The 226355-nt window shown below is 71.6% G+C and carries 217 protein-coding genes, 2 tRNA genes, 2 pseudogenes and 1 riboswitch (2 of these 222 only partly in view); of the genes and pseudogenes, 135 read left to right on the forward strand and 86 right to left on the reverse strand.

The genetic code is table 11. From position 1 onward, the window contains the following. Nucleotides 1-203: the 3' end of a GNAT family N-acetyltransferase gene (locus tag ACRQ4C_RS03685; RefSeq protein WP_439690167.1), read on the forward strand. Its footprint begins 436 nt before the window's first position; only the last 203 of its 639 coding nucleotides appear in the window; its start codon lies beyond the left edge, outside the window; its stop codon occupies nt 201-203. On the opposite strand, the gene ACRQ4C_RS03690 is transcribed toward ACRQ4C_RS03685, so the two are convergent. Next, on the reverse strand, nt 200-973 hold the full coding sequence (locus ACRQ4C_RS03690; protein WP_439690168.1) for a hypothetical protein: 774 nt from the start codon (nt 971-973) through the stop codon (nt 200-202). The two genes, ACRQ4C_RS03685 and ACRQ4C_RS03690, sit on opposite strands and share 4 nt — an antisense overlap. A 184-nt stretch (nt 974-1157) precedes the next feature. On the opposite strand from ACRQ4C_RS03690, the gene ACRQ4C_RS03695 reads away from it, so the two are divergent. After that, a complete protein-coding gene (locus tag ACRQ4C_RS03695; RefSeq protein WP_439690169.1) occupies nt 1158-1487 on the forward strand; it encodes a hypothetical protein in 330 nt (109 codons plus the stop codon). 33 nt (nt 1488-1520) lie between these two features. Here the strand turns inward: ACRQ4C_RS03695 and ACRQ4C_RS03700 are convergent, their stop codons facing one another. Then, a complete protein-coding gene (locus tag ACRQ4C_RS03700; RefSeq protein ID WP_439690170.1) occupies nt 1521-1808 on the reverse strand; it encodes a GNAT family N-acetyltransferase in 288 nt (95 codons plus the stop codon). 70 nt (nt 1809-1878) lie between these two features. Between ACRQ4C_RS03700 and ACRQ4C_RS03705 the strand changes: the two genes are divergently transcribed. Beyond that, entirely contained in the window at nt 1879-2754 is an 876-nt protein-coding gene (locus tag ACRQ4C_RS03705) for a DNA-methyltransferase (protein WP_439690171.1), read from the forward strand. A gap of 33 nt (nt 2755-2787) precedes the next feature. Here the strand turns inward: ACRQ4C_RS03705 and ACRQ4C_RS03710 are convergent, their stop codons facing one another. The 8 genes from ACRQ4C_RS03710 to ACRQ4C_RS03745 all read right to left on the reverse strand — a co-directional run bounded on the left by ACRQ4C_RS03710 (nt 2788) and on the right by ACRQ4C_RS03745 (nt 11956). After that, nucleotides 2788-5256 (reverse strand): DHA2 family efflux MFS transporter permease subunit, encoded by a 2469-nt coding sequence (locus tag ACRQ4C_RS03710; protein WP_439690172.1) that lies wholly within the window; start codon nt 5254-5256, stop codon nt 2788-2790. A 138-nt stretch (nt 5257-5394) separates the two neighbouring features. Further along, nucleotides 5395-7014 (reverse strand): phosphoglucomutase (alpha-D-glucose-1,6-bisphosphate-dependent), encoded by a 1620-nt coding sequence (gene pgm, locus ACRQ4C_RS03715; RefSeq protein WP_439690173.1) that lies wholly within the window; start codon nt 7012-7014, stop codon nt 5395-5397. A 177-nt stretch (nt 7015-7191) separates the two neighbouring features. Next, on the reverse strand, nt 7192-7455 hold the full coding sequence (locus ACRQ4C_RS03720) for a hypothetical protein (protein ID WP_290132752.1): 264 nt from the start codon (nt 7453-7455) through the stop codon (nt 7192-7194). A 62-nt stretch (nt 7456-7517) separates the two neighbouring features. Beyond that, the gene (locus ACRQ4C_RS03725) at nt 7518-8180 is read right to left on the reverse strand and encodes a methyltransferase domain-containing protein (RefSeq protein WP_290132751.1); all 663 of its coding nucleotides are present in this window, start codon (nt 8178-8180) and stop codon (nt 7518-7520) included. Then, nucleotides 8177-8812 (reverse strand): TIGR04282 family arsenosugar biosynthesis glycosyltransferase, encoded by a 636-nt coding sequence (locus tag ACRQ4C_RS03730; protein ID WP_439690174.1) that lies wholly within the window; start codon nt 8810-8812, stop codon nt 8177-8179. The genes ACRQ4C_RS03725 and ACRQ4C_RS03730 overlap by 4 nt, the downstream gene beginning before the upstream one ends. Then, nucleotides 8809-9618 carry a glycosyltransferase family 2 protein gene (locus tag ACRQ4C_RS03735; RefSeq protein ID WP_439690175.1) on the reverse strand — a complete coding sequence of 270 codons (810 nt, stop codon included), beginning with the start codon at nt 9616-9618 and terminating at the stop codon, nt 8809-8811. Before ACRQ4C_RS03735 ends, ACRQ4C_RS03730 begins: the two co-directional genes overlap by 4 nt. Before the next feature lie 362 nt (nt 9619-9980). Then, on the reverse strand, nt 9981-11111 hold the full coding sequence (locus tag ACRQ4C_RS03740; RefSeq protein WP_439690176.1) for an NAD-dependent epimerase/dehydratase family protein: 1131 nt from the start codon (nt 11109-11111) through the stop codon (nt 9981-9983). Beyond that, entirely contained in the window at nt 11108-11956 is an 849-nt protein-coding gene (locus ACRQ4C_RS03745) for an MTAP family purine nucleoside phosphorylase (RefSeq protein WP_439690177.1), read from the reverse strand. The genes ACRQ4C_RS03740 and ACRQ4C_RS03745 overlap by 4 nt, the downstream gene beginning before the upstream one ends. A 150-nt stretch (nt 11957-12106) precedes the next feature. Between ACRQ4C_RS03745 and ACRQ4C_RS03750 the strand changes: the two genes are divergently transcribed. The 8 genes and pseudogenes from ACRQ4C_RS03750 to ACRQ4C_RS03785 all read left to right on the forward strand — a co-directional run bounded on the left by ACRQ4C_RS03750 (nt 12107) and on the right by ACRQ4C_RS03785 (nt 17911). Next, on the forward strand, nt 12107-13321 hold the full coding sequence (locus tag ACRQ4C_RS03750; protein ID WP_439690178.1) for a molybdopterin molybdotransferase MoeA: 1215 nt from the start codon (nt 12107-12109) through the stop codon (nt 13319-13321). After that, nucleotides 13322-13795, forward strand: coding sequence for a cyclic pyranopterin monophosphate synthase MoaC (gene moaC / locus ACRQ4C_RS03755; protein ID WP_290132745.1), 474 nt, complete (start codon nt 13322-13324; stop codon nt 13793-13795). Next, nucleotides 13792-14304: a MogA/MoaB family molybdenum cofactor biosynthesis protein gene (locus ACRQ4C_RS03760; RefSeq protein ID WP_439690179.1), complete on the forward strand. Its 513-nt coding sequence runs from the start codon at nt 13792-13794 to the stop codon at nt 14302-14304. The genes moaC and ACRQ4C_RS03760 overlap by 4 nt, the downstream gene beginning before the upstream one ends. Then, nucleotides 14301-14741 carry a molybdenum cofactor biosynthesis protein MoaE gene (locus tag ACRQ4C_RS03765; protein WP_439690180.1) on the forward strand — a complete coding sequence of 147 codons (441 nt, stop codon included), beginning with the start codon at nt 14301-14303 and terminating at the stop codon, nt 14739-14741. Before ACRQ4C_RS03760 ends, ACRQ4C_RS03765 begins: the two co-directional genes overlap by 4 nt. Nucleotides 14742-14799: 58 nt before the next feature. Continuing rightward, entirely contained in the window at nt 14800-15381 is a 582-nt protein-coding gene (locus tag ACRQ4C_RS03770) for a hypothetical protein (protein WP_439690181.1), read from the forward strand. Nucleotides 15382-15510: 129 nt separating this feature from the next. Continuing rightward, nucleotides 15511-15909, forward strand: coding sequence for a PLD nuclease N-terminal domain-containing protein (locus tag ACRQ4C_RS03775; RefSeq protein ID WP_439690182.1), 399 nt, complete (start codon nt 15511-15513; stop codon nt 15907-15909). A gap of 184 nt (nt 15910-16093) precedes the next feature. Beyond that, a pseudogene (locus tag ACRQ4C_RS03780) lies at nt 16094-16460 on the forward strand (ATP-binding cassette domain-containing protein); the annotation flags it as partial. A gap of 23 nt (nt 16461-16483) precedes the next feature. Next, nucleotides 16484-17911 (forward strand): ABC-F family ATP-binding cassette domain-containing protein, encoded by a 1428-nt coding sequence (locus tag ACRQ4C_RS03785; protein ID WP_439690941.1) that lies wholly within the window; start codon nt 16484-16486, stop codon nt 17909-17911. A 34-nt stretch (nt 17912-17945) separates the two neighbouring features. Here ACRQ4C_RS03785 and ACRQ4C_RS03790 read toward each other — a convergent pair whose 3' ends face one another. Both ACRQ4C_RS03790 and ACRQ4C_RS03795 read right to left on the reverse strand, forming a co-directional pair. Continuing rightward, the gene (locus ACRQ4C_RS03790) at nt 17946-18386 is read right to left on the reverse strand and encodes a VOC family protein (protein WP_439690183.1); all 441 of its coding nucleotides are present in this window, start codon (nt 18384-18386) and stop codon (nt 17946-17948) included. Between the two features lie 68 nt (nt 18387-18454). Then, nucleotides 18455-18949 carry a MarR family winged helix-turn-helix transcriptional regulator gene (locus ACRQ4C_RS03795; protein ID WP_439690184.1) on the reverse strand — a complete coding sequence of 165 codons (495 nt, stop codon included), beginning with the start codon at nt 18947-18949 and terminating at the stop codon, nt 18455-18457. 94 nt (nt 18950-19043) lie between these two features. On the opposite strand from ACRQ4C_RS03795, the gene ACRQ4C_RS03800 reads away from it, so the two are divergent. Both ACRQ4C_RS03800 and ACRQ4C_RS03805 read left to right on the forward strand, forming a co-directional pair. Further along, nucleotides 19044-19115 (forward strand) — tRNA-Gln (locus tag ACRQ4C_RS03800). 74 nt (nt 19116-19189) lie between these two features. Then, the gene (locus ACRQ4C_RS03805; RefSeq protein ID WP_439690185.1) at nt 19190-20062 is read left to right on the forward strand and encodes a GNAT family N-acetyltransferase; all 873 of its coding nucleotides are present in this window, start codon (nt 19190-19192) and stop codon (nt 20060-20062) included. 16 nt (nt 20063-20078) lie between these two features. On the opposite strand, the gene ACRQ4C_RS03810 is transcribed toward ACRQ4C_RS03805, so the two are convergent. Then, entirely contained in the window at nt 20079-20663 is a 585-nt protein-coding gene (locus tag ACRQ4C_RS03810; protein ID WP_439690186.1) for a TetR/AcrR family transcriptional regulator, read from the reverse strand. Nucleotides 20664-20772: 109 nt separating this feature from the next. On the opposite strand from ACRQ4C_RS03810, the gene ACRQ4C_RS03815 reads away from it, so the two are divergent. Further along, nucleotides 20773-21663: an SDR family oxidoreductase gene (locus ACRQ4C_RS03815; RefSeq protein WP_439690187.1), complete on the forward strand. Its 891-nt coding sequence runs from the start codon at nt 20773-20775 to the stop codon at nt 21661-21663. 80 nt (nt 21664-21743) lie between these two features. Here the strand turns inward: ACRQ4C_RS03815 and ACRQ4C_RS03820 are convergent, their stop codons facing one another. Next, complete coding sequence (locus ACRQ4C_RS03820; protein WP_439690188.1) at nt 21744-23168, reverse strand: cation:dicarboxylate symporter family transporter; 1425 nt, start codon at nt 23166-23168, stop codon at nt 21744-21746. 190 nt (nt 23169-23358) lie between these two features. On the opposite strand from ACRQ4C_RS03820, the gene ACRQ4C_RS03825 reads away from it, so the two are divergent. Together ACRQ4C_RS03825 and ACRQ4C_RS03830 are read left to right on the forward strand one after the other, a co-directional pair. Next, nucleotides 23359-25020 (forward strand): sensor histidine kinase, encoded by a 1662-nt coding sequence (locus ACRQ4C_RS03825; protein ID WP_439690189.1) that lies wholly within the window; start codon nt 23359-23361, stop codon nt 25018-25020. Continuing rightward, entirely contained in the window at nt 25017-25697 is a 681-nt protein-coding gene (locus ACRQ4C_RS03830) for a response regulator (protein ID WP_439690190.1), read from the forward strand. The genes ACRQ4C_RS03825 and ACRQ4C_RS03830 overlap by 4 nt, the downstream gene beginning before the upstream one ends. A 139-nt stretch (nt 25698-25836) precedes the next feature. Here ACRQ4C_RS03830 and ACRQ4C_RS03835 read toward each other — a convergent pair whose 3' ends face one another. Continuing rightward, on the reverse strand, nt 25837-26856 hold the full coding sequence (locus ACRQ4C_RS03835) for an LLM class flavin-dependent oxidoreductase (RefSeq protein WP_439690191.1): 1020 nt from the start codon (nt 26854-26856) through the stop codon (nt 25837-25839). A gap of 354 nt (nt 26857-27210) precedes the next feature. Here ACRQ4C_RS03835 and ACRQ4C_RS03840 point away from each other — a divergent pair, with 354 nt between their 5' ends. Next, a complete protein-coding gene (locus ACRQ4C_RS03840; protein WP_400412494.1) occupies nt 27211-28170 on the forward strand; it encodes a TerC/Alx family metal homeostasis membrane protein in 960 nt (319 codons plus the stop codon). Here the strand turns inward: ACRQ4C_RS03840 and ACRQ4C_RS03845 are convergent. From ACRQ4C_RS03845 to ACRQ4C_RS03865, 5 genes are all read right to left on the reverse strand, one after another. Continuing rightward, on the reverse strand, nt 28072-29427 hold the full coding sequence (locus ACRQ4C_RS03845; protein ID WP_439690192.1) for a lipopolysaccharide biosynthesis protein: 1356 nt from the start codon (nt 29425-29427) through the stop codon (nt 28072-28074). The two genes, ACRQ4C_RS03840 and ACRQ4C_RS03845, sit on opposite strands and share 99 nt — an antisense overlap. 236 nt (nt 29428-29663) lie before the next feature. Then, a complete protein-coding gene (locus ACRQ4C_RS03850; protein WP_439690193.1) occupies nt 29664-30332 on the reverse strand; it encodes a PepSY domain-containing protein in 669 nt (222 codons plus the stop codon). 70 nt (nt 30333-30402) lie between these two features. Then, nucleotides 30403-31752, reverse strand: a complete 1350-nt coding sequence (locus tag ACRQ4C_RS03855) for a sensor histidine kinase (protein ID WP_439690194.1) — start codon at nt 31750-31752, stop codon at nt 30403-30405. Continuing rightward, complete coding sequence (locus ACRQ4C_RS03860) at nt 31745-32422, reverse strand: response regulator transcription factor (protein WP_439690195.1); 678 nt, start codon at nt 32420-32422, stop codon at nt 31745-31747. Before ACRQ4C_RS03860 ends, ACRQ4C_RS03855 begins: the two co-directional genes overlap by 8 nt. 126 nt (nt 32423-32548) lie before the next feature. Further along, complete coding sequence (locus ACRQ4C_RS03865) at nt 32549-34213, reverse strand: HAD family acid phosphatase (protein ID WP_439690196.1); 1665 nt, start codon at nt 34211-34213, stop codon at nt 32549-32551. 195 nt (nt 34214-34408) lie between these two features. On the opposite strand from ACRQ4C_RS03865, the gene ACRQ4C_RS03870 reads away from it, so the two are divergent. Together ACRQ4C_RS03870 and ACRQ4C_RS03875 are read left to right on the forward strand one after the other, a co-directional pair. Next, complete coding sequence (locus tag ACRQ4C_RS03870) at nt 34409-34807, forward strand: hypothetical protein (protein ID WP_290132688.1); 399 nt, start codon at nt 34409-34411, stop codon at nt 34805-34807. Nucleotides 34808-35111: 304 nt separating this feature from the next. Beyond that, nucleotides 35112-37061: a potassium transporter Kup gene (locus ACRQ4C_RS03875; protein WP_439690197.1), complete on the forward strand. Its 1950-nt coding sequence runs from the start codon at nt 35112-35114 to the stop codon at nt 37059-37061. A gap of 33 nt (nt 37062-37094) precedes the next feature. On the opposite strand, the gene ACRQ4C_RS03880 is transcribed toward ACRQ4C_RS03875, so the two are convergent. The 3 genes from ACRQ4C_RS03880 to ACRQ4C_RS03890 all read right to left on the reverse strand — a co-directional run bounded on the left by ACRQ4C_RS03880 (nt 37095) and on the right by ACRQ4C_RS03890 (nt 38536). Beyond that, complete coding sequence (locus ACRQ4C_RS03880; RefSeq protein ID WP_439690198.1) at nt 37095-37970, reverse strand: DUF808 domain-containing protein; 876 nt, start codon at nt 37968-37970, stop codon at nt 37095-37097. Nucleotides 37971-38122: 152 nt separating this feature from the next. Further along, entirely contained in the window at nt 38123-38248 is a 126-nt protein-coding gene (locus tag ACRQ4C_RS03885) for a hypothetical protein (protein WP_290132685.1), read from the reverse strand. Between the two features lie 75 nt (nt 38249-38323). Further along, the gene (locus ACRQ4C_RS03890; RefSeq protein ID WP_439690199.1) at nt 38324-38536 is read right to left on the reverse strand and encodes a hypothetical protein; all 213 of its coding nucleotides are present in this window, start codon (nt 38534-38536) and stop codon (nt 38324-38326) included. Between the two features lie 63 nt (nt 38537-38599). Here ACRQ4C_RS03890 and ACRQ4C_RS03895 point away from each other — a divergent pair, with 63 nt between their 5' ends. Then, on the forward strand, nt 38600-38863 hold the full coding sequence (locus ACRQ4C_RS03895; RefSeq protein WP_439690200.1) for a hypothetical protein: 264 nt from the start codon (nt 38600-38602) through the stop codon (nt 38861-38863). A 39-nt stretch (nt 38864-38902) separates the two neighbouring features. Here ACRQ4C_RS03895 and ACRQ4C_RS03900 read toward each other — a convergent pair whose 3' ends face one another. Then, entirely contained in the window at nt 38903-39337 is a 435-nt protein-coding gene (locus ACRQ4C_RS03900; protein ID WP_439690201.1) for a VOC family protein, read from the reverse strand. Continuing rightward, entirely contained in the window at nt 39334-39771 is a 438-nt protein-coding gene (locus ACRQ4C_RS03905; RefSeq protein ID WP_439690202.1) for a VOC family protein, read from the reverse strand. Before ACRQ4C_RS03905 ends, ACRQ4C_RS03900 begins: the two co-directional genes overlap by 4 nt. Nucleotides 39772-39903: 132 nt before the next feature. Between ACRQ4C_RS03905 and ACRQ4C_RS03910 the strand changes: the two genes are divergently transcribed. Further along, nucleotides 39904-40509: a nucleotidyltransferase family protein gene (locus ACRQ4C_RS03910; protein ID WP_439690203.1), complete on the forward strand. Its 606-nt coding sequence runs from the start codon at nt 39904-39906 to the stop codon at nt 40507-40509. Then, nucleotides 40506-40928 carry a hypothetical protein gene (locus ACRQ4C_RS03915; RefSeq protein ID WP_439690204.1) on the forward strand — a complete coding sequence of 141 codons (423 nt, stop codon included), beginning with the start codon at nt 40506-40508 and terminating at the stop codon, nt 40926-40928. Before ACRQ4C_RS03910 ends, ACRQ4C_RS03915 begins: the two co-directional genes overlap by 4 nt. Nucleotides 40929-40939: 11 nt before the next feature. On the opposite strand, the gene ACRQ4C_RS03920 is transcribed toward ACRQ4C_RS03915, so the two are convergent. After that, a complete protein-coding gene (locus ACRQ4C_RS03920) occupies nt 40940-41545 on the reverse strand; it encodes an acyl-CoA-like ligand-binding transcription factor (RefSeq protein WP_439690205.1) in 606 nt (201 codons plus the stop codon). A 68-nt stretch (nt 41546-41613) separates the two neighbouring features. On the opposite strand from ACRQ4C_RS03920, the gene ACRQ4C_RS03925 reads away from it, so the two are divergent. Then, nucleotides 41614-42372, forward strand: coding sequence for an SDR family NAD(P)-dependent oxidoreductase (locus tag ACRQ4C_RS03925; RefSeq protein WP_439690206.1), 759 nt, complete (start codon nt 41614-41616; stop codon nt 42370-42372). Nucleotides 42373-42440: 68 nt separating this feature from the next. Here ACRQ4C_RS03925 and ACRQ4C_RS03930 read toward each other — a convergent pair whose 3' ends face one another. Next, nucleotides 42441-43040, reverse strand: a complete 600-nt coding sequence (locus tag ACRQ4C_RS03930; RefSeq protein ID WP_439690207.1) for a TetR family transcriptional regulator — start codon at nt 43038-43040, stop codon at nt 42441-42443. Nucleotides 43041-43125: 85 nt separating this feature from the next. Further along, complete coding sequence (locus ACRQ4C_RS03935) at nt 43126-45291, reverse strand: MDR family MFS transporter (RefSeq protein WP_439690208.1); 2166 nt, start codon at nt 45289-45291, stop codon at nt 43126-43128. Nucleotides 45292-45410: 119 nt separating this feature from the next. Here ACRQ4C_RS03935 and ACRQ4C_RS03940 point away from each other — a divergent pair, with 119 nt between their 5' ends. From ACRQ4C_RS03940 to ACRQ4C_RS03950, 3 genes are all read left to right on the forward strand, one after another. Then, nucleotides 45411-45887 carry a MarR family winged helix-turn-helix transcriptional regulator gene (locus ACRQ4C_RS03940; RefSeq protein ID WP_290132676.1) on the forward strand — a complete coding sequence of 159 codons (477 nt, stop codon included), beginning with the start codon at nt 45411-45413 and terminating at the stop codon, nt 45885-45887. Between the two features lie 149 nt (nt 45888-46036). Beyond that, nucleotides 46037-47920 carry a DEAD/DEAH box helicase gene (locus ACRQ4C_RS03945; protein ID WP_439690209.1) on the forward strand — a complete coding sequence of 628 codons (1884 nt, stop codon included), beginning with the start codon at nt 46037-46039 and terminating at the stop codon, nt 47918-47920. Between the two features lie 341 nt (nt 47921-48261). Then, complete coding sequence (locus ACRQ4C_RS03950) at nt 48262-49599, forward strand: fibronectin type III domain-containing protein (RefSeq protein WP_439690210.1); 1338 nt, start codon at nt 48262-48264, stop codon at nt 49597-49599. A 73-nt stretch (nt 49600-49672) separates the two neighbouring features. On the opposite strand, the gene ACRQ4C_RS03955 is transcribed toward ACRQ4C_RS03950, so the two are convergent. Together ACRQ4C_RS03955 and ACRQ4C_RS03960 are read right to left on the reverse strand one after the other, a co-directional pair. Continuing rightward, complete coding sequence (locus ACRQ4C_RS03955) at nt 49673-51316, reverse strand: ParB/Srx family N-terminal domain-containing protein (RefSeq protein ID WP_439690211.1); 1644 nt, start codon at nt 51314-51316, stop codon at nt 49673-49675. A gap of 138 nt (nt 51317-51454) precedes the next feature. Beyond that, nucleotides 51455-52378, reverse strand: a complete 924-nt coding sequence (locus ACRQ4C_RS03960; RefSeq protein ID WP_439690212.1) for an NAD-dependent epimerase/dehydratase family protein — start codon at nt 52376-52378, stop codon at nt 51455-51457. Between the two features lie 124 nt (nt 52379-52502). On the opposite strand from ACRQ4C_RS03960, the gene ACRQ4C_RS03965 reads away from it, so the two are divergent. From ACRQ4C_RS03965 to ACRQ4C_RS03985, 5 genes are all read left to right on the forward strand, one after another. Beyond that, nucleotides 52503-53243, forward strand: coding sequence for a TetR/AcrR family transcriptional regulator (locus ACRQ4C_RS03965; protein WP_290132671.1), 741 nt, complete (start codon nt 52503-52505; stop codon nt 53241-53243). Nucleotides 53244-53335: 92 nt separating this feature from the next. Then, entirely contained in the window at nt 53336-55360 is a 2025-nt protein-coding gene (locus ACRQ4C_RS03970; protein ID WP_439690213.1) for a glycosyltransferase, read from the forward strand. Next, the gene (locus ACRQ4C_RS03975) at nt 55357-55764 is read left to right on the forward strand and encodes an ATP-binding protein (protein ID WP_290132670.1); all 408 of its coding nucleotides are present in this window, start codon (nt 55357-55359) and stop codon (nt 55762-55764) included. Before ACRQ4C_RS03970 ends, ACRQ4C_RS03975 begins: the two co-directional genes overlap by 4 nt. Further along, complete coding sequence (gene opgC / locus ACRQ4C_RS03980) at nt 55761-58256, forward strand: OpgC domain-containing protein (protein ID WP_439690214.1); 2496 nt, start codon at nt 55761-55763, stop codon at nt 58254-58256. The genes ACRQ4C_RS03975 and opgC overlap by 4 nt, the downstream gene beginning before the upstream one ends. A 124-nt stretch (nt 58257-58380) precedes the next feature. Continuing rightward, nucleotides 58381-58893, forward strand: coding sequence for a hypothetical protein (locus ACRQ4C_RS03985; protein WP_439690215.1), 513 nt, complete (start codon nt 58381-58383; stop codon nt 58891-58893). An 86-nt stretch (nt 58894-58979) separates the two neighbouring features. On the opposite strand, the gene ACRQ4C_RS03990 is transcribed toward ACRQ4C_RS03985, so the two are convergent. Genes ACRQ4C_RS03990 through ACRQ4C_RS04010 form a run of 5 tightly spaced genes read right to left on the reverse strand, consistent with a single transcriptional unit; the run spans nt 58980 to nt 64082 of the window. Further along, on the reverse strand, nt 58980-60098 hold the full coding sequence (locus ACRQ4C_RS03990; protein WP_439690216.1) for a Gfo/Idh/MocA family protein: 1119 nt from the start codon (nt 60096-60098) through the stop codon (nt 58980-58982). After that, on the reverse strand, nt 60095-60889 hold the full coding sequence (locus ACRQ4C_RS03995; RefSeq protein WP_439690217.1) for a ThuA domain-containing protein: 795 nt from the start codon (nt 60887-60889) through the stop codon (nt 60095-60097). Before ACRQ4C_RS03995 ends, ACRQ4C_RS03990 begins: the two co-directional genes overlap by 4 nt. Nucleotides 60890-60932: 43 nt before the next feature. Further along, nucleotides 60933-61823, reverse strand: coding sequence for a carbohydrate ABC transporter permease (locus tag ACRQ4C_RS04000; RefSeq protein ID WP_290132665.1), 891 nt, complete (start codon nt 61821-61823; stop codon nt 60933-60935). After that, entirely contained in the window at nt 61820-62791 is a 972-nt protein-coding gene (locus ACRQ4C_RS04005; protein ID WP_439690218.1) for a carbohydrate ABC transporter permease, read from the reverse strand. The genes ACRQ4C_RS04000 and ACRQ4C_RS04005 overlap by 4 nt, the downstream gene beginning before the upstream one ends. Before the next feature lie 58 nt (nt 62792-62849). After that, on the reverse strand, nt 62850-64082 hold the full coding sequence (locus ACRQ4C_RS04010) for a sugar ABC transporter substrate-binding protein (protein ID WP_439690219.1): 1233 nt from the start codon (nt 64080-64082) through the stop codon (nt 62850-62852). 217 nt (nt 64083-64299) lie between these two features. On the opposite strand from ACRQ4C_RS04010, the gene ACRQ4C_RS04015 reads away from it, so the two are divergent. The 4 genes from ACRQ4C_RS04015 to ACRQ4C_RS04030 all read left to right on the forward strand — a co-directional run bounded on the left by ACRQ4C_RS04015 (nt 64300) and on the right by ACRQ4C_RS04030 (nt 68796). Further along, the gene (locus tag ACRQ4C_RS04015) at nt 64300-65307 is read left to right on the forward strand and encodes a LacI family DNA-binding transcriptional regulator (RefSeq protein ID WP_439690942.1); all 1008 of its coding nucleotides are present in this window, start codon (nt 64300-64302) and stop codon (nt 65305-65307) included. A gap of 329 nt (nt 65308-65636) precedes the next feature. Then, entirely contained in the window at nt 65637-66956 is a 1320-nt protein-coding gene (locus ACRQ4C_RS04020; protein ID WP_439690220.1) for an ABC transporter substrate-binding protein, read from the forward strand. 113 nt (nt 66957-67069) lie between these two features. Next, complete coding sequence (locus ACRQ4C_RS04025) at nt 67070-67948, forward strand: carbohydrate ABC transporter permease (protein ID WP_439690221.1); 879 nt, start codon at nt 67070-67072, stop codon at nt 67946-67948. Then, nucleotides 67948-68796, forward strand: coding sequence for a carbohydrate ABC transporter permease (locus ACRQ4C_RS04030; protein ID WP_439690222.1), 849 nt, complete (start codon nt 67948-67950; stop codon nt 68794-68796). The genes ACRQ4C_RS04025 and ACRQ4C_RS04030 overlap by 1 nt, the downstream gene beginning before the upstream one ends. Nucleotides 68797-68878: 82 nt before the next feature. Here ACRQ4C_RS04030 and ACRQ4C_RS04035 read toward each other — a convergent pair whose 3' ends face one another. Together ACRQ4C_RS04035 and ACRQ4C_RS04040 are read right to left on the reverse strand one after the other, a co-directional pair. Continuing rightward, nucleotides 68879-69034 carry a hypothetical protein gene (locus ACRQ4C_RS04035; RefSeq protein WP_290132659.1) on the reverse strand — a complete coding sequence of 52 codons (156 nt, stop codon included), beginning with the start codon at nt 69032-69034 and terminating at the stop codon, nt 68879-68881. A gap of 163 nt (nt 69035-69197) precedes the next feature. Beyond that, nucleotides 69198-69644 (reverse strand): MarR family winged helix-turn-helix transcriptional regulator, encoded by a 447-nt coding sequence (locus tag ACRQ4C_RS04040; protein WP_439690223.1) that lies wholly within the window; start codon nt 69642-69644, stop codon nt 69198-69200. Nucleotides 69645-69727: 83 nt separating this feature from the next. Between ACRQ4C_RS04040 and ACRQ4C_RS04045 the strand changes: the two genes are divergently transcribed. Further along, a complete protein-coding gene (locus tag ACRQ4C_RS04045; RefSeq protein ID WP_439690224.1) occupies nt 69728-70753 on the forward strand; it encodes a helix-turn-helix domain-containing protein in 1026 nt (341 codons plus the stop codon). Between the two features lie 27 nt (nt 70754-70780). Beyond that, nucleotides 70781-71674: an NmrA family NAD(P)-binding protein gene (locus tag ACRQ4C_RS04050; protein WP_290132656.1), complete on the forward strand. Its 894-nt coding sequence runs from the start codon at nt 70781-70783 to the stop codon at nt 71672-71674. 11 nt (nt 71675-71685) lie between these two features. Here ACRQ4C_RS04050 and ACRQ4C_RS04055 read toward each other — a convergent pair whose 3' ends face one another. Continuing rightward, nucleotides 71686-72177, reverse strand: a complete 492-nt coding sequence (locus ACRQ4C_RS04055) for a MarR family winged helix-turn-helix transcriptional regulator (RefSeq protein ID WP_290132655.1) — start codon at nt 72175-72177, stop codon at nt 71686-71688. 104 nt (nt 72178-72281) lie between these two features. Here ACRQ4C_RS04055 and ACRQ4C_RS04060 point away from each other — a divergent pair, with 104 nt between their 5' ends. Further along, nucleotides 72282-73475, forward strand: coding sequence for an FAD-dependent monooxygenase (locus ACRQ4C_RS04060; protein WP_439690225.1), 1194 nt, complete (start codon nt 72282-72284; stop codon nt 73473-73475). Nucleotides 73476-73493: 18 nt separating this feature from the next. Here the strand turns inward: ACRQ4C_RS04060 and ACRQ4C_RS04065 are convergent, their stop codons facing one another. Next, complete coding sequence (locus ACRQ4C_RS04065; RefSeq protein ID WP_290132653.1) at nt 73494-73847, reverse strand: hypothetical protein; 354 nt, start codon at nt 73845-73847, stop codon at nt 73494-73496. A gap of 88 nt (nt 73848-73935) precedes the next feature. Between ACRQ4C_RS04065 and ACRQ4C_RS04070 the strand changes: the two genes are divergently transcribed. Beyond that, complete coding sequence (locus ACRQ4C_RS04070; protein WP_439690226.1) at nt 73936-74895, forward strand: helix-turn-helix domain-containing protein; 960 nt, start codon at nt 73936-73938, stop codon at nt 74893-74895. A 96-nt stretch (nt 74896-74991) separates the two neighbouring features. Here ACRQ4C_RS04070 and ACRQ4C_RS04075 read toward each other — a convergent pair whose 3' ends face one another. Continuing rightward, a complete protein-coding gene (locus ACRQ4C_RS04075) occupies nt 74992-76023 on the reverse strand; it encodes a LacI family DNA-binding transcriptional regulator (RefSeq protein WP_439690227.1) in 1032 nt (343 codons plus the stop codon). Nucleotides 76024-76173: 150 nt separating this feature from the next. Between ACRQ4C_RS04075 and ACRQ4C_RS04080 the strand changes: the two genes are divergently transcribed. From ACRQ4C_RS04080 to ACRQ4C_RS04095, 4 genes are all read left to right on the forward strand, one after another. Then, nucleotides 76174-77469: an ABC transporter substrate-binding protein gene (locus ACRQ4C_RS04080; protein WP_290132650.1), complete on the forward strand. Its 1296-nt coding sequence runs from the start codon at nt 76174-76176 to the stop codon at nt 77467-77469. Nucleotides 77470-77472: 3 nt separating this feature from the next. Continuing rightward, nucleotides 77473-78489, forward strand: a complete 1017-nt coding sequence (locus tag ACRQ4C_RS04085) for a carbohydrate ABC transporter permease (RefSeq protein ID WP_290132649.1) — start codon at nt 77473-77475, stop codon at nt 78487-78489. Next, nucleotides 78486-79361: a carbohydrate ABC transporter permease gene (locus ACRQ4C_RS04090; protein WP_290132648.1), complete on the forward strand. Its 876-nt coding sequence runs from the start codon at nt 78486-78488 to the stop codon at nt 79359-79361. The genes ACRQ4C_RS04085 and ACRQ4C_RS04090 overlap by 4 nt, the downstream gene beginning before the upstream one ends. Before the next feature lie 224 nt (nt 79362-79585). Beyond that, complete coding sequence (locus tag ACRQ4C_RS04095; protein WP_439690943.1) at nt 79586-81919, forward strand: glycoside hydrolase family 3 N-terminal domain-containing protein; 2334 nt, start codon at nt 79586-79588, stop codon at nt 81917-81919. 121 nt (nt 81920-82040) lie between these two features. Here ACRQ4C_RS04095 and ACRQ4C_RS04100 read toward each other — a convergent pair whose 3' ends face one another. Then, nucleotides 82041-83000 (reverse strand): AraC family transcriptional regulator, encoded by a 960-nt coding sequence (locus ACRQ4C_RS04100; RefSeq protein WP_439690228.1) that lies wholly within the window; start codon nt 82998-83000, stop codon nt 82041-82043. Between the two features lie 189 nt (nt 83001-83189). Between ACRQ4C_RS04100 and ACRQ4C_RS04105 the strand changes: the two genes are divergently transcribed. Next, nucleotides 83190-83600 carry a hypothetical protein gene (locus ACRQ4C_RS04105; protein WP_439690229.1) on the forward strand — a complete coding sequence of 137 codons (411 nt, stop codon included), beginning with the start codon at nt 83190-83192 and terminating at the stop codon, nt 83598-83600. A 46-nt stretch (nt 83601-83646) separates the two neighbouring features. On the opposite strand, the gene ACRQ4C_RS04110 is transcribed toward ACRQ4C_RS04105, so the two are convergent. Continuing rightward, nucleotides 83647-85566 (reverse strand): ABC transporter ATP-binding protein, encoded by a 1920-nt coding sequence (locus ACRQ4C_RS04110; protein WP_290132645.1) that lies wholly within the window; start codon nt 85564-85566, stop codon nt 83647-83649. Next, nucleotides 85563-86207 carry an AAA family ATPase gene (locus tag ACRQ4C_RS04115; RefSeq protein ID WP_439690230.1) on the reverse strand — a complete coding sequence of 215 codons (645 nt, stop codon included), beginning with the start codon at nt 86205-86207 and terminating at the stop codon, nt 85563-85565. Before ACRQ4C_RS04115 ends, ACRQ4C_RS04110 begins: the two co-directional genes overlap by 4 nt. Before the next feature lie 210 nt (nt 86208-86417). On the opposite strand from ACRQ4C_RS04115, the gene ACRQ4C_RS04120 reads away from it, so the two are divergent. From ACRQ4C_RS04120 to ACRQ4C_RS04135, 4 genes are read left to right on the forward strand one after another with little or no spacing between them, the layout of a single operon-like run. Continuing rightward, nucleotides 86418-86627, forward strand: coding sequence for a hypothetical protein (locus tag ACRQ4C_RS04120; protein ID WP_290132643.1), 210 nt, complete (start codon nt 86418-86420; stop codon nt 86625-86627). Nucleotides 86628-86632: 5 nt separating this feature from the next. After that, nucleotides 86633-86794: a hypothetical protein gene (locus tag ACRQ4C_RS04125; protein WP_290132642.1), complete on the forward strand. Its 162-nt coding sequence runs from the start codon at nt 86633-86635 to the stop codon at nt 86792-86794. Between the two features lie 12 nt (nt 86795-86806). Continuing rightward, the gene (locus ACRQ4C_RS04130; RefSeq protein ID WP_290132641.1) at nt 86807-87403 is read left to right on the forward strand and encodes a TetR/AcrR family transcriptional regulator; all 597 of its coding nucleotides are present in this window, start codon (nt 86807-86809) and stop codon (nt 87401-87403) included. Between the two features lie 16 nt (nt 87404-87419). Beyond that, nucleotides 87420-88193, forward strand: a complete 774-nt coding sequence (locus ACRQ4C_RS04135) for a sulfite exporter TauE/SafE family protein (protein WP_439690231.1) — start codon at nt 87420-87422, stop codon at nt 88191-88193. Nucleotides 88194-88253: 60 nt separating this feature from the next. On the opposite strand, the gene ACRQ4C_RS04140 is transcribed toward ACRQ4C_RS04135, so the two are convergent. Together ACRQ4C_RS04140 and xylA are read right to left on the reverse strand one after the other, a co-directional pair. Next, complete coding sequence (locus ACRQ4C_RS04140; protein WP_439690232.1) at nt 88254-89723, reverse strand: FGGY family carbohydrate kinase; 1470 nt, start codon at nt 89721-89723, stop codon at nt 88254-88256. Next, nucleotides 89720-90910: a xylose isomerase gene (gene xylA / locus ACRQ4C_RS04145; protein ID WP_439690233.1), complete on the reverse strand. Its 1191-nt coding sequence runs from the start codon at nt 90908-90910 to the stop codon at nt 89720-89722. The genes ACRQ4C_RS04140 and xylA overlap by 4 nt, the downstream gene beginning before the upstream one ends. A 96-nt stretch (nt 90911-91006) precedes the next feature. Between xylA and ACRQ4C_RS04150 the strand changes: the two genes are divergently transcribed. From ACRQ4C_RS04150 to ACRQ4C_RS04200, 11 genes are all read left to right on the forward strand, one after another. Next, nucleotides 91007-92200 (forward strand): Gfo/Idh/MocA family protein, encoded by a 1194-nt coding sequence (locus ACRQ4C_RS04150; RefSeq protein WP_439690234.1) that lies wholly within the window; start codon nt 91007-91009, stop codon nt 92198-92200. After that, entirely contained in the window at nt 92201-92899 is a 699-nt protein-coding gene (locus ACRQ4C_RS04155) for a ThuA domain-containing protein (RefSeq protein ID WP_439690235.1), read from the forward strand. Continuing rightward, nucleotides 92884-93996 (forward strand): Gfo/Idh/MocA family protein, encoded by a 1113-nt coding sequence (locus tag ACRQ4C_RS04160; RefSeq protein WP_439690236.1) that lies wholly within the window; start codon nt 92884-92886, stop codon nt 93994-93996. The genes ACRQ4C_RS04155 and ACRQ4C_RS04160 overlap by 16 nt, the downstream gene beginning before the upstream one ends. A gap of 31 nt (nt 93997-94027) precedes the next feature. After that, the gene (locus ACRQ4C_RS04165; protein WP_439690237.1) at nt 94028-95077 is read left to right on the forward strand and encodes a sugar phosphate isomerase/epimerase family protein; all 1050 of its coding nucleotides are present in this window, start codon (nt 94028-94030) and stop codon (nt 95075-95077) included. Nucleotides 95078-95240: 163 nt separating this feature from the next. Then, a complete protein-coding gene (locus tag ACRQ4C_RS04170; RefSeq protein WP_439690238.1) occupies nt 95241-96527 on the forward strand; it encodes an ROK family transcriptional regulator in 1287 nt (428 codons plus the stop codon). Further along, nucleotides 96524-97567 carry an NAD(P)-dependent alcohol dehydrogenase gene (locus tag ACRQ4C_RS04175; protein ID WP_439690239.1) on the forward strand — a complete coding sequence of 348 codons (1044 nt, stop codon included), beginning with the start codon at nt 96524-96526 and terminating at the stop codon, nt 97565-97567. The genes ACRQ4C_RS04170 and ACRQ4C_RS04175 overlap by 4 nt, the downstream gene beginning before the upstream one ends. A gap of 26 nt (nt 97568-97593) precedes the next feature. Then, nucleotides 97594-99033: a glycosyltransferase family 39 protein gene (locus ACRQ4C_RS04180; protein WP_290132631.1), complete on the forward strand. Its 1440-nt coding sequence runs from the start codon at nt 97594-97596 to the stop codon at nt 99031-99033. A 206-nt stretch (nt 99034-99239) separates the two neighbouring features. Further along, nucleotides 99240-100613, forward strand: a complete 1374-nt coding sequence (locus tag ACRQ4C_RS04185; protein WP_439690240.1) for an MFS transporter — start codon at nt 99240-99242, stop codon at nt 100611-100613. A gap of 141 nt (nt 100614-100754) precedes the next feature. Further along, on the forward strand, nt 100755-102188 hold the full coding sequence (glmU, locus tag ACRQ4C_RS04190; RefSeq protein WP_290132629.1) for a bifunctional UDP-N-acetylglucosamine diphosphorylase/glucosamine-1-phosphate N-acetyltransferase GlmU: 1434 nt from the start codon (nt 100755-100757) through the stop codon (nt 102186-102188). A gap of 54 nt (nt 102189-102242) precedes the next feature. Further along, on the forward strand, nt 102243-103220 hold the full coding sequence (locus ACRQ4C_RS04195; RefSeq protein ID WP_290132628.1) for a ribose-phosphate diphosphokinase: 978 nt from the start codon (nt 102243-102245) through the stop codon (nt 103218-103220). 16 nt (nt 103221-103236) lie between these two features. Next, the gene (locus tag ACRQ4C_RS04200; protein WP_290132627.1) at nt 103237-104019 is read left to right on the forward strand and encodes a putative protein N(5)-glutamine methyltransferase; all 783 of its coding nucleotides are present in this window, start codon (nt 103237-103239) and stop codon (nt 104017-104019) included. 21 nt (nt 104020-104040) lie between these two features. On the opposite strand, the gene ACRQ4C_RS04205 is transcribed toward ACRQ4C_RS04200, so the two are convergent. Further along, the gene (locus ACRQ4C_RS04205; RefSeq protein ID WP_439690241.1) at nt 104041-105657 is read right to left on the reverse strand and encodes a molybdopterin-dependent oxidoreductase; all 1617 of its coding nucleotides are present in this window, start codon (nt 105655-105657) and stop codon (nt 104041-104043) included. A 125-nt stretch (nt 105658-105782) separates the two neighbouring features. Here ACRQ4C_RS04205 and ACRQ4C_RS04210 point away from each other — a divergent pair, with 125 nt between their 5' ends. Continuing rightward, a complete protein-coding gene (locus ACRQ4C_RS04210; RefSeq protein ID WP_439690242.1) occupies nt 105783-106478 on the forward strand; it encodes a hypothetical protein in 696 nt (231 codons plus the stop codon). Between the two features lie 111 nt (nt 106479-106589). Here ACRQ4C_RS04210 and gndA read toward each other — a convergent pair whose 3' ends face one another. Beyond that, the gene (gene gndA, locus ACRQ4C_RS04215) at nt 106590-108047 is read right to left on the reverse strand and encodes an NADP-dependent phosphogluconate dehydrogenase (RefSeq protein ID WP_290132624.1); all 1458 of its coding nucleotides are present in this window, start codon (nt 108045-108047) and stop codon (nt 106590-106592) included. A gap of 114 nt (nt 108048-108161) precedes the next feature. Between gndA and ACRQ4C_RS04220 the strand changes: the two genes are divergently transcribed. Next, on the forward strand, nt 108162-108701 hold the full coding sequence (locus ACRQ4C_RS04220; RefSeq protein ID WP_400410296.1) for a gluconokinase: 540 nt from the start codon (nt 108162-108164) through the stop codon (nt 108699-108701). Here the strand turns inward: ACRQ4C_RS04220 and ACRQ4C_RS04225 are convergent. Further along, the gene (locus ACRQ4C_RS04225) at nt 108688-108942 is read right to left on the reverse strand and encodes a hypothetical protein (RefSeq protein ID WP_439690243.1); all 255 of its coding nucleotides are present in this window, start codon (nt 108940-108942) and stop codon (nt 108688-108690) included. The two genes, ACRQ4C_RS04220 and ACRQ4C_RS04225, sit on opposite strands and share 14 nt — an antisense overlap. Nucleotides 108943-109157: 215 nt before the next feature. Here ACRQ4C_RS04225 and ACRQ4C_RS04230 point away from each other — a divergent pair, with 215 nt between their 5' ends. From ACRQ4C_RS04230 to ACRQ4C_RS04240, 3 genes are read left to right on the forward strand one after another with little or no spacing between them, the layout of a single operon-like run. Continuing rightward, on the forward strand, nt 109158-110420 hold the full coding sequence (locus ACRQ4C_RS04230) for a sensor histidine kinase (RefSeq protein ID WP_439690244.1): 1263 nt from the start codon (nt 109158-109160) through the stop codon (nt 110418-110420). Then, nucleotides 110410-111087, forward strand: a complete 678-nt coding sequence (locus ACRQ4C_RS04235; protein WP_439690245.1) for a response regulator — start codon at nt 110410-110412, stop codon at nt 111085-111087. Before ACRQ4C_RS04230 ends, ACRQ4C_RS04235 begins: the two co-directional genes overlap by 11 nt. A gap of 2 nt (nt 111088-111089) precedes the next feature. After that, entirely contained in the window at nt 111090-111674 is a 585-nt protein-coding gene (locus ACRQ4C_RS04240) for a GNAT family N-acetyltransferase (RefSeq protein WP_439690246.1), read from the forward strand. On the opposite strand, the gene uxaC is transcribed toward ACRQ4C_RS04240, so the two are convergent. Together uxaC and ACRQ4C_RS04250 are read right to left on the reverse strand one after the other, a co-directional pair. After that, nucleotides 111664-113094, reverse strand: a complete 1431-nt coding sequence (gene uxaC, locus ACRQ4C_RS04245) for a glucuronate isomerase (protein ID WP_439690247.1) — start codon at nt 113092-113094, stop codon at nt 111664-111666. The genes ACRQ4C_RS04240 and uxaC overlap by 11 nt on opposite strands. Before the next feature lie 57 nt (nt 113095-113151). Further along, a complete protein-coding gene (locus ACRQ4C_RS04250; RefSeq protein ID WP_439690248.1) occupies nt 113152-114243 on the reverse strand; it encodes a LacI family DNA-binding transcriptional regulator in 1092 nt (363 codons plus the stop codon). Nucleotides 114244-114389: 146 nt separating this feature from the next. Here ACRQ4C_RS04250 and ACRQ4C_RS04255 point away from each other — a divergent pair, with 146 nt between their 5' ends. The 13 genes from ACRQ4C_RS04255 to mfd all read left to right on the forward strand — a co-directional run bounded on the left by ACRQ4C_RS04255 (nt 114390) and on the right by mfd (nt 131223). After that, nucleotides 114390-115748: an ABC transporter substrate-binding protein gene (locus ACRQ4C_RS04255; RefSeq protein ID WP_400410284.1), complete on the forward strand. Its 1359-nt coding sequence runs from the start codon at nt 114390-114392 to the stop codon at nt 115746-115748. Further along, entirely contained in the window at nt 115748-116800 is a 1053-nt protein-coding gene (locus ACRQ4C_RS04260) for a carbohydrate ABC transporter permease (protein ID WP_290132616.1), read from the forward strand. Before ACRQ4C_RS04255 ends, ACRQ4C_RS04260 begins: the two co-directional genes overlap by 1 nt. After that, on the forward strand, nt 116797-117744 hold the full coding sequence (locus tag ACRQ4C_RS04265; protein WP_439690249.1) for a carbohydrate ABC transporter permease: 948 nt from the start codon (nt 116797-116799) through the stop codon (nt 117742-117744). Before ACRQ4C_RS04260 ends, ACRQ4C_RS04265 begins: the two co-directional genes overlap by 4 nt. A 143-nt stretch (nt 117745-117887) precedes the next feature. Then, nucleotides 117888-118724, forward strand: a complete 837-nt coding sequence (locus ACRQ4C_RS04270) for a sugar phosphate isomerase/epimerase family protein (RefSeq protein ID WP_439690250.1) — start codon at nt 117888-117890, stop codon at nt 118722-118724. Beyond that, nucleotides 118721-119914, forward strand: coding sequence for a Gfo/Idh/MocA family protein (locus ACRQ4C_RS04275; RefSeq protein WP_439690251.1), 1194 nt, complete (start codon nt 118721-118723; stop codon nt 119912-119914). Before ACRQ4C_RS04270 ends, ACRQ4C_RS04275 begins: the two co-directional genes overlap by 4 nt. Continuing rightward, complete coding sequence (locus tag ACRQ4C_RS04280) at nt 119911-120798, forward strand: sugar phosphate isomerase/epimerase family protein (protein WP_439690252.1); 888 nt, start codon at nt 119911-119913, stop codon at nt 120796-120798. The genes ACRQ4C_RS04275 and ACRQ4C_RS04280 overlap by 4 nt, the downstream gene beginning before the upstream one ends. Then, nucleotides 120795-122078, forward strand: a complete 1284-nt coding sequence (locus ACRQ4C_RS04285) for a mannitol dehydrogenase family protein (protein WP_439690253.1) — start codon at nt 120795-120797, stop codon at nt 122076-122078. Before ACRQ4C_RS04280 ends, ACRQ4C_RS04285 begins: the two co-directional genes overlap by 4 nt. After that, nucleotides 122075-123430: a D-mannonate dehydratase ManD gene (manD, locus tag ACRQ4C_RS04290; RefSeq protein WP_439690254.1), complete on the forward strand. Its 1356-nt coding sequence runs from the start codon at nt 122075-122077 to the stop codon at nt 123428-123430. Before ACRQ4C_RS04285 ends, manD begins: the two co-directional genes overlap by 4 nt. A gap of 31 nt (nt 123431-123461) precedes the next feature. Beyond that, nucleotides 123462-124445, forward strand: a complete 984-nt coding sequence (locus tag ACRQ4C_RS04295; protein ID WP_439690255.1) for a hypothetical protein — start codon at nt 123462-123464, stop codon at nt 124443-124445. A 202-nt stretch (nt 124446-124647) separates the two neighbouring features. Beyond that, entirely contained in the window at nt 124648-125295 is a 648-nt protein-coding gene (locus ACRQ4C_RS04300) for a 50S ribosomal protein L25/general stress protein Ctc (protein WP_290132608.1), read from the forward strand. 30 nt (nt 125296-125325) lie between these two features. After that, nucleotides 125326-125910 (forward strand): aminoacyl-tRNA hydrolase, encoded by a 585-nt coding sequence (gene pth / locus ACRQ4C_RS04305; RefSeq protein ID WP_439690256.1) that lies wholly within the window; start codon nt 125326-125328, stop codon nt 125908-125910. A 125-nt stretch (nt 125911-126035) separates the two neighbouring features. Further along, a complete protein-coding gene (locus ACRQ4C_RS04310; protein ID WP_439690257.1) occupies nt 126036-127529 on the forward strand; it encodes a hypothetical protein in 1494 nt (497 codons plus the stop codon). Nucleotides 127530-127614: 85 nt separating this feature from the next. Continuing rightward, nucleotides 127615-131223: a transcription-repair coupling factor gene (mfd, locus tag ACRQ4C_RS04315; protein ID WP_439690258.1), complete on the forward strand. Its 3609-nt coding sequence runs from the start codon at nt 127615-127617 to the stop codon at nt 131221-131223. Nucleotides 131224-131534: 311 nt separating this feature from the next. On the opposite strand, the gene nhaA is transcribed toward mfd, so the two are convergent. Next, complete coding sequence (nhaA, locus tag ACRQ4C_RS04320) at nt 131535-132713, reverse strand: Na+/H+ antiporter NhaA (RefSeq protein ID WP_290132604.1); 1179 nt, start codon at nt 132711-132713, stop codon at nt 131535-131537. Between the two features lie 124 nt (nt 132714-132837). Here nhaA and ACRQ4C_RS04325 point away from each other — a divergent pair, with 124 nt between their 5' ends. The 8 genes from ACRQ4C_RS04325 (at nt 132838) to ACRQ4C_RS04360 (ending at nt 141356) form a co-directional block, all read left to right on the forward strand. After that, on the forward strand, nt 132838-133551 hold the full coding sequence (locus tag ACRQ4C_RS04325; RefSeq protein WP_439690259.1) for a MazG family protein: 714 nt from the start codon (nt 132838-132840) through the stop codon (nt 133549-133551). Between the two features lie 538 nt (nt 133552-134089). After that, nucleotides 134090-135334, forward strand: a complete 1245-nt coding sequence (gene hisS, locus ACRQ4C_RS04330) for a histidine--tRNA ligase (protein WP_439690260.1) — start codon at nt 134090-134092, stop codon at nt 135332-135334. Nucleotides 135335-135471: 137 nt separating this feature from the next. Next, a complete protein-coding gene (gene eno, locus ACRQ4C_RS04335) occupies nt 135472-136755 on the forward strand; it encodes a phosphopyruvate hydratase (RefSeq protein ID WP_290132601.1) in 1284 nt (427 codons plus the stop codon). 340 nt (nt 136756-137095) lie between these two features. Further along, nucleotides 137096-137632, forward strand: a complete 537-nt coding sequence (locus tag ACRQ4C_RS04340; RefSeq protein WP_290132600.1) for an FtsB family cell division protein — start codon at nt 137096-137098, stop codon at nt 137630-137632. A gap of 35 nt (nt 137633-137667) precedes the next feature. Continuing rightward, nucleotides 137668-138216, forward strand: coding sequence for a DUF501 domain-containing protein (locus tag ACRQ4C_RS04345; protein ID WP_439690261.1), 549 nt, complete (start codon nt 137668-137670; stop codon nt 138214-138216). A 44-nt stretch (nt 138217-138260) separates the two neighbouring features. Further along, entirely contained in the window at nt 138261-139757 is a 1497-nt protein-coding gene (locus ACRQ4C_RS04350) for an NAD(P)/FAD-dependent oxidoreductase (RefSeq protein ID WP_439690262.1), read from the forward strand. 74 nt (nt 139758-139831) lie between these two features. Beyond that, nucleotides 139832-139905, forward strand: a tRNA-Leu gene (locus ACRQ4C_RS04355). A 119-nt stretch (nt 139906-140024) separates the two neighbouring features. Then, nucleotides 140025-141356: a threonine/serine exporter family protein gene (locus ACRQ4C_RS04360; RefSeq protein ID WP_290132597.1), complete on the forward strand. Its 1332-nt coding sequence runs from the start codon at nt 140025-140027 to the stop codon at nt 141354-141356. An 81-nt stretch (nt 141357-141437) separates the two neighbouring features. Here ACRQ4C_RS04360 and ACRQ4C_RS04365 read toward each other — a convergent pair whose 3' ends face one another. Beyond that, on the reverse strand, nt 141438-143099 hold the full coding sequence (locus tag ACRQ4C_RS04365; protein ID WP_439690263.1) for a class I adenylate-forming enzyme family protein: 1662 nt from the start codon (nt 143097-143099) through the stop codon (nt 141438-141440). Between the two features lie 121 nt (nt 143100-143220). After that, nucleotides 143221-145746 carry an Ig-like domain-containing protein gene (locus ACRQ4C_RS04370; RefSeq protein WP_439690264.1) on the reverse strand — a complete coding sequence of 842 codons (2526 nt, stop codon included), beginning with the start codon at nt 145744-145746 and terminating at the stop codon, nt 143221-143223. A 264-nt stretch (nt 145747-146010) separates the two neighbouring features. Here ACRQ4C_RS04370 and ACRQ4C_RS04375 point away from each other — a divergent pair, with 264 nt between their 5' ends. Then, entirely contained in the window at nt 146011-146592 is a 582-nt protein-coding gene (locus ACRQ4C_RS04375) for a LemA family protein (protein WP_290132594.1), read from the forward strand. A 28-nt stretch (nt 146593-146620) separates the two neighbouring features. Then, complete coding sequence (locus tag ACRQ4C_RS04380; RefSeq protein ID WP_439690265.1) at nt 146621-147517, forward strand: M48 family metalloprotease; 897 nt, start codon at nt 146621-146623, stop codon at nt 147515-147517. 160 nt (nt 147518-147677) lie between these two features. Here ACRQ4C_RS04380 and ACRQ4C_RS04385 read toward each other — a convergent pair whose 3' ends face one another. Next, nucleotides 147678-148946: a winged helix-turn-helix domain-containing protein gene (locus ACRQ4C_RS04385; RefSeq protein WP_439690266.1), complete on the reverse strand. Its 1269-nt coding sequence runs from the start codon at nt 148944-148946 to the stop codon at nt 147678-147680. Nucleotides 148947-149041: 95 nt separating this feature from the next. Here ACRQ4C_RS04385 and ACRQ4C_RS04390 point away from each other — a divergent pair, with 95 nt between their 5' ends. The 3 genes from ACRQ4C_RS04390 to ACRQ4C_RS04400 all read left to right on the forward strand — a co-directional run bounded on the left by ACRQ4C_RS04390 (nt 149042) and on the right by ACRQ4C_RS04400 (nt 152206). Next, the gene (locus ACRQ4C_RS04390) at nt 149042-150280 is read left to right on the forward strand and encodes an AI-2E family transporter (RefSeq protein WP_439690267.1); all 1239 of its coding nucleotides are present in this window, start codon (nt 149042-149044) and stop codon (nt 150278-150280) included. 65 nt (nt 150281-150345) lie between these two features. Beyond that, nucleotides 150346-151605, forward strand: a complete 1260-nt coding sequence (gene ilvA, locus ACRQ4C_RS04395) for a threonine ammonia-lyase (protein ID WP_439690268.1) — start codon at nt 150346-150348, stop codon at nt 151603-151605. Nucleotides 151606-151714: 109 nt separating this feature from the next. Beyond that, a complete protein-coding gene (locus ACRQ4C_RS04400; protein ID WP_439690269.1) occupies nt 151715-152206 on the forward strand; it encodes a hypothetical protein in 492 nt (163 codons plus the stop codon). 92 nt (nt 152207-152298) lie between these two features. Here the strand turns inward: ACRQ4C_RS04400 and greA are convergent, their stop codons facing one another. Together greA and ACRQ4C_RS04410 are read right to left on the reverse strand one after the other, a co-directional pair. Beyond that, complete coding sequence (gene greA / locus ACRQ4C_RS04405; protein WP_058726479.1) at nt 152299-152787, reverse strand: transcription elongation factor GreA; 489 nt, start codon at nt 152785-152787, stop codon at nt 152299-152301. 67 nt (nt 152788-152854) lie between these two features. Next, nucleotides 152855-153343: a DUF4307 domain-containing protein gene (locus tag ACRQ4C_RS04410; RefSeq protein WP_290132588.1), complete on the reverse strand. Its 489-nt coding sequence runs from the start codon at nt 153341-153343 to the stop codon at nt 152855-152857. Between the two features lie 54 nt (nt 153344-153397). On the opposite strand from ACRQ4C_RS04410, the gene mca reads away from it, so the two are divergent. Then, nucleotides 153398-154282 (forward strand): mycothiol conjugate amidase Mca, encoded by an 885-nt coding sequence (mca, locus tag ACRQ4C_RS04415; RefSeq protein ID WP_290132587.1) that lies wholly within the window; start codon nt 153398-153400, stop codon nt 154280-154282. Then, nucleotides 154279-154581, forward strand: coding sequence for a hypothetical protein (locus tag ACRQ4C_RS04420; protein WP_439690270.1), 303 nt, complete (start codon nt 154279-154281; stop codon nt 154579-154581). Before mca ends, ACRQ4C_RS04420 begins: the two co-directional genes overlap by 4 nt. A 102-nt stretch (nt 154582-154683) precedes the next feature. Here ACRQ4C_RS04420 and trhA read toward each other — a convergent pair whose 3' ends face one another. Next, nucleotides 154684-155391, reverse strand: a complete 708-nt coding sequence (gene trhA, locus ACRQ4C_RS04425; RefSeq protein WP_439690271.1) for a PAQR family membrane homeostasis protein TrhA — start codon at nt 155389-155391, stop codon at nt 154684-154686. Nucleotides 155392-155478: 87 nt separating this feature from the next. Here trhA and ACRQ4C_RS04430 point away from each other — a divergent pair, with 87 nt between their 5' ends. The 3 genes from ACRQ4C_RS04430 to ACRQ4C_RS04440 all read left to right on the forward strand — a co-directional run bounded on the left by ACRQ4C_RS04430 (nt 155479) and on the right by ACRQ4C_RS04440 (nt 159300). Further along, nucleotides 155479-156264, forward strand: a complete 786-nt coding sequence (locus ACRQ4C_RS04430) for an isoprenyl transferase (protein ID WP_439690272.1) — start codon at nt 155479-155481, stop codon at nt 156262-156264. 180 nt (nt 156265-156444) lie between these two features. Further along, nucleotides 156445-157554, forward strand: a complete 1110-nt coding sequence (locus ACRQ4C_RS04435) for an aminotransferase class V-fold PLP-dependent enzyme (protein WP_439690273.1) — start codon at nt 156445-156447, stop codon at nt 157552-157554. Nucleotides 157555-157938: 384 nt separating this feature from the next. Continuing rightward, nucleotides 157939-159300, forward strand: a complete 1362-nt coding sequence (locus ACRQ4C_RS04440) for a PhoH family protein (protein WP_439690274.1) — start codon at nt 157939-157941, stop codon at nt 159298-159300. Nucleotides 159301-159462: 162 nt separating this feature from the next. Here ACRQ4C_RS04440 and ACRQ4C_RS04445 read toward each other — a convergent pair whose 3' ends face one another. From ACRQ4C_RS04445 to xseA, 5 genes are all read right to left on the reverse strand, one after another. Continuing rightward, complete coding sequence (locus ACRQ4C_RS04445) at nt 159463-160884, reverse strand: class II fumarate hydratase (RefSeq protein WP_439690275.1); 1422 nt, start codon at nt 160882-160884, stop codon at nt 159463-159465. A gap of 133 nt (nt 160885-161017) precedes the next feature. Further along, nucleotides 161018-161632, reverse strand: a complete 615-nt coding sequence (locus tag ACRQ4C_RS04450; RefSeq protein ID WP_290132580.1) for a carbonic anhydrase — start codon at nt 161630-161632, stop codon at nt 161018-161020. A gap of 46 nt (nt 161633-161678) precedes the next feature. After that, nucleotides 161679-162320: a DUF4245 domain-containing protein gene (locus ACRQ4C_RS04455; RefSeq protein WP_290132579.1), complete on the reverse strand. Its 642-nt coding sequence runs from the start codon at nt 162318-162320 to the stop codon at nt 161679-161681. Then, entirely contained in the window at nt 162317-162580 is a 264-nt protein-coding gene (locus tag ACRQ4C_RS04460; RefSeq protein WP_290132578.1) for an exodeoxyribonuclease VII small subunit, read from the reverse strand. The genes ACRQ4C_RS04455 and ACRQ4C_RS04460 overlap by 4 nt, the downstream gene beginning before the upstream one ends. Before the next feature lie 125 nt (nt 162581-162705). Further along, entirely contained in the window at nt 162706-163944 is a 1239-nt protein-coding gene (gene xseA / locus ACRQ4C_RS04465) for an exodeoxyribonuclease VII large subunit (RefSeq protein ID WP_439690276.1), read from the reverse strand. Between the two features lie 137 nt (nt 163945-164081). Here xseA and ACRQ4C_RS04470 point away from each other — a divergent pair, with 137 nt between their 5' ends. Beyond that, nucleotides 164082-165146 (forward strand): 4-hydroxy-3-methylbut-2-enyl diphosphate reductase, encoded by a 1065-nt coding sequence (locus ACRQ4C_RS04470; RefSeq protein WP_439690277.1) that lies wholly within the window; start codon nt 164082-164084, stop codon nt 165144-165146. Next, entirely contained in the window at nt 165143-165904 is a 762-nt protein-coding gene (locus ACRQ4C_RS04475) for a DUF6264 family protein (protein WP_290132576.1), read from the forward strand. Before ACRQ4C_RS04470 ends, ACRQ4C_RS04475 begins: the two co-directional genes overlap by 4 nt. 135 nt (nt 165905-166039) lie before the next feature. Here ACRQ4C_RS04475 and ACRQ4C_RS04480 read toward each other — a convergent pair whose 3' ends face one another. Further along, a complete protein-coding gene (locus ACRQ4C_RS04480; RefSeq protein WP_439690278.1) occupies nt 166040-167299 on the reverse strand; it encodes a M18 family aminopeptidase in 1260 nt (419 codons plus the stop codon). Nucleotides 167300-167409: 110 nt separating this feature from the next. Then, nucleotides 167410-168438, reverse strand: a complete 1029-nt coding sequence (gene fbaA, locus ACRQ4C_RS04485; protein ID WP_290132574.1) for a class II fructose-bisphosphate aldolase — start codon at nt 168436-168438, stop codon at nt 167410-167412. A gap of 219 nt (nt 168439-168657) precedes the next feature. Here fbaA and glpX point away from each other — a divergent pair, with 219 nt between their 5' ends. After that, nucleotides 168658-169647 carry a class II fructose-bisphosphatase gene (gene glpX, locus ACRQ4C_RS04490; RefSeq protein ID WP_400410220.1) on the forward strand — a complete coding sequence of 330 codons (990 nt, stop codon included), beginning with the start codon at nt 168658-168660 and terminating at the stop codon, nt 169645-169647. 133 nt (nt 169648-169780) lie between these two features. On the opposite strand, the gene ACRQ4C_RS04495 is transcribed toward glpX, so the two are convergent. Continuing rightward, nucleotides 169781-171043: a DNA recombination protein RmuC gene (locus tag ACRQ4C_RS04495; protein WP_439690279.1), complete on the reverse strand. Its 1263-nt coding sequence runs from the start codon at nt 171041-171043 to the stop codon at nt 169781-169783. A 155-nt stretch (nt 171044-171198) separates the two neighbouring features. Between ACRQ4C_RS04495 and iolC the strand changes: the two genes are divergently transcribed. The 11 genes from iolC to ACRQ4C_RS04550 all read left to right on the forward strand — a co-directional run bounded on the left by iolC (nt 171199) and on the right by ACRQ4C_RS04550 (nt 183409). Continuing rightward, nucleotides 171199-172254 carry a 5-dehydro-2-deoxygluconokinase gene (gene iolC, locus ACRQ4C_RS04500; protein ID WP_439690280.1) on the forward strand — a complete coding sequence of 352 codons (1056 nt, stop codon included), beginning with the start codon at nt 171199-171201 and terminating at the stop codon, nt 172252-172254. After that, nucleotides 172247-173278, forward strand: coding sequence for a class I fructose-bisphosphate aldolase (locus tag ACRQ4C_RS04505; protein WP_290132570.1), 1032 nt, complete (start codon nt 172247-172249; stop codon nt 173276-173278). The genes iolC and ACRQ4C_RS04505 overlap by 8 nt, the downstream gene beginning before the upstream one ends. After that, a complete protein-coding gene (locus tag ACRQ4C_RS04510; RefSeq protein WP_290132569.1) occupies nt 173275-174786 on the forward strand; it encodes a CoA-acylating methylmalonate-semialdehyde dehydrogenase in 1512 nt (503 codons plus the stop codon). Before ACRQ4C_RS04505 ends, ACRQ4C_RS04510 begins: the two co-directional genes overlap by 4 nt. 8 nt (nt 174787-174794) lie before the next feature. Then, the gene (gene iolB / locus ACRQ4C_RS04515) at nt 174795-175694 is read left to right on the forward strand and encodes a 5-deoxy-glucuronate isomerase (protein ID WP_439690281.1); all 900 of its coding nucleotides are present in this window, start codon (nt 174795-174797) and stop codon (nt 175692-175694) included. Further along, nucleotides 175691-177616 (forward strand): 3D-(3,5/4)-trihydroxycyclohexane-1,2-dione acylhydrolase (decyclizing), encoded by a 1926-nt coding sequence (gene iolD / locus ACRQ4C_RS04520; RefSeq protein ID WP_290132567.1) that lies wholly within the window; start codon nt 175691-175693, stop codon nt 177614-177616. Before iolB ends, iolD begins: the two co-directional genes overlap by 4 nt. A 32-nt stretch (nt 177617-177648) precedes the next feature. Continuing rightward, nucleotides 177649-178575, forward strand: coding sequence for a sugar phosphate isomerase/epimerase family protein (locus ACRQ4C_RS04525; protein ID WP_290132566.1), 927 nt, complete (start codon nt 177649-177651; stop codon nt 178573-178575). Nucleotides 178576-178615: 40 nt separating this feature from the next. Further along, nucleotides 178616-179689 carry a Gfo/Idh/MocA family protein gene (locus ACRQ4C_RS04530; protein ID WP_439690282.1) on the forward strand — a complete coding sequence of 358 codons (1074 nt, stop codon included), beginning with the start codon at nt 178616-178618 and terminating at the stop codon, nt 179687-179689. Nucleotides 179690-179692: 3 nt separating this feature from the next. Continuing rightward, a complete protein-coding gene (locus ACRQ4C_RS04535) occupies nt 179693-180562 on the forward strand; it encodes a sugar phosphate isomerase/epimerase family protein (RefSeq protein ID WP_439690283.1) in 870 nt (289 codons plus the stop codon). Continuing rightward, nucleotides 180559-181674: a transaldolase family protein gene (locus ACRQ4C_RS04540; RefSeq protein ID WP_439690284.1), complete on the forward strand. Its 1116-nt coding sequence runs from the start codon at nt 180559-180561 to the stop codon at nt 181672-181674. Before ACRQ4C_RS04535 ends, ACRQ4C_RS04540 begins: the two co-directional genes overlap by 4 nt. Next, nucleotides 181671-182876, forward strand: a complete 1206-nt coding sequence (locus ACRQ4C_RS04545) for a Gfo/Idh/MocA family protein (RefSeq protein ID WP_439690285.1) — start codon at nt 181671-181673, stop codon at nt 182874-182876. Before ACRQ4C_RS04540 ends, ACRQ4C_RS04545 begins: the two co-directional genes overlap by 4 nt. A 125-nt stretch (nt 182877-183001) precedes the next feature. Further along, nucleotides 183002-183409, forward strand: a complete 408-nt coding sequence (locus ACRQ4C_RS04550) for a tautomerase family protein (protein WP_439690286.1) — start codon at nt 183002-183004, stop codon at nt 183407-183409. A gap of 18 nt (nt 183410-183427) precedes the next feature. On the opposite strand, the gene ACRQ4C_RS04555 is transcribed toward ACRQ4C_RS04550, so the two are convergent. The 3 genes from ACRQ4C_RS04555 to ACRQ4C_RS04565 form a co-directional block, all read right to left on the reverse strand. After that, nucleotides 183428-184186: a GntR family transcriptional regulator gene (locus tag ACRQ4C_RS04555; RefSeq protein ID WP_290132560.1), complete on the reverse strand. Its 759-nt coding sequence runs from the start codon at nt 184184-184186 to the stop codon at nt 183428-183430. Between the two features lie 99 nt (nt 184187-184285). After that, complete coding sequence (locus ACRQ4C_RS04560) at nt 184286-184924, reverse strand: exonuclease domain-containing protein (protein WP_439690287.1); 639 nt, start codon at nt 184922-184924, stop codon at nt 184286-184288. A 117-nt stretch (nt 184925-185041) separates the two neighbouring features. Next, nucleotides 185042-185482, reverse strand: a complete 441-nt coding sequence (locus ACRQ4C_RS04565) for a MarR family winged helix-turn-helix transcriptional regulator (RefSeq protein WP_439690288.1) — start codon at nt 185480-185482, stop codon at nt 185042-185044. A gap of 46 nt (nt 185483-185528) precedes the next feature. On the opposite strand from ACRQ4C_RS04565, the gene ACRQ4C_RS04570 reads away from it, so the two are divergent. The 4 genes from ACRQ4C_RS04570 (at nt 185529) to ACRQ4C_RS04585 (ending at nt 188699) form a co-directional block, all read left to right on the forward strand. Further along, entirely contained in the window at nt 185529-186764 is a 1236-nt protein-coding gene (locus ACRQ4C_RS04570) for a multidrug effflux MFS transporter (RefSeq protein WP_439690289.1), read from the forward strand. Between the two features lie 168 nt (nt 186765-186932). Then, a complete protein-coding gene (ychF, locus tag ACRQ4C_RS04575; protein ID WP_439690290.1) occupies nt 186933-188006 on the forward strand; it encodes a redox-regulated ATPase YchF in 1074 nt (357 codons plus the stop codon). A gap of 36 nt (nt 188007-188042) precedes the next feature. Next, complete coding sequence (locus tag ACRQ4C_RS04580) at nt 188043-188276, forward strand: hypothetical protein (RefSeq protein ID WP_290132555.1); 234 nt, start codon at nt 188043-188045, stop codon at nt 188274-188276. A gap of 57 nt (nt 188277-188333) precedes the next feature. Further along, complete coding sequence (locus ACRQ4C_RS04585) at nt 188334-188699, forward strand: hypothetical protein (protein WP_439690291.1); 366 nt, start codon at nt 188334-188336, stop codon at nt 188697-188699. Between the two features lie 4 nt (nt 188700-188703). Here ACRQ4C_RS04585 and ACRQ4C_RS04590 read toward each other — a convergent pair whose 3' ends face one another. Continuing rightward, entirely contained in the window at nt 188704-189009 is a 306-nt protein-coding gene (locus ACRQ4C_RS04590) for a hypothetical protein (protein WP_290132553.1), read from the reverse strand. Between the two features lie 74 nt (nt 189010-189083). Here ACRQ4C_RS04590 and ACRQ4C_RS04595 point away from each other — a divergent pair, with 74 nt between their 5' ends. The 3 genes from ACRQ4C_RS04595 (at nt 189084) to ACRQ4C_RS04605 (ending at nt 190512) form a co-directional block, all read left to right on the forward strand. Continuing rightward, entirely contained in the window at nt 189084-189473 is a 390-nt protein-coding gene (locus ACRQ4C_RS04595) for a DUF2510 domain-containing protein (RefSeq protein ID WP_439690292.1), read from the forward strand. 88 nt (nt 189474-189561) lie between these two features. Then, a complete protein-coding gene (locus ACRQ4C_RS04600; RefSeq protein WP_439690293.1) occupies nt 189562-190023 on the forward strand; it encodes a phage tail protein in 462 nt (153 codons plus the stop codon). A gap of 6 nt (nt 190024-190029) precedes the next feature. Beyond that, nucleotides 190030-190512, forward strand: coding sequence for a nucleotidyltransferase domain-containing protein (locus ACRQ4C_RS04605; RefSeq protein ID WP_439690294.1), 483 nt, complete (start codon nt 190030-190032; stop codon nt 190510-190512). Nucleotides 190513-191147: 635 nt separating this feature from the next. On the opposite strand, the gene ACRQ4C_RS04610 is transcribed toward ACRQ4C_RS04605, so the two are convergent. After that, nucleotides 191148-191345 carry a hypothetical protein gene (locus ACRQ4C_RS04610; protein ID WP_290132548.1) on the reverse strand — a complete coding sequence of 66 codons (198 nt, stop codon included), beginning with the start codon at nt 191343-191345 and terminating at the stop codon, nt 191148-191150. Between the two features lie 153 nt (nt 191346-191498). Between ACRQ4C_RS04610 and ACRQ4C_RS04615 the strand changes: the two genes are divergently transcribed. After that, nucleotides 191499-191837, forward strand: a complete 339-nt coding sequence (locus ACRQ4C_RS04615) for a hypothetical protein (RefSeq protein WP_290132547.1) — start codon at nt 191499-191501, stop codon at nt 191835-191837. A gap of 124 nt (nt 191838-191961) precedes the next feature. Here ACRQ4C_RS04615 and ACRQ4C_RS04620 read toward each other — a convergent pair whose 3' ends face one another. From ACRQ4C_RS04620 to ACRQ4C_RS04630, 3 genes are all read right to left on the reverse strand, one after another. Further along, nucleotides 191962-192264, reverse strand: a complete 303-nt coding sequence (locus tag ACRQ4C_RS04620; RefSeq protein WP_439690295.1) for a hypothetical protein — start codon at nt 192262-192264, stop codon at nt 191962-191964. Nucleotides 192265-192527: 263 nt separating this feature from the next. After that, entirely contained in the window at nt 192528-193136 is a 609-nt protein-coding gene (locus tag ACRQ4C_RS04625) for an HD domain-containing protein (RefSeq protein WP_439690296.1), read from the reverse strand. Nucleotides 193137-193216: 80 nt separating this feature from the next. Then, nucleotides 193217-193993, reverse strand: coding sequence for an isocitrate lyase/PEP mutase family protein (locus tag ACRQ4C_RS04630; RefSeq protein WP_439690297.1), 777 nt, complete (start codon nt 193991-193993; stop codon nt 193217-193219). Between the two features lie 111 nt (nt 193994-194104). On the opposite strand from ACRQ4C_RS04630, the gene ACRQ4C_RS04635 reads away from it, so the two are divergent. Then, nucleotides 194105-195292, forward strand: a complete 1188-nt coding sequence (locus tag ACRQ4C_RS04635) for a MalY/PatB family protein (RefSeq protein ID WP_439690298.1) — start codon at nt 194105-194107, stop codon at nt 195290-195292. A 176-nt stretch (nt 195293-195468) separates the two neighbouring features. Here the strand turns inward: ACRQ4C_RS04635 and ACRQ4C_RS04640 are convergent, their stop codons facing one another. The 3 genes from ACRQ4C_RS04640 to ACRQ4C_RS04650 all read right to left on the reverse strand — a co-directional run bounded on the left by ACRQ4C_RS04640 (nt 195469) and on the right by ACRQ4C_RS04650 (nt 196777). Further along, complete coding sequence (locus tag ACRQ4C_RS04640) at nt 195469-195672, reverse strand: hypothetical protein (protein WP_400410174.1); 204 nt, start codon at nt 195670-195672, stop codon at nt 195469-195471. 41 nt (nt 195673-195713) lie between these two features. Then, entirely contained in the window at nt 195714-196169 is a 456-nt protein-coding gene (locus ACRQ4C_RS04645; protein ID WP_290132541.1) for a GNAT family N-acetyltransferase, read from the reverse strand. Nucleotides 196170-196246: 77 nt separating this feature from the next. After that, a complete protein-coding gene (locus tag ACRQ4C_RS04650; protein WP_439690299.1) occupies nt 196247-196777 on the reverse strand; it encodes a GNAT family N-acetyltransferase in 531 nt (176 codons plus the stop codon). A gap of 68 nt (nt 196778-196845) precedes the next feature. Here ACRQ4C_RS04650 and ACRQ4C_RS04655 point away from each other — a divergent pair, with 68 nt between their 5' ends. After that, the gene (locus ACRQ4C_RS04655; protein ID WP_290132539.1) at nt 196846-197721 is read left to right on the forward strand and encodes a LysR substrate-binding domain-containing protein; all 876 of its coding nucleotides are present in this window, start codon (nt 196846-196848) and stop codon (nt 197719-197721) included. A gap of 26 nt (nt 197722-197747) precedes the next feature. Here ACRQ4C_RS04655 and ACRQ4C_RS04660 read toward each other — a convergent pair whose 3' ends face one another. Beyond that, nucleotides 197748-198005 (reverse strand): hypothetical protein, encoded by a 258-nt coding sequence (locus ACRQ4C_RS04660; protein ID WP_400410169.1) that lies wholly within the window; start codon nt 198003-198005, stop codon nt 197748-197750. 122 nt (nt 198006-198127) lie between these two features. Between ACRQ4C_RS04660 and ACRQ4C_RS04665 the strand changes: the two genes are divergently transcribed. The 3 genes from ACRQ4C_RS04665 (at nt 198128) to ACRQ4C_RS04675 (ending at nt 200786) form a co-directional block, all read left to right on the forward strand. After that, complete coding sequence (locus ACRQ4C_RS04665) at nt 198128-199126, forward strand: helix-turn-helix transcriptional regulator (protein ID WP_439690300.1); 999 nt, start codon at nt 198128-198130, stop codon at nt 199124-199126. Nucleotides 199127-199164: 38 nt separating this feature from the next. Beyond that, a complete protein-coding gene (locus ACRQ4C_RS04670) occupies nt 199165-199878 on the forward strand; it encodes an alpha/beta hydrolase (protein ID WP_439690301.1) in 714 nt (237 codons plus the stop codon). 71 nt (nt 199879-199949) lie between these two features. Beyond that, entirely contained in the window at nt 199950-200786 is an 837-nt protein-coding gene (locus ACRQ4C_RS04675) for an alpha/beta fold hydrolase (protein WP_290132535.1), read from the forward strand. Nucleotides 200787-200828: 42 nt separating this feature from the next. On the opposite strand, the gene ACRQ4C_RS04680 is transcribed toward ACRQ4C_RS04675, so the two are convergent. From ACRQ4C_RS04680 to ACRQ4C_RS04690, 3 genes are read right to left on the reverse strand one after another with little or no spacing between them, the layout of a single operon-like run. Next, a complete protein-coding gene (locus ACRQ4C_RS04680; protein ID WP_400410161.1) occupies nt 200829-201311 on the reverse strand; it encodes an FBP domain-containing protein in 483 nt (160 codons plus the stop codon). Between the two features lie 12 nt (nt 201312-201323). Further along, nucleotides 201324-202064 carry a M56 family metallopeptidase gene (locus ACRQ4C_RS04685; RefSeq protein ID WP_439690302.1) on the reverse strand — a complete coding sequence of 247 codons (741 nt, stop codon included), beginning with the start codon at nt 202062-202064 and terminating at the stop codon, nt 201324-201326. 12 nt (nt 202065-202076) lie between these two features. Then, a complete protein-coding gene (locus ACRQ4C_RS04690; RefSeq protein WP_290132532.1) occupies nt 202077-202451 on the reverse strand; it encodes a BlaI/MecI/CopY family transcriptional regulator in 375 nt (124 codons plus the stop codon). 93 nt (nt 202452-202544) lie between these two features. Further along, a riboswitch (glycine riboswitch) is annotated at nt 202545-202644 on the forward strand. A 170-nt stretch (nt 202645-202814) separates the two neighbouring features. Here ACRQ4C_RS04690 and gcvT point away from each other — a divergent pair. The 8 genes from gcvT (at nt 202815) to ACRQ4C_RS04730 (ending at nt 213654) form a co-directional block, all read left to right on the forward strand. Further along, nucleotides 202815-203930 (forward strand): glycine cleavage system aminomethyltransferase GcvT, encoded by a 1116-nt coding sequence (gene gcvT, locus ACRQ4C_RS04695; RefSeq protein WP_439690303.1) that lies wholly within the window; start codon nt 202815-202817, stop codon nt 203928-203930. A 4-nt stretch (nt 203931-203934) separates the two neighbouring features. Beyond that, nucleotides 203935-204312 carry a glycine cleavage system protein GcvH gene (gene gcvH, locus ACRQ4C_RS04700; protein WP_400410154.1) on the forward strand — a complete coding sequence of 126 codons (378 nt, stop codon included), beginning with the start codon at nt 203935-203937 and terminating at the stop codon, nt 204310-204312. Continuing rightward, the gene (gcvP, locus tag ACRQ4C_RS04705; protein ID WP_439690304.1) at nt 204309-207233 is read left to right on the forward strand and encodes an aminomethyl-transferring glycine dehydrogenase; all 2925 of its coding nucleotides are present in this window, start codon (nt 204309-204311) and stop codon (nt 207231-207233) included. The genes gcvH and gcvP overlap by 4 nt, the downstream gene beginning before the upstream one ends. A gap of 401 nt (nt 207234-207634) precedes the next feature. Continuing rightward, on the forward strand, nt 207635-209260 hold the full coding sequence (locus ACRQ4C_RS04710) for a peptide ABC transporter substrate-binding protein (RefSeq protein WP_439690305.1): 1626 nt from the start codon (nt 207635-207637) through the stop codon (nt 209258-209260). A 231-nt stretch (nt 209261-209491) separates the two neighbouring features. Continuing rightward, nucleotides 209492-210421, forward strand: coding sequence for an ABC transporter permease (locus ACRQ4C_RS04715; protein ID WP_439690306.1), 930 nt, complete (start codon nt 209492-209494; stop codon nt 210419-210421). Then, on the forward strand, nt 210411-211361 hold the full coding sequence (locus ACRQ4C_RS04720) for an ABC transporter permease (RefSeq protein ID WP_439690307.1): 951 nt from the start codon (nt 210411-210413) through the stop codon (nt 211359-211361). Before ACRQ4C_RS04715 ends, ACRQ4C_RS04720 begins: the two co-directional genes overlap by 11 nt. After that, on the forward strand, nt 211358-213100 hold the full coding sequence (locus ACRQ4C_RS04725) for a dipeptide ABC transporter ATP-binding protein (protein ID WP_439690308.1): 1743 nt from the start codon (nt 211358-211360) through the stop codon (nt 213098-213100). The genes ACRQ4C_RS04720 and ACRQ4C_RS04725 overlap by 4 nt, the downstream gene beginning before the upstream one ends. A 62-nt stretch (nt 213101-213162) precedes the next feature. Continuing rightward, complete coding sequence (locus ACRQ4C_RS04730) at nt 213163-213654, forward strand: PH domain-containing protein (protein ID WP_439690309.1); 492 nt, start codon at nt 213163-213165, stop codon at nt 213652-213654. 155 nt (nt 213655-213809) lie between these two features. On the opposite strand, the gene ACRQ4C_RS04735 is transcribed toward ACRQ4C_RS04730, so the two are convergent. The 3 genes from ACRQ4C_RS04735 to ACRQ4C_RS04745 are packed head-to-tail and all read right to left on the reverse strand — an operon-like array spanning nt 213810 to nt 217869. Further along, nucleotides 213810-215954, reverse strand: a complete 2145-nt coding sequence (locus tag ACRQ4C_RS04735; RefSeq protein WP_439690310.1) for a dipeptide ABC transporter ATP-binding protein — start codon at nt 215952-215954, stop codon at nt 213810-213812. Then, the gene (locus ACRQ4C_RS04740; protein WP_439690311.1) at nt 215947-216885 is read right to left on the reverse strand and encodes an ABC transporter permease; all 939 of its coding nucleotides are present in this window, start codon (nt 216883-216885) and stop codon (nt 215947-215949) included. Before ACRQ4C_RS04740 ends, ACRQ4C_RS04735 begins: the two co-directional genes overlap by 8 nt. A gap of 3 nt (nt 216886-216888) precedes the next feature. Beyond that, the gene (locus ACRQ4C_RS04745; RefSeq protein WP_439690312.1) at nt 216889-217869 is read right to left on the reverse strand and encodes an ABC transporter permease; all 981 of its coding nucleotides are present in this window, start codon (nt 217867-217869) and stop codon (nt 216889-216891) included. Between the two features lie 261 nt (nt 217870-218130). Between ACRQ4C_RS04745 and ACRQ4C_RS04750 the strand changes: the two genes are divergently transcribed. Then, nucleotides 218131-219843 carry an ABC transporter family substrate-binding protein gene (locus ACRQ4C_RS04750; RefSeq protein ID WP_439690313.1) on the forward strand — a complete coding sequence of 571 codons (1713 nt, stop codon included), beginning with the start codon at nt 218131-218133 and terminating at the stop codon, nt 219841-219843. Between the two features lie 81 nt (nt 219844-219924). Here the strand turns inward: ACRQ4C_RS04750 and ACRQ4C_RS04755 are convergent, their stop codons facing one another. From ACRQ4C_RS04755 to ACRQ4C_RS04765, 3 genes and pseudogenes are all read right to left on the reverse strand, one after another. Beyond that, the gene (locus tag ACRQ4C_RS04755; protein ID WP_439690314.1) at nt 219925-220464 is read right to left on the reverse strand and encodes a PH domain-containing protein; all 540 of its coding nucleotides are present in this window, start codon (nt 220462-220464) and stop codon (nt 219925-219927) included. Nucleotides 220465-220667: 203 nt separating this feature from the next. Next, nucleotides 220668-221147 (reverse strand): annotated as a pseudogene (locus ACRQ4C_RS04760) (peroxiredoxin). A gap of 172 nt (nt 221148-221319) precedes the next feature. Further along, the gene (locus ACRQ4C_RS04765; RefSeq protein WP_439690315.1) at nt 221320-222069 is read right to left on the reverse strand and encodes a CPBP family intramembrane glutamic endopeptidase; all 750 of its coding nucleotides are present in this window, start codon (nt 222067-222069) and stop codon (nt 221320-221322) included. Between the two features lie 142 nt (nt 222070-222211). On the opposite strand from ACRQ4C_RS04765, the gene typA reads away from it, so the two are divergent. The 4 genes from typA to ACRQ4C_RS04785 all read left to right on the forward strand — a co-directional run. Further along, nucleotides 222212-224134: a translational GTPase TypA gene (typA, locus tag ACRQ4C_RS04770; protein WP_290132515.1), complete on the forward strand. Its 1923-nt coding sequence runs from the start codon at nt 222212-222214 to the stop codon at nt 224132-224134. Between the two features lie 112 nt (nt 224135-224246). Next, nucleotides 224247-225440: an amidohydrolase gene (locus tag ACRQ4C_RS04775; RefSeq protein ID WP_290132514.1), complete on the forward strand. Its 1194-nt coding sequence runs from the start codon at nt 224247-224249 to the stop codon at nt 225438-225440. 70 nt (nt 225441-225510) lie between these two features. Continuing rightward, the gene (locus ACRQ4C_RS04780; protein WP_439690316.1) at nt 225511-226053 is read left to right on the forward strand and encodes a hypothetical protein; all 543 of its coding nucleotides are present in this window, start codon (nt 225511-225513) and stop codon (nt 226051-226053) included. 25 nt (nt 226054-226078) lie between these two features. After that, nucleotides 226079-226355 carry the 5' end (the start) of a PIG-L family deacetylase gene (locus tag ACRQ4C_RS04785; RefSeq protein WP_439690317.1) on the forward strand. The gene runs 956 nt beyond the window's last position, so 277 of the gene's 1233 nt are visible here — the first part of the coding sequence; it begins with the start codon at nt 226079-226081; its stop codon lies beyond the right edge, outside the window.

Consider the following 226355-nt stretch of genomic DNA (forward strand, 5'->3'; position numbering starts at 1 on the left):
GGCTGCTGCTCGAGCACGCACTCGACCGGGTGGACCGGCGACGGCAGGGCGCGTACCTGGAGTCGTCGACCCCGCACAACCGACGGCTCTACCGGCGGCACGGGTTCGCCGACGGGGCACCGCTCACCGGGTTCACGTCCGCGGCACCCGTGTCGATGTGGCGGCCCGCGGTGGACCAGACCGTCGGGCCGCGGCCGGCCTAGGGCTTCGCGCCGTTGCCGTACGAGCCGTGCAACGTGGTGTCCTCGAACGCCGTCCGCTCGATGACCGAGTGCACCTCGTCGAGCACCGCCTGGTCGACCGAGTCCACGCCGATGGTGAGCGAGCCGTAGTCGACCCGCATCGTGGACGGGATCGTCGCGTCCAGACCCGCCACGTGCGGGGTCGCGGCGAGCGTGGCGAGCCCCTGCGCGACCGCCGTCGACGTGCTGCGGGGGATCACCTGGTCGAACGTGCCCTCGTAGTGCGTGGTGCTCGCGATGTGCCCGGTACCGGCCGGCACGGTGAGCGTGAGGCCCACGCCCGTCCAGGCGAGTTCCTCGGCCATCGTGCTCGGGACCGCGCCGACCTCGGCGGGGGAGGCCGACGCATCGGTGACGACCACGAAGCGCGACGAGAAGTGGTTCGTCGTCACCTCGCGGGTCGGACAGGAGGGATCGGGAGCGGTGCTCGGTGCGTTCGTGGTCGTCTCGACTGCGCGGTCCACGCCCGGCAGCGCCCGGACGGCTCGGAGGGCGGACGCGACCTCGCGCGCGACGGTCGGGTCGAGCGTCGCCCCGGGGGTGGCGGTCGCCGTCGACGGGTCCGTCGATCCGGAGCGCTCGGGGGAGTCGCCGACCGCGGGACAGGGAGCCGAGCCGCCGCCGCTGCCGCTGCCGTGGAACGCCTGGCGTGCGATCCCCTCCGCCGTCGAGCAGCCGGTCAGGACGGCCGCGCAGAGCACGACGACGAGGGTTGCTCGGAGACGGCGCATCGCTCCAGTCTGCACGACGGGCGACGCGGTCCCGGCGCCAGAACGGGGTCGGCGGCCCGGGAGGGGGGAACCGGGCCGCCGCCCCACCAGTCTCGGTGTCCTCCCCAAGAACGACGTGTGTGGATCAGGAGAATCCCCCGCGCGGCTGATGTCGGCACCCGAAGCCCCACGTAGCGTCGTGCACGTGAACTGGTTGATCCTCCTGGGGGCGGTGGCCGCAGCGGTCGTCGCGATGTGGGTCGCCGATCGCGTGGGGTGGATCGACCTGTCGAACAAGGCCACGCGCTCGGGCGGCTCCGGCGGCGTCGTGTCGATGATGGACGAGGTCTTCGCGCCGACACGGCACGAGGCCCAGGCAGAGTACGAACGGCAGTCGCGTCTGCCGCGAGAGGCCCCGACGCCCGCCGACGACGACCACGACCTGCTCAGCGGGCACGTGCTCATCAAGGTGCCGGGGGTCCGGGCGGGCGGTCGGCACGAGGTCCGCGTCGGGACGGACGACCGCACCTACTGACCGGTCGGTGCCGCCACGACGCGCCGACGCCGCTCAGCGCGCGGTGAGCTCTTGGTAGTCCGGGTGCCGCTCGATCCAGGCCTTGACGTAGCTGCACTGCGGCACGACGGTGCGGGACGAGTTCGCGCGCACGTCGTCGAGCGCCGCCTGCACGAGCATGGATGCGTGGCCGCCGCCGCGGTGCTCGGGGTCCACCTCGGTGTGCACGAAGCGGATCTCGTCGCCCTCGATCTCGTACGCCGCGAATCCGATCACCTCCCCGTCCTCGACGAGGGAGTACTGCTGCTGCTCGGTGTCGTTCCGGACCTCGGGTGTCGCCATGTCCGCGACGCTACGCCCGGGCGGCCGGTGAGCGCACTGTGAACCGCGCTCCGTACGCGAGGATGGACCCGTGCACGACGACCGCGGACCGGACCGGGTGGTCCACGGGGACGCCCTCGACGTCCTGCCGACCCTCGACGACGGCTCCTTCACGCTCGTCTACCTCGACCCGCCGTTCAACACCGGCCGGAAGCAACGGCGACACGCGAGCACCGCGGTCAGGAGCACGGGTGACACGGCGCCGGGCACCCCCGGGCGACGCGAGACCGTCACGGGCTTCCGCGGCGGCACGTACGAGCGGGTCCGTGGCGACCTGCTCCGCTTCGACGACCGGTTCGACGACTACTGGTCGTTCCTCGAGCCGCGGCTGCTCGAGGCGTGGCGGGTGCTCGCCGACGACGGGACGCTCTACCTGCACCTCGACTACCGGGAGTCGCACTACGCGAAGGTGCTGCTCGACGCGCTCTTCGGCCGTGAGTCGTTCCTCAACGAGATCGTCTGGGCCTACGACTTCGGGGCGAAGTCGAAGACCCGGTGGCCGACGAAGCACGACACGATCCTCGTCTACGTGAAGGACCCCGCCCGGTACCACTTCGACTCGGCGGCGGTGGACCGCGAGCCGTACATGGCGCCGGGGCTCGTGACGCCCGAGCAGCGGGAGCGCGGCAAGCTGCCGACGGACGTCTGGTGGCACACGATCGTGTCGCCGACCGGCCGCGAGAAGACCGGTTACCCGACGCAGAAGCCCGAGGGCGTGCTCCGCCGCATCGTCCAGGCCTCTTCGCGCGAGGGCGACTGGGTGCTCGACTTCTTCGCCGGCAGCGGCACCACCGGGGCCGTCGCGACTGCCCTCGGCCGCCGGTTCGTGCTCGTCGACGACAACGCAGCGGCGATCGACGTCATGCGTCGGCGCCTGCCCGGCGCGACGTTCTCCGCCGTCGGCTGACGACGGAGGACGGGCGGCTGGTCGGTCGGTCGACTACTCGGCCGAGTGGCGGCCGTGCGGGTGGTCGCCCTGGTCCGGCCGGGAGGCACGGCTCGCCTCCGCCGGGTCGGCCTGCGGCGCCGGCGTGGTCGCGTCCGGGGCGGACGCGGCCGATCCGTCGGCCGGTGCGGCGTGCGCCGGACGGGTCCGGATGGTGCCCGTCGTCGTCGGCGGCTCGTCCACCGGCGCGGCAGCCGAGTGCGCGCCGTGGGTCGTGGCGTCGGGCAGCGGGGCACGGGTGTCCGCGGAGGCGGGAGCCGAACGTCCGTCGGACGCGACCGGCGTGGCGGGGGAGGCCGTGCCTCCCGGCCGGTCCTGACGGGGGACCGTCACGTCCGGCGAGGTCGGGACCACGTCCATCGACCCCGTGTGGGGCGTGACGAGCGAACCCGTGTTCGCAGCGGCCTCCTGCGCGTCGGCGGTGAGGCGGTCCTGCCCGCCCTTCGCGGCGTTCGCCTGCTCCTGCAGTGCCGACACCTTCCGGAGCGGTGAGACCCGGAAGAACCAGGTGAGCACGAACGCGAGCAGGATCACGCCGAGGCCGACGTAGTAGACGGTGACCGCGGAGCTGCTGAAGCCGACGAGGAACGACCGGGTGAGCCGCGGGTCCGCGCCGTTGAGGAACGACGTGTCGCTCGTCGTCGAGGAACTCGACGAGCTCGTCGTGCCCTTCTCGAGCTGCTTCTTGATCGTCGGAGCGACCTCGTCGACGACGTTCCTGCGCTGCGTCGCGTTCGAGTAGTCGACCTGGACCGTCCCGTCGACGACCTCGGCCTTCGCCTGGGACGCGACCTGCTCGAGCGCCTGCTGCTCGGCGTCGGGCTTGGCTGCCGCGACCTGCTCGGCGATGACGGAGTCGGCGGAGGCTGCCGGGACCTGTCCGGCGGCGACGGCCTGCTGGACCTTCGCGGTGACCTGCTTCGTGACGGCCTCGTCCGCGGCGGCCTTGGCCTTCGCGGCGCCCGCGTTGAGCTGGTCCTGCACGTTCGACTGGATCGGGTCGACGATCTTGTTCCAGATCTGGTCCATGACCGCCTTGTTGTCCGCTGCGTTCGCGACGGACGGGGTCAGCGCGGCATTGAGGCTGCTCTTGAGCGTGGACTCGTTCTGCAGCGCCGTCGTGATGTTCGTCGGCATGAGCGAGAACAGGACGGAGAGCAGGACGGCCGTGCCCATGGTGCCGCCGATCTGGCGGAAGAACGTCGCGGCGCTCGTGGCGACACCGATGTCGCGCGGGGACACCGAGTTCTGCGCCGCGAGGGTCAGGGTCTGCATGAGCTGGCCGAGCCCCAGGCCGATGCCGAACATGCCGAGCATGAGGAACCACAGCGGGCTGTCCGCCGTGAGGAACGTCAGCACCGTGAAGCCGATCGCGGTGAACGCCGTGCCCGTGACCGGGAAGACCTGGTACTTGCCCGTGCGGGAGATGATCTGACCCGAGGCGATCGACGCGATCATCAGGCCGAGGACCATCGGCAGCATCGCGAAGCCGGACTCGGTCGGCGTGACGCCCTTCACGATCTGCAGGTACAGCGGGATCGTGAGCATCGCGCCGAACATGCCGAACCCGACGAGCACGCTGAGGACCGCGGCCATCGAGAAGACGTGCGAGTCGAAGAGCTTCAGCGGCAGGATCGCGTTGTCGCCCATCGCCCGCTCGACGATGACGAACGCGATGAGCCCCAGGAGACCGATGGCGTAGCAGGCGATCGACCCGGCCGACCACCAGCCCCAGTCGCGGCCCTGCTCGGCGACGAGGAGCAGCGGGACGAGGGTGACGATGACGAGTGCCGCACCCCACCAGTCGATGCGGGGCTTGCCGCGGTCGCCGAACTTCGGCAGGTGCAGGAACGTCGTCACCATGATCAGCGCGATGATGCCGATCGGGACGTTGATGAGGAACACCCAGCGCCAGCCGGCGATGAACACGATCTCGTTCGCGCCGGCGAACAGGCCGCCGACGAGCGGGCCGATCACGGACGAGATGCCGAACACCGCGAGGAAGTAGCCCTGGTACTTGGCGCGCTCACGCGGAGCGAGCATGTCGCCCATGATCGCGAGCGGGAGGGACATGAGGCCACCGGCGCCGAGGCCCTGCAGGGCGCGGAACCCGGCGAGCATGAGCATCGAGGTCGAGAACGACGCGAGCAGCGACCCCACGATGAAGATGCCGATCGCGGTGAGGAACAGCGGGCGGCGACCGAAGATGTCGGAGAGCTTGCCGTAGATCGGCGTGGTGATCGTCGACGCGATCAGGTAGCCGGTCGTCACCCACGCCTGCTGGTCGAGGCCGTGGAGGTCGTCACCGATGGTGCGGATCGCGGTGCCGACGATCGTCTGGTCGAGGGCACCGAGGAACATGCCGGCCATCAGGCCGTAGATCACCAGCAGGATCTGCCGGTGGTTCATCACGGCGTTCGAGGACGTCGTGGGAGCCGCGGGTGCGGTCGCGGTCTGGGTCATGAGCAGGTCTCCCGAAACTTTGCGCTGGGTGCAAAGTTACAACCTCCGCAAGGCGAAGGTCCGCCCGGAGCCCGTTCCTGAGTGGATCGGCAGACCTCCGGCTGCTGCCGACCAGCCGGAGGGTACGCCTGCGTCCCGCTACGCGCCGAGGGCTGCGTCGACGATCTCCTTGGCCTCGCGCTGCACCTGCTCGAGGTGCTCCTGCCCGACGAAGCTCTCGGCGTAGATCTTGTAGACGTCCTCGGTGCCGGACGGCCGAGCTGCGAACCACGCCTTGTCCGTGACCACCTTGACGCCGCCGACCGCCGCGTCGTTGCCCGGCGCCTTCGAGAGCTTGGCGGTGATCGGGTCGCCCGCGAGCGTGTCCGCGGCGATGGCGTCGCCGTCGAGCTTCGACAGGCGGGCCTTCTGCTCCTTGCTCGCCGCGGCGTCCACCCGCTGGTAGACCGGCGCGCCGAACCGCTCTGTCAGCTCGGCGTAGAGCTGCGACGGGGTCTTGCCGGTCACCGCGATGATCTCCGACGCGAGGAGCGCCAGGATGATGCCGTCCTTGTCGGTCGTCCATGCGGTGCCGTCCTTGCGCAGGAAGCTCGCACCGGCGGACTCCTCACCGCCGAACGCCACCGAGCCGTCGATCAGGCCCGGTACGAACCACTTGAACCCGACCGGGACCTCCCACAGCCGGCGTCCGAGGGACTCCGCGACCCGGTCGATGATGCTCGACGAGACGAGGGTCTTGCCGATCGCGGCGTCGTCGCGCCACTCCGGCCGGTGGGCGTACAGGTACTCGATCGCGACGGCGAGGTAGTGGTTCGGGTTCATCAAGCCGCCGTCCGGCGTCACGATGCCGTGCCGGTCGGAGTCGGCGTCGTTGCCCGTCAGCACGTCGAACTCGTCCTTGCGGGCGACCACCGACGCCATCGCGCTCGCGCTCGACGGGTCCATGCGGATCTTGCCGTCCCAGTCGAGGGTCATGAACGCCCAGGTCGGGTCGACCTCGGGGTTCACCACGGTGAGGTCGAGGCCGTAGTGGTCGCGGATGCGCTCCCAGTACAGCAGGGACGCCCCGCCGAGGGGGTCGGCACCGATGCGGACGCCGGCGCGCTTGATCGCGTCGATGTCGATGATGTTCTCGAGGTCGGCCACGTAGGAGCCGAGGTAGTCGTAGCCCTCGGCCGCGGTGTTGTCCTGGCGACGCACCTCGGCGTTGCCCCCGGCGATGATGGCGTTCGCGCGGTCGGCGATCCAGCTGGTGGCGTCGCTGTCGGCCGGGCCACCGTGCGGGGGGTTGTACTTGAAGCCGCCGTCGCGGGGCGGGTTGTGGCTCGGGGTGATGACGATGCCGTCCGCCGTGTCCGGGTTGCCGGCGCGGTTGTAGGCGATGATCGCGTGGCTGAGGGCCGGGGTCGGGACGAAGCCGTCGGCGCTGTCGGCGAGCACCCGGACGCCGTTCGCCGCGAGGACCTCGAGCGCCGTCCGCTCGGCCGGGGCCGAGAGCGCGTGGGTGTCACGACCGATGAAGAGCGGGCCGTCGGTGCCCTGCTGGGTCCGGTACTCGACGATCGCCTGCGTGATCGCGGCGATGTGGGTGTCGTTGAACGCGGTGTCGAGGGACGAACCGCGGTGCCCGGAGGTCCCGAACACGACCTTCTGCTCGGGGACGGAGACGTCCGGGACGCGCTCGTGGTACGCGGCGAGCAGGGCGTCGAGGTCGACGAGGTCGTCGGCGGTCGCAGGGGTTCCGGCGCGGTCGTTCATGTGCCCATCCTGGCACCCGGTGGTGGTGCGCGTGCTGGTCGTCCGTCCCCGGCGCGCGCGACGGACCGTGCGACGTCCGCCGGAACGGAGCGAGCGGCCGCCCGAGCCGGATCGGTAGGGGGACGATCCGGTGGGCGACCGCTCGCGGTCTGTGGAGTGGCGCTGTCCGAGGTGGGGTCAGGCCGTGCGGAAGGAGCCCGTCGCCGTGCGGAGCGAGCCGGTCGCGGTCCGGAACGAACCCGTCGCCGTCCGGACCGGACCCGTGGCCGTGCCGCGACCGGACTGCGTGTCGACGAAGCGTCCGAGCGGTCGGGCGACGGCGACACCCGTGTAGGTGCCCAGCGGACGCTGTGCCGCGGTCACGGTGTAGGCGCCGAGTTCGTCGCGCCGCGTGGTGCCGCTCACGTACGAGCCGCCGAAGGGGAAGTCGCGGTTCTGCATGTGAACGATGGTACCGCCGTGTCTTGCATCATGCAAAACAAACGGTTGCGCGATGGGCCTGGTCAGGCGATGAGCTCGCAGAACGTCCGGCCCTCGGCCGTCCAGCTCTGCCGGGCGAGCAGCCCCGCGTCGGCCGCGTGGCCGTGGAGAGCGTCGAGCCCGGTCTCGGCCCACGGGAACGCGGCGCTCTCGTGTCCGTCGGCGTCGACCACCCGGGCGGTGTACGTCCGGTCGGCGTCACGGTCCGGGTTCGTCTCGACGACCACGCGGCCGCCGACACGCACGATCGCCCGACACCGGGCGAGGAGCGCCGTCGGGTCGCCGCCGATGCCGATGTTCCCGTCGATCACGAGCGCGGTGTCCCAGTGGCCCTCGTCGGGCACCGGGTCGAAGACCGAACCCTGCACCGCCCGACCTCCGGAACGGCGGGCGATCGCGACGGCCTCGGCGGAGACGTCCACGCCGAGCGACGGCAGGCCCACGGCCCGTGCGGCGACGAGCATCCGACCCGGGCCGCAGCCGATGTCGATGACCGGACCGTCGGCGTCGTCGAGCAGCGACCGGTCGACACGGTCGGCGGCGGCGCTCCAGCGTCCGACGTCCATCGTCGTGACCGTGCCGGGTCGGCTCGGGTCGGTCAGTCGGAGGCGTCCGTCGGAGCGGAGGGCACGAGCGTACGGCTCGCCGCCGCCTGCGCCGAAGGTCATCGGGGCGTGCATGGTCATCGGGCACCTCCGGAGGTCGTGCGTTCGGACGCCAGGGCGGCGGCGAACGCGGAGTCGGGCGCGAGTTCGGCCACTCGGTCGGCGTCGGCGATCTCGTCCACGTCGAGCAGGGGTGCGAGGTCACCGACGTCGAGTCCGGCGTCCACCAGTCGGGCGCGCTGCACCGCCCCCGTGTCGTCCTTGGACATCGGCACACCGCGGATGAGCGCACCGTCGGGCACGTGCAGGTACAGCGCCCAGAACCCGCCGTCCTCCGCCGGTCCGAACCAGGCGTCGCGCTCCGGCTGCTCGAACACCGCGGCGACGTCCGCCGGGCGCACCTGCGGCGTGTCCATGCCGACCAGGAGCAGCGGCCCCTGGACGGCGTCGAAGAGGGTGCCGAGGCGCTCGTCGAGGTCACCGGTCGGCTGGGGCAGGACGTGGAAGCCCTCGGCCGCAGCCGGGACGACCTCGCCGTCGAAGAACAGGATCCGACGGGCGGCCGGCAGCGCGCGCACCGTCGCCAGGGTGTCGGACAGGCTCGCGGCTGCGACGCGGGCGGCGCCCTCGGGGCCGAGCGCCGGGATGAGACGGGTCTTCACGCGACCGGGCAGGCACTCCTTGGCGACCACCGCGACCGTCACGGCGGTCACGAGCGCGCCCCCTCGACGGGACCGGCCACGCGCTCGAGGGGAGCGGTGTCGGCGGCGGTGGGGCGTGCCTCCAGGCCGGTCGTGCCGGTCGTCGTGGGTGCTGCCGCGTCGGGGGTGGCGTCGGTGACCGTGCGGGGACGGTGCTCGCCGGAGCGGTAGGCACGGAGGAGGCGCGACATGTCGCGGATCGCGTTGACCGTGCCGCGGAGCGTGCCGGTCACCTTGCTGTCACCGATGCGTTGCGCGTAGCCGATGTCGCTCTCGTCGACGCGGAGGCCGGCGGCGTGCGCCGCGAGGACCATCTCGAGCGGGTAGCCGCTGCGGCGGTCCTGCAGGTCGAGCGCGACGAGCTGCTCGCGGCGCATCACGCGCATCGGCCCGAGGTCGCGCAGCCGGTAGCCGGTGGCGCGACGCATGAGGACGGCGAGCACGCGGTTCGCGAAGCGTGCGTGCGGTGCCCACGCACCGCGCGAGGTCGGGACGCGGCGGCCGAGTGCGAGGTCGGTGCGACCCGACGCGACGCGGTCGAGCAGGCCTGGTAGCTCGGCAGGGTCCATCGAGGCGTCCGCGTCGCAGAACGCGACGAAGTCGGCGGTGGCGGCGGCGACGCCCGCGGCGCACGCGGAGCCGAATCCGCGGCGGGGCTCGGTGACGACCGTGGCGCCGTGCGCGCGGGCGACGTCGGCCGAGCCGTCGGTCGAACCGTTGTCGACGACGATCGCCCGGTAGCCCTGCGGCAGCCGCCCGATCACGCGGGGGAGGGCGTCGGCCTCGTCGAGGCACGGCAGGATCACGTCGACGTTCATGCCGTCTGTTCGGTGCGGACGGCCGGATCGACGGGGGTCACCGTGCGGATCGGGGTTCGCGGGACTCGCGGGCGTCGTCGACATGGTCCCCACGGTGCCCGGGCGGCCTGACCGGAACCGGGCCGGGCTGTACCCCGGTGTCCGGATACGGTGTCCCCCGATGTGGGGTGGCGGGGTCGCGGCGGCGGGTCGGGCCGCGGCCGGGCCGGGCCGGGTCGTGGCCGAGTCTCGTGCTGCCGGACAGTTCTCGCGCTCCGGAACGCGAGACGTGTCCGCCTGCGCGAGAGTCGGGGTGTGCTGCGCGAGACTCGGGGCGCGGCCACACGAGACTCGGGGCGCGCGGCCGCGAGCCACGCCGCGCCTCAGCGCACCGCGGCCCGCAGCGGCGCCGTCGCGAACTCGCGCATGCCCCGCTCGAAGTCGACCTCGGCGCGCCACCCGAGCTCCCGCCCGATGCGCTCCGACGACGCGGTCACGTGCCGGACGTCCCCGAGCCGGTACTCGCCGGTGACGATCGGCTGCGGCCCGTCCGGCCCGGCGATCGCGGCGGCCATCTCGCCGATGGTGTGCACGGTGCCCGAGCCGACGTTGTACGCCCGGAACGAGTCGTCCGGCAGGTCGGCCGTCGCCGCGATCGACGCCGCGTTCGCGCCCGCGACGTCGTCCACGTGCACGAAGTCCCGCCGCTGCCGGCCGTCCTCGAACACCCGGGGAGCCTCGCCCCGCGCGAGCGCCGAGCGGAACAGGGACGCGACACCGGCGTACGGCGTGTTGGCGGGCATGCCCGGCCCGTAGACGTTGTGGTACCGGAGCGCGATCGCCCGGCCGCCGGTGGCCCGCGCCCACGAGGACGCCAGGTGTTCCTGCGCCACCTTCGTCTGCGCGTACACGTTGCGCGGGTCGAGCGCGGCGTCCTCGTCGATGAGGCCCGGCACGAGCGGCTCGCCGTCGGCACCGATCGGGTCGAAGCGTCCGGCGTCGAGGTCCTCGCGGCGGCGCGCCGGCGGCCGGGTCGGGTCGCCGGCAGCGGTGGCGTACGCCCCTTCGCCGTAGACGACCATCGAGCTCGCGACGACGAGCCGGCCGATGCCGTGCCGGTCCATCGCGGCGAGGACGTGCGCCGTCCCGGTGTCGTTCGAGGAGACGTAGTCGGGGGCGTCCTGGAAGTCGACGCCGAGTCCGACCTTCGCGGCCTGGTGGCAGACGACGTCGACCCCGTCGAGGGTGGCGTCGAGCACGGCATCGTCACGGACGTCGCCGCGTACGAAGTCCACGCCCGCGGGCACGGTCGCGGGCTGGCCGGAGGCGGCCGGACCGGACGCCGCGCCCGCGCCCGAGCCGGACGCCGCGCCCGCGCCGGACGCCGCGCCGTCGCCGTGCACGTCGGCCCGCAGCGAGTCGAGCACCCGGACCTCGTACCCCTCGGCCAGCGCCCGCCGGACGATCGCGGAGCCGATGAACCCCGCGCCCCCGGTGACGAGCAGCCGGGTCACGCGGACGCCCCCGGCCCGTTCACCGGCAGTGCCAGGACCGACGCGCTCGCGGTCGTCGGCACGAGCTCACGCGGCGTGAACTCCTCCGGGATCGCTGCGACGATCGACCCGATCGCCCGCACGATGACCTCGTTCGCCCGCTTGAGCCGCTCCATCACCGCTGCGTGCGTGACCGGCTCGTCGTCCGGCCCCGCCGCGAGCTCGAGGCCCGCGTCGGCGTCGGTCACGAACGACAGGTTCACCGTGCCGATGCCGAGCTCCGCCGCGAGGGGGACCTCCGGTGTCATCGTCATGTTGATCGTGTGGCCGCCGGCCTCGCGCATCCAGACCGACTCGGCACGGGTCGAGAACCGCGGGCCCTGGATCACGACGCACGTGCCGGTCGTCCGGTGCGGCACGCCGAGTGCGGCGACGGCCTCGACGGCGGCGGCGCGGAGGACCGGGTCGAAGGGGTCGGCGAACGACAGGTGCTGCACGTCGTCCTCGAAGAAGGTGTCGGAGCGGCCCCAGGTGCGGTCGATGAGCTGGTCCGTCACGACGAAGGTGCCGGGTGCGTAGTCCGGGTGCAGGCCGCCGACGGCGCTCGACGAGACGATCGCCCGGACGCCGAGCGACCGCAGGGCCCAGGTGTTCGCACGGTGGTTGATGCGGTGCGGTGCGACCGAGTGCGACCGGCCGTGCCGGGTGAGGAACGCCACACGTCGGCCGGACATGGTGCCGATGCTGATCGGGCTGGAGGTCTCGCCGAACGGCGTCGCGACCGTCCGCTCCTCCGCCGTGCCCGCCTCGAACAGCTCGTACAGGCCCGATCCACCGATCACACCGATCGTCACGTCGTTCTCCACAGGTCCTCCGAATCGTCCTCGGCGCGGGTTGCGCGCTGGATACGCTACTGACGCTCCCTGACGGCGGTTCCGTCGGGCAGCTCACGTCCCCTTGCTCCGTCCACGACTTCGGAGGGCCCTGTGCGAACGATCGGTCGACACGCCGAAGCGGTGGCTGCCCTGCTCGCCCCGGTCACCGAGCAGCTCACGCCCGGCACGTCCGACCGTTCCTGCCTGGAGGCCCGGCGCACCGTCGACCTCGCCGCCGACGCCCGCGCCGGGGCACGTCGTCGGCTCGCGACACTCGTCGTCGCACCGGTCGCGCTCCCCGCGTTCGACAACAGCCAGATGGACGGCTTCGCCGTCCGCGCCGCCGACGCCGGCCGGGCCCTCACGGTCGCTGCCCCGATCCCCGCGGGCCGGGTCCCCGCCCCGCTCGCGCCCGGTGCCGCCGCGCCGATCATGACCGGTGCGCGGATCCCCGACGGGGCCGACGCCGTCTTCCCCGTCGAACGCACCGACGTCGGCGCGTTCCCCGCGGCGTTGACGCTCGACCGCGTCCACGTGCCCGACGACGTCACCGCGGGGGACTTCGTCCGCACCACCGGCTCCGACCTGCCCCGGGGCGGGGTCGTGGCCGAGGCCGGGGCGTTCGTCGCCCCGGCGCTCCTCGGTGCGCTCGCCGCAGCCGGCGTGGAACAGGTCGACGTCGTCCGGCCGGTCCGGGTGCTGGTCGTGAGCACGGGCTCCGAACTCGTCGGTGTCGACGTCCACGGTGCGGGCATCGGCGACGCGAACGGCGTGGCGCTGACCGCCGCGCTCGCCGAGGTCGGTGCCGAGGCCCGCACCGTCGTGGTCCCCGACGACGAGACCGCGTTCCTCGCGGGCGTCACCGAGGCCGTCGGCGACTGGGCCGACCTCGTCCTGACGACCGGTGGGATCAGCGCGGGTGCGTACGAGGTCGTGCGGCAGGCGCTCGAGCCGCGCGGGCTCGAGGTGACGCCGGTCGCGATGCAGCCCGGTGGCCCGCAGGCACTCGGGACGGTGACGTTCGGCGACCGAGCCGTCCCCGTGGTCGCGTTCCCCGGCAACCCCGTCTCGGCGCTCGTCTCGTTCGAGGTGTTCCTCCGCCCGGTGCTCGCCCCGCTCGTCGGGCTGCCCGCCGACCGCCCCGTGCAGGTGCTGCCCGCGGCCGAGGCCGCCGTCTCACCCGAGGCCAAGCACCAGGTCCGACGCGGCAGGGTGGAGGACGGCCGTGTCCACCTGGTCGGCGGCCCGAGCTCACACCTCCTCGCGCACTACGCCGCCGCGACGCACCTCGTCCACGTCCCCGTCGGCACCGCCGCCGTCGAACCGGGTGATCCGCTCACCGTCTGGAGTCTGTAGATGACCGACCTCTCCCACGTCCGCGCCGACGGATCGGCTCACATGGTCGACGTCTCCGACAAGGACGTCACCGACCGCTCGGCCACCGCGACCGCGACCCTCGTGACCCGGCCCGACGTCGTCGCCCGGATCATCGACGGCTCACTGCCCAAGGGCGAGGTCATCGGCACCGCGCGCATCGCCGCGATCATGGCGGTGAAGAAGACCTCCGACCTCGTCCCGCTCTGCCACCCGCTGCCGATCTCGGGGGTCCAGGTCGACATCACGGGCGCCGACGACCGCGTCGTGGTCGAGGTGTCCGTCCGCACCACCTCACGGACCGGCGTCGAGATGGAGGCCCTGACCGGCGCCAGCGTCGGCGCGCTCACGGTGTACGACATGGTCAAGGCCGTCGACCGGGCAGCGACCATCACCGACGTCCGGGTGCTCGAGAAGCACGGCGGCCGCTCGGGCGACTGGGAGGCAGACCGATGACGTCCGAACCGACGAGGGGGCGAGCCGGCGTGCTCGTCGTCTCCACGCAGGCCGCGGCGGACCCCGCACTCGACCGCACCGGGCCGGTGATCGCCGCCTGGCTCCGCGAGCACGGCTTCACGGTGGCGGAACCGACGATCGTTCCCGACGGTGGTCCGATCGCGGAGACGATCACGGGCGAGGTCCTCGCCGGCGCCCGGGTCGTCATCACCACCGGCGGCACGGGCGTCACCCCCACCGACCGCACGCCCGAGGCCGTCGCACCCCTGCTCGACCTCGAACTCCCCGGGATCGTCGAGGAGATCCGGCGCCGGGGCCTCGCCGGGGCCGGACCGACCGCACTCCTCAGCCGCGGAGTCGCCGGGATCGCCGCCGGCGGAACGTTCATCGTCACGCTCCCGGGGTCCCGAGGCGGCGTGGCCGACGGGCTCGACGTCCTCGGCGGACTGCTCGACCACGTGCTCGCCCAGCTCCACGGCGACGGACACGCACCGCGGAGCGCCTCGTGACCGGGGCGCAGGCTTCCGGGCGGGTCCTGCTCGCGGACGTCGTCGACCGCGACGTGACCGTCGAGGAGACGAGCACCGCCGTGGCCTCCGACCGTGACGGCGCCGTCGTGACGTTCGCCGGGGTCGTCCGCGACCACGACGGCGGCAAGGGCGTCACCGCGCTCGACTACGAGGGGCACCCGACGGCGGCCGCCGTGCTCCGCGAGGTCGCCGAGACGATCGCAGCGGACCACCCCGACGTCCGGATCGCTGTGCTGCACCGGGTCGGAGCCCTCGTCGTGGGAGACGTCGCGCTCGCCGCCGCGGTCGCCTCGCCGCACCGGGCACAGGCCTTCGCTGCCTGTGCGGCCCTCATCGACCTCGTGAAGGAACGCACCCCGATCTGGAAGCACCAGCGCTTCCTCGACGGCTCCGACGAGTGGGTCGCCGCCCTCTGACGGATCCTCGGGCCACCTGGTTGGCTGGAGGCCGCGGCGAGCAGCGATGAGGGGCACGATGACCGACACCGTCGAACGGGCTGAGCAGCGGTGGGCAGCGGCCGAGGCCCGAGCGCTGGACGTGCTCGCGCTGCCGGCCCCACGCCGGTTCTCCGTCGCTCGCGCGACCGCGCTGCTCGTGCTCCCCGCGATCCTCGTCCTCGTCGTGGGCCGCACGTTCCCACCGGACTCGACCGGCCGGTGGGTCGTCGCGTGGAGCGGGCTGGTCGCGTACACGATCGTCCTCGTCGCGTCCCTGGTCGTGGCGGCGCGGGACCGCCGACGCGGCCGCGTGTCGCCCCCGGTGACGGACGTCCTGCTCCCGCGGGAGCAGGACGCGGTCCGCCGCGTGATCCGCGAGCGCGAGCGGGCACCCGAGGACCGGCTCGAGGTCGTCCGCGCCACGGCGCTCCAGCGGGTCCGGACAGCGTCCACCGTGCTGCCCGCGGCGATCGTCACGATCGGCGCCGCCGCTGCGCTCGTCGCCGGTGACTTCTGGGTACTGAACGCCGGATGGGCCGTGGTGGGGCTCGGGTCCGGGGCGATCTCGATCCGCTCGGCGTCCACGGCGCAGCGGTACCTCGACCACGAGGCCGAGTGACCCACGCGCGACCGGTCGCACCCTGGCGACGAGCCTGTACGCCGTCGCAGGAGACCGTTGCCCGATCGCAACCGCGGCACGCATTCGGGGCGTAGCCGGGCTCTCGGCCGGTCCATAGAATTCGACCTCATGAGCGTGCTGCTGTACGGGGCGGGGACCCTCCTGCTCGTCTTCGCCCTGATCGACATCCTGACGAAGACCGACGCCGAGATCCGCGGGCTGCCGAAGCTCGCCTGGGTCCTCATCTGCATCTTCGTCCCCGTCGTCGGCCCGATCGTGTGGTTCGCCGTCGGCCACGACTGGGCACCCGGCGAGCGGAACCACGGCCGCTACCTCGATCCGGTCCGCCACGAGGACCGGTACGCCACCCTCGGCGAGGCCCGGTCGGCCCACGGCGACAAGCGCGTCAGCGGCACCGAACAGGAACTCGCCGACCTCGAGCGCGAGATCGAGTACTGGGAGGCGCAGGCGCGCCTGAAGCGCGCGAAGGAAGCAGCCGGCGAAGGCGACGCGACCCCGTCGAGCTGAGCCGCGCCTCCAGGCCGTCCCGCCGGAACGACCGCGACGCGACCGCGACCGCGCCCGCCGCGCGCCCCCGTACCCTTGTCGGGTGGCTCATCTCCTCGGCGCCGAGAACCTGCATCTCGAGTTCCCCACCCGTGTCGTCTTCGACAGCGTCACCCTCGGCATCGACGAGGGCGACCGCATCGGCGTGGTCGGCCGGAACGGCGACGGCAAGTCGACGCTCCTCGCGCTCCTCTCGAAGCGGATCGAGCCGGACGACGGCCGGGTCACGCACCGGCGCGGCCTGACGGTCGGGTACCTCGACCAGCGCGACGTCCTGCCGGCGGGCGCGACCGTCGGCGCGACCGTCGTCGGCGACCGAGCCGAGCACGAGTGGGCCGGTGACCCGACGATCCGCGACATCATCGGCGGCCTCGTGTCGGACATCCCGTGGGAGGCGAACGTCGACGACCTCTCGGGGGGCCAGCGACGACGCATCGCCCTCGCGAAGCTCCTCGTCGGCGACTGGGACGTGCTGTTCCTCGACGAGCCGACGAACCACCTCGACGTCGAGGGCATCCAGTGGCTCGCCGACCACATCAAGCGTCGGTGGTCCGCGAACCAGGGCGGTCTCGTCGTCGTGACGCACGACCGGTGGTTCCTCGACGCCGTGTCGACCGACACGTGGGAGGTCCACGACGGCATCGTCGACCCCTTCGAGGGCGGGTACGCGGCGTACATCCTCCAGCGCGTCGAGCGTGACCGGCAGGCGGCGGCGTCCGAGCAGCGCCGGCAGAACCTCGCCCGCAAGGAGCTCGCGTGGCTCCGTCGCGGCGCACCCGCCCGGACCAGAAAGCCGAAGTTCCGCATCGACGCGGCGAACGCCCTCATCGACGACGTCCCGCCGATCCGCGACACCGTCGCGCTCTCGCAGATGGCGACCGCACGCCTCGGCAAGGACGTCGTCGACCTGCTCGACGCCGGTGTCACGTTCGGCGACGACGTCATCCTCCGTGACGTCGAGTGGCGGATCGCGCCGGGGGAGCGGACCGGCATCCTCGGGCCGAACGGCGCGGGCAAGTCGACGCTGCTCAACCTGGTGTCCGGCAAGCTCCAGCCCACCACGGGCCGAGTGAAGACCGGCAAGACCGTGCAGGTCGCGGTGCTCGACCAGCAGCTCGCCGACCTCCAGCAGTTCGCCGACGACCGGGTGCGCGAGGTCGTCGCCCGCAAGAAGACCTCCTACGTCGCCGACGGCAAGGAGATGACGCCGTCGCAGCTCCTCGAGCGCCTCGGCTTCACCTCCGCGCAGCTCTCGACGCCGGTCAAGGACCTCAGCGGTGGGCAGAAGCGACGGCTCCAGCTCATGCTCATCCTGCTCGACGAACCGAACGTGCTCATCCTCGACGAGCCCACGAACGACCTCGACACGGACATGCTCGCCGCGATGGAGGACCTCCTCGACACCTGGCCGGGCACGCTCCTGGTGGTCTCGCACGACCGCTACCTGCTCGAACGCGTCACCGACCAGCAGTACGCCGTGCTCGGCGGGCACCTCCGGCACCTCCCCGGCGGGGTCGACGAGTACATGCGGTTGCGTGCGTCGGGCTCGGTGCCCGCGACCGCGTCGGCGGCTGCCGCCGCTGCTGCCGGGAGGCCCGACACGGCAGGCGGGACCGGCTCGGCCGGCAACGTGGCCGGGTCGGCGGGCGGGGCCGGGGCCGGGGCCGCGGGTGCTGCTGCTGCGTCCGGTGCGTCCGGCATGCCGGCCGCTGCGGCCGCGGCCGCCGCTCCGGCGCTCTCGGGTGCGGAGCGTCGGGCGGCGGAGAAGGAGATGTCGGCGCTCGACCGCCGGATCGCCCGCGTCGGTGCCGACCGGCAGGAGGTCCTCGACGCGTTCGCGGCGCACGACCAGTCCGACTACGCGGGACTCGGTGCGCTGCAGGCGAAGCTCGGGGCGCTCGAGGCCGAGGTCGAGCAGCTCGAGGAGCGCTGGCTCGAGGTCGCGGAGCAGCTCGGGGTGTAGTCCGATCGGTGACTCCGGTCGTGCGGCGAGCCCGTCAGACGGCGGGTGAGGCGTCCGCCGGGTCGCCGCCGCCCGGGTTCGCCACGACCTCCCAGAGGTGGCCGTCCGGGTCCTGGAAGAAGCCGGAGTACATGCCCCACGGACGCGTGTACGGCGCAGCGAGCATCGTCGCCCCCGCGGACCGCGCCCGGTCGAGGAACGCGTCTGCATCGGACTGCGAGCCGACGAAGTGCCCGATGGTCGAGGTCGGACCGTGCGGGAGGTCGACGCCGGAGTCGAGCGCCATGTCCTCGCGGGCGTACACGCTCACGATGAGTCCGTCGTCGAGCGTGAACATGGCCGTCGTCCCGCCCGCTTGCGAGTCCGTCCGCGGGTACTCGGTGCCGATGACGCCGCTGCCCTCGATGCCGAGCAGGTCGCGGTAGAACGCGGCCGAACGCTCGACGTCGGCCACGGCCAGGGTGATCGCGTGCATGGCCGCAGGCTAGTCCGCTCGGGCGTGGTCGGTCGCGCCCGGTTGCGCTCAGTCGCGCCCGGTTGCGCTCAGTCGCCCAGGCCGAGGATCAGCCGTCGCAACAGGGCGGACAGCTGCGCCTGTTCCGGGCCGGCGACCTCGTCGAGGATCCCGCGTTCGGCGTCGAGCAGGTCGGCGATCGCGGCGTCCACCGCCTGCCGTCCGGACACCGTCAGCGACACGAGGATCCCGCGTCCGTCGCGCGGGTCCGTCCGGCGGCTCACCAGACCACGTGCCGCCAGCCGGTCGACGCGGTTCGTCATCGTGCCGCTCGACACCAGTGTCTGCTGCAGCAGGGTCTTCGGGCTCAGCTCGTACGGCTCGCCCGCTCGCCGGAGCGCCGACAGGACGTCGAACTCCCACGGCTCGACCCCGCTCGCGTCGAACGCTGCACGGCGTGCCCGGTCGAGGTGTCGCGCCAGCCGGTCGACCCGCGAGAACACTTCGAGCGGGGCGAAGTCGAGGTCGTCCCGCTCCCGGCCCCACGCCGCGACGATCCGATCGACCTCGTCCTCCTGCGGCATCCCCCCATCTTGGCCGAACCGGGAGCGCACGGCCACCGACCGGGGCATGGGAGGATGGTCGGGCACTCGGTGGGCTCCACCCCGCCGGGTGTGTTCCGCCTTGGTGTAACGGCAGCACGACGGCCTTTGGTGCCGTTAGGTCCGGGTTCGAATCCTGGAGGCGGAGCGCTCCGGCCAGGCGTGCACGGCGGGCCGCCCCCCCGTTGGCGAAGCGGCGTCCCAGGTGCTGCACTGGCATGCATGACCACCACCGTCGACGTCCCGGACACCAGTGCCCTCCGAGCCGTCGTCACGACCCTGTCGTCGTGGCAGCGAGACGCCCCACTCGTGCAACTGCACCCCGGCGACCTCGGGTGGGCCTGGCGGCACGGAGCCACATCGGTGGCCGCCGCTTCGCGGGTGTGGTCCGACGACGGCGTGATCGTCGCGATCGGCTTCCTCGACGGTCCTTCGGTCCTCCGGATGACGGTCGCACCCGAGCGCTGGGCCGACCCCGGAGTCGCCCGTGTCATCTCCGAGGGTCTCTCCCGCGCAGATGACGAACGGTTCCCGGCCGGTGCGCTGTCGGTCGAGGTGCCCACCACGACGGCGGTCCACGAGCACCTCGCGTCGACCGGGTGGGCAGCCGGCGAAGCCTGGACGCCGCTCGCCCGCGACCTCTCCGATCCGGTCGACCTGCCGCTGCCGGGCTTCCGCGCCGAGGTCGTGGACGCATCGAGTGTCGCCGATTTCACGACCGTCCACCGGTCCGCGTGGGGCAACGCGAGTTTCACCGCCGAGCGCTGGCAGACGATGGTCGGTGGGACGCCGTTCGACGCGGGCTTCTGCCTGCTCGGACGGGACGGCTCCGGCGCCCCCGTGGCCGGGGTGACGGTGTGGGGCGCGGGCAACGGCCGACCCGCGATCCTCGAGCCGATGGGCGTGCACGCGGACCACCGTGGCCGCGGGTTCGGGCGAGCGATCTGCACCGCGGCCGCCGCGGTGCTCCGGGAGCGCGGCGCCTCGATCGCGTGGGTGTGCACCCCGAGTTCGCTGCAGAGTGCGGTGGCGACCTACCGGTCGGCCGGTTTCTCGCCGTTGGAGGAGCGCTTCGATCGGGTGCGGCCGGTGTGAGGGGCAGGCCGCTCCGTCACGAGTGCGCCGGCGACGGACTGCCCGCCGCCGCCCGCAACGCCCCCACCTCCTCGCGCACGAACGGCCCGAGCGCCGCCCCCGCACCCGCGACCGTCCACCGCTCGAACCCGTCCCAGTACCCCCGCACGGCCGTCCCGGCGAGCACCGTCGCCCGGTGCGCGGGCACACCGCGCTCCTGCAGTGCCGCCCCGAGCGCCTCGGTGACGACGAACCGCTTGTAGACGTACCGCTCCCGGAGTGCCTCGTGCGTCACCGTCAGCGCCGTGATCGCCGCGCCGATCGCCTGCTGCTCGGGCACGTGCGCGGCCACGAGGGCGTCGAGCACGTCGTCGACCACCTCCACGTCCGTGCGGTCGGCAGGGGCGTCCCGCACGACGCGCGAGACGGTCTCGACCGTGGCCGCCTGCCCCTGGAACAGGATCTCCCGCTTGTCGGGGAACTGCCGGAAGAGCGTCGCCTTCGTGAGCCCGGCCCGCTCGGCGATCTGCGCGGCGGTCGTGGCGTCGTAGCCCTGCTCGGCGAAGAGGTCGAGCGCCGCACGCAGGAGTCGTCCGCGCGGATCGGGTTGCCAGCGTGCCATCGGCTCATGCTAGCCGATGCGACTTAGTCGCATCAGGTGTACGGTGACGATACCAAGTCTCATCACCGCGACGGCGCCCACGAGAGCGGCACCGGACAGGAGTCAGCACATGCAGGTCTTCATCACGGGAGCGTCCGGCTGGATCGGCAGCGCCCTCACCCGCGACCTCGTCGGTCAGGGCCACGAGGTCACGGGGCTCGCCCGCTCCGACGCCTCCGCCGAGCGCATCCGGTCGGCGGGTGCCCGTCCGGTCCGGGGCGACGTGTCCGACCACGCCCTGATCGTCGAGCAGGCCCGGCGTGCGGACGCGACGGCCCACCTGGCGTTCACGCTCGACTTCGACGCCTTCGACGAGACGATCGACAACGAGGTCGCCCTGCTCGCCACCCTCGCCGATGCACTCGCGGACAGCGGCAAGGCCTTCTTCGCCGCGTCCGGCACACCGACGAACCCGACCGGGGTCGCCACGGAGGACGACGCGCTCGACCCCGACGGTCCCGCCGGGGCACGATCGCGGACCGCCGCCGCGGTCCTCGCGCTCGCGGACCGTGGCATCCGGTCGGGTCTCGTCCGGATGCCACGGACGGTGCACGGCGCAGGGGACCGCAACGGCCTCATCGCCTCGCTCGTGCAGCTCGACCGGCAGCTCGGCGTCGCCGCGTTCGTCGGTGACGGTGCGAACCGGTGGCCGGCCGTCCACGTCGAGGACGCGGCGCGACTCTTCCGGCTCGCCCTCGAGTCCGCGCCGCCGCGGTCGGTGCTGCACGCCGTCGCCGAGGAGGGGGTGCCGATGCGCGCCGTCGCCGAGTCCGTCAGCCGGCAGACCGGCCTGCCCGCGCAGGCGGTCGACCCCGCGACGCTCGGCGTCTTCGGCGCGCTCCTCGGGGGCGACCAGCCGGCGTCGAGTGCGCGCACGCGCGCGCTCCTCGGCTGGGAGCCGACGGGCCCGACGCTCCTCGAGGACCTGGACGCCGGGTACTACACGACGTCGGCCGACTGACCGACGCGGGTGCGGGGCACAGCCTGGAGGCCCGGATCACCGCAGCAGGTCTGCGTGCGGTGATCCGGGCCTCCCGTCCGTCAGCGCCGCTCGGCGGCCGCTGCGCGGCGCTCGTGCTCCGGCTCGACGATGGTGCGGACCGCCTCGGTCGAGATGCGCTCCGGCGCCGCCGGAGTGGCGCCGTGGTCGTCCGCGGACATCGTGCGCTCGTCGAAGGGCGCCGCGCCGGACAGCACCCGCTCGACCTGCTGCTTGTCGATCTGCCGGGTCCACGTGCCCACCAGCACGGTGGCGACGGCGTTGCCGGTGAAGTTCGTGAGCGCGCGGGCCTCGGACATGAACCGGTCGATGCCGACGATGAGCCCGACGCCGTTCACGAGGTCCGGCCGGTGCGCCTGCAGGCCGCCCGCGAGCGTCGCGAGGCCGGCGCCGGTGACGCCGGCGGCGCCCTTCGAGGCGATGATCATGAAGACCAGGAGCGAGATCTGCTCCGGGATGTTCAGCGGGGTGCCGAGCGCGTTCGCGATGAAGAGCGACGACATGGTCAGGTAGATCGCGGTGCCGTCGAGGTTGAACGAGTACCCGGTCGGGACCGTCACGCCGACGACCGGCTTCGAGACGCCGAGGTGCTCCATCTTCGCGATGAGGCGCGGCAGGCTGACCTCGCTCGAGGACGTCGAGACGATGAGCAGGTACTCGCGGCCGAGGTACTTCATGAGCCGGAAGATGTTGACCCCGGTGACGATGCGGAGCAGGACGCCGAGCACCCCGACGACGAAGACGATGCACGTGATGTAGAAGGCGACCATGAGCGTGCCGAGGGCCACGAGGGCAGCGACGCCGGTCGCGCCGACGACCGCGGCGATCGCACCGAAGGCGCCGACCGGGGCGACCCACATGACCATCGCGAGGATGCGGAACACGAGTGCCTGCAGGTGCCGGATGCCGGTCAGGATCGGCGCCCCCTTCTCGCCCATGGCCTGCAGGGCGAAGCCGACGAGCAGCGCGACGAACAGGGTCTGCAGGATGCTGCCGCTCGTGAGCGAGGACACCAGGGTGGCGGGGATGATGCCGAGCAGGAAGCCCGACGTCGACGACGCGCTCTCCTCCGAGCCGGCCGGCAGCTCGTACGTCGCCTTCGACATGTCGAGGTGGTCGCCCGGGTGGATGAGGTTGCCGACGACGAGGCCGATCGCGAGCGCGAACGTCGACATCGCGACGAAGTAGCCGAGCGCCAGGCCGCCGACCTTGCCGACCGTCGCGGCCTTGGCGATGGACCCCACGCCGAGGACGATCGTGCAGAAGATCACCGGCGCGATCATCATCTTGATGAGGGCGATGAAGCCGTCGCCGATCGGCTTGAGGCCGACCGCGAAGGCCGGGGCCGCGAGACCGACCACGATGCCGGCGACCACCGCCACGATGACGGCGATGTACAGCCAGTGCGAGCGGTCCAGGCCGCGACGCCGCGTGGGGCGCGTGCTGGACGGGTGCGTCGATGCCATGAGACTTCCTTGTCGTCGGGACCGGCGCGTCGTCGCACCGGTCGGCTCGTCCTCTCGGGAGTGGGGACACCCTCGCCCTTCCGGACAGCGCACGTCGACTTGTGTTCATTGCGTTCACGGCCGTGCTGCGCGATCGGCCCGCGGTGCGCGAGGATGGGTCTTCCCGCAACGAGGCGAGGAGGGCAGGACAGTGGCACCGAAACGGTGGAGCATCGCCACACGGTTGTTCGCGCTGCAGCTCGTGTTCGTGGTCGTCGGGGTGGTGGTCGGCGGGGCCTGGAGCTGGTCGTCTGCGCGGGCCGACCTCGAGACCGACGCCGCGGAGAAGTCCGAGGCCGTGGCGGTCTCGATCGCCCGCAACCCGTTCGTCGTCGAACAGGCCACCACCGCCGACCCGTCGGAGCGGCTCGAGCCCTACGCCCTCGACCTCATGCGCCGCACCCACACCGACTTCATCACGATCATGGCGCCCGACCGCACCCGGTGGACCCACCCTGACCGTGCCGAGATCGGGCAGCCGTTCCGGGGCACGATCGCGCCCGCCCTCGCAGGGGACACCTTCACGGAGACGTTCACCGGGACCCTCGGCCCGTCGGTGCGTGCGGTCACACCGATCACCGACGGAGACGGTCGGGTCATCGGGCTCGTGGCCGCGGGGGTGACCGTCGCCAACATCTCGACGGCGCTGCTGCCGCGGCTGGTGTCCGTCGTGCTGCTGGCGCTCGCCGTCGTCGCGGTGTCGGCCCTGTTCTCGTGGTCGCTCAGCCGGTACCTCGGCCGGGTCACCGCTGGTCGCGGGCCCGAGGAGCTCGCGCGGGTGTTCGCGTCGTACGAGGGCGTCCTGCACTCGGTCCACGAGGGGCTCGTCGTCATCGACCGCTCGGGCGACGTCGTGCTGCACAACGACCGCGCCGCCGAGCTGCTGCACCTGTCGGCCCCGGTGGACGGCCAGCGCCCGGTCCCGCTGGCGTCGCTCGACGTGCCCGAGGAGCTGCGGACCCTGCTCGCCTCGGGCGACCGTGCCGTCGACGAGACGTACGCGACCGCCGACCGGGTGCTCGTCGTCAACCAGGAGATGGCGTTCTCCCGCGGGTCCTCCCGCCCGCTCGGGACCGTCGCCACGATCCGGGACCAGACCGAGCTGCTGCACCTGTCAGGCGAGCTCGCGGCGACCCGGACCCTGACCGACGCACTGCGCTCGCAGACGCACGAGTTCGCGAACCGGATGCACGCCGTGGTCGCGCTCCTCGAGCTCGGGCGGGTGGACGAGGCGATCCGGTTCGCGTCCGACGAGCTCGACCGGCACGCGGATGCGCGCGGCGGTGCGGACCTGCGCGCGCCCGGCGGTGCCGCCGCCGAGGTGGGCGCGGACGTGGGCGCGTCCGGCGGTGCCGCCGCCGAGGCGGAGACCCCTGCCGACGTCATCGCGGCGGTGCTCGACGGCAAGCGAGCGCAGGCGCATGAACGCGGGGTGACCCTGACCGCGCGCACGAGCGGGCTCACGGCGCCCGTGGCGGCCGCACCCGGCGACGTCATCACCGTCCTCGGCAACCTCGTCGACAACGCCGTCGACGCGACCGCCGAGCGCCGCGGCACCGTGACCGTCACGGTGACCACCACCGGCGGCCACACCCGGTTCGTCGTCGAGGACGACGGCCCCGGCATCCCCGACCTCGACGCGGCCTACGGACGCGGATGGTCCACCAAGTCCGCGGGTCCGGAGGGGCGCGGCTTCGGCCTCGACCTGGTCCGGTCCGCCGTGGCGCGCATCGGCGGGGAGGTCACCGTCAGCACGGGTCCCGACGGCAGCAGGTTCGTGGTCGACCTCACACCGGGGCGGGTGCCCGCGTGACCGACACCGTCCGGGTCCTCATCGTCGAGGACGAACCCCTGACCGCCGAGGCGCACGCCGCGTACCTGGCGCGTCTCGACGGCTTCACGGTCGTCGGGTCGGCGGCGACCGGGCGCGCGATGCTGGCCGCCGTCGCCGCCGAGCAGCCGGACCTCGTCCTGCTCGACCTCAACCTGCCCGACGCCCACGGCCTGCAGCTCGTCCGTGCACTCCGCACCGCCGGGTCCGCCGTCGACGTCATCGCCGTGACCGCCGCCCACGACGCCCGCGGGGTGAAGAACGCGATCGCGCTCGGCGTCGTGCAGTACCTCGTCAAGCCCTTCAGCTACCGCACGTTCGCCGAGCGCCTGACCACCTACCGCGAGTTCCGGCGCGGGTTCGAGGACCGACGGTCCCTCACCCAGGCGGACATCGACCAGAGCCTCGGCTCGCTGCGTCCGACCGCGCCGCCGGACCACGAGAAGGGGATCGCCCGGGAGACGCTCGACGCGGTCCGGGCGCACCTGACACGCTCCGACCAGGCCACCTCGGCGTCCGAGGTCGCCGACGCGCTCGGGATCTCGCGGGTGACCGCACGCCGCTACCTGGAGCACCTCATCGGTGCGGGGCAGGCCGGCAAGGACGTGCGGCACAGCGGCCCCGGCCGACCGGAGTACGCGTACCGCTGGCTCCGCTGACGGCCGGCAGGTGACCGGCTGACGCCGGGACCGGCCGCGGCCTGGAGGCACGACACGCGTCGGACGCGTGTCGCGCCTCCAGGCCGTGGTGGCGGGAGCAACGGTCAGCGCTCGGCCGCGCTCTGCTCCGGACGGGGGATCAGGTCCGGGGCGACCACCCGAGTTCCGGGCCGAGGTGTTCGGCGATGTCGGTCACGATCTGGGCGTAGTCGTCGGCCTCGAAGGAGAACGGCAACGCGAAGGCGACCTCGGTCGCGACCTGGAAGCCGGCGTCCGCGCGGAGACGGTCTGCGATCTCCGCCGACGACCCGACGAGGTCGGCGGCGAACAGCAGCCCTGCCGGACCCTGGGGGACGCCGACGCGTCCGGACCGTGCCTCGGCGTACGCGCGGTAGCGGGCCACCTGCTCGGGTGTGGCGCTGTCGGTGGGGATGACCACGAGGCCCTGCGACACCCGCGCCGTGCTCGGGTCCGGGTGGGCGTCGAGGTACGCCTCGACCTGGGCGCGCTGGTTCGTGGCGAAGTCGGTGCCGACCTCGCTCCGGGTCACGCTGGAGGTGAGCAGGTGGAAGCCGTTCCGGGCAGCCCAGACCGCGGACCGTGTGCTGCCGGTGCCGTACCAGAGCCGATCGACGAGGCCGGGGCTGTGCGGCTGGACGGTCGTGGCGAACTCCTCGATGCCCCGGCGCTCGGCGTGGTCGACGACCGCGTCGCCGCGGACGAGGTCGCGGAAGCGCAGGAGTCGGGCGTCGCCGAAGTCCTCCAGCTCCGCCGTGTCCGGGTGGATCGCGTCGCGGTACAGGTCGTAGTTCATGGGGGTGCCCGACGAGAACCCGGGGTTGAGCCGCCCGCCGAGGAGAACGTCGACGGTGCCGAGGTCCTCGGCGAGCCGGAACGGGTTCTCGGCGCCGATCGGTGTGACGGCCGTGCCGAGGTGGATGCGCGCGGTGCGCTGGGACACGGCGGCGAGGAGCGCGACGGGGGAGGAGATGCCGTGCTGCAGGTGGCGGTGCCGCAGCCACGCACTGTCGTAGCCGAGGGATTCCGCTCGCTCGATGACACGGAGGGTCTCCTCGTGCCCGCGCCCCGGGTGTGCGGGGTCGAAGGTGCCGATCGTGAGGAAGCCGAGTCGTGCGAGGGGCTGACCGTCGTGGGGCATGGGTCGATCGTCGCAGACACCGCACCACTGCACCGGGCGGACGGTGTGGCCCCCGTTCTGGGTAGACAGATCGGTTTGTCCGCCGTTCGGTGGACCGCTAGAGTCGTGACCAGACGAACCGCACCCGACCGGTCCGACCCGAACGCACCGGGGTTCGTCATCGCGATGCCGTCCCGGCCCTCGAGCCACCCTGCTCGGGCCGGGACGCCGCTCGCTCCGTCCCGACCGGACCTGAACGATCGCACGGGTAGGATCGCGGGGTGCCGGACGGCCCACCGCACGGGTGGCGCATCTCGTCGGCCACGGAAGGATCGTCGCGTGCCGGACCTGCCCATCGCGTTCGAGATCGGGTCGATGGTCGTCGTCGTCGCGATCCTGCTCGCCGACCTCGTGATCGTCTCGCGTCGTTCACACGAACCGACCATGCGGGAGTCCGGACTCTGGGTCGGGTTCTACGTCGGCCTGGCGCTCCTGTTCGCCCTCGCGATGCTGGTGTTCGCCGGCGGGGACGCCTCGGGGCAGTTCCTCGCGGGCTGGCTGACCGAGTACAGCCTGAGCATCGACAACCTGTTCGTCTTCGTCATCATCATGGCGCGGTTCGCGGTGCCGAAGCCGATCCAGCAGGCGGTGCTCATGATGGGCATCATCATCGCGCTCGTGCTGCGCGGCGTCTTCATCCTGCTCGGCGCGCGGCTCATCGAGGACTTCTCCTGGATCTTCTACCTCTTCGGCGCGTGGCTGATCTGGACCGCGATCCAGCAGGTGCGCGAGGACCACGACGGCGAGGAGCAGGAGGACAGCTTCATCGTGCGGCTGCTCCGGCGTCGCGTCCGCGTCACCGACACGTACGACGGGATCCGGCTCCGGACGCACGTCGACGGGCAGCGGCACTTCACGCCGATGCTCGTCGTGCTCGTCGCGATCGGCACCACCGACCTGCTGTTCGCGCTCGACTCGATCCCCGCGATCTTCGGCATCACGGAGAGTGCCTTCATCGTGTTCACCGCGAACGTGTTCGCGCTCATGGGGCTGCGGCAGCTGTACTTCCTGCTCGGTGGGCTGCTCGAGCGTCTCATCTACCTCAAGTACGGGATCGCCCTGATCCTGGCGTTCATCGGCGTGAAGCTCGTGCTGCACGCCCTGCACGAGAACGAGCTGCCCTTCCTGAACGGCGGGCAGCACGTCGAGTGGGCGCCGGAGATCGGGACGTGGACGTCACTCGCGGTGATCATCGTCGCGATCGGCGGTGCGACCCTCGCGAGCCTCGTGCGGATGCGGCACGACGACGCCCGGCGCCGTCCCGTCGAGCGCTGACGCGGCCGCCGGCCCGGTCGGCACGGTCGTCCGCCGGAGCCCGAGCGTCACGACGGCGACGAGGTTGACCGCGCTGCCGACCAGGAATCCGGTGCTGCCCGCGGCGACACCGGTCGCGGGGGCGAGGGCGGCCATGAGCACCACGCCGACGACGAAGCCGCTGACCGACGCGAGCGCCACCTGCCGTGACCGTCCGGCGGCGAGCAGCAGGGCCGCGGGGACGAGCGACATCGTGAACACCCACACGCCGAGCACGAGGTACCGGAGGTCGGCGACCGCGGCCACGCCCTCGTCCGGGTAGAACAGCGGCAGGAACCAGTCCGCGAGCAGCGCCACCAGGCCGAAGACCACGGCGGTCCCGGCGGCGAAGCCCGTGACGAACCGCAGCGTCCCCGGCGTCCGGAGGGACGACGCCTCGCTGCGGTGTGCGAACGCCGGGACGACGACCTGCGCCACCGCCTGACCGACCATCGACGCGGGCGTCGCGAGCGAGAAGGCCGCCGCGTACACCCCGGCGTCGTGCGCCGAGGCGGTCACCTGCGCGCTGATCATGGCGAGCTGCAGCAGCCCGTTCGTGGTGAGGCCGGCGAGCACGTTCCAGGCCGCGAACCCCAGGACCCCGTGGGTCGGTTCGGGTGCGGTCGCGTGGCCGCCCGTGCCCCGTGGCCAGCACGCCACCGCGAACACCGTGTACCCGATGCCGAGCGGCAGGAGCACGAACAGTTCCGCTCGGGTGACGCACGCCAGTACCAGCAGGCCGAGGGTCAGCAGGCTCGTCAGACCGTCCCACACGGCGACCCGTCGGGCCCGGTCGTACCCGAGCTGCGCCCCGCGGGTGTAGGCGTAGAGGCCGTAGCCCACGACGACCGAGACGCCGCCGAGGACCGTCCACGGGCCGTTGCCCCACGCGACGGCAACCGGGACCGTGAGCGCGGCGAGCACCACCGACGAGACGAGCATCGACGCACCGAGGCGCCGGTTGACCGCGGCGTCGGACCGACCGGCGCGCATCGCGATCGCCAGGGAACGGGCCGCCGTGTTGCCGGCGGCGGACGGCCAGAGCAGGGCGGCGAACACCCCGAGCGACAGGAGCGCCGACGACTGGCCGAGGACCTCGGTGCCGAACACCCGGCCGATCACGACGGTGACGATCAGCTTCGTCGCGCCCTGGACGCCGATGCCGACGGTGGAGAGGAGCGCCGAGGACGCGACGCCGGCCCGCGGACCCGCTGCCGCCGTGGTCGGTTCGCTGCTCACGAGTACTGGAGCGTACCGCCCGCTCCCCGTGCGTCAGTGTCGACGACGACTGGACAGCAGTCCGCCGATCACGACGGCCGCAGCCACGCAGAAGATGATGAGCGTCGGGACGTCGAAGCCGTCCAGGTTCATGGTGTGTCCTCCAGGTCGAACCCGACGGTAGGCCGACGATCCTGTGGTTGTCGGGTGCTCCTGGTGTCGAGCCTGAGCACCCACCGAGGGTCGCGGGCCGGCGGTCAGTCGTCCGTGTCGACCGTGTTCGTGACGACGGCACCCGATCCGGCGTCGATCCGGACGCTGTGCTTCGTGCCGTCGCTGCCTCGGACGTCGGCTTCCCAGACGACCGCGCCCCGGTGGTCGTCCAGCCCGAGCTCGGTGACCGTGCCCGGCGCGACGTCGACGACCTTCGCGGCGGCCTCGGTGACGTCGAGGTCGGCGGCGTCCACGAACCGGCGGTTCTCGGCGACGTCGTCGGCATCGGTCGCATCGGCCGTCGGGCCGGCCGTGACGCGCGAACCGGCGGCGTCGGTGTGCACCGCGTGCTCGCCGCCGTCGCGGTCGACGACCGTGACCTCCCACGAGGAGCCGCCGGCCTCCTGCTCGACTGCGATCACCGTCCCCGAGGCGACCGCGTCGCGTGCGGTCGACACGGCGGCGCGCAGAGCCGACCCGTCGGCTGTCGCCGAGCCCGACGGTGCCGACGAGCGCTCGGCGGTCGCCGAGGACCCGGTGCCGGACCCGTCGGAGTTGCTCGACGAACCCGAACCCGAGCCCGAACCCGAGCCGGTGTCCGAGGAACCGGTGGACCCGGTGGAGCACCCGGCGAGCCCGAGGACGAGCGCGAGGGGGACCGCGGCGACGAGTGCGGTGCGGCGGGCGGTGGCGGGGAAGCGTGTCGTGTCCATGCCGAGAGTGTGTCGAGCGGGTGCTGAAGCCACCCTGAAGCGGCCTGGAACGCGGCCCGGAGCGGTGCCCTCAGTCGGTCGCGGCCAGTCGGATCGCGAACCGCGCCCCGCCACCGGGTGCGTCCGACACCGTCACGCTCCCGCCGTGCGCCCGGACGACGTCGTGCACGATCGCCAGCCCGAGCCCCGATCCGCCGGCGTCCCGGGCACGTCCTTCGTCGAGCCGGACGAACCGCTCGAACACCCGCTCGCGCTGGTCGGCAGGGACCCCGGAGCCGTCGTCGTCCACCGTCAACTCGACCACGTCGCCGCGGCGCTGCAGACCGAGGACGACACGGGACCGAGCGTGCCGAGCGGCGTTGTCGACGAGGTTCCGCACCACCCGTCCGAGCAGCACCGGGTCGCCGGACGCCCGCGCCGCCCCCACCGAACCAGCGTCGACCGTGACGCCGAGGCCACGGAGCCGTGCTGCCTCGGCGAGCACGACGTCGTCGAGGTCCACGGCCGTGTCCCGTTCCACCCCGCGCTCGTCCACCCGGGTGAGCAGCAGGAGCGAGGTGACGAGGTCCTCCAGACGGGCGCCCTCGTCGAGCACGACGCCGGCGAGTTCGTCGGTGTCCGTCACCTCCGGGTGCGCACGGGCGAGCTCGGCGTGCTGCCGGATCGTCGCGAGCGGGGACCGCAGTTCGTGCGAGGCATCGGCGACGAACCGGCGCTGGACCTCCTGCGAGCGCTCGAGTCGGCCGAGCATGCGGTTCATCGTGGCGGCGAGCCGGTCGACCTCGTCGCCGCTGCCGGGTTCGGCGACCCGGGCGTCCAGGGTGGCTGCCGCGATCGAGTCCACCTCGCGGCGCATCCGGTCGACGGGTCGCAGGGCACGCCCGACCACGACCCAGGTCACCCCGGCCATGAGGAGCACCGCGACGGGCACGGCGACGGCGAGCAGCACCGAGACCTCCGCGGTCGCGGCGTCGGCGTCGGCGAGTGACGCCCCGACGACGAGGGTCGCCTCACCGCCGTCCGGCAGGTCGACGTCGTCGGCGCTGAGGAGCCAGGACTCTCCGTCGTGCCGGTACCGCGACCCGTCGGTCGTGGGGAGCGTCGGGCCGTCCGCGTCGTCGCCGTGGGCGAGCACCCGCCCGTCGGCGACGACCTGCACGAGCAGGTCGTCGTCCTGGTCGGCCACGACGGACGGTCCGTCGGCCTCGATCCGGGCGGCGAGGGTGTCGAGGGTCTGTTCCGCGGTCGTCTGCACGCCGCCGACGAGCGAGGACCGGAGCACCCAGACGAACGCCACGGCGCCGACGACCAGGGCGACCGCGATCACCGCCGCGGCACCCGCCGTCGCACGGGCCCGGATGCTCGCAGGACGGCGACGTGGACGAGCGGGAGCAGCCAGCCCGCCGGAGCGCTCAGCCACCGTCGGCGTCGAGGCGGTACCCGGCCCCGCGGACGGTCTCGATCGCGGCCCGTCCGAACGGCCGGTCGACCTTCCTCCGGAGGTGTCCGACGTACACCTCGACGATGTTCGGGTCACCCTCGAAAGCCTCGTCCCAGACACCCGCGATGACGTCCGACTTCGAGCGGACCTGCCCCGCGTGCCGCATGAGGTACTCGAGCACGGTGAACTCCCGACTCGTCAGGTCGAGCAGTTGCTCGCCGCGCCAGGCCCGTCGCTCGGCGGGGTCGAGCCGGAGGTCGCCGGCGGACAACACGGTCGGTCGCTCCCGCGAGCCGCGCCGGACCAGCGCGCGCAGCCGGGCGACGAGCACCGGGTAGGAGAACGGCTTCGTGACGTAGTCGTCGGCGCCGCCGTCGAGCGCGTCGACCTGGTCCCACTCGCCGTCCTTGGCGGTGAGCATGAGCACGGGCGTCCAGTTCCCCTCGGCCCGCAGGGTCTCGCAGACCTTCCACCCGCTCATGCCCGGCATCATGAGGTCGAGCAGGATCGCGTCGTAGGGGTGCTCCCGGGCGTACCAGAGGCCGTCGACCCCGTCGTGGGCGACGTCGACCGCGAAGCCCTCGGCCTCGAGCCCTCGGCGGATGCCGTCGGCGAGCCGGACCTCGTCGTCGACCACGAGTACGCGCACGCCGTCAGCCTGTCGGAGCCGCCTGAAGCGGCGCTGAAGCGCGCCGGGTCGCGACGCGACCACGGAACGGACGGGAGGCACGGTGCCAGCTGGCACCGTGCCTCCAGGCCGTCATCCGGGAACGGATCAGGGCAGGTAGTACGTCGGGTTCGGCAGCTTGACGCTCCGGTCGGCGGAGCCGCCGATCAGGTCGCTGTACTGGTCACCGAAGTTCGCCACGATGTCGTAGCGCCCACCGGACCGGGACTCGATGTGCGCCCGGGTCTGGGACTTGTACTCGATCGTGGTGCACTTCGCGGTCGCGCACGTGATGTACGACGGCTGCTGCGACGTGCCCGTGCCGGTCCACTTCGTGTAGTACGTGCGGTTGCCGTCCTGCTCGGCGGCGAACTGCGGGTAGCCGACCTTCTGGAGGTTCTCGATCGTGGCGGTCTGCTGCGCCTCGTTGCGGCCGGTGAGCCCGATGATCGTGCAGCCCGAGCGCTCGGCGACGGACACGAGCGAGGTCATCGACGGGGTGGCCGGGAAGCGCTCGTCCTGCACCCACTCGTCCTGGAGTGCCGGGTCGAACACGAAGTGCATGTCCGCGACCTCCATGTCGTACGTCCACAGCGTGGTGTCGTCGGCGTCGAGGACGATCGCCGGGTTGCGGTGCTGCTTCGAGGCGACGAAGCACTGTGCGGCGACGAGCGGCGCCTGCTTCCGGACGATCGACCGCATCTCGCGGATGTACGGGCTGTCGGTCTTGTCCGCGATCCCGGTGCCGGGGTCGCCGTAGTACGTGGCGATCGTCTTCTTGACGGAGTCGATGTTCGGGATGCCCTCGCCGCCCTGCGTCGCACCGGACGAGCCGTCGGCCGCCATCCGGAAGTGCGTGCGCGGGGAGAGCCACGGCTCACGGACGCCGGGCAGGTCCGCGGACGGCAGGTAGTAGGTCGGGTTCGGCAGCTTGACCTGCTCCTGGGCGTACCCGCCCTGCAGGTCGGACCACTGGTCGCCGAGGTTGTCGACGATCGTGTAGCCGAGGTCGCGCTCGATGTGCTTCCGGGTCAGCGCCTTGTACTCGACCGTCGTGCACGAGGCCGCGGCGCACTGCACGTAGGACGGCTGCTGCGAGGCACCCTTGCCGGTCCACTTCGTGAAGTAGTGGTCGGACGTGAAGCCCTGGTACCCGACCTTCTCGAGGTTGGCGAGCGTCGCGGCCTTCTGGTCGTCGTTCCGCCCGGTGAGCCCGAAGATCGTGAAGCCCATCGCCTTCGCGGCGTTCACGTAGGAGACCATCGCGGGCACGGCCGGGAACCGCTGGTCCTGGACCCAGACATCCTGCTCGGCCGGGGTGAACACGAAGTGCATGTCCCCGACCTCCATGTCGTACGTCCACAGCGTGGTGTCGTCGGCGTCGAGGACGATCGCGGGCTTCTGGTGGTGCGCGACGGCTCGGCGGTACTCCCCGCGGAGCTCCTTCGTCTGCTTCGCCATGATCGACCGCACCTCGCGGATGTACGGGCTGTCGTCCTTGTCCGCGATCCCGGTGCCGGGGTCGCCGTAGTACGTCGCGATCGTCTTCTTGACGGAGTCGATGTTCGGGATGCCCTCGCCGCCCTGCGTCGCACCGGACGAGCCGTCGGCCGCCATGGTGAACGAGGTGCGCGGGGTGAGCTGGCCGTCGTGGTGGCCGGGGTCGTGCGCGGGGTGCGCGCTGGCGGAGAACGAGCCGGTCAGGACGGAACCGGCGACGAGCGCTGCCGTGGTCGTGGTGACGAGCACGGCGCGGCGGATCGGGAAGGGCATCGGTGTCGCTTTCGATCGGGGATGGCCCTCGAAGGGGGCACGATGACGCTAGCTGGGAATCCGCCCAGAAGCCAGTACCAGATCGGTACTTCTCCGGCCGTCCGGACGGTTTCCGGACCGCTCCGGACAAGCGTGCCCTTCGTCTGTACGTTGTCGGGAAGATCGCTGAACGCGGTCGATGCAGAGGGAGCAATCATGGCCAACACCACGTCGGGTCGTCCGACCACCGTCACCGTCTCGTTCATCATCTGGCTGGTGGTGATCCTGGCGAACATCCTGTCGGGCATCATCGGCCTCGTCTCCGGCGGCAGTGCAGCAGCTGCCCAGGGCGTCGGCACCGCTCCGCTCGTCGGTGGCGCGATCTTCGCCTTCATCCTCGCGGTCGTCGAGCTGATCATCGTCTTCAAGATGCGTGACGGTCGCAACTGGGCCCGCATCGTCCTGCTCGTCATCGCGATCCTGCAGGTCATCGGCGTCGGTGTCGGCGCGGCCTCCGGTGGCAACGCCTTCGGCTTCATCGGTGGCATCGCGGTCATCGTCGCGACCATCCTGATGTTCGTCGGTGGCGCGAACGGTTACTTCCGCCGTCGCTGACGCGACGACCCGTCGCTGACGCGACGACCCGTCGCTGACGCGACGACCCGTCGCTGACGCGACGACCCGTCGCTGACGCGACGACCCGTCGCTGACGCGACGACCGTCGCTGCGGCGACGGACTCCCTGACTGGAGGCGCGGTGCCGGCTGGCACCGCGCCTCTGGTCCGTCTCGGGGTCGCGACGGGCGCGAGAGGCGCGCCATCCGGCCGTCCATGTGCGCACGCTGCGAACGGCGCAGCCCGCACGGTGCGAGGATGATCCGCGGCCGTCGCCCGGACGACCAGTGACGGAAGAGACGACGGTGACCGAGACCCGCGCTCACACACCCGCGACCGACACCGGCGAGGACGGCGGACACGGCCCCGCGAAGGGCATCGCCGCGCTCGCCCTCGCCGCGCTCGGCGTGGTGTTCGGTGACATCGGTACCAGTCCGCTCTATGCCCTCCGAACCGTCTTCACGATCGACGGCGGGATCGTCAAGGCGAACCAGGAGGACGTCTACGGCGTCATCTCGATGATGTTCTGGAGCGTCACGGTGATCGTGTCGATCAAGTACGTCCTCGTCCTCATGCGCGCGGACAACAACGGCGAGGGCGGCGTCATGGCCCTCGCGGCGCTGGCCCGTCGTCTCTACGCCAAGCGGCGGGGTGGGGCGACGATCTTCCTCGTCATCGGCATCGTCGGGGTCTCCCTGTTCTACGGCGACTCGGTGATCACCCCGGCGGTCTCGGTCCTCTCGGCGGTCGAGGGCCTGCAGACGGCGGCCCCGAGCATCGAGCACCTCATCGTGCCGATCGCGGCCGTCATCCTCATCGTGCTGTTCGCGGTGCAGCGGTTCGGCACCGGCAAGGTGGGCAACCTGTTCGGGCCGGTCATGCTCCTGTGGTTCGTCGTCATCGCGGCGGCCGGGGTGCCACACATCCTCGCGCACCCCGGTGTGCTCCAGGGGCTCTCGCCGACGTGGGCGATCTCCTTCCTCATCGCGCACCCGTACATCACGTTCGTGGCCATGGGTGCCGTGGTCCTCGTCATCACCGGTGCCGAGGCGCTCTACGCCGACATGGGGCACTTCGGCCGGAAGCCGATCCTCCGCGCCTGGTTCTTCGTCGTGTTCCCCGCGCTCGTCCTCAACTACCTCGGCCAGGCGTCCCTCGTCCTCCGCGACCCGTCCGCCGCGAAGGACCCGTTCTTCCTGCTCTTCCCGAGCGGCCTCCAGCTGCCCGTGGTGATCCTCGCGACCGCGGCCACCGTCATCGCCAGCCAGGCCGTCATCTCCGGGGCGTTCTCCCTCAGCCGGCAGGCCGTGCAACTCGGGCTCCTGCCCCCGCTGACGATCCGCCAGACCTCCCGCGAGGAGGGCGGCCAGATCTACCTGCCTGCCGTGAACCTCCTGCTGTTCATCGGCGTGCTGGCGGTCATGCTCACGTTCCGGTCGTCGGCGAGCCTCGCGACCGCGTACGGCGTCTCCGTCACGGGCGCGCTCGTGGTCGACACCCTGCTGCTGCTCCTCGTCGTGAAGCCGCTGTGGCAGTGGGCGACGTGGAAGCTCGTCCTCGCCGCGGTCGTGTTCGGCGGCCTCGAGCTGACGTTCCTCGCCGGCAACCTGTCGAAGATCCTGCACGGCGGGTGGGTCCCGCTCCTCATCGCGCTCGCCGTGATCACGCTCATGACGACGTGGCGACGGGGGCGCCAGCTCGTGCAGGAGGAGCGCAAGGAGCGGGAGGGGTCGCTCGCGGACTTCATCGAGAAGATCAACACGAAGGGGATCCCGCGGGTCCAGGGCATCGCGATCTTCCCGCACCCGAACAAGGAGACGACGCCGCTCGCCCTCCGCGCCAACGTCGAGCACAACCACGTGGTGCACCGGACCGTGATCATCGTGTCCGTCATCACCGCGAACGTGCCGCACGTGCCGCACGCGAAGGCGTTCTTCCGCGACGACCTCGGCTACGAGGACGACGGCATCGACCACATCACGATCAAGTTCGGGTTCTCCGACGACCAGGACCTCCCGCGCGCCCTGCACGCCGCGTGCCTGGCCGAGGTGCTGGAGCTCGATCCGGACGAGATGGAGAAGGCGTCGTACTTCATCTCCCGCGGCGCACTGCGGCCGCAGCCGGGGAACCGTGGCATGGTCAGCTGGCGGAAGAAGCTCTTCGTCGGTCTCGCGCACAACGCGGCGGACCCGGCGGCGCGGTTCGGCCTGCCGGCGCAGCGCACCGTGACGATGGGCAGCGACGTCGAGCTCTGACGACCGGGCGCGGTCGCCCGCGCTCGCGACCGCTCAGTGCGAGCGGCCGCGCAGTCGCCCGATGCCGAGGACGACCCCGACGACGACCAGCCCGAGCGCGAGCCCGAACACGGCCGAGATCGCGGTGTCGACGATCCACGTGACGACCGGCCCGGCCGCCTCGATGCCGTGCTCGACGGCGTGCAGCAGGTCGTACGGGCCGTGCCAGAACGTCTCGGCGAGGTTCTGCACGACCAGGTGCCCACCGACCCAGAGCATCGCCACGGTGCCGACGACCCCGATGACCCGGAAGACGGTCGGCATCGCGCGGACCACCCGGGCCCCGGCGCGACGGGTCGACCGGGACGGGTTCTTCATCATCTGGAGGCCGATGTCGTCGATCTTCACCAGGAGCGCGACGGCCCCGTAGACCGCGATCGTCATCACCAGGCCGATGACGAGCAGCGCGCCGACCGTCGGCCAGAACCCGAGGTCGGGGTCCAGGCCGGCGAGCGCGATGAGCATGATCTCGGTGCTGAGGATGAGGTCCGTCCGGATCGCACCGAACACGAGCTTCGGCTCGGTGGTCGGGGTCTCGACGTCGGTTTCGTGATGGGTGCCGAACCACTCGGTGACCTTCTCGGCCCCCTCGAAGCACAGGTACGTCCCGCCGATGAGGAGCAGCCACGGCAGCACCCCCGGCGCGAACGCGGACAGCAGGAGCGCCACCGGGATGATGATGACGAACTTGTTGAACAGGCTGCCGAGCGCGATCCGCCCGACGACCGGCAGTTCACGAGCGGGCGCGATGCCCTGCACGTACTGCGGGGTGACGGCAGCGTCGTCGATGACCACACCGGCGGTCTTCGCGCTCGCCTTGAGTGCGGCGGACAGGATGTCGTCGACGACCGCGAGCAACCCCACTGACATGCTGATCTCCTCGTGCTGGACCAGCCGGTTGCTGTCCGGCCGCTCAGCCTAGCGGCCGGTGCTGTCGCAGAACTGCCTGGAGGCGCGGTGCCAGCTGGCACCGCGCCTCCAGGCAGTCGGGTGGTCGCGTCAGCGGCCGGTACCGGGTCGCGTCAGCGGCCCTCGTTGATGAGTCCGAGCCAGCGGCCGAAGCGCTGTTCCGGCGCGTCGTGGAGCGACGGGACGGGGCGGCAGCGCTTCTCGTCGCGGTCGGTCGGCTGGGGGTCGGTCTGGATCATGGCTCGCTCCTCGTGAGATCGGTGTTCATGTGTACGCCGGAGCGGCTGGGTCCATTCCCGGGTCGGCCGGACCGGTCACTCGACGTGGTCGGACGGCTCCTCGGTCTCGACGCCGGTCTCGGCGGCACGGTCGCGGAGGTGGTCGGCCATGGCGCCGGCACCCTCGTGTCCGTGGTCGTGCTCGACCTGCTCGATGAGGCCGTGCAGCTTCTCCTCGTTCGTCGCTTCCTCGGCACCGTCCATGACCGGGTGGTGCTGTTCTCCGGGTTCTCCGTGGTGTTCACTCATGCGCGGGACCGTACGCCTGTCGACCCTGATGCCGGGGTACAAGCCGCTCCGTATGCTCGCGACATGGCTGACTTCACCGCTGACCAGGCCGCCGTCGTCCGGATCACGCGCTCCGAGGAGGGGCGGTGGGACCTCGCCGTCGTGAGCGACAGCGGCGTCGTGATGGGCCACGGTGTGTACCTCTTCGACGCCGCGCACGACGACGAGGAGGACGAGGTCGCCGCCGCACGCGAGTTCGTCGGCCAGTACGGCTTCGACTTCAGCGCGGACAGCGTGCAGGAGGAAGCTCCCGAGGTCTTCTGGGCGCCGCTCGTCGCCGCGGGCTGACGCGGGCGCCCGGCACCGGGCTCCGCTCCGGTCTCGGCGTCAGTCGAGGCAGAACTCGTTGCCCTCGACGTCCTGCATCACGATGCACGACTCGTTGATGCCGTCCGCGGTCATGCGCCGGACCTGGGTCGCGCCGAGTGCCACCAGTCGCGTGCTCTCGGCGTCGAGGGCGGCGAGACGCTCCTCCCCGACCATGCCCGTCCCGACCCGGACGTCGAGGTGGACCCGGTTCTTCACGACCTTGCCCTCCGGGACCCGCTGGAAGAACAGGCGTGGCCCGACGCCGTCCGGGTCCTGGCAGGCGAACGCCGAACCCTGGTGCTCCGGAGGCAGCGCCGCGTCGAACGCCGCCCAGTCCGCGAAGCCCGGCGGCGGTGGCGGCACCACGTAGCCGAGGACCGCACACCAGAACCGTGCGACGCGCTCCGGCTCCGCGCAGTCGAACGTCACCTGGACCTGCCGGACGGCGCTCACCGCTCCTGCTCCTGCTCGTGCCCCGGCAGCGCCGAAGCCTCGTAGCCGATCAGCCAGGTCACGCCGAACGCGTCGCGCACCTGACCGTCCCAGTCGCCCCACGGCCGCCGCTGCAGCGGATCGAGGACGGTGCCGTCGACCGAGAGTGCCTCGAACCAACGGGTCAGGGTGGCGGGGTCGGACGCGCCGAGCAGCGAGAAGAGCAGTCCGGTCGCCGCGAACGTGGTCTCACCCTCGGCAGCATCGGCCGCGAACAGCTCCAGGTCGCCCGCCAGTTGCCCGTGCGCGACCGCGTCGGAGGGGCCGTCCGTGCGGCGGAAGTCCGCGTAGGTCGCGATCCGCACCTCACCGCCGAACACCTCCGACCAGCGCCCGAGGGCCGCCCGGGCGGTGCCGGGGAGCTGGAAGTACGGCGACGGACCCTTGGCTCGCATGCAGGGAGGGTACTGCGGTCGACCTCCTGCGTCGAGGGCGGCCGATCCGGTGCGTCCGCATGCACCAGCTCCTGCGCCGAACAGATCTCAGCAGTGGTACAAAACTACCGATTGCGGTAACTTTCTACCATCATGCAGCTCCAGCGCCCGTTCGCCACCGTCACCACGGCGGTCGATGGCGATGTGCTGATGGTGCTCTCCCGTGCCGCTGGGCAGATGACGATCGCGGACATCCACCGACTCGTGCCCGACCGCTCGTACGCCGGCGTGCGGAACTCTGCCGACCGGTTGGTGCAGCAGGGCATCGTGAACGGCTCCCGGACCGGACGGACGAAAGCGTTCGCGCTGAACGAGGACCACCTCGCCGCTCCTGCGGTCCGGATGCTGGCGGACATGCGGCACGAGCTCGTCGAACGGCTCACCGACGCTTGCGCTGGGTTCCCGCTGCGGTACGCGGCCGTGTTCGGCTCCGGTGCCCGGGGCGAAATGCGACCGGACAGCGATCTCGATCTCTGTTTCGTCGTCGCCGCTGGACGTGCGCCCGAGGTGCAGGACGCCATCCACGAGCTGTGCGAACGCGCGCAGGCGTGGACCGGGAACGTCGTGCGTCCCGTTGTCTTCGACGAGAGCGAGATCGATGGTCCGGATCCGCTCCTCGCGTCGGTCGCCAGGGACGGCGTTCCCATCGCAGGTGATGGTCGTTGGCTGTCCCGGAGGCTCCGTACGCTGGCTGGGTGACACCGCGTACCGGCACCACCGCGCAGGGAGACGAGTCGTTCCGCCGGGGCCGACTCGCGAAGGCCACCGAGTTCCTCGACGCAGCGGATGCGCTGCGAGAACTCGGTGGAGAGTCGGGCGTGTTGACCTCGACGTCGCCCTTCGCGAACGCCTTCGTCGCGCAGTGCGTGTTGAGCGGGATCGCCGCGGCGGACGCGATCTGCGTCGCGAGGACCGGCCGGTACTCGCGGACCGGCGCCCACGAGGAGGCCGTCCCGGTGCTCCGAGCAGCGGCTGGCCAGGCTGTGGCGAAACACCTCGAGGTGCTCCTCGCGGTGAAGAACAAGGCCGAGTACAACGCGAAGTCCGTGAGCGACACGGACATCGCGCGCGCGGGAGCGGCTGCGGAGGCGCTGGAGTCGGCGGCGCGTTCGGACTGAACGGCCGAGGATCAGGACAGCGGACGCCCGAGGTCGGTGCGCAGCAGGCCGAGGGCCCGATCGACGACGTCCTCGGGCGCCGCGTCGCCACCGTGGAGCGCCCACCACGTCAGGGCGGCGCTCGCGGCGGCGGTGACGGCGTTCGCCCGGACCGTCGTCGCGAGGTCGTCGGCCCGGGTGCCGGACCGGTCGGCGACGAAGGCCACGATCTTGTCGGTGAGCGCCGCGACCGTCGGGGCTCCGAGCTGGTCGAGCGACGGGTTCTCCCGGATGACGCGGAGCCGGTGCCGGGTGACCTCGACCACGCTCGGCGGGAACGCCGCCCCGGCGCGGTACGCGGCATGGAGTGCCACCCAGGCGTCCTCGTCGGCGGGACGGTCGGCGAGGGCACGGGTGAACCGGTCCGCGAACTCGTCGAGGCCGCCCCACACGAGGGCCGCCTTGGTCGGGAACAGGCGGAACAGCGAGCGGCGACTCACCTCGGCCGCGCTCGCGACGTCGTCCATCGACACCGCATCGAACCCGCGGTCGTCGAACAACCGCAGCGCCACCAGGGACACCCGGTCGGGATCGATCGTGCGTGGACGTCCGGTGGGGCGCTCTCCCGTGGAGCTCATGGACACCTTTCGGCACTGAGTGCTACAACTTCATCGGCGCACCGTGCGCCTCTCGACGAGGAGACACCATGACCGACACCACCGCCGGACGATTCGCCGGCAGGACCATCATCGTGACCGGCGCCGGATCCGGCATCGGACGCGCCACGGCGACGCGGATCGCCCACGAAGGCGGCCGGGTCGTCGCGACCGACGTGGTCGCGGAGCGGCTCGACGCCCTGCGGGCCGAGCTGAGCGGGACGGAGGTGGAGGCGGTCGTCGGCGACGTGGCCGCTGCCGAGACGATCGACCTGCTCCTCGCAGCCGCGGGCGACCGGGTCGACGGGCTGGCGAACGTGGCCGGCATCATGGACGGGTTCTTGCCGCCGGACGAGGTGGACGACGCCACGTGGGACCGGGTCTTCAGCGTCAACGTCACGGGGCCCATGCGGCTCACCCGTGCCGTCCTGCCCCGGATGATCGCCGCCGGTCACGGCACCGTCGTGAACGTCGCCTCGGAGGCGGCGCTCCGCGGGTCGACGGCGGGGGCGGCGTACACCGCCTCGAAGCACGCCATCGCGGGCTTCACCAAGAGCGTCGCGTTCTTCCACGGCCCGCAGGGCGTCCGCGCGAACGCCGTCGCGCCCGGCGCGGTCGCGACGAACATCGAGGCACCGATGCGGAGCGAGTACGCGGCCGGACGGGTGGGGCCGTTGATGCAGGTCGCGGTCCCGCCCGTGGCGCAGGCCGATCAGCTCGCCGCGGCCATCACCTGGCTGCTGAGCGACGACTCCGCCAACGTGAACGGTGTGGTGCTGCCGAGCGACGGCGGCTGGTCCGTCGTCTGACGCGACCACGGGAGGACGGGAGGCTCGTGGCGGCGCCGCCACGAGCCTCCCGTCCGTCAGGGGCGGAGTCAGGCGGTCGCGAGTGCGGCCATCTCCGCGACCACCGCGCGCAACCGGTCGCCGAGCTCGACGGTGCTCGACACGGTGTCGCGGTGCGCGACCTCGGAGAGCGCGGACATCACCAGGGTCACGACCGTCCGGGCCGTCTGCTCGTCCGTGCGCGTGGTGACCACCGCGAGCATCGCCTGCCGTGACTCGGCCATCCACCGCATCACCATCGGCGTCATCTCGGGGCGGTGCACGAGGAGTTCCTTCGTGCGGCTCCTGTCCGACGGCAGCGGGACGCTCCGGGCGACGAGGGTGCAGACGTCGTCCACGAGCCGCCCGCTGCCGTCGCGGAACGCCTCGGCGACGCGGTCGGGCGTGACGACGGTGTCGAGCCCGAGGGCGGCGTGCGCCTTCGACGTGAAGTAGTTGAAGAACGTCCGCGGGGAGACGTCGGCGTCCGCGCAGATCTGCTCGACGGTCACCCCGTCGAGTCCGTGCGCGATGACGCGGTCGAGCGCCGCGCCGTGGATCGCCTGTCGGGTCTGCTGCTTCTTGCGCTCGCGGAGGGTGCAGGGCTCGGGGTCGACGGCGGTGTCGCGTTCGAGCGCCGGGGTGGTCACGAGGGCCTCCTGGGGTGGTCGTGGCGGGGGAGTGGAGGGTGGGGTGTCCGTCCGCGTGGGGGGAGCGGACGGACACCCCGGTCGGTCACCGACGGGTGGGGGTGGACCCCGTCGTCGGTGCGGACTGGACCGGCACGGAGCCCGTCATCGGTCCGGTGAAGGAGCCCGCGGCGGCCGCTGCCGTGCCCGCCTCGGTCTCGAGCTGCGCCTCGGCGGACAGGTCGTGCTGCTCCTGCAGGGCCGAGCGCTGGCGCAGCGGCGGGACCCGGAAGAACCAGGTGAGCACGAACGCGAGCAGGATCACGCCGAGTCCGACCCAGTAGATCGTCACGGACGAGGCGTTGAAGCCCGCCATGAACGGCCGGGTGAGGCGGCTGTCGGCGCCGGTCAGGAACGAGGTGTCGTTCGCACTCGAGGCGTTCTCGCTCGTGCCGGAACCGTCGTCGATCTGCTTCGCGAGCGTCGGGGTGAGCTGGTCGACCCAGTAGGCGCGCTGCGAGGCGTCCGCCCAGTCGACGGTGACGGTGCCGTCCTGGACGGTGGCGTGCGCCTCGTCCGCGACGGCGGCGAGGGCCTGCTGTTCGGCCGCGGGGGTGGCGGCGGCGACCTGCTGGTCGATGACCTGCTGGGCGGCAGCCGCGGGGACTGTACCGGCGGCGACCTGCTGCTGGACGGCCGCGCTGACCTGCTCCGTCACCGCAGTCCGAGCAGCGGTCTTCGCCTGTGCGGCGGCGTCGTCGAGCTTCGACTGCACGCCGTCCTCGAGCGGGGTCACGATCGGCGTCCAGATCTTGTCCATCACGCCGCGGTTCTCGCTCGCGGTGGCCACGGTCGGGTTCGTCGCGGCACCGAGTGCGGCGGACAGGTCCTTCTCGTTCGCGGTCGCGTGCAGGATGTTCGCCGGCATGACGGAGAACAGCACGGAGAGCAGCACGGCCGTGCCGAGCGTGCCACCGATCTGGCGGAAGAACGTCGCCGACGAGGTCGCCACGCCCATGTCCCGCGCCTCGACCGAGCCCTGTGACGCGAGGGTCAGCGACTGCATGACGGAGCCGAGTCCGAGGCCGATGAGGAACATGCCGATCATGAGGAACCAGAGCGGCTTGTCGATCGTCATGAACGTGAGGACGACGTAGCCGGTCGACACCAGGAACGTGCCGATGACCGGGAAGATCCGGTAGCGGCCGACTTGGGCGACGATCTGGCCGGACGTGATCGACGCGATCATCAGGCCGCCCACGAGGGGCAGGGTCGCGAAGCCGGACTCCGTCGGGGTGAGACCGACGACGATCTGCAGGTAGAGCGGGATGGTCAGCATCGCGCCGAACATCGCGAACCCGACGAGGAAGCCGATGACGGTGGCCATCGAGAACGTGCCGGAACGGAAGAGCTTCAGCGGGATGATCGCGGCGTCGCCCATCTTCGACTCGATGACGAGCAGGGCGACGAGGCCGACGGCACCGATCACGTAGCAGGCGATCGCGGCAGGCGAACCCCAGCCCCACGTCCGGCCCTGCTCGGCGACGAGCAGCAGCGGCACGAGCGTGACGATCACGGCGGTCGCACCCCACCAGTCGACGACGGGCTTGTCGCCGGCGCGGTGCACCTTCGGCAGGTGCAGGAAGACGATCACCATGATGAGCGCCGCGATGCCGATCGGCACGTTGATGAGGAGCACCCAGCGCCAGCCGGTGATCCACAGGATCTCGGAGGAACCGGCGAGCAGACCGCCGATGAGCGGGCCGATGACGGACGAGATGCCGAACACCGCGAGGAAGTAGCCCTGGTACTTGGCACGCTCGCGCGGGGCGAGGATGTCACCCATGATCGCGAGCGGCAGCGACATGAGCGCTCCGGCACCGATGCCCTGCACGGCGCGGAAGCCGGCGAGCATGATCATCGAGGTCGCCATCGACGACAGCACGGCGCCGAGGATGAACACGACGATGCCGAAGATGTAGAGCGGCCGGCGGCCGAAGATGTCGGAGAGCTTGCCGTAGATCGGTGTCGCGATCGTCGACGTGATGAGGTACGCGGTCGTGACCCAGGCCTGCTGGTCGAGGCCGTGCAGGTCGTCACCGATCGTGCGGATGGCGGTCCCGAAGACGGTCTGGCCGAGGGACGACAGGAACATGCCCGCCATCAGGCCGTAGATGACGAGGAGGATCTGGCGGTGGGTCATCAGCGGCTGCTGACCGGCCCCACCTGCGGCCGCGGGGGCCTGCACCGAGACGGGTGCGGTGGCTGTCATCGAGCTCCTTGGATCAAGCTGCGCGAACCGGAGTTTCGCGCTGTGAAAGTTTGCAGACCGCGCAACGATACATCCGTTGCGTTCTGAAAGCAACTAAATCTGGCCGGTACGCTGACCTCGTGAACGAGGACCGGACCGCCGCCGAGCGACTCCTCCGATCGCAGCTCGACCGGCTGTGGGTGCGGCAGACCATCCGCGCCTCGCTCATCGAGTCGCGCGGGGGACTCGACCCGACCGCTCGCGTGATCCTCCGCGCCGTCGAGCACTTCGGCGCCGTACGGTCCACGGCGATCGCGGACGCCACCGGTCTCTCGCGTCCGGTCATCAGCCGACGGGTCGCCTCGCTCGTCGACGCCGGTTTCCTCAGCACGGCTCCCGACCCGGCGGACGGCCGTGCGGCCCTCCTCTCCCTCGCGCCGCTCGGTGTCGAGGTCCTCGACCAGTTGGACCTCGCCGGCGCCGAGGTCTTCGACGACCTCACGGGCGTCTTCGCCGCCGACGAGCTCCGGCAGCTCGCGGCGCTCCTCGAGCGGCTCAACGACCGGGCCGACGTCCTGTTCGGGGTGGGCGCGGCCGCGCGCGACGCGACTTCCTGACCGCGCGTCGCGATGATCCGGTCGCGTCAGCGCGACGTCACCACGGAGCGGCCGGGAGGCTCGTGGCGGGCTCGCCCCGCGCCTCCAGGCCGTCGCAGGGTACGCCCGGCATTCACCCTCAGTGCCACATCCGGGATACCGTTCTCCCCATGAGCACCGAGAACACCAGCACTGCCGAGACCGTCGACGAGGGGCCCGTGGTGACCTTCGCCGACCTCGGCCTGAGTGACCAGGTGCTCAAGGCCGTCAAGGACATCGGCTACGAGACGCCGTCCGCCATCCAGGAAGCCACCATCCCGACGCTGCTCGAGGGGCGCGACGTCGTCGGCCTCGCGCAGACCGGTACCGGCAAGACCGCCGCGTTCGCGCTGCCGATCCTGTCCCGCATGGAGTCGGGCAGCAAGGTGCCGCAGGCGCTCGTGCTGTCCCCGACCCGCGAGCTCGCACTCCAGGTCTGCGAGGCGTTCGAGCAGTTCGCGTCGCACATGAAGCACGTGCACGTCCTGCCCGTGTACGGCGGTCAGGCGTACGGCGTGCAGCTGTCCGCCCTCCGTCGCGGCGTCGACGTCGTGGTCGGCACCCCCGGCCGCATCATGGACCACATCGCGAAGGGCACGCTCGACCTCTCCGAGCTGAAGTACCTCGTGCTCGACGAGGCCGACGAGATGCTCAAGATGGGCTTCGCCGAGGACGTCGAGACCATCCTCGCGGAGACCCCGGACGACAAGCAGGTCGCGCTGTTCTCGGCGACGATGCCCGCGCAGATCCGCCGCATCTCGCAGCAGTACCTCACGGACCCGGCCGAGATCACCGTCAAGACGAAGACGAAGACCGCGGCGAACATCACGCAGCGGTACCTCATGGTGTCCTACCCGCAGAAGGTCGACGCCCTCACCCGCATCCTCGAGGTCGAGGACTTCGAGGGCATGATCATCTTCGTCCGCACGAAGAGCGAGACCGAGACGCTCGCCGAGAAGCTCCGCGCCCGCGGGTACGCCGCTGCGGCCATCAGCGGCGACGTCGCCCAGGCGCAGCGCGAGCGGACCGTGAACCAGCTGAAGTCCGGCAAGCTCGACATCCTCGTCGCCACCGACGTCGCCGCCCGTGGCCTCGACGTCGACCGCATCACGCACGTGGTGAACTTCGACATCCCCGTGGACATCGAGTCCTACGTCCACCGCATCGGCCGCACCGGTCGCGCAGGCCGCAAGGGTGACTCGATCAGCTTCGTCACCCCGCGCGAGCGCCGACTGCTCTCCGCGATCGAGCGCCACACCAAGCAGCCGCTCACGCAGATGCAGCTCCCGACGATCGAGGACGTCAACGAGACGCGCCTGACCCGCTTCGACGACGCCATCACCGCGGCGCTCGAGCAGCAGGACCGCATCTCGGCGTTCCGCGACGTCATCGCCCACTACGTCCGCAACCACGACGTGCCCGCCGAGGACGTCTCCGCGGCGCTCGCGGTCGTGGCACAGGGCGAGGACCCGCTGCTCCTCGACCCGGAGTCGGACGAGCTCAGCGCGCGGGTCGGTCGCGACGGTGCCTCGGGTGCCCGCCGTGACCGGGACGACCGAGGTGACCGCGGCGACCGTGACGACCGCGGTCCGCGTCGGTCCCAGCCGATGACGGCGTACCGCATCGAGGTCGGCCGTCGCCACCGTGTCGAGCCGCGCCAGATCGTCGGTGCGCTCGCGAACGAGGGTGGCCTCCGCCGCGACGACTTCGGGGCCATCCAGATCCGGCCGGACTTCTCCATCGTGGAGCTCCCGACCGACATGGACGCCGGCGTGCTCGACCGTCTGTCCGACACCCGGATCAGCGGCAAGCTCATCGAGATCAAGCCCGACCGCCGCGGTGGCGCCGGTGGCCGTCGCTTCGACCGCGACGACCGCGGGCCGCGCGGCGGTGGCCGGTACGACCGCGACCGCGACGACCGCGGGGGTCGTGACCGCGACGACCGTGGGCCGCGCGGCGGTGGCCGGTACGACCGTGACCGCGACGATCGCGGGGCGCGCAAGCCGCGCCACTGACTCGTCGCGCCGGGCGGGCGGGGTGCGCCGCTGCGCTGGTGTGCGCCCCGCCCGAGACTCGGGCTGAGCGACATCCCTCGTGGTCCTGAGCGCGAGGGACGTCGCCCAGCGCGAGACTCGGCCGCGCCGGCGCGAGACTCGGCCGCCCCAGCGCGAGACTCGGCCGCGCATACGCGAGACTCGGCCGAGCCAGCGCAAGACTCGGCCGTTGCGGGGTCCCGCCAACCCGGAGCCGACCCCGCACGATCGATCCCCGCGTCCCCGGGGCGTCCCCTCGTGGTGCTTCGATGACCTTCAGTCGTGGCCACCCGAAGGCCACGCGGACCAGTAGGGGATCGATCGTGTACAGAGCAGTGCTCACCGCCGCGGCCGCCGCGGCGCTGGTGATCGGTGGAGTGTCGCCCGCGATGGCGGCCACTCCCGCGTCGAGGCTCCCCGGGGCCCCGACGTCCGTCCACGTCAGCGGTGCCGGTGACGCCGCCACGCTGACCTGGAGTGCCCCGCGCTCCGGAGCCGCCGTGCAGCGCTGGCGCGTCTCGATCCGACCGACCGCCGGCCAACCGGGCAGCGGGACCGACGTGGTCGCCGCGAACGTCCGGTCCGAGCGCTACGGCTGGATCCGCGCGGGCGTGCACTACACGTTCTCCGTCCGGGCCGTCGGCGCGAAGGGCGACGGCCGCAGCGTCTCCGTCCGGTACACCGCCCCGGCGAGCACCACGGTCGCGCAGTCGCTCTACGGCCTCGACGCCGCAGGGTCGGTCGTCCGCTTCCCGACCACGGGCACCGGCGCGCCGAAGACCGTCGCTGCGAAGGGCGACGGCTACGCCGCGGACGACGTCGGCAACGTCTTCGTCCCCTCGAGTGACGGCACGAAGCTGCTCCAGTACCCGGCCGGCGGGGGTGCGGCGCGGGTCCTCGCGACCGGGCTGCACCTGACCAAGGACCTCCGTACCGACGTCGCCGGCAACGTGTACTGGGTCGACTCCGTGTCCGGCGGCGTCGTGAAGCTGCCGATCGGCGCCGCCGTCCCGAAGACGATCCTGCCGTCGAGCGGCACCGCCTGGGCGGTCGGTCGCGACGGCACCGTCTCCACCTTCACGACCGCTCCGGGATCCTCGACCGGGCCGACCGTGGGCACCGTCGTCAGCCGCACGGTGCACGGTACGGTGACCACCCGGAAGGTCGGGCTCGCGAGCGGCCAGCCGATCGGCTACTTCACCGCGCTCGTCGCCGACGGGCAGGGCTCGCTGTACCTCGACTTCCGCGCCTTCGGTGGCAGCGGCTACAACGGCTTCTGGTCACTCGCTCCCGGGTCGTCCACGCTCGTGCCCGTACCCGCGAAGGTCAAGTACCGGTTCAGCGCGACGAACGACGACTCGCTCCTGCTCGGTCAGTCGGCGGGTTGGTGCGCGGCGACCTCCGAGGCGGACCCCTTCCACCCGTGCACGGCCGACCACGCGGTGGCGGACCTGTTCACGCAGGACGCGTCCGGCGTGACGCTCGACCACGCGGTCACCGGTGGCCCGAAGGTCCCGTCGAACGGGTACTACCCGGGTGCGGCCGACTCCGCCGGTGACCTCTTCGTCGACGCCGACTCCGGTCTCTGGCGGATCCCCGCCGCGGGCGGGGCGGCGCAGCAGCTCTCGACGGGGCAGTTCAGCCGGCTCACGTCCATCTGACTCGGCCCATGACGGACTGGAGGCGCGGTGCCAGCGGGCACCGCGCCTCCAGTCCGTGTGGCGGTTGCGTCGACTACGCGCGGTGACCGCGTCGACGGCGCGCCGCCACGATGCCGGTCCCGGCGAGCAGCGCGAGGAGCGCTGCGATCGCTGCCGGGACGAGCCCCTCGGCGCCGGTGAACGCGAGCTCGCCGTCCGAGCCCGCTGCGTCCGCGACGACGGTCACCGTGGTCGACCCGACGGTCACGCCGTCGACGACCACGACGACCGTGTGGGTCCCTGCGGGCAGCCCGGCGGGGACGGTCGCCGCGAGGGTGAACGCGCCGGAGTCGTCGGTCCGCACGGTGCCGAGCAGCACGGGGTCGGAGTGGATCTCGACGCGGGCATCGGCGTCGGCCGCGAAGCCCGTGCCGCGGACGGTCACGGCGCCGCCGGCAACGAGGTCACCCGTGACCGTGACCGAGCCGCGGACGGTGGCCGGGTCGGTCGGGTCGGCGCTGCCGGGGTCTGCGGGCGTGGTGCCCGGGTCGGCGGGCGTGGTGCCCGGGTCGGCGGGTGTGGTGCCCGGGTCGGTGGGCGTCGTGCCGGGGTCGGTCGGGTCGGTGCCGGGGTCGCCGGGCTCGGTCGGGTCGGTGCCGGGGTCGCCCGGCTCGGCGGCCAGGGTCTTCCGGTACTCCGTCATGTACGCGAGCTTGCCGGGCTTCTCCGACGAGTACGGCGCGGAGAGCTTCGCCCACTCGCCCTTCGTCACGGCCTTGCCGTCGTTCCAGTCGGTCAGCGTGCTGAGGTCCGCGGCGGTGTACCCGCTCTCGGCGTCGACGACCTCGTCGCGGGGGAGCGTCACCTGCGCCTTCGTGATGCGCTCGACGAGCGACAGCGAGCCCGCGAAGTCGTCCTGGTCCCAGTCGGCGAGGCCGAGCTCCGGGTGAGCACGGAGCCACGAGCCCCAGTAGAACTCCTGGAACGGCACGGCGCCGTCGGCGGTGTACCCGACGTCGCGGCCGAAGTACATGATGCTCCGGGCGCTGTCGTCCTGGAACTCCGCCAGCCCGACGTTCTGCGGCAGCTGGGCGGGGGTGATGACCTTCCCGGCGGTGTCCCGGAGCCACACCCACCGGTTGTCCTGCATCGTCTGCCAGAACGCGGACTCGGTCATGCCGGAGAGGTTGCCGAGGACCCGGAGCCGGACGTGCACGTCCGGCCCGCTGTCCTCGTCGAAGGACGTGAGCGTGTGGTGCCCGTCGGTGAGGTACAGGGTGCCGCCGGGGCCGACCACGACGGTCTTCATCGGGGCGATGGTGTCCGCCGTCTCCGAGCCGACCGGCACCGTGCAGGTGAACGACGACGGGTCGGTGAGGGTCGAGGTCGCCGTGGTGGTCTCGGCTTCCTCCTGGCCGTTCGCCTCGCACCAGTCGTCGAACTTCTTGTTGACGGCGTCCTTGCTCAGCGCGGTCGAGTAGCGGCCGAGCTTGTAGTACACCTCGTCGTAGCCGAGCGACGGTTGCGTCGGGTGCACGTCGCCGATGCGGACGTCGAGCAGGGTGTCGGGCGCGGCGCAGAGGTCGGCGGTGCTGCCCGTCGTGCAGCTCGTGGCGCGGTCGTCGGTGATCGGGGTCGGGGCGGCGGTCGCGGTCTCGGTCGAGACGGCGGCGGCGCCGAGGGTGGCGGTCAGCGCGGTGGTGAGCGCGATGATCCGCATGGTCCGGAGTGCGGGCACGGGGTTCCTGTCGGGAGGAGGCGGGCGGGGCTGAGTGTCCTCGCATGTTCGCGACCCCGGTTGACGGAGCGGTGGCCGACGGGTGAACGACAGGTGTTGCGCCACCGCGCACCCGCGCGGCCCGCCGCGCCCTCGCGCCTACAGCCCCTCCACGGTGCGGCGGCAGACCTCTTCCCACGGCGTCGGCTCGATCCCGAAGTGCGCCCGCGCCGCCGAGTCGTCGAGGACGTACGGCCGGGTCCACTGGTAGGACATGTCGGACATCTCGCGGAGGAACGGCACCACGAGTCCGCCGGCGCGGATGACCCCCGCGGGCAGGCGCCGCACCGGCACCGGCGGCTTCCCCGCCACCGCCAGCATGTCGGTCACGGCCTGCTCCTGCGTGCGCGGCGGGTTCGAGGGCACGTTCCACGTCCGGCCGTGCGCGGTCTCGTCGAGCGCCGCCGCGACGAGGGTCCGTGCGACGTCGAGCACGTCCGTGAAGGTGTGCGGGAGGTCGGTCCGGCAGAGCATCGTCACGGCCTTCCCCTGCAGTGCCGCGGGGAGGACGCGGGTCACGTGCCCGTTCCCGCCGACGCCCGGCCCGACGTAGTCCGAGCCACGGACCTCGACCGCACGCACGCGTCCGGCCCGGTGCGCCGCGAGGGCGTCGGCCCAGAGCTTCGCCCGGAGGATGCCCTTGTGGTCGGTGGCCGCGTCCGGCAGTCCCTCGTGCATCGGGCCGTCGACCGGGCCGTACGGGTAGAGGTTGCCCGTGATCGCGTAGACCGCCCCGGTCCGCTCGGCAGCGGTGAGCATCGCGGTCATGAGCGGCGGCCACGTGCGCTCCCACTGCGTGTAGTCGCCGGGGTTCGCGCAGTTGTAGAGGACGGCCGCGCCGTCCGCTGCCCGGGTGAGCGCGTCGGTGTCGGAGGCATCGAGCGCGACGTGACCCACTGCCCCCAGGCCGGTGTCGCGACCCGAGCGGGTGGCGACCGTGACGTCCTCGCCGCGCTCTGCGAGGACGGCGGCGACGTGCCGGCCCACCGGGCCGGCTCCGATGACGAGGTGACGAGCGGACATGGGTTCCTCCTGGAGTGATCGGGAGAGCGGTGCTCTCGCAGGAGCAGTCTGCACCGGTCGCCATCGAATTGCAAGAGCACTGCTCTCGTTTGTGTGCAGTGCTCTCACATGGCATGGTGGAGGGATGGAGACGAAGCCGCCGACCGCCCGCGCCCTGGCGCGCGAGGCCGTGTACGCGAGCATCCTCGCCGCTGCCCGGGCACGGCTCACGCAGGAGGGTCCGAGCCAGCTCGCCCTCCGCGCCGTCGCACGGGACGTCGGGATGGTCTCGTCGGCCGTGTACCGCTACTTCGCGAGCCGCGACGACCTGCTCACCGCGCTCCTCGTGCTCGACTACGACGAGCTCGGGGCGGCCGTCGAGGCGGCCGACGCCGCGGTCGACCGGGCCGACGTCGGCGGACGCTGGCGTGCCGTGTGTCGTGCGATCCGGTCGTGGGCCGTGGCCCACCCCGGCGACTTCGCCCTGCTCTACGGGTCGCCGGTCCCCGGCTACGTCGCCCCGCCGTCGACGATCGAGCCCGCGTCGCGCACGACCCACGTGCTCATCCGGGTGGTCGCGGACGCGTGGACCGCCGGGAGGCACGGTGCCCGTCCGGCGCCGGCGTCGCCTCCCGACGGACTCCCGGCCGCCATCGGCGACGCCGTCGCCTACATGCGCGAGCGGGGGATCGCACCGGACCTGCCGGACGAGCTCGTGCTCCGGATCCTGATGGCGTGGACCACGGTGTTCGGGGTCGTCTCGTTCGAGCTCTTCGGGCACACGGTCGGGGCGGTGTCCGACGACGCGGTGTACTTCGACCACGTCGTGGCGCGGCTCGCGGACGACCTCGGGATCGGCGATCGCCGTTCGACGGGTGTCGGCTGACACGAGACCCCTGCCTGCGGTAGACAGTCCTGTACGTGATCACTCACCAGGTCGCGCCAGCAGGGGTGGACCCTCCCGAGGGAAGGACGTGGATGAGCGCGCTCGACGTCAGCCGGCAGGACCGGCGCCGACTCACCACCGGCACCCCACGCCGCCGCATGGTCGCGGTGCGCACCGTCGCCCTGCTCGCGTCGATCGCCGGCGTGAACTACATCGTCTGGCGGTGGGCGGCGTCGGTGAACTGGCACTCGTGGTGGATCGCCGTCCCGCTCATCCTCGCCGAGACCTACAGCGTCATCGACTCGCTCCTGTTCGCCTTCGGCGCGTGGCGGCTCCGCGAGCGGGGTGAGCCGCCGAGGTCGCCGGGCGACCACGTCACCGTCGACGTCTTCATCACGACCTACAACGAGCCGGTCGACCTCGTCCTCCGCACCGCCCGCGCCGCGAAGGCCATCCGGCACCCACACTCCACGTGGATCCTCGACGACGGCAACCGCCCCGAGATGCGCGAGGCCGCCGAGTCGCTCGGCATCGGGATCATCACCCGCGGAGCCGACTGGGTCGACCGTCCCCGCCACGCCAAGGCCGGCAACCTCAACAACGCCCTGCTCGCGACGCAGGGCGAGTTCCTCCTCATCCTCGACGCCGACCAGGTGCCGGACCCGGCGATCCTCGACCGCACGCTCGGGTACTTCAAGGACGATCGGATGGCGCTCGTGCAGACGCCGCAGTGGTTCGAGAACGTGCCGAAGGAAGACCTCCTCGGCAGCCAGGCCCCGCTCTTCTACGGCCCGATCCAGCAGTCGAAGGACGGCTGGAACGCCGCGTTCTTCTGCGGGTCGAACGCGATCCTCCGGCGCGAGGCGCTCATGCAGCTCGGCGTCACCCGGTACGTCCGCGAGGTCGAGGCGTCGGTGCAGCGGACGATCAAGACCTCCCGGACGCTGCTCGCCCGCGCCCGTGAGACCGAGACCGACCCGCGCGTCCTCGGAGCCCTCGACGAAGCCGAGGCCGTGGTCGAACGTGCCCGCGACCAGGTGTCCCGTGGTGAACCGCTCGGTGACGTCACCTACGACTTCCAGCGCGGCATCGACGCGATCTCGTTCCGGTTCGCCGCCGACGACCTCGAGTCCGTGCGGAACGACCTGCAGGAGCTCGCGGCCATGTCGACCGAGGCCGACACGTTCGCCGGTCTCGACGACGCCGCGCTCGACGTGCTCGGGCAGCGCGAGGCCTCCCCGGTCGCCGCGATCGAGTCCATCGCCGTGCTCGCCCGCGCGCTCGACGTGAACCGTGACGACGAGGCGCAGCCGATCATGCCGCTGGCGACGATCTCGGTCACCGAGGACATGGCCACCGCGATGCGCCTGCACGGCCTCGGGTGGAAGTCCGCGTACCACGACGAGATCCTCGCCACCGGCCTCGCGCCGGACGACCTCCCCACGATGCTCGTCCAGCGCCTCCGCTGGGCGCAGGGCACCATGCAGGTGTTCTTCCGTGAGAACCCGCTCGTCCAGAAGGGCCTCTCGTGGGGCCAGCGGCTCATGTACTTCTCCACGATGTGGAGCTACCTGTCGGGCTTCGCCGCGATCGTCTACATCGCCGCCCCGGTGCTCTGCCTGTCGTTCGGGGTGGTCCCCGTCCAGGCGTACAGCGTCGACTTCTTCGTCCGGCTCATCCCGTTCCTCGTGCTCAACCAACTCCTGTTCTGGGTCGTCGCGGCCGGCCGACCGACGTGGCGCGGGCAGCAGTACTCGCTCGCGCTGTTCCCGGTGTGGATCGAGTCGGTGACGAGTGCCTTCGAGAACGTGTTCCGCGGCAAGCCCCTCGGGTTCCGGGTGACGCCGAAGGTCCGCGACGAGTCCGACCAGAAGCCTCGGTGGGACCTCGTCAAGCCGCAGCTGTACGCGATGGGGGCCCTCGTCGCCGCGCTCGTCATGATCGGGATCCGCTACGCCACCGGCCAGGCCGACGGCATCGCACCGCTCGTCAACACCGCGTGGGTGGTCTTCGACCTCTTCATCTTCAGCATCGTGATCCGCGCCGTGCTCTACCGCGCACCGGTGTTCACGCCGCCCGTCGAGCACGAGTCGAGCACCGTGGGAGGACCCCTGTGACGAGCACGACGTTCGAGGTCCCCGCGACCGCAGAGTCCCTCGACGAGGTCCAGGACCGCTTCGGTTCGTGGTGGGACGGCCTCGGCATCGACGACGTCGCGCAGCGCTTCAAGCTCGAGACCGCGCTGGCCGAGATCGCGGCGAACATCGTCGAGCACACCCGACGGAACGACCAGGAAGCAGGCAGGCGCTACACCGTGCACCTCGAGGCCACCGACCACGAACTCACCGCCGTCCTCACCGACAACGGCCGCCCGGCCGACGTCGACCTCGCGGCGGTCACCATGGCGGACGTCGACGAGGAGAGCGGCCGCGGACTCGCGCTCGCCATCGCCGCGCTCGACCGGCTGGAGCACCGACACGAGCACGGACGGAACGTGTGGACCCTGGTGTGCGACCGGTGAGGCGGTTCCTCGCACTCCTCGTCGTCGTCGCCACGCTCGTCCTCGGTGGCGCGCTGCCCGCGTCCGCGACGACCGCCGCGAAGGACTCCCCATCGGGTCCGGCCTCGGGTGAGCGCTGGTTCGGTCCGGACCTCGACTGGGGCGACGACGCGCCGGACGGCTACGCGGGCCGCCTCGGTGCCGTGCCGTCGATGTACGGCGTCGAGATCGACTACCCGATCGACCGCGCGGCCGAACGCGAGCTGCTCCGCTCGACCCGGGCCGCGGCCGCGCAGGGCGCCGTCCTCGTGGTCAGCCTCGAACCCGACCACGAGCTCTCGACCCTGACGACCGCGGACGCCCGGAAGGCGAACCGACTCCTCGAACAGGTCCATGAGCAGTACGGCACGAAGGTCCTCGTCCGGTACGCGCCGCAGATGAACGGCACGTGGGTGTCGTGGGGGCAGCAGCCGACCGACTTCACGCGCACCTTCCGGGCACTCGCGAAGCAGGTCCACGCCGGCACGTCCGACGCCGCGATGGTCTGGGCGCCGTCGTACGGCGCCGGGTACCCGTTCGGTGAGTCCGCCGGCCGCCTCCGTGACCTGTCCTCGAACGACGTCGACGCGCTCGACACGAACGGCGACGGCGAACTCACCGCGGCGGACGACCCCTACGCCCCGTACTGGCCCGGGGCGTCGAGCGTCGACTGGGTCGGGCTGTCGATGTTCTCGTTCGGCAAGGGCAAGGCGACCGAGGCGGCCGGCCGCGACGTCCCGCTCACCCGGAACGACGCCCCGGAGTCCGGCGAGGTCCAGGCCCGCTTCGACGAGACCTGGGGCTACGAGCAGCCCGTGACCGAGGGCACCTTCTACGACCGGTTCGCGAAGGGCCGCGACCTGCCGATGCTCCTCGACACCGGCGCCCTCTACGACCACTCCCTGAAGGGCGCCGCGGAGCTCACCGTCAAGCAGGGCTGGTGGCGGCAGGTCATCGCGGCGGTGCAGGACAAGCCGCTCGTCGAGGGGATCACGTTCCTCGAGACGAACCGTCGAGAGCCCGAGGCGGGGAACCGGGTCGCCGACTGGCGCGACACCGCCAACCCCGGCATCGCCGGCTCGTTCCGAACCGACCTCGAGCGCGCGGGCGACTTCGTGTTCGGCCCCGTCACCGAGCGGGTCACCCCGCAGGACGGCGCCGCGGCGACGAACCAGCAGTACGACACCGGCGGCGACCAGATGGCCTGGATCGTGTGGCTGGCGGTCGGCCTCGCCGCGGTGTTCCTGCTCAGCGGGCTGTTCGGTCGGCTCGTCCCGAGTTGGCGGTACCCCGACGACGGCAAGCCCGGGCGCGACCTCCGGCTCGACCTGTTCCGCGGGTTCATCATCCTCGCCGTCGTCATCACCCACATCGAGATCGGCGGACCGTACTCGTACATCACGCTGCACGCGGTGGGCGCCATCACCGGCGCCGAGATGTTCGTGTTCCTGTCCGGCATGGTCCTCGGCATGACCTACCCGTTCGCCATCAAGAAGTTCGGCGAGTGGGCGGCGGCCGTCGGCGCGTGGAAGCGGGCACGCAAGCAGTACCTCGTGACGCTCGTGGTGATCCTCGTGGTCTTCGCGCTGAGCTTCGTGCCGTTCCTCAACACGGACGCGATCACGACCTTCACGGACCGGGGCACCGGCACCGGGGGCGTCGGGGCCGAGGGTCGCGTGTACGACCTCTACCCGAACGCGATGCAGCTGCTGGCCTACCCGCCGCCGTGGTTCGCGATCCGGCAGTTCCTGCTGCTCGAGATGGGTCCGTGGCCGTTCAACATCATGGGCCTCTTCGTGGTGCTCAGCCTGTTCATCCCGGTCTTCATGTGGGTGATCCGGCGCGGGTTCTGGTGGGCGCTCCTCCTCGTCAGCTGGGCGCTGTACGTCTACCAGGCGCTCACCCCGGACTTCCGCCCGCTGAACTCGCAGTTCGAGGCGGTGTTCCCCCTGCTCACCTGGCAGGTCGTGTTCACCCACGGGCTCGTCCTCGGCACCTACCGGCGGCAGATCATCGGCGCACTCACCGGCCGGCTCGGCAAGGTGCTGATCGGCGTCGGGATCGTCGGCTACGCGCTGTTCCTGGTGTACGTGTGGGCGGGCAACCACTTCGGGTTCACGCCGACGCCGTTCCCCGCGACGATGTACGACCAGCTCTACAACACTGCGTACCAGCGCGTGGACCTGCAGTGGGGGCGCCTGGTCGACATCGCGTTCTTCGCCATCGTGTCGTACGCGATCCTCACGGTGTTCTGGAAGCCGATCGCGAAGACCATCGGTTGGCTGTGGATCCCGCTCGGCCAGGCGAGCCTCTACGTGTTCGTGTGGCAGGTGTTCTTCGCACTCGCCATCGCGTCGATCCCCGGCGTCGACTGGTTCAACGGCTGGATCGGCTTCGCCGCGCACACCCTGCTCATCCTGCTCGCCTGGTACATGGTCCGGAAGAAGTTCCTGTTCTCGGTCATCCCGCGCTGACGCCGCTGCCCGAGTCTCGGCTCCGAGGACACGTTCGCGGTCTCGGAACCGCGAACGTGTCCGCCGGGCCGAGTCTCGAGCTACCGGTCGCCCTGGTACGGTTCGACCACCGGAGGGGGACGACATGCGGGGAACCGGAACGACGATCGTGGCGGCGACGGTGGTGGCACTGGCGCTCGCCGGGTGCACCCAGCACGCCGATCGGGCCGACAGCGACGCGCACACCGGCACGAGCCGGGCCGCGGGATCGACGCAGACCGCGACCGCTGTGGTGCCTGCCGCCGCTCGGTTCCGCGTGCTGGACCGCGCGTTCGCGTCGAGTGACGCGCTGCCCGACGGGGCGGCCACCCCGGAGGACCTCGACGTCGACAGTCAGCGTCGTCTCGGCGAATCGGACGGGACGACGTACTGGGTCGCCACGACCACGCACGACGCGGTGTGCCTCATCGCGAGCAACCCCGCACAGGACAGCACCGGCACCTTCTCGGTCTGCGGCGACGTCCCCGTCGAGAGCGGCTCCGTCGTCACGTCCATGTCGGACGACCACGGCCACCAGACCGCCCTCGTCACCGACGGCTTCGAGGACCACGGCACCGACGCCCTGCGCGAGCTCGTGCCGAACGTCTGGGCGCGCTGACGCGCACCGCGCCCGTGGCGCGGACGAACGGACGGGAGGCTCGGTGCCAGCTGGCACCGAGCCTCCCGTCCGTCGTGTGGTCGCGCCTAGCCGAGGGCGGCCGCGTCGGGTGACCCCGTCGACAGCGCGCCGCGGACCGACGCCCACGCGGTGAGCCGCTCGCGGATCGCGGGGTCCTGCTCGTGCTCGATCGCCGTGGCGTGCGCCTGCTCGAGCACCTCGTCGATGACGATGCGCCGTCCGGACCGGGCCGAGGCGATCGCCGCGTCCACCATGGTGAGGCTCATGACGTTGCCGTGCACCTCGCCGTCCGGGACCTCGCCGGTGCGGACCGCCCGCACGAAGGACGCGAGCGAGCCGGCGATCTCGTCGCCGACGCTCGGGGCGGCCGCGGGTGTGCCCGGCGTGCCGTCGAGGTCGCTCCACGGGTCGTGGTCGCCGTCCCAGAGCGCGGTGCCCGCCGCGCCGGAGGCCCGCCAGTCGCCGTTCCACGAGGTCTCGGCACCCGGTGCGCACCACGAGCCGTCGTACACGTACCGGACATCGTCCTCGAAGGTGAACACGGCGGCGGCGGCGGCGTCGCCGCGGTACCAGGACCACGACGGGTTCCACGACTCGCAGTAGACCGACACCGGGTCGCGCTCGAGCACGTACCGGGCCGAGTCGAACGCGTGGATCGCCATGTCGAGGAGGAGCACGTCGTCCATCTCCTCGCGGAAGCCCCCGAAGTGCGGGGCCTTCGCGAACCGGGTGTCGAGGCCGCCGATGGCCCCGAGCCCCCGGACGTGCTGCCGGAACGCCACGAGCTGGTCGTTGTACCGGCGGGACTGCGACACCATGAACAGCTTGCCGGTGGCCTCGGCGGCGGCCGCGAGGGCGAGGGCCTCCGCGACCGTCTGCGCGGCGGGCTTCTCGCCGAGGACGGGCAGGCCGGCCCGGAGCGCCTCGAGCGTCACCGGGTGGTGTGCGACGGGGACTGTGATGTCGAGCACCGCCTCGGCCCCGGTCTCGGCGATGAGCGCGCTGAGGTCGGTGCCGACGGGGATCGTCGGGTCGCCCGCGACGCCGGCTCCGGCCCGCGCGGCGTCGAGGTCGAGGTCGACGATGCCGACGAGCTCGACGTCCGGGTCCGCTGCGGCGGTGCTGAGCCAGGCACGGCCCATGCCACCGGCGCCGACCTGGACGACACGCAGGGGGGCGGTCACGCCGGCACCTCCTCGTCGACGGGCGCGTCGTCGAACGGACCGCGGTAGTGCTGCCCGTCGAAGTACTCGCCGAGGTCGTACCGCCGGAGCGTCGGCAACTCGCGCTCCCGCTCCGGTCGGGCCCACTCGGCGGCGTTCGCGATCACGCGGCGGACGTCCTTGTGGTGGTACACGGGGAAGTCCTGGTCGCCGGGGGAGAAGTAGAAGATCTTCCCGGCGCCGCGGCGGTAGGTCATGCCGCTCCGGAAGACCTCGCCGCCGGTGAACCCGGAGATGAAGACGAGCTCGTCCGGGGTGGGGACGTCGAAGTACTCGCCGTACATCTCCTGCTCGGGGATCACGATCGGGTTGGGGACGCCGCGGGTGATGGGGTGCTGCGGGTTCACGGTCCAGACGAGTTCCTGGTCGTGCTCGCTCCGCCACCGGAGCGTGCACGTGGTGCCCATGAGCTTGCCGAAGATCTTCGACCAGTGGCCGGAGTGCAGGACGACGAGCCCCATGCCGGACAGGACGTGCTTGTGGACCCGGTCGACCACGGCGTCGTCGACGTCGGCGTGTGCGGCGTGGCCCCACCAGGTGAGGACGTCGGTCTCGGCGAGGACCTCGTCGGTGAGGCCGTGCTCGGGCTCCTGCATCGTCGCGGTCCGGACGACGGCGTCCGGCAGGTTCTCGCGGATGCCGTCCGCGATCGCGCCGTGCATGCCGTCGGGGTACCGCTCGGCGACGTGCTGCTCGACCTGCTCGTGGACGTTCTCGCCCCACACGGTGATGCGCAAGGGAGTGGAGGTCATGGTGTGCCTTTCTGGGCTGGGTTCGGGGAGCTCGTGCCGGCCGTCACTTGACGGCGCCACCGAGGGCACCCGCGGAGATGTACCGCTGCGCGACGATGAGCAGCACGGCGGCGGGCAGCGACGCCAGGACGGAGGTGGCCATGACGGGCCCCCAGTCGGTGACGTTCGAGCCGATGTAGTTGTAGATGCCGAGCGTGATCGGGCGCACGGCCGGTGTGGAGGTCAGGGTCAGCGCGATGAGGAAGTCGCCCCAGGCCCCGAGGAAGGTGAAGAGCGCCGCGGTGACGATCGCGTTGCGGCTGATCGGCAGGACGATCGACACGAACGCACGGAAGTCGTTCGCGCCGTCCACGAGCGCCGCCTCGACGAGGCTCGGCGGGATCGACTCCATGAACGCCCGCATGAGCAGGACGGCGAACGGGACCTGCACGGCGCTGTCCGCGAGGATGAGCCCGACGTAGCTGTTGAGCAGACCGATGTTGTTGAACAGCGTGTAGAGCGCGTTCGCGATGACGATCGCCGGGATCATCTGCGTGATGAGCAGCACGAGCAGGAACACCCGCGTACCGCGCATCCGGAACCGGGCGAGCCCGTACGCGGCGGGGGTCGCGACCGCGAGGGTGAGCACGACCGTGCCGAGGCCGATGATCATGCTCGACAGGAAGTTCTGCCCCTGCTGCTGGAACGCGGCCTCGTAGCCGGCGAACGTCGGCGACCACGGGAACCAGGTCGCGGTCGCCGCCCCGGACGTCGCCTGCAGGCTGGTGTTCACCATCCAGTAGACGGGGAACACCATGACCGCGAGGAACACGATGCCGAGGATCGTGAGCGGGATGCCCTTGACGCCGCGCTTCGGCCGGGGGAGTCGCGCCGTGCGCCTCGTGGTGAGGGCTCGGGTCGCGGTGACGGTCTGGTTCGCGAGTCCGACGCTCATTCGTCGACCGCCTTCCGGGAGATCGCGATGTAGACCATCGCGAAGACGAACGAGACGACGATGAGGACGTTGCTCACCGCGGCTCCGATGCCGAACTGGAAGTTGACGAACGACTGGTGGTAGGCGTTCGTGGCGAGGGTCTGCGTCGAGTTCGCGGGTCCGCCGCCGGTCAGGCCGAGGATGATGTCCACGACCTTGAGCGTGTAGACCACCCCGAGGACGATGACGATGCTCACCACGCTCCGGATGCTCGGCCACGTGATGTACCAGAACGCCTTGAACCCGGTCGCGCCGTCCAGCGCCCCCGCTTCGTAGAGCTCCGGCGGCACCGACTGCAGGCCGCTGTAGAGGATCGTCGTGTTGAACGGGATGCCGAGCCACACGTTGACGCCGATCACCGCGATGAGCGCGAGGCTCGGGCTGACCAGCCACGGCACCGGCGCGATCCCGACGAGGCCGAGCAGCTGGTTGAGCGCGCCGCTGTCCTGGTCGAGCAGCCACTTCCACACCGCGCTCGAGGCGATGAGGGGGAGCAGCCACGGCAGGAGGAGCAGCCCGCGCAGGAAGCCGGACAGCGGGAAGTGCCGGCGGAAGAACAGGGCGAGCCCGAGGCCGATCACGAACTGCAGGACGATCGAACCGGCCGTGAAGAGCGCCGTGTTCACCACGCTCGTCGTGAAGACCGAGCTGGAGAACACGGAGACGTAGTTCGCGAGTCCCACCCAGGGGGCCTCGCCGGTGAAGAACGTGGCGGTCGTGTAGTCCTGGAAGGACATCAGGATGTTCTTGACGACCGGGTAGCCGAAGAACACCGCGACGAAGAGCGCGGCCGGGATGACGAACAGCCAGCGGGTGATGCCGCTCCGGAGACGCGCGCGGCGCTGTCCGGGGCGGACGGGCGGGGCGACGGTGGTCCGTGTCGCCGGGCGGGACGGAGTGCGAGCGGGTGCCTGTGTCGAGGCGCTCATGCGGATCCTCTCCTGGAGTGGAGAGGGAGCCGGCCGGTCCGACCGGCTCCCTCGTGCACTACTGGTTCTGGGACTGCGCCTGCTGGAGCGCTGCCTCGGGGCTGGCCTTGCCGGTGAGGGCGAGCTGGACGGCGGTGTAGATCTTCGTCGCGGCCTTGGGCCAGTCGGGGCCGAGCTCACCGGTGCGGGCACGGGCGGTCTTGACCGTGGTGACGAACGAGGCGACCTGCGGGTGGCTCTCGGCCCACTTCGCCCCTGCCTCGAGGTTCGTCGGGACGTTCCCGCTGAGCTTCGCGAGGGCCTCCTGGCCCTTCACCGAGTGGAGGCAGCCGACGAACTTGCCGGCGAGCTGCATCTTCTCCTTGTCGCCGGTCTGCGGGACGGTGAACGCCTCGCCGCCGAGCGGAGCGACGGTGGCGTCGCCGGTGCGGGTCGGGATCGGCACGCTGTCAAACTCGAGGCCCTTCTTCTCGTTCAGGGCGGGGAGCTGCCACGGGCCGTTGATCATCATCGCGGCCTTGCCGGCGAGGAACTGGTTGTTGACGTCGGCCTGGGCCCAGTTGATCGAGCTCTTCGACATCGACCCGTCGTTCTGCAGGTCCTCGACGAGCTGCAGGGCCTGCGCTGCCTGCGGCGTCGCGATGTCCTTCTCGTCACCGCCGTTCGACCAGAAGAACGGCAGGAACTGCCAGGTGCCCTCGTAGGTGTTGATGTTGCTCATCGCGAAGCCGTAGGTCGACCCCTTGGTGAGCTTCTTCGCGGCGGCCTTGAGCTCGTCCCACGTCTTCGGCGGCTGGACACCGGCCTCGGAGAGCAGCTTCTTGTTGTAGTACAGCGCGATCGAGTTCGTGTTCGACTGCACGCCGTAGAGCTTGCCCTTGTAGGTGCTCGCCGCCTTGACGCCGGGGACGTCCCCGGAGGCGCTGAGCCCGTACGCGCTGAGGTCGGAGAGCGCACCCGACGACGCGATCTGCTGCACGTCCGGGTTGTCGAGCATGAGCACGTCGGGGAGGGTCTTCGACGACGCCTGCTGCAGCACCTTCGAGATCAGGCCGGCACCGGCGACGTGGTTGATGGTGACGGTGGCGCCGACGTCCTTCGCGCACTGCTTGTACACCGGGTTGTAGCTCGCGTCGTAGTAGTCCTCGATGGTGAGGGCCTTGCTCCCGCCGGAGGAGGCGGACCCGGAGCCGGAGCAGCCGGTGAGCACCAGGGGGACCGTCGCGAGGACCGCCGCCGCGCCGAGCAGGGCACGGATCCGGCGGGGCGACGAGGGGAACTTCTGCTTCATTGCACAGCTCTTCTCTTGGTGGAGTCATGGACTTCGGGAGCACGACCACGACTCGCTGACGTCGTCGTCCCTGCGTTCCTTGGGGCGAGACGCTAACAGATAAGCGCTTCACTCGTAAAGCGCTTTTTTCGGAACCTGGGAGCTATGCTGAGCGAGTCCGGAACGAGCGGTTCCGGAACGAGCGGTGCCGGATCGAGCGGGAGTGGCAGTGGCAACGATGCAGCAGGTCGCCGACCGCGCCGGGGTCTCGATCGCCACGGTGTCGTTCGTCGTGAACGGCACGAAGTACGTGACCCCCGCGACGACCGCCCGCGTCCGGACCGCGATGCGCGAGCTGAAGTTCCGCGGCAACGTCGTCGCCCGCGCGCTCGCGAGTCGCCGGACCCGCATCATCGCGCTGCTCTTCCCGACCACGGGCAACCGGTTCAGCCCGACGACCTCGGAGTTCTTCATGAGCGCGGCCGAGCGTGCCTCCGAGCGGGGCTACCACCTCGTGCTCTGGCCGGTCGACCCCGCGGGGGACGACCTCGACGACCTCGTGTCCGGTGGGCTCGTCGACGGCGTGATCCTCATGGAGGTGCGGATGGACGACCCGCGCGTGGCCGTCCTCACCGACCTCGACGTCCCGTTCACGCTCATCGGTCGCACCCGGGACAGCACGGGCCTGCCGTTCGTCGACATCGACTTCGAGACGACCATCGTGGACAGCATCGACCACCTCGAGTCGCTCGGGCACCGCCGCTTCGGCATCGTCCTGGAGAACCTCGAGGGCACGCCGATGGCCGGGTACGCCCCGCACCTCCGCGCCGAGTCCACGTTCCGGGCGATGATCGCCGACCGTGGCCTCACCGGGACCGTCGTCTACGCCGGGTCCGGCAGCGAGGGTGGCCGTGCGGCCGTGGGTGAACTCCTCTCGGCCGACCCGGACTGCACCGCGGTGCTCCTGATGAAGGACGACAGCGCCGGCGGACTGCTCGTCGGGCTCTTCGACGCCGGCCGCCGCGTCCCCGAGGACGTCTCGGTGCTGAGCATCGCGTCCTCCGCGGCGAACGCCGACCAGCACTACCCGCGGCTGTCGACCATGCTCGCGCCGGGTCGCGAGCTGGGCACCCGCGCCGCCGACGCCCTCATCGACCAGCTCGACGGCACCTCGGCGGAGCTGCCGCACTTCCTGCTGCCCTGCACGCTCCGCACCGCGGAGTCCACCGCGCCCGCGCGGCGCTGACGCGCCCACCCGCCGGCCTGGCGCGCCCCGCTCAGCGGCGACGCGAAGCGTTGCGCGGGGCGCGCCGACCGAGCCTACGAGGGAGGTCGGGTCGGGCCCGCACCGTGCCTCCCGTCCGCTGCTCGGCGCGTCGCCTTCGCGAAAGCGACATCTTCCCGCCGCGCTGCAGGGGTCATCTGTCGCTTTCACGACCGCTCCTGGTGCCGTTCGCGGGAAAGCGACAACGTGCCGCTTCCCGGCGCGCTGCGCGCGCTCCCAGCGACCGTTGGTTGAGTGGATGCACAGGTTCGGCAGCACCACGAGCACCACCACCCGTCGAGGAGGACGCGATGGCGATCGACCGCAGACTGTTCCTGCTCGGGGGAGCGGGGGTGCTGCTCCTCGCCGGGTGCTCCACCCGACCCGAGCGGACCACCGTCGAGGAGTGGCCCACCGACCCGCCCGAGGGTGACGTCACGATCAGCTGGTGGGCCGGGCAGGTGGCCTCGAAGGACGGCGGGGACCTCCGGCGACGCCTCATCGCGGAGTTCCAGAAGGAGCACCCGAACATCCGGGTCCGCATCGTCAGCGCGCCGAGCGACACCGACACGAACCGGACGAGCCTCACGACCCAGATCGCTGCGGGCAGCCCGACGCCGGACGTGTACCTCGGGGACGTCGCGTGGCCCGGGCAGTTCTCGAAGAACAAGCTCGCGACCCCGGTGAACCGGCTCGTCGGAGAGGGCTTCTTCGACCAGTTCCCCGAGGGCCTGCGTGCCGCGGCGAGCGTCGACGGCACGTACTACATGTTCCCGCTCTACATCGACGAGTCGTTCTTCCTGTACCGCAAGGACCTCCTCGACAAGCACGGCTTCCAGGTCCCGCGCTCGTGGGAGGAAGTCCGCGAGACCGCCGCGAAGCTCGTCGACACGGGCGACGTCAGCTACGGGTTCGCCTTCCAGGGTGACGTCTACGAGGGCCTCACGTGCAACGTCACCGAGTTCGTCGCGGACGCCGGCGGCTCGTTGCTGAACGACGACCTGACGAAGCCGGAGACGACCAGCTCGGAGACGAAGCGCGCGTTCGAGTTCATGCGCTCGCTCATCACCGACGGCGCCAGCCCCCGGGCGACCCTGACGTACCAGGAGCAGGACACGAACGACGCCTTCTCGGGTGGCCGCGCGGCGTTCCTCCGCAACTGGTCGTACGCGTGGGGCATCGCGAACGGCCCGGACTCCGCCGTGGCGGGCAAGGTCGGGCTCGCCGCGCGCCCGACGTTCGACGGACAGGACGAGCACCACTCGACGATCGGCGGGTGGGGGAACTACATCAACCCGCACACGCAGCAGCCCGCCGCGGCGCTGACGTTCGCGAAGTGGATGTCGAGCGAGACCGCGCAGCAGTTCCTCACCCGTGAGGGCGGCGTGCTCCCCGCCCGGTCGGCGTCGCTCACGAGCCAGGACGCGAAGCGGCAGAACCGTCCGACCTACGACACCGCCGCGGGCATCACGCTGGTGCCCCGCCCGACCTCGACGGCGTACTACCCGAAGGTCTCGCAGGGCGTCTACCAGAACGGCAACAGCATCCTCGGCGGCCAGGCGTCCGTCGACGGCGGCACGCGCTCGATGGCCTCGGCCATCTCGCTCGCCCTGGCCGGTGAGGCGCTGTGAGCGCCGGCACCGCGACGCGGGGCGGTTCCCGCGGACCAGCCGGCGGTCCGGCGCTCCGGCCTGGAGGCACGGGTCGCCGTGACGGGTACCGCCCGACGAGCGCGCGGTCGCGCATGGAGCGTGTGCGCGCGCGGGGCGCGTGGGGCTTCGCGGCCCCGACGCTCCTGGTCGTCGCCGCGGTCACGATCTTCCCGGTGGTGTACTCGATCGTCCTGAGCTTCGCGGACGTCGAGGTCGGCTACGAGGGCTTCTCGATCCAGTCCTTCGGGCTCGGCAACTACGCGGCCCTGCTCCAGAGCGCCGACTGGTACCGGGCGCTCGGGTTCACGGTGCTCTACACGGTCGTGACGGTCTTCGTGGAGCTCGTCCTCGGCATGCTCGTGGCCCTCGTGCTCGAACGGCTCGGGGCGACCCGCGGCTGGATGCTCGCGCTCATGCTGATCCCGTGGTCGCTCGTCACGATCGTGAACGCGCAGCTCTGGAAGTACGTCTACGACTCCACGTACGGCGTCGCGACGTGGGTCTTCGGGCTGTTCGGGGACGCCCCGGTGATCCTCGGCGAACCGGTCCCCGCGATCACGGGCCTCATGGTCGCGGACATCTGGAAGACGACACCGTTCGTGGCGATCATCCTGCTCGCGGGCCTCGTGCAGATCTCGGAGGACCACTACGAGGCCGCCGAGCTCGACGGCGCGAACACGTGGCAGACGTTCTGGCGCGTGGTGCTCCCGCAGCTCACCCCGACGCTGACGATCGCCGTCCTCTTCCGCATCCTGCAGGCGTTCGGCGTCTTCGACCTGCCGTTCGTGCTGACGAACGGCGGACCGGGCACCGCCACGCAGTCCCTCGCGATCATGGGCTACAAGGTGCTCTTCCAGGACATCAACATCGGCCCCGGCGCCGCGATCGCCACGAGCACGGCGGTCATCGTCGCGGCGGGCTGTCTGCTGTTCCTCCGGGCCTTCCGGAACCAGGCGAAGGGAGGGGACTGATGCCCCGCACACGTGTCCGCAAGGGCTGGCGCAAGTGGGTCAACACCGTCAACGCCAGCGGTGTCGTCATCGCGGTGCTCACCGCGCTGCCGCTGTACTGGCTCGTCACGACGGCGCTCAAGCCCGCGTCGGAGATCTCCCGGAACCCGCCGACCGCATTCCCGCAGTCGATCACGTTCGACAACTTCGTGGTGGCGTTCCGCGACAACGCCCTCGGGCAGTACATGGTGAACAGTGTCATCGTGTCGGTGTCGACGACCGTGATCGTGCTGGCGCTGTCGTTCCTCGCCGGCTACGCGCTCGCCGGGCGGTGGATCAAGGGCCGCACCGCGATCATGACGTCGCTGCTCATGCTGTCGGTGTTCCCGGCGATCGCGGTCCTCACGCCGCTGTACCTGCTCGAGCGGAACCTCGGCCTGCTCAACTCGTACCCGGGGCTCATCGTTCCGTACGTGGCGTTCAACCTGCCGTTCGCCATCTGGATCATGCGGAACTACCTGCAGGGCATCCCCTCCACGATCGAGGAGGCCTCCGAGATCGACGGGGCGGGCGCCTGGCGCACCGTGCTCAGCGTGATCCTGCCGATGGCGAAGCCGGGCCTCTTCACGGTCGGGGTGTTCACCTTCACGGCGTCGTGGAGCGAGTTCCTCATGGCGCTGACGTTCAACAGCGAGAACTCGTTCCGGACCATCCCGGTCGGGATCGCGCTGTTCGGCACGCAGTTCACCGTGCCGTTCGCGCAGATCTTCGCGGCGAGCGTCGCGGCCACCGTGCCGATCGTCATCCTCGTCCTGGTGTTCCGTCGTTCGATCGTCTCGGGCCTCACCTCCGGCGCGGTGAAGGGCTGAGGTCGCGGGGCGACCACCTGACGGACGGGAGGCCGGGGTCGGATCCGACCCGGGCCTCCCGTCCGTCAGGTGGTGCCGCTGATCAGCGGCGACGCGCGTCGCGCGCCGTGTCGCGGAAGAAGTCGTCCGGGGTCGACGGCGCCTCGCGGAGTTCGCCGTGCTTCCAGCGACGACGCATGCCGCGGATCGTCTCGATGCGCACCGGTTCGATGCCGGGCTCGGTCTCGTACGCGCCCATGGGGAGCTCCTCGATCGTCGGCGGTGCCGAGGCGGTCGCCCCGACCGTGCCGACGGTACGTGCCCGTGACGGTGGCCGACCGGTCAACTAGGTAGCAAAGTTACCTTGTTGCGTATGCTGGACAAACGGTCTGGGAGTGTCTGCAGACGCCCGTACTCTGCCGTCAGGCGCCCGGGGATCCGAGGTCGATCGCCGCGACGACGCGGTCGACGATCCGCACGAACCTGGCGCGCTCCCGTTCCGAGAAGGAGGCCATGAGGTCGTGCAGGTGCTGGTTCGTGCCGTCCATCGCAGCGGCGTACGCCACGCGTGTGGCCTCGGTCAGTTCGATGCGGCGACTGCGTCCGTCGTCCGGGTTGGGGACCCGGCACAGGTGCCCGGAGCGCTCCAGGCGATCGACGAGTCCCGTGACCGCCGGTCCGGTCAGGCCGAGGTGCGTCGCGAGGTCCTTGACCCGGACCGTCCGCTCCGCGGTCTCGGCGCGGGCCACGAACTGGATCACCGTGAGGTCGCCCTGCGAGACCTCGAGTCGCTCGCGCAGTCGTGCGCGGAGCGCGGCCACCGCGCCCTCGAGGCGGGTGAGCGCGCCCAGCAGGTCGAGGTCGCTCATGCGGAGACCCCCTCACTGCGGATCGACTCCGCGCAACTGTACGCTGCGGTCACCGGACAACCGTATCCGGATAGCGCGATCGAGTGCGCATCCGGGACAGGGGCTTCCGGAACAGGGCGACGCTCGGCGGTGACCCGGTGAGCGAGGCGTTCCTCGAGGACCAGCCCGTCGAGGCCGTACGGTTCGAACTCGCCGGCGACGAGCCGGCCGCGGCCGTCCGCGATCTCGGTGGCGTCTACGGCGGTGACGCCTGGGTCGCCCGTGGTGGTGACCGCGGGTTCTCGTACCGGTACACCGTCGTCGGCGACTCCGAGGTGTCCGTCCGGCGCTCGCAGCTGACCGGCGCGATCCGCGGGCCGATGGCGCCGTCGGACGAGTACGTCGTGGGGTGGCTCACGGAGGGCCACACCGAGCTCGACCTGGCCGGCGACGCCGTCGAGATGCGTCCGGACGTGCCGGTGCTGTACCCGACCGACAAGACCTACACGTTCGCCGCGTCCGACTACGACCAGCGTCTGGTGCACTTCGACCGGGCCTTCGTCGAGCGGGTGGCGGCCCAACACCTCGACCTGGGCGACCGGCCACTGCGGTTCGACCACCTCGCCGAGCCGGTGCCCGAGGCCGTGCGGTCCTGGCGTGTCGCGATCACCGGGCTCACCCGGGCGTTGCGGGCCGCCGGACCCGACAGTGACGCCTGGCGCACCGCGAAGGAGTCCGCTGCCCGGGTCTTCCTCGAGATGTTCCCGCCGCACCTCGACCGGCTGCCCGCCGTCCTCGGGCTGCCGAAGAACGCCAGGCTCCGTGCCGCGGTCGAGCACATCCACGCGCACGCCGCCGAGGACGTCACCGTGGCCGAGCTGTCGGCGGTCGCCGGACTCAGCGTGCGGTCGGTGCAGGAGTCCTTCCGTCGGGTGTTCGACGTCTCCCCGCTGACGTACCTCCGCCAGGTCCGGCTCGACCGCGTGCACGAGGAACTCCTCGCGCTCGATCCGCAGGTCGGAGCGGTCGGCGACGTCGCCCGGCGGTGGGGGTTCGCGCACCTCGGTCGTTTCTCGGCGTCGTACGCGGAGCGGTTCGGCGAGTACCCGAAGCAGACGCTGCGGCGCTGATCGGAGGCGTCCCGTAGCGTTCGCTGCATGACCACCACCGTGCTCGTCGCCGGCGCCACGGGCGACCTCGGCCGCCGCATCGTCCGCGAGCTCATGGGCCTCGACGTCCGCGTCCGCGCCCTCACCCGCGGCGGGGCGGCCGCCGACCGCGTGCCCGCCGACGAGCGCGTCGAGGTCGTCACCGCCGACTACGCCGACCACGCCGCGCTCGTCGAGGTCCTGCGCGGCGTCGACGTCGTCGTGTCCGTGCTGAGCGGCACCCGGAAGGTCGTCGTGGACGCGCAGCGCGCCCTGCTCGACGCCGCGGTCGAGGCCGGTGTGCCGCGGTTCGTGCCGTCGGACTACTCCGCCGACTACCGGAGCGTCACGCCGGGCACGAACCGGAACTTCGAGCTCCGACGCGAGTTCGCCGCGGTCCTCGACGCCGCGCCGATCCGGGCGACCTCGGTGCTGAACGGGGCGTTCGCGGACATGCTCACCGGGCAGGCGCCGCTGGTCCTGTTCGATCGACGGCGGGTGCTGGCGTGGTCGAGCGCCGACCAGCCGCTGGACTTCACCACGAAGGACGACGTCGCGCACGTGGTCGCCCGGGTCGCCCTCGACCCCGATGCGCCGCGGTTCGTCGAGGTCGCGGGGGACCGGGTGACGTCGCGGAGCCTCGCGGACACCATGTCCCGGCTCACCGGACTCCGCCACCGCGTGCTCTGGGCGGGGACGACGGGGTCGCTGTCCGCGATGGCGAGGGTCGGGCGGCGGCTGTCCCGTGACGACGACGAGCCGTTCCCCGCGTGGCAGGGCATGCAGTACTTCGTCACGATGTTCAGCGGCGAGGGCGAGCTTCGCAACCTCGGCGGCGAGCGGTACCGGCCGGAGCGCTGGACGAGCGTCGAGGACGTCCTCGCGGAGCACCTCGGGGTCTGACGCCGGGTCGGTCAGCGACCGGCGAGCCGCTGGTTCGCCGCGCTCGCCGCGGCAGTCATCCGGACGAGGAACGCACGGACGGTGCGGAGCTCGGCGGCGTCGGTGTCGCGGACGGTCGCGGCGAACTCCGCGCCCGCCGCGGCCAGGAACCGCCGGGTCTCCTCGCGGGCGTGCTCGGTCGGGCGGAGGGTCACCCGGCGACGGTCCGACCCCTCGCGGTGACGACCGACGTGCCCGGCGGCGACGAGCCGGTCGACGAGGATCGACGTCGCCCCGGTCGTCATGCCGATCCGGCGGGCGAGTTCGGCGGGGGAGAGCGGGTGTCCGCCCTGCTCGGCCCAGACCACCTGCCCGAGGGCGTTCGCGTCCGATCCCGGCAGCCCCGTCCACGTCGCGAGGTGCCGGTTCAGTTCCTCGAACGCGACGGCCCAGTCGCGGAGCGCGTGCATGGCGCCGACCTCGTCGTCGGACCAGTCGACGGACAGCGGGTCGAGCGGGGACACAGGCACCTCCAGGCGGTGATCGCTTTACTGTAAAGCGATCACCGTAGACGATCAGCGCAGACGATCAGCGCAGACGATCCGCGCTCCGACGAACAGGGAAGCACATGCAGCAGCACGCACTCGTCTCCGGGGCCAGCATCGCAGGCCTCTCCGCCGCCTGGTGGCTCACCCACGCGGGGTGGCGGGTGACCGTCGTCGAGCGAGCGCCCGCGTTCCGCGACGGCGGGCAGAACGTCGACGTCCGCGGTGTCGCGAAGGAGGTCCTCGACCGGATGGGCCTGGTCGAGTCGGTCCGCGCCCGCAACACCACCGAGACCGGCACGGTCCTCGTGGACGCCGACGGCTCCGTCCGGGCGGAGCTCCCCGACGGCGGCGGGGACGGCGCGACCGCGGAGCTCGAGGTGCTCCGTGGGGACCTCGCGCACGTGCTCCTCGACGCGCTGCCGTCCGACGTCACGGTCCGGTACGGCGAGACGATCGCCGAGGTCACGGACGACGGCGCGTCGGTCACCGTGCGCACCGACGCCGGGACGGCGCTCGTGGCCGACCTGCTCGTCGTGGCCGAGGGCGTCCGGTCGAGCACCCGGTCGCTCGTGTTCGCGGAAGACGAGGTCGAGGCGCGGGACCTCGGCGTCGCGATGGTCTTCGGGACGATCCCGCGGGAGCCGTCGGACGACGACCGCTGGCGCTGGTACAACGCCGTCGAGGGACGGCAGGTCCACCTCCGACCCGATCCCCACGGCACGACCCGAGCGATCCTGGCCTGCACGAACGACGACGACCTCGCTGCGCTCCCGCGCGACGGAGCCCTGGCCCGGATGCGCGAGCGGTACCGAGGTGCGGGGTGGCAGACCGAGCGCGTGCTCGACGGGTTCGACGCCTCCGACGACGTGTACGTCGACCAGCTCACGCAGATCCGGATGCCGCGCTGGGCCCGCGGCAGGGTGTGGCTCGTCGGGGACGCCGCGTGGTGCGTGACGCCGATGGGCGGCGGGGGAGCTTCCCTCGCACTGACCTCCGGGTACGTCCTCGCCGCGTCGCTCAGCACGCACGACGACACCGCCGCGGCCGCCACGGCGTTCGACGAGTGGATGCGTCCGCTCGTGTCCGACGTGCAGGACATCCCGAAGGGCATCGTACGGTTCGCCTACCCGCAGACGCGCCTCGGGCTGGCGCTCCGGCACGTGGTGGACCGCGCGATCACCCTTCCGGTGTTCGCACCGGTCACGGCACGGCTGACGCGGGTCGCCGAGACCGAGCAGCCGTTGCCGCCGCTGCGGACGACCGCCCAGGGGTGACGGCTCGGGCCAGACGGCTCAGGAGCGCGGCGGGTCGGTCCGGAGGCGCTTGGCCTCCGGCTCCTCGGAGTGCGAGGACGCGGCGTCCACGAACCGACCGCCACCCACCGCCGCCGTCCGCCGCACGAGCTCGTTGACGAGGTCCTCGTCCTCCGGCTCGAGCTCGTCGTCGGGAGCGGTCTCGACCATGACCTGCGACGCCGGTCCGAGCAGCAGCTCCGCGTTCACCGCGGTGCCGCTGTCGTCCGCCGTCGGGATCTCGACGATGTCGGTCGTCCCGTTCTCGCCGAGGGCCGCGGCGTACGCGAGCACCGCGTCCGCGATCGCGTCGCCGGTCATCACCTTGTTGTCCCCGTACACCACGTACTTCACCCGACCGAGCCAACTCCTCGGCGCCGGGATTGTCCGGAGTGCGCAGTCGCAGCGGGGTGTCGGGCGGTGCCGACAGAATGAGCGGTGCATGACGACGGATGCCGAACCCCTCATCCACGTCGACCGCCACGGACTCGACATCGACGAGGCGGTCGCGTTCTACGAGCGCGTGTACTCGAGCGAGGACATCAGCGTCGGGCGGTCGGGCGACGAACGGTTCACCTGGCGCTTCCGCGCGGTCGGTGACGACGAGGTCGTCGTGGGGACGAGTTCGGTCGACGCGCCGCGGTGGGGGACCATCGGGCAGGCGCCGAGCTACGTCCTCGCCTGGACGACCCGCCCGGGCCTCGCCGTCGACACGGCCGGGCGCGACCCCATCGTGATGGACCCGGGTGTCCCGGTGATGTGGCCGTCCGGTCGCGACGTGGCCTTCGACGGGGCGCCGACCACCCTGCACACCGTGCGCTTCGACGCCCCGTTCCTCGAGTCGGTGGCCGCGGCGCAGCGGCACTCCGTGCCGGGTCCGCTCCGGTTCTCGGTGACGGCCGACCCCGGCGAACTCGACCACCTGCGGGCCGTCATCGCCTCGGCGGCACCGGAGCTCCTGCGAATCGACACCGCCCGCGGTCGACGTGCCGCCGTGAACATGCTCGTCGCCGAGGCGGTGGTCGACGCGTACGAGGTGACGCCCCAGCTCGACCTGGAGCTGCACGAGGGGCCGGCCACGATGCGGCTCGCGCAGGAGTGGATGGTGGCGAACGCCCACCGGCCGATCACCAGCACGGACGTCAGCCGGGTCGCGGGCGTCAACGCGCGGAGCCTGCAGGCCACGTTCCAGCGGCACACGGGCACGAGTCCCATGGCGTTCCTCCGGCAGGTGCGGCTCCACCGGGTCCGGGCCCAGCTCGTCGCCGGCGACCCCGCCGAGACCACCGTCGCGGCGATCGCGGGCACCTGGGGCTTCGGGCACCTGGGCCGGTTCGCGGGGTACTACGCGGACACGTTCGGCGAGCTCCCGTCCGAGACCCTCCGGCGCCGGACCCGCTGACGCACCCCGCCGGCGCGACCTGCGCGCGCGCCCAGACCGGCGTGACCTGCGCGCGCACCGCGGCCGGCGCGACCTGCAGGCGCGCCGCGACCGGTTTCAGTGGGTCGGGGCGGGCCCGGTGCTCTGCCGCACCCGGAGTGTCGTCGGGAGCCGCACGTGGTCGGAGGTCTGCTCGCCGCGGAGCATCGCGAGCAGCATCTCGACCGCGCGCGACCCGAGCTCGACCAGCGGCTGCGCGACCGTCGTCAACGGCGGCGTCGTCGTCGCGGCCTGCGGGACGTCGTCGAACCCGACCACCGAGAGGTCCTCGGGCACCCGGAGCCCGAGCGCCGCGGCCGACCGCAGGACGCCGACGGCCGACGAGTCGTTCGCCGCGAACACCGCGGTCGGACGATCGGGGCCGGACAGCAGCCCGAGGGCGACCTCGGCGGACCGGTCCTCCTGGTAGCCGCCGTCGCGCACGAGCGACTCGTCCACCGTCAGCCCCGCGGCGACGAGTGCCCGTCGGTACCCGGCCTCGCGGAGCTGGGCGGACGCCAGGTCCGGTCGCCCGCGGAGGTGTGCGATCCGCGTGTGCCCGAGTGACACGAGGTGCTCGACGGCCTGGGCGGCCCCGCCCTCGTTGTCGGAGTCGACCGTGGCGTGGCCCTCGGGTCCGGTGTGCGGGTCGATGGCCACGACGGGGATGGACGAGGCCGACAGCGCGGTGCTCGGCGTGACGACGATCGCCCCGTCGATGAGCGTGCCGGACAGGCGGGAGAGCGAGCGACGTTCCCAGCCCTTCTGCTCGGCCCCGGTCACGAGTCCGGCGTAGGCGAGGAGCTCGTAGCCCGTGCCCGTCGTGGCACCGGACACCCCGCGCAGCAGCTCGGTGGAGAACGGCTCGAACTCGGTCACGAGGATGCCGACCACGCCGGTGCGCGAGCTCCGGAGGCTCCGTGCGACGAGCGAGGTCTCGTAGCCGAGCTGCTCGACGACCTCCTGCACGCGGAGGATCGTGCCCTGGGCGACGCCGTCCCGCTGGTTGATGACCTTCGACACGGTCGGGATCGAGACGCCGGCCGCCCGCGCGACGTCCGCGATGGTGACCCGGCCGGCGCCGGGGCGTGCGCCGATCGCCGTGTCCATCTGCACACCGTACCGCCGCTGGAGCCGCCGATCGGTAAAGAAAACGTTATCGATAACGATTGACAAGCCGCAGGACGCCCTGGCACGCTCTCCGCAGAGGCGGCAGTCGATGTCGCTGCGAGTCAACGACGACACAACAGGAGTTCCACGATGACGAGGAAGATCCGTGCCGCGGCAGCCATCGCGCTGATCGGGGCGACAGCACTGACCGCCGCTGGCTGTTCGGCAGGCAGCGACGCGTCGAGCGACGGCGGGAAGGTCACGATGACCTTCTGGCACAACTCGACCACCGGCCCGGGCAAGGCGTTCTGGGACACGACGGTGAAGGACTTCGAGGCGAAGAACCCGAACGTGACCATCAAGATCCAGGCGATCCAGAACGAGGACCTGGACGGCAAGCTCCAGACCGCCCTCAACTCGAACTCCGCCCCGGACGTCTTCATGCAGCGCGGCGGCGGCAAGATGGCCGCGATGGTCAACGCCGGCCAGGTCATGGACATCTCCGACTCCATCGGCTCGAACGCCGAGAGCGAGATCAGCAAGGGGTCGTTCAAGGCCTTCGAGCTCAACGGCAAGACCTGGGCGATGCCCACCAACGTCGACCCCGAGGGCATCTGGTACAGCAAGGACCTCTTCGAGAAGGCCGGCATCGACGGCACGCCGACCACGATCGACGAGCTGAACGCGGACATCCAGAAGCTCAAGGACAAGGACATCCAGCCGGTCGCGGTGGGAGCGAAGGACGCCTGGCCCGCCGCGCACTGGTACTACAACTTCGCGCTCCGCGCCTGCTCGTCGAGCGTCCTCACGAAGACCGCGCAGGACCTCAAGTTCGACAACGCGTGCTGGAAGCAGGCGGGCGAGGACACGAAGGCGTTCTTCGACACGGAGCCCTTCAACGACGGCTACCTCACCACCTCGGCCCAGCAGGGCGCCGGCAGCTCCGCCGGTCTCATCGCGAACCACAAGGCCGCGATGGAGCTCATGGGCGCCTGGGACCCGGGCGTGATCTCCTCGCTCACCCCGGACGGCAAGCCGCTGTCCGACCTCGGCTTCTTCCCGTTCCCGGAGGTCTCCGGCGGCAAGGGCGAAGCGGGCTCGATGATGGGCGCCGTCGGCGGACTCTCCTGCTCGGCACAGGCTCCGAAGAAGGCGTGCACCGACTTCCTCAACTTCGTGACCCAGAAGAGCGTCCAGGAGAACTACTACAAGGCGTTCAACTCGATCCCGGCGAACCAGTCGGCCCAGTCGGTCGTCACCGAGCCGTACCTGAAGACCGTGCTGAAGGCGTACAACGACGCCCCGTTCGTGTCGAACTACCTCGACACCCTCTACGGCCAGAACGTCGGCAACGCGCTCAACACCAGCGTCGTCAACCTCCTCGCCGGCAAGGGGTCCGTCTCGGACATCGTGTCGACCGTCAACCAGGCCGCAGCGAAGGGCTGACGCATGACCACCTCCGTCGCACCGCGCTCGAACGAGGCGCGGTCCGGGACGGGGCGTCGCACGGGCGGGGCCGACGGTACGCCGTCGGCCCCGGCCCGCCGGGTCCGCAAGGGCACCGACGTCCGAACCCGGGTCGAGATCGCCGTCCTCGCGGGCCCCGCGGTCATCATGTTCGTCGGGTTCGTCATCCTGCCCGTCGTGCTCGCCGCCTACTACGGCTTCTACAAGTGGCAGGGCTACGGCGCCCCCGTCGACTTCGTGGGCCTGCAGAACTACAAGGTCATCTTCACCGACCCGGACTTCCGGGCCGTCCTCTGGCACAACCTCTTCATCGTCATCGGCTCGCTCCTCGTGCAGGGGCCGATCGCGATCATCCTCGCGCTGCTGCTCAACCAGCGCATCCGCGGCCGCGGACTCATCCGCGTCCTCATCTTCCTGCCCTACGTCATCTCCGAGGTCATCGTCGGCACCGGGTGGAGCCTCATGCTCCAGTCGAGCGGCGCGGTGAACGACCTGCTGCAGTCGCTCGGCCTCGGGTTCCTGCGCAACGACTGGCTCTCGAACCCCGACATCGCGATCTGGACCCTCCTCGGGATCATCTCGTGGAAGTACATCGGCTTCGCGGTGATCCTGTTCCTCGCCGGCCTGCAGAGCATCCCCGAGGAACTGTTCGAGGCCGCGCAGCTCGACGGCGCGAGCTACTGGCAGATCCAGCGGCGCATCACGCTCCCGCTCCTCGGCCCGACGCTGCGCATCTGGGCGTTCCTGTCGATCATCGGGTCGCTCCAGCTGTTCGACCTCGTCTACATCATCTGGGGCCAGTACATCGCCTCGACCGCCGGCACCTCGACGATGGCGACCTACATGGTCGGCAACGGGCGGCTCTCCGGCAACTACGGGTACGGCAACGCCGTCGCCGTGGTCATCTTCCTCATCTCGCTGGTCGTCGCCCTCGTCTACCAGCGGTTCGTCCTGCGCCGCGACACCGCCGGCGCCCTGACCGAGAAGGGCGACCGATGACCGCCACCGCCTCCATCGTCGCGCCGAAGCGGCGGCCTCACGACAGCCGTCCCGTCAAGCGCGAGCGCAACCTCGGCACGTACTTCATCGCACTGCTGTTCATCGCCGTGTGCGTCGGCCCGGTCGCGTACATCGTGCTCGGCGGGTTCCGCACGAACTCGCAGATCACCGCGAGCCCCGCCGGCCTGCCGAACCCGTGGCAGATCGGCAACTACGTCAACGTCCTCACGAGCGGGGTGTTCTGGCAGCAGCTCGGCAACTCCGTCGTCGCGGGTGTCACCACGACCGTCGGCGTCGTGGTGCTCGGGCTCATGGTGAGCTTCGTCCTCGCCCGCTACCGGTTCCGCGGCCGCGAGGCGCTCTACTCCCTCTTCGCCGCCGGCCTCATGTTCCCGATCACGGTCGCGATCACGCCGCTCTACATCCTGGTGAAGGACCTCGGGCTGACGAACAACCTCGCCGGCGTGATCCTGCCCCAGATCGCCTTCGCGCTGCCGACGACGGTCATCATCCTCGTGCCGTTCCTCCGGGCGATCCCGGACGAGCTCGAGGAGGCCGCCGCCATCGACGGGGCGAGCCGCATCGGGTTCTTCTTCCGCATGGTCGTCCCGCTGTCCCTGCCCGGCGTCGTGACGGTCGGCATCCTCGCCTTCATCGGCAGCTGGAACAGCTACCTCCTACCGCTGTTCATCCTCAACGACGCGTCGACCTACACGCTGCCGCTCGGCGTCCAGGCGTTCGCGTCGCAGTACTCGGTCGACACGGCCCGGGTGCTCGCGTTCACGTCGCTCTCGATGATCCCGGCCCTGGTGTTCTTCGCGATCTTCCAGAAGCGCATCGTCGGCGGTCTCACCGGGGCGGTGAAGGGGTGAGCACGTTCGGCCCGACGACGGAAGCGACGGACGGCTCGACTGCGGAGGACGGCACGGTGACCACGGACGGCCAGGAGGCGCGCCCTGCGTCGACGACGCCCGTCGCCACCGCGACCGGTGACGGACGCCAGGCGCGTGGCGGGCCCGCACCGCGCCTCCAGTCCGAGGCCACCCACCTGACGGACGCGACCGCGTCCGACCGCGTCACCACCCTGCTGGCCGCGATGACGCTCGAGGAGAAGACGGCGCAGCTCGTCGGCTACTGGCTCGACCAGAACGGCGTCGTCGCCCCGATGCAGGGCGAGATGGCCGCCGCGCAGGACGGCACCACGCTCGCCGAGATCACGCGGCACGGCATCGGCCAGTTCACCCGCGTCTACGGCACACGGCCCGTCGAACCCGACGAGCGTGCGGCGTGGCTGTGGGCCGAGCAGCGTCGCCTCAAGCGTGAGACCCGTCTCGGCATCCCGGCGCTCGTGCACGAGGAGTGCCTCACCGGGCTCGCCGCGTGGAAGGCCGCGACCTTCCCGACCCCGCTCGCGTGGGGTGCGGCGTTCGACCCGGAGCTCGTCGAGCAGGTCGGCACCGCGATCGGTGACTCGATGCGCGAGCTCGGCGTGCACCAGGGCCTCGCGCCCGTCCTCGACGTCGTCCGCGACCCGCGCTGGGGGCGGGTCGACGAGTGCATCGGCGAGGACCCGTACCTCGTCGGCACGGTCGGCACGGCCTACGTCCGCGGGCTCCAGGCGGCCGGGGTCGATGCGACCCTGAAGCACTTCCTCGGGTACTCGGCGTCGCAGGCGGGGCGGAACCACGCGCCCGTGCACGCCGGACCGCGCGAGGTCGCGGACGTGTCGCTGCCGCCGTTCGAGATGGCGCTGCGGGACGGCGGCGCCCGGTCGGTCATGAACTCCTACGCCGAGGTCGACGGGGTGCCTGTCGCCTCCGACCCGGCGCTCCTCACCGACCTGCTGCGGGACCGGCTCGGCTTCGACGGGACGGTCGTCGCCGACTACTTCTCGGTCGCGTTCCTCGAGGTCATGCACGGCGTCGCGGCCGATCGTGGCGAGGCCGCCGCGCTCGCCCTCACCGCCGGGATCGACGTCGAGCTGCCGACCGGGGACGCCTACCTCGGGCCGCTCGTCGAGCGCGTCCGGTCGGGTGCGGTGGACGAGGCGCTCGTCGACCGGGCCGTGCTCCGGGTCCTGCGGCAGAAGGAACGGCTGGGGCTGCTCGACCCCGACGCGTTCGAGGACGACGCCCCCACCGGCGTCGACCTGGACACGCCGCGACACCGTGCCCTCGCCGGGGCGCTCGCCGCGCGGTCGCTCGTGCTGCTGTCGAACGAGCGCGTCGCTGCGGCGCCCGTCCTCCCGCTCCCCGCAGGTGCCTCGGTGGCGGTCATCGGCCCGAACGCCGACCGAGCCGAGGCCCTGCAGGGCTGCTACTCCTTCGCGAACCACGTGCTCGCCGCCCACCCGGACCTGCCCCTCGGGTTCGCGATCCCCACCGTCCGCGAGGCCCTCGCCGACACCCTCGGCTCCGCCGCGGTGCGGTTCGCCGCCGGCTGTTCGGTCACGGGCGAGGACCGCTCCGGCATCGCCGACGCGGTCGCGGTCGCACTGGCCTCGGACGTGGCGGTCGTCGTGGTCGGCGACCAGGCCGGGCTCTTCGGACGCGGCACCGTGGGGGAGGGCAACGACACCGAGTCGCTCGACCTGCCCGGCGTGCAGCGCGAGCTCGTGGAGGCCGTCGTCGCCACCGGCACCCCGACCGTCATGGTGCTCCTGACCGGCCGACCGTACGCGATCGGATGGGCGCTCGACGGACCTGGACCCCGACCGGCCGCGGTCGTCCAGGCGTTCTTCCCCGGTGAGGCCGGCGGCACCGCGATCGCTGACCTGCTGACGGGGGTGGCATCCCCGTCCGGCCGGCTGCCGGTCACCCTGCCCCGATCCGCGGGCGCGCAGCCGTACACCTACCTGCACCCGCGGCTCGGCGGGCCGTCCGACGTCACGGCGGCGGACTCGACGCCCGTGCGACCGTTCGGCTTCGGCCTCGGGTACACGTCGTTCACGTACGAGGACCTCGTCGTGGACGGGTCCGTCGCGACCTCGGGTGCGTTCTCCGTCGAGGTCGCCGTCCGCAACACCGGCGACCGTGACGGTGAGGACGTCGTGCAGCTCTACGGCCACGACGTCGCCGCGTCGGTCACCCGGCCGCTCGTGCAGCTGCTCGGCTACACGCGGGTCGCGGTGCCCGCAGGGGGAGCGGTGCGGGTCCGCTTCGACGTGCCCGTGCAGCGGTTCGGGTTCACCGACCGCGCGATGCGCCGGGTCGTCGAGCCGGGTGACGTCGAGGTGTGGGTCGCGTCGCACGCGGGGGCGTCCCGGCCGGGAGGCACGGTGCGCGCCGACGGGATCGTCGCGGTCGGGCGCGGAGCGGGTCCGATCCCCGCGCCCGGTTCCGCGACGGACCGTGCGGTGGTGCGCGTCACCGGCCCGGTGCGCGAGGTGCTGCCGGCCGACAGACGGGTGGTGACCGCAACGGTGCGCTGAGGCGCTGCTGATCGCGGCAGCCCGGCCCGCGCCATCGCGGCGTTCGCACGACCGGAGGCGCCCCGAACCACGCTGCCTCGTGGTTCGGGGTGCCTCCGGTCGTGCAGCGGTGCGGTGCGGGTCAGGCGGAACGGCGGAGCGTCTCGCGGGGGTACTCGCCGTGCTGCTGGTGGTAGGTCGCCGAGAAGCGCCCGGCGTGCCCGAAGCCCCAGTGCTTGGCCACCTCGGCGATGCTCGTGGTCGCCGGGTCGCCTCGGAGCAGGTCGTCCCGGACGCGGTCGAGGCGCACGCGGCGGATGTAGGCGTTCGGTGAGCAGTCGAAGGTGCGCTGGAACGCGTGCTGCAGCGCGCGGAGGCTCAGCGACGCCACCTGGGCCAGGTCGGTGCTCGTGATCGGCAGGTGGCAGTGCTCGTGGACGTACTCGACCGCCCGTCGCAGGTGCGCGTTGCGGGGGAGCAGCAGCTCGTTCGGCAGCGTCGCCGACACCACCGGGTAGAGCTCGAGCAGGGCCAGCGCACCGAGCCGTCCCATCTCCGCCTGGAGCAGCGGCGACGCCTTCCCGTCGAGCACCGTGTGCGAGATGAGCTGTACCGCGGTCCGCCAGACCTGCAGCGCCCGGTCGTCCGGACGCACCCGGTGGTCGAGCTGCAGCGACTCCGGGTCGGAACCGCGCTCGCCGGCGACCTCGCGGAGCGCCGAACGGTCCACCTGGACGAGCCGCTGGTCGTAGTCCCGGTAGTCGAACCCCGCACCGCTCTGCGGCCACAGCTGCGGTCGGCCGGGTTCCATGACGATCGGTTCCTCGCCCGGCGGGGTGATCGTCGCGCGGCCGCGTGTCGTCCACTGCACCAGGTGGTCGTCGGACCGGGACATGGTGCCGGACAGGTGGCCGTCGAACCGGATCGTCCGCAGGGTCATCGCGGCGTCGCCGACGGCGCGGAACCGGAAGCCGAACGGTTCGTCCGTCCGTTCCGCCCGCCACTCGCTGCCGGCGTACTCCTCCGCCAGGAGGTCGCGCGCGACGTCGAGGTCGTCGCTCTGCGAATCGACCTGGACTCGGGTGGGGGTGGGGTGGGTCATGGGGCTACCGGTGCAGCCTGCCCGTCCGCCCGACTTCTGTCCGCGGAGCGCCGAAAGCGGCCAGCGGACTGCACACCCCAGTCCGGGGGCAGGACGACGGTCTGCCCCGGGCCAGGTTCGCCGTGGTCCGTTGACCGCCGAGGTGCCCGCGTCCCATGATGGGGTCGTCCGAACCGAGGGGAGTCGCCCGTGCCGGAACGATCAGAGGCGCTGTCCGCCGAGGAGCGGAAGGCGATCCGTGTCCGCGCGGCCGAGCTGAAGAAGCGCGAGGACGGCGACGCTGCCGTCCGCGCGATCATCGGCGACATGACCCCGGGCGAGCAGGAGATCGCGCTCCGCATCCACGACGCGATCCTCGAACGGGTGCCCCAGTTGCAGCCCAAGCCGCGCTACGGGCAACCCGCGTACTACCGGGACGGCAAGGTCGTCTGCTTCTTCATGGCCGCGTCGAAGTACGGGACCACGTCGTGCACCTTCGGCTTCGACGACGCCACGCTCGTCCAGGACGGCGGCGTGTGGCCGAGCGCCTACGGGATCACGGCCCTCGGCGACGAGGACGAAGCGCGGCTGCTCGCGCTCGTCGAACGCGCCGTGGGGTGACGCCTGATCGGCCCGGCTGAGCGGTCACGGGCCTCCCGGTCGGCGGTCACGGCCGCTGCGTGGCCCCGCTCCCGCTGAACGCCTGCTCGTCGGGCGCCACGTCCTTCTGCACCGCGAACTGGGTGCGGTGCAGTTCCTCGTAGCGGCCGCCGACGGCGAGGAGCTCCTCGTGCGTCCCCCGTTCGACGATCGTGCCGTCCTCGACGACGAGGATCTGGTCGGCGCTCCGGATGGTGGAGAGCCGGTGCGCGATGACGAGCGCCGTCCGGGCCTCGAGTGCTTCGCCGAGCGCTGCTTGCACCGCCGCCTCGGACGTCGAGTCGAGAGCGGCGGTGGCCTCGTCGAGGATCACGACCCGGGGTTGCGCGAGCAGGAGCCGGGCGATGGTCATCCGCTGGCGCTCGCCGCCGGAGAGCCGGTACCCGCGCTCACCGACCATGGTGTCGAGCTGGTCCGGCAGCGACCGGACGAGCGGCTCGAGGCGGGCACGACGGACGGCGTCCCAGACCTCGTCGTCGGTCGCGTCCGGTCGTGCGAGGCGGAGGTTCGACCCGATCGTCTCGTGGAACAGGTGACCGTCCTGCGTGACCATGCCCATGGTGGACCGCAGGGACGCGAACGACACGTCGCGGACGTCCGCACCCGCCAGACGGACCGCGCCGGAGTCGACGTCGTAGAGGCGCGACAGCAACTGCGCGATCGTGGACTTCCCGGCACCCGACGTGCCGACGAGCGCGACGGTCTGCCCCGGCTCGATCCGGAAGGAGACGCCGTGCAGCACCTCGTCGCCGCCGCGCGTGTCGAGCGTCGAGACCTCCTCCAGCGAGGCGAGGGAGACCTTGTCCGCCGACGGGTAGGCGAACCGCACGTCGTCGAACTCCACCGCGACCGGTCCGTCCGGCACGGCGACCGCATCGGGCTTCTCCTGGATGAGCGGCACGATGTCGAGCACCTCGAACACACGCTCGAAGCTCACCACTGCGCTCATGATCTCGACCCGGGCGTTCGCGAGACTCGTCAGCGGCACGTAGAGACGGGTGAGGAGGAGTGCCAGCGTCACGACGTCACCCGTGTTGAGCTGCCCGCCGAGCGCCAGTGCCCCGCCGAGGCCGTACACGAGCGCGAGCGCGAGCGCGGCGACGAGCGTCAGCGCCGTGACGAACACGAACTGCAGCATCGCGGTGCGGACCCCGATGTCGCGGACGCGTGCGGCACGGACCCGGAACTCCTCGGACTCCTCGTCCGGACGCCCGAACAGCTTCACGAGCGTGGCGCCCGGCGCCGAGAAGCGCTCCGTCATCTGGGTGCTCATCGCCGAGTTGTGGTCGGCGGCCTCGCGGCGGAGCGCGGCCAGGCGGGTGCCCATGCGCCGCGCCGGGACGAGGAACAGCGGCAGCATGACCACCGCGATGACCGTGACGAGCCACGAGGTGCTGAGCATCACGATCAGCGTCAGCACGAGCGCCACGAGGTTCGTGACGACGCCGGACAGCGTGCCGCTGAAGGCCTGCTGGGCGCCGATGACGTCGTTGTTGAGGCGGCTGACGAGCGCACCGGTCCGGGTGCGGGTGAAGAACGCGATCGGCATCTTCTGGACGTGGTCGAACACGGCCGTGCGGAGGTCGAGGATCACGCCCTCACCGATCCGTGCCGAGTACCAGCGGGTCAGGAGCGAGGCACCGGCGTCGGCGACGGCGACGAGGGCGATCACGACGGCGAGCCGGACGATCGTGCCGACCTCGCCGCGAGCTGCGATGACGTCGACCACCTGCCCGGCGAGCACCGGTGTCGCGACCGCGAGGAACGCCCCCACGACCGACAGGGCGATGAAGACGACGAGCTTCCACCGGTACGGCACCGCGAACGTCATGATCCGCCGCAGTGAGGCGCGGGAGAGCCCGTGCTTCCCGTCCTTCGCGGTGGAGATCTTGTACAGCGAGCTCCAGGCGGCGCCTTCCATGCTCATGGTCGTTCCTCCCTCGACCGGCGCTCCGTCCGGGCAGCACCGGGGTCCGGGCAAGGATACGGCTCGGCACCGACGTCGCCGGCCGGATCGAGTCGTCCACGGCGGCCCGCGACGGCCCCCTCGACGACGTCGTGCACCGTCCGCTCGACGGACTGCTCCGCGGTGTCGATCCACCAACCGCGGTCACCGAACCCGGAGCGCATCGAGCGCCGAAGCCCCTCGTGGTCGTCGAAGTCGAAACGGTCCGCCGCAGGCCGCTGGGCGTTCCTCGCGCGACAGACCGCTCCACCGGGGTCGAGCACCACCAACGACACCGGTACCGCGGGCAGGTGTCCCAGCAGCCGGTCAAGGTGGTCGGCGTCCGGCACGACGCAGTCGATCACCGTCGAGAACCCGGCCCGAGCGAAGTTCGCGCTCAGTGCGCCGACGTTGCGGTGGCAGAGGTCCACCTGACGAGCGGCCTCGTCGGCCGGTTCGCCCAGCGCCCAGACCGCACCGGACACCAGCATCGCCTGCAGGTCGTCCGCCGCGACGCGTGCAGCGTGGTGCAGTGCGCCGGCGAGTCCCCGGCTGACGGTCGACTTCCCCGAACCCGGCGAGCCGGTGACGATCCAGATGCTCGCAGCCGTGTCGACGCCCATGCCTCGAGTGTGCACCGGTCGACCGGCACCCGAGGCGGACCTGCGACGCTGGATGTCCAGGGAACGGCACCGCAGCCCGCCCGGACATCCACCTTTCGACGACGTCGTCCGGACCGCGTGCGTGACGATCGATGCGTTCGTACCGTCATGGTCGAGAGAGCCCACGGAACAGCCGGGGCCGACCACCGAGGAAGACCCGAGGAACCCGTCGTGACCACGATCGCCGACACCGACCTGCTGGTCGGACCGAAGAGCGCACACCAGTCCGTGTCCTTCTCCGGACGTCACCACCGGAGCCCGTTCAGCGAGGTCCGTGCAGCGCGCCGACAGCGCGTGCTCGCCGTGGTCGCGGTCTGCACGGGGATCGTGTCGGTGTCGGTCGCGGCGTCGGCCGCCGTCGTCCTCGGACTGGGAGCGTGAACCGCATGCCCGCACCGTCGCTCGAGGAACTCCGCCGCGATCCGCGCGAGTGGCACCGTCGGGGTCTGACGCACCCCGCGGTGTTGCGTGCCATGGTGGTGGCACGGGTGAACGGCCACGACGGTCCCGTGCAGGAACCGTCGTACGCCGACTTCTTCGCCGGCTGACCCGAAGGAATGATGACCTCCCCGACCCTGACCCCCGCGCGGAGCGCGACCGACGCGCAACGCGCCGTCGTCGACGCCGCCGATGCCCTGTACGCCGAGCACGGCATCGCGTCCGTGTCGACGGGGGACGTCGCTCGACGAGCCGGCATCGACGCTGCGGCCGTGACCGATGCCTTCCCGACGCAGCACGACCTCGTCGTGGCCGTGCTCCAGCGGTGGCACGCGACCTGGACCACCGCACTGGACCGGATCGCCGACGAGTCGGAGGACCCACGCGACGAGGTCCTCGCGGTGTTCGACCACCTCGAACGCTGCTTCGCCGCGGAGGACTGGCACGGGTGCGCGTTCATCAACCTGCACGCCGAGCTCGGCCGGCAGGACCCCGAGATCGCCGAACTCGCGCGTGCGCACGTCGTCCAGGTCGAGCAGCACCTGACGCAGGTGTGCTCCCGCGCCGGGCTCCCCGCGCACGTCGCGCAGACGATCGTGCTGCTGGTCGAGGGTGCACGGGTCGACTCGGCCGTGCAGCGGTCCCCGCAGGCGGCCCGCACCGCACGACTCGGAGCCGCGATGCTCATGGCCGTCTACGGGACCGAGCAGTCCGCCTGACCGCTTGCTCGCCGACGTGTCAGCATGGAGCGTGCTGACGGTCTCGGTCCTCGTCGTCGCCGGCGTCGTGGCCGGCATCATCGGCACGGCCGGCGGCATCACGTCGCTCGTGGCGTACCCGGCGCTCCTGGCGGTCGGACTCCCGCCGTTCGCCGCGAACGTCACGAACTCCGTGGCCCTGCTCGGCAGCGGCGCGAGTTCTGCGTTCCGCGCGCGGGAACAGCTCCGCGACCACCCCACCACGATCCGGCGCTGGCTTCCCCTGACCGTCGGCGCCTCGACGGCCGGCGCCGTGCTGCTCGTCGTCACCCCGGCGCACCTCTTCGACCGGATCGTCCCGTTCCTGGTGCTCGCGGGCGGCGCCCTGCTCCTGCTCCAGCCCGTCCTCGACCGACGCCGCCGCCGCGCGCCGACCGGAGCAGCAGCCCCGACCGGGACCGGAGCCGCCGTGCCGAGCATCGCCGGGGTCGGCCTCTACAACGGGTACTTCGGAGCCGGTGCGGGCGTGCTGATGATCGCCGTGCTGCTCCTCACGGGCGAGCCGAGCCTGCCCCGGGCGAACGCGGCGAAGAACGTCCTCCTGGTGGCGGCCGACCTCGTCCCCGCCGTGGTGTTCGCCGTGTCCGGGCACGTCGTGTGGCCCGCGGCGCTGGCACTCGGGGCGGGCGCGGTCGTCGGCGGCCTGATCGGACCGACGGTCGCGGGGCGCGTGCCGCACGGGGTGCTGCGCATCGCGATCGCGGGTTGCTCGGTCGCGCTCGCCGTGTACCTGTTCGTCACCGTCGGCTGACCAGGGGACGACCACCGCCCCGCCCCGGCGGACCGGGGCGGGGCGGTCGGTGCAGGACCGTCAGGCAGCCGCCGAGCGGTACCGCTCGAGGACCTCGGGGTGCGGGTCCGCCGCGATCGTCGTCGTCGCGATGCTCCACGACGGCAGGGAGCCCGTGAGCACCCACGCCGCCTGCCGGGCAGCACCGGCGGCGACGTACTCGCCCGGCTCCGGCAGTTCGACGTCGCGGCCGAACACCTGCGCCGCGACGACGCGGACGGCCTCGTTCCGTGCGGCACCGCCGATGAGGAGCAGACGGGACACCTCGACCCCGGTGCCCTCGACGGCGGCCAGACCGTCGGCGAGGGCGCAGAGCATCCCCTCGACCGCGGCGCGGGCGAGGTGCGCCCGGTCCGTGGTCGCCGGGGTCATGCCGAGCAGGGACGCGGTCGCGTCCGGTCGGTTCGGGGTGCGCTCGCCGACGAAGTACGGCACCAGGACGAGTCCGTCGGCACCGGCGGGCGCCTGCAGCGCCAGCTCGCCGAGGGCGTCGTGGTCGACGCCGAGGAGACCGCCGACCACCTCGAGCACGCGGGCCGCGTTGAGCGTCGTGACGATCGGGAGGCGCGACCCGGTCCCGTCGGCGAAGCCCGCCACGGTCCCGCTCGGGTCCGTCACCTCGGTGTCGGTCACGCCGAAGACGGTGCCGCTCGTGCCGAGGGACACCGCGACGTCACCAGGGCCCAGCCCGAGGCCGAGCGCTGCCCCGGCGTTGTCGCCGAGTCCCGCGCCGACGACCAGCCCCGCCCGTGCGACCGAGCCGCCCGGCAGCTCGACGTCGCCGTCGAGCGCGCCCATCGCCTCGTCCGGCGCGACCACCCGCGGCACCACGACGGCCTCCGCAGCGCCGCCGGCACCAGCGGCGACCCGCAGACCACGGCCGAGCGCGGCCTCGAACAGCTCCCCGTCGTACTCGCGGCGCACCGGGTCCCAGTAGGCCGTGCCGCTGGCGTCCGAGCCGTCGGTCGCGAGCGCGTCGAGGTCGGGGCCGAGCGGGCTCTCGTCCGCCGGTCCGTACCCGCGCAGCCGCCACGACAGCCAGTCGTGGGGGAGTGCGACGGCCGCGACGCGCGCCGCGTTCTCCGGCTCCGCCTCGCGGAGCCACCGCAGCTTCGTGCCGGTGAACGAGGCCACCGGGACCAGCCCCGAGCGGGCGACCCATGCCTCCCGGCCGAGTTCGCCGACCATCTGCGCGGCCGCGTCCGCACTGCGCACGTCGTTCCAGAGGAGCGCGTCGCGCACCACGCGACCGTCCGCGTCGAGCGCCACCATGCCGTGCTGCTGCCCCGCGACCGCGACGGACGCGACGTCGTCGAACCCGCCGGCGTCCGCGATCGCGGCGCCGAGCGCGTCCCACCAGTGGCGGGGGTCGACGGACGTGCCGTCCGGGTGGGCCGCTCGGCCCTCCCGGACGACCGCGCCGGTGTCGGCGTCGCGGATCGTGACCTTGCAGGACTGGGTCGATGAGTCGACCCCGGCGACGAGGGTCACCGAGCGCCCATGAGGTGCTCGATCGCGAGCTGCTGGAGGCGCACGAAGCCGAAGCCCTTGCCGCCGAAGTAGGCGTCGGCGTCGAAGTCCTCGAAGGCGGAGCGGTCGGCGAGGAAGTCGTCGTACGACTCGCCGCTGTTCAGCGTCGGGGTGCTCAGCTCGTCGACCTTCGCGGCGGACAGGGCCTCCTGGACCTCGGGGTCGGCGCGGAACGCCTGCGCACGCTCCTTGAGGAGGAGGTACATGCGCATGTTCGCCTTCGCCGAGTCCCAGACGCCCGTGATGTCCTCGGTGCGCGACGGCTTGTAGTCGAAGTGGCGGGGACCGTCGTAGGCCTGGCCGCCCTGCGGTGCGCCGTGCTCGAGCAGGTCGACGAGCGAGAACGCGTTCTGCAGGTCGCCGTGGCCGAACACGAGGTCCTGGTCGTACTTGATGCCGCGCTGCCCGTTGAGGTCGATGTGGAAGAGCTTGCCCTGGTAGAGCGCCTGGGCGATGCCGGCCGTGAAGTTCAGCCCGGCCATCTGCTCGTGGCCGACCTCGGGGTTGATGCCGAAGAGCTCGGGACGCTCGAGCGTCTCGGTGAAGGCGATCGCGTGGCCGAGGGTCGGCAGCAGGATGTCGCCGCGGGGCTCGTTCGGCTTCGGCTCGATCGCGAAGCGGATGTCGTAGCCCTTGTCGGTGACGTACTGGGCGAGGAGGTTGACGGCCTCGCGGTAGCGCTCGAGCGCCGCCTGGACGTCCTTCGCGGAGTCGTACTCGGAGCCCTCGCGGCCGCCCCACATGACGAACGTCTTCGCGCCGAGCTCGGCGGCGAGGTCGATGTTGCGGAGCACCTTGCGGAGCGCGAACCGTCGGACCTGACGGTCGTTCGAGGTGAAGCCGCCGTCCTTGAACACCGGGGCCGAGAACAGGTTCGTCGTGACCATCGGCACGATGATCCCGGTCGACTCGAGGGCGCCCTTGAGTCGGTCGATCTGCGCCTGACGCTCGGCGTCGGTCGACCCGAACGCGAACAGGTCGTCGTCGTGGAAGGTCAGGCCGTAGGCGCCGATCTCGTCGAGCTTCTCGACCGCCTCGACCACGTCGAGCGCGGGACGGGTCGGGCCGCCGAACGGGTCGGAGCCGTTGTAGCCGATGGTCCAGAGACCGAAGGAGAACTTGTCGTCACGGGTGGGCGTCGTTGCCATGGTGGATCACCGTTCGTCGTCGAAACAAAATGTTGCCGCGCCCAACATAAGCGGTAGTGTTGACTCTGGCAAGCGTGATCGCAAAGGAGCGAACGAATGGCATCGGACCGACAGGCGCAGGATCGACTGCGTGTGGCGATGGTGGGCCACGGCTTCATGGGAGCCGCCCACTCGCAGGGGTGGCGGACCGCCCCCAGGTTCTTCGACCTCGGGGTCGAACCGGAGATGGCGGTGATCGTCGGCCGTGACCCGGAGCGGACCGAGGCGGCCCGACGGCAGTACGGTTGGCAGTCCGCGTCGACCGACTGGCGCGCTGCCGTCACGGACCCGGACATCGACGTGGTGGACATCTGCTCGCCCGGCTCGTCGCACGTCGAGGTGGCCGTCGCCGCGCTCGAGGCCGGCAAGCACGTGCTCTGCGAGAAGCCCCTCGCGAACTCGGTCGCCGAGGCCGAGGCGATGACCGCGGCCGCCGCCGCTGCGCGGGCGTCGGGCGTCCGCTCGATGGTCGGCTTCAGCTACCGTCGGGTGCCCGCGATCGCGTTCGCGAAGCGGCTGGTGGAGGCCGGGAGGCTCGGCACCGTCCGACAGGTCCGCGCGCTCTACCTGCAGGACTGGTTGGCAGATCCCGACGGCCCGATGACCTGGCGACTCGACAAGTCGCTCGCGGGCTCCGGCTCGCTCGGCGACATCGGCGCGCACGCGATCGACCTCGTGGAGCACGTCACGGGGGCGTCGCTCGCCACGGTCTCGGGCACGCTCGAGACCTTCGTGACCGAGCGGCCGCTCATGGCGGAGGGCGTCGGGCTGTCCGGCACCGCCTCCGAGGAGCGTGGCCAGGTGACGGTCGATGACGCCGCGTTCTTCACCGCACGGCTCGCGGGCGGCGCTGCCGACGGTGCGATCGGCACGTTCGAGGCCACGCGGTACGCGACCGGCCGGAAGAACGGCCTCACGCTGGAGATCAGCGGGTCGGCCGGCGCGATCCAGTTCGACCTCGAGTCGATGAACGAGCTGCGCTTCTACGACGCCACCGCCCCGGCGGGCGAGCAGGGCTTCCAACGGATCATCGTGACCGAGCCCGAGCACCCCTACATGGCGGCGTGGTGGCCGACCGGGCACCTCATCGGGTACGAGCACACCTTCAGCCACGAGGTGAAGGACTTCGTGCAGGCGATCGTGGCGGGCGAGGACCCGTCCCCGTCGTTCGAGGAAGGGCTGCACGTGCAGCGGGTCCTCGATGCGGTCGAGCGCAGCGCGGCCGACGGCAGCGCCTGGACGGTGATCTGAATGGCGGACACCAGGAAGGCCCTCGTCGTCCGCGGCGGGTGGGAGGGCCACATGCCGGTCGAGACCACCGACCTGTTCGTCCCGTTCCTCCGGGACAACGGCTTCGACGTCCGTGTCGAGGACGGCACCGCGGTGTACGCCGACGAGTCCGTGATGGGCTCCGTCGACCTCGTCGTGCAGGTCGTGACGATGTCGACCATCGCCGACGACGAGTTCGCCGGACTCCAGCAGGCGGTCCTCGGCGGTGCGGGCCTCGCGGGGTGGCACGGCGGGATCGCGGACGCGTTCCGGAACACCGCCGACTACCTGCACATGGTCGGCGGGCAGTTCGCGCACCACGCGGCGAAGCCACCGGCGGAGCGCACCGGCGAGCAGTCCGACAACTACATCCCCTACACGGTGCACATCACCGAGGCGGGGCACGAGCACCCGATCACGCAGGGCATCGAGGACTTCGACCTCGTGACCGAGCAGTACTGGGTGCTCTCCGACGAGTACAACGACGTGCTGGCGACGACCACGCAGGAGGCCCGGGACTTCGACGCCTGGAACCGCCCGGTCACCGCGCCCGCGATCTGGACCCGGCAGTGGGGGCAGGGGCGCGTGTTCGTCTCGGCTCCCGGGCACCGGCTCGAGGTCGTCGAGTCGCAGCCGCTCCGCACCATCATCGAGAGGGGACTCCTGTGGGCAGCCCGGTGAACGACCGACCGTTGCGGGTGGGGGTCGTCGGCGTCGGCGTCATCAGCCAGCAGTACTTCGAGCACTTCCCGGCGCTGCCCGGGCTCGAGCTCACCGCCGTCGCGGACATCGACGTCGCTCGGGCGCAGTCGGTCGGCGAGGCCCAGGGCGTCCGGGGGTCCTCGGTCGACGACCTCCTCGCCGCGGACGACGTCGACGTCGTGCTCAACCTGACGATCCCCGCCGCGCACGCCGAGGTCGCCACGCGGGCGCTGGAGTCCGGCAAGCACGTGTACGGCGAGAAGCCGCTCGCGATGTCCACCGCCGAGGCGCAGCCCGTGCTCGACCTCGCCCGACGCGCAGGCCTGCGGGTCGGCAGCGCACCGGACACCGTGCTCGGCACCGGGATCCAGACCGCCCGCGCGGCGCTCGACGACGGGCTGATCGGCACGCCGGTCGGCGCCGCGGTGTCGTGGTCCGCCCCCGGACACGAGCTCTGGCACCCGGCGCCCGCGTTCTACTACCAGCCCGGCGGCGGCCCGCTGCTCGACATGGGGCCGTACTACCTCACGAGTCTCGTGCAGTTCTTCGGCCCGGTGGTCCGCGTGAGCGGCGCCTCCACACGGTCGGACCGCGAGCGCACGATCGCGACCGGACCCGCTGCGGGCACCCCGCTCCGGGTCGACATCGACACGCACGTCGTCGCGGTCCTGGAACACGCGGACGGGGTCGTCTCCACGGTCACGGTGTCGTTCGAGGTCTGGGCCACGAGGGCCCCGCTGTTCGAGGTGTACGGCACGTCCGGCACCCTCGGCGTGCCGGACCCGAACCGGTTCTCCGACCCGGTGTCCATCGCGACCGCCGAGGACCGCGAGTGGCGCGAGCTGCCCGTGACCGCCGGCTACGCGGACGCCGGGCGGGGCTACGGGCTCGCCGACATGGCGCACGCGACCGCGACCGACCGGCCGCACCGGGCGAGCGGCGACCTCGCGTTCCACGTGCTCGAGGTGATGGAGGCCGTCGCGACCGCCGCCCGCGAGCACACCGTGGTCGAGGTGCGCTCGCACGTCGACCGCCCCGACACGGTGCCCGCGGGCGCCACCCCAGGGTCCTGGTGACCCGCTCGACAGGCGAGGAAGGACGACGACGATGACGACGACGGACGGAACCGACGAGACGGGGACGACCCGCGCCTCCAGGCCGGTCACCCTGTTCACCGGCCAGTGGGCCGACCTGCCCTTCGAGGAGGTGGCGCGCCTCGCCGGCGAGTGGGGCTACGACGGACTGGAGATCGCCTGCTGGGGTGACCACCTCGACGTCCGGCGCGCAGCGACGGACCCGGACTACGTGGCGGACCGCAAGGCGATTCTGGAGCGCAACGGCCTCCAGGTCTGGACGATCGCGAACCACCTGGTCGGGCAGGCCGTCTGCGACGACCCGATCGACCAGCGGCACCAGGACATCGTGCCGGAGCACGTGTGGGGCGACGGCGACCCCGAGGGTGTCCGGCAGCGGGCCGCCGAGGAGCTGCAGTGGACGGCCCGTGCCGCCGCTGCCCTCGGTGTCCGCACGGTCACCGGGTTCTCGGGCTCGTCGATCTGGAAGACCGTCGCCGGGTTCCCGCCCGTGCCGCCGGGCATGATCGACGCCGGCTACCAGGACTTCCACGACCGCTGGTCGCCGATCCTCGACGTGTTCGAGGAGGTCGGCGTGCGGTTCGCCCTCGAGGTGCACCCGTCCGAGATCGCCTACGACTACTGGACGGCTCGTCGGACCCTCGACGTCTTCGCGGACCGGCCGGCGTTCGGGTTCAACTTCGACCCGTCGCACTTCGTGTGGCAGGACCTCGACCCCGCCGCGTTCCTGCTCGACTTCGCCGACCGGGTGTACCACGTGCACTGCAAGGAGTCGGTGAAGCAGCTCGACGGGCGCAACGGACGCCTGTCGTCGCACCTGCCGTGGGGCGACCCCCGGCGCGGCTGGGACTTCGTCACCGCCGGCCACGGGGACGTGCCGTGGGAGCGAGTGTTCCGCGTGCTGAACCACATCGGGTACGACGGGCCGACCAGCGTCGAGTGGGAGGACGCCGGCATGGACCGGCTCGTCGGCGGCCCCGAGGCGCTCGCGTTCGTGCGGCAGCTCGGGACGATCGCCCCGCCGGACGCCGCGTTCGACGCCGCGTTCTCGCGCTCGCGCTGAGCGGCGCGCGCGTCGCGCCGCGGCCCGCCGCGGCCGCGCCGCGCCGGCGCCGCCCAGCCCGAGACTCGGCCGGGCGGACAGTTTCGCGGTCTCGGTGCCGCGAAACCGTCCGCTGAGCCGAGACTCGGTACCGCTCACCACCCACCACCACGAAGGAGGACCGATGGCACCGCAGACCGCGCCCGGCAACGCCGCGCGCGTCCTCCGACTCGTGCACGAGGAGGGCCCGATCAGCCGCGCCGAACTCACCCGGCGCACGGGGCTGAACCGCTCGACGACCCTCGCGCTCGTCGGCGAGCTCGTCGATCTCGGCCTCGTGCACGAGGAGGCCCCGCCCGCCGGTCTCCGCGGCACCGGGGTCGGTCGACCGAGTCCGGTCGTGCGGGCCTCGGCGGACGTCGTGGCCGCGGCGGCCGTGGTGGAGATCGACGCCGTCACGGTCGCACTCGTCGGCCTCGACGGCTCCGTCCGCCACCACCGCACCGCCCCGCAGGACCGCCCGCCGACCGGGGCGGAGGCCGTCGACACGATCGCGGCGCTGCTCGAGGAACTGACGGCCGGAGCGGGCGGGCGCGCGGCCGGAGCGGGCGCCCGCGTGCCCACGGTCCGCGTCGTCGGCATCGGTGTCGCCGTCCCGGGCACCGTCCGGGTCGAGGACGGCACCGTCCAGTACGCTCCGCACCTCGGCTGGCGCGACGAACCCGTCGCCGGACCCCTGGCCACCCGCACCGGCCTCCCGGTGGCCGTCGCGAACGACGCCAACCTGGGCGCGTGGGCGGAACGACTCGCCGGGAGCGGTCGCGGCGTCGACGACCTCGTGTACCTCAACGGTGGCGCGAGCGGCATCGGTGGCGGCGTCATCGCCGCCGCCCGACCCCTGAGCGGCGCCGACGGGTACGCCGGCGAGCTCGGCCACACCTTCGTCGCGGCCAACGGCATCCGCTGCCACTGCGGCGCGGTCGGGTGCCTCGAGACCGAGGCCTCCCGCGAGGCCCTCACGACCGCGGCCGGCACGGCACCGGACGACCTCCGTGGCCTCGCCGCGGCGCTCGCCGAGGGCCGACCGGAGCTCGAGGCCGTCGTCGACCGCCAGGTGTCCGCGCTCGCGACCGCCCTGCGCAACGCGATCCACACCGTCAACCCCGAGGTCGTCGTGCTCGGCGGGTTCCTCGGAGTGCTCCTCGCGCACGTCGGCGACCGGATCCTCGACGCCGTCCGGGCGCAGTCGATGCCCGGCACCGCCGATCGGCTCCGCATCGTCCCCGCGGCCCTCGGTGACGACGTCCTGACCCGCGGCGCGGCCGAGGTCGGCTTCCGGGACCTCCTGCGCGACCCGGCCGCGGTGGCGCGGACCGGCACGGCCGCCGTCCCGGGAACCAGCCCCACCCCCAGCACGCACGACCCCCGGACCGACCGCGTCGCCGCGGTCGAGGAAGCGAGACCCGCATGACCACGCAGCTCCCGGAGCACCAGCGCACGAGCGTGCTCCTCGGCACCCAGGACCTCACCGTCGAGGAGCGCCCCGTCCCGACACCAGAGCCCGGCGACGTGCTCGTCCGTGTCGCGGCGGTCGGCGTCTGCGGCTCGGACGTCCACTACTACCGACACGGACGCATCGGCGACTTCGTGGTCGAGGAGCCCCTCGTCCTCGGTCACGAGCTGTCCGGCACGATCGTCGCCGTGGGCGAGGGCGTCGACGCCTCCCGCGTCGGCGAGCGCGTCGCGGTCGAACCGCAGCGGCCGTGCCACCGGTGCGCGCAGTGCCTCGCCGGCCGGTACAACCTCTGCCCGCACATGCGGTTCTACGCGACGCCGCCGGTCGACGGCGCCTTCACCGAGTACGTCACGATCGAGTCGGTGTTCGCGCACACCCTGCCCGACGCGGTCTCGTTCGAGGCCGGTGCGCTCCTGGAGCCCCTGTCGGTCGGGATCGCGGCGGCCCGCAAGGCCGGCATCGTCCCCGGGTCGTCGGTGCTGATCGCCGGTGCCGGTCCGATCGGTGTGATCTGCGCCCAGGTCGCCCGGGCCTTCGGAGCGACACGGATCGTCGTGAGCGACCTCGTCGCGGAGCGTCGGGAGCGCGCGCTGTCGTTCGGCGCGACGGAGGTCCTCGACCCGACCGCGGTCGACGTCACGGCCGACATCGTGCCCGTCGACGCCTTCATCGACGCGAGCGGTGCCCCGCGCGCGGTCTCCGACGGCATCAAGGCGGTCGGACCAGCCGGTGCCGCGGTCCTCGTCGGGCTGGGCAACTCCGAGATGACGCTGCCCGTCGAGCACATCCAGAACCTCGAGGTCACCGTGACGGGGATCTTCCGGTACACGAACACGTGGCCGGTCGCGATCGGGCTGGTGGCGACCGGGCAGGTCGACCTCGATGCGCTCGTCACCGGGCGTTACGGCCTCGACGACGTCCGCGAGGCGCTGGAGAGCGACACCGACCCGGCGTCGCTCAAGTCGGTCGTGCACCCGGGCGGCGTCCCCGCCTGAACACCGCGCTCGGCTAGGTTCGTCTGGTGCCGTCCCGAGTCCTCGCCCTCGCCGACGACGTCCGCGTCCGCATCGGCGCCCTCGTCGTCGTCGGCCTGTGGGCGCTCTTCCAGTGCCTGTGGAACCTCGGCGGCCCGAACGTCACGGGCGACGAGGACATCTACGTCCGCGCCGGCTGGCAGTACGTGCACGGTGACTTCACCGGCAACCGCGAGCACCCGCCGACCGCCAAGTACCTCTTCGGGCTGGCGCAGTTCGTCGCCGGGCAGGGGCCGACCGGACCGCGGGTCCTCGTCGGCCTGCTGACCCTCGCGGTCGGCGTCGTGCTGTTCGTCTGGCTCCGCCGTGAGGTCGGTTGGTGGGGCGGCCTGCTCGCGGCGGCACTGTGGTGGCTCACCCCGCGCGGCGGCGCCGGGCCCCGCGTCGACCGGCTGGCGCTCCTCGACCCGGTGATGACGGCGTTCGCGGTGTTCGCGATCGTCGCCGCCTGGTGGTGGATCCGCAGCGAGCGGGCCTGGTGGGCGGCGCCGGTGTCCGGCGTGCTCATGGCCGTCTCGGTCACGTCGAAGGTGTCGACGGTGGTCCTGCTGCCCGCGTTCCTGCTGCTGCCGTTCCTGTTCCGTGCCGTCCGGAAGGGACTCGTCGGCGGGGCGCTCTGGGCCGCGGCGTTCGCGATCACGTTCGTGGCGCTCTACGTGCCGATGGGCATCCGGTCCGCGATCACCTACATGGTGACCTTCCAGGAGGGCCAGAACACCAACGGGCACCCCATCACCATCGACGGGAAGATCTACACCTTCGCGCCGTGGTGGGCGAGCCTGCAGTTCATGGCGAACGGCACCGGGAAGGTCCTGCTGCTCGTGATCGTCGTCGGGGTCCTCGCCGCCTTGATCGTCCGGTTCGATCGACTCGTGGCGTACATCGGCGTCGCGTTCCTGCTCATCGCCGGGTTCTACGTCGTCGTCGCGAAGATCGCACTCCCCACGTACTACACGGCCTGGATGCCCTTCCTCCTGGTGCTCGCCGCGATCGGTCTCGCGCGCCTCGCAACCGTCCCGCCGCGGTGGCTGACGGTGCCCGTGGTCCTCGTGCTCGTCGTCGCCCTCGTGGTGCCGTCGGTCCGGCTCAGCCAGGCGGTGGTCCGTGCGCACCCGACCGGGATCGCCCTGCTGCCCGGGTACCTCGACCGCGAGGGCGTGCCGGACGGGCCGATCCTCTTCGTCGCCGCGACGCCGACGCTCTTCCGCCCGTACGTCGGGGACCTCGGCTCGAACCGCCTCGACCGCGGGCCGTACGTCGCGATCGTGGTCGGCAACGACCAGCGGTTGCCCGCGCCCGGCGCCGTGACGCGGCTCCTCCGCGAGGACCGCTCGGCCTTCACGACGACGTCGCTCGACGGGCTCCGGGTGTACGTGCCGAAGGACGGCCGCGTGCGGGAGTCCGGCGGGTCGCTCTCCGTCGGCTGAGACGGGGTCGCGCGGACCGCGCGTGCGTCCGGCGGGCCGGCGGTCGGCGTCGCGCCCCGCGCCCGGCGCGACCCGGTGACGGCCTGGAGGCGCGTGGCGGCGCCGCCACGCGCCTCCAGGCCGTCCCTCCGCACCAGCCGGGCGACCGGCGGTGCCCCCTCGTCGGGGACCACCCGCGCGACACCGGGACGCGCTACGGTTCGGCCATGACCGTGTCGCCCACCGCCGTGCCACCGCAGCGCACCGATCGCCGCGCGCTCGTCTCGTGGGCGCTCTGGGACTGGGGGTCCGCGGCGTTCAACGCGGTCGTGACCACCTTCGTCTTCAGCACGTACCTCGCGAGCCGGGCGTTCGTCGACCCGGCGCTGGTGGCCGACACCTCGGCTGCCGGGAAGGCAGCCGTGGAGCGCGAGCTCGCGCACAACGCGGCCGTGGTCTCGACGACGCTCGCGATCGCCGGGCTCGTCGTCGCCCTCGTCGCGCCCGCGGTCGGCCGGCTCGCGGACAGCACCGGACACCGTCGACGGTCCGTCCTCATCGCGACGATCGGGATCGCGCTGTCCATCGGCGGCATGGTGTTCGTCGCCCCGAGCCAGCCGTACCTGTACCTCGGCGCTGCACTGCTCGGCATCGGCACCGTCGCGTACGAGATCGCCAGCGTCGGTTACAACGCGATGCTCGGACAGGTCGCACCCGCGGACCGCACGGGTCGGGTGTCGGCGATCGGCTGGGCCGCGGGCTACTTCGGTGGCATCGTGCTCCTCGTCGTCCTGCTCGTCCTCTGCATCCAGGACTTCGGACGCGGCGACGTCGCGGGGCTCCTGCAGCTGCCGGCCACCGTAGCCACCGGGCAGTGGGACGTCCGCGTCGCGATCGGCATCGCCGCCGTGTGGCTCGCCGTGAGCTCGGTACCGCTCTTCCTCGTCGTGCCCGAGGCCGCCGCCGACCGGTCCCGCGGCGGCAACGTCTTCGCCGCGTACCGGGACCTCGCACGCGACGTCGCGCGGCTGTGGCGGGAGCGCCGCAACGTCCTCGGGTTCCTCGTCGCGAGCGCCGTGTTCCGGGACGGCGTCGGCGCGGTGTTCACCTTCGGCGGGATCATCGCCGCGCAGGTGTTCGGTTTCACGCCGTCGCGGGTGATCCTGTTCGCGATCGCCGCCAACGTCGTCGCGGGGGTCGCGACGTACGCCTCCGGTCGGCTCGACGACCGGTTCGGCTCCCGGGCGCTCATCATGGTCTCGCTCGTCGGCCTCGCGCTCTGCGGGCTCGGGGTGCTCGCCGCCGGCACCTCGTCCGCGCTGTTCTGGGTGCTCGGCCTCACCCTGGCGCTCTTCGTCGGGCCGGTGCAGGCGTCCTCCAGGGCCTACCTCGCGCGGCTCGCGACCCCGGGCCGCGAGGGCGAGCTCTTCGGGCTGTACGCCACCACCGGGCGCGCGGCGACGTTCCTCGCCCCGACGCTGTTCGCGCTCGCGGTGACGATCGGGGGATCGACGCGGTACGGGATCCTCGGCATCGTGGTGGTGCTCGTCGCGGGGCTCGTGTGCATGGCGTTCGTGCGTGCGGAGCCCGCCGGCCGCTGATCGCGTGGTGCGGTACCGCCGGCCGTTGATCGCGTGGTGCGGTACCGCCGGCCGTTGATCGCGTGGTGCGGCACCGCGCACGGTTCGCTCGACACAGCGGTCCGGGCCACCCGCCGAGCCGACGTGCGCCAGGATGGGGGCATGACCGACCAGCGCATCGCCGTCGTCGTCCTCGCCGCAGGCCAGGGCACCCGCATGAAGTCCGCCACGCCGAAGGTGCTGCACCGCCTCGCCGGACTGCCGCTCATCGCGCACGTGCTCCGCACCGCGTCGTCGCTCGAGCCCGAGCACGTCGCCGTCGTGGTCCGTCACGAGCGGGACCGCGTCGCCGCCGAGGTCGTCGAGCGTGCGCCGGGCGCCCTCGTGGTCGACCAGGACGACGTCCCCGGCACCGGCCGCGCCGTGGAGGTCGCGGTGCAGGCGCTCCCCGACGACTTCGACGGTGCCGTCGTGGTGCTCTCGGGCGACGTGCCGCTGCTCGACGCCGTGTCCCTCCGGTCCCTCGTCGACGCCCACGTCGGCGGCGGCAACGGCGCCACCTTCGTGAGCGCGATCGCCCCGGACCCCACCGGACTCGGCCGCATCGTCCGCGACGCCGACGGCGCGTTCGTCGGGGTCGTCGAGCACAAGGACGCGACGGCCGAGCAGCTGACGATCACCGAGGCGAACGCGGGCATCTACGCGTTCGACGTCACCCACCTCCGCGCGGTCCTGCCCGCGCTCACCACGGCGAACGCGCAGGGCGAGAAGTACATCACCGACGCGCCCGCGCTCATCGGCGAGCGGGGCGGGCGCATCGACGTCGTCACGCTCACCGACCCGTGGCTCGTCGCCGGCATCAACGACCGCGCGCAGCTGTCCGACGCCGCCCGCGAGCTGAACGCCCGGATCGTCCGTCGTCACCAGGTCGCCGGTGTCACCGTGCAGGACCCGGCGACGACGTGGATCGACCTCGACGTCACGATCGAGCCGGACGCCGAGGTCCTGCCGGGCACGCAGCTCGTGGGGGCCACCGCCGTCGCGTCCGGAGCCGTCGTCGGACCGGACACCACGCTCCGTGACACCGAGGTCGGCGCGGGCGCGACCGTGAACCGGGTCGACGCGACCCTCGCCGTGATCGGTGCGGGAGCCTCCGTCGGACCGTTCGCGTACCTGCGTCCGGGGACGATCCTCGGCGACCAGGGCAAGATCGGCACCTTCGTCGAGACGAAGAACGCGGTCATCGGCCGGGGCAGCAAGGTCCCGCACCTGTCGTACATCGGCGACGCCGAGGTGGGCGAGGACTCGAACATCGGCGCGAACACGATCACCGCGAACTACGACGGCGTCGCGAAGCACCGGACCGAGGTCGGGTCGAACGTCCGCACCGGGTCGCACAACGTGTTCGTCGCCCCGGTTAGGATTGGTGACGGAGCGTACACCGGCGCCGGGACCACCGTCCGCAAGGACGTCCCTGCCGGGTCGCTGGCGATCAGCTACGCCCCACAGCGCAACACCGACGGCTGGGTCGAGGAACACCGACCCGGAACGCCGGCGGCCGAGGCGGCTCGGCGCGCGCGCGGCGAACAGATCTGACGGCCTCCGGGTCGATCGACACGGCCCCTCGGGGTCAGGGAGTGAGCACGGCACTTGTCCGGAATCAAAGCCACTGGTCAGAAGCGACTCGTCCTCGTCTCGGGCCGGGCACACCCCACGCTGTCGGCGGAGATCGCGGAGGAGCTCGGTGTCGACCTCGTCCCGACCGACGCTCGCACGTTCGCGAACGGTGAGCTCTACGCGCGGTTCGACGAGTCGGTGCGCGGCTGCGACGCGTTCGTGATCCAGTCGCACACGGCGCCGATCAACGAGTGGCTCATGGAGCAGCTCATCATCGTCGACGCCCTGAAGCGTGCCTCCGCGAAGCGCATCACCGTCGTCGCGCCGTTCTACCCGTACGCCCGTCAGGACAAGAAGGGCCGTGGTCGCGAGCCGATCTCGGCCCGACTCGTCGCGGACCTCTTCAAGGCCGCGGGCGCGCACCGGATCATGAGCGTCGACCTGCACGCCGCGCAGATCCAGGGCTTCTTCGACGGCCCGGTCGACCACCTCTTCGCGATGCCCGTGCTGCTCGAGCGCTTCCAGGAGATCCTCGACCCGTCGACGCTCACCGTCGTGTCGCCGGACATGGGCCGCGTGCGGGTGGCCGACATCTGGTCGGAGAAGCTCGGCGCACCGCTGGCGATCATCCACAAGCGTCGCGACCCGCTGGTGCCGAACCAGGTGTCCGTGCACGAGATCGTCGGCGACGTGAAGGGGCGCGTCTGCCTGCTCGTCGACGACCTCATCGACACGGGCCGCACGATCGCCAAGGCCGCCGAGGCGCTCAAGGCGAACGGTGCCACCGGTGTCGTCGTCGCCGCGACGCACGCCGTGTTCTCCGACCCGGCCACCGAACTCCTGCAGAGCGAGTTCATCGACCGGGTCGTCGTCACCGACACGCTCCCGCTGCCGGAGGAGAAGCGCTGGGACCGCCTCGAGGTCCTGCCGATCGCCCCGCTCATCGCCCGCGCCATCCACGAGGTCTTCGACGACGGCTCCGTGACGTCGATGTTCGACGGCGCGGCCTGACCTGCACCGCACTCCGGTGAGTTCGGCAGCCCGGGACGCCCTCGCTGCCCGCCTCCGCGGCGGCGGCAGCGTCTACGCGGAGGACGAAGCAGATCTGCTCCTCGCCGCCGGGGACGGTGACCCCGTCCGGCTCCGCGGTCTCGTGCAGCGGCGGCTCGGCGGCGAACCGCTCGAGTACGTCCTCGGGTGGGCGGCGTTCGACGGGCACCGTGTGCGCGTGACGAGCGGCGTGTTCGTGCCCCGTGCCCGGACCGCCGTCGTCGTGGCCGAGGCGGCTCGACGACTGCACCGGTACGACCGCGTCGTCGACCTCTGCTGCGGGGCGGGTGCGATCGCCGTCGCACTGCTCGGGCGGGTCGGTGCGCTCGACCTCGTGGCGTCCGACATCGACCCGGACGCGGTCGACGTGGCGGCGGAGAACATCGGCGATCGCGGCATCGTCGTCGCGGGGGACCTGTTCGACGCCCTGCCCGAGCGTCTCCGCGGAACCGTCGACGTCATCGCCGTCAATGCGCCGTACGTGCCGACCGACGCCGTCGCGACGATGCCGACCGAGGCTCGCGACCACGAGCACCGGGTGGCCCTCGACGGCGGTCCGGACGGGCTCGATCTCCACCGACGGATCGCCGCGGGTGCGGGAGCGTGGCTCCGACCGGGCGGTGCCGTCGTCATCGAGGTGTCGGAGTCGCAGGCATCCGCGTCTGCGCGGACGTTCGACGCCAACGGGTTCGCGGCCGAGGTCGTCCACGACGACACGGTCGACGGGACGTGTGTGGTCGCGACGCTGCGGCAGGACTGAGGCGGCTGCGACCGCCCGCGCTCAGGACGCTGTGACCGTCACCTCGTGCCACCCCGTCGCCCCGTTCGGTGCCGGCGGCCGCTCGACGCTCGTCTGCACCTCGCCGTCCGCACTCGTCGCGCGGACCTGCAGGCGGTGCGTGCCCTTCGTCGGCGTCCACCTCCAGACCCACTGGCGCCACGTGTCCGCCGAGATCGAGTCGGCGAGCGTCGCGTCCTGCCACGCGCCGTCGTCCACCCGGACCTGCACGCGCTTCACCCCGGTGTGCGGGTGCCAGGCGACCCCTGCCACCGCGATCGTCGAGCCGGACCGCACGGTGCCGCCGCCGCGAGGAACGTCGATCCGCGACTCGAGCTTGACCGGCCCCCGCTCCGACCAGCCCCGAGGGGTCCAGTAGCCCTGCGCGTCGGCGAACCGGGTGACCTCGAGGTCGGTCACCCACTTGGTCGCGGAGACGTACCCGAACAGCCCGGGCACGACCATGCGCACCGGGAAGCCGTGCTCGGGCGGCAGCGGCTCACCGTTCATCCCGACAGCCAGGAGCGCCGCCGTCCCGCGGTCCTGGAGGACGTCGAGCGGGGTCCCCGCGGTGAAACCGTCGGTGCTCGTGGAGAGCACCATGTCCGCGGACTCGTGCGGCCCCGCCTTCGCGAGCAGCTCGCGGATCGGGTACCCGAGCCACCGCGCGGTCCCGATGAGGTCGCCGCCGACCTCGTTCGACACGCAGCTCACGGTCGCGACGTGCTCTTCGAGCGGGAGCGCGAGCAGTTCGTCCCAGGTGACCTCGACCTCGCGGTCGACCGCGCCGTGGATCCGGAGCTTCCACGTCGCCGGGTCGACCTGGGGCACGCTCAGCGCGGTGTCGATCCGGTAGAACGCGTCGTTCGGGGTGATGACGGGCGTGATGCCCTCGACGTCGATGGACGCTCCGGCCGGCACGGCCGGGGCCGGTGTCGCGGGACTCGGCAGGCGGATCGCCCGGCGCGCGGCGACCGCTGCCTGCATGGTCGCCGTCCCCAGCCGGGAGGCACCGCCCACCACGACCGCGAGCGCCGCGGTCGCGACGCCCCAGACCAGGAACGCTCGACGCTCGGGTCCCGCGACGCGCCCCTCGGGTCCTGCATCGCGCCCGTCGGGCTCCGCGGCACGACCGGCCGGCTCCGCGGTGACCGCTGCGGGTGCCTGTGCGGTCGGGACGCCCGCGGTCGCCTCCCACCGGCGGAGCCGGGCGAGCAGCACCCGGAGCACGATGATCGCCGCGGCCACGCCGACCACGGTGGGGGCCCCGTCGAGCGAGCCGCTCCCGGACCGGGTCGTGACGGCGAGGAGCGACAGGACACCGCCGATCGCGAACACCACCGCACCGCCCGGGGGACGTCGACGTTCGAGCACACCGGCTCCGGCGCTGATCGCAACGACGAGGACGAACATCAGCACGAAGAGCGCGACCTTGTCCCCGGTGCCGAAGAGGGTGACCATCAGGTCCTTCGCGCCCCGCGGCGCGAGGTCGATCACGGCTCCGCCCACCCCGACGAGCGGGCTGCCCGCGCCGCCGAGGAACACCGCCACGAGCTCGGCCGCGGCGAGGAACACGACGGCGGCGATCACCCCGACGACTGCTGCCCACGTCTTCCACACACCGCAGATCGTAGGTCGTCCCGCCCACGCGCTCGCTGGACGCTGTGCATCCGTGGAGAACGGCCGACCGCCCACGTTCACGACACGGCCAGCACACGCACCACGATCCGTGCGACGATCAGGGGGTGCTGAGGCGACCCGACCGTGTTCCCCGGTCCGGTCGTGTGCGGCGGGGCGAGCGCACGCCGTGGTCGACGGCCCGCAAGTTCGCAGCCCTGCGCTGGAGCATCGTCGGTGTCTGGGCGGCGCTGCTCGCGGTCCGCATCGTCGTGGTCACCACCTCGCCGGACACCGATCTCGTGTGGTTCGGCATCACCGAGGCGGTCGCCATCGCGGTCGGTGTGGCCCTCATCCTGTTCGCCCTCGTGCGTGCTCGCGGCGTGCGGCTCCGTCGTGAGGACGAGGCGCTCGCGCTCGCGATCCGCCGCATCGACCCGACGGTGTGGCTCGTCCCGGCGGCGCCGACGGAGGAACTGCGGCGCTCCGTGGCCGACCTCCGCCCGGGCCTCGCGCTCGGCGACCGGGTGACGTGGGCGTTCGGCGCGACCGAGGCATCGCTCTGGGAGCTCGACGAGCGCCGGGCGACCCGGATGCTCGTGATCCGGTGGTCGCGGATGGTGCACGTCGGGCTCGAGGACGAACGGACGCCGACCGGCGCGCGCGGCACCGCGGTCGTGCTGCACCACGTCCGGATGGACGACACCCCGGCCGTCGCGACGTTCTTCGTCCGTTCCGGCCCGGGCTCCCGGCGCATGGTCGGTCGGGGTCCACGGCTCGAGCGGCTCGTCGCCGACCTCGCTCGCGAGCGCATCGTCGCGTAGCGAGCACCGCAGGCGACGTCGCGCCGACCAGACGTGGCGAGGGCCCCGCCGGTCCGGCGGGGCCCTCGTGTCGGTGCGGTCTCGTGACGCGGGTCGGTCAGCGCCGGGCGCTCAGTGCGTCGACGGCTCCTGTTCGACCTCGCGGCGGTCGTCGTCGGACCACAGCGTGTGGAACGTGCCGTCCTTGTCGACCCGCTGGTAGGTGTGCGCGCCGAAGAAGTCCCGCTGCCCCTGGATGAGCGACGCCGGCAGTCGGTCCGACGCGAGCGAGTCGAAGTACGCCAGCGCCGACGAGAACCCGGGCGCCGGGATCCCCGACGCTGCCGCGATCCCGACGATGCGACGCCAGGCCGCTTCACCCTCGGCGACGGCGTCCGCGAAGTACGGGTCGACCAGCAGGCTCTCCAGCGAGGGGTTCTTGTCGTACGCCTCGACGATGCGGTTGAGGAACTGTGCCCGGATGATGCAGCCACCGCGCCAGATCTTCGCGACGTTGCCGAGGTCGATGTCCCAGTCGTACTCCTTCGCCCCGGCGATGATGAGGTCGAACCCCTGCGCGTAGGCGACGACCTTCGAGGCGTAGAGCGCGGCGCGGACGTCGTCGGCGAAGGTGTCCGGCACCTCCGCGATCGACGGCCGGCTCTTCACGGACTGCTGCACGGCGGCACGCTGCGTCGGCTTCGACGAGACCGCCCGGGCGAACACCGCCTCACCGATGCCGGACACGGGGATGCCGAGCCCGACCGCGTTCTGCACGGTCCAGACACCGGTCCCCTTCGACCCGGCCTCGTCACGGATGACGTCCACGAGCGGCTTGCCCGTGTCGGCGTCCCGCTGCTTGAGGACCTCGCCCGTGATCTCGATGAGGTACGACTCGAGGTCGCCCCCGTTCCACTCGTCGAAGACCTCCACGAGCTGCTCGACGGAGAGCCCGCCGGCCCGGCGGAGCAGGTCGTACGACTCGGCGATGAGCTGCATGTCGGCGTACTCGATGCCGTTGTGCACCATCTTCACGAAGTGCCCGGCGCCGTCGGTGCCGATGTGGGTCACGCACGGCTCACCCTCGGCGACGGCGGCGATCGACTTGAGGATGGGCCCGAGCGTCTCCCAGGCCTCCTTGGAGCCGCCGGGCATGATCGACGGACCCTTGAGGGCGCCCTCTTCACCACCGGAGATGCCGGTGCCGACGAAGTTGAGGCCCTTCTCGCGGAGGTCGTGCTCGCGCCGGATGGTGTCGTGGAAGTTCGCGTTGCCGCCGTCGACGATGATGTCGCCCTCCTCGAACCGCTCCGCGAGCTGCTCGATGACGGCGTCGGTGCCCTTGCCGGCCTGCACCATGATGATCGCGGTGCGCGGCTTCGACAGCGACGCGACGAACCCGTCGATGTCCTCCGACGCGATGAACCCGGCGTCGCCGTGCTCCTGCAGCAGCTCCTCGGTGCGGGCGTACGTGCGGTTGTACACCGCCACCGTGTTGCCCTCGCGCGATGCGAGGTTCCGTGCGAGGTTCGAACCCATCACGGCGAGCCCGATCACGCCGATGTTCGCCTGTCCGTCGTTGTCTGCCACGAGGTCTCCTTCGTCCTGTCGTACCGGCCACCAACCTACGGCGCGCGCCCTGGGTCCGGGTGGGTGTTACGGCAACTTGGGGAGCACGTCGCCCGCCGTCAATACTGTGGAGGGATGACCGACACCGCAGTCCTCCCGCCCGTCCTCGTCATGGGGGTGTCCGGTTCGGGCAAGTCCACCATCGGAGCCGCGGTGGCGGCGGCGCTCGCGGACCGCGGGGAGCCCGCCGAGTTCGTCGACGCCGACGACCTGCACCCGGCGGCGAACAAGGAGAAGATGCGCGCCGGCACCCCGCTCACCGACGAGGACCGCTGGCCCTGGCTCGACGCGTGCGCGGCCCGCATCGCGGCGATCGAGGCGTCCGGGCACCGCGCGGTGATGGCGAACTCGGCACTCAAGCGCGCCTACCGCGACCGTCTCCGCGTCTCCGCTCCCGGACTGGTGATCGCGTTCCTCGACGGCTCGCGCGAGCTCATCGCCGAGCGGCAGTCGCACCGGCACCACGAGTACATGCCGACCTCGCTGCTCGACTCCCAGTTCGCGACGCTGGAACGGCCGCAGCCCGACGAAGCCGCCCTCGCCGTGCCCATCGACGGGTCCGTCGACGACACGGTGCGGACGATCCTCGCGGGCCTCGCGGTCACTTCCGGCTGAGCTCGGACAGCCGCGCGCGGTACTCCTCGGCGCTGATGTCGTCCCGCGCGAACCGGTCGGCGAGGACTGCCCGCGCGTCCGACACGGCCCGCCACGACCCGCGTCGGAAGACCCCGAACACGAGGAACACGACGAGGAACGCGAGGAAGAAGAAGGCCGGGAAGACGAAGAACGGGAACCCGCCGCCGTGCCAGTACGGCCCGGTCGCGGCGGCTGCGGTGGTGAGTGCGGTGGTGATCATGGCTGCTCCTGTGGTCGGTTCGGTCCGCCTGGTCGGCGACCGTTCCAGCGTCCGGCCTGGAGGCCCGTCACGCGTCCGCCCCGCAGCCCCACTTCCGCCTGCTCCCGCGGTCGTACGACGGGCCTTCCTGCACAGGCTCGTACTCCCGGGGGAGTAGTCCACAGGTCCTGCTGGCGCCCGATGCCGCAGCGGGCCGCCGACCCTAGGCTCGACGCATGACCGACACGACCTCCGCACCCGGCATCCGGCCGGGCGGCCGAGCCAGCTTCGCGCGGGTCGGCCGGGTCGTGCCCGTCGCGATCCTCCAGGTGGTCGGCACCGCCGTCGCGTCGGGGTGGTCCGGCGGCGGTCGTGTCGGGCCACCGTGGCTCGCACACGGCGTCGCGACGGCGGCCGCGCCGGTCGAGCTCGGCCCGTCGGCGCTGGCGCTCCTCGTCGCCGGCGTCGTCGCCCTGCCGTTCCGCTGGTGGCGTCCGCGGGGCGTGCTCTGGTTCGTCCTGGCGACCACGCTCGGGTTCGCCGCGGTCGTCAGCCCACGGGGCCCCTTCGTCGCCGCCGTGACCATGGCACTCGCGAACGCCTGGTTCCGCGGACGTCGGGTCGAGGTCGTCGTCGCCGCCGTGCTCGCGGTCCTCTGGCTGCCCTCCGCCGACGTCGTGCTGGGCCGCTCACCCGCCATCGACCCCGCGGCCGTGCTGCTGGCGCTCGCGTGGGCGGTCGTGACCATCGTCGTGACCGAGCTGGTCCGGGTGCGCGTCGAACGTGTGGCCGAGCGTCGCCGTGCCCGGACGGACGCCGAACGTCGCCGCGCGGGGGAGGAACGCGTGCGGATCGCCCGGGAACTCCACGACTCGGTCGCGCACAGCATGTCGCTGATCAACCTGCAGTCCGGGGTCGCGCTGCACCTGGGTGCTGACCTGCCGGAGTCGACGCAGAAGGCCCTCGGGAACATCCGCGACACCAGCCGTGAAGCCCTGGTCGAGCTGCGGACGATCCTCGGCGTGCTGCGGAGCGTCGACGGCGAACCCGGGTCCGAGCGGAACCCGACGCCGGGCCTCGATCGTCTCCCGGACCTCGTCGAGCGTGCGCGGGCCGCTGGTATCGCGGTCGACGTCGACCTCACCGGGGACCCCGCCGCCATCGACGGCACCGTGGACCGGAGCGCCTTCCGCATCGTGCAGGAGGCCCTCACGAACGTCATGAAGCACGCTCCCGCGAACCGTGCCGAGATCTCCGTGACGATCGGGGTCGAGACGGTCGACGTCGCGGTCACCGACCAGCCCCTCGACCCGGGATCCCGAGCCTCGTCCCGCACCGCCCCGATGGGTGACTCGGGGAACGGCCTGATCGGGATGCGCGAGCGTGCGACAGCTGTCGGCGGGGCGTTCCGCGCCGGACCGCGCCCGGACGGCGGGTGGTCGGTCGAGGCACGCCTGCCGTCGACGACCGCACGACCGGAGGCCCCCGATGACCACTGAACCGCTGCGCGTCGCGCTCGTGGACGACCAGGTCCTCGTCCGGGCCGGGCTCCGCGCGCTCGTCGAGGCCGAGTCCGGCATGACCGTCGTCGGAGAGGCCGGGGACGGGGACGAGGCCGTCGCACTCGCGCGCCGCGAGCGACCGGACGTCGTGCTCATGGACATCCGCATGCCCGGGACCGACGGCCTCGCCGCGACCCGACGCATCTCGGCCGACCAGGACCTGGCCGCCGTGCACGTCGTCGTGCTGACCACCTTCGAGGAGGACGACTACGTCTTCGAGGCCATCCGCGGCGGCGCTGCCGGGTTCCTGGTCAAGGACACCGAGCCCGCCGAACTGCTCCGCGCCGTGCGGACGGTCGCTCTGGGGGAGTCCCTGCTGTCACCGCGTGCGACCCGCTCGCTCGTCGAGGCGTACGCGACGCACGCGAAGCCGTCCTCGCTCTCGCCGGAGCTCGACGTCCTCACAGTCCGGGAACGCGAGGTGATGCGACTCGTCGCCGCCGGGCTCTCGAACGCCGAGATCGCCGAGCGGCTCTTCGTCAGTCCGATGACCACGAAGACCCACGTCTCGCGGGCGATGATCAAGCTCGGCGCCCGCGACCGTGCGCAGCTGGTGGTCTTCGCCTACGAGACCGGACTCGTCACACCCGGCTGGACACCCTGACCATGGCCGTCGAGGTGCGCCCAGCGACGTCCTTCGAGGACGTCCGGACCATGGTCGGCCCGAAGCGCCCGGACGCGAACGTCTGCTGGTGCCTGAGCTACCGCCTTCCCGGTTCGGAGAACCGGGCGCTGGCGGGGCCGGCACGCGGCGACCGCGTCCGGCGGCTGGTCGGCGAGGACCCACCGCCGAGTGTCCTCGCGTACGACGGGGACGACGTCGTCGGCTGGGCCGGCGTGCACCCTCGACCCGACACGTCGTTCGCGACGAACCGCCGTGTCCCCCACCTCGACGACCCGCACGACACGAGCGTCTGGTCGGTGTGGTGCCTCCGCGTCCGACCGGGTCATCGTCGCCAGGGCATCGCACACGTCCTGCTCGCCGGCGCGGTCGACTTCGCTCGTGACCACGGTGCGCGGGTCCTCGAGGGCTACCCGGTCGACAACGGCGGCGAACGTGTGGACCTGACGATGGCCTACGTCGGCACCCGCTCGTTGTTCGAGGCCGCGGGCTTCACGATCGCCGCCGAGACGACGTCCGTGCTCGCCGGGTTCGCCCGCGTGCTCGTACGGCACCCGCTCACAGCTTGAACGTCGCCCGCGGGATGTCCGAGACGATCCGGTGCGCCGTGCGGACCGCATCCTCCTCGGACAGCTGGTGCGTGACGACGAGCGAGGCCAGGTACGCCGCGTCCGCCCGCCGCGCCATGTCGTGCCGCGCCGGGATCGAGCAGTACGCGCGGGTGTCGTCGATGAAACCGGAGGTCTTCGTGAACGACGCCGAGTCGGTGACCGCCGCCCGGTACCGGCCGATCGCCGCCGGGGTGTCGATGAACCACCAGGGCGCCCCGGCGTACACCGCGGGGTAGAACCCGGCGAGCGGGCCGATCTCGCGGGAGAACACCGTCTCGTCGACGGTGAAGAGCACGAGGTGGAAACCCGGCGCCGTCCCGAAGTCGTTGAGGAGGGGCCGGAGCGGCTCGGTGAAGGACCCGACCGCGGGCAGGTCGTGACCGGTGTCCGGCCCGAAGCGGTCGAGCGTCGGCTGGTGGTGGTTGCGCAGCACGCCAGGGTGCAACTGCATGACGAGTCCGTCGTCGACGCTCATCTCGGCCCAGCGGTAGAGCATGTCGTGTCGGTAGGCGGTGGCCTCGGCGGCGGTGACGGCGTCCGGCCCGCGCATCGCCGCGGCGTGGATGCGCTCACGCTCGGCGGCGGGCAGGGGTGCGGACCCGGCGTCGAGCACCCCGGTGTCGGTGGCCGTCGCGCCGTGCTCGATGAAGTACTGCCGCCGGGCGCGCAGCGCGGCGAGCAGGCCGTCGTGGGTGCCGGTGTCGATGCCCGCGACCTCACCGACCGACGTCACCACGTGCCTCCAGTCCGATCGCGACGGGTCGAACACGGCGTCCGCGCGGAAGGTGGGCAGCACCCGACCGCGGAACGTGGGGTCCGCGGCGAGCCGCGCGTGCGCGGCGAGGTCGGCGTCCGGCGCGTCGGTGGTGGCGAGGACCTCGATGCCGAAGGCGTCGAAGAGGGCACGGGGCCGGAACTCGGGGGAGCGCAGGAGCGCGGCGAGGTGGTCGTACTGCTCGTCGGCGTTCTCGGCGGACGGCGCCGAGCGCAGGCCGAAGACGTCGTGGAGCTCGGTCTCGAACCAGTACCGGACGGGGGTGCCGAGGAAGTCGTCCCAGTGCGCGGCGAGGTGCCGCCAGACCTCGCGTCCGTCGACCTGCGTCCCGGAGCCCCGTCCGAGCTGGTCGAGCGGGACCCCGTTGGCGTGCAGGAGCCGGAGGACGTAGTGGTCGGGGGTGATGAGGAGCGCCGCCGGGTCCGGGAACGGTTCGTCGTCGGCGATGAGTGCCGCGTCGACGTGGCCGTGCGGGGAGATGATCGGCGCATCGGCCACCGCTTCGTACACCGACCGGGCGATGTCCCGGGCCGTCGGGTCGGCTGGCAGGAGCCGGTCGGGGTGCGGTGCCAGGGGTGTCGTGGTCGTGCTGTTCCGGGTCATCGTCGACTCCTTCAGGACGGACGGTGGGACGAGCTCAGGACGGAAAGTGGGGCGAGCTCAGGACGGACGGTGGGGCGAGGTCGGCGCCGGACCGGTGGACTCGCGGACGGTGAGGTGGGTGGGCAGGGCGACGGCCCCGGCGGCGTGCCCGTCGGGCAGGTCGTCGCCGGACGCCGAGGGCGCGGCGCCGAGCCGGCCGAGGAGCATGCGGATCGCCACCCGTCCCGCGCGCTCGATCGGCGACGTCATCGTCGTGAGCGGTGGGTTGCAGAAGTCGGCGCCGAAGATGTCGTCGCACCCCACGACCGACATGTCCTCCGGCACACGGACACCACGCTCGCGGAGTCGCGTCAGCATGCCGATCGCGATGAGGTCGTTGAACGCGATGCACGCCGTCGCCCCAGCGTTGACCGCGGCGTCGGCTGCCGCGGCGCCCGAGTCGACGAACGGGGCGTGCGGTCCGATCCGCGCGACCCGCACGCCGAGCCGCTTCGCGACCCGGACGAGCGCCCGCCACCGCCGTTCGTTCGACCAGGAGCTGTCCGGACCGGCGACGTAGAGGACGTCACGGTGCCCGAGGCTCACGAGGTGCTGCACGGCCTGCTCGACGCCGCCCGGGGTGTCGATGAGGACGGAGGGCACGCCCGCGGGCCTGCGGTTCACGACGACGAGCGGGGTGCGTTCGGCGAACCGGGCGATCTGCGCGTCGGACAGACGAGAGGCCGTGAGCACCGCGCCGTCCGCCTTCGTGGCGATCGCGCTGAGGGCGGCGAGCTCGGCGTCGGCGGACTCCTCGGTGTCGACGAGCAGCTGCGTCCACCCCGCGGCGGAGAGCTGGTGCTGCGTCCCACGGATGACGTCGAAGTAGAACGGGTTCGTGATGTCCGAGACGAGGACGGCGACCGCGCGGGTCCGACCGGACGTCAACGCCCGCGCCTGCGAGTTCGCGACGTAGCCGAGCTCCCGGGCGGCCTGCTGGATCCGCTGCTGCGTGACGTGGTTCACGCGGTCCGGGAGTGAGAGGGCGCGGGACACCGTCGACGGTGCCACGCCGGTCGCGTCGGCGATGTCCCGGATCGTCACCCGACGGCCGACACCCGCCTCGGCATCGTCGGCGACGACGCCGGTGCCGCTGTCTGTCCTGCTCACCTGGCCGAAGCTAGGCGCTCGTGGCAACAAGTGGCAACCGGTTGCCGGATGTTGCCACGAGCGGGACAGTGGACAGACCCGGGCAGCGCCGCCGACGGTCGGTCGTCCAGCGCAGCCCTCGGAGGTCTCGAGGAGGAAACCCCCGCATGAGGACACGAAGACTGAAGGCCCGCTCCGTGGTCGGAGCCGCCGCCGTCGTCGCGCTCGCAGCACTGTCGCTGCAGGGCTGCGCGATCGTCAACGGCAGCGGCGACGACCCGAACACGCTCCGCGTCATGATGGGCGCGGACACCACCTACCCCAAGGAACGCAAGCAGTGGCAGCAGGACGTCGCCGCCGAGTTCCAACGCACCACGGGCGCGAAGGTGCAGTGGGAGACGTACTCCTCGGCGCAGGAGGAACTCACCGCCATCCAGACGAGCGTCATCTCCGGGCAGGGCCCCGACGTCTACGCGATCGGCACCACGTTCACCCCCACCGCCTACGCCACGGGCGCGTTCGTCGAGATGGGGAAGGAGCAGTGGGACGCCGTCGGCGGCAAGGACCAGTTCGACCCGGCGTCGTTCGGCATCTCCGGCCCGAGCTCGTCGAAGCAGATCGGCATCCCGCTCGCCAGCCGGCCGTTCGTGATGGCCGTCAACAAGGACCTGCTCGCGAAGGCCGGGATCACCGAGATGCCGACCACGTGGGACCAGTTGACCGCTGACGCGGAGAAGACGACCAGCGGCGACGTGCACGGCATGGCGATCGCCTACGCCGACGGCTTCGACCCGTGGAAGTTCATCTGGGGCATGGCCCAGAACGCCGGCAACACGATCGTGTCGAAGGACGGCAAGGCCGAGATCGACGCGAAGGCCGTCGAGAACGCCTACCGCACCTACTTCGACTGGGTCACGAAGGACGGCGTCGTCGACAAGGCCGCCATCGGGTGGAACAACGCACAGGCCCTCGCGCAGTTCACCGACGGCAAGGCCGCGTTCTTCCCGATGACCACCACCACCGCGATCAACTCGTTCAAGGACACGAAGGTCGACGGCAAGTACGAGTTCGCGCTCCTGCCGACCGTCCCGCCCGGTGCGACGTCACGCCCGAGCGACGGGATCGAGGCCGCGAGCATCCTGTCCGGCGACAACTGGGTCGTCGCCGACTACGGCAAGAAGCAGGACCTGTCGTTCGACTTCATCAAGCAGCTCAGCACGCCGAAGGCCCAGCTCGAGTACTACCGGCTGTTCGGCAACCTGCCCACGAACGCCGACGCGGCCGCGCAGCTCGCCGCCGACAACCCGCAGCTCGCGCCGATCATCCAGGCCGGCAAGCTCTCGAAGCCCACCGCCTTCACCGGCGCCTGGTCGGACATCCAGCTCGCTCTCGTCGACGTCGTCGTCCAGTCCATCCCGCAGCTCAAGAGCGGCGAGGTCAGCGACGAGCAACTCCGGTCGCGCCTCGAGGCCGCGCAACGGGACGCCCAGTCCACCCTGAACCGCCAGAAGAACGGAGGGCTGTGATGACCGCCACGCAGACCCGGCCGGAGACCGAGCGCGCCCCACGCCGAGCGATCCGGCCACACGGCAAGACGCCGCTGTACAAACGCGAGCGTCCCCTCTGGATGCTCCTCCCCGGCGGTGTCCTCATGCTCGCCGTCATCGTGGTGCCGCTCCTCGTCGGCGTGTACATCGCGATGCTCGACCTCGACCAGTACACGCTGCGGCAGTGGTTCAGCGCTCCCTTCATCGGGCTCGCGAACTTCGCCGAGGCCTTCACCGCCTCCCCACTGCTGCACTCGATCTGGATCTCGGTGTCGCTGTCGGTGCTCGTCACCGCCGTGACGGTGCCGATCGGGGTCGCCGCCGCGATCTCGACGCAGAACCGGTTCCCCGGCCGCGGGCTCGTCCGCTCGGTCTACCTCATCCCGTACGTGCTCCCCGCGTTCGTCGTCGGCACGTTCTTCCGGACCATGCTCCAGCCGCAGGGCGTCGTGAACTCGGTGCTGCACACGGACGTGCTCTGGCTGAACGGCTCGGCGTCGTACTGGGCGCTCGCCGGCGTCATGGTGTGGACGAGCTGGCCGTTCGTGTACCTGCTGTCCCTCGCCGGACTGCAGGCCGTCGACAACGAGGTCCACGAGGCAGCGGCGCTCGACGGCGTGACCTGGTGGGCGAAGCTCCGGTACATCATCTTCCCGTACCTGCGCGGCCCGCTGTCGCTGGCGGTGATCATCTCGATCCTCCACAACATCAACAACTTCACGCTCCCGTTCGTCCTGTTCGGCATCCCGCTGCCGTCGAGCGTCGAGGTGATGCCCGTCCTGACCTACATCGCGAGCTTCCAGTCGTTCCGCTTCGGCCTGTCCGCGGCCATGGCGATCTGCTCGCTCGTGATCGTCGCCATCCCGCTGTTCGTCTACCTCCGGGCCGTCAAGCTCGACACCGGTGACGACGCGGGCCCCACCCGCAAGCAGCGACGGGCCGACCGGGCAACGCTCGCGGCAGCGGACCCGACCACGCTCGCGGCAGCCACCCCGGCCGCAGCCGCCGACATCGACGGAGCCCGCGCATGAGCACCCAGAGCACCTTCCGCACCCGCCCGACCGCGACGCTGACCGAGAGCATCACGGCCCGGAACGGCCGACCGGCGAAGCGGCCCTACGACACCGACGTCACCCGGCTCCTGCCGCGCTGGCTGCTCATCGTCGTCATCGCCGTGATCGTCGCGTTCATCGCCGTCCCGGTGCTGTACATCCTGTTCGGCTCCGTCAACTCCGACGTCGCGGTCGCCCGCGGCGAGTACTTCCCCTCCGAGTTCACGCTGGCGAACTACGTGAACATCTGGTCGACGGTCGCGCTCGGCCAGGGGCTCGTGAACTCGATCCTCACGGCCGGGGCGGTCGCCGTCGCGAGTGCGGCGCTCGCCGTGTCGACCGCGTACGTCCTCGTCCGTTTCCGGTTCCTCGGCCGCCTCACGATCCTCCGCGGGCTCCTCGCCCTGCAGTCGATCCCGGGCACGCTCCTGCTCCTGCCCGTGTTCGTCGTGTTCTCGAACATCGCGAGCGCCACCGGCGTGCAGATCATCGGCACACGCTGGGGCCTCTTCGTCACCTACCTCACCTTCGCCCTGCCGTTCTCGACCTGGGTCATGGTGACGTACCTCCGCGGCCTGCCGAAGGAGCTCGAGGAGGCCGCCCGCATCGACGGCGCCTCGAGCGGACGCATCCTCCGCAGCGTGGTCCTGCCCCTGTCGTGGCCCGGGATCGTCGTGTCCGCGATCTTCGCGTTCCTGCTCGGCTGGAACGACGTCCTGTTCTCCACGATCATGACGACCCCGAACACGCGCACCGTCGCGGTGGTGCTCCAGGTGCTCGGCACCACCCAGGAGGGCGGCGCCGTCCCGATCTACGGCCAGATGATGGCCGCGTCGATCGTCTGTGCCGTGCCGGTCGTCGCGCTCTACCTCATCTTCCAGCGCTACCTGGTCGGTGGCCTCACGGCCGGCTCGGTGAAGTAGCGACAGTTCTCCACAGACTGCCTGGAGGCGCGGTGCCAGCCCGCCCCGCGCCTCTCCCCACCGGCACGGCCGGTCCGCCGCTGGCGCGTCGCACCGGAACCGGCGGCGGGGCCCCGGCCGGTCCACACAATGAAGGGAACGCAATGACCCAGCCCAGTTGGGAACTCTCCGGGTTCGGCGACGAGATCGACGCCGACCCGGCGATCCAGGTCGCCGTGCTGCAGGCGCTCGGCGCCAGCGCCATCGAGGTGCGGAGCGCCTGGGGGGTGAACGTCGTCGACCTCGACGACGACCAGCTCGCCGGACTCCACCGCCTCTTCGAGGAGCGCGGGCAGACCGTGTCCGCCATCGCCTCGCCGATCGGCAAGGTGTCCGTCGACGAACCCGTCGAGCACGAGGTCGGCCGGCTCGGCCGTGCGGTCGCCGCGGCGCACGCCCTCGGCACCACGAACATCCGGATCTTCTCGTTCTACTTCGAGGGCCGGGCGCCCGAAGCCGTCCGCGACGACGTCCTCGTCCGGATGCAGGCGCTCGCCGACCTGGCTTCGCGGGAAGGGGTGACGCTGCTCCACGAGAACGAGAAGGACATCTACGGCGACGTCCCCGCTCGCGTGCTCGACATCGTCGAGAGCGTCGGCTCGTCGTCGCTGCGGCTCGCCTGGGACAACGCGAACTACGTCCAGTGCGGCGTCCGCCCCTTCACCGACGGGTGGGCGCAGCTCGCCCCGTACGTCGACTACCTGCAGGTCAAGGACGCACTCGCGGCCGACTCGTCCGTCGTGCCGGCGGGCGAGGGTGACGGCGAACTCCTGGAGACCCTGACCGCGCTCCGCGACGCCGGGTACTCCGGGTACGCGTCCCTCGAACCGCACCTCAGCGACTTCACCTCCCTCGGCGGGTTCTCCGGTCCCGCGGCCTTCGGTCGCGCCGGACGCGCCTTCCGTTCCCTCACCGACCAGATCGGAGTCACCCTGCGATGACCACCCCACTGAAGTTGGCAGTCGTCGGCGCCGGCGTCATCGGACGCCACCACGCCCGCGTCGCCGTGCAGCACCCGGACCTCGAGGTCGTCGCCCTCGTCGACGCGATCCCCGCCGCGGCCACCAGCGCCGCGGACGAGCTCGAGTCGATGGGCGTCACGCGACCGATCACGACGTCCACCATCGAGGACGCGATCGAACAGGCCGACATCGACGTCGTCGCGATCTGCTCGCCGTCCGGCATGCACGTCCAGCTCGCCGAGGCGGCACTCGCCGCCGGCAAGCACGTCGTCATCGAGAAGCCGCTCGACACCACGATGCCGCGGGCCCGGCAGATCGCCGCGCTCGCCGCGGACGCCCGGGCGCGTGGGTTGGTGACGAGTGTGATCAGCCAGCACCGCTTCGACCCGGCCTCGGTCGCCGTCGCCGGGGCCGCGCACGACGGCTCGTTCGGCACGGTCACCTCGGGCGTCGCGAGCGTCGCCTGGTACCGCTCGCAGGGGTACTACGACTCGGGCGACTGGCGGGGCACGTGGGACCTCGACGGCGGCGGCGCGGTGATGAACCAGGGCGTGCACACCGTCGACCTGCTCGTCTGGGCGCTCGGTCGTCCGGAGGAGATCTCGGCGCAGACCGGGCTCCTCGCCCACGACCGGATCGAGGTCGAGGACACCGCGGTCGCCACCGTCCGGTTCCGGAACGGTGCCCTCGGGGTCATCCACTGCACGACCGCCGCCTACCCGGGTCTCTCCGCCCGGTACGCGGTCTACGGCACGCACGGTTCGGCGATCGTCGACGACGACCGGCTCGCCTACTTCCACGTCGCGCCCGACTCCGCGACGCTGGAGTCCGCGTCCACCACCGCGAACGCCACCGCCGTCGCGGACGCCGTCGACCAGAAGTCCGACGTCGTCCCGCCTGAGCACGTCGTCGGTGGCCCGACCGAGCCCGACCACTTCGCCGCCGGCCACGCACGGCAGTACACCGACATCGCGGCCGCGATCTGCGAGGGCCGCGAGCCCGGCGTGACCGTCGACGCCGCCCTCGTGTCCCTCGCGACCGTCCGCGGGCTCTACGTCAGCGCGACGCTCGGCAAGCCGGTCCGGATCGACGACGTCATCGACGGCACGTACGACGACGTGGTGCCGGTCGTCGGCGCCGGAGCCCACACCGAAGGAGCAGTCTCGTGAAGTTCTCCGTGTTCACCGCCTCCACCCCGGACTGGACGCCCACCGAGGCGGCGCAGACCCTCGCCGGACAGGGGTGGGACGGCATCGAGTGGCGTGTCGTCGACGACCGCCCCGCCGACGGCGCAGTGGTGCCCCCCGGCCGGTCGTTCTGGGCCGGCAACAAGTCGACGTGGCAGTTCACCGGCATCGCCGACCGGGTCGGCGAGATCGCCAGCACCACCGACGCAGCCGGGCTCGAGTACTCCGGCATCGGCGGCTACCAGCAGGTGTCCGACCACGAGGGCGTCGAGACGATGCTCCGCGTCACCGCCGAACTCGGTGCCCGGCAGGTCCGCGTGACGATGCCGATGTACCGCGCCGAGAAGGAGCGCACCGGCGAGACCTACACCGCGATGTTCGACCGCACCCGGGCCGACCTCGAGTGGGCGACCGGCCGCGCCGCCGCGCTCGGCGTCAAGGCGCTCGTCGAGCTGCACCACATGACGATCACCCCGTCGGCGTCGGCGGCCCTCCGGCTCGTCGACGGCCTCGACCCGGAGCACGTCGGCGTCATCCACGACCTCGGCAACCTCGTCATCGAGGGGCAGGAGGACCACCTCGCCGCGTTCGAGCTCCTCGGCCCCTACCTGGCACACGCCCACGTGAAGAACGCGCGCTGGGTCGACACCGGCGACACCCGGGCCGACGGCAGCCGGGTCTGGCAGAACGAGTGGGCGCCGCTGCGTGACGGTCAGGCCTCGGTCGCCGAGTACCTGGACGCCCTGCGGCAGCACGGGTACGACGGCTGGGTCACGATCGAGGACTTCTCCACCGACCTCCCGCTCACGGAGCGCACGGCCGACAACCTCGCGTACCTCCGGTCCCTCGTCCCGGTGACCGCATGACCGACCGCCGCGCAGGCATCGTCCACCTCGGCATCGGTGCGTTCGCGCGAGCCCACCTCGCCTGGTACACGGGTCGCACGGACGGCGAGCGGTGGGGGATCACCGCCTTCACCGGGCGCTCACCCGAGGTCGCCGAGGCGCTCGACGCACAGGACTGTCGCTACACCCTCGTGACCCGCGGCGCGGACGGCGACACCGCCGAGGTGGTCGACACGGTCGTGGCGGCCCACCCCGGCAGTGACGACACGGCCTGGAGGCACGTGGTCGCGTCCCCGGAGACCACCATCGTCACGCTGACGGTCACCGAACAGGGCTACCGGTCCGGCTCCGACGTCCCGGCGCGGCTCGTCGCGGGGCTCGACGCCCGGCGTGCCGCCGGCGCCGGGCGGATCGCCCTCGTGTCGCTCGACAACCTGACGCACAACGGCGAGGTGCTGCGGGACGCCGTCACGTCGACCGTGTCCGACGCCGAGCTGCTGGCGTGGATCGAGGCGAACGTCGCGTTCCCGTCGTCGATGGTCGACCGGATCACACCGGCCACGACGGCGGCCGACGTGGACGGCCTCGCCGGGTTCCCGGGAGCGCTCGAGGGCGACCGGGTGCCCGTGGTCACCGAGCCCTTCGCCGAGTGGGTGCTCGAGGACCGCTTCGACGGCATCGACCGGCCCGCGTGGGAGACCGCGGGTGTGCGGCTCGTCGACGACGTCACCCCGTACGAGCAGCGGAAGCTCTGGCTGCTCAACGGGTCCCACTCCCTGCTCGCGTACCTCGGTCTCCTGCTCGGGCACGAGACGGTGGCGCAGGCGATGGACGACCCCCGGTGCCGTTCGGCCGTCGAGCAGCTCTGGGACGAATCCGCCGCCGAGCTCCCGCTGCCGGACACCGAGGTCGACGCCGCCCGCGCCGCCCTCGTCGAGCGGTTCGCGAACCCGCGCATCCGGCACACCCTCCGGCAGATCGCGTCCGGGGGCTCGCAGAAGCTCCCGGTGCGGGTGGGCGACGTGCTGCGGCACCGACTCGCCCGCGATCCCGACGCCGGCATCGGTCCCGGCGCGGCCACGGCCCTCGCGGCGTGGTGGTTGCACCTGACCGAGCAGCCCGAGTCCGTGGACGACGCCGGAGCCCCCGGGCCAGACTCGGACGTGCACGACGTCCTGGGGGTCGTCGCGCCCGACCTCGACACCACCCCCGTGGTGGCCGCCGTCACCGCGGCCGCTGAACGCATCCGCGCCGCCGCGGCACCCGCGCGCGGCACCGTCGACGAAGGAGTCCACGCATGACCGACACCGGCACCACGAACCCCGCCGCACCCGTCCCCGGTGCGACCGACGGCGGCGCCGCGACGGACCCGACCGCCGGGCGTCCGGACACGTGGGCGTCGACCGACCGCGGGCAGCTCATCGACCGCGCCGAGGTCATCGTCACGAGCCCGAACCGCAACTTCGTCACGCTGAAGATCACCACCGCGGACGGCGTCACCGGGCTGGGCGACGCGACCCTCAACGGCCGCGAGCTCGCCGTCGCGGCGTACCTGTCCGAGCACGTCGTCCCGCTGCTCGTCGGTCGCGACGCCAGCCGGATCGAGGACGCCTGGCAGTTCCTCTACCGCTCGTCGTACTGGCGCCGGGGACCGGTCACGATGGCCGCGATCGCCGCCGTCGACATGGCCCTCTGGGACATCAAGGGCAAGGTTGCCGGGATGCCCCTCTACCAGCTGCTCGGCGGTGCCTCCCGCACCGGGCTCATGGCCTACGGGCACGCATCCGGCAAGGAGCTCCCGGAGCTGTTCGACTCCATCCGCGAGCACCAGGAAGAGGGCTACCGCTCGATCCGCGTCCAGACCGGCGTCCCCGGGCTGGAGAGCATCTACGGCATCGCCTCGAACACGACCACCGAGGGCAACGCGGGTGTCCGGTACGACTTCGAGCCGGCGCAGCGCGGGGCCTTCCCGGCGATGGAGGACTGGGACACCCGCGCCTACCTCCGCCACGTACCCACCGTGTTCGAAGCCGTGCGGAACGAGTTCGGCCCCGAGCTCCCGCTGCTGCACGACGGGCACCACCGGATGACCCCGCTGCAGGCCGCGAAGCTCGGCAAGAGCCTCGAGCCGTACGACCTGTTCTGGCTCGAGGACTGCACCCCCGCCGAGAACCAGGAGGCCCTCAAGCTCGTCCGGCAGCACACCACGACGCCGCTCGCGATCGGTGAGGTGTTCAACACGATCTGGGACTTCAAGGACATCATCCGCGACCAGCTCATCGACTACGTCCGCGGGGCCGTCACACACATGGGCGGCGTCTCCCCGCTGCGCAAGACGATGGACTACGCCGCGATGTACCAGATCAAGTCCGGGTTCCACGGGCCGACCGACATCTCCCCGGTCGGCCTCGCCGCCCAGATGCACCTCGGGCTCGCGATCCACAACTTCGGCATCCAGGAGTACATGCAGCACGGCCCGAAGACGAACCAGGTGTTCCGGCAGACGTTCACCTTCACCGACGGCTACCTCCACCCGGGCGACGAACCGGGCCTCGGTGTCTCGCTCGACGTCGACGAGGCCGGCAAGTACCCGTACGAGCAGGCGTACCTGCCGTTCAACCGTCTCGCCGACGGCACCGTCCACGACTGGTGACCCACCGGGGGAACGCGGGCATGCTGGACTGATGGAGTTCAGCGAGGTCGTCGGGGAGCTGCTGCTCGTGGCCCCCGGCGACTTCGTGCGTGCCCGGACGGAACGGCAGCGCGCCGTGCGGAAGGACGACCGGGCCCTGGCCACCCGGATCGGCGGGCTCCGGAAGCCGGCACCGGCCGCGTGGGTCGTCGACCTCCTCGTGCACGAGGCGGCGCTCGACGAGGCGATCGACCTCGGGCCGGCTCTCCGCGACGCCCAGGCGAGCGCGGACCCCGAGGAGATCGTCACGCTGCGGAAGCAGCGCGCACGACTCGTCCGCGGCCTGACCGATCGGGGCGCAGCACTCGCTGCCGAAGCCGGGCACGACGTCACCCGAGCCGTCCTCGACCAGGTGGCGGCCACGATCGAGGCAGCCATGATGGACCCGCACGCCGCCGCGGCCGTGCGGTCGGGGCTGCTCGTCCGCCCACTCGAGAGCGTCGGCTTCGACGGCGTGGACCTCGACGGCGCGCTGGCGGACCCCGACGCCGTACCCGACGCGTGGTCCGGGTCCGACGCGGAGCCGATCCCGATCGACCACGCCCCGAGCCGCCAGCGCTCGCGCCGTGGTGGCGACCACGGGGATGACGGGAGCAGCGCGACGGGGTCGACCCGTGCCTCCAGGCCGACGGCGCGGCGACGCGCAGCCGAACCCGCGACGGGACCGGACGACGACGTGCCGGTGCCGGACCGTGGGGCCCTGCGCCGCGCGGAGGCGGACGCACGTCGGGCGTCCCGCGAGGCGGATGCGGCGCTCGACGCGGCCGAGGAGGCGCTCGACGCAGCGGACACGCGGCGGCGGGACCTCGAGGAGCGGCGCGAGGGACTCGCGGCCGAGCTGGAGCGGCTGGACCGCGACCTCGCCGACCTCGCCGACCAGGCCGAGCGCCTACGTCACACCCGGGACGACGCCGAGGCCGCGAGCGACCGGGCCCGTGCCGAACTCGACGCCGCACGCGACCGCCGGCGGACCTGAACGTGCGACACGCCCGGTCAGCGCCTGGTAGGCTTGGCGACTGACTTCGGCGAGGGCCGCGTACGCGCGGCCGTGATCGACGCAGTGGGAGACCCGGCCCAGTCCTGGGAGCGTTCCTCACGCGTGCACGCGTTCGAGTTGCAACACCACAGACCCCCCGATGCCGGCACCCCGGCGTCGACCACGACACCAGGAGGCAACCATGGCCGACAACACGAAGCTCGCGGCGGAAGTCCGCACCAAGTTCGGCAAGGGCGCGGCCCGCAAGATCCGTGCGAACGACAAGATCCCCGCGGTCGTCTACGGCCACGGCACCGAGCCGAAGCACATCACCCTCCCGGGCCACGAGACGATGCTCATCGTCCGTACCGCCAACGCGATCATCGACCTCGACATCGAGGGCACCGCGCAGCTCGCCCTCGTGAAGGACGTCCAGCGCGACCCGGTGCGCCAGATCATCGAGCACATCGACCTCGTCGTCGTGCGCCGTGGCGAGAAGGTCACCGTCGACGTCCCCGTCGTCGTCGAGGGCGAGTCGTTCTCCGGCACCATCCACGTCCAGGACCTCAGCTCGGTCTCCCTCCTCGTCGAGGCGACGAAGATCCCCGAGCACGTCGTGGTGGACGTCGAGGGTCTCGAGGACGGCAAGCAGGTCCTCGCGTCCGACATCGAGCTCCCGTCGGGCGCCGAGCTCGAGACCGACGCCGACGCGCTCGTCGTCCAGATCGTCACCCCGCGTGCGACCGCCGACGACATCGCTGCCGACGAAGAGGCCGCTGAGGCCGGTGCCGAGGCCGGCGCCGAGGGCGAGGCAGCTGCCGCCGACGAGTCCGCCTCGGACTCCGAGTAACACCTCTCCGCGGACCTCTGGTCGACGCTGATGGCTGACAACGTGTTCGTCGTGGTCGGGCTCGGGAACCCCGGGCCCGGCTACGCGGGCAACCGCCACAACGTCGGCCAGATGGTCCTCGACGAACTCGCTGCCCGGATGGGCGCGACGTTCAAGAAGCACAAGACGCCGAACCGGGTCGCCGAGGGGCGCCTGGTCCCCGGCGGGCCGAAGCTCGTGCTCGCGAAGCCCGGCTCGTTCATGAACACGTCCGGCGGCCCCGTGTCGTCGGTCCTCGGGTTCTACGGACTCGACGCCCGGTCGCTCGTGGTCGTGCACGACGAGCTCGACCTGCCCTACGACACCGTGCGGCTCAAGGGCAACGGCGGACACGGCGGCCACAACGGGCTCCGCGACATCATCAAGGCGACCGGCACGAACGAGTTCGCCCGGGTGCGGATCGGCATCGGCCGTCCCCCGGGCCGACAGGACCCCGCCGACTTCGTGCTGCGCGACTTCTCGCCCGCCGAGAAGAAGACGCTCCCGAACCTCCTCGCCGACGGCGCCGACGCCGTCGGAGCGATCGCCGACCTCGGCCTGCTCGCCGCCCAGCAGCGGATCCACGCCCCCTCCTGACCGCAGCACCGATCCGGACGGTCTGATCCCAGCGGTCCCCGAACTGGGGGACCGCTCCGTCCCCCACGGTCGGTAGGTTCTGGCCGGGGGTGCCCGACCCCCGTGATGAACGAGGGGGTCCTCCCGTGGCGCTGCACCGATCCCGCCCGTCCGCCCGACGAGCCGCGCTCCCCGCCGTCGTCACTGCGGCAGCGCTGCTCGCGGTGGCCGGACTCGGCGCTGCGACGGTCGGGGCCGCGTCCGCAGCCCCTGCGACCTGGACCCCGAGCGCGGCGGCGACGGACGCACCCGGTGCGGCGGCGGCGTTCTCGGCGCCGAACGACGTCCGGTACACGCACTCCGGGGCACTCCTCGTCGCCGACTTCGCCGGGAACGGCGTGCTGCGCCGGGACACCGACGGCACGTGGTCGGTCGTCGCCCCGTTCGGCACCGACGACCGGTCGATGTGGAACCCGTCCGCGTTGGCCGAGTCCGACGACGGGCGGCTCATCGTGGCCGAGGCCGGTCGGCGTCCGACGCCGGGCGGGCCCGGGACCATCGCCGTGCTCGACGGGCACGACGTCGAACGTCGCTTCGCAGCGCCGTCCGATCGCGCGGTGTCGGAACTCGCCGTCGACGGCACACGACTCGTCGCCGCGGTCGCCGGGAGCCGGTCGCTGTGGGAGACGGACACGGCGGCGGAGGCCCCCGTGTGGCGCGCCGTCGACGGCCCGTGGGTGGACCCCGCGGGTGTCGCGGTGTCCCCGGACGGCTCGGTCCTGATCGTGGCGGACGAGGCGACCGACGTCGTGTGGCAGTTGGACCGGACAACCGGGGTCGCGACGTCGCTCGGGACCGTCCAGGACGACCAGGGGCGGGTCCGACTCCGCGGCGTCGCGTTGCTCGGGGACGGGTCGGTCGTGGTGGCCGACAACGGTGGTGGCCGGGTCTTCGTGCGGCAGGACGGCGAGTGGACGGTCGCGTTCGCGGGGGCACCGGACGGGACGACGCTGGCGAACCCGACGGGGGTGTCCGTCGGACCGGGGGACCGGATCGCCGTGGCGGACTACAACCGGCAGCGCGTCGTGGAGGCCGAGCGGACGCCGACGGGGACTCCGACGCCGGACGCGACCTCGGCGCCGACGCCGGACGTGACGCCGACGCCGGACGTGACGCCGCCGCCGGACGCGACCTCGACGCCGAGGCCGTCGCCTGGTGCGGGGCAGCCGAGCGCCACCCCGACAGCCGGTGCGACTCCGACACCGTCCGCGCCCGCGACCGCCGCCCCGACCGCCACCCCGAGCCCGAGCCCGAGCGCACCCTCGACCCCGCCGACGGCGGTGACCCCGACCCCGACCCCGTCCTCGACCACGACCACGTCCCCGTCCCCGGGTCCCCTCGACCCCGGAAGCACCACATCCGCGGGGAGCGGTGGCAACAGTGATGGCACCGGTGGGCACACACGCCCCCGCGCCGAGACCGACGCCTCGACGGCACCGCCGCGCTCGGCCACGAACGCCCGGACGCTCGCCAGCACGGGCGCGGGCCCGGTCGGTGCCCTCGCCCTGGCGGCCGCCACGGCCGTCCTGGCCGGCACCCTGCTGCGATCGACCACTCGCCGGCCCCGGCACCGCCGCTGAGGCCGGCGCGCTCGACCCGGCGCTCGGCGTTCGCCACCCGCGCACGCCCGCCCGTCTGTCGGAGGCCGCCGGTACCATGTCCTGAGTGACGATCTCGGGCATCATCCCTGCGCTCTCGCGCGCCTCCGCGTTCGATCGCGTCCTCCGCGCCGCCCCGCGTGACGCCGACTTCTCGGTCGTCGACGGCCTGCGCGTCCCGCTCCTCGCCGCCCTGCTCGCCGAGCGGAACGGACCCCAGTGCGTCTTCGTCATCACCGCCACCGGGCGTGAGGCCGAGTCCGTGCGTGAGGCGGTCGGCAGCTACGTCCCCGACGCCGACGTCCTGGAGTTCCCGGCGTGGGAGACCCTGCCGCACGAGCGCCTCAGCCCGAGCGCGCAGACCGTCGGCACCCGGATCGCGACGCTGCGCAAGCTCGCCGCCTGGCAGGACGCGTCCGCCGCCGACCGCCGTACGACCGTGGTCGTCGCGAGCGTCCGCGCGGCGCTCCAGCCGATCGCGGGCAACCTCGTCGCCCTCGCGCCGGTCGTCCTCCGCACCGACTCCCGCGGCAACGACCTCGGCGCGATCGCCTCCCAGCTCGTCGACCTCGCGTACGCCCGGGTCGACCTCGTCACCCGCCGCGGTGAGTTCGCCGTGCGCGGTGGCATCCTCGACGTCTTCCCGCCCACCGCCGACCACCCGGTGCGCGTCGACTTCTTCGGCGACGAGATCGAGGCGATCAAGGCCTTCTCCGTCGCGGACCAGCGCACGACGGACGACGACCTCGGCCAGGTCGAGCTGACGGCGTCACGTGAACTCCTGCTGTCCGACGACGTCCGGCAGCGGGCGCGCGAGATGCTGCACGAGTTCCCGAACCTGTCACAGATGCTCGCGAAGATCGCCGAGGGCATCCCGGTCGAGGGCATGGAGTCGCTCGCGCCCGCGCTCGTGCAGGACCTCGTGCCGGTGACGAGCTACCTCCCCGAGGACGCCACCATCGCGGTGTTCTCGCCCGAGCGGGTCAGCGGTCGCGCGCACAGCCTGGCCGAGACGAACACGGAGTTCCTCCAGGCCGCGTGGAGCGCCGCCGTCGCGGGGGCCCAGGCGCCGATCGACCTCGACGCCGGCAACTTCCTGACCGTGCAGCAGCTCAAGAGCGGCCGCGGGCAGCGCACGTGGTGGACGGTCTCGCCGTTCGACTCCGGCCTCGACGAGGGCGACCGTGACCGGGTGCTCACCGACGCCGAGGCAGCCGCCGAGGCGGGCGAGTACATCCGCGTCCGCGCCGAGGCGATCCCGGCGTTCGCGGGCAGCGCCGACGGCGCGATCGCGCACGTCAAGCAGCTGACCGACGACGGTTGGGCCGTCGTCGTGACCGCCCAGGGCAAGGGGCTGGTCGAACGTGCGGTGCAGGTCCTCGCCGACGCCGGGGTCGCAGCCCGTGCCGAAGCCCTCACCGCGCCTCCCGAGCCGGGGGTCGCCATCGTGACCACCGCGAGCGTCGAGCACGGTTTCGCCACCCCGGATCCGCGCATCGCGGTCCTCAGCGAGGCCGAGTTCTACGGCCGCAGCGTCCAGCAGGGCGCCCGCACGGTGAAGAAGCTCGCGGGGCGGCGCAAGAACGTCGTCGACCCGCTGCAGCTCAAGGCGGGTGACGTCGTCGTGCACGCCACGCACGGCATCGGCAAGTTCGTGGAGCTCGTCTCGCGCGAGGTGAGCTCCGGTGGCCGGAACGCCGTGAAGACCCAGCGCGAGTACCTCGTCCTCGAGTACGCGCCGTCGAAGCGCGGCTACCCGGGCGACAAGCTGTTCGTCCCGACCGACCAGCTCGACCAGCTCTCCCGGTACGTCGGCGGCGAGAGCCCGACCCTGTCGAAGATGGGCGGCTCGGACTGGGCGGCCGCGAAGTCGAAGGCGCGCAAGGCCGTCCGCGACATCGCCGTCGACCTCGTGAAGCTGTACTCGGCGCGCATGGCGTCGAAGGGCCATGCGTTCGGCCCGGACACGCCGTGGCAGCGCGAGTTGGAAGAGGCGTTCCCGTTCGCGGAGACCGCCGACCAGCTCACCACCATCGACGAGATCAAGCGCGACATGGAGCGTCCGATCCCGATGGACCGCCTGCTCTCCGGCGACGTCGGCTACGGCAAGACCGAGGTCGCGATCCGTGCCGCGTTCAAGGCCGTGCAGGACGGCAAGCAGGTCGCGGTGCTCGTCCCGACGACCCTGCTCGTCCGCCAGCACATGGAGACGTTCCAGGAGCGCTTCGCGGGCTTCCCCGTCCACCTCCGGGCACTCAGCCGGTTCCAGTCCGAGAAGGAGTCGAAGGAGACGATCGCGGGCCTCGCCGACGGCACCGTCGACATCGTCATCGGTACGCACCGGATCCTGTCACAGGCCATCCAGTTCAAGGACGTCGGCCTGGTCATCATCGACGAGGAGCAGCGGTTCGGCGTCGAGCACAAGGACCAGCTGAAGAAGCTCAAGACGAACGTCGACGTCCTCGCGATGTCGGCGACGCCGATCCCGCGCTCGCTCGAGATGGCCGTGACCGGCATCCGCGAGATGTCGACGCTCGCGACACCTCCGGAGGACCGCCACCCGATCCTCACCTTCGTCGGCCCGCAGTCCGACCTGCAGGTCGCGGCGGCGATCCGGCGCGAGCTCCTGCGCGAGGGCCAGGTGTTCTACGTGCACAACCGCGTGAAGGACATCCAGTCGGTCGCGGCGCACCTCGCCGAGATCGTGCCGGACGCCCGCATCGCGGTTGCGCACGGGCAGATGTCCGAGGGCACGCTCGAGCAGGTGATGGTCGACTTCTGGGAGCGTCGCTTCGACATCCTCGTGTCCACCACCATCGTCGAGACCGGGCTCGACATCGCGAACGCGAACACGCTCATCATCGACAAGGCGGACAAGTACGGGCTGTCACAGCTGCACCAGCTCCGTGGCCGCGTCGGTCGTGGTCGGGAGCGCGGCTACGCGTACTTCCTCTACGACGCCGACAAGCCGCTGTCCGAGACCGCCCAGGACCGCCTCGAGACCATCGCGGCGAACAACGAACTCGGCGCGGGCATGCAGGTCGCGATGAAGGACCTCGAGATCCGCGGCGCCGGCAACCTGCTCGGCGGGGAACAGTCGGGGCACATCGCGGGCGTCGGCTTCGACCTCTACCTGCGCATGATCGGCGAGGCGGTGTCGCAGTTCCGTGGCGACGTCGCCGAGGGGCAGACCGAGCTCCGGCTCGAGATCCCGGTCGATGCGCACATCCCGGAGGACTACGTCGAGTCCGAGCGCCTCCGACTCGAGGCCTACCAGAAGCTCTCCGCGGCCTCCGCCCCGACGGCGCAGCCCGAGGCGATCGACATGGTCCTCGACGAACTCACCGACCGCTACGGGCAGCCTCCGCAGGCGGTGCTCACGCTGGTCGAGGTGTCCCGGCTCCGGCGCATGGCGCAGCAGGTCGGCCTGTCCGACGTCGTCGTCATGGGTTCGAACCTCCGTGTCGCGGGCAAGGAGCTCGCGGACTCGGCGCAGGTGCGGCTGAAGCGGATGTTCCCGGGCGCGCGGTGGTTCCCGCAGCAGAACGCGACGAGCATCCCGATGCCGCGACCGCACGGCGAGGCCCTGCCCGACGGCGCGCTCATCGAGTGGGTGGAGAGCATCCTCACCGCGGTGTACGGCGCGTCGAAGGCGCCGGCCGAGACGGCCGCGTAGCGAGCCGTCGGCCGGGAGGCCCGTGGCGGGCTGGCGCCGTGCCTCCCGTCGGTCGCGCTGTCGGCCGGGAGGCGCGTGGCGGGCTGGCGCCGTGCCTCCCGTCGGTCGCGCTGTCGGCCGGGAGGCACGTGGCGGGCTGGCGCCGTGCCTCCCGTCCGGCCCGTGGTCGCGGAACGACGTGACCGCGGTCGTACGACGACGGTCACGTCGTCGGTTGCCCCGTCTGGTAGCCGGCGTGCGCAACGACCGACCGGCTCGCTGTCGGACGACAGCGGTCGCGTCGTCCAGCAGCGGCACCCGGCCGCCGAGACCTACTCCGTCGACTCGGCCTCGGAGAGCTCGCGGCGTGCCCGGTACCGGCGCGCACGCAACGACACCACGACGGCGGAGGCGACCATCGCGATCCCCGAACCGACGAGCACCGCGAGGACGCCCTCGTCGAGGATCTCCTCGTTGCGGGCGAACGCCAGCTCGTTCATGAGGAGCGACACCGTGAACCCGATGCCACCGAGCACGCTCACGGTCATGATCGAGCCGAACGACAGTGTCGAACGGCCGGGCGCCCGGAATATCCGCGTCGCGATCGACCCGAAGACCGTGATGCCGACCACCTTTCCCACCGGCAGCGCGAGCACCACCGCCCAGAACGTCGGGGAGAGCTCCCCGAGGCCGACGTCGGGGACGACCACGGCGGCGGACGCGAACGCGAAGACGGGCAGCACCAGTCCGTTCGACCACGGCTCGACCCGCTCGTACACGGTGTGCCCGGAGGGTCGGGGGAGCAGGAGCCCGAGCGCGACCCCGGCGATGGTCGCGTGGACGCCCGAGTGGTACACGAGCCACCACGCGAGGAGGCCGAGCACGACCATCGCGACGATCAACAGCCCTCGGCGTCCGTCCGCCCGGCCCAGTCGTCGACCGAGCAGCCAGAAGAGCGCGAGCACGACCACCGCGCCGGCGAGCGAGAGGAAATCGGTGTCATGCGCGAACACGACCGCGATGATCACGATGGCGATGAGGTCATCGAGCACGGCGAGGGCGAGCAGGAAGACGCGGATCGTCGAGGGCAGGCCACGGCCGAACACCGCGAGGAGCCCGAGGGCGAACGCGATGTCCGTCGCGGTCGGGATCGGCCATCCGTGCTGGTACTGCGTCCCCGCCGTGACCGCGAGGTAGATCCCCGCCGGGACGACCACCCCGCCGACCGCCGCGATCGCCGGGATCACCGCCGTCTTCGGGTTCGAGAGCTCCCCGGCGACGAGCTCCTGCTTCAGCTCGATCGCGACCAGCAGGAAGAACACCGCGAGGAGGCCGTCGCTGATCCAGTGCGCGACCGAGAGGTCGAGACCGACCGCACCCCACGGGGAGTGCGCGTCGAGTGCACGCTCGAGTCCAGGCCCGAGGGGCGAGTTGGCGACGAGGAGGCCGAGGACGGCAGCGGTGAGCAGCGCGATGGCGCTGAACCGCGGGGAACGGAGGAGTGCAGGCATGGAGCTCCGGTTCGAGGGGTCGGTGAACGGTCCGTCGACCAGACTTCCCGACACGCCTCGTCCAGGCTACCGGAGGGGTCTGACACGCCGGACCCGACGGCCCGGCTCGTGCGAGCATGACGCCATGAGTGCCCTCACCGACCTCGAGGCCGTCGTCGACCGCTTGCTCGCCCCCGAGGGCGGCTGCGTGTGGAACCGGGAGCAGACGCACGCCTCCCTCGCGCGCTACGCCGTCGAGGAGGTCTACGAACTGGTCGACGCGATCGACGACGGCGACGAGGACGATCTGCGCGAGGAACTCGGCGACGTGCTCTACCAGGTGGTGTTGCACGCCGGGCTCGCAGCGACGTTCGACCTTGAGGACGTCGCCGCCGGGGTGCGGGACAAGATGGTCCGACGGCACCCGCACGTCTTCGGGGACGAGCGAGCGGACACGGTGGCCGACGTCGAACGGGTGTGGCGTGCGGCGAAGGCGGTCGAGAAGGCCTCCCGGCGGAGCGCGCTCGACGGGGTCCCGCGGGCGATGCCGCCGCTCGAGCGCGCGGTGAAGCTGCTGGAACGCCTGGAGGCGCGGGTCGACACCGGCGCGCTCGTCGCGTCCCTGGGCGCGAGGGTGGGCGCCGGGGGCGAAGGCGCCGCCGGGACGTCCGGTGCGACGGGTGGGGCCCCGTCGACGACGTCCGGATCGGTCGCGGGGGCTGGGCGGGCCGATCTCGCATGGGGAGCCGATGCGCTGCGCGCGGTGGCGGCGGCTCGGGCGGACGGGATCGACCCGGTGGCCAGCCTCCGCGCTGCCGTCGCTGCGCTCGAGGCCGAGGGGCGGGCCGCGGGGGCGTGAGGTGTGGCGCGGGGCCGTGAGGCGTACCGCGGGGCTTGGGGCGTGGGGCGTGGGGCGCGGGCGTGCGGCGTGCCGCGGGGCGCGAGGAGTGCCGTTGGGCGCGAGGCGTACCGCGGGGTGGTGGGGCGTGCGGCGGCGTGTTAGGCGTGCCGCGGGGTGGTGAGGCGTGCGGCGGCGTGTTGCGTGCCGCGGGGTGGTGAGGCGTGCGGCGGGGTGTGAGGCGTGCCGCGAGGCGTGAGACGACTCGGCGTCGCGTGATCGGTCGCGAGACCGGTCACGCCGATGTGCGGCGGAACCGAGAAGAGCGGGCGTCCTCCCAACCCGAAAAAAGGAGGACGCCCGCGAGCGGGCCGTCCGCACCGACAGGGATACCGGTGTGGACGGGGGGCCCCGCTCACCGCGGGGCACACTGCAGCACGTTGCCCTCGCGATCGGTCCGCGGGTGGATCAGGCACCTGCGAACCGAAGTTGTGTGTTCACAATATCAGCGGACACCGAGCCGCGCAAACCGCCGTGGTCGTTCTGGCAGGATTGCCGCATGGCGACGACCGTGACGGCACCCCGTGGCATGCGCGACTTCCTCCCGGCGGACAAGGCTCGTCGGGAGCACGTGCTGGGGGTCGTCCGCGGCGTGTACGCGCGGCACGGGTTCGACGAGATCGAGACGCCCGTGGTCGAGGACGCGGCGCGGCTCCACTCCGGACTCGGCGGCGACAACGAGAAGCTCGCGTTCGCGGTGATGAAGCGTGGACTGACCGTCGAGGACCTCCGTGCGGCCGACGCGCCGCTCGACCTCGCCGACCTGGGCCTCCGCTTCGACCTGACGGTGCCGCTCGCCCGCTTCTACGCCTCGCACCGCGCCGAGCTGCCGACGGTCTTCCGCTCCGTGCAGATCGCGCCCGTCTGGCGAGCCGAGCGTCCGCAGAAGGGGCGCTACCGGCAGTTCGTGCAGTGCGACATCGACATCCTCGGTGAACCCGGGCAGCTCGCCGAGGTCGAGCTCATCCGTGCGACGACGGACGCCCTCGACGCGCTCGGCGTCTCCGGGACGTCGATCCGCATCAACGACCGGCGCATCCTGCTCGGGCTCCTCGCGTCGTGGGGGATCACCGACGCCGCCGAGGCCGACCGTGCGCTGATCACGATCGACAAGCTCGACAAGATCGGGCCGGACGGGGTCGCAGCGGAGCTCCGTGAGACCACCGGATCGGACCTGCCCGGGCTCGAGGACACCATCCGTGCGCTCGAGTCCGCCGACTGGGACTCGGTCGGGGGAGCAGCGTGGCTCGACGAGGGTGCGTTCGGTGAGCTGCTCGGCCTCCGTGGAGCGCTCGACGGCGTGGACCTCCGGTTCGACCCGACGCTCGTGCGCGGCATGGGCTACTACACCGGCACGATCTTCGAGGTCGCGCACCCCGACTTCGGGTACAGCCTCGGCGGTGGTGGTCGCTACGACGGGATGATCGGGCGCTTCCTCGGCCAGGACGTCCCGGCGGTGGGGTTCTCGCTCGGGTTCGAGCGGCTCGTCGACCTCGTCACGCTGCCGGACGCCGAGTCCGCGGACGCCGTCGTGCTGCTCTACGACAAGGACGTCGAACCGGGCCGACTCGCCGCGCTCAAGACCGAGGCGCTCGCGACGCACCAGCGCGTCCGGCTGGAGAAGCGCACGAAGAACACGAAGAACCAGCTCGCCGCGCTCGAGGCGCAGGGCTTCGGCGCGTTCGCGTCGGTCCGCGCCGACACGACCTCGCTCGACGGGGTCGAGTTCCGTCCGCTCGGCTGACCGGTCGGACCGACCGGTCGGGGCCTGTGCGTCACGGGCCGCTCTCCACAGTGAGCGTCACGCGGAGTGTCCTGTCCACCGGGCCTCGGTAGGATCGGACCCGCAATCACCACAACCGAACTCGTAGGGAGTACCCCGTGGCCCAGATCGATGCCGTAGGCGCACGCGAAGTCCTCGATTCCCGAGGCAACCCGACGGTCGAGGTCGAGGTCCTCCTCGACGACGGCGTCGTCTCGCGCGCGCTCGTCCCGTCCGGTGCCTCCACCGGCGCGTTCGAGGCGTACGAGCTCCGTGACGGAGACAAGTCGCGGTACGGCGGCAAGGGTGTCCTCAAGGCCGTCGACGCCGTCCTCGACGAGATCGGCCCGGCGCTCGAGGGCTTCGACGCCACCGACCAGCGCCTCGTCGACGCCGCGCTCATCGAGCTCGACGGGACCGAGAACAAGTCCCGCCTCGGCGCGAACGCGATCCTCGGCGCCTCGCTCGCCGTCGCCCGCGCCGCCGCCGACTCGGCGGACCTGCCGCTGTTCCGCTACCTCGGTGGCCCGAACGCGCACACGCTGCCCGTCCCGCTGATGAACGTCGTCAACGGTGGCGCGCACGCCGACACCAACGTCGACATCCAGGAGTTCTTCCTCGTGCCCTACGGCGCCGAGTCGTTCTCCGAGGCGCTCCGCTGGGGTGTCGAGACCTACCACGCCCTCAAGGGCGAGCTGAAGAAGCAGGGCCTCGCGACCGGCCTCGGCGACGAGGGCGGCTTCGCGCCCGAGCTCGCGTCGAACCGCGCGGCGCTCGACTTCCTGCTCGCCGCGATCGAGAAGGCCGGCTTCACCCCGGGCAAGGACATCGCGCTCGGCCTCGACGTCGCCGCGACCGAGTTCTTCCAGGACGGCAAGTACGCGTTCGAGGGCAAGCAGCTCTCGAGCGAGGAGTTCACGGGCTACTTCGCCGACCTCGTCGCGAACTACCCCCTCGTCACCATCGAGGACGCCCTGGCCGAGGACGACTGGGAGGGCTGGAAGCACCTCACCGCGGAGCTCGGCTCGAAGCTCCAGCTCGTGGGCGACGACCTGTACGTCACGAACCCGAAGCGTCTGCAGCGGGGCATCGACGAGCAGGCCGGCAACTCGATCCTGGTGAAGGTGAACCAGATCGGCACGCTCACCGAGACGCTCGACGCCGTGTCGCTCGCGCACCGTCACGGCATGACCGCGATCCTGTCGCACCGCTCGGGCGAGACCGAGGACACCACCATCGCCGACATCGCGGTGGCGGTCGACGGTGGCCAGATCAAGACCGGTGCGCCGGCTCGTTCCGACCGCGTCGCGAAGTACAACCAGCTGCTCCGCATCGAGGAGGAGCTCGGCGACGCCGCGGTGTACGCCGGTCGCTCGGCCTTCCCGCGCGCGGCGGCCCTGTAACACTCCAGCGCCACCACGAGACGCCGTCCTCCGCACGGAGGGCGGCGTCTCGTCGTTCCCCGACGTCGATCAGCCGTCCGCGACGTCGCACCGGCGTCGCTGCCGGCGCCGGTGCGGCGTGGCGCCGCACAACCGAAGCCCGTCGGAACCACGCGGAACCGCGGTTCAGCGTGACTTTGGTTGTGCGGTGGCGAGCGGCGGCCAGCGAGCCGTGGTGCGGCGTGGCGGGGGTGCGGGGCGCGACGGGGCCGAGCCGTGCCTCCATGCCGACGCTGGGAGGCTGCCCGACACCCGCGTGCCGGGGCCGACCCCCTGCCCACCGCGGGTTATCGTCAGCGTCGTGCCCAGCCAGAAGCCCCGCGTCCGCCGCGTCCCCGTGGCGATGCCGCACGCCGGTGCGGCCGCACACCAGCCCTGGTACCGCTCGATCCGGTTCTCCGGGTTCAGCCTGCTCATGCTCGCGATCATCGTGCTGTTCGTGGTCGTGCTCGCGCCGTCGCTCCGCACGCTCATCCAGCAGCAGGAGCAGATCGCGCAGCAGCAGCAGCAGGTCGCCGCGCAGAAGGACGACGTGTCGCAGAAGAAGCAGGACGTCGCGCGGTGGGACGACCCGGCCTACATCGAGGCACAGGCCCGTGACCGGCTGCTCTACGTGTACCCGGGCGAGGAGAGCTACCTCGTGATGGGGAGCGAGGACGCGAAGAGCTCCGGGCGTCCGGAGACCGACTCGGGCACGCCGGTGAGCTCGACCGTGCAGACGCCGAAGGTCGACTGGGTGCAGGCGATGCTCTCGTCGGTGTTGAAGTCCGGGCTCAGCGACGAGAGCACCGAGAAGCTCGTGGCACCCGACGTCTCGGGTACCGGCGACACGAAGTAGGACGACGCTCCGGACTCGGGTAGGCTCACGTACCCGTGACGACCCCTCCCTTCGACCCGCCCACCGAGCACGACGTCCGCGTCGTGTCGGCGCAGCTCGGGCGACCGGCTCGCGACGTCATCGGGATCGCGGCACGCTGCGTCTGTGGCAACCCCACGGTCGTGTCCACGAAGCCCCGGCTGTCGAACGGCACCCCGTTCCCGACGCTGTACTACCTGTGCCAGCCCGCGGCCACCGCCGCGATCAGCACCCTCGAGGCCAACCAGGTCATGCCGGAGCTGGCCGCCCTGCTCGAGGACCCGGATGTCGCACAGCAGTACCGCGCCGCCCACGAGTCCTACCTGGCCGATCGTGAGTCGATCGAGCACGTCGACGAGATCCACGGCATCAGCGCCGGTGGCATGCCCACCCGCGTGAAGTGCCTGCACGCCCTCGTCGGCCACGCCCTCGCCGCCGGACCCGGCGTCAACCCCATCGGTGATCTCGCGCTCGAGCGCGTCGACTGGTCGCCCTCCCGGTGTGAGTGCCGGGCGTATGATGAGGCTGCAGACGCCGGAGTCGGGGCGGGTGGCGGCGAGTTCTGACCAGCCTCCCGGCAAACCACCCCACTCCAAGGAGATCATCCCCCGTGCCCAAGATCCTCGTCGTCGGCGGCGGTTACGCCGGTTTCTACACCGCCTGGAAGCTCGAGAAGCACCTGCGTCAGGGCGAAGCCGAGGTCGTCATGGTCGACCCGCTGCCGTACATGACCTACCAGCCGTTCCTGCCCGAGGTCGCCGCCGGGTCGATCGAGCCGCGTCACGCGGTCGTCTCCCACCGCCGTCACCTCAAGAAGACCCGGGTCGTCACGGCCAAGGTCACGAAGGTCGACCACGCCGCGAAGACCGCGACGATCACGCCGACCGAGGGTGAGTCGTGGGAAGAGACCTACGACCAGATCGTCATGACCGCCGGTGCCGTCTCGCGCACGTTCCCGATCCCGGGTGTCGCGGACGAGGCGATCGGTCTCAAGACGATCGAGGAAGCCGCGGCCATCCGCGACAAGATCCTCGTCAACTTCCACAAGGCGGCGAACCTGCCGGCCGGTCCCGAGCGCGACCGCCTGCTGACCGTCGTCGTGGTCGGCGGTGGCTTCGCCGGCATCGAGGTGTTCGCGGAGCTCCGCTCGTTCGTCTCCGACCTGCTCAAGAGCTACCCGCAGCTGTCGTTCGACGACACCCACTTCCACCTCGTCGAGGCGATGGGGCGCATCATGCCCGAGGTGTCGCTCGAGACCTCGCACTGGGTGCTCGAGAACCTCGCCCAGCGCGGCGCGACCGTCCACCTCGAGACGCAGCTCGCGTCGGCTGAGGGCGGCGTCTGCCAGCTCAAGGCGAAGGACGAGTCGATCCAGACGATCCCGTCCGACCTCATCATCTGGACCGCCGGAGTCATGGCGAACCCGATGGTCAAGGGCACCGACTTCCCGCTCGAGCAGCGCGGCCGCATCCGCGTGCAGCCCGACCTCCGCGTGGTCGACGACAACGGCGTGATCGCCGATGCGTGGGCTTGCGGTGACGTCGCGGCCGTGCCGGACCTCACGGGCGGCGGCGTCGGCGGGTTCTGCGTGCCGAACGCCCAGCACGCGGTCCGTCAGGCGAAGCAGCTCGCGAAGAACCTCGTCGCGGTCATCCGGGGCGAGGCCACGACCGACTACAAGCACGAGAACCTCGGCGCCGTCGCGGGCCTCGGTCTCGGCATCGGCGTGTTCCAGTCCGGCAAGTTCGCGATGAAGGGCTTCCTCGCCTGGGGCGCGCACCGTGGCTACCACGGTCTCGCGATGCCGTCGTGGGAGCGCAAGTGGCGCGTCATCGGCGACTGGGTGGGTGGCTTCTTCCTCGGCCGCGACATCGCGTCGCTCGACGACCGCGAGACACCGCGCGCTGCGTTCGAGGCGTTCGCGTCGCGTCCGAAGCCGGCCGTCGAGGCGTCCGCCCCGGCTGCTGCAGCCCCGGCCGCTGCCGCTCAGGCCCCGGAAGAGGGCAAGCCCGCCGACGCTGCGGGCCCCGCGTACGCGACGCCCGCCGAGGACGTCTCCAAGGAGGCCGAGCCGGTGAAGGCCGAGGCGTCGGCCGACGCCAAGTAGGCACCCGTCCGACGCGAGAGGCGGTCACCCCCGGTGGGCGGCCGCCTCTCGGCGTCGGTAGGCTGTTGCGGCCCGCCCCCGTGGCCCAACCGGTAGAGGCATGCGACTTAAAATCGCCGAGTTGTGGGTTCGAGTCCCACCGGGGGTACGTGGTGCCGCCGCGAGTCTCGGGGTGAGCGACACTTCTCGCGGCCCGACCCGCGAGAACTGTCGCTGAGCACGAGACTCGGTACGCCCGCGCCGCCGCGCCAGCTACGATCGACACTCGTGGTCGGACTCGGAAGCGCCATCGCCCAACTGCGCAACACCCTCCGCCGCCCCGAACCGCACGTCGAGGTGATCGACGGCGAAGCGGTCCCGGTCGGTATGCTCCTCGGCACCCTCGGAGCGCTCCTCCTCGACGCCGGCAGCTCGGTCACCGACGTCCGATCGGCACTGGAGAAGGCCCGCGACGCCGCCGGCATCGGCCCCGAGCTCGCGGTGGGCGTCCTCCCCGCACTGGTCATCGTCAGCGAGACCGCCACCGGTGCCGCGACCATCGTCAACGCCGAGGGCGTCGAGCTCTCCGCACGCCAGTCGGCCCGTGCGAACCGGATCGTCCTCGGCCTCGAGAGCGGTTCGATCGGCCTCGCCGAGATCCCCGCCCGCGTCCGTGCCATCCGGGCGAGCACCCGGCTGCCGGCCCCGCTGCCGTGGATCCTCGGCAACGCCTTGACCTCGGCGGGCCTCGCGGTCGTGTTCCGCTGCCCGTGGTGGGCGATCCTGCTGGCGCTCGGCGTCGGCGCGCTCGTCGGCGTGATCGGCATCGTGCTGCGGCGCTTCCGCGAGGCCCTCGCGATCGTCCCGTTCCTCGCTGCCTTCGTGTCGACGTCGATCGTCGGGCTCGTCGCCGCGGGGACGGGGTTCGGCCACGTGCCGCTCTTCGCGGTGTGCGCCCCGGTCGCGGTGTTCGTCCCGGGCGCGCTGATCACGAACGCCCTGCTCGAACTCACGGCCGCCGACATCGTCACGGGGTCGTCGCGGCTCATGCAGGGCATCATCATGCTCGGCTTCATGGCCGCGGGCATCGCCGCCGGGAGCGCCCTCACCGGCCTGCACGTCGACCCGTCGTCGGCAGCGCTCGTCGGCGAGGTCGCCGGGGTCGGCACCGACCGCGGCGGGTGGGAGGCCGTACCGCCCTACTGGGTCTCGTGGGTCGCGGTGGTGTTCCTCGCGGTCGGCCTCGGGCTCGTGTTCCAGTCCGGCTGGCGGCTCACCCTCGTGTCCGTGGTCGTGATGACGTCGGCCTACGGCCTCCTCACCGGCATCACCCCGCTCGGTGGCAGCGTGGTCGCGACGGGCGCGACCGCCGCGCTCCTGTTCGTCGCCACCCGCATCCTCGAACGCATCGTCCCGGTGATCCCCGCGAACGTGTCGTTCTTCCCCGCGTTCCTCCTGCTCGTCCCGGGCACGGTCGGTCTGGTCGCGGTCGCGACGCTGTCCCCGGTGGCGCTCGCCACCCCGCTCGCGACCTTCGTCAGCCTCTGCGTCGGCACGAAGATCGGCGGACTGCTGCCCGGTCTGTTCCGGCGCAACGCACCGCACCGCGGCCAGGTCTGAACCCGTCTGCCGGGAGGCCCGGTGCGGGCCCGCACCGCGCCTCCCGGCCGCCATGCGGCGCGTCTGCGCCGGGGGCGACCCTCAGGGCGCGATGAGGCGGCCGGCCGCCTGGTCCTCCGCCGCCGTCGCCTTCGCGAGGTAGTGCACCTTCTTGCCGGTGGCGTTGTAGGGGAGCTCGCTGACGAAGCGGTAGCGGCGCGGTCGCTTGTACCGGGCGAGACCCGGGTGACCGGCGGTCCACTCCTCGAGGACGGCCGCGGCCTCGGTGTCGTCCTCCGGCAGCCGTCCGGGAGCACGGACCACGAACGCGGTGACGACCTCGCCCCACTGCTCGTCCGGGACGCCGACCACGATCGAGTCCGCGACGCCGGGGTGTTCCTGCAGCGCCGCCTCGACCTGCACCGGGTGGACGTTCTCGCCGCCGGAGATGATCATGTCGTCCTTGCGCCCGACGATCGTCACGCGCTCGTGCTCGTCCCACGTCGCGAGGTCACCCGGGTAGAACCAGCCGTTCGCGAACTTCTCCGCCTCGAGCCCCGGGTTCCGGTACGAGTAGCCGGACTTCACGGTGCGGACCGCGAACTCGCCGATCTCGGTACCGTCCTTCGCGACCGTGTCGGACGGGTCGGCGAGCCGGTCCTCGTGGACGCGCACGACCGCGACGTCGTCGTCGGTGCTCGCGCGGCCGGTGGAGCCCGCGCCGTCGGGGAAGTCCTCGGGGCGGAGGAAGGTGTTCCAGAACGTCTCGGTCGTGCCGTAGCCGTTGAAGATCCGCGGGGACAGCAGCTCCTGGTAGCGCAGTGCGGCGGCGCGGTCGAGCGGAGCGCCCATCGTCACGATGCCGTGCAGGCTCGACAGGTCGCGGGGCCGGGCCTCTTGGGCGTTCGCGAGACCGACGAGGTTCGGCGGAGCGCCGATGAGGAACGTCAGCCGCTCGGACTCCACGAGGTCGAGGACGCGGTCGGGGTCGAAGTGCCGGAGCGTGGTGAGCTCGGCGCCGACGTAGAACACCGGGTTCGGGCCACCCGAGTACAGGCCGCCCCGGTGGAACAGCGGCGACATGTTGAGCGTCTTGTCGAACGGGCTCAGCGGGAAGTGCATGACGACGTCGTGCGCGCTGAGCACCTCGACGAGGCTCGGCAGCGGGACCGGCTTCGGGCGACCGGTCGTGCCGCTCGTGTAGAGCCGTGTCGTCTCCGCGTACGTGTTCCGCGGCTCGGTGGCGGCGAGCTCCTCGGCCGTGACGGGATCCGCGGCCAGGAGTTCCGCGAACCGGTCGTCCTCGCCACCGACGGTCACGACGTGGGCCGGTCGGTGGTCGGATGTCTCGAGCGCCTGGGCGATCTCGGCGGTGCGTGCGGCGTCGTGGAGGAGGACGACGGGAGCGGAGTCCTCGACGATGAAGGCCACCTCGTCGGGTGCGAGCCGGAAGTTCGTCGGCGAGAACACCGCACCGATCCGGTGGCACGCGAGGTAGGCGATGGCGAACTCCGGGCCGTTGAAGAGCTCCACCATCACGACAGACCCCGGGCCGGCACCGTGCCGGACGAGCCATCCGCCGACCCGGTCGACCGCGTCGCCGAGCTCGGCGTACGTCCACGAGCGGCCGGTGTCCGGGTCGCGGAGTGCCGGGCGGCCGGCGAAGCGGTGAGCGTTCCGGGCGAAGCCGTTCGCGTACGTGTAGCTGCCCTCGAACACCTCGCGGAAGCGTGTGGCGTCGTAGTCGGATCGGGTGTCGGTCATCGTCGCTCCATCGTGGCGTCCACCCACGGGGCGCTCACCGATCGTCAGCGTAGCGACGGCCCCGGCACCGCGCTCGCTGCAGTGGTGGCTGGTGCGAGGACCACGGCTGCGGCGGTGGGTCTCACCCGTCAGCTGCGGCCGCGGACCGTGCCCACAGACGAGCGACCAGGCCGGCGGCGACGCACAGCATGACGGCGACCGCCCACGTGATCGGGGCGACGTGCGTGCCCGCGGCGCCGGAGTACACGGCGGCGGTGAGCGCAGCGGCGACGGACGCGATGACGGCGTACCGTGCTCGGGCCTCGGCGAGGAGGACGGCCCCGACCGAACCGGTGAAGGGCAGCAGCGAGGCGACCGCCGCCCCGAGGCCGCCGACGCACAGCGTGATCGCGACGTCCGACACGAACGACGTCCAGACCCCGCCACGCGTCGCGACGCTGTGCACACCCCACCCGGCGACCGCGAGGACGAGGAACGCCGCCGACCGCCACGTGGCACCGCGGACACGACCGACGACCTCCGACCCGAGCCGCATCGGACCCGTGCCGAGGTCCGCGCGTCCGGTCGGGACGAGGACGACCCCGACGACGAGCGCGGGGGACAGGTCGCCCGCGCGGGTCAGTGCACACGCGACCAGCGCGGCCAGGACGAGCACGGGGGAGACACGGTGGCCGACGAGGTGCCGGTCGCTGCCGGCCGCCCACCGGGTGGCGAGCACCGTCGCCGCCGTCAGGAGCGAGGAGCCGAGCGCGATCGCGAGCGCGAGTCGGACGTACCGGGCCTCCAGCGAGACCCCGGTGCCGAGCAGGGTGCAGAGCGTCGCGATCGTCACCGACGACACGATCGACACCCACGTCGGCAGGGCATCGTCCGCGCGCGACCGGGCCCGCGGCAGGTTGCGGCCGAGCAGCGCGGAGAAGGGCGACCGGATCCGCCCGCGGACCACACCGGCGACCATCGCGAGCGGCACGAGGACGAGGACCAGGAACCCGGCGGCGACGGCGGTCGCGACGAGCACGGTCCGCCACGAGAACACGGACTGGATCGTCGGGACGGCCTGGTCGTACGCGGTCCGGGCACTCCAGTCGCCGGCCGGACCGGACCAGTCGAGTCCGCCGGGACCCGCGCCGGGACCGCCAGCGTGCGTCCCGCTGTCCGTCGTGCCCGGGGCTCCGCCGGGGCCGGAGCCGTCCGCCGACGACCCGGTACCGGACCCGCCCCCGGTCGGGGTGCCCGCTGCGGAGGAACCGGTGTCGCCCGGACCGGTCCCCGCTGAGCCGGACGCACCCGAGGTGCCCGTCGCGCTGCCCGTGCTGCTCGGGTCGGACGAGCCGGAGCCCGACGGCGTCGCCGACGACGCGGTGACGAGGACCCGGACCCCGGACGAGGACCGCGAGGTGTTGCCCGCCGCGTCGCGCTGCACGGCCGAGAGGATCCGTGATCCGGGGGCGATCGTCGTGCCGGACGTCGAGCACGCCCAGCCCCCGTCGGTGTCCACCGTGGCGATGCAGACCGGGGAACGGCCGACCGAGACGGTGACGACCGCCCGTGGTTCGCCCGTGCCGGTGACCCGGAGCGGCTGCGCCCGGACGCTGTCGGCGGCGCGGGGGTCGAGGATGCGGGGCGCAGCGGGGGCGCTCCGGTCGAGGGTGATCGTCCGTGGGGACGACGCGGCGCTCCGGAGGTCCGACCGGTAGCCGGTCGCCGTGCTGCCGGTCTGGGTCGCCACCAGTGTGAGCGTGCCGTCCCGGACGTCCCGGGGCAGCGACACGACCCAGCGGCCGTCCGGTCCGACCGTCGCGTCCCACTCGGCAGCGGACCCCGAGGCGCTGAGGTTCACGGTCGCGCCGGGGTGCCCGTCCCCGGCGACGGTGCCGGTCGAGGTGCTCCGGGTCGCGAGCGTCGGCGGCGTCACGACGTCAGACGAGGGCGTGGCTGCGGACCCGAGCGACGGTGCCGTGCGGTCGGTCACCGTGAAGACCTGCGCCGGGCCGGACACGACGCTCCCCAGGCACGACCAGGACCCGTCCCGCTGCACCGTGGTCGAGCAGGTCGCAGCCGAGCCCGAGGCCACCCGGAGCGCGTGGCCGGGAGTGCCCCGCCCGTGGAAGCGTGCGGTGCCGGTGGTGATGTCGCCCGGGTCGGCGATGGTCGGGGCGACCGGCGGCGTCGTTGTCGGCGGGGTCGTCGGGGTGGGGTGGCCGAACACCGGGCCGGTCGGGCTGTCGGACGGGTCCGGGGTCGCGCCGGGCAGGAACCCGCCGGACGAGCCGCCGTCGCCGTCGTCGTTCGGCGCTGCAGCACGCAGCACCTCGCCGGCGCTCGTGTCGGAAGCGGCTGGGCTGTCGGACGCGGTCGGGGCGTCGGAGGCGGCCGGGCTGTCGGGCACGGTCGGGCTGTCGGACGCGGTCGGGGCGTCGGCGGCGGTCGGTGCTCCAGCGGCGGTGGTGACCGCGCTCGCCGCCGGGACCGGTCCGAGGCCGACCGCGCCGAACCCGACCACTGCCCCGGCGAGGACGACGGCCGCGAGCACCGTCGCGCCCGCGAGTCGGAGCGGTGCCGGACGGAGCGGCTGCGTGCGGGGTCGACGGACCGGACCGTCGCCCCCGACGGCCCACTCGTCCACGTGCTCCCCGGGCGTGTTCACCGTGTCCATCCCACGCGATCTCGGCGCTCGCGTCAATCCGCCGCGCGGACGATCCGCCCCGCGCGGCTGCACCCCGAGCGTCCGGTGTGTACGACTCGGGAATCGCCCGTGAACCAGCAAGCGGGACGAGGACGCGTCCTGTGCGTCGGTAGACTCTGCGATGGCCCGCGCGGCCGCTGCACGACCGTCCCCGGCCGTCCCCGCCGCCGGTCCAGCCGACCGCGGTCACCGCGCGGTTCCCGACGCGCAAAGGAGTACGCCCGCATGGACACCGGACTCGTCACGACGTTGATCGTCGTCGGAGTGGTCGTCGTCGTCCTCGTGGTCGTCGGGATCTACCTCTGGGTGACGTACAACTCGCTCGTGACGCTGAAGGTCCGCGTCGACGAGGCGTGGAGCGACATCTCGGTGCAGCTCAAGCGCCGGGCAGACCTCATCCCGACGATCGTCGACACCGTGAAAGGCTACGCCGCGCACGAGAAGGCGGTGTTCACCGACGTGACCCAGGCCCGGGCGGAGACGCTCAGCGCGGGCGACGCCAGCGCGGCCTCGGCAGCCGAGGGACACATGCAGAAGGCCCTCAAGAGCGTGTTCGCCGTCGCGGAGGGCTACCCGCAGCTCCAGTCGAGCCAGAACTTCCTGCAGCTGCAGACCGAGCTGGTCGACACCGAGGACAAGATCCAGTCTGCCCGACGCTTCTACAACGGTGGCGTCCGCGAGCTGAACACGAAGATCCGCGTCTTCCCGAACTCGGCGTTCGCGAAGAACCGCGGCTTCACCGAGGCGTCGTTCTTCGAGACCGCGGAGCCGGCGGCCATCGCCGAGCCGCCGCGCGTCCAGTTCTGACGCGCCCGCTCGACCGCAGCGTCCGGCCGTGTACCGCGCGATCGCGCAGAACAAGCGCAACACCGTCCTGATCGTCCTCGCGTTCCTGCTGCTCGTGGGTGCGCTCGGCTTCCTCGGCGGGTACCTCGCGGGCAACGTCTCGATCGGCGTCATCGTCCTCGTGGTCGCGATCGGGTACGTCGTGCTGCAGTACTTCACGGCGGCCCGGCAGGCCACCGCGATCGCCGGGGCCGTCGAGATCGACCGCACCACGGAGCCACGGCTGTGGCGGACGGTCGAGAACCTCGCCATCTCCAACGGGATGCCCATGCCCCGCGTCTACGTCATCGACGACCCGTCGCCGAACGCGTTCGCGACCGGACGGGACCCCGAGCACGCGATCGTCGCGGCGACCACCGGCCTGCTCGCGATCATGGACGACCAGGAGCTCCAGGGCGTCATGGCCCACGAACTCGGGCACGTCCGGAACTACGACATCCGGGTGTCCACGATGGTGTTCGGCCTGGTCGTCGCCGTCGGGCTCATCGCGGACGTGCTGCTCCGGATCTCGATCTTCAGCGGCCTCAGCGGGCGGAACCGCAACGACAACAACGGCGGCAACAACCCGATCCTGCTCATCGCGGGGCTCGTGGCGGTCATCGTCGCGCCCATCGCGGCCGTGGCCGTGCAGGCGGCGGTGTCCCGGCAGCGCGAGTACCTCGCGGACGCCACCGGTGCGATGACGACCCGGCACCCCGAGGGCCTCGCCCGAGCGCTCGAGAAGCTCGGCGCGTACGGGCGGCCGATGCGCACGCAGAACTCGTCGATGGCGCACCTGTGGATCGCGGACCCGATGCGTCCGGGTGTGATGGACCGGCTGTTCTCGACGCACCCGCCGCTGCCCGACCGCATCGCTCGCCTGCGCGGCAGCCTCGACCGGTTCTGACAGCGGCGGCGCGGCGAGCGCGGCGCGGCGCGAACCGGGTGCGGCGAGTGCACCGAGCGCGCCCCGCGCCCGACGGCGTGCCCACCCGCGCGCCCGCGCCCGACGGCGTGCCCACCGGCCGGGAGGCCCGTGGCGGCGTCCGCACGGGCCTCCCGGCCGGTCAGGCGGTCGCGTCCACGGCAGGGGCCGGCTCCGCCGCGTCCGCGTCGTCCGCCGCCTCGTGCGGGACCAGACCCACGCCGAGCGCACCGGCCAGTGCGGCCGCGGCCGTCCCGCGATCCGTGACCTCGATGCCGTCGAGGCCCTGCCACGCCGCCGTCCGCCGGAGCACGTCGGCCAGCCGCTCGGCGTCGAGCTGCTCGCCCGGCTCCTGCCACGCCGTCCGGACGCGGAGCACCCCCCGCTGCCGGTCGCTCTTCAGGTCGATGCGCCCGGTGAGCCGGTCGTCCTGCAGCACGGGCAGCACGTAGTACCCGAACACCCGCTTCGGCGCCGGCGTGTAGATCTCGATCCGGTAGTGGAAGCCGTACATCCGCTCGGCCCGGCGTCGGAACCACACGACCGGGTCGAAGGGGCTGAGGACCGAGTCGGCCGTCAGCGCCCGGGGCACCCGTGCGTCGGGGTGCAGCCACGCCCGGTCCGCCCAGCCCTCGACGCGCACGGGCACGAGCTCGCCCGCGTCGGTGAGCTCGGTGAGGGCACGGCCGGTGTCGTCCGACCGCAACCGGTAGTAGTCCGCGATGTCGGCCCGGGTCCCGACCCCGAGCGCCCGCGACGCCCGGCGCACGAGTTCCCGCACGGCGTCGGCGCGGTCCGGTGCGTCGTCGAGGAAGCGCTCGGGCAGGACCTGCTCGGGCAGGGCGTAGACCCGCTCGAAGCCGGACCGACCGGCGCTGACGACCTCGCCCCAGCGGAACATCTGCTCGAGACCGATCTTGACGTCGCTCCATCCCCACCACGGACCGCGGCGCACGTTCGACTCGTGCTCGACGTCGCTCGCCCGCATCGGGCCTTCGGCACGGAGGAGGGCCCGGAGCTCCCGCCGGACGCCCTCGGTCCGGACGACGGACTCGATGCGGTTCGGGCGTGCGTCGCGCTCCCGGAAGGCGTCCATGCGCCACCGGAAGAGGGGGAGGTCGTCACGCGGGACGAACGCGGCCTCGTGCGCCCAGTACTCGAGGTACGGACCGCGCCGCGTGGTGGTGAGCCGGTCGAGCGTCGCCCGGTCGTAGGCGCCGAGGCGGGCGAACAGCGGCAGGTAGTGGCTCCGTTCGAAGACGTTCACCGAGTCGATCTGCAGCAGTCCGAGCCGGGCGAACCCGGCGTTCAGCGCGCGGGTCGAGACCGCCGGGGAGGGGGCGGCGCCGAACCCCTGCGCCGCGAGGGCGACCCGGCGTGCCTCGGCGGCGGAGAGCGTCGTCCTGACCATGCCCCGACGCTACCGATCCGGACCGACATGCCCGGCCACCGACCCGTATGCCTGATCCGGAACCTGTCAGGTTGCACATCGGTACACTCGCGGGCATGGCCTGGGGCAAGAAGACTCATCCGGATCCCGTCGTGGAGGACTCGGTGCCCACGGGCATGCGGATCGCGGGGGCGTGGTCGTGGCGCGTGCTCGTGGTGCTCGGCGTGGTGGCGGTGTTCATCTACCTCGTCACGCTCTTCAGCGAGGTGCTCATCCCGTTCCTCATCGGCATCGTGGTGGCGTCGCTGCTCGTGCCGCTCTCGAACTGGATGCAGCGGCACCACGTCCCGAAGTGGGTCGCCGTCGTCGTGAGCCTGGTCGGCGGTCTCGCGGCCGTCGGTGGGCTGATCTGGCTCGTCATCGACCAGATCGCCGCCGCGTGGCCGTCGCTCCGCGATCGTGCACTGCAGCAGTACGACTCGGTGCAGCAGCTCCTGCAGAACTCCGGACTCGACATCAGCGAGAAGGACTTCAACAACTACCTGAACCAGGCGACGAACTGGCTGCAGGACAACTCCGGGTCGATCCTGTCCGGGGCCGCGAGCGTCGGCTCGTCCCTCACCCACGTGCTGACCGGCCTGTTCGTCGTCATCTTCACGGTGATCTTCCTGCTCATCGACGGCAAGAACGTCTGGCGTTGGGTCGTACGGATCTTCCCGAAGAAGGCCCGCTCGGCGATCGACGGCGCGGGGGTCGCCGGCTGGACGACCCTCACGAGCTTCGTGAAGGTGCAGATCTTCGTGGCGTTCGTCGACGCGGTCGGCATCGGTATCGGTGCCGCCGTCCTGCAGCTGCCGCTCGTCGTCCCGATCGCGGTGTTCGTCTTCCTCGGCGCGTTCATCCCCGTCGTCGGTGCGATCGTGACCGGCATCCTCGCCGTCATCGTCGCGCTGCTCTTCAACGGGTGGGTCGCGGCCCTGATCATGCTGGGCGTCGTCCTCGCGGTGCAGCAGATCGAGGGACACATCCTCCAGCCGCTCGTCATGGGCAACGCCGTGAAGGTGCACCCGCTGGCCGTCGTCCTCGGCGTCACCGCGGCGTCGGGTCTCGCGGGCATCGCAGGTGCGTTCTTCGCCGTCCCGCTCATCGCGACCGTGAACTCGATGGTGACGACGATCGCCAGTGGCAAGTGGCGGGGCATGGACTCCGACCACGTGCTCGAGGCGCAACGGCGGAACCACGACGCGAACGCGAAGGAGAAGCGCGAGCGGAAGTGGCGCAAGCGGCACCGGAACGACGTCCCGGAGCCGGGCAGTGACGAGCAGCCGACGGCCGCGAAGGGCACGGCCGGCTGACCCCGATCGACCCGAGCAGACGTCACGAGTTCGCGGCGACGACCGCGAGCGACGATGATGAGCGGGTGACCGACACCACCGCGCCCCAGATCCCGACCGCAGCGACCCCCACGCTCGCGGACATCGAGGCCGCTCGCACCACCATCGCCGGGGTCGCCCGTGTCACGCCGATGGAGTCGTCGCAGTACCTCGCGGAACTGCTCGGCTCGCCGGTGCACCTGAAGTGCGAGAACCTCCAGCGCACCGGCGCGTACAAGGTCCGCGGAGCCTACAACCGGCTCTCCGCCCTCACACCGGAGCAGCGCGCGAAGGGCGTCGTCGCCGCGAGCGCCGGCAACCACGCCCAGGGCGTCGCCTTCGCCGCACGCGCGCTCGGCATCCCCGCGACGATCTTCACCCCCGTGGGCGTGGCCCTGCCGAAGCTCCAGGCCACCCGCCACTACGGCGCCGAGGTCGTCCTCCGCGGTCACTCCGTGGAAGAGGCCCTCAGCGCCGCGAAGGACTTCGCCCACCGCACCGGTGCCGTCTTCATCCCCCCGTTCGACCACCCCGCGGTGATCGCCGGCCAGGGCACCCTCGGCCTCGAGATCCTCGACCAGGTCCCCGACGCCGACACGGTCGTCGTGCCGATCGGCGGCGGCGGGGTCATCGCCGGCATCGCCCTCGCGGTGAAGGGCATCGCCGAGCAGCAGGGCCGCACCATCCGCGTCATCGGCGTGCAGGCCGCGAACGCCGCCGCCTACCCGAGCTCGCTCCGGGCGGGCGAGCCGGTGACCGTGCAGACCACCCCGACGATCGCGGACGGCATCGCGGTGGCCCGACCCGGCGACATGAACTTCCCGATCATCCGCGACCTCGTCGACGAGATCGTCACCGTGACCGAGGACGACGTCGCCCGAGCGCTCCTCGTGCTGCTCGAGCGCGCGAAGCTCGTGGTCGAGGCCGCCGGTGCGGTCGGGGTCGCGGCGATCATGGCCGGGTCGGTCCGCGACACCGGCAAGACCGTGGTCCTGCTCAGCGGCGGCAACATCGACCCGCTCATGATGGAGCGGATCATCACCCGCGGTCTCGTCGCCGCGTCGCGCTACATCGGTATCCGCATCATGCTGCCGGACCGTCCGGGGCAGCTCGCGCGGGTCGCGCAGGTCATCTCCGACGCCGGCGCCAACGTCGTCGAGGTGCTCCACACGCGGCACGGCCAGGGGCTCGTCATCAACGAGGTCGCGCTCGACCTGTCGGTCGAGGCGCGCGGTCCCGAGCACGCCCAGGAGGTCCTCGGACGCCTGCAGGAGGCCGGCTTCCGCCCGGAGATGATCGAGCGCTGACGCCGCGCTCCCCGCGGGCCCGTCAGGGGACCGCACGGGAGCGGCCGCGGACCGTCAGGGTTCCGTTCGCGACAACGTCACCGGCCTGGAGGCGCGTGAGGCTGCCGTCATGACCCTCACGTCGATCCTCCCCACCCTCCGCGCCTCGCTGCCCGATCCGCTCGACCCGACGCTGTGGCCCGCCGTCACCGTGGCGACCGTCGACGACGTCACGGTCCGCGCGGTCTCGATGCAGCGGCTCGCCGACGTGGTGGGGACGCCGTGCGTGCACACCGCCGAGGAGGCCCCGCCCCGGTACCGTCCCCGCGACTGGCGGCCCCGCGAGGTCTGCGTCACCGTCGCCGCCGTCACCCGCGTCCGTCGGCCGTGGGGCGTGCTCCTCGTCGAGCTCGACGCCGTGCTGCCGGACTGCGCCGTGCTGACCGAGGCGCGGGTCATCGGCCGTTCCTCGGTCGCCCCCGCCGCCGTCGTGACGCTCACGACGAACCCGGCCGGTACCGCGGGCGTCGACGCGGTGCTGCCCGCGGACGTGGCGGTCGGCGACCTCGTGTGCTTCCCGTGCCGTCGGGCGGTCACCCACCGCGACCTCGCCGTGCACTGAGCAGCGGCGCCGCGCTGCACCACACCGCAGAACGGCCACAGCACCGCGGAGTCCCGCGGTGCTGTGTCCGTTGCGTGGTACTGCGCGAGGCCCTACGGCTCGTAGCGCTCGACCTTCGTGACCTCGACGGCGATCTCCTTGCCGTTCGGCGCCGTGTACGTGGTCTTCTCGCCGGCACGGAGGCCGAGGATGGCGGCGCCGACCGGGCTGACCGGGCTGTAGACGGTGAGGTCCGAGCCCTCGCCGACGATCTCGCGGTTGCCGACGAGGAACGTCGACTCGTCGCCCGCGATCACGGCCGTGACGACCGTGCCGGGCTCGGCGGTGCCGTCGAAGTCGGCCTCGCCCACCGTGGCGTGCTTGAGCAGCTCGGTGAGCTGGCGGATGCGGGCCTCGATCTTGCCCTGCTCGTCCTTGGCAGCGTGGTAGCCGCCGTTCTCCTTGAGGTCGCCCTCTTCACGCGCCGCCTCGATGCGGTCCGCGATCTCCTTGCGCGCCGGGCCGGAGAGCTGCTCGAGCTCCGCCTGGAGGCGGTCGTGTGCCTCCTGGGTCAACCAGGTGCCCTGGGTGTCGTTGCTCATCGTGATCCCTTCGACAAAGAGCGAGACCGGCCGGTGTGGCCGGTCTCGCTCTGCGGATCACAGTAGTCTAGGGAACCCAGCAGTCGTGGATCAAGCCGGTCACGCCGCGCGTCGTCGTGCGGACCTCGGTCGAGATGGTCCGCGATCGCTGCTCGCTCGCCGGGATCGTCACGACCTTCCAGCCGACGATCGTGAACGACTTGTCGAGCACCTGCACGGCGCACTCGGCCTCGGTGCCGGGGTCCAGCGACACCTGTGAGTGGACCACCGTCGCGTGGTCGGAGAGGACCTCGTACCCGACGTCGTCCGTGTCGAGTCCGTGGCTCGTCTGCCCCGGACCGGCCCAGATCGCCCACACCGCGAACACGACCACGACCGCGATGGCCGCGGCGATCGCCAGTGCACGTGCACGGCGGTTCCGCGACGGCGTGCGGCCGTAGCGGTCGTCGAGCGCGGCGGCGGTGGTGGCCGCGGCGGGCGCCGGTGCGGCGGGGTGCTGCTGATCGGACAGTTCGGGGCTCCCGGGGTGATTATCCTGATGACCAGGGTAGTTCACGCCTGGCTGTGCGCCGCCCGCGTCCGCGACCGTCCCCGACCGCGAGGAACCCCCGTGCCGTACCGTCTGCTCGCCGTCCACGCCCACCCCGACGACGAGTCGAGCAAGGGAGCGGCGACGGCGGCGAAGTACGTGTCCGAGGGCAACCAGGTCCTCGTCGTGTCCTGCACGGGCGGCGAGGCCGGCGACATCCTCAACGACCAGCTCGGCGAGCCCGCGACCACGCGCGCGCACCGTGACATGGCCGGGTACCGCCGCACCGAGATGGCCGCCGCGCAGCAGGCCCTCGGCATCGACCACGTCTGGCTCGGCTACCACGACTCCGGGCTCCCGGAAGAGGGCGAGTCGGTCCGCCCCGGCACGTTCGCGACCGTGCCGCTCGAGTACTCGACCGAGGCCCTCGTCCGCGTCGTGCGTCGCTTCCGTCCGCACGTGCTCGTCACGTACGACGAGAACGGTGGCTACCCGCACCCCGACCACATCCGCACGCACGAGGTCTCCGTGGCCGCCTGGCGCGACGCCGCCGACCCCGCGAAGTACCCGGAGGCGGGCGAGCCGTGGGCGGTCGCGAAGCTCTACTACGAGCGGACGATGAACCCCCGGCGCTTCACCGCCATCTACGACGCGATGCGCGAGCGGGAGCCGGACAGCGCCGCCGTCGAGCAGCTCCGCGAGTGGGTCGAGCGGTTCGCCGACCGGCCGGACCTCGCGACGACGCACGTCGACGTCCGCGACTGGTTCGACGCGCGCGACGCCGCCCTCCACGCGCACGCGAGCCAGGTGCCGCCGGACAGCTTCTTCTTCTCCTGGCCGAACGACCTCCTCGCGACGGTGTGGCCGACCGAGGACTACCAGCTCGTCGAGGCCCGTGTGCCCACGTCGACGCCGGAGTCCGACCTCTTCGCGGGGATCCCGGCAGACGAGGACACCACTGCGTGAGCACCACCTGGGCGGCACTCGCCGCCGCCACCCCCAGCCCGAGCCCGACCTCGGTCGTCCCGGACGTCGACGTCACCCCGGGAGTCGCCGGGTTCATCGCGATCGCGGTCGTCGCGGTCGTGACGATCCTGCTGGTCATCGACATGACGCGGCGCATCCGTCGGACCCGCTACCGCGCCGAGATCCGGGAGCGGCTCGAGGCCGAGGCCGGCGCCGAGGGCGCCGCGACGGACGAGCCGGAGCGGCGTGCCGCCGAGGACGGCCGGGCCGACGTCGGCGACGACACCGAACGCGGGTAGACGCGACCAACGACGGCCTGGAGGTTCGTGGCGGGCCCGCACCGCGCCTCCAGGCCGTCAGGTGCGCACGTCAGTGCGTGACGCGCACCTGCGGGCGCAGGCTCAGCGCACCGGGTCGAGCGCCACGATGAGCACGCCGACCCACTGCGCGGCGAAGGCGACCACCGTGAAGGCGTGGAAGATCTCGTGGAAGCCGAAGACCGTCGGCGACGGGTCGGGACGTTTGAAGCCGTAGACGAGCGCGCCGAGGATGTACGCCAGGCCGCCGGACAGCACGAGCACGGTCATCGGCACGCTCGCGGCGAAGAACTGCGGCAGCAGACCGAGCGCGGCGCACCCGAGGACCAGGTAGATCGGCACGTAGAGCCAGCGCGGTGCGCCGATCCACAGCACGCGGAACGCGATGCCGAGTGCGGCACCCGACCACATCACCCACAGCACCACGACCATGAGGGTGTGCGGCAGCGCGCAGATCGCGATCGGCGTGTAGGTACCAGCGATGAGCAGCAGGATGTTCGTGTGGTCGATCCGCTTGAGGACCTTCTTCACCGTCGGACCCCACGGGAACCGGTGGTACGTCGCCGAGACGCCGAACATCAGGAGCGAGCTCGCCATGAACACGGCGCTGCCCGCCTTCGCCGCCGGTGAGGCCGCGAGGCAGACGAGCACGACGCCCATCGCGATCGCGAACGGGAACGTGCCGAGGTGGATCCAGCCGCGCCAGGCGGGGCGGGGCGGTTCGGTCGCGGTCGACGCCTCCTCGGTGAAGGGGACGTGCGGGAGGGTCCCGGTGTCGTTCGTGGCCTGCATGGGGCGACAGTAGGGCCCCAGTCCGAACGTCCGCCGAACACGCTCCCGTCCTGCGGGTTCGCGGGTGCGGTGCACTACAGTCGTCCCGTGGCGAGCAGGGTGGGACCGACGGGGCGGGGACTCCTCTACCGCGCCTACCAGCGCCGCATCCGGAAGCAGATCGACGGCGCCCCGATGCCGAAGCACGTCGCCATGATCGTCGACGGCAACCGTCGCTGGGCGAAGCAGCTCGGGCTCGAGACCGCGGCGCACGGACACCGTGCCGGCGCCGCGAAGATCCCCGAGTTCCTCGACTGGTGCGACGACCTCGGCATCGAGGTCGTGACGCTCTACCTGTTGTCTGCGGACAACCTCTCCGGCCGCGGCGGCGAGGAGCTCGAGGACCTCGTCGGCATCATCGGCGAGCTCGCCGGGGTGCTCGCGGACCACCGGGACTGGCGGGTGCAGCACGTCGGCGCCGACGAGGGGCTGCCGGCCTCCCTCGTCGAGGCGCTCTCGGCCGCCGAGCACCGCACGGCCGACCACACGGGTCTGCACGTGAACCTCGCCGTCGGGTACGGCGGACGGCGGGAGATCGCCGACGCCATGCGCAGCATCGTGCGGGCACACGGCGAGGGTGGCGGGACGCTCGACACCCTGGCCGAGGTCCTCACGCCCGAACTCATCGGCGACCACCTCTACACGCAGGGGCAGCCCGACCCGGACCTCGTGATCCGGACCTCGGGGGAGCAGCGGCTGTCGGACTTCATGCTGTGGCAGAGCGCGCACAGCGAGTTCTACTTCGTCGAGGCGTTCTACCCGGACCTCCGCGAGGTCGACTTCCTCCGCGCGGTCCGTGACTTCGGGCTGCGGTCCCGGCGGTTCGGCGGCTGATCGCGCGGTGCCGCTCGTGCGGCCGCGTTCGTGCGGCCGCGTTCGTGCGCCCAGTCGTGCGGCCGCTCGTGCGGTGCCGCTCGTGCGGTGCCGCTCGTGCGCACAGTGGACCGGGTTCGGCCACCTGACTGCCGTCCCAGTAGACTCACAGGGTTTTTCGTCCCACGGAAGGTTGCACCTGTGAACACCGACGAGTACGCCGCCGGCTTCGCCGAGGAGCCCGGCTACCTCGACCACGCCGCGTTCGGCCCGGTCCAGACGGCGGTGCTCGAGGAGCAGCGGGTGCTCGGCACCATCCAGGAGCACATGCGCTTCGGAGCGATGGAGACCCTGGACGAACAGGACGCGCGCGTCCGCACCGTGGCCGCGCGGCTCGTCGGACGCCGCGAGGACCAGGTCGTGTCGCAGACCGCCACGACCCCCGGCCTCGTGCACACCGCGTTCGGGCTGACCGGCGGCGTGCTCGTCTCGGCCGACGACTACCCGTCGATGCCGCTCGCCCTCGCGTCGGCCGCGTCGTCCACCGGTGGCCGCGTGCAGCCCGTGGTGATCGAGTCCGGCGCCGGGTGGACCACGCCGTCGCTCATCGCGGAACGGCTCACCGAGGACGTCACCGCCGTCGCGGTCTCGCTCGTCGACTGGCGCACCGGCTACCTGGTCGACCTCGCCGCCGTCCGCGAGGTCATCGGCGACCGCCTGCTCATCGTCGACGCGATCCAGGGCTTCGGCGTCGTGGACGTCCCCTACGAGGTCGCCGACGTCGTCGCCACGGGAGGCCAGAAGTGGCTGCACGCCGGCTGGGGGACCGGCTTCGTGGCCTTCAGCGACCGCGCGTTGAACCGGCTGCGTCCGGCGCTGTCCGGCCCCGCGGGCACCACCGGGTGGCCGGACGAGGTGCCCTCGGTCCGCCCCGGCGCCGCAGGCTTCCGCTCGACGCGGATCGACCCAGTCGCCCAGGCACGGCTCGCGGTGTCGCTCGAGCGGCTCGCCGCCGTCGGGGTGTCCGCCGTGCAGGAGCGGGTGTCGGACCGGGTCGAGCGGCTGTTCGACATCGCCGACGAGTTCGGCCTCGTCGTGGAGTCCAGCCGCGACCCGCGCGAGCGCGCCGGCATCGTCGTGCTGCGCCCGCCGCAGGGGCGGTTGACGGCGCTCTCCGCAGCGATGCACAACCACGGGGTGACGGTGACGACGCGCTCCGGGACCGCCCGGGTGTCGCCGTTCGCCTCCACGACGGACGAGACGCTCGACATGTTCCGCGACGCCTGCCTGTCGTACGCCACGATGCCGTAGGGCGCGGCGCGTCGGCTGCCCGAAACTCGCGTCGGCGGACACTTTCGCGGGCCGTCGAGCGTGAAAGTGTCCGCGGGGACGAGACTCGGCTGCGCGAGGACGAGACTCGGCTGCGCCCCGCCGGACGGGAGGCCCGTGGCGGGCCCGCACCGCGCCTCCAGGCCGGTGGGTCGGCACGTCGGGCGCGGGGCGCACCGCTCAGGTCGCGTTCACGCGACCGTAACCCGCCGCGCCGCGTGTCGCGTGCGCCGTGTCAGGGGTCGGACGTAGTTTGACGGCATCGGGCACCGCGCCCGATCGAAGCGGCCGCAGCAGGTGCTTCGAGACCCGCTCCAGTGGCCGCGTCGAGGACAAGGACCGGGTCCTTCGCGGCCCGGGGATGGAGTGGTCGTGACCTCTCAGAACGTCTCTCGCGGAACGCAGCAGCAGCCCACCGCGGACTCGTCCACACCGGTCGCCCAGCGCACGTACGTGCTCGACACCTCGGTGCTCCTCAGCGATCCGCGGGCACTGTTCCGCTTCGCCGAGCACGCGGTCGTCCTGCCCGTGGTGGTCGTCAGCGAGCTGGAGTCGAAGCGCAACGACCCGGAGATCGGGTACTTCGCCCGGCAGGCACTCCGGATCCTCGACGACCTCCGGGTCGAGCACGAACGACTCGACTTCCCGATCGCGATCGGTGACGGCGGCTCGCTGCGGGTCGAGCTGAACCACTCCAACCAGGCGGTGCTGCCGTCCGGGCTGCAGCTCGGCGACAACGACTCGCGGATCCTCGCGGTCGCGATGAACCTCGCGAACGACGGCCTCGACGTCGTCGTGGTGTCGAAGGACCTCCCACTGCGCGTCAAGGCGTCGTCGATCGGCATGGCCGCCGAGGAGTACCGCGCCGAACTCGCGGTCGACAGCGGCTACACGGGCCTCACCGACCTCCAGGTCTCCGGCGAGCAGATGGCCGACCTCTACGAGCACGAGGAGATCCGCTCCGGTGCACTCGCCGACGTGCCGGTGAACACCGGGGTCGTCATCCACTCCGAGCGTGGCTCCGCCCTCGGCCGCGTGCACACCGCGGGCTCGGTGGCGCTCGTGCGCGGCGACCGCGAGGTGTTCGGCCTCCGCGGACGGTCCGCGGAGCAGCGGCTCGCGATCGACGCGCTCCTCGACCCGGAGATCGGCATCGTGTCCCTCGGCGGCGCGGCGGGCACGGGCAAGTCGGCGCTCGCGCTCTGCGCCGGCCTGGAGGCGGTCCTCGAACGCCAGCAGCACAAGAAGATCATGGTCTTCCGGCCGCTCTACGCGGTGGGCGGTCAGGAGCTCGGGTACCTGCCGGGCGACGCCGCGGAGAAGATGAACCCGTGGGCGCAGGCGGTCTACGACACCCTCGGTTCGGTGGTGTCGGACAACGTGCTCGACGAGGTGGTCGAGCGGGGGATGCTCGAGGTCCTGCCGCTCACCCACATCCGCGGTCGGTCCCTCCACGACGCGTTCGTCATCGTCGACGAGGCCCAGTCGCTCGAACGGAACGTCCTCCTCACGATGCTGTCCCGGATCGGGCAGAACTCGCGGGTCGTCCTCACCCACGACGTCGCGCAGCGGGACAACCTGCGGGTCGGCCGGCACGACGGCATCGCGTCCGTGATCGAGCGGCTGAAGGGTCACCCGCTGTTCGCGCACGTGACGCTGACGCGCTCGGAGCGGTCGGCGATCGCGGCACTCGTGACGGAGATGCTCGACTCGCCCGACCTCGTGTAGCGGGCGCGGTCCTTCGCGCCACGAAAGCGACATCGAACCGGCTGTCGAGGCCGGTTCGATGTCGCTTTCATGGTTCCCACACCACGAGACGGACGGGAGGCGCGGTGCGGGCTGGCACCGCGCCTCCCGTCCCTCTCGGGGTCGCGTCGCGCGCTCGGCGCGTCAGTTCGGGTGCGTCATCGAGAGCACGTCGAGGGCGCTGTCGAGCTGCTCCTCCGTGACCTCGCCCCGCTCGACGTAGCCGAGGGCCACGACTGCTTCACGCACGGTGATGCCCTCCGCGACGGCGTGCTTCGCGACCTTTGCGGCGGCTTCGTACCCGATCACGCGGTTGAGCGGCGTCACGATCGACGGGGAGGACTCCGCGAAGGCGCGAGCACGGTCGAGGTTGGCCTCGAGCCCGTCGACCGTCTTGTCGGCGAGGACGCGCGAGCTGTTCGCCAGCAGACGGATCGACTCGAGCAGCGCCGTGCCCATCACCGGGATCGCGACGTTCAGCTCGAACGCGCCCGACGCACCGGCCCACGCCACGGTCGCGTCGTTGCCGATGACCCGGGCCGCGACCATCAGGGTGGCCTCGGGGATGACCGGGTTCACCTTGCCGGGCATGATCGACGATCCGGGCTGGAGGTCCGGGATGTGGAGCTCGCCGAGGCCGGTGTTCGGCCCCGAACCCATCCAGCGGAGGTCGTTGTTGATCTTCGTGAGGCTGACCGCGATGACCTTCAGCGCGCCGGAGGCCTCGACGAGTGCGTCCCGCGCCCCCTGCGCCTCGAAGTGGTCGAGGGCCTCGGTGATCGGCAGCCCCGTGTCCTCGGCGAGCTGTGCGATGACCTCCTGCGGGAAGCCCTTCGGGGTGTTGATCCCCGTGCCGACCGCGGTCCCGCCCAGGGGCACCTCGGCGACGCGGGGGAGGGTAGCCTCCACACGCTCGATGCCGAGCCGGATCTGTCGCGCGTACCCGCCGAACTCCTGCCCGAGGGTCACCGGGGTGGCGTCCATGAGGTGGGTGCGCCCGGACTTCACGGCGTCGGCCCAGAGCGTCGCCTTCCGCTCGAACGCCTCGGCGAGGTGCTCGAGCGCGGGGACGAGCGTGCGGATCAGGGCCTCGGTCACGGCGACGTGCACCGACGTGGGGAAGACGTCGTTCGAGGACTGCGACGCGTTCACGTGGTCGTTCGGGTGCACCGGCGTGCCGGCGACGTCGGAGGCCAGCGTCGCGAGGACCTCGTTCATGTTCATGTTCGACGAGGTGCCGCTGCCGGTCTGGTAGACGTCGACCGGGAACTGGTCGTGGTGCTGGCCGCCGATGATCGCGTCCGCGGCCGCGACGATCGCCCCCGCCACCGACTCGTCCACGATCCCGCGGGCTCCGTTCACGATCGCGGCGGCACGCTTCACCCGTGCGAGGGCGACGATCTGCGACGGCTCGAGGCCGCTGCCGGAGATCGGGAAGTTCTCGACGGCCCGCTGCGTCTGGGCGCGGTAGAGCGCCGACTTCGGCACCCGGACCTCGCCCATGGTGTCGTGCTCGATGCGGAACCCGTCATCGGTGGTAGCTGCGGTCTCGGTGGTGTCGGTCACGTCGTCGTGGTCCTTCCTGGGTGTGCTCCGGCGCGGTCGCGTCGGTCGGTGCTGCGACGGTGCTCTTCCGTCGCGCCGGTCGTGGGGCTGGTCGCCGTCGTGCCGGTGGTGTTCGGGGCTGGTCGCGCCCTGGTCAGGCCTCGCCCACGACGGTGTCGATCGTGACCTCGCCCGAGGCCAGGTCGTACGTCGCCCCCACGACCGCCAACCTACCCTCGGCGACGGCGTCCGAGACGGCGCCCGACCGCTCGAGGACCTGCGCGAGGGTGTTCTCGAGGTGCGCGGCACCGATCGACTCCTGCGACAGGTCGGCGTCGGTGGCACGGACCTTCTCGACGCTCGGGGCGATGGCGTCGACGAGCGACTGGAGGTGCGGGGCCGGCACCGGCTCGCCCGAACGGGCGGCGGCGACCGCACCACAGCGGGTGTGACGGAGGACGACGACGAGCGGCGTGCCGAGCGCGACGACCGCGAACTCGATCGACCCGAGGACCACGTCGTCGACGATCTGACCGGCGTTGCGGATCGCGAAGAGGTCGCCGATGCCCGCGTCGAACACGTGCTCGAACGGCACGCGGGAGTCGGAGCAGCCGAGGACCGTCGCGAAGGGCGCCTGCGAACCGGTGAGCTCCGAGCGACGGTCGGGATCGGTCCGGCCCGTCCGACGCTTGTCGGCGGCGAACCGGGCGTTGCCCTCGACGAGCAGTCGGAGGGCGTCGGACGGGGTGGAGGCGGCGCGGTCGGGCATGGGGTTCCTCGGGGTGCTGCGGTCGGTCAGGGGTGGACGATGGGGGTCACCGGTCCGCGAACTGCTCGGACACGGCGGTCGCGAGCGTGCGGAACGAGGCGTCGTCGGCGGTGCCGGCGAGGACGAAGGTGTACTTGCCGGTGGTGCGCACGAGCGCGTAGGCGTTGTTGCCCGCGTCCTTGCCCTCGTCGCGTCGGTCGTAGACGGTCCACTTCGTGCCGTCGATCGTCGTCGAACCCGTCGCGGGCTTCTGGTCGAGCTGGTTCGCGACCCAGGACGCGTTCGCGGAGACGCCCTGCTGCAGCCCGATGTACTGCTTGTCCGGCGTCAGGAAGCCGACCGTCCAGACGTCGACGCCGTCGCCGGACTTGTCCGTCCAGTCGGCGCGGTTCGCGGAGAAGCCCTTCGGCAGCGTCGGAGCGGCGAGCTCGACGCCCCGGACGTCCGCGTCGGCAGCGACCTGCTGGTAGTCCACCGTGCGGTCCACGATCTGGGTGTCCGGTCGGACGACGACCGCCACGAGGAAGAGGACGATCCCGAGCGACGCGATCAGCGCGATGACGAGGTTGAACGCCGTCTGGTGCTGCCGGCGAGCCGTGCGCGCGGCGTCCTTGCGCGCCCAGGTCTCCTCCGGGGTCTCGGCTCGACCGAGCTCCGCGACGATGGGCCGTCCGTCCGCGTCGGTCATCGGGCGTCACCGCCGTCCGTCGCGGTGCCGCGCTCGTCAGACGCCGCGCGGGCCGCGTCGAGCCGTGCGCGGGCGCCGACCAGCCACTCCTCGCACCGGGCGGCCAGGGCCTCGCCCCGCTCCCACAGCCCGAGGGAGCGCTCGAGCGTCGCGGAGCCCTGCTCGAGCTCGGCGACGACGCGCACGAGTTCGTCGCGCGCGGCCTCGTAGCTCAGCGTGGCGACGTCGACGACCTGCTCGGGTTCCTGCTGGGATGACACACCACGATCCTACCGAGCAGCCACCGACGCGGCGTCGCCGACCCAAGCCTGTGCAGGCCCCTCGCGGAACCGGCCCTGTGCAGGACCGGTGCTGCGAGGCGGACGCGCCCGGTGCCTCCCGGTCGTCACACCGCGCCGTCCGGACCCGGCCCGTCCGGCTCGAGCGTCCCGGTGGCCGTGCCGGCCCCGAGCGTGACGTGGACCGGAGTCGCGCCGTCGAGGTCCTCCGACGCGCGCACCACCCCGCCGTCCGCCGTCTGCACGATCGCGTACCCGCGACGGAGCGTGTCCCGCGGCGACAGTGCACGGAGCCTGGCCGTCAGGTGTCCGACGTCGGAGTGGGACCGTTCGAGCCGGCGGTCGAGGAGTTCGCGCGCGCGGGAGAGGTCGCGTGCCACCTCCTCCGCGCGGGTGTCGACGAGCCACGCGGTCGAGGCGAGCGCCGGACGCGAGCGGAGCGCCGCGATCCGGTCCGCTTCGACCGAGAGCGTGTGCGAGAGCCGGAGGCCGAGCCGAGCACGTGCCTGCCGGACGTTCGCGAGCTCCTCGGCGACGTCGGGCACGACCCGCTTCGCCGCGTCGGTCGGTGTCGAGGCGCGGAGGTCGGCGACCTCGTCGAGGATCGGGCGGTCGGCCTCGTGCCCGATCGCCGACACGATCGGTGTGGTGGCCGCCGCTGCTGCGCGCACGAGCGTCTCGTCGCTGAAGCCGAGGAGGTTCTGGAAGTCGCCACCGCCGCGTGCGATGACGATCACGTCGACGGTCGGGTCCGCGTCGAGCTCGAGGATGGCGGCCGTGACCTCGCCCACGGTCCGTTCGCCCTGCACCGCGGTGTGCACCGTGCGGAACTCGACCTGCGGCCACCGCAGCTGCGCGTTGCGCTTGACGTCCTTCTCGGCGTCGGAGTCCTTGCCGGTGATGAGGCCGATCCGGTGCGGGAGGAACGGCAGCCGCTTCTTCCGCGACGGGTCGAACAGCCCCTCCGCCGCGAGGGTGCGACGGAGCCGTTCGAGCCGTTCGAGGAGGTCGCCGAGCCCGACGTGCTTCATCTCGACGACCTGCATCGTGAGCGAGCCGCCCTTGACCCAGTAGTTCGGCTTGACGGCAGCGACGACCCGGTCGCCCTGCTTGAGGTCGGCCGGCACGCGCGAGCGCACGCTCGACCAGATCGAGAACGACACGGTCGCGTCGACCTCGACGTCCTTGAGCTTGCCGTAGACGTTGCCGCCGGCGACGTTCCACTGCGTGATCTCGCCCTCGACCCACGCGGTGCCGAGACGGTCGATCCAGTCGCGGAGCTTGGCGCCGAGCAGCGCGACGGGCCAGGGGTTGTCGGCCGTCGGCGGGCCCTGATCGATCGCCATGTCGCTCCTTCCGAACGCGGGACACCCATGCTGCCGCAGACCGGTGACACGGCCGGTCGCACCGCGCCGCGCGGGAGTTCTCCACAGGGGTGGTCGTGCCCAGGTCGTGCGGGTGCCGCTCACCTATCATCGGGGACGTGACGATCACCAACGGCCACACGGTCCCCCTCGCCCCGCCGCGGGTGCACGCGACGCGCGGGCGGCTGCGGGACGAACCGGTCGCCGGGACGAAGAAGGTGCTGCTCGCCGCGCCGCGCGGGTACTGCGCCGGCGTCGACCGGGCGGTGGTCGCCGTCGAGCAGGCCCTCGAGCAGTACGGCGAACCCGTCTACGTCCGGAAGCAGATCGTCCACAACGTCCACGTCGTGTCGACGCTCGAGCAGCGCGGGGCGGTGTTCGTCGACGACGTCGCCGAGGTCCCCCGCGGAGCCCACGTGGTGTTCAGCGCGCACGGGGTGTCCCCGGCGGTCGTCGCCGGCGCCGCCGACCGCGACCTGCACGCGATCGACGCCACGTGCCCGCTCGTCACGAAGGTCCACCGCGAGGCCACGCGCTTCGCCAAGGCCGACCGCACGATCGTCCTCATCGGGCACGAGGGGCACGAAGAGGTCGAGGGGACGATGGGCCACGCGCCCGACCGCACGATCCTCGTGAACGGTCCGGAGGACGTCGCCGCGCTCGAGGTGTCCGACCCCGACAACCTCGTCTGGCTGTCTCAGACCACGCTGAGCGTCGACGAGACCATGGAGACGGTGCGGCTGCTCCGCGAGCGGTTCCCCACCATCCAGGACCCCCCGTCGGACGACATCTGCTACGCCACGCAGAACCGTCAGGTCGCGATCAAGAAGGTCGCCCCGGCAGCCGACCTCGTCATCGTCGTCGGGTCCGCGAACTCGTCGAACAGCGTCCGCCTCGTCGAGGTCGCGCTCGAGCACGGCGCCGCAGCCGCGCACCGCATCGACTACGCCGAGGAGATCCGGCAGGACTGGCTCGACGGCGTCGCCACCGTCGGCGTGACGAGCGGCGCGTCCGTGCCCGAGGAACTCGTGACCGAGGTGCTCGAGCAACTCGCCGACGCCGGGTACAGCGCCGTCGAAGAGGTCGTCACCGCCCACGAGGACCTCATGTTCTCGCTCCCGAAGGAGCTCCGGACGGATGCGGCCGGCCAGCCGACCCGCGCGCTCGGCGGGCGGCGCGCATGAGCGGCGACTGGTCCTCGACACCGGCCCACGACCCGGCCGCCGGGCGGTCGGCAGCGGGCGGGTCGACGGCCGGCAGTCCCGGGGACGGCCTGGAGGCACGGCGCGGCCCCGTCACGTCGGCCGCCGCCCCGGCAACGGGTCGCGCCCACGGCACACCGGCTCCGCAGTACGGCGAGTACGCGCCCGAGGGGTGGGTGAACCCGGTCCTCGTCGAGCAGGAACGTCAGGAGCGCGAGGCGGCGTCCCGTGCGCTCCGCGAGCAGGCGGCGCGCGAGGCCACCGCGGGCCCCGGACGGACCACTGATGGGCGTCCCCGCACCGGGCGTTCGGCCGGCACGCCCGCGGGCACCCCGGGAGCGACCGACGTCGTGCCGACCAGCCGGTTCGGCGCGTCGCCGCTCGACTTCGGCCTCACCGTGGGGCTCCTCGTCCTCGGGTTGTGGAACGTGCTCGGGTCCCTGCGGGTCGGCACCACGGCGTCGCAGGTCCGGCAGACGTTCGAGCGGCAGTACACGACCTTCTCGGACCCCTCGGCGCTCACCACCGCGGCCGTCGTCATCGCGGTCGCCGCGGTCGTGCTCTTCGCACTGACGGTGTGGTGGTCGGTCCGCCGCCTCCGCGCGCGCCGGCGGACGTTCTGGGTGCCCCTGCTCGGCGGGGTGGTGTGGACCGCCGTCAGCGTCACCGCGTTCTTCGTGGTGCTGATGCAGGACCCACGGATGGTCGACGCGATGCTGCGGCAGGCGAGCGGCGGCTGACCCGGCCAGGCCCTCCTGCACAGCCCGCGAGGAAGACGGCGACCGCGCTCAGCTCGCGAGGAAGGCGGCGACCGCGCTCAGCTCGCGAGGAAGGCGGCGACCGCGCTCAGCTCGCGAGGAAGACGGCGACCGCGCTCAGCCCGCGAGGAAGGCGGCGACCGCCCCGTGCAGCGCGGCGAGGTCGTCGACGTGCACGAGCTCGCGCACCGAGTGCATCGACAGCAGCCCGACGCCGATGTCGATCGTCGGGATCCCGAGTCGGGTCGCCGCGATCGGCCCGATGGTCGAGCCACCCGGGATCGTGTTGACGTTGACGAACGGCTGGTACTCGACACCGGCCTGGTCGCACGCCGCCGCGAACACGGCCTCGCCCTTCGCCTCCGTCATGTAGCGCTGGTTCGCGCTGATCTTCAGGAGCGGGCCCCCGCCCGGCCGCGGTCGGTTCGTCGGGTCGTGCTTCTCCGGCTGGTTCGGGTGCACGAGGTGCCCGGCGTCGCTCGAGAGCAGCCACGACGCGCGGAACGCCCGCGCGGCTTCGGACCGGGTCGCCCCGAGGCCCTCCTGCACGCGGCCGAGGACGTCCTCGAGGAACGGCCCACCGGCACCCGACGGCGTCGAGGAGCCGATCTCCTCGTGGTCGAACGCGGCGACCACCGGGATGTGCTCGGCGTCGGACGGAGCAGCGATGACGCCGAGCAGTCCGGCGTGCACGCTGGTGAGGTTGTCCATCCGGCCGGACGCCAGGAACTCCTGGTCGATGCCGATCCGGGCGGGCGCCTGCGTGTCCGCGAGGAAGAGGTCCCACGACACGGCTTCGTCGCCGACCTGGTCACGCAGCCACGCGAGCACGTCGGTCCCGCCGACGTCGCCACCGACGCCGACCACCGGGATCGTGTGCCGCTGCCGGTCGATCTCCTTGCCGTCGTTCACACCACGGTCGAGGTGGATCGCGAGGTTCGGGATGCGGGCGACGGCGCCGGTCGCGACGAGCCGCACGGTGCCGTCGGCGTCGACCACCCGGCCGGCGATCGCGAGGTCGCGGTCGAACCACGTGGAGAGCAGGGCGCCGCCGTAGACCTCGACGTTCAGCTGCTCCCAGCCGAGCGTCCGCACCGCGGGGTTCGGCTTCACCCGGAACGTCGGCGAGTCGGTGTGCGCGCCCAGGATCCGGAACGGCATCGTCGCGGTCGCGCCCTCCGGCAGCCGCCAGGCGATCACCGCGCCGTCACGGACGACGACGTACGCGCCGGGAGCGGTCGGCCAGGCGTCGAGCTCGGACAGCTCGGTGAAGCCGGCCTCCACGAGTCGGTCCCGCGCCACCGCCGCCGCGTGGAACGCGGTGGGGGACTCGGTGACGTACTGGGCGAACTCGGAGGCGATGGCGTCGGCGGTCACGCTCCCCATCGTGGCACGCGGCGTCGCCCACCGCGGCCAGGGGCGACCGGACGCAGCACGGGGCGCGTCCGTCGGACGCGCCCCGTGCCTCCCGGCTGCTGCCTGCCGGATCAGCCCTTGGTGTGGCCGGCCGAGCCGAGGACCTTCGCGGCCTCGCCCACGCGGGCGGCCATGGCGGTCTCGGCGACCTTGCCCCAGGCGCGCGGGTCGTACTGCTTCTTGTTGCCGACCTCGCCGTCGATCTTCAGGACACCGTCGTAGTTGCGGAACATCGAGTCGGCGATCGAGCGCGTGAACGCGTACTGCGTGTCGGTGTCGATGTTCATCTTGATGACGCCGTTGCGGACGGCCTCGTGGATCTCGTCGTCGGTCGAGCCCGAGCCACCGTGGAAGACGAGGTCGAGCGGGTTCTCGCCGGTGCCGTGCTTCTCGGCGACGGAGGCCTGGATCTCGCCGAGGAGTTCCGGACGGAGCTTGACGTTGCCGGGCTTGTAGACGCCGTGCACGTTGCCGAAGGTCAGCGCGGCGATCCAGCGACCCTGGTCGCCGAGGCCGAGCGCGTCGACGACCTTCTCGACGTCGTTCGGGGTCGTGTAGAGCGCGTCGTTCGTGCCCTCGTGCTGGACGCCGTCCTCCTCGCCGCCGACGACGCCGATCTCGACCTCGAGGATGGCGTTGATGTTCCGCGTCTTCGCGATCATCGTCTTCGCGATCTCGATGTTCTCGTCGAGCGGCACCGCGGAGCCGTCCCACATGTGCGACTGGAAGATCGGGTTGCGGCCCTGACGGACCTCCTCCTCGCTCGCGGCAATGAGGGGGAGGACGAAGCCGTCGAGGGCGTCCTTCGGGCAGTGGTCGGTGTGGAGGGCGACCGTGATGTCGTAGTTCTTCGCGACCTCGTGGGCGAACTTCGCCATCGCGAGGGCTCCGGCGGCACGGTTCTTGACCGTGTGGCCCGCGAAGTAGTCCGCACCACCGGTGGTGACCTGGAGGATGCCGTCGGAGCCGGCCTCCTGGAGCCCCTGGAGGACCGCGTTGATCGTCTGGGACGACGAGACGTTGACCGCGGGGTAGGCGAACTTGCCGGCCTTCGCTCGTTCGAGCATCTCGGCGTACTGTTCCGGCGTTGCGATGGGCACTGCGATCTCCTTCGACGTGGTGGTGTCCTCGCTGAGCCTAGTCAGCCGGACTGGGCCCTGCCGGCCGGTTCCGGAGCGACGCGCCAGCGGCGGTCCGGCCGTGTCCGGTGGGAGAGGCGCGGTGCGGGTTACGCGCGCCGCTTTCGTCGGTGCTGCACATGCGTTCACGGCGCTCGCGACCGGCCCGCCTCGCGGCTGGCCGTCGGTACGCTGGGCGCTGTGACTCCCACGACTGAGACCGGTTCCCTGTTCCTCCAGCCCGACCGCAACCTGGCGCTCGAGCTCGTGCGTGCGACGGAGGCCGCCGCGATCCGTGCGCAGCCGTGGGTCGGCCGGGGTGAGAAGAACCTCGCGGACGGTGCCGCGGTGGACGCGATGCGGAAGTTCCTCGGCACGGTGAACTTCGACGGTGTCGTCGTGATCGGTGAGGGCGAGAAGGACAACGCCCCGATGCTCTACAACGGCGAGCACGTCGGCAACGGCCACGGCCCGGCGTGCGACATCGCGGTCGACCCGATCGACGGCACCTCGCTGACCGCTGCGGGCCGGCAGAACGCGATCAGCGTGATGGCCGTCTCGGACCGCGGGTCGATGTACGACCCCAGCGCCGTGTTCTACATGGACAAGATCGCTGCCGGGCCGGAGGGGCGTGGGGTCCTCGACCTGGAGAAGCCGATCGGGGAGAACATCCGGGCGCTCGCGAAGGCGAAGCACAAGGACATCGAGGACATGCAGATCGCGGTCCTCGACCGTCCGCGCCACGACGAGCTCATCCGCGCGATCCGCGCGACGGGTGCCGGCACGCGCCTGCTGCTGGACGGTGACGTCGCCGGCGGGATCTCGGCGGCGCTGCCGGGGTCGAAGATCGACATGTGCGTCGGTGTCGGCGGCACCCCGGAGGGCATCATCACCGCGTGCGCGATCAAGGCGCTCGGCGGGGTGATCCTCGGCAAGCTGCAGCCGAAGGACGACGAGGAGCGTGAGCAGGCGATCGCTGCCGGGCACGACCTCGACAAGGTCCTCGACCAGGACGACCTCGTCACGGGTGACAACACGTTCTTCGTCGCCACGGGTGTGACCGACGGCGTGCTCGTCGACGGGGTCCGTCGTTCGCGGGGTGTGATCCACACCGACTCGCTCGTGCTCCGCAGCCGCTCGAACACGATCCGCCGCATCCAGGCCGACCACCGCGCCGAGAAGTGGTTCTGATCCGCTGAGGCCGCGGACGCACCGCACCGTGCGGTGCGGTGCGGTGCGGTGCGATTCACGTTCGCACGACCACAGTCCGTCCGAGCCATGTTCCCGCGTGGTTCGGACGGATCGTGGTTGTGCGGCGTGCGGGTCAGTCCTCGTCGAGCGCCCCGACCAGCTCCGGCGCCGTGAGCAACCGCGGCTCGTCGTCGATCGAGGCGGGGTCGGCGATGACCTTCGACTCGTCGAGCAGGGACAACCGTCGGGCACTCGGCAGCACCTGCCGTTCGAGCGACCCCACGAAGCGGTTGTAGTCGACGACGGTGCCGCGGATGGCCCGACCGAGCTTGTCCACGTGCCCGGCGAGCGTCGACAGGCGTCCGTAGAGCTCCCGCGAGACACGGAAGAGCTCGCGGGCCTCGGCCGTGACGACGTCTTGCTGCCACGAGAACGCCACGGTCTTGAGGACCGACCACAGCGTCACGGGGGAGGCCAGCGCGACCCGCCTCCGGAAGGCGTGGTCGAGCAGCCCCGGGTCCGCCGCGAGCGCACTGGCGATGAGCGACTCCGACGGGATGAACGCCACGGTCAGCTCGGGTGAGGCGTCGTACCCGGACCAGTACTCCCGCGCCGCGAGGGCGTCCACGTGCGCCCGCAGCGCCCGCACGTGCTGCTGCAGGAGCCGGTCGCGCCGGGCGCCCTCCGCCCCGGTGGCGGTCGCGGGGATCTCGGCTGCCTGCAGGTAGGCGCTGAACGGCACCTTCGCGTCGACGGCGATGGTCTTGCCGCCGGGCAGGTGCACGACCATGTCCGGTCGCGCGGACCCGGCGGACGTCGTCACGGAGGACTGCACGTCGAAGTCGACCCGTTCGAGGAGCCCGGCGGCTTCGACCACGTTGCGGAGCTGCGTCTCGCCCCAGACGCCCCGCGTGCTGTTCGAGGACAGTGCGCTCGCGAGCGTGTCCGCGGTGGCGCGCAGACGTTCCTCGGACTCCGCTGCTGACCGCAGCTGCGCGGAGAGCACGCCGTACTGCTCGCTCCGCGACTGTTCGAGCTCGGCGATCTTGGCGCGCATGACGTCGAGGGTCTGCGCGACCGGGCTCAGCGCGGAGAGGACCTTCGACTCGTTCTGGTTCCGTGCCGCATCGGCGCCGTGCATCCGCTGTACGAGGTGCTCGAGCTCCGCCGCCCGGCGCTCGAGCGAGTCGACCTGCCGGCGGTACTGCGCGTCCTGCGCGTCGAGGCGTTCCTCGGCGTCCGCGCGGACGGTGTCGAGCTGCGCGCGCAGCGCGTCCGCTGTGGCGTGCGCGGCGGCGGCGTCGACACCGGCGCGCGAGCGGGCGAGCGCCCAGGCGAGGACGGCACCGACGGCCAGGCCGATGACGAGGCCGATGACCAGGGCGAGGATCTGCATGACGCGACCCTGGCAGGAGCCACCGACACCGCGCCTCCAGGCCGTGTCGCACCCCGATGCGGCGCCGAGCCAACCATGTAATGACATTAGGGCAAACGAGGTGTACAGTCGTGATCGTCCGCCGATGAAGCCGCACGGAAGGTCCATCCCGTCGCATGACGAACGAAGCACCGCACGCCTACGACGTGATCACGATGGGACGCGTGAGCGTCGACGTCTACCCGCAGCAGACCGGTCCGCTCGAGGACGTCACCACCTTCTCGAAGTCCGTCGGCGGGAGCGCGACGAACGTCGCGATCGCCGCGGCCCGCCACGGCGCTGACACCGCCGTGATCACCCGCACGGGCAACGACCCGTTCGGCCGCTACATCGCCCGCACCCTGCCGGAGTTCGGCGTCGCGAACGACTTCGTCGAGACCGTGGACGGGCTGAACACCCCCGTCGCGTTCTGCGAGATCTTCCCGCCGGACGACTTCCCGCTGTACTTCTACCGGGCGCCCAAGGCACCGGACCTCATGATCACCGCGAAGTCGCTGCCCCTGCACGAGATCGAGCGGGCCCGGATCTTCTGGACGACCGTCACGGGTCTCAGCGAGGAGCCGAGCCGGCACGCCCACCACGTCGCGCTCGCGGCGCGGAGCGCGTCCACGAGCGGGACGAAGCAGCACACCGTGCTCGACCTCGACTACCGGCCGATGTTCTGGTCGTCGCCCGAGGCCGCCACGCGCGAGGTCGCCGTGGCACTCGAACACGCGACCGTCGCGGTCGGCAACCGCGAGGAGTGCGAGGTCGCGGTCGGGGAGACCGACCCGGTCCGCGCCGCCGATGCGCTGCTCGAGCGGGGCGTGGAGATCGCCATCGTGAAGCAGGGTCCGAAGGGCGTCCTCGCGAAGACCCGCGACGAGTTCGTCGAGTTCCGCCCGCACACGATCGACGTCGTCAACGGCCTCGGCTCCGGCGACGGCTTCGGCGGCGCGCTCACCCACGGCCTGCTCGAGGGCTGGGACCTCGGGCGGATCCTCGCGTTCGCGAACGCCGCCGGCGCGATCGTCGCCACCCGGTTCGAGTGCTCGACCGCGATGCCGACGAGTGACGAGATCGAGCAGTTCATCGCGTCCAACCCGGCCGCGAGCACCACACACAGCAGCGCGTCGCAGGCCACCGCGTCGCAGACCACCGCGTCGCACACCGAGGAGACGGCCGATGCCTGAGCTCACCACCGCTGACTTCCAGCGCCTGCGCGACGTCCGCGCCGCACAGCCCGACGTCGTCCAGCAGACGTTGCACGCCCGTCGGAAGCGCGACCTGCTCGCCGAGGACGGCAAGCTGTTCGTCGTCGCCGCCGACCACCCCGCCCGCGGTGCCCTCGCCGTCCGCGACGACGCCTCTGCGATGGCCGACCGGTACGACCTCCTCGAACGACTGGTCGTCGCACTCGGCCGACCCGGTGTCGACGGGGTGCTCGGGACGCCCGACATCATCGAGGACCTCGCGCTCCTCGGCGCGCTCGACGACAAGGTCGTGGTCGGGTCCATGAACCGCGGCGGCCTGCGCGGGGCGACGTTCGAGATGGACGACCGCTACACCGCCTACTCGGCACGCGCCATCAAGGACGACGGGCTCGACTTCGCGAAGCTGCTCGTCCGGATCGCCCTCGAGGACGCCGGCACCGCACCGACCCTCGAGGCCACCGCCCGGGCAGTGAGCGAGGCGGCCGCACTCCGGCTGCCGATCATGCTCGAGCCGTTCATGTCCTCGTGGCGGGACGGGAAGGTCGTCAACGACCTCACGGCCGACGCCGTCATCACGTCGATGGCCATCGCGGCCGGCCTCGGTGAGTCCAGCGCGTACAGCTGGCTGAAGATCCCCGTCGTCGACGACATGGAACGGGTCATGGCCGCCACGACCCTCCCGACGCTGCTGCTCGGCGGTGACCCGTCGGGCAGCCCCGAAGCGACCTACCGCACATGGGCCGACGCCCTCGCCCTGCCGGGCGTGCGTGGACTCGTCGTCGGACGGACCCTGCTCTACCCGCCGGACGGCGACGTGGCCGCCGCCGTCGACGTGGCCGCCGGACTCGTCCACAGCGCGGACGCGACGGCAGGCGTCGCCTCGCCGTCCGTCCACAGCCTGGAGGCCCGGGTCGGGTCGTCCACAGATCCTCGCGACCGCGACACGCGGCTCGCCGACGCCACCACCATGGACTCGTCCATCCCGGAAGGAAGCAACGCATGACCACCACGGAGCAGACCACCACCACGGTCGGGCACTGGATCGACGGCGCGCACGTCGTCTCCGCGTCCGGCAACACCGCTCCCGTGTTCGACCCGGCGCTGGGTGTCGCGACCAAGCAGGTCGCCCTGGCCGACGAGTCCGAGATCCAGGCCGCGATCGCGAGCGCGAAGGCTGCGTTCCCCGCGTGGAGCAACCTGTCCCTGTCGAAGCGGCAGCAGATCCTGTTCGCGTTCCGCGAGGTGCTGAACCGCGACAAGGCCGAGCTCGCCGAGATCATCACGAGCGAGCACGGCAAGGTCATCGACGACGCGCTCGGTGAGATCGCACGCGGGCAAGAGGTCGTCGAGCTCGCCACGAACATCCCGAGCCTGATGAAGGGTGAGTTCTCCGACCAGGTGTCGACGGGCATCGACGTGTACTCGATCCGCCAGCCGCTCGGTGTCGTGGGCATCATCTCGCCGTTCAACTTCCCGGCGATGGTGCCGCTGTGGTTCCTGCCGATCGCGATCGCGGCCGGCAACACCGTGGTGCTGAAGCCGTCCGAGAAGGACCCGTCGGCCGCGATCTGGCTGGCGTCGAAGTTCAAGGAGGCGGGACTACCGGACGGCGTGTTCAACGTGCTGAACGGCGACAAGCTCTCCGTCGACGGGCTGCTCACCAGCCCCGACGTCGAGTCGATCTCGTTCGTCGGGTCCACCCCGATCGCGCAGTACGTCTACGAGACCGGCACGAAGCACGGCAAGCGGGTGCAGGCCCTCGGCGGTGCGAAGAACCACATGCTGGTGCTGCCGGACGCCGACCTCGACCTCGTCGCGGACAACGCGATCAACGCGGGCTTCGGTTCCGCGGGTGAGCGTTGCATGGCGATCTCGGTCGTCGTCGCCGTCGAGCCCGTGGCGGACGAGCTCATCGAGAAGATCACGGAACGTGCGGCGACGCTGCGCATCGGTGACGGGCGTCGCGGCTGCGACATGGGCCCGCTCGTCACGGAGCAGCACCGCGACAAGGTCGCCTCGTACATCGAGGTCGCAGAGCAGGACGGTGCGGTGGTTGTGGTGGACGGCCGCACCGTCCGACCCGACGGCGACGAGAACGGCTTCTGGCTCGGCCCGACGCTCATCGACCGGGTGCCGACGACGAGCCGGGTCTACACGGAGGAGATCTTCGGCCCGGTGCTGAGCGTGGTCCGCGTCGCTTCGTACGAAGAGGGCCTGGAGCTCATCAACTCGGGCGCGTTCGGCAACGGCACCGCGATCTTCACCAACGACGGCGGCGCCGCTCGTCGGTTCCAGCGCGACGTGCAGGTCGGCATGATCGGCATCAACGTGCCGATCCCGGTGCCGGTCGCGTACTACTCGTTCGGCGGCTGGAAGAACTCGCTGTTCGGCGACCACAAGGCGTACGGCGCCGACGGCGTGAGCTTCTTCACCCGCCAGAAGGCCATCACCTCACGGTGGCTCGACCCCTCGCACGGCGGCATCAACCTCGGCTTCCCGTCGAACGGCTGACGCACCCGATGACGAACGACAACTGGTTCATCCCCGCCGGCTCCCGCCCCGAGGCGGGCTGGACGGACGTGGTGGACGCACGTGTCGCGGGGTGGGCGCACACCGGTCTCCGGACCGGCACCCTCCGTGACGGGGGCGAGCTGCGTCTCCCGGCCGACGCCGTGGAACGCCTGGTCGTCCCGCTCGCCGGCAGCTTCACCGTGGCGTACGACGACACGACGCAGGTCCTCGAGGGACGCGCCAGCGTCTTCGAGGGGCCGACGGACGTCCTGTACGTCGGGTCCGGGACCGCAGCGACGATCACCGGCACCGGTCGTGTCGCCGTGGCCGAAGCACCGACCGAAACGGTCGAGCCGAGCACGTACATCGCCCGTCGGGACGTCCCGGTGGAGCTCCGCGGTGCCGGCCAGTCGAGTCGACAGGTGCACAACTTCGGCACCCCGGCGGCGCTCGACGCGGTCAAGTTCATCGTGTGCGAGGTCATCACCCCGGCCGGGAACTGGTCGTCCTACCCGCCCCACAAGCACGACACCACCGTGCCCGGCGCGGAGTCGAACCTCGAGGAGATCTACTACTACGAGGCCGCGGTGTCCCGCGGGGTAGCGGACATCGCCCCGGAGGCCGCGGACCCCTTCGCGCTGCACCGGACGTACGCCTCGGACGACCGCGCGATCGACGAGTTCCGGCAGGTCCGCACGGGCGACATCGCGCTCGTGCCCTACGGGTGGCACGGCCCCGCCGTCGCCGCCCCCGGCTACGACATGTACTACCTCAACGTGATGGCCGGGCCCGACCCGGAGCGCGTCTGGAACATCACCGACGACCCGGCCCACGGCTGGGTCCGTCAAGCGTGGGCGAGCGAGCAGCTCGACCCCCGCCTGCCCTACGAGAAGGAGTCCTCCCGATGAGCCAGCACACCGGCCCGGCGCAGACCCGTCGGATGACCGTCGGCCAGGCACTCGTCGAGTTCCTGGCGAACCAGTGGACCGTCGACGGCGACCACCGTGAACGCACCATCCCGGGGATCTTCGGCATCTTCGGGCACGGCAACGTCGCCGGGCTCGGGCAGGCCATCAAGCAGCTCCACGTCGAGCAGCCGGGCCTGCTGCCCTACCACCAGGCCCGCAACGAGCAGGCGATGGTGCACGAGGCCGTCGGCTTCGCGCGCATGCACCGCCGCCGTGCGACCTTCGCGTCGACGGCGTCCGTCGGCCCGGGCGCCGCGAACATGCTGACCGCCGCCGCCCTCGCGACGACGAACCGGCTCCCGGCGCTGCTGCTGCCGTCCGACACCTTCGCGACCCGGACCACCGACCCGGTCCTGCAGCAGATCGAGATGCCGCACGACACCTCGTTGCAGGTGACCGACGCGTTCCGGCCCCTGTCGCGCTTCTTCGACCGCGTCGAGCGGCCCGAGCAGCTGTTCTCGATCGCCCTCGCCGCGATGCGCGTCCTGACCGACCCGGCCGAGACCGGCGCCGTGACGATCGCCCTGCCGGAGGACGTGCAGGCCGAGGCCCTCGACGTCCCGGTGTCGTTCCTGCAGCCGCGCGAGTGGCACATCCGTCGCCCGCTGCCGGAGCACGGCCCCCTGGCTCGTGCGGTGGCGGCGATCCGTGCGGCGAAGCGTCCGGTCATCGTCGCCGGTGGCGGCGTGCTGTACTCCGACGCGTCGGAGCAGCTCGCCGCCTTCGTCGAGGCGACCGGGATCCCCGTCGGGACCTCGCAGGCCGGCGGCGGCTCCCTGGTCTGGGACCACCCGCAGTACCTCGGCGGGGTCGGCGCGACGGGCACCGCGGCCGCGAACGCGATCGCCGCACAGGCCGACGTGGTGATCGGCATCGGCACGCGGTACAGCGACTTCACGACGGCGTCGCGGACGGCGTTCCAGAACCCCGACGTGACCTTCGTCAACGTCAACGTCGCTGCGTTCGACGCCTACAAGCACGGCACGCAGCTGCCGCTGATCGCGGACGCCCGGGAGGCACTGGTCGCCTTGACCGCGTCGCTCACGACCGACTCGTCGTACGCCGTCGACGCCGGCTACGCGGCCGAGATCGCGCAGCGGAAGCAGGAGTGGGACGCCGTGGTCGACGCCGCCTTCGCGCCGTCCGGGCTCGCGCTGCCCGGGCAGTCGGAGATCATCGGCGCCGTGCAGGCCGCGACCGACCCCCGCGACGTCGTCATCCAGGCCGCCGGTTCGCTGCCGGGCGACCTCCACAAGCTCTGGCGGGTGCGGGACGCCCTCGGCTACCACGTCGAGTACGCGTTCTCGTGCATGGGCTACGAGATCGCCGGCGGCATCGGCGTGCGCCGTGGTGCCCCGGACCGCGACGCCATCGTCATGGTCGGCGACGGCTCGTACCTCATGCTCCACACCGAACTCGTCACCGCGGTCGCCGAGGGCATCAAGATCGTCGTCGTCCTCATCCAGAACAACGGGTACGCGTCGATCGGGCACCTGTCCGAGACCGTGGGGTCCGAGCGGTACGGCACGAAGTACCGCTACCTGGACGAGACCGGCTCGTTCGAGAACGACGCGGTGCTGCCCGTCGACCTCGCGGCGAACGCCCGCTCGTACGGCGTCGACGTGATCGAGGTCCAGCCCGGGCCGGACGCGGTCGCCGACCTCACGGCAGCGGTCCGCCAGGCGAAGGCGAACGACCACACCACCCTCGTGCACGTGCACTCCGACCCGCTCGTCTACGCCCCCGAGGGCGACGGCTGGTGGGACGTCCCGGTCGCCCAGACCTCGACCCTCCCGAGCACGCAGCAGGCCCGCACCGAGTACGAGCAGCAGGTCGCTGCCCAGCGGCCCCTCCTCGGCTGAACCACCCTCCACCCACGAAGGACGACGACGTCATGACCGACACCGCCACCGCCACCGACGCCATCCGCATCGGCACCGCCCCGGACTCCTGGGGCGTCTGGTTCCCCGACGACCCGAAGCAGGTGCCGTGGCAGCGCTTCCTCGACGAGGCCGCCGCCGCCGGGTACGAGTGGATCGAGCTCGGCCCCTACGGGTACCTGCCGACCGATCCGTCGCAGCTCTCCGACGAGCTCGAGTCCCGCGGGCTCAAGCTCTCGGCGGGCACGGTCTTCACCGGCTTCCACAAGGGCGACGACCAGTTCCAGCGGGCGTGGGACCAGGCGGTCGCGGTCGCAGGCCTCGCGTCGAAGCTCGGCGCCGAGCACCTCGTCACGATCCCGGACCTCTGGCGTTCCGACGCCACCGAGGAGGTCCTCGAGTCCCGCACGCTGACCGACGAGCAGTGGGAGCGCCTCGGCAAGGGGCACGACCAGCTCGGCAAGGCGCTGCTCGAGGAGTACGGCGTCCACCAGCAGTTCCACACCCACGCGGACAGCCACGTCGGCACGTACCGCGAGACCGTCCGCTTCCTCGAGGTCACCGACCCGCGGTACACGAACCTCTGCCTCGACACCGGGCACTTCGCCTACTACGGCGGCGACAACCTCCGCATGATCGCCGAGCACCCGGAGCGCATCGGCTACCTGCACCTCAAGCAGGTCGACACCGAACTGCTCTTCGACGTGCTCAAGAACGACGTGCCGTTCGCCACCGCGGTCGCGCAGGGGATCATGACCGAGCCGCCGCACGGGACGCCCGAGCTCGCGCCGATCATCGAGGCCGTCGCGAAGATCAACCCCGACGTCTTCGGGATCGTCGAGCAGGACATGTACGGCTGCTCCGTCGATGCCCCGGGCCCCATCGCCGAGCGGACCTTCCAGCACATCTTCGGGTCGACCTCGGCCGCCCGGGTCTCGTAGCAGCGCCGTCCACCACCAGTCGTCCAACCAGGAGAACCCCATGAGCACCACCGAGAACCTCCGCGTCGCCGTCGTCGGTGCCGGCGCGATGGGCAGCGACCACGTGCGTCGCATCACGTCCACCATCGCCGGCGCCGACGTCGTCGCCATCGTCGACCCGGACACGGCGCGCGCCACGGCCGCTGCCGAGAAGGCACCCGGCGCGATCACCGCCGCGTCGTTCGAGGACGCCCTCGACGCCACACCGATCGACGCGGTCATCGTCGCGACGCCGGGCTTCCTGCACGAGCCGGTCCTCGTCCCGGCCATCGAGCGCGGGCTCGCCGTGCTGTGCGAGAAGCCCCTCACCACGAGCGCCGAGGACTCCCTCCGCATCGTCGAGCTCGAGCAGGCGCGGTCCGACCGCCCGCGGATCCAGGTCGGGTTCATGCGTCGGTTCGACAAGGGCTACCAGGAGCTCAAGGCCCTCCGCGAGTCCGGGGCGAACGGCGCCCTGCTCGCCCTGCACCACGCGCACCGGAACCCGACGACGCCGCCGAACTTCAGCGAGTCGATGCTCATCCACGACTCCGTGATCCACGAGATCGACATCATCCCGTTCCTCACCGGCGAGCCGATCGTGTCCGTCGAGGTGAAGAAGCCGCGGAAGAACTCACTCGCTCCGGCGGACCTCCCCGAGCCGCAGTTCGTGCTGTTCACCACGGAGTCGGGCACGATGGCGATCGTCGAGATCAACGTCAACGCGCAGTTCGGCTACCAGGTCACGACCGACGCCGTGTTCGAGTCGGGCGTCGCGTACATCGGCCGCGAGACCGCGATGAACGTCGTGTCCGCCGGCGTCTCCGGCCAGGGCGTCACGCCGTCGTTCGTCGAGCGGTTCGGCGCGGCCTACGACGAGGAGGTCCAGCGCTGGGTCGACGCCGCGCGCACCGGTGGGATCGACGGCCCGAGCGCCTGGGACGGCTACACGGCGTCCGTCGTGGCCGAGGTCGCGGTCCGCGCCCAGCAGTCGGGTGCGCTCGAGCAGGTCACGTACGCCACCGCGAAGCCCGACTTCTACGCGACGGACACGGCGACGGCGGACGGCGTCGTCGACGCGCTCGCCGGAGCCTGACGCATGCCGAAGATCGCCCTCGACCCGACGCCGTTCCACCACGACCTGTCGCTGCTCGAGTTCCCGCGGAAGGTGGCGGACCTCGGGTACGAGTACCTCCAGCTCACCCCGCACCGGGACTTCATCCCGTTCTACCGGCACCCCAAGGCGGACGACGACCTCGTCGACGCGTTCGCCGCCGCGTGCCGTGACGCCGGGGTCCAGGTGGCGAGCGTGCTCCCGGTGCTCCGCTGGTCCGGCCCCGACCGGGACGCCCGCGAGGCGGCGGTGACGAAGTGGAAGCGCGTCATCGAGATCACGAAACGACTCGGGGTCGACACCATCAACACCGAGTTCTCCGGCCGTCCCGAACGCGCCGAGGAGTCCGAGGACGCCTTCTACCGCTCGATGGAGGAACTCCTGCCGATCATCGAGTCCTCGGACCTGCGTGTCCTCATCGACCCGCACCCCGACGACTTCGTCGAGGACGGGCTCGAGGCGCTCCGGGTGATCCGCGGCCTCAACTCGAAGCACGTCGGGTTCGTCTACGTCGCCTGTCACACGTTCCACTACGGCGGGAACACGGACGCGATCATGGACGCCGCCGGTGACTCGCTGCAGCTCGTCCACGTGGCCGATGCGTTCGACCACACCCGGTCGCACGGCCTCCGTTACATCTCGAACCCGCCCGGCAACACCGCGCGCGTGCACCAGCACCTGCCGGTCGGTCAGGCCGACGTCGACTTCGACGCGTTCTGGGCCGGCCTCGCCCGCATCGGGTTCACCGACCGCGACGACACGGTCGCGGTGTCCAGCGTCTTCGCCGAGGACGAGAACGCCGACGCGGTGTCCCGCTTCCAGCTGGACGCGATCACGAAGGGACTGACCCGATGACCACCACGCTCGAGACGTCGACCGACCGGACCGGGACGGACACCCGTCCGGTGACCCTGCAGGCCTCGGAACGGACCCCGACCGCGCTCTGGAACGACTCCGCCGACCCGCGCGAGCTGTCGACCGCGATCCACGAGTACGGCGCGGTCGGAGCGACGTGCAACCCGGTGATCGCCTTCACCTGCATCCAGCAGGACCCGGAGCGGTGGGTGCCGCGGATCCGCGAGATCGCCGCCGAGCACCCGACCGCGGGGGAGTCCTGGATCGGGTGGAAGGCGGTCGAGGAGCTCTCGATCGCCGCCGCGGAGCAGCTGCTGCCCGCGTTCGAGGCGTCGGGCGGGCGGAACGGCCGACTGTCGATGCAGACCGACCCGCGGCTGCACCGGGACGCCGACGCACTCGTCGAGCAGGCCGTGCGGTTCTCGCGGCTCGCGCCGAACATCATCGTGAAGATCCCCGCGACGAAGACCGGGATCGCCGCGATCGAGGAGGCCGCGTACCGCGGTGTCTCGATCAACGCGACCGTGTCGTTCACGGTGCCGCAGGTCGTCGCCGTGGGTGAGGCCATCGAGCGTGCTCTCGACCGCCGCGCCGCCGACGGACTGCCCGAACAGGAGTTCGGTCACGTCGTCACGCTCATGGCCGGCCGGTTCGACGACTGGCTGAAGACCGTCGTCAAGCGTGACCACGTCATGGTCGACCCGGGGATCCTCGAGTGGGCCGGGGTGGCCGCGGTGAAGAACGCCTACCGGGTGTTCCAGGAGCGCGGCTTCCGCTCACGGGTGCTCGTGGCGGCGTTCCGGAACCCGCTGCAGTGGTCGGAGTTCCAGGGTGGGGACCTCGTGGTGTCGCCGCCGTTCCAGTGGTCGAAGGACATCAACGACAACGCGTTCCCGTGGCGTCCGGACGCGATCGACGACGAGGTCCCGGCCGAGGTCATCGCGGCGCTGCGTGCGGCGACGCCCGAGTTCGCCCGCGGCTACGACGTCGACGGGATGACGATCGACGAGTTCGACCGCTTCGGCGCGACCGTGACGACGCTCCGGCAGTTCCTGGATGCCGACGCGAAGCTCGACGCCCTCGTCCGCGACATCATCGTCCCGGCCGCGTGAGCACCGTCACGGACACGCTCGGCGTCGGGCTGGTCTCCGTCGGTTGGATGGGCCGACTGCACTCGCGCGCGTACCGGGCCCTCCCGGACCACTTCCCGGAACTCGGCGTCCACCCACGGCTCGTCGTCGCGGCTGACCCGATCGACGCCGCACGCGAACAGGCCACGACCCGGCTCGGCTACGAACGCGCCGTCGCCGACTACCGGGAGGTCCTGACCGACCCCGAGGTGGACGTCGTGTCGATCTGCGCGCCGAACTTCCTGCACCGCGAGGTCGCCGTCGCCGCGGCCGAGGCCGGGAAACCGTTCTGGATCGAGAAGCCGATGGGCCGGTACGCGAGCGACTCCCGCGCGATCCACGACGCCGTGCGGTCGGCTGGGGTCGTCACGAGCGTCGGCTTCAACTACCGGCACGCCCCAGCGATCCAGCGGGCACGCGAGCTCGTCCGGAGCGGGCGGCTCGGCCGGATCACGAACGTTCGAGGGTCGCTCCTCGCCGACTACGCGTCCGACCCGGACGCGCCGCTGACCTGGCGGTTCGAACGGGAACGTGCGGGGTCCGGCGTCCTCGGCGACCTGCTCTCGCACGGGCTCGACCTCGCGCAGTACGTCGTCGGTCGGATCGCGAGCGTGACCGCGCTCGCCGAGACCTTCATCGAGACGAGGCCCCGACCGGGGCAGGGGATCGTCGACCGCTCGGCCGCTGCGAGCGGTGAACACGGCCCGGTGGAGAACGAGGACTACGCGGCGCTCCTGTTCCGGTTCGAGGACGGCGCGGTCGGCACCATGGACTCGAGCCGGGTGATGCGCGGCCCGCACGCCGAGTACGCGCTCGAGGTCTACGGGACGAAGGGCTCGGTCCGGTGGGACTTCCAGCGGCTGAACGAGCTCGAGGTGTACCTCGACGGCCAGGAGGTCGACGGGTACGCCACCCACTACGTCGCCCCCGGTGACGGCGAGTTCGGCCGGTTCCAGCCCGGAGCCGGCACAGCCATGGGCTACGACGACCTCAAGACGATCGAGGCTGCCCAGTTCGTCGCGAGCGTGCGACGTGGGGAGCAGCTCGCGCCGTCCGTCGCCGACGGACTGGCGACCGCGAGCATCGTCGAAGCGGCCGAGGCGTCGCTCCGCGACGGCGCCTGGCACGACGTCGCGCAGGTCGACGGGTCGCTGACGTACTCCGCGGCGACCCCGGTGCTCTAGAACGCACCACCGACGGCCTGGAGGCACGGTGCACGCTGGCACCGTGCCTCCAGGCCGTTCCGTGGTTGCTTCGGTGACGCGCTTTTGTTAGATTGTCCTAACAAAGTTCGACTGTTGGAGGAACCATGCCGCTCGTCCGAATCGACCTCGCCGCCGGTCGCACCCCCGAAGCCGTCCGTGCGATCGCCGATGCGATCCACACCGCCGTCGTCGACGAGTACGGCATCCCGGAGCGCGACCGCTTCCAGATCGTCACGGAGCACCCGGCGCAGCAGATCATCGCCGAGGACGCCGGGCTCGGGTTCGAGCGCAGCGAGGGTGTCGTCATGATCCAGGTGTTCACCCAACGCGGACGCTCCGACGTGGCGAAGCAGGCGCTGTACGCCGCGGTCCACGACCGTCTCGCCGAGGTCGGCGTCGCGAGCGAGGACGTCTTCATCGGCTACGTCGAGAACGGGCCGCAGGACTGGTCGTTCGGGTTCGGCCGCGCGCAGTACGTCACCGGTGAGCTCGGCGTCCCGTCCCTGGTCTGACGGGGTGGAGCGCCCCGTCTACTTGTCGACGAGCGTGACCTCGAACGAGTAGCGGTCCGGCCGGTAGCAGTGCACCCCGTACTCCACCGCACGCCCCGACGCGTCGTACGCCGTCCGGCTCATCGTCAGCACGGGGTCGCCGTCCTCGATCTCGAGCAGCGAGGCCTCGTCGTCGGTGACCGCCCGGGCGCCGATCCGCTGCTTCGCGACGCGCATCGTCACCCCGCGGCCGCGGAGCAGTTGGTAGAGGCCGTGCGCCGCGAGGTCCTCGTCGGTGATGTCACTGAACTCCGGCGGGAGGAAGTTCTCGAGGATGGCCATCGGCACGTCCTCGGCGAACCGGACCCGGCGGATGTGCGGGACCACCGTGCCGGGCTCGACTCCGAGCGCCTCGGCCACCGCGTCCGTCGCGGGCACGTCGTCGCGGACGAGGAGCTTCGTCGTCGGCACCTGCGACCCCTGTGCGAGGTCGTCGTAGAGGCTCGTCAGCTCGACCTTGCGGGTGACCGGACCGTGCACGACCTGCGTGCCGATGCCGCGACGGCGCACGAGCAGACCCTTGTCGACGAGGTCCTGGATGGCGCGCCGGATCGTCGGCCGGGACAGCCCGAGCCGTTCACCGAGTGCGATCTCGTTCTCGAGCCGGGCGCCGGGGGGCATCGCGCCGGAGCGGATGGCTTCCTCGATGCGCGACGCGACCTGGAAGTAGAGGGGCATCGGACCCGACCGGTCCAGGTCCATGAACAGGTCGGACGGCAGCTGGCCTTCGTTGGTCATCGGCGTCCTTCGGGGAGATCGAGCGCGGCACCGCTGCCGCCAGGGATTGTCGTGACAATACCACCGGGGCTGCCCGGGACCGGGGAAGCCGACTCGCCGTCAGTCCGAGAAGACCATCGGCCGACGGGAGAGCCTCGGCTGCGGAGCGGCTGCCCGGGGCTTCTCCTCACGCGGCCGCACCGGGGAGAGGTGGACGCGGGTGGCGGCGCCGAGGGCCTCGACCGTGTCGGCGCGGTGCAGCTCGGCGGCGTGCACGACGATGGCGGCGCAGGCTTCTGCGTCGGCCGCTGCGTCGTGGTGTGCGAAGCCGACGTGCCCCGCGGCCCGAGCGGCCATCGGCAGCCGGTACGAGTCGAGGGTGTAGGTCTTCCGCGCCACCTGCAGTGAGCACAGCGAGTGGTGCTCGCTGAGCGTGGTCCCGGTGGCGGCGCAGCCGCCGGCGATCACCCCCATGTCGAAGCGGGCGTTGTGGGCGACCAGGACGTCGCCGTCGGCGAAGGCGACGATGTCGGCGTACTGCTCCGCCCAGCCCTTCGCGCCGACGACGTCCGACGCGACGATGCCGTGGATGCGGGTGTTCCACTCGAGGAAGGTGTCGTGCCCGATCGGCGGCTGGATGAACCACGAGGCGCGCTCGACCACTCGGCCGGCGCGGATCTTCACGAGCCCGACGGAGCACGCGCTCGCGGGGGAGCTGTTCGCGGTCTCGAAGTCGATCGCGGTGAAGTTCAACGGCACGGGTCCGATCGTCGCACGGGGCTCCGACATCGGCTGCGCAGCACCTCGGCGTTGCGGCTGCCGGCTCCGACGCCGATCCGGCCGCAGCCCCGGCAGGGCCTCAGCCCCGGCAGGGCGTCAGTCCCGCCGCAGCCCCTCGTCGATCCGCTGCAGCAGCGCGAGCGCCTCCGTCGTGCCGTCCTCGTCGCCGCCGAGTGCGCTCCGGATCGTCATCGCCCAGTGCTCGTGCAGGCGTTCGATGCTCTCCGCCGCGACCTCCGTCGGGAGCAGCTGCACCGTGCGGGCATCGGACGGGTGCTGCCGCCGCTCGACCATGCCCTTGGCGACGAGCGAGCGGAGCGCGGCACTGAGGTTGCTGCGCTGCAGGGCCGTCGCGTCCGCGGTGGCACTCGGAGAGGTCCCCGGGTTGCGCGCCACCCAGCGCATGACGATCGCCTCCGTCCCGGTGAGCGGCACGATGTCGAGCGGGTCCGGGCCGTGCGGGTCGATCTCGCGCGAGATCCGCAGCACGACGTCCGCGAGCTCGGCGAGCTGCCGGTCGGTCACCTGGGAGTGCATGGCCGTACTGTACCGACCGTCTCGAATCAGTTATGCTTTCATAACAATGACCACGGACACCGGAACCATCCGCGCGCACGCCGCGACACCCACGACCGCTCGGCAGGGCATCACCGCCGCCCTGCTCCTCGCGCTCGGCCTGCTCAGCGCCGTCGCGCCCTTCGCCACCGACCTGTACCTGCCGGCGTTCCCGAGGATGACCACCGACCTCGGTGCGAGTGCGACCGCCGTGCAGCTCACCCTGACCGCCTTCCTCGTCGGGGTCACCGTGGGGCAACTCGTCTTCGGCCCGCTCTCGGACCGGTTCGGCCGCGTTCCCCCGCTCGTCGCCGGCGCCGCACTGTGCGTGGTCGCGAGCCTCGCCGCCGTGTTCGCACCGAACATCGGCGTCCTCATCGCTGCCCGCCTCCTGCAGGGCCTCGGCGGAGCGGCCGGCATGGTGATCAGCCGCGCCGTGATCTCCGACCTCGCGACCGGGAAGGCCGCGGCGCGCGCGTTCTCGCTCATGATGATCGTCGGCGGTGTGGCGCCCGTCGTCGCCCCGCTGCTCGGCGGGCTCCTCACCGGACCGATCGGCTGGCGCGGCCTGCTCACGATCGTCCTCGGACTGTCGGTCGTGATGCTCGTCGCCGTGCTCGCCGTCGTGCGCGAGACCCACGTGCGGGAGCGCCGCGACGCACTCCGAGCGGAACGCCGGGGGTCCGGTTCGGGTCTGCGGGCGCTGCGTTCCCGTGCCTTCCTCGCCAACACCGCCGTGTTCGGGTTCGCGTTCGCCGTCATGATGGCGTACATCTCCGCGTCACCGTTCCTGTACCAGGACATGATCGGCTTCGGGACCGTCGGCTACGGCCTCGCGTTCGGGCTGAACGCCCTCGCCCTCATGGGCGTCAGCATCCTGTCCGCGAAGCTCACCGCGACGCGATCGGTCGCGGGTGTCCTCGGCCTCGGGATCCTGCTCGTGCTGGCGTCGACCGTCGCCTTCGCGCTCCTCGTGGTGACCGGCGCCCCGGCCATCTGGCTCGCCGTGCCGCTGTTCACCGCCGTCGGCTCGCTCGGTCTGGTGCTCGGCAACGCCACCGCGCTCGCCCTCGGTGCCGTGCCCGCGGCTGCCGGCAGCGCATCGGCCGTGCTCGGCGCGCTCCAGTTCGGCCTCGCGGCACTCGTGTCCCCGCTCGTGAGCATCGGCGGATCGGCCACGGCCGCCCCGCTCGCCGTCGTCATGCTCGCGGCAGCCGTGGTCGCCCTGGGTGCGCTCCTCGTCGCGCGGGGTCGCCGGGCCTGACCGGCTCGGCCGCGCCGCGGCAGACCCGGCCACCCTGGTGGGTGACACGACGGTCAGGCGCGTGGCGCGCCTCCAGGCCGGGTCGCGCGGTCGTGACGGCCATCTGACGATCCGGACTGGAGGCCCAGGGTCGGCTCCGGCGGGCCGCCGCCGGTAGGCTGTCCTCCCGTGGCTCTCACCATCGGAATCGTCGGTCTCCCGAACGTCGGCAAGTCGACCTTGTTCAACGCCCTGACCAAGAACCAGGTCCTCGCCGCGAACTACCCGTTCGCGACGATCGAACCGAACGTCGGCGTGGTGAACCTGCCCGATCCGCGGCTCGACCAGCTCGCGACGCTCTTCAACTCCGAGAAGACCGTGCCCGCGCCCGTGTCGTTCGTCGACATCGCCGGCATCGTGAAGGGCGCCAGCGAGGGGGAGGGGCTCGGCAACAAGTTCCTCGCCAACATCCGCGAGGCCGACGCCATCGCGCAGGTCGTCCGCGGCTTCGCCGACGACGACGTCGTGCACGTGGCGAACAAGGTCTCCCCGAAGGACGACCTCGAAGTCATCAACACCGAGCTGATCCTCGCCGACCTCGAGACCATCGAGAAGGCACTGCCCCGGTACGAGAAGACCGTGAAGCTCAAGCAGGCCGAGCCGATCGTGCTCGAGACCGCCCGTGAGGCGAAAGCCGCGCTCGAGCAGGGGACGCTGCTGTCCGCGACCTCGATCGACCTGACGCCGATCGCCGAACTCGGGCTGCTCTCCGCGAAGCCCTTCATCTTCGTGTTCAACGTCGACGAGTCGATCCTCACCGACGAGTCGCGCAAGGCCGAGCTGTCCGCGCTCGTCGCCCCCGCGCAGGCCGTGTTCCTCGACGCGAAGATCGAGTCGGAGCTCATCGACCTCGACCCCGAGGACGCCGCCGAGCTCCTCGAGTCGACCGGGCAGACCGAGTCCGGGCTCGACCAGCTCGCACGCATCGGGTTCGACACCCTCGGGCTGCAGACCTACCTCACGGCCGGGCCGAAGGAGTCGCGGGCGTGGACGATCGGCAAGGGGTGGAAGGCGCCCCAGGCTGCCGGGGTCATCCACACCGACTTCGAGAAGGGCTTCATCAAGGCCGAGGTCATCTCGTTCGAGGACCTCATGGAGGCCGGCTCGATCGCCGAGGCCCGTGCGCACGGCAAGGCGCGGATCGAGGGCAAGGACTACGTCATGCAGGACGGCGACGTGGTGGAGTTCCGCTTCAACAACTGATCGCCCGACATCCCGAGGTCGAGTAGCGTCGCCCCCGTGGGCACCGTGTTCCAACTTGTTGTCGGGGCGATACTTGTGCTCTGGGGTGCCTTCGTGGTCGCCTTCCCGCGGGTGGTGATCAGACTCGCGCTGGCGGCTGAGAAGGCGGGCCTGGCGTGGAATCCGCAAGCTCGATGGGGCACTGCTTGGGTGCGGCTCTTGGGGGCGATGCTCGGCATCGGAGGTGTGATCACGATCGTGACCGCGTTCTTCGGGACCCATCCGCGCTGAGGTCGAGCCGCGACGGAACGTGGTGGAATCGTGGTTCAACAACTCGTCGGGGGATCGATGAGCCAGCAGTTCGTCTTCTGGCGGGCCGAGCGTGCGCTCGACTCTGCCGCGGTCTACTCGTCCCTGCTGGAGGACGGCGTGACCGTCGACGGCCTCGAGCCGCTCGACCCGGGCCTTGCCGAGCGCGCGATCATCACCGCGTTCCCGACGTGGACGGTCGAGCTCGCCCGGGCTGACGGGGGCAACCAGACGATGCTCGCCGGTCCGGGCGAGCGGGGTGCGATCGATGTGGGCTATCTGCCGCAGGCCGTCGTCGCGACCTGTTACGGCATGGATCCCGAGGAGTGGAACGTCGTGATCCGGGCGTTCACCGACCTCGGGATGCCGCTCTACGACCCGCAGATCGGCCACCGGTTCGACTGACCGGTCACTCCTGCACTTCGTGCATGTTCTGTGCCTGCCAGCCCTCGGGCACGGTGCTCCGGTACGCGGCCAGGGCGGCGTCGTAGTTCGCCCCCGTCGCCTCGTGTGGCCGGAGCGCGGTCGAGCGGGCGATCGCCTTCACGGTGGACTCGCCCGTCGCCTTGCTCGTCACGGTGTTGACCTGGAGCAGCTGGAACCCGTCGAGGTCGAGCGCCGCGATCGCAGCCTCTCGTGCATCGCCGATGGTGTCGCCGCTGCCCTCGGCCTCGCGGGTCTCGGTCGAACGCAGGGTGCCTCGCAGTGTCGTCACCCCTCCAGTATGGATCGGTCGGACCCCCGTTCTGGACGGTGCGGGGCGTCGCCGGGCTCGGCCAGGATGAGCGCATGACGAACACGCAGGCGGGTTGGTACGACGACGGGTCCGGCACCATGCGGTGGTGGGACGGCACAGCGTGGACGGAGCAGGTGCAGCCCCCGGCCGCACCCGCACCGGGGATCGGCGGGGTGATCGGACGCATCCAGGCCGAGGCGTCCGCCGGTGGGCAGGCACGCCCGGCGCCGACGGGGATGAGCTACGTCGTGCTGCAGGTCGTGCTCAAGGAGAAGTTCTTCGGGACCGGGTCGGGCAACCTCACGGAACTCGAGCGGTCGATCAACGCGCAGGCCGCACTCGGCTACCGCCTCCACACGATCACGACGTCGTCTTCGGGCAGCACCGGGTTCGGCGGGGGTGACCGCATCCAGGCGACGATGGTGTTCGAGAAGTTGGTCTGACGTGTGCCAGCGCCATCGGACGCAGGATGGCGCTCGTCGGCGCAGCAGCGCTAGGTTGACGCTGATCACCGAACAGTCAGGAGGCGCCATGTCGTCCGTCGTCGACTTCGTCAACGTGTCCACCGTCGGGTTGGAGTCGTCACCCGTGGCGGACGCGCTCGCCGGTCTCCGGGCGAACGAGGCGAGGTACTTCACGAACAAGTACGACCTCGAGTTCACGACCGAACGGGCAGCGGACGTCCCGGACCTCGTCGAGTACGTCTCCCGGGTGCTCCGGGAGCGGAACATCGAGATCGCGTCGACGCCGCTCGAGGCCACCGAGTTCGAGGTCGAGGGCGTCCGGTGGACCTACGTCTTCTACGAGTCCGGTCTGTCGATCAACGTCCTGTACACGCTCGAGCCGGGCGGCAAGCGCGCCGTCGGCTTCAAGCTCTCCGACGGCATGGAGGTGCCGGAGGAACTCGCGGACAAGTTCAAGTTCGTGCGGCAGCGGTCGAAGCTCGCGGGGACGATCCGTGGCTCGTACTTCGTGGTCAAGGGCGAGTACTGACCGGGGATGTCGGTGGAAGAGGGCACGGTTCACGAGAAGGTCGCCGCGCTCCTGTGTGCGGCCCGTTCGGACATCGGCATGACGTTGGAGGACGTCGCGGCGGCGGCCGACATCGATCCCGCGCTGCTCTCCGCGTGGGAAGTCGGGGACGGCACCCCGGAAACGTCGGAGCTGGCGAGGATCCTGCGGACAGTCCGGCTCCGCCCGGGCGTTCCTCTCGCGCTCCATGCCGATGAGATCCTCGACGCTGCCGACCGGCATCACCTGGTCAACGTCCGCGTGTTCGGGTCGGCTGTTCGTGGGCACGACACCGAGGACAGCGACATCGACCTCTTCGTCGGCGCAACGTCATCGACGAGCCTGTTCGACCTCGGCGGCTTCGCGCTCGCGGTCGAAGGTCTGACCGGTATCGAGGTCGACCTCTTGATCGATGACCTCGGGGACGATCCGCACTTCGCACATGTGCTCACCGAGGCAGTGCCGCTCTGAGTCGGCGCGACCTCACCAGCACGAGGCGGGTGAGCGGCCAGTTCCGTCAATGCGACATTCCAACTTGTTGGCTGTGACGTCCGGCCCGTTGCAGGATCGTTCGCGACCGAGAGGCGAGGACGGGACATGAACACGAGAGTTGTGCAAGCGCTGACACACGGGGCGTTCGTGGGCCTGACGGGGGACACCACGCGCCTTCGGAGAATGCAGGAAGCGCTCCGTCAGCAGCGGTCGAGCCGAACGCTGTCCTCGCGGCAGACAGCGCCTTCGGCTTCGAGCTTGCGGAACACTTCAGCGGGCCGGTAGCCGCGCCGCAGTTCCTCGCTGGCTACGAACGCTTGGTCCCGGGTGCGGCTCGCGAGTTGATCGCCTGCCACGTGCGGTCGGAGGCAGTCGCTTCAGACGCGCTCGAGCGGACGAGTCGCGCGGAAGCGACGGCAGTCGTGGTCGGGGTGGTCGGTGCACAGGTGCTCACCGTGGGAGCGCTCGTCGCGGGCTGCGTCCTGATCACGAACGGACAGGGCGCCACTGCGCTTCTCGCGCTCGTGCCGGGAGTGCTCGCCGCAGCAGCGCAACTCTTGGGCGCGTCTCGCCGCAGATCGTCCGGTCGGGAGTAGTCGAGCGTGCCGACCTGCCTACCGCCCGCTCCACCGCACGTATGCCTGCACCTGCGCGCGAGCCCCTTCGAGCGACGAGTGCGCCCCACGGATCGAGCGGTCGGGCGATGAGACGACGTACTGCCGTGCGCGGGTGACCTCGCACAGCTGGTCGGCGCCGAACGACACCTTCCAGTGGTCCTCGGCGTCCCTGACCCACTCCAGACGGTTCGGCATGTCGGCTCCCTGTCCTCCGCGTCGGTTCCGCGGTCCTCGTCGTGACAGTAGCCCTCGGACCCCGTGAGGTCGGGGTACGCCCTGGCCCGGATGCGCGGACCTCGGAGGGCGGCCCTCCCCGTGGCCGTACCGTCGCGCAGAGGGAGGGCAGTGGTGAAGTACATCAGCTACGAGAACGTCGACATCATGACGGGGGACCGGATCGCCGATGCGGTCCTCGACTACGCGGCCGTGCTCGGCGCGAACGGGCGGACCGACACCGTCGCGGTGCCGTCCGTCGGGTTCGACGGCTCGCTGACGGAGACGGTGATCCTGATCGGTCCGGCCAGTGAGCTCGTCGTCTCGGTCGCGCCGGACGACGTGCTCGAGCCGGAGGATCCGGCCTTCGTCCGGCGGCTCCGCGATGCGGCGGCTCGGGCGGGGGACACCCGGCCGCTGAACGCGGACGGGCGCACGCGGTTCGCCGGAGCGGACGACCCGCCCGCTCCCTGATACCAGCGACGAAGCGCGCTGGCGCCGACGAGGAAGCAGAGCACAGGCGGACGACGAAGCAGACGGACGCGGACGACGAAGCGCGCCGCCGGCGGACCGGCGACGCGCTTCGGGTCGGAGTCGATCAGGCAGCGAGCAGCAGCTCGCCGGCCGTGACGTCCTGCGCCTGCAGGAGCGTCCGGCTGGCCTCGCCGCGCCAGGACCGCCCGGGGATGGTCCAGCCCGCCTCGCCGCGCACCTCGATGCGGGCGCCGGCGGTGACGAAGACCCGGAGGTCGTCGGCGTCGATCCGGACGAGGTACTCCCGGCCGGTCCAGACGTCGCGGACGGGGAACTCGGCGATGTTGTCAGGGGTGGTGACGGGCGCCGCGAGTGCGGTCCCGATGATGCTGAGTCGGTCGTTGCCGACGGTGGTGTTCGTGTTCATGGTGCTGGTCTTTCTCAGTCGTTCGGCGCCGTCGCGGTGTCCGCCGGCCGCTCCCGGACATCGTGGTCCGGGTCGGCCGCGGTTGCCCGCTGGCGCGCACGTCGTGTGTCGACGTGCGACTCGTCCGTCTGGACGAGGGTGGTCTCGGAGGAATGCGATCCCGGTTGGATCGGTGTCGAGACGGTCGGTGTGCGCGAGTCAGATGGGTTCGCTGCAGTGCACCAACGGAACACTATACGGCGTACTCGGGGAGAAGTCCAGGTTCAGGCCAGGAACGCGTCCCAGCGTGCTCCACCGACGGCGACGTTGCCCGAGCCGTCGAGTCGTGCGGCCGCGGATGACGGCTTGCGCTCCGCCTGCTCGTGGACGAGCCCGTCGAAGGCGCTGGAGAAGTCGAGACGGGGGACCGCGGCGGTCACTGCGCGGAGCACGGCGTCGGGCACGAGGTCGAACCCCGCGCCGGACACGTCGAGCGACGTCGCGACCTCGAGCAGGTGCCCCTCGACGTCGACGTCCGGGTCCACCGAGGTCCACATGTGGCGCTCGATGACCTCGCCGACACGGCGGGCCCGAGCCGCGTCCCACCCCGCGCCGAGGGCGAACACCGAGCCGACAGCGCCGCCGGCGTCCTCGAACGGCACCGCGTGCGCGTCGAACGACGGCGTGACGCCGAGATCGTGCAGCATCGCCGACACGAACAGCAGCTCGCGGTCCGGCTCGAGCCCGGAGGCGTCGGCGATGACCGTCGCCCACGCCCAGGAGCGGAGGCAGTGGTTGGCGAGTGCGGGCGTCGACCATGCGCGCACGACGTCGAGCGCGCGAGCGGCAACGGCGGTCGGCGGGGCCAGCAGGGCGTCGACGTCGGTGGTCACGGCACGACGGTAGCGCAGACGGCGAGGCGGCCGGGAGGCGCGGTGCGGGCCCGCACCGCGCCTCCCGGCCGTCAGCCGGTTCAGTTGAGGGCCGGGGTGTCCTCCGGCACGACGCCACCGCCGTACAGGTCGGTCGCGAGGTCGCGCAGCGCGCGGAGCGCGACGCGCTGCGTCAGCGGGCCGTAGGAGATGCGGGCGACGCCGAGCTCCTCGTACTCGGCTGCGGGGAGGGCACCCGGCAGCCCGATCACGGAGAGCTTGCCCCGTCCGAGGCCGTCCACGAGCCGCTCGACGACGTCGCGCTGGATCGCTCCCGGGACGAACACGAGGGCGGCGCCGTTGTCGAGGAACGCCTTCCCGCGGGCGATGGCGTCCTCGATGCTCTCGTCGATCGGGCGGTCACCGCCGCGGGCGATGGCGTCGGTGCGCGCGTTGAGCTGGAAGGCGATGCCCTCGGCCTCGGCTGCGGCGGTGATCGCCGCGACCCGGGCGACGGCCTCGTCGAAGGGTCGCAGGCGGTCCTCGACGTTCGCGCCGACGATGCCGGCGCCGATCGCGCGGCGGATCGTCTCGGCGGGGTCCGCGTAGCCGTCGTCGAGGTCGGCGGTGACGGGCAGGTCGGTGGCGGCTGCGACGGTCGCGGCGCCGGCGAGGGCGAGGTCGAGGGGCATGCCGCCGTCGTCGTAGCCGTGACTCGCGGCGATCGAGTGTCCGGCGGTGGCGATCGCCCGCGTCTCCGGCAGGTCGCTCACCACCTTCGCGCTGATCGCGTCCCACACGTTGACGACGCGGAGGATCTCGGGGGCTTCGTGCAGCTGCTTGAGGGTGGACGCCTTGTCGGCGGTGCTCGTGCTCATGCCGCCGACAGTAGGCGGCGACCGGTGCGGGGGCCCAGGGTGCGTGCCCACGCGACGCAGGATGACGTCGGGAGTCGCGCCGTGCCTCCAGGCCGGTGCATCCTGGGACGCATGGCGCACGACGAGCAGGACCCGGTCGGGGACCTCCGCGGGGTCCGCACGAGCATCAAGTGGACGCGGTACGCACCCGACGTGCTGCCGCTGTTCGTCGCCGAGATGGACCACGAGGTGGCGCCGGAGATCCGCCAAGCGCTCATCGAGCGGGTGCAGCAGTCCGACCTCGGGTACCTCGACGGGCCCGGGCCGCTCGCGCCGGCCTTCGCCGGGTTCGCGCGCGACCGCTGGGGCTGGGACGTCGACCCGGGGCGGGTGTACCTCGCGACGGACGTGAGCGTGGGCATCGTCGAGTCGCTGCGGCTGGCGCTGCCGGACGGTGGCCGGGTCGCGATCACGCCGCCGGTCTACCCGCCGTTCTTCGAGCTGGTGGAGGAGGCCCGATGTCAGGTCGAGGAGGTGCCGCTCCTCGAACAGTGGGGCGACTACCGGCTCGACCTCGCGGGCCTCGAGCGGGCCTTCGCCGACGGCGTCGAGGTGTTCCTGCTCTGCAACCCGCACAACCCCGTCGGCCTCGTGCACGACCGCGCCGACCTCGTGGCGCTCGCCGAACTGGCCGCGCGGTACGACGTGCTCGTCATCAGCGACGAGATCCACGCGCCGCTCACCCACCCGGGCGTGCGGTTCACCCCGTTCGCGATGGTCGCGGAGCCGCTCGGTGCCCGGAGCGTGTGCGTGACGAGTGCGAGCAAGGGGTGGAACCTCGCGGGTGTGAAGTGCTCGGTCATCGTCGCCGGGGACTCGCGGACCGCGGCGCTCCTCGACACCCTGTGGGAGGAGGTCGCCTGCCGGACGAGCATCCTCGGGCTGCACGCGAACACGGCGGCGTTCACCCTCGCGACCGGGTGGCTCGACGACGTCGTCGCGCGGATCGTCGCGAACGAACGGCTGCTCGGGTCGCTGCTCGCCGAGCACCTGCCCGGTGTCGTGTACACCCGGCCGCGTGCCGGCTACCTGGCGTGGCTCGACTTCCGGGGCATCGGGCTCGGGGACGACCCGGCGGTGCCGCTGCGGGAGCACGCGTACGTCGCCCTGAACTCGGGGCTGGGGTTCGGGTCGCAGGGGCGGGGGTTCGCACGGCTCAACCTCGCGTGCTCACCGGAGACCCTGCGCGAGGCGGTGTTCCGGATCGCGGCGGCGTACCCGTCGAGCACGCAGGAGGGGCTCGTCTGGCACGTGGCGTGAGTCGCGGCCTGCCGGCGCCCGGCCGGGCCGGCCGGGCCGTGGTGGGGGTGCGAGACTCGCGGTGAGCGACGCGTCTCGTGCTCCGGAGCGCGAGCGACGTCGCTCACGCCGAGTCTCGTGGGCCGGGCCCCGAGTCTCGTGGGCGGGGCCCCGAGTCTCGTGGGCGGCGCGGCGCCTCAGGCCTCGCCGGGGTCGTCGTCGATGTACTGGTTGCGACCGACCACGCGGATCTTCAGGTCGTCGTCGCGGTCCATCGCGAGGAACTCCCGCGCCACGGGACCGACCGACGGCCAGCGGGTGACCTCGGTGACGAGCAGCCCGTCGATGAACACCTGCCACACGCCGCGCTCACGGACGGCCTGGACCTCGTACGTCGCCATGCCGCGAGCGTACCGAACGACCGGCACGCCGGACGGCCCGCTCAGCCGATGCGCTTCGCGTAGAAGCGGAGGGTGGGGACCTCGCCCGACGGTGTGCACCAGTCCGCCGGTCCGCGGCCCGTCAGGCACCACCCGCGCCGTTCGTACAGCCGCCAGGCGCCGGGGGCGTCCTCGGTCACGTCGAGCCGGAGGTGCGAGCCGGGCACCGACTGCTCCGCGGCGTCGAGCAGCGCGTCGGCGATGCCCCGACCGCGGTGGTCCGGGTCGACGAAGAGCCGTGTGACCTCGGGCATGCGGCCCGGTGCCGGGACGGCGATGCCGACGTGCCCGACGACCCGGTCGTCGACGACGGCGACCCACGCGGCGCGGAGACCCGTCGGCGCCAGCCACGCGGCAGGATCGTCCGGCCAGACGGCGGGGTAGCCGAACACATGGACGCGCCAGAGGACCTCGACCAGGGCGTCCTGGTCGGCATCGGCCCGTTCGTGGATGCGCATCTCCGCCGACGCTATCGGCCGGTGGTGAGGCGTCGTCAGGTGGACGGCGTGTTCGTCCCCCGAGGGGGACCGTGGGGTCAGGCGAGGTCGAGTCGCATGTGGACGTCGGCGCGGGCGTACGGACTCGGCGCGACCTCGTGCGGTTCGAGGTGCCGGAAGCCGAACGCCTCGTACAGGTGCACGGCGCTCGCGAGCCCGGAGTTGCTCTCGAGGACGACCCGGCGGGCGCCGAGCCCCCGCGCCCGGCCCAGTGCCGCGGCGATGAGGCGACGACCCGTGCCGTGCCCCTGGTGGTCCGGGGAGACAGCCATCTTCACGAGCTCGTACTCGCCGGGTGCTGTGGGGGCGAGGCCGACGCAGCCGATCACGGTCTCGGCGCCGCCGCCGGCGTCCGCGGCGAGCCGGGCGACGAGCACCGCGCCGCCCGGCTCGACGATGTGGCCGAGCGGGTCGCCGAGGTACCGGCGGTCCTCGTCCTCCAGTGCGAAGAACCGGGTGATCCACGCTTCGTTGAGGGTGCGGAACGCCTCGGCGTCGGCCTGCGTGGCGAGGTCGGCGATCGTGACCGTGGCGGGAGCGGTGGCGGCGGGAGCGGTGGTGTCGGGCATGCATCCATGATCGGCACCGGGTCCGGTCGGGTCCAATACTCGTTCTCGCAGATCGATACGCTGCGTGCATGGATGTTGACCTCCGCCAACTCCGCGCGTTCCTCGCGGTCGCGGACGAACTGCACTTCGGACGCGCGGCGGCCGTCCTGCACATGGCCCAGCCCGCGCTGTCGCAGCAGATCCGGCGGACGGAGCGGGAGCTCGGCATCGACCTGTTCGTCCGGACCTCGCGGAGCGTCGCGCTCACCCCTGCCGGCCGCGTGCTGCAGGGTCGCGCGCGGTCGCTGCTCGAGCAGGCGGCGCGGGACCTCGACGAAGCGGTGCGGGTCGGCCGTGGAGAAGTCGGGCGACTCGACGTCGGCTTCGTCGTGTCCGCGCTGCCCCTCGGCCCGATCGAGCGGGTGCAGGCGTTCCGGGAGCGTTTCCCGCTCGTCCGGGTCGAGCTGACCGAGGGCTACACGTCGCACCTCGTCGCACGGATCCTCCGGGGGGAGCTCGACCTCGCTGTGGTCCGCGACCCCGACCCGGATCCGCGCGTTCGGCTGCTGCCGTTCCGGAGCGAGCGGTTCGTCGCCGCCGTCCCCACCACGCACCGGTTCGCGGGCCGGTCGGAGGTCGAGGGGCCCGAGCTCGTCGACGACCCGTTCGTGTTCTTCCCGGCCGAGGCCGGCGCGCTCGCGACCGAACGGAACCTCGCGCCGGTGACCGCTGGCGGCCGTCGCCCCACCGTCGTGCAGGAGGCCACGACCTGGGCGACGGTGCTGCACCTGGTCGGCGCGGGGCTCGGGGTCACGGTCGTCCCGGAGAGCGCCGCGCTCGCCGCACCGTCGACCGTGTCCCTCCTGCCGCTCGCGGGCAGCGAGCACCGCAGCGAGCTGTCCTGGGCGACGCGGGCGGACGACGATCGCGAGATCCTGCGGAACTTCGTCGCGGCGACCGAGTAGCCGCGCGTTCGTCGGCTGCGCTCCGGTCAGGCGAGTGGCAGCACGGGCGCCCGGTGGTGTCCGAGCTCGTCGTCGTGCCAGGGCCGGGACCCGGCGAGCTCGAGACCGAGCTGCACCAGCACGAACCGCACGTGCGGTTCGACGTCGGGTTCCCACGACCCCTCGACGCCCAGCCCGATCGTGCCGAGCTCGTCGTCGGCCTCGTCGGTGACGGTCAGCCGCCAGCGGCCGTCGCCGTCGTCGGACACGACGGCCCATCGTGCGGCGGTGAATCGGGACGGCATGCCGTCACCGTACCGGCGACCCCCGACCGTCCGGGGCCCGGCTCGTCCCCGTGACCCGGGCACGAATCGCCCGACGTCGGTACCGGTCGCGCGAGGCGGGCAGGACCCGGGAGAATCGCACCGTGGAGACCCCTCGCGGACAGCACGAGCAGAGCGCCCTCGCGAGCTTCCTCCGTGCGCGTCGTGCGGCGCTCGCGCCGGACGACGTCGGGTTGCCCGTCGATCCGCGGCGACGCGTCACCGGGCTCCGGCGCGAGGAGGTCGCCCGCCTCGCGGGCATCAGCGTCGAGTACTACCGCCGACTGGAGCAGGGCAGCGGGCACCAGATGTCTCTGCAGGTGTGCGCGTCGCTCGCCCGGGCGCTGCGCCTCGACCGGTCGGGCGTGGCCTACCTGCAGCGGCTGGCGCTCCCCGGCGCCGAGGCCGTGTACGACGTCCACCGCGGCGAGGCGCCTCCGCCGGACCTCGTCGAGATGATCACGCTCTGGGACCACACCGCGGCGTACATCATCGACCGCAACCAGGACGTCCTCGTCCTCAACGACCTGATGCGTGCCGTCGCTCCCGGGTACATGGAGATCGGCAACAACCTCGGTCTCATGCAGTTCGAGGCGCCGCCCGAGGTCAGGGCGCTGCCGTCGTGGGTCGAGGGGGCGCGGACGACCGTCTCCCGCCTGCGCTACTACGGCAACCCCTCCGACCCGCGCTGGCAGGAGATCATCGCGCTGCTCCTCGACGACGAGGACTTCGCCGACCTGTGGCATCGGCACGAGGCGCACCCCATGACCTCCGGTCGTGCTCCGAACTTCTTCCCCGACCACGGATGGGTCGACCTGCGATGGCAGGTGCTCGAGGCGCACCCCGGGCTCTACACGCTCGTCTGCTACGGCGCGCCGGGAAGCCTCGGGGAACGGGCGCTCGCCGAGCTGCGAGCCGGTCGCGGAGCCAGCCGAAGCGCCGACAACGGCGAGGGACGCGGCGCCGACCGCGACACCGACCGCAGCGACGGCCTCGTCGGACCGCCGCGCGACAACGTGACGACTCCCACCGACGGCAGCCGACTCGCGCGGTACCGAGCCGGGTACTCGCAGGGGCACGACAGCCCGGCACAGCACCCCTAGCGTCACTCGCATCCGCACCGACGAGAGGATGCACCACCATGACATCGCCCACCATCGTGCTCGTCCACGGAGCCTTCGCGGACTCCGCGAGCTTCGCTCCCGTGACCCGGCTGCTGCTCGACCGCGGCTTCACCGTCCGCGTCCCCGCCGTCCCGAACCGGAGCCTGTCGGGCGACGCGGCCGCGATCCGAGCCGTCGTCGAGCAGATCGACGGACCCGTGCTCCTCGTCGGCCACAGCTACGGCGGCGCCGTCATCACCGTCGCCGGGGTCGCCGAGAACGTCGTGGGCCTCGTCTACGTCGCGGGCTACGCGCTCGAGGAGGGGGAGAGCCTGGCACAGCTGCAGGGCGGCTTCCCGGACTCGGACCTCGCGCAGAACCTCGTGTACGCGCCGTACCCGGTCGAGGGCGGCGAGCCGGGCACCGACGTCTCGGTCGTCGTCGAGGCGTTCCCGGACGTGTTCGCCGCCGGCATCGACCGGGCGACCGCGGAGGTACTCGCGGTGTCGCAGCGACCGCTCTCGGCGGTGGCGTTCGGCGAGCCCGCGTCCGTGACGGCCTGGCGGACCAAGCCGGGTTGGGGCATCGTCTCCGCCGCGGACCACACCATCAACCCGGACGTCGAGCGCTTCGGGTACGAGCGCGCCGGCCTGCGCTCCGTCGTGGAGCTCGACGCCCCGCACCTCGTGATGCACTCGCACTCCGCCGAGGTGACCGAGGTCATCACGACCGCGATCGCCGAGCTCGGCTGACGAGCGCACGAACGACCACAGACCCGAGCACCCCACCGACCACCACCGAACGAGAGACCGGAGACGAACGCATGGCCTTCATCACCACCGACGACGGCGCCGAGATCTACTACAAGGACTGGGGCAGCCACGACGCCCAGCCGATCGTGTTCCACCACGGATGGCCGCTGTCGTCCGACGACTGGGACGCGCAGATGCTCTTCTTCCTGTCCCAGGGCTTCCGGGTCGTCGCGAGCGACCGGCGCGGGCACGGGCGCTCCTCGCAGATCGACACCGGCCACGACATGGACCACTACGCGAGCGACGTCTCGGCCGTGGTGGAGCACCTCGACCTGCACGACGCGGTCCACGTCGGCCACTCCACCGGCGGTGGCCAGGTCGCCCGCTACGTCGCCCAGTACGGCCAGCCCCAGGGCCGGGTGGCGAAGGCCGTGCTCGTCGCCGCGGTGCCGCCCCTCATGCTCAAGACCGAGGACAACCCCGAGGGCACGGACATCTCGGTGTTCGACGGCTTCCGCGAGGCCCTCGCGGCCAACCGGGCCGAGTTCTTCCAGGCAGTCGCGTCAGGCCCGTTCTACGGCTACAACCGTCCCGGCGTCGAGCTGTCCGAGCCGGTCGTCGCGAACTGGTGGCGGCAGGGCATGACCGGCAGTGCGCTCGCCCACCTCGAGGGGATCAAGGCGTTCTCGGAGACCGACCAGACCGAGGACCTCCGGGCGATCACGGTGCCCGTGCTCGTCCTGCAGGGCGACGACGACCAGGTGGTGCCGTACCAGGCGGCTTCCGTCAAGCAGGCCGAGCTGCTGCAGGACGCGACGCTGAAGATCTACGAGGGGTACCCGCACGGCCTGCTCACGACGCACGCCGACGTCCTCAACCGGGACATCCTCGAGTTCATCCAGCAGTGAACGCGCCGACCTCGTGGTCGGTGCAGCCCAGCGCTGTGCCGACTACGCGGTCTTCGCGACGTCCTCGGTGAAGCTGCGGACCCGACGCAGCAGCGCCTCGCCGCGCATCGCAATCGTCGCCGGCGGGTTGAGGTGCGGCGGCGCCGTGCGGATGAGCATGGAGCAGCCGAGGTCCTCGCAGATGTACGACCCGATGGTGTTGCCGTTGCGACCGGACTCCCCACCGCGGGCCGCGGAGAAGAGACGCACCTGCGTCGCCGGCTGCGGGGAGTGGCAGAACGAGCACATCGCCGCGATGCCCGGACGCAGCGAGCCGCCGGCGGACCGGACCACGATGCCGACGGGACGGTCGTCGATCCACGACACGATGTAGCCGCGGCGTGCGGCCTGCGGGTCGCGCCACCCGAGGAACTCGCGCTCGTCCCAGAGCATCTCGTGCAGCCCCGGGATGGGGAGCTGCTCGAGCTCCTCCGGGGTGGCGTTGACGAACGACGAGCGGATGTCTGCTTCGGTCAGTGGCTTCACGGTGCCGCCACCCTAACCCTCCAGCCTGGAGGCGCGGATCACCCCGAGCGCGCTCGTCCCGTCCGCCACGAGCACGGCCCGGCGCACTGCGTCGCGGCCGAGCCGCCGGGCGGCGGCGTCGTCCGCGGCGAACTCGACGAGGACGCGCGTCGAGCGCGCCATGGCGCGCGCACCGGGCACCCACGGGACCGCACGCTCGATCGACTCGGCGACCGCGACCGCGACCGCGTGGTGCTGGGACAGGTGGGCGCGTTCGTGGGCGACCACGGCCTCCAGTTCGTCCGTGCGGAGCTGGTCCGCGAGCCCGGTGCTGACGAGCACCCCGCCGGCGCGGCCGGGGACCGCGCACGCGAGTGCGTGGCCGGCCTCGACCAGCGCGACCGGGACACCGGCGATCTCGCGCTGCGGGGCTGCGCCGGAGCGCATCGCCTCGCGCACGGCGTCGTGCTCCGGACCGGGCCGGACGCGGACCGCGACGACGAACGCGAGCACCGCGACGAGGGCGACCCCGACGTTGAGGCCGTGCGACGGCGAGGCCGCCAGGCCGAACGGATCGGTGAGCGGACGGTTCGCGAGCACGACGAGCGCGATGCCCGCGACGAAGCCGGCGACGCCGAGCAGCACCGCGACGGACCACGACACGAGCGCGGTGCGGGGGCGGTCGATCGTCCAGGCCGAACGGGTCAGGACGCGCGGCGCGAGGACGACGACCGCGAGGGCGAGCACGATCAGGACGACACCGGAGACGACCACGGACGCTCCCGATCAGCCCCGGGAGCGGGCGTCGAGGGCGCGGCGGAGGACGTCGAGGTCGTCCGAGGCGAGCGAGCCGGTGAACTGCAGGAGCGCGGCCTCGCGGTCGGTGGCGGCGGCGAGGGCGTTCGACATGAGGGAGGCCGTCTGTTCCTCCCGGCTGTTCGTCGCGCGGAAGGTCAGCGGGGCGTCGTCGTGCTGCTCGCGCTCGACCTGGCCCTTGCGTCCGAGGCGGTCGAGCACGGTCAGGACGGTCGTGAGGGCGGGTCGCGGCTCGGGGAACGCGTCGAGCACCTGCCGCGCGCTCAGGCCGTCGGGTGCCGACCAGAGGGCGTCGAGCACCGCCTGTTCGAGCTGCCCGCGGGGGCGCGATCGCTGTCCTGCCACCCGGGAATTCTACGAGATGTCGAATCGGGAGCACGACACCTCCCGGAAACACGGCGGCGGTATGCTCGACGGCGACAACTGAAGCACGGCCGATCACCCGTCGCGGGAGACGCCGGACCCCGGTTCGCCGGTGTCCTGCACCGAAGGAGCAACGTCCCCGCCAATCTCTCAGGTCCAACACCGCGACGGACAGGCCACTCTGAAAAGCAGGCGCTCCCGACCCACCGGTCGGTCCGGCTCCTCGCCCACGGTGAAAGCCGACGGACCTCACGGGCCGCGGTGAAACTCTCAGGCCCATGACAGAGGGGGAGTTCCCACCCGACGACGGTCGTCGGGTGTCGTCGAGGACGAGAGAACTCCGCCATGCGTTCATCACCGCTCGAGGCCGCGCACGAAGCCGCCGGAGCCACCTTCACCGACTTCGCCGGGTACCGGATGCCCGTCCGCTACTCGTCCGACCTCGCCGAGCACCACGCCGTCCGCGGTGCCGCCGGGGTCTTCGACCTGTCGCACATGGCCGAGATCGGCGTGACCGGCCCCGACGCCGTCGCGTTCCTCGACCACGCGCTCGCCGGGTCCTTCGGCGCGATGCCCGTCGGCCGGGCGAAGTACTCGCTGCTCCTCGGGGGGGACGGCGGGATCCTCGACGACCTCGTCGTGTACCGCACCGAGGAGCACGTCTTCCTCGTGGTCGCCAACGCCGCGAACCGGTCCGTCGCCGTCGACGCCCTGACCTCCCGGGCCGACGGCTTCGACGTCCGGGTCTCCGACGACTCCGACACGACCGCCCTCGTCGCGATCCAGGGCCCCGCCGCCGCGGGCACGCTCGACGCCCTCGTGGTGGCCGACCGACTGCAGCCCGAGACCCCCCTCGACGAGCTCCGCTACTACCGCGTGCTGCACGCCCTGTTCGACGGCGCCGAGGTGCTGGTCGCCCGCACCGGGTACACGGGCGAGGACGGGTTCGAGATCTACTCCGACCCGTCGGTCGCGACGACGATCTGGGACGCCCTGCTCGAGACCGGCGCCGACCGCGGCGTCGTCCCCGCCGGGCTCGCCGCCCGTGACACCCTGCGACTCGAGGCCGGCATGCCCCTCTACGGGCACGAGCTCGGCACCGACGTCCGACCCGCACAGGCCGGACTCGGCCGGGTCGTCGCGACCGAGGGCGACTTCGTCGGTGCCGCCGGCGTCTCGCCGGCCGAGGGCGCCCGCGTGCTCGTCGGACTCGTCACCGAGGGGCGCCGTGCTCCGCGTGCCGGCTACGACGTGGTGCTCGACGGCGAGGTCGTCGGCACCGTCACCTCCGGTGCACTCTCGCCCACCCTCGGCCACCCGGTCGCGATGGCCTTCGTCGACCCGGCTGCGCTGGAGGCGGTGTCCTCCGGCGACCGAGTCCTGCACATCGACGTCCGTGGCACGGCCATCCCCAGCACCGTGACCCCGTTCCCCTTCTACCGCCGTTCCCCGAGAGGCTGAACCCGTGACCGACCAGACCGCACTCCAGTACACCGCCGACCACGAGTGGCTGCTCGTCGAGGGCGACACCGTCACCGTCGGCATCACCGACCACGCCGCCGACCAGCTCGGTGACGTCGTCTTCGTCGAGCTCCCCGCCGTCGGCACCGCCACCACCGCGGGCGAGCAGATCGGCGAGATCGAGTCGACCAAGAGCGTCGGCGAGCTCTTCGCCCCGATCGAGGGCGAGGTCGTCGAGGTCAACGACGCCGTCGTCGACGCCCCCGACACCGTCAACCAGGACCCCTTCGGCGCCGGCTGGCTCGTCAAGATCAAGGTGGAGGGGACCTCCTTCCCCGAGGACCTCATGGACCACGACGCGTACCGGGCCTCCCTCGCATGAGCGACGCGCAGCAGAACCTCCAGACGTCCTTCGCCGACCGCCACATCGGCACGACGAGCGCCGACCAGCAGATCATGCTCGACGCCGTCGGCCAGCCGTCCCTGGACGCGCTCGTCCGCACCGCCATCCCCGAGTCGATCCACGCCGCACCGGTCACCGCGTCCGTCATCCCCACGGCCGTCGGCGAGACCGAGGCGCTGGCCGAGCTCCGCGCGAAGGCGGGCCGCAACACCGTCCGGCGCGCGATGATCGGCCTCGGCTACCACGGCACCCACACCCCCGCGGTGATCCAGCGGAACGTCCTCGAGAACCCGAGCTGGTACACGGCGTACACGCCGTACCAGCCGGAGATCTCGCAGGGTCGCCTCGAGGCACTCATCAACTTCCAGACGATGGTGTCCGACCTCACCGGCATGGCCACGGCCGGCGCGTCCATGCTCGACGAGGGCACCGCCGTCGTCGAGGGCATGCTCCTCGCCCGCCGCGCCTCGAAGGTCAAGGGCGACGCGTTCCTCGTCGACGCCGACCTCCTGCCGCAGACCCGCGCGCTCCTCGACCACCGCGCCGACGCCGTGGGCATCACGCTCCGCGCGTTCGACGCCGCCGAGGGCCCGACCGACGAGCAGCTCGACGGCGCGTTCGGCGTCGTCCTGCAGTACCCGGGCGCCTCCGGACGCATCGTCGACCCGAGCCGCACCATCGAGCGCGTCCACGCCGGCGGGGGCATCGCAGTCGTCGCCGCGGACCTCCTCGCGATGACGCTCCTCGCCAGCCCGGGTGACCTCGGCGCCGACGTCGCCGTGGGGACCAGCCAGCGCTTCGGCGTGCCGCTCGGCTTCGGCGGACCGCACGCCGGGTACCTGGCCGTCCGTGCCGGTCTCGAGCGCCAGCTGCCCGGCCGACTCGTCGGGGTCTCCTTCGACGCCGACGGGCAGATGGCCTACCGCCTCAGCCTGCAGACCCGCGAGCAGCACATCCGCCGCGAGAAGGCGACGAGCAACATCTGCACCGCCCAGGTGCTCCTCGCGGTCATGGCGTCGATGTACGCCGTGTACCACGGACCCGAGGGCCTGCGCTTCATCGCCGACCGGGTCGCCCGCACGACGTCTGCGCTCGCCGACGCCGCACGCGGTGCCGGGCTCGACGTCGTGCACGACGCGTGGTTCGACACCCTGACGCTCCGCGCGGCCGGTCGTGCCGCCGCCCTCGTCGACGCCGCGCGTGAGCGGGACTACCTGCTGCACCTCGTCGACGCCGACACCCTGCAGGTGTCGGTGGACGAGACGACGACGCCCGACGACGTGACGGCGCTCGCCGGCGTGTTCGGGGCGGTGCACCAGACCGTCCCGGCGACCGAGACCGCCGTGCGGGACGCGGCCACGGGCCTCCCGGCCGGTCTGCTGCGCAGCAGCGAGTACCTCACGCACCCGGTCTTCAGTGCGCACCGCAGCGAGACCCGGATGATGCGGTACCTCAAGCACCTGTCCGACAAGGACTACGCGCTCGACCGTGGCATGATCCCGCTCGGCAGCTGCACGATGAAGCTCAACGCGGCGACCGAGATGGCCGCGGTGACGTGGCCGGAGTTCGCGAACGTGCACCCGTTCGCGCCCGCCGAGGACGTCGCCGGCTACCTCGACATGATCGGCGACCTCGAGTCGTGGCTCGCCGAGGTCACCGGGTACGACACCGTGTCGCTGCAGCCGAACGCCGGCAGCCAGGGCGAGCTCGCGGGCCTCCTCGCGATCCGCGGCTACCACCAGGCGAACGGCGACACCGAGCGCACGGTCTGCCTCATCCCGTCGAGCGCACACGGCACGAACGCCGCGTCGGCCGTCCTCGCGGGCATGCGGGTCGTCGTCGTGGCGTGCGACGAGGACGGCAACGTCGACCTCGACGACCTCCGGGCGAAGACCGCACAGCACGGCGACCAGCTCGCCGCGCTGATGATCACGTACCCGTCCACGCACGGCGTCTACGAGCACGACATCACCGACATCACCGCCGCCGTCCACGACGCGGGCGGTCAGGTGTACGTCGACGGCGCGAACCTCAACGCGCTGCTCGGGCACGCCCGGTTCGGCGACTTCGGCGGCGACGTCTCGCACCTGAACCTCCACAAGACGTTCTGCATCCCGCACGGCGGCGGCGGCCCCGGCGTCGGGCCCGTCGCGGCGAAGGCGCACCTCGCGCCGTACCTGCCCGGCCATCCGATGGCGCAGCAGGCCGACCGTCGCTCCGGCGCCACCGCGGCGGACGCCGACGGTCGCCTCGCGCACGCCGGTGGCCCGGTGTCGAGCGCACCGTACGGCAGCCCGAGCATCCTGCCGATCACGTGGACGTACGTCCGGATGATGGGGCTCGAGGGGCTCACCCGTGCGACCGAGGTCGCGGTGCTCGGGGCGAACTACATCGCCGCACGGCTCCGCGACGCCTACCCGGTCCTCTACACCGGGCAGGACGGGCTCGTCGCGCACGAGTGCATCCTCGACCTCCGGCCGCTGCGCGACAGCACGGGCATCACGGTGGACGACGTCGCGAAGCGCCTCGTCGACTACGGGTTCCACGCGCCGACGATGTCGTTCCCGGTCGCCGGGACGCTCATGGTCGAGCCCACCGAGAGCGAAGACCTCGCCGAGCTCGACCGGTTCGTCGACGCCATGCTCGCGATCCGAGCCGAAGCCGCCGCCGTCGAGCGGGGCGAGTGGAGCGCGGACGACAACCCGCTCGTGCACGCGCCGCACACCGCCTCGTCCGTGATCTCGGGGGAGTGGACTCACGCCTACACCCGCGAACAGGCGGTGTACCCGCTGCCGGGCATCAGCACGAGGAAGTACTGGCCGCCGGTGCGCCGCATCGACCAGGCGTACGGCGACCGCAACCTGGTGTGCGCCTGCCCGCCGGTGGAGGCGTTCGCGTAGCCGCGACAGGGCGGACCCGGTCGACCCGCTGACGGCGGCGACCGGACGGACACGCGGGGCGGTCCGTGGCACGATGGCCACGGACCGCCCCGCTCGTCGTCCCGAGGAGCAGACGTCCGATCGATGGGGGAGCCGCAGCTGTGGGCGCGCTCCAACGGCACTCGCTTGCACATCCTGCACAGGACTGCAAGAGCCTCGATGCGCGTGCAACAATCTCGCGAACGATGCACGTGAGGGACCGAAAACTTGCATCCTCTCGCAACGATCCTGCGAGTTGGTTTCCGGTTTGTAACCGATCTCCCCTGAACTTGGAGACGGCTCCTGACACTGCATACAGTGCAGAGGTCAAACGCACCGGGAGCACACGTGTGCCCGGAGCGTCCCATGCACCAGGAGGAATCTTGATCAAGAAGCGCGCTGGGCTCGCAGCCCTCGCCGTGCTCGGGGCCACAGCAATCGCCCTGACCGGCTGCTCCAGCAACAGCAGCAACGGGGGTGGCTCCGGTTCGGCGAACGCGGCGGGCATCGTCACCACCAACGGCAACGAGCCCCAGAACCCGCTCATCCCCTCGAACACCACCGAGGTCGGCGGCGGCAAGATCATCGACTCGATCTTCGAGGGGCTCATCTCCTACGACGCCGACGGCAAGCCGGTCAACGAGGTCGCGAAGAGCATCGACACGAGCGACTCCAAGACGTTCGACATCACGCTCAACTCCGGCTACACCTTCACCAACGGCGAGAAGGTCACGGCGGAGTCGTTCACCAAGGCGTGGAACTGGGCTGCCCAGTACTCGAACAAGCAGAGCGCCGGGTACTTCTTCGAGAACATCGAGGGCTACGACGCCACGAAGGACTCGGACCTCACCGGTCTCAAGGTCAAGAGCGACGACGAGTTCACCGTCACGCTCAAGTCGGCGCAGTCGGACTTCCCGCTGTCGCTCGGCTACTCGGCGTTCGTGCCGCTGCCGTCGGAGTTCTACAAGGACACCAAGGCGTTCGGTGAGGACCCGATCGGCAACGGGCCGTACAAGCTCGACGGCAAGGGCGCCTGGACGCACAACCAGTCGATCAAGCTCGTCACCAACAAGGACTACGAGGGCAAGCGCAAGCCGAAGAACGGTGGTCTGACGATCACGTTCTACACCTCGCAGGACACCGCGTACTCCGACGCCCAGGGCGGCAACCTCGACGTCCTCGACGCCGTGCCGGACAGCGCGTTCCAGACCTACAAGTCCGACTTCCCGGACTCGAACGTCAACCAGGCCGCCGCGATCTTCCAGGCGATCTACATGCCCTACTACCTCGACCACTGGAAGGGTGAAGAGGGCAAGCTCCGCCGCGAGGCGATCTCGCTGTCGATCAACCGCAAGCAGATCACGGACAAGATCTTCGACGGCACCCGCACCCCGGCCAAGGACTTCACCTCCCCGGTGATCGCCGGCTGGAACGACGACCTCGAGGGGTCGGACGTCCTCGAGTACGACAAGTCGAAGGCCAAGGAACTGTGGGCCGAGGCCGACAAGATCTCGAAGTACAACGACACCTTCACCATCGCGTACAACGCTGACGGTGGTCACCAGGCATGGGTGACCGCAGTCGCGAACTCGATCTCGAGCACGCTCGGCATCAAGGCCGAGGGCAAGGCGATCCCGACCTTCGCCGAGGCACTCGCGGCCCAGACGGACGACAAGCTGACCGGCGCGAGCCGCACCGGCTGGCAGGCCGACTACCCGTCGCTGTACAACTTCCTCGGCCCGACCATGGGCAAGGGGTCGTCGAGCAACTACGCGCGCTACGACTCGGCTGAGTACAACGAGCTCCTCCAGAAGGGCCGTTCCGCCGCCACCGTCGAAGAGGGCAACAAGTACTTCGACCAGGCGCAGGAACTCCTCTTCAAGGACCTGCCGGAGATCCCGCTGTGGTACGCCAACGTCACCGGTGTCTGGAACGCGGACAACGTGTCGAACGTGAAGTTCGGCTGGAACTCGGTGCCGCTGTACTACGACGTCGAGGTCAAGAAGTAACACCAGTCTCCTCGTGAGACACATCGCGGCCAGGTATCCTGCACCGCGACCACCGGACGGGGGTTCGGGAGCCCACCAGGCTCCCGAGCCCCCGTACCACGGCGGCAACACTCTCCCCACCACAGCGGGCGCCGCCGCCCGCACCGGACTCCCGTGCCGACCCGCGGACCGTCCACCCCTTCACGACATGAACCTGAACGACATGCGCGTCCCGGACCAGGCAGGGATCTGATGCTCTGGTACCTCGGCAAGCGCCTCCTGCAACTCATCCCCGTGTTCTTCGGGGCCACGTTCCTCATCTACTTCATGGTGTTCTCCCTGCCGGGTGACCCGATCGCCGCGCTGTTCGGCGACCGCCAGCCCTCGCCGCAGGTGATCGAACAGCTGCGGCAGCAGTACAACCTCGACAAGCCGTTCATCATCCAGTACCTCCTCTGGATCGCCGGCGTGTTCCGCGGGGACCTCGGTCTGACCTACTCCGGACTGCCCGTGAGCTCGCAACTCGCGCAGGCGTTCCCGATCACAGCGCGCCTGGCGATCCTGTCGCTGCTGTTCGAATCGATCGCCGGCATCGTCGTCGGTGTCATCGCGGGTCTGCGCAAGGGCAAACTGTTCGACGCCACCGCGCTCGTGGTCAGCCTCCTGCTCATCTCGGTCCCGACGTTCGTGGTCGGCTTCCTGCTGCAGTACGTCTTCGGCATCAACCTCGGCCTCTTCCGCGTGACGGTCTCCAGCGAGGCGCCGTGGTCGGAGCTCGTGCTCCCCGCGATCGTGCTCGCGACGGTGTCGTTCGCCTACATCGTCCGACTGACCCGGGCCAGCGTGGCGGAGAACATGTCGGCAGACTTCGTCCGCACCGCGACCGCCAAGGGGCTCCCTCGTCGACGCGTGGTCGGGGTGCACATCTTCCGCAACTCGCTCATCCCCGTGGTGACCTACCTGGGCGTCGACATCGGCAACCTCATGGTCGGCGCGGTCGTCACCGAGGGCATCTTCAACATCCACGGCGTCGGGGGCACGGTGTTCCAGGCCGTCAAGCTCGGCGAAGGACCGACGGTCGTCTCCTTCGTGGCCGTGATGGTCATCATCTTCATGCTCGCCAACCTCCTGGTCGACCTGCTCTACGCCGTCCTGGACCCGAGGATCCGCTATGCCAAGTAACACCGAACCCCGCTCGGCGACGCACTTCGTCGCCCCGATCGAGGAGACCCCGCTCCAGGCGGTCGACCAGGTCGACGAGGACGCGAAGACCCGCTCGACCTGGAGCGACGCCTGGGACGCGATGAAGATCCGTCCCATGTTCTGGGTGTCGTCCGTGCTGATCGTGTTGATCATCCTCGTGGCGCTCTTCCCCGGGCTCTTCGCACACGTCGACCCGCGTGCAGCCGACCTCTCCAAGAGCAACGAGGGATCGGAGCCGGGACACATCCTCGGCTTCAACCGCCAGGGCAACGACGTGTACGCCCGCGTCATCTGGGGCACGCGCAACTCGCTGATCGTCGGCGTCGTCGCCACGGTCCTCGTGTCGGTGGTCGGTGTCGTCATCGGAGCCCTCGCCGGCTTCTTCGGCGGTTGGCTCGACACGATCGTGTCCCGCATCGGTGACATCTTCTTCTCGATCCCGACCGTTCTCGGAGCCATCGTGATCATGTCGGTGATCCCGGCGCGGAACGCGCTCACGGTGTCGCTCGTCCTCGCTGCGTTCGCCTGGCCCCAGATCGCGCGGATCATGCGCGGAGCGGTGCTCAGCGCGAAGCAGTCCGACTACGTGACCGCTTCCGCGGCGCTCGGAGTGAGTCGGTTCAGGACGCTCGTACGGCACGTGGTGCCGAACTCGCTGGCCCCCGTCATCGTGGTTGCGACCGTGTCCCTCGGCACGTTCATCGTTGCCGAGGCGACACTGTCGTTCCTCGGGATCGGTCTGCCCGACTCCGCGCTCAGCTGGGGCCAGGACATCGGCAACGCGCAGGCGTCGATCCGCACCGCGCCGTCGACGATCTTCTGGCCTTCGGCCGCCCTGTCCATCACCGTGCTCTCGTTCCTCCTCCTCGGTGACGTGGTCCGCGACGCACTCGACCCGAAGGCGAGGGCCCGCCGATGAGCGAGACACTGACCCAGCCGAACACCAGTCGCACCGGCGGTACCGGCGCGCCCCTGCTCGAGATCACCGACCTCCAGGTCGGTTTCAAGACCCAGAACGGCTTCGTGCAGGCGGTCCGCAACGCGAGCTTCACCCTCGAGCAGGGCGAGCGCCTCGCGATCGTGGGCGAGTCGGGCTCCGGCAAGTCCACCAGCGCCCAGTCGATCATCAAGCTCCTGCCCGGCACCGGCCAGGTGACCGGCGGGTCGATCAAGTTCAACGGGCGCGAGCTCGTCGGCATGAGCGACAAGCAGATGGCCGAGATCCGCGGGAAGGAGATCGGCTACGTCCCGCAGGACCCGATGTCGAACCTCAACCCACTGTGGTCGATCGGGTTCCAGGTCGAGGAAGCCATCAAGGCGAACGGAGTCGCGACCGGCAAGGCGGCCATCCGGGCCCGTGCGGTCGAGGTGCTCCAGGAGGCCGGCCTCGGTGATGCCGCCACCCGCCTCAAGCAGTACCCGCACGAGTTCTCCGGCGGCATGCGGCAGCGCGTGCTCATCGGCATCGGCCTGTCGAGCCGCCCCAAGCTGCTCATCGCCGACGAGCCGACGAGCGCGCTCGACGTGACCGTGCAGCGGGTCATCCTCGACCACCTCGAGACCCTGACCCGCGACTTCGGCACCTCCGTCCTGTTCATCACGCACGACCTCGGCCTCGCCGCCGAGCGCGCCGAGAAGCTCGTCGTGATGTACAAGGGCCAGGTCGTCGAGGCCGGGCCGTCGAAGGAGATCCTGGCGAACCCGCAGCACCCGTACACGCAGCGCCTCGTCGCCGCGGCGCCCTCGCTCGCGAGTCGTCGCATCCAGTCGAAGGTGCAGCACGAGCGGGTCGACATCGCGGACACCGGCAGCGACGACGCCGAGCTGCTCGCCCGCGCCCAGGAGCGCGAGCAGACGCCCACGAAGGACCTCATCGTGGTGCAGAACCTCGAGAAGGTCTACAAGCTCCGCGGCAAGGGTCTCGCGTCGCGCGAGCTGAAGGCCGTGGACGACGTGTCGTTCTCGATCCCGAAGGGCACCACCACGGCGCTCGTGGGCGAGTCCGGCTCGGGCAAGTCGACCGTCGCGAAGCTCGTGCTCCAGCTCGAGTCGATCACGAGCGGTTCGGTGCAGTTCGACGGCATCGACGTGGGTGCGTTGAAGGGCAAGGAGCTCTTCGACTTCCGTCGTCGCGTGCAGCCGGTGTTCCAGGACCCGTACGGGTCGCTCGACCCGATGTACAACGTCGGCAACACGATCGCGGAGCCGCTGCAGACCCACAAGGTCGGCGACAAGGCGTCGCGCCGCGCCCGTGTGCTCGAGCTGCTCGACCAGGTCGCGCTGCCGAAGTCGATGGTGAACCGGTACCCGAACGAGCTGTCCGGCGGCCAGCGGCAGCGCATCGCCGTCGCGCGTGCGCTGGCGCTCAAGCCCGAGGTCATCGTCCTCGACGAGGCGGTCTCGGCACTCGACGTCCTCGTTCAGGGCCAGATCCTCGACCTGCTCACCGAGCTGCAGTCCGAGCTCGGTCTGACGTACCTCTTCATCACGCACGACCTCGCGGTCGTCCGTCTCGTCGCGGACAACGTGTGCGTCATGCGGAAGGGGCAGATCGTCGAGAAGGCGACGACCGACGAGGTCTTCGCCAACCCGCGGGAGCAGTACACCCAGGACCTGCTCGCCGCCATCCCCGGCGCCGGGTTCGAGTTCGGACGCTGATCCCCCTGGGCACGAACGAGGCCGGACGCCCGATCGTCCTCCGCGCTGGGCGCGGCGGGGCGGTGGCGTCCGGCCTCGTCGCCGTCCTGGCGCTCTTCCTGCTCGGCGACGCCGCGGTCCGAGGCAGCTGGGACGTCGTGCTCCGCTCGGTGGGACCGCTGGGCGCGCTCGTCTGGGTGCTCTGGGTCCTCACGTTCCGCCCGCACATCCGGATCGACGCCGACACGGTCACCGTCGTCAACCCGCTCCGACGCACCGAGGTGCCGTGGGGTGCGGTCGAGGACGTGCGGATGCGCTTCCAGATCGTGCTCGACGTCGTCGGTGGCCGGCGGCTCACGTGCTGGGGCGGGCCCTCGCTGCCGCGCCCGAAACCCGCCCGCCGCGGCGAACCGCGGGTCCTGCGGCAGCCGGACGAGTTCGTGGTGCTGCGCGACCGCTGGTCCGAGCGACGCGAGGGCTCCCCGGACGGCCCGGTGACGCGCGGCTGGGACGTCCCAGCGCTCGCCTCGGGCGTCGTGGTGGTCGTCCTCTGCGTGGTCGCCGTCATCGTCTGACGTCGCGTCCGCGACGCACTCACACAACGGACGGGAGCGCGACCCGCTCAGCGGCGACGCGCAGCGTTGCGCGGGGCGCGCCGACCGAGCCTGCGAGGGAGGAGTGCCAGCCGGCACCGCGCTTCCCGTCCGTTGTGTGGTGGCGACCCGGTCGTCTACGCGGCCGCCTCTGCGCGCTCCGTGAGCAGGTGGTTCTGGTCGGTCTGGACGCACGCGACCCCGCGGCCGTGCACGTCCTGCAGACGCGGGTCCACGGAGCGGCACTGCTGCTGTCGGCCCTCGTCGAGGAGCTGGTACAGCGGGCAGCGGGTCCGGAAGCGGCAGCCCTCGATCTTCTCCGTGGGGGAGGGGAGGTCACCGTCGAGCAGGATCCGGCCGCGTGCCGCCTCGGCCGAGGGGTCCGGCACCGGCACGGCCGACAGCAGGGCGCGCGTGTACGGGTGCTGCGGGTCGTCGAACACGAGGTCGCCCTCGCCGTACTCGACGATCCGACCGAGGTACATGACCGCGACGTCGTCCGCGATGTGCCGCACCACCGAGAGGTCGTGCGCCACGAAGAGGTACGAGAGGCCGAGGCGGTGCTTGAGGTCCTCGAGCAGGTTGATCACGCCGGCCTGCACGGACACGTCGAGCGCGGACACCGGCTCGTCGAGCACCAGGATCTTCGGCTCGACGATGAGGGCGCGGGCGATGCCGATGCGCTGCCGCTGGCCACCGGAGAACTCGTGCGGGTACCGGTCGATGTAGCTCGGCTCGAGCCCGACGAGTTCGAGTGACTCGCGGACCCGACGACGGATCTCGTCCTTCGGGACGCCGTGCACCGTCAGGGGCTCGCCGATGACGGAGCCGATGTCGAGGCGCGGGTCGATCGAGGCCATCGGGTCCTGGAAGACGACCTGGATGTCGCTCCGCAGTGCCCGGCGGTCCTGCTTCGTCAGCGTGCTCGTGTCGACGCCGTTCACCTTGATCGTTCCCTGCTGCGCGCCGGCGAGCTCGAGGATCTCCATGATCGTCGTCGTCTTGCCGCAGCCGGACTCGCCGACCAGGCCCAGGACCTGCCCGCGCTTCAGGGTCAGGGAGATCCCGTCGACCGCGTGCACCTCGCCGATGCGGCGGCGGAAGAGCGCGCCCTTGGTGAGGGGGAAGGTCTTCACGACGTCGTCGAGCTGGAGCACCACGTCGTCGCCATGGTCGATCGATGCCTCGGGGATGTCCTCGGGGCGGGGGAAGATCTCGGAGCGCGCGAGCGTGCCGGCGGCGATCTCGTCGCGCCGGATGCAGGCGGCGGTGTGCTCGTCGTCGAATGCGCCGTTCGTGATGGTCGGCGTCGTCCCGGTCAGGACGGGGTTGTCGGCGCTCGGCGCCACCGTGGGCGCGAGCAGTGCCGGCTCGCCCTCGCGGCAGGCGTCGAGCACGGCCGGGCAGCGGTCGGCGAACGGGCAGCCGGTCGGCTTCTGCGTGAGCAGCGGCGGGCGGCCCTCGAGCGGCACGAGCCGTTCCGAACGCGACGAGGTCATGTTCGGCATCGAGCGGAGCAGTCCGATCGTGTACGGCATGACCGGCTCGCGGAACAGCGGCTCGACCGGTGCGGTCTCCACGATCCGGCCGGCGTACATCACGGCGACCCGGTCCGCGTTGCCCGCGACGACCCCGAGGTCGTGGGTGATGAGGACGACGGCGGCGCCGGTCATGTCCTTCGCGGTCTGCAGGACGTCGAGGATCTGAGCCTGGATCGTCACGTCGAGGGCCGTGGTCGGCTCGTCGGCGATGATCAGCTTCGGGTCGTTGGCGATCGCGATCGCGATCATCGCGCGCTGGCGCATGCCGCCGGAGAACTCGTGCGGGAAGGCGTCGAGCCGTCGTGCCGGGTTCGGGATGCCGACGGCGCGGAGGAGCTCCTCGGCGCGGGTCCGGGCGGCGTGCGGGGTCAGCGCTCGGTCGTGGAGCCGGAGCCCCTCGATGATCTGCTGGCCGATCGTGTACACCGGCGTCAGCGCGGACAGGGGGTCCTGGAACACCATCGCGATGTCGCCGCCGCGGAGCTTGGACAGCTCGCGGTCGTTCAGTCCGAGGAGCTCGCGGCCGTCGAACTTGATGCTCCCCTCGACCTTCGCCGACGACGGGAGCAGCCCCATGACAGCCATCGAGGAGACCGACTTGCCCGACCCGGACTCGCCGACGATCCCGAGGAACTCGCCCTGGTTCACCGTGTAGTCGACGCCGCGGACGGCGTAGACGGGCTTGGTCGACGGGTTGAACGTGACGGAGAGGTCGGAGACGGTGAGCAGCGGCTCAGTCACGGTTGGCTCCAGAGGTGGGGTCGATGGCGTCGCGCAGGGCGTCGCCGAGCAGGCTGGTGGAGAGGACGGTGGCGACGAGCGTCGCGGCCGGCAGGACGAACAGCCACGGACGGGTGACCGCGGACTGGCTGCCAGCGGCGAGCAGCGTGCCGAGGGACACGTCCGGGACCTGGATGCCGAAGCCGAAGAAGCTCAGGGCGCTCTCCGACAGGATCATCGCGCCGACGCCGAGCGTGGCGTCGATGATGAGCAGCGACGCGACGTTCGGCAGGATGTGCCGACGGATGATCGTGAACGAGGGCACGCCCATGAACCGTGCGGCCTTGACGTAGTCGCGCTCGCGCAGCGACATCGTCTGACCGCGGATCACGCGCGCCATGATCATCCAGCCGAAGATCGCCAGACCGATGATGAGCGCCAACCAGCTGAGGTTCTTGAACAGCGGGCTCAGGAGCACGAGCGCGTAGAACGACGGGATGACGAGCAGCAGGTCGATGCCCCACACCAGGGCGCGGTCGACGAAGCCGCCGAAGTAGCCCGCGACGGCGCCGACGATCCCCGCGATGAGGGTCGCCGCCGGACCCGCGATGAGGCCGATGAGGAGCGACTTCTGGAGACCGACGAGCGTCTGGGCGTAGATGTCCTGGCCGATGTCGTTCGTGCCGAACCAGTGGGAAGCGCTCGGCGGCATGCCGAAGGCCAGACCGTCCGAGTCCACCGAGTTCCAGTGGTAGAGGTACGGACCGACGAAGGCCCAGAGGATGATGAGCAGGAGGGCGCCACCACCGATGCGGGCGCGCCAGGTGCCGAACACCTTGCGCCACAGCGGCGTGCGGCCACCCTTCACCTCGACGACATGTGCCGGTTCTCCGGCCTTGCCGTCACCTGGGTCGCCGGCGGTGGTCGTGGTCGTGGGGTCGAGTACGGACACGGGTCACACCCTCACTCGCGGGTCGAGCGCGGCGTAGAGCAGGTCCGCGAGGGTGCCTGCGATGAGCACGAGGATCGCCGTGAAGAGGATCGTGCCCGATGCCGCGTTGATGTCGTTGTTGCTGATGCTCTGGACGAAGTACTCACCCATGCCGTGCCAGCTGAAGACCAGCTCGGTGATGCTCGCGCCGGTCAGGATGAGGCCGAACGAGTAGGCGAAGAAGGTCGACATCGGGATGAGCGCCACGCGCACGCCGTGCCGCATGATCGCCGACCCGCGCGTCCGGCCCTTCGACCGGGCCGTCCGGATGAAGTCGTTCGAGAGCACGTCGAGCATGGCCGAGCGCTGGTACCGGGAGTACGACGCCACCGCGCCCACGGTCAGTGAGATCGTCGGCAACAACAGGTGGACGAGCCGGTCGCCGAGGACCGGGAAGAACCCGGTCACCCCCGGGGTGTACTCACCCGTGAAGCTGATGACCTGCGTCCCGACGGAGTTGTTGAGCGTCGTCGCGAGGATCATCAGGACGACCGCGATGACGAACGGCGGGGTCGCCAGCACCGCGAACGACAGGTACGTCGAGACCTGGTCCGAGGCCTTGTACTGCCGGACCGCGTTCCAGACGCCGAGCAGGACGCCGAGGATCGCGCCGAGCAGGGTGCCGATCACGAGCAGCCGGAGGCTGGTGCCCGAGCGGGCGATGATGTCGGCCGTGACCTCGGTGCCGCGTGAGCTGATGCCCAGCGAGCCGTGCGTGACGAGGTTCACCCACCAGTTCCACGTGCGCACCAGGAGCGGCACGTTCGGGTCGGCACCGAGCTTCTGGAGCGAGGCGTCGATCGTGCCCTGGGGAACCGCGGGGTTCCGACCCAGGAAGCGTGCTGCGGGGTTGAGCGTGGAGCTGGCGAGGAGGTAGCCGAGGGTCGTCGCGACGATCGTCAGGATCACGTAGTTGACGATCCGCTTCGCGAGGAAAGCAAGCATGTACTGGGACCTCAGGGGTGCGGCCGTCCGTCCGGACGGCGTTGTTCGGTGTCGACAGGTTAGCCGGTCCCGAACCGTGGTGGGTGATCACCCCCGACGCTAGGCTGAAGACGTTACGAGCATGTTTCGATCTGTCCCGACCTCTCTTGTGCGGACTTCGGATGTGACTAGGGTTCTTCTCCAACAGGCGTGTCAGCCGGGGGCTGCCGCGCGTCTGCGCTCCGGCGCGAACCACAACGAAAGGGAATCCTCGCCATGCGAATGAGGATCAAGACGACGGCCGTGCTCGCCACAGCAGCCGCCGCGGCACTCGTGCTCGCCGGCTGCTCGGGCGGCGGGAACGCCGGAGGAAGCAGCTCGGCAGTCGCTCAGTCGACGCTGAAGTCGACGGGCTGGACCACCGCTGACCGCAGCGACATCAAGGACGGCGGCTCCCTGACGCTGCCGATCGACACGGCACCGGCGAACTTCCAGATCAACAACCTCGACTCCGGCACCGTCGACGACCAGACCATCGCTGGCGTCTACCTGCCGTCGTTCATCCAGTTCAAGGAGAACGGCGAGTGGGAGGTCAACAAGGACTTCGCCGAGTCGGTCGAGCTGACGAAGGATTCCCCGCAGACCGTCGAGATCAAGATCAACCCGAAGGCCACCTGGTCCGACGGCACCCCGATCACCGAGAAGGACGTCGAGGCCAACTGGAAGGCCCTCAACGGCACCAACAAGGCCTTCGCGCCCCTCGCCACCAACGTGTGGGAGGACGTCGACTCGGTCAAGCAGGGCTCCGACGAGCGTGACGTCGTCATGACGTTCTCGAAGACGAACGCGGACTGGCCGAGCGTCCTCGGGACGATCTACCCCTACTGGGCCGTCGACACCCCCGACCACTTCAACAAGGCGTGGGCGAAGGGCCCGTACGCGGCCGACGGCAAGACCTACGTCTCCGGTGGTCCGTACATCGTCAAGTCGTTCGACGCCAACGGCGGCGTCCTCACGTTCGAGAAGAACCCCAAGTGGTGGGGTGACGCACCGAAGCTCGACACGATCGTCTTCAAGACGGTGTCGCGTGACGGTGTCGCCCAGGCGTACGCGAACAAGGAGTTCGACGCGTTCAACCTGAACGGTTCCGCCGACAACTTCAAGACCGCGAACAGCCGCAGCGACTCGAAGATCGAGCGCTCGCTCGGCACGACACAGCGTCAGATCACGCTCAACGGCACCTCCGACGTCTTCAAGGACAAGGAGGTCCGCCAGGCCTTCGCTCAGGCGATCAACCGCCAGACCGTCGCCCAGGCGATCCTGTCGCCGGTCAAGAGCCCGGTCACGGTGCTCAACAACCTCATCTACCTGCCGGGTCAGAAGGGCTACACCGACCACGCCTCCAGCGTGTACGGCTACAGCGTCGACAAGGCCAAGCAGAAGCTCGAGGATGCCGGCTGGAAGATCGGCTCGGACGGCTACGCGGCCAAGGGCGGCAAGACGCTCTCGGTCCGCTTCGTGATCCCCTCGGACAACCAGAACTCGGCGAACGTCGCGCAGCTCGTGCAGCAGCAGACGAAGCTCGCCGGCTTCAAGGTGACGATCGACACCGTGCCGTCCGACGACTTCTTCACGAAGTACATCACCACGACGACGCGTGACTTCGACGCGACGTACTTCGCCTGGCAGGGCACGCCCTTCCCGGTGTCGTCGACGAAGTCGATCTACTACCCGGCCGACGCTGGGCAGAACTACACCGGTGTCACCGACGACTCGCTCGGCAAGCTCTGGGACACGGCGAACGGTGAGCTCGACCCGAGCGCCCGCATCAAGGACGCGAACGAGATCGACAAGGTGATCACGTCGCTCGCCGGCACGCTGCCGCTGTTCCCGGAGCCCTACGCGTGGGGCGTCCGCAAGGACCTCGTGAACTACGGTCCGGCGCAGTTCCAGCAGTACTCGGTGAAGTGGCAGGACGTGGGCTACAAGAAGTAGTCCGCGGCACGCACCGCACACGACGACACCCCCGGCGCCTCGGCGTCGGGGGTGTCGTCGTGTGCGGAGGGTCGAACGCGCTCAGAGCTGTGCGGCCGCCATCGCCCCGACGAGACCGAGTACGATCAGCGCGAGCACCGACCAGCCGTGCGCCCGGTGCGCGATCGGCGCGGCGGTGACGCTCGCCGGGGGCGGGCCGTCCTGCACGGCCGCCGCGGGGACCATCGCGCGCACCTCGTCGGCCGCACCGTCGACGGTGAGCCGCACCGTGCCTCCCGGTCGGTGCGCCGCGAGGCGGGCCGTCGGCCGTGTCGCGATCCAGGTGCGGCGGACGCCCTCGCTGGTGACGACCTCGAGGCCGTACTTCGTCCGGACCTCGGTGACGCGCTTCCAGGCGTAGGTGCTGGTGCGGCGGACGTCGACGACGCGGAGTGCGTCGGGCGTGAGTTCGATGCGGGGGCGCCAGAGCACGGCCCAGGCGAGGAACGCGATGAAGACGCTCGGGATCGGGGCGAGCCAGGGCGATCCGTCACCGACGAGGGCGAGGGGGACGAGCGCGACGGAGGCGGCCCAGAGCACGAGGGCGAGCACGCGCATCCCGGGCGCGACGATGACGGTCACGCACACAGCGTAGGAGAGTGTTCCGAGAGTGCCTCCCCGGAGACATCCGGGGAGCGGGTGTGACACACCGGCGCGTATCTCCGGATGACCCGATTCTCCGGGGAGGCAAGTCCTACGTGGACCTCTCGTTCCACCAATGGTCCCCGGACCCCCGTTCGGGTGTCAATACCCCAGGCTGGGAGATTCCGGAGATCGACACGCCGTCACGATACGAGTTGCTCGATCTGCTCGCGGATGACCTCGGCCTTCGGGAACCGCAGCCCGACGAGACCGATGTGCCGCCAGCGCACGATGCCGTCCGGTCCGATGACGAACACCGACCGACGGAGACCGATCCCCGGGGCGCGGACGCCGTAGGACCGGACGACCGCGCCGGACGGGTCGCTCAGGAGGGGGAAGGTGAGCGAGGACCCGCGGGCGAACGCCTCGTGCGAGTCGAGCGCCTGCGGGCTGATGCCCCACACGACGGCACCCAGGTCGTCGAAGTCGTCGAGCTCCTACTGGTAGCTGCACAGCTGCGCGCTGCACACCGGGGTGGCGTCGCCCGGGTAGAAGGCGAGCACCACGGTGCGACCGATCTGCGAGGAGAGGTCGTAGACGCCGTCCGTGCGCGTGCCGTCGCGGACGACGGTGCCGGCCAGGCTGAACGCCGGTGCGGGTTCACCGACCTCGGGGATGCTCATGTGCTCACGGTACGGCCGGTGGCGACGTGCCTGTCCGCGGAGCGCTGTGGATCTGCTGTGCGTCCCCAGGAGTGGGGTGCACGGTGTCCGTGAGGTCGCTGACGCCCAGACGGGGGTGGCAGCACGCGGCACGCAGAGCGCGGACGGTCGCCCGGCGCGTCCGTCGGCGCCGTCACCGGAAGAGCTGCGGGAACGCGGCCGCCACCCACGGGTACCCGACGAACACGACGGCGTCGAGCAGGCAGTGCGTGATGACCAGAGGGAGGAGCCGGCCCCACTTCGTGTAGATCCACCCGAACACGACGCCCATCACCGCGTTCCCGACGAAGGCGCCGAAGCCCTGGTACAGGTGGTAGCTCCCGCGGAGGACCGCGGTGGAGAGGATGACCTGCCACCGGCCCCACCCGAGTCCGCCGAGCCGCTCGTAGAGGTAGCCGATGACGATGACCTCTTCCTGCAACCCCGACCGGACCGCCGAGAGCAGCAGGACCGGGATCGTCCACCAGTAGGAGTCGAGTGCCGCGGGGTCGACGTCCACCGTGAACCCGAGCGCCCGGCCCGTGAAGTACAGCGCGAGTCCGGGGATCCCGATGGACAGCGCGATGAGGGCGGCGCCGCCGAGGTCCGGGCGCACCCGGAACCGGTCGATGCCGAGCCGGGACAGGTGCGGGCGCGTGGTGCTCCAGAGGAGGTAGCAGACGAGCGCGACCGGGGCGAGGTCCACGGCGATGCCGACGAGCTGCCGCGCGAGGTCGACGTACTGCACGGTCGTCGTCGACTGGTTGAGCGCGGTGGACTGCTGCCCGAGCGGCGTCGTCTGGGACAGGTCGTCGATGATCTGGAGGATCGAGTACAGCGCGCTGCCGCCGAGCGACAGCAACAGGACGATCGTGATCTCGGTCCACGTTCGCCGTCGGCTCATGGTCTGTACTCCTGCTGGTTGCGAACTACCGGTAGACTGGCGTGTCGGGCGTTCTGCCCACGGGTGCCATGTGTCCACGACGACCGGCTGCCCGATCTTCTCCGAACACTTGAAGTCTCCCCAATCTAGGAAGTAGGCCTGTATGGCGCTCGCCACCCGGTCCGACCTGCGCAACGTCGCCATCGTGGCACACGTCGACCACGGCAAGACCACCCTCGTCGACGCGATGCTCACGCAGACCAACTCGTTCGACGCCCACTTCGAGGGCGAGGACCGGATGATGGACTCGAACGACCTCGAGCGCGAGAAGGGCATCACCATCCTCGCGAAGAACACCTCGGTGCTCTACAACGGGAAGCACGCCGAGGAGTTCAACCCGGGTGGTCGCATCACGATCAACGTGATCGACACCCCCGGCCACGCCGACTTCGGCGGTGAGGTCGAGCGCGGCCTCTCCATGGTCGACGGTGTCGTGCTGCTCGTCGACGCGTCCGAGGGTCCGCTGCCCCAGACCCGCTTCGTGCTCCGCAAGGCCCTCGCCGCGAAGCTCCCGGTGATCCTGCTCGTCAACAAGACGGACCGCCCGGACTCCCGCATCGACGAGGTCGTCTCCGAGTCGCAGGACCTCCTGCTCGGCCTGGCCTCCGACCTCTCGGACGAGGTCGACGACCTCGACCTCGACGCCATCCTCGACGTCCCCGTGGTGTACGCCTCGGGTCGCGCCGGTGCCGCGTCGCGCAACAAGCCGGAGGACGGCAGCCTGCCGGACAACGAGGACCTCGAGCCGCTGTTCGAAGCGATCCTCCAGCACGTGCCGGCCCCGACCTACGACGACGAGCACCCGCTGCAGGCGCACGTCACGAACCTCGACGCGTCGCCGTTCCTCGGTCGCCTCGCGCTGCTCCGCATCTTCCACGGCACGATGAAGAAGGGCCAGACCGTGGCCTGGGTGAAGCACGACGGCAGCGTCGTCAACGCCCGCATCACCGAGCTCCTCATCACGAAGGCGCTCGACCGCTACCCGGCCGAGTCGGCGGGCCCCGGCGACATCGTCGCCGTCGCCGGTTTCGAGGACATCACCATCGGTGAGACCCTGACCGACCCCGAGGACGTCCGTCCGCTGCCGACCATCACGGTCGACGACCCGGCGATCTCGATGACGATCGGCACGAACACCAGCCCGCTCGTCGGCAAGGTCAAGGGCCACAAGCTCACCGCCCGCATGGTCAAGGACCGCCTCGACCGCGAGCTCGTCGGCAACGTCTCGCTCAAGGTCCAGGACATCGGCCGCCCCGACGCGTGGGAGGTCCAGGGCCGCGGCGAGCTCGCGCTGGCGATCCTCGTCGAGCAGATGCGCCGCGAGGGCTACGAGCTCACGGTCGGCAAGCCGCAGGTCGTCACCAAGCGTGACGAGAACGGCAAGCTCCTCGAGCCGTACGAGCACATGACGATCGACACGCCGGAGGAGCACCTCGGCGCCATCACCCAGCTCATGGCCGCCCGCAAGGGCCGCATGGAGAACATGGTGAACCACGGCACCGGGTGGATCCGCATGGAGTTCATCGTGCCGTCGCGCGGCCTGATCGGCTTCCGCACGTCGTTCCTCACCGAGACCCGCGGCACCGGCATCGCCAACGCGATCTCGCACGGCTACGGCGAGTGGGCCGGTTCGATCCAGACCCGCATCAACGGCTCGATCGTGTCCGACCGCTCCGGTGTCGTCACGCCGTTCGCCATCACGAACCTCCAGGAGCGGATGACGTTCTTCGTCAACCCGACGGAGGAGGTCTACGAGGGCATGGTCATCGGCGAGAACTCGCGCGCCGACGACATGGACGTGAACATCACGAAGGAGAAGAAGCTGACGAACATGCGTTCGTCGACGGCCGACACCTTCGAGTCGATGACCCCGTCGCGGCAGCTGTCGCTCGAGGAGTGCCTCGAGTTCGCGCGCGAGGACGAGTGCGTCGAGGTCACCCCCGACGCGGTCCGCATCCGCAAGGTGGAGCTGGACGCGCAGGCGCGCCAGCGTGCGTACGCCCGCCTCAAGCGCCAGGACGCCTGAGCAGCAGGACACGGCAGCAGCCGGGAGGCACGCCCTCCGTCCGACGGCCCGGTCACCTCGTCGAGGTGGCCGGGCCGCGGTCGTGTCACGGCGCGGTTGTACGGTGGTCTGCGTGACGTTCGATCTGCTTGCCATCTACCAGGACCTCCACGCACACCCGGAGCTCGGCTTCCAGGAGCACCGGACCGCGGGGGTGATCGCCGAGCGGCTCGCGGAGCTGTCCGGTGTCGAGGTCACGACGGGCGTCGGCGGCACGGGCGTCGTCGCCGTGCTGCACAACGGCGAGGGTCCGACGATCTGGCTCCGCGCCGACATGGACGGACTGCCCGTGCAGGAGCGCACCGGCCTGCCGTACGCGAGCGAGCACACCGGGCAGGACGAGTCCGGCGCCACGGTCGCGACCATGCACGCCTGCGGGCACGACATCCACGTGACCTGGCTCCTCGGCACGCTCGAGCGGCTCGTGTCGACCACGGACGAGTGGCACGGCACCGTCGTCGGCGTGTTCCAGCCGGCGGAAGAGGTCATCTCCGGCGCCCGCGCGATGATCGACGACGGCCTCGTCGAGCGCTTCCCGGCGCCCGACGTCGTCCTCGGGCAGCACTCCGCGCCCGCCCCGGTCGGCACCGTCGCCGTGGGCTCCGGCCCGGTGATGGCGTCCAGCGACCGGCTGACGGTGACCTTCAACGGCCGCGGTGCCCACGGCTCCGCGCCGCAGGCCTCCCTCGACCCGGTCGTCACCGCGGCCTCGGCCGTGGTCCGGCTGCAGACCGTCGTGTCGCGTGAGGTCGCCCCGAGCGATGCCGGCGTGGTCACGGTCGGCTCGTTCCACGCGGGGACGCGCGCGAACATCATCCCCGACCAGGCGGTGATCGAGATCTCCACCCGTGCCCGCAACGAGGAGACCCGCGGCCGGATCATCGCGTCGATCGAGCGGATCGTCCGCGCCGAGAGCGAGGCGGGTGGGCTGCCCGAGCCGACGATCGAGCGCGCGCCGGGTGCCGATGTCCTCGTGAACGACCCGGAGCAGGCCGCGAAGGTCCTCGCCGCCGTCCGCGACGCCGTGCCGAACGCCATCGACCTCGAGTCGGGCCTGGCGATGGCGTCGGAGGACGTCGGACAGCTCGCCACCGCCGCGGGCGTGCCGATCGTGTACTGGTTCACCGGCATCACCGACCCGGAGCTCTTCCGCACCGGGCAGGAGATCCCGAGCAACCACTCGCCCTTCTACGCACCGCAGGCCGAGACGTCGATCCCGGTCGGCGTGGACGCGGCCGTGGCCGCGGCGCGCGCGTACCTGGCCTGACCGTCGCCGGACGGGAGGTTCACAGCGAACGTGCGCCGGGCCTCCCGTCGGACCATCTAGGGTGCTGCGCATGCGCACCCCGACCCGCACCCTGATCGCCGCCGTCGCCGCCGGCATCGCCCTCGCCGGGCTGAGCGGCTGCTCCTCCGACACCGTCCGCCAGGCGACCGACCTCGGTTCGTCGGTCGCGTCGGACGTGTCGAGCGCGGTGCAGGGCATCGACGGCAAGGCGATCCAGGACGGCATGGCCTCGGTCGCCGGCGGCATCGACGGGGCGCTCGACACGGCGCTCAAGGGTGCGAAGGTGACCTCGGACGGGCAGCTGCCGGACGGGTTCCCGACGAAGGACGTGCCGCTCGTCGACGGCACGGTGCTCGGCGGGGGATCGGGCCCGGACGGTTCCGGCTGGGTCGCACAGGTCCGGGTCGCGTCGGTCGACGAGTTCCCGGCCGCGGCCGACGCGCTGACCGATGCCGGGTACACCGAGTCGGTGAAGCGGGCGGACTCGACGAGCGCGTTCGGCCTGTTCCGGAGCGACGGGTACCGCGTCGTCCTGACGTTCGCGAAGACCGACGCCGGGGTCTCCGCGACCTACATCGTGACCCCGCGGTAGGGGCCGTCCCGTACGCTGGGCACCGATGTCCCAGGCCCCCGTCACCCGCCCAGAGCGCGTCCTGTTCGTGCACGCCCACCCCGACGACGAGACCCTCGTGTCGGGCGGGACGATCGCCACCCTGCTCGAGCTCGGCGCCGAGGTCACCGTCCTCACGGCGACCCGCGGCGAGCGGGGCGCGATGCTGACCGCCGAGCTCGCGCCGCTCGAGGGCGACGGCCCCCGTGTCGCCGCCCACCGCGAGGGAGAGATCGCCGCGGCGCTGGCCGCACTCGGTGGCCCGGCGCACCTCTGGCTCGGGG

It is taken from the genome of Curtobacterium sp. SP.BCp (assembly GCF_051903255.1).
GTDB lineage: Bacteria > Actinomycetota > Actinomycetes > Actinomycetales > Microbacteriaceae > Curtobacterium.

Coding starts and splice junctions, on each gene's coding strand:
- ACRQ4C_RS04565 (WP_439690288.1), bottom strand. CDS start 185,482: ATGCACTCCCAGGTGACCGACCGGCAGCTCGCCGAGCTCGCGGACGTC.
- ACRQ4C_RS04390 (WP_439690267.1), top strand. CDS start 149,042: ATGGCCTGGGGCAAGAAGACTCATCCGGATCCCGTCGTGGAGGACTCG.
- ACRQ4C_RS04255 (WP_400410284.1), top strand. CDS start 114,390: ATGAGGACACGAAGACTGAAGGCCCGCTCCGTGGTCGGAGCCGCCGCC.
- ACRQ4C_RS04225 (WP_439690243.1), bottom strand. CDS start 108,942: ATGATCACCACCGCACTCACCACCGCAGCCGCCGCGACCGGGCCGTAC.
- ACRQ4C_RS04495 (WP_439690279.1), bottom strand. CDS start 171,043: ATGCAGATCCTCGCCCTGGTCATCGGCCTCGTCATCGGCCTGGCCGTC.
- ACRQ4C_RS03905 (WP_439690202.1), bottom strand. CDS start 39,771: ATGCGAGCCAAGGGTCCGTCGCCGTACTTCCAGCTCCCCGGCACCGCC.
- ACRQ4C_RS04525 (WP_290132566.1), top strand. CDS start 177,649: ATGACCGACACCGCCACCGCCACCGACGCCATCCGCATCGGCACCGCC.
- ACRQ4C_RS04080 (WP_290132650.1), top strand. CDS start 76,174: ATGACGAGGAAGATCCGTGCCGCGGCAGCCATCGCGCTGATCGGGGCG.
- ACRQ4C_RS03895 (WP_439690200.1), top strand. CDS start 38,600: ATGGCTGACTTCACCGCTGACCAGGCCGCCGTCGTCCGGATCACGCGC.
- ACRQ4C_RS03700 (WP_439690170.1), bottom strand. CDS start 1,808: ATGGCGACACCCGAGGTCCGGAACGACACCGAGCAGCAGCAGTACTCC.
- ACRQ4C_RS03970 (WP_439690213.1), top strand. CDS start 53,336: ATGAGCGCGCTCGACGTCAGCCGGCAGGACCGGCGCCGACTCACCACC.
- ACRQ4C_RS03890 (WP_439690199.1), bottom strand. CDS start 38,536: ATGAGTGAACACCACGGAGAACCCGGAGAACAGCACCACCCGGTCATG.
- ACRQ4C_RS04185 (WP_439690240.1), top strand. CDS start 99,240: ATGACCGTGTCGCCCACCGCCGTGCCACCGCAGCGCACCGATCGCCGC.
- ACRQ4C_RS04715 (WP_439690306.1), top strand. CDS start 209,492: ATGCTCTGGTACCTCGGCAAGCGCCTCCTGCAACTCATCCCCGTGTTC.
- ACRQ4C_RS04325 (WP_439690259.1), top strand. CDS start 132,838: ATGAGTGCCCTCACCGACCTCGAGGCCGTCGTCGACCGCTTGCTCGCC.
- ACRQ4C_RS04125 (WP_290132642.1), top strand. CDS start 86,633: ATGCCCGCACCGTCGCTCGAGGAACTCCGCCGCGATCCGCGCGAGTGG.
- ACRQ4C_RS04130 (WP_290132641.1), top strand. CDS start 86,807: ATGACCTCCCCGACCCTGACCCCCGCGCGGAGCGCGACCGACGCGCAA.
- ACRQ4C_RS04010 (WP_439690219.1), bottom strand. CDS start 64,082: ATGAAGCAGAAGTTCCCCTCGTCGCCCCGCCGGATCCGTGCCCTGCTC.
- ACRQ4C_RS04645 (WP_290132541.1), bottom strand. CDS start 196,169: ATGCGCATCCACGAACGGGCCGATGCCGACCAGGACGCCCTGGTCGAG.
- ACRQ4C_RS03815 (WP_439690187.1), top strand. CDS start 20,773: ATGCAGGTCTTCATCACGGGAGCGTCCGGCTGGATCGGCAGCGCCCTC.
- ACRQ4C_RS04110 (WP_290132645.1), bottom strand. CDS start 85,566: ATGAGCATGGAAGGCGCCGCCTGGAGCTCGCTGTACAAGATCTCCACC.
- ACRQ4C_RS04655 (WP_290132539.1), top strand. CDS start 196,846: ATGGATGTTGACCTCCGCCAACTCCGCGCGTTCCTCGCGGTCGCGGAC.
- ACRQ4C_RS04725 (WP_439690308.1), top strand. CDS start 211,358: ATGAGCGAGACACTGACCCAGCCGAACACCAGTCGCACCGGCGGTACC.
- ACRQ4C_RS04115 (WP_439690230.1), bottom strand. CDS start 86,207: ATGGGCGTCGACACGGCTGCGAGCATCTGGATCGTCACCGGCTCGCCG.
- ACRQ4C_RS04175 (WP_439690239.1), top strand. CDS start 96,524: ATGACCACGCAGCTCCCGGAGCACCAGCGCACGAGCGTGCTCCTCGGC.
- ACRQ4C_RS04240 (WP_439690246.1), top strand. CDS start 111,090: ATGGCCGTCGAGGTGCGCCCAGCGACGTCCTTCGAGGACGTCCGGACC.
- ACRQ4C_RS04505 (WP_290132570.1), top strand. CDS start 172,247: ATGCCTGAGCTCACCACCGCTGACTTCCAGCGCCTGCGCGACGTCCGC.
- ACRQ4C_RS04070 (WP_439690226.1), top strand. CDS start 73,936: ATGACGACGGATGCCGAACCCCTCATCCACGTCGACCGCCACGGACTC.
- greA (WP_058726479.1), bottom strand. CDS start 152,787: ATGAGCAACGACACCCAGGGCACCTGGTTGACCCAGGAGGCACACGAC.
- ACRQ4C_RS04550 (WP_439690286.1), top strand. CDS start 183,002: ATGCCGCTCGTCCGAATCGACCTCGCCGCCGGTCGCACCCCCGAAGCC.
- ACRQ4C_RS04450 (WP_290132580.1), bottom strand. CDS start 161,632: ATGCCCGACCGCGCCGCCTCCACCCCGTCCGACGCCCTCCGACTGCTC.
- ACRQ4C_RS04170 (WP_439690238.1), top strand. CDS start 95,241: ATGGCACCGCAGACCGCGCCCGGCAACGCCGCGCGCGTCCTCCGACTC.
- ACRQ4C_RS03935 (WP_439690208.1), bottom strand. CDS start 45,291: ATGACAGCCACCGCACCCGTCTCGGTGCAGGCCCCCGCGGCCGCAGGT.
- ACRQ4C_RS04275 (WP_439690251.1), top strand. CDS start 118,721: ATGACCACCCCACTGAAGTTGGCAGTCGTCGGCGCCGGCGTCATCGGA.
- ACRQ4C_RS04235 (WP_439690245.1), top strand. CDS start 110,410: ATGACCACTGAACCGCTGCGCGTCGCGCTCGTGGACGACCAGGTCCTC.
- ACRQ4C_RS03770 (WP_439690181.1), top strand. CDS start 14,800: ATGACCGACACCGTCGAACGGGCTGAGCAGCGGTGGGCAGCGGCCGAG.
- ACRQ4C_RS04675 (WP_290132535.1), top strand. CDS start 199,950: ATGGCCTTCATCACCACCGACGACGGCGCCGAGATCTACTACAAGGAC.
- ACRQ4C_RS04035 (WP_290132659.1), bottom strand. CDS start 69,034: ATGGGCGCGTACGAGACCGAGCCCGGCATCGAACCGGTGCGCATCGAG.
- pgm (WP_439690173.1), bottom strand. CDS start 7,014: ATGAACGACCGCGCCGGAACCCCTGCGACCGCCGACGACCTCGTCGAC.
- ACRQ4C_RS04530 (WP_439690282.1), top strand. CDS start 178,616: ATGAGCACCACCGAGAACCTCCGCGTCGCCGTCGTCGGTGCCGGCGCG.
- ACRQ4C_RS04150 (WP_439690234.1), top strand. CDS start 91,007: ATGGCATCGGACCGACAGGCGCAGGATCGACTGCGTGTGGCGATGGTG.
- ACRQ4C_RS03925 (WP_439690206.1), top strand. CDS start 41,614: ATGACCGACACCACCGCCGGACGATTCGCCGGCAGGACCATCATCGTG.
- ACRQ4C_RS04750 (WP_439690313.1), top strand. CDS start 218,131: ATGAGGATCAAGACGACGGCCGTGCTCGCCACAGCAGCCGCCGCGGCA.
- ACRQ4C_RS04025 (WP_439690221.1), top strand. CDS start 67,070: ATGGAGCGTGTGCGCGCGCGGGGCGCGTGGGGCTTCGCGGCCCCGACG.
- ACRQ4C_RS03820 (WP_439690188.1), bottom strand. CDS start 23,168: ATGGCATCGACGCACCCGTCCAGCACGCGCCCCACGCGGCGTCGCGGC.
- iolC (WP_439690280.1), top strand. CDS start 171,199: ATGACGAACGAAGCACCGCACGCCTACGACGTGATCACGATGGGACGC.
- ACRQ4C_RS04400 (WP_439690269.1), top strand. CDS start 151,715: ATGACCCTCACGTCGATCCTCCCCACCCTCCGCGCCTCGCTGCCCGAT.
- ACRQ4C_RS03850 (WP_439690193.1), bottom strand. CDS start 30,332: ATGGACACGACACGCTTCCCCGCCACCGCCCGCCGCACCGCACTCGTC.
- ACRQ4C_RS04455 (WP_290132579.1), bottom strand. CDS start 162,320: ATGACCGACGCGGACGGACGGCCCATCGTCGCGGAGCTCGGTCGAGCC.
- ACRQ4C_RS04000 (WP_290132665.1), bottom strand. CDS start 61,823: ATGAGCGTCGGACTCGCGAACCAGACCGTCACCGCGACCCGAGCCCTC.
- ACRQ4C_RS03840 (WP_400412494.1), top strand. CDS start 27,211: ATGGTCGTCGTCGTCGCGATCCTGCTCGCCGACCTCGTGATCGTCTCG.
- ACRQ4C_RS04005 (WP_439690218.1), bottom strand. CDS start 62,791: ATGAGCGCCTCGACACAGGCACCCGCTCGCACTCCGTCCCGCCCGGCG.
- iolB (WP_439690281.1), top strand. CDS start 174,795: ATGACGAACGACAACTGGTTCATCCCCGCCGGCTCCCGCCCCGAGGCG.
- ACRQ4C_RS03775 (WP_439690182.1), top strand. CDS start 15,511: ATGAGCGTGCTGCTGTACGGGGCGGGGACCCTCCTGCTCGTCTTCGCC.
- ACRQ4C_RS04040 (WP_439690223.1), bottom strand. CDS start 69,644: ATGAGCGACCTCGACCTGCTGGGCGCGCTCACCCGCCTCGAGGGCGCG.
- ACRQ4C_RS04535 (WP_439690283.1), top strand. CDS start 179,693: ATGCCGAAGATCGCCCTCGACCCGACGCCGTTCCACCACGACCTGTCG.
- ACRQ4C_RS04085 (WP_290132649.1), top strand. CDS start 77,473: ATGACCACCTCCGTCGCACCGCGCTCGAACGAGGCGCGGTCCGGGACG.
- ACRQ4C_RS03805 (WP_439690185.1), top strand. CDS start 19,190: ATGACCACCACCGTCGACGTCCCGGACACCAGTGCCCTCCGAGCCGTC.
- ACRQ4C_RS04640 (WP_400410174.1), bottom strand. CDS start 195,672: ATGGCGACGTACGAGGTCCAGGCCGTCCGTGAGCGCGGCGTGTGGCAG.
- nhaA (WP_290132604.1), bottom strand. CDS start 132,713: ATGCCTGCACTCCTCCGTTCCCCGCGGTTCAGCGCCATCGCGCTGCTC.
- ACRQ4C_RS04020 (WP_439690220.1), top strand. CDS start 65,637: ATGGCGATCGACCGCAGACTGTTCCTGCTCGGGGGAGCGGGGGTGCTG.
- ACRQ4C_RS04555 (WP_290132560.1), bottom strand. CDS start 184,186: ATGACCAACGAAGGCCAGCTGCCGTCCGACCTGTTCATGGACCTGGAC.
- ACRQ4C_RS04610 (WP_290132548.1), bottom strand. CDS start 191,345: ATGCCGAACCGTCTGGAGTGGGTCAGGGACGCCGAGGACCACTGGAAG.
- ACRQ4C_RS04510 (WP_290132569.1), top strand. CDS start 173,275: ATGACCACCACGGAGCAGACCACCACCACGGTCGGGCACTGGATCGAC.
- ACRQ4C_RS04100 (WP_439690228.1), bottom strand. CDS start 83,000: ATGACCCACCCCACCCCCACCCGAGTCCAGGTCGATTCGCAGAGCGAC.
- ACRQ4C_RS03960 (WP_439690212.1), bottom strand. CDS start 52,378: ATGTCCGCTCGTCACCTCGTCATCGGAGCCGGCCCGGTGGGCCGGCAC.
- ACRQ4C_RS04540 (WP_439690284.1), top strand. CDS start 180,559: ATGACCACCACGCTCGAGACGTCGACCGACCGGACCGGGACGGACACC.
- uxaC (WP_439690247.1), bottom strand. CDS start 113,094: ATGACCCGGAACAGCACGACCACGACACCCCTGGCACCGCACCCCGAC.
- ACRQ4C_RS04295 (WP_439690255.1), top strand. CDS start 123,462: ATGGAGTTCAGCGAGGTCGTCGGGGAGCTGCTGCTCGTGGCCCCCGGC.
- ACRQ4C_RS03725 (WP_290132751.1), bottom strand. CDS start 8,180: ATGACCATGCACGCCCCGATGACCTTCGGCGCAGGCGGCGGCGAGCCG.
- ACRQ4C_RS04265 (WP_439690249.1), top strand. CDS start 116,797: ATGAGCACCCAGAGCACCTTCCGCACCCGCCCGACCGCGACGCTGACC.
- ACRQ4C_RS04165 (WP_439690237.1), top strand. CDS start 94,028: ATGACGACGACGGACGGAACCGACGAGACGGGGACGACCCGCGCCTCC.
- ACRQ4C_RS04090 (WP_290132648.1), top strand. CDS start 78,486: ATGACCGCCACCGCCTCCATCGTCGCGCCGAAGCGGCGGCCTCACGAC.
- ACRQ4C_RS03995 (WP_439690217.1), bottom strand. CDS start 60,889: ATGACCTCCACTCCCTTGCGCATCACCGTGTGGGGCGAGAACGTCCAC.
- gcvT (WP_439690303.1), top strand. CDS start 202,815: ATGCGTTCATCACCGCTCGAGGCCGCGCACGAAGCCGCCGGAGCCACC.
- ACRQ4C_RS04475 (WP_290132576.1), top strand. CDS start 165,143: ATGAGCGGCGACTGGTCCTCGACACCGGCCCACGACCCGGCCGCCGGG.
- ACRQ4C_RS04660 (WP_400410169.1), bottom strand. CDS start 198,005: ATGCCGTCCCGATTCACCGCCGCACGATGGGCCGTCGTGTCCGACGAC.
- ACRQ4C_RS04300 (WP_290132608.1), top strand. CDS start 124,648: ATGGCCGACAACACGAAGCTCGCGGCGGAAGTCCGCACCAAGTTCGGC.
- ACRQ4C_RS04585 (WP_439690291.1), top strand. CDS start 188,334: ATGAGCCAGCAGTTCGTCTTCTGGCGGGCCGAGCGTGCGCTCGACTCT.
- ACRQ4C_RS03710 (WP_439690172.1), bottom strand. CDS start 5,256: ATGACCCAGACCGCGACCGCACCCGCGGCTCCCACGACGTCCTCGAAC.
- ACRQ4C_RS04260 (WP_290132616.1), top strand. CDS start 115,748: ATGACCGCCACGCAGACCCGGCCGGAGACCGAGCGCGCCCCACGCCGA.
- ACRQ4C_RS04365 (WP_439690263.1), bottom strand. CDS start 143,099: ATGACCGACACCCGATCCGACTACGACGCCACACGCTTCCGCGAGGTG.
- ACRQ4C_RS04050 (WP_290132656.1), top strand. CDS start 70,781: ATGACCACCACCGTGCTCGTCGCCGGCGCCACGGGCGACCTCGGCCGC.
- ACRQ4C_RS04635 (WP_439690298.1), top strand. CDS start 194,105: ATGGCGCACGACGAGCAGGACCCGGTCGGGGACCTCCGCGGGGTCCGC.
- ACRQ4C_RS04095 (WP_439690943.1), top strand. CDS start 79,586: ATGACGCTCGAGGAGAAGACGGCGCAGCTCGTCGGCTACTGGCTCGAC.
- gcvP (WP_439690304.1), top strand. CDS start 204,309: ATGAGCGACGCGCAGCAGAACCTCCAGACGTCCTTCGCCGACCGCCAC.
- ACRQ4C_RS04765 (WP_439690315.1), bottom strand. CDS start 222,069: ATGAGCCGACGGCGAACGTGGACCGAGATCACGATCGTCCTGTTGCTG.
- pth (WP_439690256.1), top strand. CDS start 125,326: ATGGCTGACAACGTGTTCGTCGTGGTCGGGCTCGGGAACCCCGGGCCC.
- ACRQ4C_RS03690 (WP_439690168.1), bottom strand. CDS start 973: ATGCGCCGTCTCCGAGCAACCCTCGTCGTCGTGCTCTGCGCGGCCGTC.
- ACRQ4C_RS04385 (WP_439690266.1), bottom strand. CDS start 148,946: ATGGTCAGGACGACGCTCTCCGCCGCCGAGGCACGCCGGGTCGCCCTC.
- glmU (WP_290132629.1), top strand. CDS start 100,755: ATGACCGACCAGCGCATCGCCGTCGTCGTCCTCGCCGCAGGCCAGGGC.
- hisS (WP_439690260.1), top strand. CDS start 134,090: ATGGCGACGACCGTGACGGCACCCCGTGGCATGCGCGACTTCCTCCCG.
- ACRQ4C_RS03985 (WP_439690215.1), top strand. CDS start 58,381: ATGCGGGGAACCGGAACGACGATCGTGGCGGCGACGGTGGTGGCACTG.
- ACRQ4C_RS03835 (WP_439690191.1), bottom strand. CDS start 26,856: ATGCCCCACGACGGTCAGCCCCTCGCACGACTCGGCTTCCTCACGATC.
- xylA (WP_439690233.1), bottom strand. CDS start 90,910: ATGGCAACGACGCCCACCCGTGACGACAAGTTCTCCTTCGGTCTCTGG.
- ACRQ4C_RS04620 (WP_439690295.1), bottom strand. CDS start 192,264: ATGAACACGAACACCACCGTCGGCAACGACCGACTCAGCATCATCGGG.
- ACRQ4C_RS04600 (WP_439690293.1), top strand. CDS start 189,562: ATGTCGTCCGTCGTCGACTTCGTCAACGTGTCCACCGTCGGGTTGGAG.
- ACRQ4C_RS04720 (WP_439690307.1), top strand. CDS start 210,411: ATGCCAAGTAACACCGAACCCCGCTCGGCGACGCACTTCGTCGCCCCG.
- ACRQ4C_RS03720 (WP_290132752.1), bottom strand. CDS start 7,455: ATGCAGAACCGCGACTTCCCCTTCGGCGGCTCGTACGTGAGCGGCACC.
- ACRQ4C_RS04060 (WP_439690225.1), top strand. CDS start 72,282: ATGCAGCAGCACGCACTCGTCTCCGGGGCCAGCATCGCAGGCCTCTCC.
- ACRQ4C_RS03810 (WP_439690186.1), bottom strand. CDS start 20,663: ATGGCACGCTGGCAACCCGATCCGCGCGGACGACTCCTGCGTGCGGCG.
- ACRQ4C_RS04375 (WP_290132594.1), top strand. CDS start 146,011: ATGGACACCGGACTCGTCACGACGTTGATCGTCGTCGGAGTGGTCGTC.
- ACRQ4C_RS03920 (WP_439690205.1), bottom strand. CDS start 41,545: ATGAGCTCCACGGGAGAGCGCCCCACCGGACGTCCACGCACGATCGAT.
- iolD (WP_290132567.1), top strand. CDS start 175,691: ATGAGCCAGCACACCGGCCCGGCGCAGACCCGTCGGATGACCGTCGGC.
- ACRQ4C_RS03865 (WP_439690196.1), bottom strand. CDS start 34,213: ATGCCCTTCCCGATCCGCCGCGCCGTGCTCGTCACCACGACCACGGCA.
- ACRQ4C_RS03880 (WP_439690198.1), bottom strand. CDS start 37,970: ATGTCAGTGGGGTTGCTCGCGGTCGTCGACGACATCCTGTCCGCCGCA.
- ACRQ4C_RS03735 (WP_439690175.1), bottom strand. CDS start 9,618: ATGAACGTCGACGTGATCCTGCCGTGCCTCGACGAGGCCGACGCCCTC.
- ACRQ4C_RS04220 (WP_400410296.1), top strand. CDS start 108,162: ATGACCGACACCGCAGTCCTCCCGCCCGTCCTCGTCATGGGGGTGTCC.
- ACRQ4C_RS04630 (WP_439690297.1), bottom strand. CDS start 193,993: ATGAGCACGAGCACCGCCGACAAGGCGTCCACCCTCAAGCAGCTGCAC.
- ACRQ4C_RS03760 (WP_439690179.1), top strand. CDS start 13,792: ATGACGTCCGAACCGACGAGGGGGCGAGCCGGCGTGCTCGTCGTCTCC.
- ACRQ4C_RS03945 (WP_439690209.1), top strand. CDS start 46,037: ATGAGCACCGAGAACACCAGCACTGCCGAGACCGTCGACGAGGGGCCC.
- ACRQ4C_RS03790 (WP_439690183.1), bottom strand. CDS start 18,386: ATGCACGCGATCACCCTGGCCGTGGCCGACGTCGAGCGTTCGGCCGCG.
- ACRQ4C_RS03870 (WP_290132688.1), top strand. CDS start 34,409: ATGGCCAACACCACGTCGGGTCGTCCGACCACCGTCACCGTCTCGTTC.
- ACRQ4C_RS03885 (WP_290132685.1), bottom strand. CDS start 38,248: ATGATCCAGACCGACCCCCAGCCGACCGACCGCGACGAGAAGCGCTGC.
- ACRQ4C_RS04270 (WP_439690250.1), top strand. CDS start 117,888: ATGACCCAGCCCAGTTGGGAACTCTCCGGGTTCGGCGACGAGATCGAC.
- manD (WP_439690254.1), top strand. CDS start 122,075: ATGACCGACACCGGCACCACGAACCCCGCCGCACCCGTCCCCGGTGCG.
- ACRQ4C_RS04030 (WP_439690222.1), top strand. CDS start 67,948: ATGCCCCGCACACGTGTCCGCAAGGGCTGGCGCAAGTGGGTCAACACC.
- ACRQ4C_RS04075 (WP_439690227.1), bottom strand. CDS start 76,023: ATGGACACGGCGATCGGCGCACGCCCCGGCGCCGGCCGGGTCACCATC.
- ACRQ4C_RS04670 (WP_439690301.1), top strand. CDS start 199,165: ATGACATCGCCCACCATCGTGCTCGTCCACGGAGCCTTCGCGGACTCC.
- trhA (WP_439690271.1), bottom strand. CDS start 155,391: ATGCAGGCCACGAACGACACCGGGACCCTCCCGCACGTCCCCTTCACC.
- ACRQ4C_RS04780 (WP_439690316.1), top strand. CDS start 225,511: ATGCGCACCCCGACCCGCACCCTGATCGCCGCCGTCGCCGCCGGCATC.
- ACRQ4C_RS04605 (WP_439690294.1), top strand. CDS start 190,030: ATGTCGGTGGAAGAGGGCACGGTTCACGAGAAGGTCGCCGCGCTCCTG.
- ACRQ4C_RS04745 (WP_439690312.1), bottom strand. CDS start 217,869: ATGCTTGCTTTCCTCGCGAAGCGGATCGTCAACTACGTGATCCTGACG.
- ACRQ4C_RS04650 (WP_439690299.1), bottom strand. CDS start 196,777: ATGCCCGACACCACCGCTCCCGCCGCCACCGCTCCCGCCACGGTCACG.
- ACRQ4C_RS04595 (WP_439690292.1), top strand. CDS start 189,084: ATGACGAACACGCAGGCGGGTTGGTACGACGACGGGTCCGGCACCATG.
- xseA (WP_439690276.1), bottom strand. CDS start 163,944: ATGGCGATCGATCAGGGCCCGCCGACGGCCGACAACCCCTGGCCCGTC.
- ACRQ4C_RS03965 (WP_290132671.1), top strand. CDS start 52,503: ATGGAGACGAAGCCGCCGACCGCCCGCGCCCTGGCGCGCGAGGCCGTG.
- ACRQ4C_RS04155 (WP_439690235.1), top strand. CDS start 92,201: ATGGCGGACACCAGGAAGGCCCTCGTCGTCCGCGGCGGGTGGGAGGGC.
- ACRQ4C_RS03795 (WP_439690184.1), bottom strand. CDS start 18,949: ATGCCGCAGGAGGACGAGGTCGATCGGATCGTCGCGGCGTGGGGCCGG.
- ACRQ4C_RS04230 (WP_439690244.1), top strand. CDS start 109,158: ATGACCGACACGACCTCCGCACCCGGCATCCGGCCGGGCGGCCGAGCC.
- moaC (WP_290132745.1), top strand. CDS start 13,322: ATGACCGACCTCTCCCACGTCCGCGCCGACGGATCGGCTCACATGGTC.
- ACRQ4C_RS04570 (WP_439690289.1), top strand. CDS start 185,529: ATGACCACGGACACCGGAACCATCCGCGCGCACGCCGCGACACCCACG.
- ACRQ4C_RS03910 (WP_439690203.1), top strand. CDS start 39,904: ATGCAGCTCCAGCGCCCGTTCGCCACCGTCACCACGGCGGTCGATGGC.
- ACRQ4C_RS04015 (WP_439690942.1), top strand. CDS start 64,300: ATGCAGCAGGTCGCCGACCGCGCCGGGGTCTCGATCGCCACGGTGTCG.
- ACRQ4C_RS04285 (WP_439690253.1), top strand. CDS start 120,795: ATGACCGACCGCCGCGCAGGCATCGTCCACCTCGGCATCGGTGCGTTC.
- typA (WP_290132515.1), top strand. CDS start 222,212: ATGGCGCTCGCCACCCGGTCCGACCTGCGCAACGTCGCCATCGTGGCA.